Annotated in this window: 176 protein-coding genes and 2 pseudogenes; 97 read left to right on the top strand and 81 right to left on the bottom strand. The window is 70.1% G+C overall.

What is annotated here, in order from left to right; genetic code table 11:
• Nucleotides 1–107: 107 nt before the first annotated feature.
• Both ACIA5G_RS15280 and ACIA5G_RS15275 read left to right on the top strand, forming a co-directional pair.
• Nucleotides 108–872: pseudogene (locus tag ACIA5G_RS15280) on the top strand (SDR family NAD(P)-dependent oxidoreductase); the annotation flags it as partial.
• Nucleotides 873–1,004: 132 nt separating this feature from the next.
• Nucleotides 1,005–1,494: pseudogene (locus tag ACIA5G_RS15275) on the top strand ((2Fe-2S)-binding protein).
• A 482-nt stretch (nucleotides 1,495–1,976) separates the two neighbouring features.
• On the opposite strand, the gene ACIA5G_RS15270 reads toward ACIA5G_RS15275, so the two are convergent.
• Nucleotides 1,977–3,041, bottom strand: a complete 1,065-nt coding sequence (locus ACIA5G_RS15270; protein ID WP_395923490.1) for a tyrosine-type recombinase/integrase — start codon at nucleotides 3,039–3,041, stop codon at nucleotides 1,977–1,979.
• Nucleotides 3,038–3,367, bottom strand: a complete 330-nt coding sequence (locus ACIA5G_RS15265; protein ID WP_395923489.1) for a hypothetical protein — start codon at nucleotides 3,365–3,367, stop codon at nucleotides 3,038–3,040. Before ACIA5G_RS15265 ends, ACIA5G_RS15270 begins: the two co-directional genes overlap by 4 nt.
• Before the next feature lie 372 nt (nucleotides 3,368–3,739).
• Here ACIA5G_RS15265 and ACIA5G_RS15260 point away from each other — a divergent pair, with 372 nt between their 5' ends.
• From ACIA5G_RS15260 to ACIA5G_RS15250, 3 genes are read left to right on the top strand one after another with little or no spacing between them, the layout of a single operon-like run.
• On the top strand, nucleotides 3,740–4,492 hold the full coding sequence (locus tag ACIA5G_RS15260) for an SDR family oxidoreductase (RefSeq protein WP_395923488.1): 753 nt from the start codon (nucleotides 3,740–3,742) through the stop codon (nucleotides 4,490–4,492).
• A complete protein-coding gene (locus ACIA5G_RS15255) occupies nucleotides 4,489–5,259 on the top strand; it encodes an SDR family oxidoreductase (RefSeq protein WP_395923487.1) in 771 nt (256 codons plus the stop codon). Before ACIA5G_RS15260 ends, ACIA5G_RS15255 begins: the two co-directional genes overlap by 4 nt.
• Nucleotides 5,256–6,803, top strand: a complete 1,548-nt coding sequence (locus ACIA5G_RS15250; RefSeq protein WP_395923486.1) for an acyl-CoA carboxylase subunit beta — start codon at nucleotides 5,256–5,258, stop codon at nucleotides 6,801–6,803. Before ACIA5G_RS15255 ends, ACIA5G_RS15250 begins: the two co-directional genes overlap by 4 nt.
• Here ACIA5G_RS15250 and ACIA5G_RS15245 read toward each other — a convergent pair.
• Together ACIA5G_RS15245 and ACIA5G_RS15240 are read right to left on the bottom strand one after the other, a co-directional pair.
• On the bottom strand, nucleotides 6,800–7,315 hold the full coding sequence (locus ACIA5G_RS15245) for a dihydrofolate reductase family protein (protein ID WP_395923485.1): 516 nt from the start codon (nucleotides 7,313–7,315) through the stop codon (nucleotides 6,800–6,802). The genes ACIA5G_RS15250 and ACIA5G_RS15245 overlap by 4 nt on opposite strands.
• An 82-nt stretch (nucleotides 7,316–7,397) precedes the next feature.
• Nucleotides 7,398–8,201 carry an enoyl-CoA hydratase-related protein gene (locus ACIA5G_RS15240; protein WP_395923484.1) on the bottom strand — a complete coding sequence of 268 codons (804 nt, stop codon included), beginning with the start codon at nucleotides 8,199–8,201 and terminating at the stop codon, nucleotides 7,398–7,400.
• Between the two features lie 159 nt (nucleotides 8,202–8,360).
• Between ACIA5G_RS15240 and ACIA5G_RS15235 the strand changes: the two genes are divergently transcribed.
• Nucleotides 8,361–11,435, top strand: coding sequence for a glycoside hydrolase family 2 TIM barrel-domain containing protein (locus tag ACIA5G_RS15235; RefSeq protein WP_395923483.1), 3,075 nt, complete (start codon nucleotides 8,361–8,363; stop codon nucleotides 11,433–11,435).
• Between the two features lie 38 nt (nucleotides 11,436–11,473).
• Here ACIA5G_RS15235 and ACIA5G_RS15230 read toward each other — a convergent pair whose 3' ends face one another.
• The gene (locus ACIA5G_RS15230) at nucleotides 11,474–12,283 is read right to left on the bottom strand and encodes a hypothetical protein (protein WP_395923482.1); all 810 of its coding nucleotides are present in this window, start codon (nucleotides 12,281–12,283) and stop codon (nucleotides 11,474–11,476) included.
• A 300-nt stretch (nucleotides 12,284–12,583) separates the two neighbouring features.
• Between ACIA5G_RS15230 and ACIA5G_RS15225 the strand changes: the two genes are divergently transcribed.
• Genes ACIA5G_RS15225 through ACIA5G_RS15210 form a run of 4 tightly spaced genes read left to right on the top strand, consistent with a single transcriptional unit; the run spans nucleotide 12,584 to nucleotide 18,315 of the window.
• Nucleotides 12,584–14,230 (top strand): AMP-binding protein, encoded by a 1,647-nt coding sequence (locus ACIA5G_RS15225; protein ID WP_395923481.1) that lies wholly within the window; start codon nucleotides 12,584–12,586, stop codon nucleotides 14,228–14,230.
• Nucleotides 14,230–15,198 carry a phosphotriesterase gene (locus ACIA5G_RS15220; RefSeq protein WP_395923480.1) on the top strand — a complete coding sequence of 323 codons (969 nt, stop codon included), beginning with the start codon at nucleotides 14,230–14,232 and terminating at the stop codon, nucleotides 15,196–15,198. The genes ACIA5G_RS15225 and ACIA5G_RS15220 overlap by 1 nt, the downstream gene beginning before the upstream one ends.
• 43 nt (nucleotides 15,199–15,241) lie before the next feature.
• Entirely contained in the window at nucleotides 15,242–15,865 is a 624-nt protein-coding gene (locus ACIA5G_RS15215; RefSeq protein ID WP_395923479.1) for a TetR/AcrR family transcriptional regulator, read from the top strand.
• A gap of 8 nt (nucleotides 15,866–15,873) precedes the next feature.
• Complete coding sequence (locus ACIA5G_RS15210; RefSeq protein ID WP_395923478.1) at nucleotides 15,874–18,315, top strand: hypothetical protein; 2,442 nt, start codon at nucleotides 15,874–15,876, stop codon at nucleotides 18,313–18,315.
• A 5-nt stretch (nucleotides 18,316–18,320) separates the two neighbouring features.
• Here the strand turns inward: ACIA5G_RS15210 and ACIA5G_RS15205 are convergent, their stop codons facing one another.
• The 7 genes from ACIA5G_RS15205 to fabG form a co-directional block, all read right to left on the bottom strand.
• A complete protein-coding gene (locus ACIA5G_RS15205) occupies nucleotides 18,321–19,208 on the bottom strand; it encodes an alpha/beta fold hydrolase (RefSeq protein ID WP_395923477.1) in 888 nt (295 codons plus the stop codon).
• Nucleotides 19,209–19,706: 498 nt separating this feature from the next.
• The gene (locus ACIA5G_RS15200) at nucleotides 19,707–20,801 is read right to left on the bottom strand and encodes an acyl-CoA dehydrogenase family protein (RefSeq protein WP_395923476.1); all 1,095 of its coding nucleotides are present in this window, start codon (nucleotides 20,799–20,801) and stop codon (nucleotides 19,707–19,709) included.
• Nucleotides 20,798–21,982: an acyl-CoA dehydrogenase family protein gene (locus ACIA5G_RS15195; RefSeq protein ID WP_395923475.1), complete on the bottom strand. Its 1,185-nt coding sequence runs from the start codon at nucleotides 21,980–21,982 to the stop codon at nucleotides 20,798–20,800. Before ACIA5G_RS15195 ends, ACIA5G_RS15200 begins: the two co-directional genes overlap by 4 nt.
• Nucleotides 21,979–23,202, bottom strand: coding sequence for an acyl-CoA dehydrogenase family protein (locus tag ACIA5G_RS15190; RefSeq protein WP_395923474.1), 1,224 nt, complete (start codon nucleotides 23,200–23,202; stop codon nucleotides 21,979–21,981). The genes ACIA5G_RS15195 and ACIA5G_RS15190 overlap by 4 nt, the downstream gene beginning before the upstream one ends.
• Nucleotides 23,202–24,224 carry a phosphotransferase family protein gene (locus tag ACIA5G_RS15185; protein ID WP_395923473.1) on the bottom strand — a complete coding sequence of 341 codons (1,023 nt, stop codon included), beginning with the start codon at nucleotides 24,222–24,224 and terminating at the stop codon, nucleotides 23,202–23,204. The genes ACIA5G_RS15190 and ACIA5G_RS15185 overlap by 1 nt, the downstream gene beginning before the upstream one ends.
• Before the next feature lie 89 nt (nucleotides 24,225–24,313).
• A complete protein-coding gene (locus ACIA5G_RS15180; protein ID WP_395923472.1) occupies nucleotides 24,314–24,766 on the bottom strand; it encodes a MaoC family dehydratase in 453 nt (150 codons plus the stop codon).
• Between the two features lies 1 nt (nucleotide 24,767).
• Nucleotides 24,768–25,529, bottom strand: a complete 762-nt coding sequence (gene fabG, locus ACIA5G_RS15175) for a 3-oxoacyl-ACP reductase FabG (protein ID WP_395923471.1) — start codon at nucleotides 25,527–25,529, stop codon at nucleotides 24,768–24,770.
• 212 nt (nucleotides 25,530–25,741) lie between these two features.
• Between fabG and ACIA5G_RS15170 the strand changes: the two genes are divergently transcribed.
• Both ACIA5G_RS15170 and ACIA5G_RS15165 read left to right on the top strand, forming a co-directional pair.
• Nucleotides 25,742–26,290, top strand: coding sequence for a hypothetical protein (locus ACIA5G_RS15170; protein ID WP_395923470.1), 549 nt, complete (start codon nucleotides 25,742–25,744; stop codon nucleotides 26,288–26,290).
• Between the two features lie 193 nt (nucleotides 26,291–26,483).
• Nucleotides 26,484–26,852: a hypothetical protein gene (locus ACIA5G_RS15165; RefSeq protein WP_395923528.1), complete on the top strand. Its 369-nt coding sequence runs from the start codon at nucleotides 26,484–26,486 to the stop codon at nucleotides 26,850–26,852.
• Between the two features lie 3 nt (nucleotides 26,853–26,855).
• Here the strand turns inward: ACIA5G_RS15165 and ACIA5G_RS15160 are convergent, their stop codons facing one another.
• The gene (locus ACIA5G_RS15160) at nucleotides 26,856–27,437 is read right to left on the bottom strand and encodes a TetR/AcrR family transcriptional regulator (protein WP_395923469.1); all 582 of its coding nucleotides are present in this window, start codon (nucleotides 27,435–27,437) and stop codon (nucleotides 26,856–26,858) included.
• Between the two features lie 90 nt (nucleotides 27,438–27,527).
• Between ACIA5G_RS15160 and ACIA5G_RS15155 the strand changes: the two genes are divergently transcribed.
• Together ACIA5G_RS15155 and ACIA5G_RS15150 are read left to right on the top strand one after the other, a co-directional pair.
• Nucleotides 27,528–28,379 carry an SDR family oxidoreductase gene (locus tag ACIA5G_RS15155; RefSeq protein ID WP_395923468.1) on the top strand — a complete coding sequence of 284 codons (852 nt, stop codon included), beginning with the start codon at nucleotides 27,528–27,530 and terminating at the stop codon, nucleotides 28,377–28,379.
• A gap of 11 nt (nucleotides 28,380–28,390) precedes the next feature.
• Nucleotides 28,391–29,128: an SDR family NAD(P)-dependent oxidoreductase gene (locus ACIA5G_RS15150; protein ID WP_395923467.1), complete on the top strand. Its 738-nt coding sequence runs from the start codon at nucleotides 28,391–28,393 to the stop codon at nucleotides 29,126–29,128.
• Nucleotides 29,129–29,138: 10 nt separating this feature from the next.
• Here the strand turns inward: ACIA5G_RS15150 and ACIA5G_RS15145 are convergent, their stop codons facing one another.
• From ACIA5G_RS15145 to acnA, 4 genes are read right to left on the bottom strand one after another with little or no spacing between them, the layout of a single operon-like run.
• On the bottom strand, nucleotides 29,139–29,822 hold the full coding sequence (locus ACIA5G_RS15145; RefSeq protein WP_395923466.1) for a GntR family transcriptional regulator: 684 nt from the start codon (nucleotides 29,820–29,822) through the stop codon (nucleotides 29,139–29,141).
• 9 nt (nucleotides 29,823–29,831) lie between these two features.
• Nucleotides 29,832–32,042: an aminotransferase class III-fold pyridoxal phosphate-dependent enzyme gene (locus ACIA5G_RS15140; RefSeq protein ID WP_395923465.1), complete on the bottom strand. Its 2,211-nt coding sequence runs from the start codon at nucleotides 32,040–32,042 to the stop codon at nucleotides 29,832–29,834.
• A complete protein-coding gene (locus ACIA5G_RS15135) occupies nucleotides 32,039–32,539 on the bottom strand; it encodes an MBL fold metallo-hydrolase (protein WP_395923464.1) in 501 nt (166 codons plus the stop codon). The genes ACIA5G_RS15140 and ACIA5G_RS15135 overlap by 4 nt, the downstream gene beginning before the upstream one ends.
• Nucleotides 32,532–35,120, bottom strand: coding sequence for an aconitate hydratase AcnA (acnA, locus tag ACIA5G_RS15130; RefSeq protein ID WP_395923463.1), 2,589 nt, complete (start codon nucleotides 35,118–35,120; stop codon nucleotides 32,532–32,534). Before acnA ends, ACIA5G_RS15135 begins: the two co-directional genes overlap by 8 nt.
• A gap of 41 nt (nucleotides 35,121–35,161) precedes the next feature.
• Between acnA and ACIA5G_RS15125 the strand changes: the two genes are divergently transcribed.
• The 4 genes from ACIA5G_RS15125 to ACIA5G_RS15110 all read left to right on the top strand — a co-directional run bounded on the left by ACIA5G_RS15125 (nucleotide 35,162) and on the right by ACIA5G_RS15110 (nucleotide 38,836).
• Complete coding sequence (locus ACIA5G_RS15125) at nucleotides 35,162–36,127, top strand: threonine/serine dehydratase (RefSeq protein WP_395923462.1); 966 nt, start codon at nucleotides 35,162–35,164, stop codon at nucleotides 36,125–36,127.
• Between the two features lie 8 nt (nucleotides 36,128–36,135).
• Nucleotides 36,136–36,987, top strand: a complete 852-nt coding sequence (locus ACIA5G_RS15120; protein WP_395923461.1) for a MurR/RpiR family transcriptional regulator — start codon at nucleotides 36,136–36,138, stop codon at nucleotides 36,985–36,987.
• Complete coding sequence (locus ACIA5G_RS15115) at nucleotides 36,984–37,910, top strand: ornithine cyclodeaminase family protein (protein ID WP_395923460.1); 927 nt, start codon at nucleotides 36,984–36,986, stop codon at nucleotides 37,908–37,910. Before ACIA5G_RS15120 ends, ACIA5G_RS15115 begins: the two co-directional genes overlap by 4 nt.
• A gap of 101 nt (nucleotides 37,911–38,011) precedes the next feature.
• Nucleotides 38,012–38,836: a MarR family transcriptional regulator gene (locus tag ACIA5G_RS15110; protein WP_395923459.1), complete on the top strand. Its 825-nt coding sequence runs from the start codon at nucleotides 38,012–38,014 to the stop codon at nucleotides 38,834–38,836.
• Between the two features lie 66 nt (nucleotides 38,837–38,902).
• On the opposite strand, the gene ACIA5G_RS15105 is transcribed toward ACIA5G_RS15110, so the two are convergent.
• Genes ACIA5G_RS15105 through ACIA5G_RS15090 form a run of 4 tightly spaced genes read right to left on the bottom strand, consistent with a single transcriptional unit; the run spans nucleotide 38,903 to nucleotide 42,115 of the window.
• Complete coding sequence (locus ACIA5G_RS15105; RefSeq protein WP_395923458.1) at nucleotides 38,903–39,757, bottom strand: amino acid ABC transporter permease; 855 nt, start codon at nucleotides 39,755–39,757, stop codon at nucleotides 38,903–38,905.
• On the bottom strand, nucleotides 39,754–40,398 hold the full coding sequence (locus ACIA5G_RS15100) for an amino acid ABC transporter permease (protein WP_395923457.1): 645 nt from the start codon (nucleotides 40,396–40,398) through the stop codon (nucleotides 39,754–39,756). The genes ACIA5G_RS15105 and ACIA5G_RS15100 overlap by 4 nt, the downstream gene beginning before the upstream one ends.
• A gap of 12 nt (nucleotides 40,399–40,410) precedes the next feature.
• Nucleotides 40,411–41,352 carry a transporter substrate-binding domain-containing protein gene (locus ACIA5G_RS15095; protein ID WP_395923456.1) on the bottom strand — a complete coding sequence of 314 codons (942 nt, stop codon included), beginning with the start codon at nucleotides 41,350–41,352 and terminating at the stop codon, nucleotides 40,411–40,413.
• A gap of 25 nt (nucleotides 41,353–41,377) precedes the next feature.
• Nucleotides 41,378–42,115, bottom strand: coding sequence for an amino acid ABC transporter ATP-binding protein (locus ACIA5G_RS15090; protein ID WP_395923455.1), 738 nt, complete (start codon nucleotides 42,113–42,115; stop codon nucleotides 41,378–41,380).
• Nucleotides 42,116–42,243: 128 nt separating this feature from the next.
• On the opposite strand from ACIA5G_RS15090, the gene ACIA5G_RS15085 reads away from it, so the two are divergent.
• The 8 genes from ACIA5G_RS15085 (at nucleotide 42,244) to proC (ending at nucleotide 50,357) form a co-directional block, all read left to right on the top strand.
• Nucleotides 42,244–43,074, top strand: coding sequence for an alpha/beta hydrolase (locus ACIA5G_RS15085; RefSeq protein ID WP_395923454.1), 831 nt, complete (start codon nucleotides 42,244–42,246; stop codon nucleotides 43,072–43,074).
• Between the two features lie 25 nt (nucleotides 43,075–43,099).
• Nucleotides 43,100–44,032 (top strand): MurR/RpiR family transcriptional regulator, encoded by a 933-nt coding sequence (locus tag ACIA5G_RS15080; RefSeq protein WP_395923453.1) that lies wholly within the window; start codon nucleotides 43,100–43,102, stop codon nucleotides 44,030–44,032.
• Between the two features lie 154 nt (nucleotides 44,033–44,186).
• Nucleotides 44,187–45,386 (top strand): copper resistance D family protein, encoded by a 1,200-nt coding sequence (locus tag ACIA5G_RS15075; RefSeq protein ID WP_395923452.1) that lies wholly within the window; start codon nucleotides 44,187–44,189, stop codon nucleotides 45,384–45,386.
• A 31-nt stretch (nucleotides 45,387–45,417) separates the two neighbouring features.
• Nucleotides 45,418–46,260: an alpha/beta hydrolase gene (locus ACIA5G_RS15070; protein WP_395923451.1), complete on the top strand. Its 843-nt coding sequence runs from the start codon at nucleotides 45,418–45,420 to the stop codon at nucleotides 46,258–46,260.
• Nucleotides 46,257–47,687, top strand: a complete 1,431-nt coding sequence (locus tag ACIA5G_RS15065; RefSeq protein ID WP_395923450.1) for a serine hydrolase domain-containing protein — start codon at nucleotides 46,257–46,259, stop codon at nucleotides 47,685–47,687. Before ACIA5G_RS15070 ends, ACIA5G_RS15065 begins: the two co-directional genes overlap by 4 nt.
• Nucleotides 47,684–48,610, top strand: a complete 927-nt coding sequence (locus tag ACIA5G_RS15060) for a threonine/serine dehydratase (protein WP_395923449.1) — start codon at nucleotides 47,684–47,686, stop codon at nucleotides 48,608–48,610. The genes ACIA5G_RS15065 and ACIA5G_RS15060 overlap by 4 nt, the downstream gene beginning before the upstream one ends.
• The gene (locus ACIA5G_RS15055; RefSeq protein ID WP_395923448.1) at nucleotides 48,607–49,581 is read left to right on the top strand and encodes a proline racemase family protein; all 975 of its coding nucleotides are present in this window, start codon (nucleotides 48,607–48,609) and stop codon (nucleotides 49,579–49,581) included. Before ACIA5G_RS15060 ends, ACIA5G_RS15055 begins: the two co-directional genes overlap by 4 nt.
• Entirely contained in the window at nucleotides 49,578–50,357 is a 780-nt protein-coding gene (gene proC / locus ACIA5G_RS15050) for a pyrroline-5-carboxylate reductase (protein ID WP_395923447.1), read from the top strand. The genes ACIA5G_RS15055 and proC overlap by 4 nt, the downstream gene beginning before the upstream one ends.
• 331 nt (nucleotides 50,358–50,688) lie before the next feature.
• Here the strand turns inward: proC and ACIA5G_RS15045 are convergent, their stop codons facing one another.
• Both ACIA5G_RS15045 and ACIA5G_RS15040 read right to left on the bottom strand, forming a co-directional pair.
• On the bottom strand, nucleotides 50,689–51,576 hold the full coding sequence (locus ACIA5G_RS15045; protein ID WP_395923446.1) for a MurR/RpiR family transcriptional regulator: 888 nt from the start codon (nucleotides 51,574–51,576) through the stop codon (nucleotides 50,689–50,691).
• 35 nt (nucleotides 51,577–51,611) lie between these two features.
• Complete coding sequence (locus ACIA5G_RS15040) at nucleotides 51,612–52,835, bottom strand: alpha/beta fold hydrolase (RefSeq protein ID WP_395923445.1); 1,224 nt, start codon at nucleotides 52,833–52,835, stop codon at nucleotides 51,612–51,614.
• 73 nt (nucleotides 52,836–52,908) lie between these two features.
• Between ACIA5G_RS15040 and ACIA5G_RS15035 the strand changes: the two genes are divergently transcribed.
• A complete protein-coding gene (locus ACIA5G_RS15035) occupies nucleotides 52,909–53,577 on the top strand; it encodes a TetR/AcrR family transcriptional regulator (RefSeq protein WP_395923444.1) in 669 nt (222 codons plus the stop codon).
• A 51-nt stretch (nucleotides 53,578–53,628) separates the two neighbouring features.
• On the opposite strand, the gene ACIA5G_RS15030 is transcribed toward ACIA5G_RS15035, so the two are convergent.
• The 6 genes from ACIA5G_RS15030 to ACIA5G_RS15005 all read right to left on the bottom strand — a co-directional run bounded on the left by ACIA5G_RS15030 (nucleotide 53,629) and on the right by ACIA5G_RS15005 (nucleotide 59,706).
• Nucleotides 53,629–55,080 carry a sensor histidine kinase gene (locus ACIA5G_RS15030; RefSeq protein ID WP_395923443.1) on the bottom strand — a complete coding sequence of 484 codons (1,452 nt, stop codon included), beginning with the start codon at nucleotides 55,078–55,080 and terminating at the stop codon, nucleotides 53,629–53,631.
• A complete protein-coding gene (locus ACIA5G_RS15025) occupies nucleotides 55,077–55,787 on the bottom strand; it encodes a response regulator transcription factor (RefSeq protein WP_395923442.1) in 711 nt (236 codons plus the stop codon). The genes ACIA5G_RS15030 and ACIA5G_RS15025 overlap by 4 nt, the downstream gene beginning before the upstream one ends.
• Nucleotides 55,775–56,920, bottom strand: coding sequence for a streptophobe family protein (locus ACIA5G_RS15020; RefSeq protein ID WP_395923441.1), 1,146 nt, complete (start codon nucleotides 56,918–56,920; stop codon nucleotides 55,775–55,777). The genes ACIA5G_RS15025 and ACIA5G_RS15020 overlap by 13 nt, the downstream gene beginning before the upstream one ends.
• Nucleotides 56,920–57,714: an ABC transporter permease gene (locus tag ACIA5G_RS15015; RefSeq protein WP_395923440.1), complete on the bottom strand. Its 795-nt coding sequence runs from the start codon at nucleotides 57,712–57,714 to the stop codon at nucleotides 56,920–56,922. The genes ACIA5G_RS15020 and ACIA5G_RS15015 overlap by 1 nt, the downstream gene beginning before the upstream one ends.
• Complete coding sequence (locus tag ACIA5G_RS15010) at nucleotides 57,711–58,622, bottom strand: ABC transporter ATP-binding protein (RefSeq protein ID WP_395923439.1); 912 nt, start codon at nucleotides 58,620–58,622, stop codon at nucleotides 57,711–57,713. The genes ACIA5G_RS15015 and ACIA5G_RS15010 overlap by 4 nt, the downstream gene beginning before the upstream one ends.
• Before the next feature lie 70 nt (nucleotides 58,623–58,692).
• On the bottom strand, nucleotides 58,693–59,706 hold the full coding sequence (locus tag ACIA5G_RS15005; protein WP_395923438.1) for a helix-turn-helix transcriptional regulator: 1,014 nt from the start codon (nucleotides 59,704–59,706) through the stop codon (nucleotides 58,693–58,695).
• Between the two features lie 63 nt (nucleotides 59,707–59,769).
• Here ACIA5G_RS15005 and ACIA5G_RS15000 point away from each other — a divergent pair, with 63 nt between their 5' ends.
• On the top strand, nucleotides 59,770–60,111 hold the full coding sequence (locus ACIA5G_RS15000; protein ID WP_395923437.1) for a YybH family protein: 342 nt from the start codon (nucleotides 59,770–59,772) through the stop codon (nucleotides 60,109–60,111).
• Nucleotides 60,112–60,156: 45 nt separating this feature from the next.
• Here the strand turns inward: ACIA5G_RS15000 and ACIA5G_RS14995 are convergent, their stop codons facing one another.
• The 4 genes from ACIA5G_RS14995 to ACIA5G_RS14980 all read right to left on the bottom strand — a co-directional run bounded on the left by ACIA5G_RS14995 (nucleotide 60,157) and on the right by ACIA5G_RS14980 (nucleotide 62,527).
• Nucleotides 60,157–60,951: a Scr1 family TA system antitoxin-like transcriptional regulator gene (locus ACIA5G_RS14995; protein WP_395923436.1), complete on the bottom strand. Its 795-nt coding sequence runs from the start codon at nucleotides 60,949–60,951 to the stop codon at nucleotides 60,157–60,159.
• A complete protein-coding gene (locus tag ACIA5G_RS14990; protein WP_395923435.1) occupies nucleotides 60,909–61,583 on the bottom strand; it encodes a restriction endonuclease in 675 nt (224 codons plus the stop codon). The genes ACIA5G_RS14995 and ACIA5G_RS14990 overlap by 43 nt, the downstream gene beginning before the upstream one ends.
• Nucleotides 61,558–61,860, bottom strand: coding sequence for a hypothetical protein (locus ACIA5G_RS14985; RefSeq protein ID WP_395923434.1), 303 nt, complete (start codon nucleotides 61,858–61,860; stop codon nucleotides 61,558–61,560). Before ACIA5G_RS14985 ends, ACIA5G_RS14990 begins: the two co-directional genes overlap by 26 nt.
• Nucleotides 61,861–62,008: 148 nt before the next feature.
• Nucleotides 62,009–62,527 (bottom strand): transcriptional regulator, encoded by a 519-nt coding sequence (locus tag ACIA5G_RS14980; protein ID WP_395923433.1) that lies wholly within the window; start codon nucleotides 62,525–62,527, stop codon nucleotides 62,009–62,011.
• Between the two features lie 288 nt (nucleotides 62,528–62,815).
• Between ACIA5G_RS14980 and ACIA5G_RS14975 the strand changes: the two genes are divergently transcribed.
• The gene (locus ACIA5G_RS14975; protein WP_395923432.1) at nucleotides 62,816–64,378 is read left to right on the top strand and encodes a helix-turn-helix transcriptional regulator; all 1,563 of its coding nucleotides are present in this window, start codon (nucleotides 62,816–62,818) and stop codon (nucleotides 64,376–64,378) included.
• Here the strand turns inward: ACIA5G_RS14975 and ACIA5G_RS14970 are convergent.
• From ACIA5G_RS14970 to ACIA5G_RS14960, 3 genes are all read right to left on the bottom strand, one after another.
• Complete coding sequence (locus tag ACIA5G_RS14970; protein ID WP_395923431.1) at nucleotides 64,367–64,732, bottom strand: signal peptidase I; 366 nt, start codon at nucleotides 64,730–64,732, stop codon at nucleotides 64,367–64,369. The genes ACIA5G_RS14975 and ACIA5G_RS14970 overlap by 12 nt on opposite strands.
• Entirely contained in the window at nucleotides 64,714–66,105 is a 1,392-nt protein-coding gene (locus tag ACIA5G_RS14965; RefSeq protein WP_395923527.1) for a transcriptional regulator, read from the bottom strand. The genes ACIA5G_RS14970 and ACIA5G_RS14965 overlap by 19 nt, the downstream gene beginning before the upstream one ends.
• 302 nt (nucleotides 66,106–66,407) lie before the next feature.
• Nucleotides 66,408–66,788: an XRE family transcriptional regulator gene (locus tag ACIA5G_RS14960; protein WP_395923430.1), complete on the bottom strand. Its 381-nt coding sequence runs from the start codon at nucleotides 66,786–66,788 to the stop codon at nucleotides 66,408–66,410.
• Nucleotides 66,789–66,943: 155 nt separating this feature from the next.
• Between ACIA5G_RS14960 and ACIA5G_RS14955 the strand changes: the two genes are divergently transcribed.
• From ACIA5G_RS14955 to ACIA5G_RS14910, 10 genes are all read left to right on the top strand, one after another.
• Nucleotides 66,944–67,138 carry a helix-turn-helix domain-containing protein gene (locus ACIA5G_RS14955; protein WP_395923429.1) on the top strand — a complete coding sequence of 65 codons (195 nt, stop codon included), beginning with the start codon at nucleotides 66,944–66,946 and terminating at the stop codon, nucleotides 67,136–67,138.
• Nucleotides 67,120–67,437 carry a WhiB family transcriptional regulator gene (locus tag ACIA5G_RS14950; protein ID WP_395923428.1) on the top strand — a complete coding sequence of 106 codons (318 nt, stop codon included), beginning with the start codon at nucleotides 67,120–67,122 and terminating at the stop codon, nucleotides 67,435–67,437. The genes ACIA5G_RS14955 and ACIA5G_RS14950 overlap by 19 nt, the downstream gene beginning before the upstream one ends.
• Nucleotides 67,434–67,763 carry a hypothetical protein gene (locus ACIA5G_RS14945; RefSeq protein WP_395923427.1) on the top strand — a complete coding sequence of 110 codons (330 nt, stop codon included), beginning with the start codon at nucleotides 67,434–67,436 and terminating at the stop codon, nucleotides 67,761–67,763. Before ACIA5G_RS14950 ends, ACIA5G_RS14945 begins: the two co-directional genes overlap by 4 nt.
• Nucleotides 67,760–68,452, top strand: a complete 693-nt coding sequence (locus tag ACIA5G_RS14940) for a hypothetical protein (protein WP_395923426.1) — start codon at nucleotides 67,760–67,762, stop codon at nucleotides 68,450–68,452. The genes ACIA5G_RS14945 and ACIA5G_RS14940 overlap by 4 nt, the downstream gene beginning before the upstream one ends.
• Nucleotides 68,445–70,538 carry an FtsK/SpoIIIE domain-containing protein gene (locus ACIA5G_RS14935; RefSeq protein ID WP_395923425.1) on the top strand — a complete coding sequence of 698 codons (2,094 nt, stop codon included), beginning with the start codon at nucleotides 68,445–68,447 and terminating at the stop codon, nucleotides 70,536–70,538. Before ACIA5G_RS14940 ends, ACIA5G_RS14935 begins: the two co-directional genes overlap by 8 nt.
• Nucleotides 70,539–70,729: 191 nt before the next feature.
• A complete protein-coding gene (locus tag ACIA5G_RS14930) occupies nucleotides 70,730–71,497 on the top strand; it encodes a DUF2637 domain-containing protein (RefSeq protein WP_395923424.1) in 768 nt (255 codons plus the stop codon).
• Between the two features lie 508 nt (nucleotides 71,498–72,005).
• Complete coding sequence (locus tag ACIA5G_RS14925; protein ID WP_395923423.1) at nucleotides 72,006–72,299, top strand: hypothetical protein; 294 nt, start codon at nucleotides 72,006–72,008, stop codon at nucleotides 72,297–72,299.
• Nucleotides 72,300–72,359: 60 nt separating this feature from the next.
• Entirely contained in the window at nucleotides 72,360–72,680 is a 321-nt protein-coding gene (locus ACIA5G_RS14920; protein ID WP_395923422.1) for a response regulator transcription factor, read from the top strand.
• A 589-nt stretch (nucleotides 72,681–73,269) separates the two neighbouring features.
• Nucleotides 73,270–75,327, top strand: coding sequence for a hypothetical protein (locus tag ACIA5G_RS14915; RefSeq protein ID WP_395923421.1), 2,058 nt, complete (start codon nucleotides 73,270–73,272; stop codon nucleotides 75,325–75,327).
• 206 nt (nucleotides 75,328–75,533) lie between these two features.
• Nucleotides 75,534–75,965, top strand: coding sequence for a DUF2637 domain-containing protein (locus ACIA5G_RS14910; protein ID WP_395923420.1), 432 nt, complete (start codon nucleotides 75,534–75,536; stop codon nucleotides 75,963–75,965).
• A gap of 161 nt (nucleotides 75,966–76,126) precedes the next feature.
• Here ACIA5G_RS14910 and ACIA5G_RS14905 read toward each other — a convergent pair whose 3' ends face one another.
• Nucleotides 76,127–79,702, bottom strand: coding sequence for a tetratricopeptide repeat protein (locus ACIA5G_RS14905; RefSeq protein ID WP_395923419.1), 3,576 nt, complete (start codon nucleotides 79,700–79,702; stop codon nucleotides 76,127–76,129).
• A gap of 53 nt (nucleotides 79,703–79,755) precedes the next feature.
• On the opposite strand from ACIA5G_RS14905, the gene ACIA5G_RS14900 reads away from it, so the two are divergent.
• Complete coding sequence (locus tag ACIA5G_RS14900) at nucleotides 79,756–80,163, top strand: hypothetical protein (protein WP_395923418.1); 408 nt, start codon at nucleotides 79,756–79,758, stop codon at nucleotides 80,161–80,163.
• A 260-nt stretch (nucleotides 80,164–80,423) separates the two neighbouring features.
• On the opposite strand, the gene ACIA5G_RS14895 is transcribed toward ACIA5G_RS14900, so the two are convergent.
• Nucleotides 80,424–80,588 (bottom strand): hypothetical protein, encoded by a 165-nt coding sequence (locus tag ACIA5G_RS14895; protein ID WP_395923417.1) that lies wholly within the window; start codon nucleotides 80,586–80,588, stop codon nucleotides 80,424–80,426.
• Nucleotides 80,589–80,853: 265 nt separating this feature from the next.
• Between ACIA5G_RS14895 and ACIA5G_RS14890 the strand changes: the two genes are divergently transcribed.
• The gene (locus ACIA5G_RS14890) at nucleotides 80,854–81,090 is read left to right on the top strand and encodes a hypothetical protein (RefSeq protein ID WP_395923416.1); all 237 of its coding nucleotides are present in this window, start codon (nucleotides 80,854–80,856) and stop codon (nucleotides 81,088–81,090) included.
• 33 nt (nucleotides 81,091–81,123) lie between these two features.
• Nucleotides 81,124–81,738 carry a leucine-rich repeat domain-containing protein gene (locus tag ACIA5G_RS14885; protein WP_395923415.1) on the top strand — a complete coding sequence of 205 codons (615 nt, stop codon included), beginning with the start codon at nucleotides 81,124–81,126 and terminating at the stop codon, nucleotides 81,736–81,738.
• Between the two features lie 370 nt (nucleotides 81,739–82,108).
• Here the strand turns inward: ACIA5G_RS14885 and ACIA5G_RS14880 are convergent, their stop codons facing one another.
• Nucleotides 82,109–82,240 (bottom strand): hypothetical protein, encoded by a 132-nt coding sequence (locus tag ACIA5G_RS14880; RefSeq protein WP_395923414.1) that lies wholly within the window; start codon nucleotides 82,238–82,240, stop codon nucleotides 82,109–82,111.
• A 274-nt stretch (nucleotides 82,241–82,514) separates the two neighbouring features.
• Nucleotides 82,515–83,840 (bottom strand): WD40 repeat domain-containing protein, encoded by a 1,326-nt coding sequence (locus tag ACIA5G_RS14875; protein ID WP_395923413.1) that lies wholly within the window; start codon nucleotides 83,838–83,840, stop codon nucleotides 82,515–82,517.
• A gap of 420 nt (nucleotides 83,841–84,260) precedes the next feature.
• Here ACIA5G_RS14875 and ACIA5G_RS14870 point away from each other — a divergent pair, with 420 nt between their 5' ends.
• The 4 genes from ACIA5G_RS14870 (at nucleotide 84,261) to ACIA5G_RS14855 (ending at nucleotide 87,461) form a co-directional block, all read left to right on the top strand.
• A complete protein-coding gene (locus tag ACIA5G_RS14870) occupies nucleotides 84,261–85,862 on the top strand; it encodes a helix-turn-helix domain-containing protein (protein ID WP_395923412.1) in 1,602 nt (533 codons plus the stop codon).
• A 136-nt stretch (nucleotides 85,863–85,998) separates the two neighbouring features.
• Nucleotides 85,999–86,253 (top strand): hypothetical protein, encoded by a 255-nt coding sequence (locus ACIA5G_RS14865; RefSeq protein WP_395923411.1) that lies wholly within the window; start codon nucleotides 85,999–86,001, stop codon nucleotides 86,251–86,253.
• 195 nt (nucleotides 86,254–86,448) lie between these two features.
• The gene (locus ACIA5G_RS14860; protein WP_395923410.1) at nucleotides 86,449–86,799 is read left to right on the top strand and encodes a hypothetical protein; all 351 of its coding nucleotides are present in this window, start codon (nucleotides 86,449–86,451) and stop codon (nucleotides 86,797–86,799) included.
• Nucleotides 86,800–86,996: 197 nt separating this feature from the next.
• A complete protein-coding gene (locus tag ACIA5G_RS14855; protein WP_395923409.1) occupies nucleotides 86,997–87,461 on the top strand; it encodes a hypothetical protein in 465 nt (154 codons plus the stop codon).
• A 68-nt stretch (nucleotides 87,462–87,529) separates the two neighbouring features.
• Here the strand turns inward: ACIA5G_RS14855 and ACIA5G_RS14850 are convergent, their stop codons facing one another.
• Genes ACIA5G_RS14850 through ACIA5G_RS14840 form a run of 3 tightly spaced genes read right to left on the bottom strand, consistent with a single transcriptional unit; the run spans nucleotide 87,530 to nucleotide 97,044 of the window.
• Nucleotides 87,530–91,663 carry a helix-turn-helix domain-containing protein gene (locus tag ACIA5G_RS14850; protein ID WP_395923408.1) on the bottom strand — a complete coding sequence of 1,378 codons (4,134 nt, stop codon included), beginning with the start codon at nucleotides 91,661–91,663 and terminating at the stop codon, nucleotides 87,530–87,532.
• A gap of 43 nt (nucleotides 91,664–91,706) precedes the next feature.
• Nucleotides 91,707–94,016 carry a hypothetical protein gene (locus ACIA5G_RS14845; RefSeq protein WP_395923407.1) on the bottom strand — a complete coding sequence of 770 codons (2,310 nt, stop codon included), beginning with the start codon at nucleotides 94,014–94,016 and terminating at the stop codon, nucleotides 91,707–91,709.
• Nucleotide 94,017: 1 nt separating this feature from the next.
• On the bottom strand, nucleotides 94,018–97,044 hold the full coding sequence (locus tag ACIA5G_RS14840) for a BTAD domain-containing putative transcriptional regulator (protein ID WP_395923406.1): 3,027 nt from the start codon (nucleotides 97,042–97,044) through the stop codon (nucleotides 94,018–94,020).
• A gap of 426 nt (nucleotides 97,045–97,470) precedes the next feature.
• Here ACIA5G_RS14840 and ACIA5G_RS14835 point away from each other — a divergent pair, with 426 nt between their 5' ends.
• From ACIA5G_RS14835 to ACIA5G_RS14815, 5 genes are all read left to right on the top strand, one after another.
• Nucleotides 97,471–98,334 carry a hypothetical protein gene (locus tag ACIA5G_RS14835; protein ID WP_395923405.1) on the top strand — a complete coding sequence of 288 codons (864 nt, stop codon included), beginning with the start codon at nucleotides 97,471–97,473 and terminating at the stop codon, nucleotides 98,332–98,334.
• Between the two features lie 107 nt (nucleotides 98,335–98,441).
• Nucleotides 98,442–99,335 carry a conjugal transfer protein gene (locus ACIA5G_RS14830; RefSeq protein WP_395923404.1) on the top strand — a complete coding sequence of 298 codons (894 nt, stop codon included), beginning with the start codon at nucleotides 98,442–98,444 and terminating at the stop codon, nucleotides 99,333–99,335.
• 18 nt (nucleotides 99,336–99,353) lie between these two features.
• Nucleotides 99,354–99,593 (top strand): hypothetical protein, encoded by a 240-nt coding sequence (locus ACIA5G_RS14825; protein ID WP_086676642.1) that lies wholly within the window; start codon nucleotides 99,354–99,356, stop codon nucleotides 99,591–99,593.
• An 80-nt stretch (nucleotides 99,594–99,673) separates the two neighbouring features.
• Nucleotides 99,674–100,051, top strand: coding sequence for a hypothetical protein (locus ACIA5G_RS14820; protein WP_395923403.1), 378 nt, complete (start codon nucleotides 99,674–99,676; stop codon nucleotides 100,049–100,051).
• A gap of 11 nt (nucleotides 100,052–100,062) precedes the next feature.
• Nucleotides 100,063–102,630 carry an ATP-binding protein gene (locus ACIA5G_RS14815; RefSeq protein WP_395923402.1) on the top strand — a complete coding sequence of 856 codons (2,568 nt, stop codon included), beginning with the start codon at nucleotides 100,063–100,065 and terminating at the stop codon, nucleotides 102,628–102,630.
• Between the two features lie 29 nt (nucleotides 102,631–102,659).
• Here the strand turns inward: ACIA5G_RS14815 and ACIA5G_RS14810 are convergent, their stop codons facing one another.
• From ACIA5G_RS14810 to ACIA5G_RS14795, 4 genes are all read right to left on the bottom strand, one after another.
• Nucleotides 102,660–103,184, bottom strand: coding sequence for a hypothetical protein (locus tag ACIA5G_RS14810; RefSeq protein ID WP_395923401.1), 525 nt, complete (start codon nucleotides 103,182–103,184; stop codon nucleotides 102,660–102,662).
• 65 nt (nucleotides 103,185–103,249) lie between these two features.
• The gene (locus tag ACIA5G_RS14805; RefSeq protein ID WP_395923400.1) at nucleotides 103,250–104,401 is read right to left on the bottom strand and encodes a NucA/NucB deoxyribonuclease domain-containing protein; all 1,152 of its coding nucleotides are present in this window, start codon (nucleotides 104,399–104,401) and stop codon (nucleotides 103,250–103,252) included.
• Nucleotides 104,398–105,237 (bottom strand): hypothetical protein, encoded by an 840-nt coding sequence (locus tag ACIA5G_RS14800; protein WP_395923399.1) that lies wholly within the window; start codon nucleotides 105,235–105,237, stop codon nucleotides 104,398–104,400. The genes ACIA5G_RS14805 and ACIA5G_RS14800 overlap by 4 nt, the downstream gene beginning before the upstream one ends.
• A 269-nt stretch (nucleotides 105,238–105,506) precedes the next feature.
• Complete coding sequence (locus ACIA5G_RS14795; RefSeq protein ID WP_395923398.1) at nucleotides 105,507–105,839, bottom strand: hypothetical protein; 333 nt, start codon at nucleotides 105,837–105,839, stop codon at nucleotides 105,507–105,509.
• A 221-nt stretch (nucleotides 105,840–106,060) separates the two neighbouring features.
• Between ACIA5G_RS14795 and ACIA5G_RS14790 the strand changes: the two genes are divergently transcribed.
• The 6 genes from ACIA5G_RS14790 (at nucleotide 106,061) to ACIA5G_RS14765 (ending at nucleotide 115,868) form a co-directional block, all read left to right on the top strand.
• Complete coding sequence (locus ACIA5G_RS14790) at nucleotides 106,061–108,070, top strand: hypothetical protein (protein ID WP_395923397.1); 2,010 nt, start codon at nucleotides 106,061–106,063, stop codon at nucleotides 108,068–108,070.
• Nucleotides 108,067–108,915: a lytic transglycosylase domain-containing protein gene (locus ACIA5G_RS14785; RefSeq protein ID WP_395923396.1), complete on the top strand. Its 849-nt coding sequence runs from the start codon at nucleotides 108,067–108,069 to the stop codon at nucleotides 108,913–108,915. Before ACIA5G_RS14790 ends, ACIA5G_RS14785 begins: the two co-directional genes overlap by 4 nt.
• Nucleotides 108,916–109,444: 529 nt before the next feature.
• Nucleotides 109,445–112,687, top strand: a complete 3,243-nt coding sequence (locus ACIA5G_RS14780) for an NACHT domain-containing protein (RefSeq protein WP_395923395.1) — start codon at nucleotides 109,445–109,447, stop codon at nucleotides 112,685–112,687.
• Nucleotides 112,688–113,298: 611 nt separating this feature from the next.
• Nucleotides 113,299–114,144, top strand: coding sequence for a hypothetical protein (locus ACIA5G_RS14775; protein ID WP_395923394.1), 846 nt, complete (start codon nucleotides 113,299–113,301; stop codon nucleotides 114,142–114,144).
• A 192-nt stretch (nucleotides 114,145–114,336) separates the two neighbouring features.
• A complete protein-coding gene (locus ACIA5G_RS14770) occupies nucleotides 114,337–114,837 on the top strand; it encodes a SigE family RNA polymerase sigma factor (RefSeq protein WP_395923393.1) in 501 nt (166 codons plus the stop codon).
• The gene (locus ACIA5G_RS14765) at nucleotides 114,837–115,868 is read left to right on the top strand and encodes a hypothetical protein (RefSeq protein ID WP_395923392.1); all 1,032 of its coding nucleotides are present in this window, start codon (nucleotides 114,837–114,839) and stop codon (nucleotides 115,866–115,868) included. Before ACIA5G_RS14770 ends, ACIA5G_RS14765 begins: the two co-directional genes overlap by 1 nt.
• 118 nt (nucleotides 115,869–115,986) lie before the next feature.
• Here the strand turns inward: ACIA5G_RS14765 and ACIA5G_RS14760 are convergent, their stop codons facing one another.
• From ACIA5G_RS14760 to ACIA5G_RS14745, 4 genes are all read right to left on the bottom strand, one after another.
• Nucleotides 115,987–117,198 (bottom strand): cytochrome P450, encoded by a 1,212-nt coding sequence (locus ACIA5G_RS14760; RefSeq protein WP_395923391.1) that lies wholly within the window; start codon nucleotides 117,196–117,198, stop codon nucleotides 115,987–115,989.
• A 27-nt stretch (nucleotides 117,199–117,225) separates the two neighbouring features.
• Nucleotides 117,226–118,155, bottom strand: a complete 930-nt coding sequence (locus tag ACIA5G_RS14755; protein WP_395923526.1) for a PDR/VanB family oxidoreductase — start codon at nucleotides 118,153–118,155, stop codon at nucleotides 117,226–117,228.
• A gap of 147 nt (nucleotides 118,156–118,302) precedes the next feature.
• Entirely contained in the window at nucleotides 118,303–119,067 is a 765-nt protein-coding gene (locus tag ACIA5G_RS14750) for an IclR family transcriptional regulator (protein WP_395923390.1), read from the bottom strand.
• A 292-nt stretch (nucleotides 119,068–119,359) separates the two neighbouring features.
• The gene (locus ACIA5G_RS14745) at nucleotides 119,360–120,610 is read right to left on the bottom strand and encodes an MFS transporter (RefSeq protein ID WP_395923389.1); all 1,251 of its coding nucleotides are present in this window, start codon (nucleotides 120,608–120,610) and stop codon (nucleotides 119,360–119,362) included.
• Nucleotides 120,611–120,756: 146 nt separating this feature from the next.
• Here ACIA5G_RS14745 and ACIA5G_RS14740 point away from each other — a divergent pair, with 146 nt between their 5' ends.
• A complete protein-coding gene (locus ACIA5G_RS14740) occupies nucleotides 120,757–121,680 on the top strand; it encodes a phosphotransferase family protein (protein ID WP_395923388.1) in 924 nt (307 codons plus the stop codon).
• Here ACIA5G_RS14740 and ACIA5G_RS14735 read toward each other — a convergent pair.
• The gene (locus ACIA5G_RS14735; protein ID WP_395923525.1) at nucleotides 121,643–122,557 is read right to left on the bottom strand and encodes a helix-turn-helix domain-containing protein; all 915 of its coding nucleotides are present in this window, start codon (nucleotides 122,555–122,557) and stop codon (nucleotides 121,643–121,645) included. The two genes, ACIA5G_RS14740 and ACIA5G_RS14735, sit on opposite strands and share 38 nt — an antisense overlap.
• Before the next feature lie 103 nt (nucleotides 122,558–122,660).
• On the opposite strand from ACIA5G_RS14735, the gene ACIA5G_RS14730 reads away from it, so the two are divergent.
• Nucleotides 122,661–123,566, top strand: a complete 906-nt coding sequence (locus ACIA5G_RS14730) for an MBL fold metallo-hydrolase (RefSeq protein WP_395923387.1) — start codon at nucleotides 122,661–122,663, stop codon at nucleotides 123,564–123,566.
• A gap of 23 nt (nucleotides 123,567–123,589) precedes the next feature.
• Entirely contained in the window at nucleotides 123,590–124,954 is a 1,365-nt protein-coding gene (locus ACIA5G_RS14725; RefSeq protein WP_395923386.1) for a carboxylesterase/lipase family protein, read from the top strand.
• A gap of 7 nt (nucleotides 124,955–124,961) precedes the next feature.
• Here the strand turns inward: ACIA5G_RS14725 and ACIA5G_RS14720 are convergent, their stop codons facing one another.
• Nucleotides 124,962–125,570, bottom strand: coding sequence for a TetR/AcrR family transcriptional regulator (locus ACIA5G_RS14720; RefSeq protein ID WP_395923385.1), 609 nt, complete (start codon nucleotides 125,568–125,570; stop codon nucleotides 124,962–124,964).
• Nucleotides 125,571–125,664: 94 nt separating this feature from the next.
• Here ACIA5G_RS14720 and ACIA5G_RS14715 point away from each other — a divergent pair, with 94 nt between their 5' ends.
• Entirely contained in the window at nucleotides 125,665–126,414 is a 750-nt protein-coding gene (locus ACIA5G_RS14715; protein ID WP_395923384.1) for an SDR family NAD(P)-dependent oxidoreductase, read from the top strand.
• A 139-nt stretch (nucleotides 126,415–126,553) separates the two neighbouring features.
• Nucleotides 126,554–130,255 carry a S8 family serine peptidase gene (locus ACIA5G_RS14710; protein ID WP_395923383.1) on the top strand — a complete coding sequence of 1,234 codons (3,702 nt, stop codon included), beginning with the start codon at nucleotides 126,554–126,556 and terminating at the stop codon, nucleotides 130,253–130,255.
• Here the strand turns inward: ACIA5G_RS14710 and ACIA5G_RS14705 are convergent.
• Together ACIA5G_RS14705 and ACIA5G_RS14700 are read right to left on the bottom strand one after the other, a co-directional pair.
• The gene (locus tag ACIA5G_RS14705) at nucleotides 130,248–131,276 is read right to left on the bottom strand and encodes a helix-turn-helix domain-containing protein (protein WP_395923382.1); all 1,029 of its coding nucleotides are present in this window, start codon (nucleotides 131,274–131,276) and stop codon (nucleotides 130,248–130,250) included. The two genes, ACIA5G_RS14710 and ACIA5G_RS14705, sit on opposite strands and share 8 nt — an antisense overlap.
• 99 nt (nucleotides 131,277–131,375) lie before the next feature.
• Nucleotides 131,376–132,266 carry an LLM class flavin-dependent oxidoreductase gene (locus tag ACIA5G_RS14700; RefSeq protein WP_395923381.1) on the bottom strand — a complete coding sequence of 297 codons (891 nt, stop codon included), beginning with the start codon at nucleotides 132,264–132,266 and terminating at the stop codon, nucleotides 131,376–131,378.
• Nucleotides 132,267–132,324: 58 nt separating this feature from the next.
• On the opposite strand from ACIA5G_RS14700, the gene ACIA5G_RS14695 reads away from it, so the two are divergent.
• The gene (locus tag ACIA5G_RS14695) at nucleotides 132,325–133,188 is read left to right on the top strand and encodes a LysR family transcriptional regulator (protein ID WP_395923380.1); all 864 of its coding nucleotides are present in this window, start codon (nucleotides 132,325–132,327) and stop codon (nucleotides 133,186–133,188) included.
• An 18-nt stretch (nucleotides 133,189–133,206) separates the two neighbouring features.
• Here the strand turns inward: ACIA5G_RS14695 and ACIA5G_RS14690 are convergent, their stop codons facing one another.
• Nucleotides 133,207–134,172: an NAD(P)-dependent alcohol dehydrogenase gene (locus tag ACIA5G_RS14690; RefSeq protein WP_395923379.1), complete on the bottom strand. Its 966-nt coding sequence runs from the start codon at nucleotides 134,170–134,172 to the stop codon at nucleotides 133,207–133,209.
• 85 nt (nucleotides 134,173–134,257) lie between these two features.
• On the opposite strand from ACIA5G_RS14690, the gene ACIA5G_RS14685 reads away from it, so the two are divergent.
• On the top strand, nucleotides 134,258–134,911 hold the full coding sequence (locus ACIA5G_RS14685; RefSeq protein ID WP_395923378.1) for a TetR/AcrR family transcriptional regulator: 654 nt from the start codon (nucleotides 134,258–134,260) through the stop codon (nucleotides 134,909–134,911).
• Nucleotides 134,912–134,918: 7 nt separating this feature from the next.
• Here ACIA5G_RS14685 and ACIA5G_RS14680 read toward each other — a convergent pair whose 3' ends face one another.
• From ACIA5G_RS14680 to ACIA5G_RS14660, 5 genes are read right to left on the bottom strand one after another with little or no spacing between them, the layout of a single operon-like run.
• Entirely contained in the window at nucleotides 134,919–135,812 is an 894-nt protein-coding gene (locus ACIA5G_RS14680) for an amidohydrolase family protein (RefSeq protein ID WP_395923377.1), read from the bottom strand.
• The gene (locus tag ACIA5G_RS14675; protein WP_395923376.1) at nucleotides 135,809–137,710 is read right to left on the bottom strand and encodes a hypothetical protein; all 1,902 of its coding nucleotides are present in this window, start codon (nucleotides 137,708–137,710) and stop codon (nucleotides 135,809–135,811) included. The genes ACIA5G_RS14680 and ACIA5G_RS14675 overlap by 4 nt, the downstream gene beginning before the upstream one ends.
• A gap of 18 nt (nucleotides 137,711–137,728) precedes the next feature.
• The gene (locus ACIA5G_RS14670; RefSeq protein ID WP_395923375.1) at nucleotides 137,729–138,604 is read right to left on the bottom strand and encodes a carbohydrate ABC transporter permease; all 876 of its coding nucleotides are present in this window, start codon (nucleotides 138,602–138,604) and stop codon (nucleotides 137,729–137,731) included.
• Nucleotides 138,594–139,490, bottom strand: coding sequence for a carbohydrate ABC transporter permease (locus ACIA5G_RS14665; RefSeq protein ID WP_395923374.1), 897 nt, complete (start codon nucleotides 139,488–139,490; stop codon nucleotides 138,594–138,596). The genes ACIA5G_RS14670 and ACIA5G_RS14665 overlap by 11 nt, the downstream gene beginning before the upstream one ends.
• Nucleotides 139,487–140,842 (bottom strand): ABC transporter substrate-binding protein, encoded by a 1,356-nt coding sequence (locus tag ACIA5G_RS14660; RefSeq protein WP_395923373.1) that lies wholly within the window; start codon nucleotides 140,840–140,842, stop codon nucleotides 139,487–139,489. Before ACIA5G_RS14660 ends, ACIA5G_RS14665 begins: the two co-directional genes overlap by 4 nt.
• A gap of 226 nt (nucleotides 140,843–141,068) precedes the next feature.
• Here ACIA5G_RS14660 and ACIA5G_RS14655 point away from each other — a divergent pair, with 226 nt between their 5' ends.
• From ACIA5G_RS14655 to ACIA5G_RS14645, 3 genes are all read left to right on the top strand, one after another.
• Complete coding sequence (locus ACIA5G_RS14655; protein ID WP_395923372.1) at nucleotides 141,069–141,839, top strand: FadR/GntR family transcriptional regulator; 771 nt, start codon at nucleotides 141,069–141,071, stop codon at nucleotides 141,837–141,839.
• 80 nt (nucleotides 141,840–141,919) lie between these two features.
• Nucleotides 141,920–142,414, top strand: a complete 495-nt coding sequence (locus ACIA5G_RS14650; RefSeq protein ID WP_395923371.1) for a SigE family RNA polymerase sigma factor — start codon at nucleotides 141,920–141,922, stop codon at nucleotides 142,412–142,414.
• Entirely contained in the window at nucleotides 142,414–143,289 is an 876-nt protein-coding gene (locus ACIA5G_RS14645) for a hypothetical protein (protein ID WP_395923370.1), read from the top strand. The genes ACIA5G_RS14650 and ACIA5G_RS14645 overlap by 1 nt, the downstream gene beginning before the upstream one ends.
• Nucleotides 143,290–143,386: 97 nt before the next feature.
• On the opposite strand, the gene ACIA5G_RS14640 is transcribed toward ACIA5G_RS14645, so the two are convergent.
• The 3 genes from ACIA5G_RS14640 to ACIA5G_RS14630 all read right to left on the bottom strand — a co-directional run bounded on the left by ACIA5G_RS14640 (nucleotide 143,387) and on the right by ACIA5G_RS14630 (nucleotide 148,386).
• Nucleotides 143,387–144,829 (bottom strand): glycoside hydrolase family 6 protein, encoded by a 1,443-nt coding sequence (locus tag ACIA5G_RS14640; RefSeq protein ID WP_395923369.1) that lies wholly within the window; start codon nucleotides 144,827–144,829, stop codon nucleotides 143,387–143,389.
• Between the two features lie 88 nt (nucleotides 144,830–144,917).
• A complete protein-coding gene (locus ACIA5G_RS14635; protein WP_395923368.1) occupies nucleotides 144,918–146,000 on the bottom strand; it encodes a ricin-type beta-trefoil lectin domain protein in 1,083 nt (360 codons plus the stop codon).
• A gap of 16 nt (nucleotides 146,001–146,016) precedes the next feature.
• Nucleotides 146,017–148,386 (bottom strand): ricin-type beta-trefoil lectin domain protein, encoded by a 2,370-nt coding sequence (locus tag ACIA5G_RS14630; RefSeq protein ID WP_395923367.1) that lies wholly within the window; start codon nucleotides 148,384–148,386, stop codon nucleotides 146,017–146,019.
• A 260-nt stretch (nucleotides 148,387–148,646) separates the two neighbouring features.
• On the opposite strand from ACIA5G_RS14630, the gene ACIA5G_RS14625 reads away from it, so the two are divergent.
• The 7 genes from ACIA5G_RS14625 to ACIA5G_RS14595 all read left to right on the top strand — a co-directional run bounded on the left by ACIA5G_RS14625 (nucleotide 148,647) and on the right by ACIA5G_RS14595 (nucleotide 158,963).
• On the top strand, nucleotides 148,647–149,390 hold the full coding sequence (locus ACIA5G_RS14625; protein ID WP_395923365.1) for a FadR/GntR family transcriptional regulator: 744 nt from the start codon (nucleotides 148,647–148,649) through the stop codon (nucleotides 149,388–149,390).
• A gap of 228 nt (nucleotides 149,391–149,618) precedes the next feature.
• Complete coding sequence (locus tag ACIA5G_RS14620; protein WP_395923364.1) at nucleotides 149,619–150,800, top strand: ThuA domain-containing protein; 1,182 nt, start codon at nucleotides 149,619–149,621, stop codon at nucleotides 150,798–150,800.
• Nucleotides 150,801–150,832: 32 nt separating this feature from the next.
• Complete coding sequence (locus tag ACIA5G_RS14615; RefSeq protein ID WP_395923363.1) at nucleotides 150,833–153,706, top strand: PQQ-dependent sugar dehydrogenase; 2,874 nt, start codon at nucleotides 150,833–150,835, stop codon at nucleotides 153,704–153,706.
• Nucleotides 153,703–155,013: a PHB depolymerase family esterase gene (locus ACIA5G_RS14610; RefSeq protein ID WP_395923362.1), complete on the top strand. Its 1,311-nt coding sequence runs from the start codon at nucleotides 153,703–153,705 to the stop codon at nucleotides 155,011–155,013. The genes ACIA5G_RS14615 and ACIA5G_RS14610 overlap by 4 nt, the downstream gene beginning before the upstream one ends.
• Before the next feature lie 17 nt (nucleotides 155,014–155,030).
• Nucleotides 155,031–156,386, top strand: coding sequence for an RICIN domain-containing protein (locus ACIA5G_RS14605; RefSeq protein WP_395923361.1), 1,356 nt, complete (start codon nucleotides 155,031–155,033; stop codon nucleotides 156,384–156,386).
• A gap of 61 nt (nucleotides 156,387–156,447) precedes the next feature.
• Nucleotides 156,448–157,473, top strand: a complete 1,026-nt coding sequence (locus tag ACIA5G_RS14600; protein WP_395923360.1) for a LacI family DNA-binding transcriptional regulator — start codon at nucleotides 156,448–156,450, stop codon at nucleotides 157,471–157,473.
• A 56-nt stretch (nucleotides 157,474–157,529) separates the two neighbouring features.
• Nucleotides 157,530–158,963, top strand: coding sequence for an arabinofuranosidase catalytic domain-containing protein (locus tag ACIA5G_RS14595; RefSeq protein ID WP_395923359.1), 1,434 nt, complete (start codon nucleotides 157,530–157,532; stop codon nucleotides 158,961–158,963).
• An 83-nt stretch (nucleotides 158,964–159,046) separates the two neighbouring features.
• On the opposite strand, the gene ACIA5G_RS14590 is transcribed toward ACIA5G_RS14595, so the two are convergent.
• Entirely contained in the window at nucleotides 159,047–160,675 is a 1,629-nt protein-coding gene (locus ACIA5G_RS14590; RefSeq protein WP_395923358.1) for a glycoside hydrolase family 27 protein, read from the bottom strand.
• Between the two features lie 254 nt (nucleotides 160,676–160,929).
• Here ACIA5G_RS14590 and ACIA5G_RS14585 point away from each other — a divergent pair, with 254 nt between their 5' ends.
• The 4 genes from ACIA5G_RS14585 to ACIA5G_RS14570 are packed head-to-tail and all read left to right on the top strand — an operon-like array spanning nucleotide 160,930 to nucleotide 168,251.
• A complete protein-coding gene (locus ACIA5G_RS14585; protein ID WP_395923357.1) occupies nucleotides 160,930–162,897 on the top strand; it encodes an alpha-L-fucosidase in 1,968 nt (655 codons plus the stop codon).
• Nucleotides 162,898–162,923: 26 nt separating this feature from the next.
• On the top strand, nucleotides 162,924–165,305 hold the full coding sequence (locus ACIA5G_RS14580; RefSeq protein ID WP_395923356.1) for a ricin-type beta-trefoil lectin domain protein: 2,382 nt from the start codon (nucleotides 162,924–162,926) through the stop codon (nucleotides 165,303–165,305).
• A 32-nt stretch (nucleotides 165,306–165,337) separates the two neighbouring features.
• Nucleotides 165,338–166,804: an arabinofuranosidase catalytic domain-containing protein gene (locus ACIA5G_RS14575; protein WP_395923355.1), complete on the top strand. Its 1,467-nt coding sequence runs from the start codon at nucleotides 165,338–165,340 to the stop codon at nucleotides 166,802–166,804.
• Nucleotides 166,805–166,832: 28 nt separating this feature from the next.
• Nucleotides 166,833–168,251, top strand: a complete 1,419-nt coding sequence (locus ACIA5G_RS14570) for an endo-1,4-beta-xylanase (RefSeq protein ID WP_395923354.1) — start codon at nucleotides 166,833–166,835, stop codon at nucleotides 168,249–168,251.
• 85 nt (nucleotides 168,252–168,336) lie between these two features.
• Here the strand turns inward: ACIA5G_RS14570 and ACIA5G_RS14565 are convergent, their stop codons facing one another.
• The 4 genes from ACIA5G_RS14565 to ACIA5G_RS14550 all read right to left on the bottom strand — a co-directional run bounded on the left by ACIA5G_RS14565 (nucleotide 168,337) and on the right by ACIA5G_RS14550 (nucleotide 172,832).
• A complete protein-coding gene (locus ACIA5G_RS14565) occupies nucleotides 168,337–169,782 on the bottom strand; it encodes a non-reducing end alpha-L-arabinofuranosidase family hydrolase (protein WP_395923353.1) in 1,446 nt (481 codons plus the stop codon).
• A gap of 218 nt (nucleotides 169,783–170,000) precedes the next feature.
• Complete coding sequence (locus ACIA5G_RS14560; protein ID WP_395923352.1) at nucleotides 170,001–170,756, bottom strand: ATP-binding cassette domain-containing protein; 756 nt, start codon at nucleotides 170,754–170,756, stop codon at nucleotides 170,001–170,003.
• The gene (locus ACIA5G_RS14555) at nucleotides 170,753–171,721 is read right to left on the bottom strand and encodes an ABC transporter permease (protein WP_395923351.1); all 969 of its coding nucleotides are present in this window, start codon (nucleotides 171,719–171,721) and stop codon (nucleotides 170,753–170,755) included. The genes ACIA5G_RS14560 and ACIA5G_RS14555 overlap by 4 nt, the downstream gene beginning before the upstream one ends.
• Nucleotides 171,722–171,734: 13 nt before the next feature.
• A complete protein-coding gene (locus ACIA5G_RS14550) occupies nucleotides 171,735–172,832 on the bottom strand; it encodes a sugar ABC transporter substrate-binding protein (RefSeq protein WP_395923350.1) in 1,098 nt (365 codons plus the stop codon).
• A gap of 166 nt (nucleotides 172,833–172,998) precedes the next feature.
• Here ACIA5G_RS14550 and ACIA5G_RS14545 point away from each other — a divergent pair, with 166 nt between their 5' ends.
• From ACIA5G_RS14545 to ACIA5G_RS14530, 4 genes are read left to right on the top strand one after another with little or no spacing between them, the layout of a single operon-like run.
• Nucleotides 172,999–174,321, top strand: coding sequence for an enolase C-terminal domain-like protein (locus tag ACIA5G_RS14545; protein WP_395923349.1), 1,323 nt, complete (start codon nucleotides 172,999–173,001; stop codon nucleotides 174,319–174,321).
• A 46-nt stretch (nucleotides 174,322–174,367) separates the two neighbouring features.
• Nucleotides 174,368–175,414 carry a sugar ABC transporter substrate-binding protein gene (locus ACIA5G_RS14540; RefSeq protein ID WP_395923348.1) on the top strand — a complete coding sequence of 349 codons (1,047 nt, stop codon included), beginning with the start codon at nucleotides 174,368–174,370 and terminating at the stop codon, nucleotides 175,412–175,414.
• 28 nt (nucleotides 175,415–175,442) lie between these two features.
• Nucleotides 175,443–176,945, top strand: coding sequence for a sugar ABC transporter ATP-binding protein (locus ACIA5G_RS14535; protein ID WP_395923347.1), 1,503 nt, complete (start codon nucleotides 175,443–175,445; stop codon nucleotides 176,943–176,945).
• A complete protein-coding gene (locus ACIA5G_RS14530) occupies nucleotides 176,935–177,960 on the top strand; it encodes an ABC transporter permease (RefSeq protein ID WP_395923346.1) in 1,026 nt (341 codons plus the stop codon). The genes ACIA5G_RS14535 and ACIA5G_RS14530 overlap by 11 nt, the downstream gene beginning before the upstream one ends.
• A gap of 4 nt (nucleotides 177,961–177,964) precedes the next feature.
• Here the strand turns inward: ACIA5G_RS14530 and ACIA5G_RS14525 are convergent, their stop codons facing one another.
• From ACIA5G_RS14525 to ACIA5G_RS14515, 3 genes are all read right to left on the bottom strand, one after another.
• Nucleotides 177,965–178,669 (bottom strand): FadR/GntR family transcriptional regulator, encoded by a 705-nt coding sequence (locus ACIA5G_RS14525; protein WP_395923345.1) that lies wholly within the window; start codon nucleotides 178,667–178,669, stop codon nucleotides 177,965–177,967.
• Nucleotides 178,670–178,913: 244 nt separating this feature from the next.
• Nucleotides 178,914–180,287: an endo-1,4-beta-xylanase gene (locus ACIA5G_RS14520; RefSeq protein WP_395923344.1), complete on the bottom strand. Its 1,374-nt coding sequence runs from the start codon at nucleotides 180,285–180,287 to the stop codon at nucleotides 178,914–178,916.
• 218 nt (nucleotides 180,288–180,505) lie between these two features.
• A complete protein-coding gene (locus ACIA5G_RS14515) occupies nucleotides 180,506–181,495 on the bottom strand; it encodes a PaaX family transcriptional regulator C-terminal domain-containing protein (RefSeq protein WP_395923343.1) in 990 nt (329 codons plus the stop codon).
• A 211-nt stretch (nucleotides 181,496–181,706) separates the two neighbouring features.
• Between ACIA5G_RS14515 and ACIA5G_RS14510 the strand changes: the two genes are divergently transcribed.
• The 10 genes from ACIA5G_RS14510 (at nucleotide 181,707) to ACIA5G_RS14465 (ending at nucleotide 192,201) form a co-directional block, all read left to right on the top strand.
• A complete protein-coding gene (locus ACIA5G_RS14510) occupies nucleotides 181,707–182,624 on the top strand; it encodes a transporter substrate-binding domain-containing protein (RefSeq protein WP_395923342.1) in 918 nt (305 codons plus the stop codon).
• A complete protein-coding gene (locus ACIA5G_RS14505; protein ID WP_395923341.1) occupies nucleotides 182,621–183,511 on the top strand; it encodes an amino acid ABC transporter permease in 891 nt (296 codons plus the stop codon). Before ACIA5G_RS14510 ends, ACIA5G_RS14505 begins: the two co-directional genes overlap by 4 nt.
• Nucleotides 183,508–184,293 (top strand): amino acid ABC transporter ATP-binding protein, encoded by a 786-nt coding sequence (locus tag ACIA5G_RS14500; protein WP_395923340.1) that lies wholly within the window; start codon nucleotides 183,508–183,510, stop codon nucleotides 184,291–184,293. The genes ACIA5G_RS14505 and ACIA5G_RS14500 overlap by 4 nt, the downstream gene beginning before the upstream one ends.
• Entirely contained in the window at nucleotides 184,290–185,429 is a 1,140-nt protein-coding gene (locus ACIA5G_RS14495) for a CapA family protein (protein ID WP_395923339.1), read from the top strand. Before ACIA5G_RS14500 ends, ACIA5G_RS14495 begins: the two co-directional genes overlap by 4 nt.
• Nucleotides 185,426–186,664 (top strand): CaiB/BaiF CoA transferase family protein, encoded by a 1,239-nt coding sequence (locus tag ACIA5G_RS14490; RefSeq protein WP_395923338.1) that lies wholly within the window; start codon nucleotides 185,426–185,428, stop codon nucleotides 186,662–186,664. Before ACIA5G_RS14495 ends, ACIA5G_RS14490 begins: the two co-directional genes overlap by 4 nt.
• Complete coding sequence (locus ACIA5G_RS14485) at nucleotides 186,661–187,677, top strand: 2-hydroxyacyl-CoA dehydratase (protein ID WP_395923337.1); 1,017 nt, start codon at nucleotides 186,661–186,663, stop codon at nucleotides 187,675–187,677. The genes ACIA5G_RS14490 and ACIA5G_RS14485 overlap by 4 nt, the downstream gene beginning before the upstream one ends.
• A complete protein-coding gene (locus ACIA5G_RS14480; protein WP_395923336.1) occupies nucleotides 187,674–188,909 on the top strand; it encodes a 2-hydroxyacyl-CoA dehydratase in 1,236 nt (411 codons plus the stop codon). The genes ACIA5G_RS14485 and ACIA5G_RS14480 overlap by 4 nt, the downstream gene beginning before the upstream one ends.
• A 62-nt stretch (nucleotides 188,910–188,971) precedes the next feature.
• Entirely contained in the window at nucleotides 188,972–189,850 is an 879-nt protein-coding gene (locus ACIA5G_RS14475) for a transporter substrate-binding domain-containing protein (protein WP_395923335.1), read from the top strand.
• Nucleotides 189,851–189,879: 29 nt separating this feature from the next.
• Nucleotides 189,880–190,806: a hypothetical protein gene (locus ACIA5G_RS14470; protein ID WP_395923334.1), complete on the top strand. Its 927-nt coding sequence runs from the start codon at nucleotides 189,880–189,882 to the stop codon at nucleotides 190,804–190,806.
• Nucleotides 190,807–190,818: 12 nt separating this feature from the next.
• Nucleotides 190,819–192,201, top strand: coding sequence for a DUF6351 family protein (locus ACIA5G_RS14465; RefSeq protein ID WP_395923333.1), 1,383 nt, complete (start codon nucleotides 190,819–190,821; stop codon nucleotides 192,199–192,201).
• Between the two features lie 42 nt (nucleotides 192,202–192,243).
• Here ACIA5G_RS14465 and ACIA5G_RS14460 read toward each other — a convergent pair whose 3' ends face one another.
• Nucleotides 192,244–192,387 carry a hypothetical protein gene (locus ACIA5G_RS14460; protein ID WP_395923332.1) on the bottom strand — a complete coding sequence of 48 codons (144 nt, stop codon included), beginning with the start codon at nucleotides 192,385–192,387 and terminating at the stop codon, nucleotides 192,244–192,246.
• A 114-nt stretch (nucleotides 192,388–192,501) separates the two neighbouring features.
• Between ACIA5G_RS14460 and ACIA5G_RS14455 the strand changes: the two genes are divergently transcribed.
• Nucleotides 192,502–195,402, top strand: a complete 2,901-nt coding sequence (locus ACIA5G_RS14455) for a BTAD domain-containing putative transcriptional regulator (RefSeq protein WP_395923331.1) — start codon at nucleotides 192,502–192,504, stop codon at nucleotides 195,400–195,402.
• Between the two features lie 6 nt (nucleotides 195,403–195,408).
• Here ACIA5G_RS14455 and ACIA5G_RS14450 read toward each other — a convergent pair whose 3' ends face one another.
• Entirely contained in the window at nucleotides 195,409–196,071 is a 663-nt protein-coding gene (locus tag ACIA5G_RS14450) for a GntR family transcriptional regulator (protein ID WP_395923524.1), read from the bottom strand.
• A gap of 148 nt (nucleotides 196,072–196,219) precedes the next feature.
• On the opposite strand from ACIA5G_RS14450, the gene ACIA5G_RS14445 reads away from it, so the two are divergent.
• Both ACIA5G_RS14445 and ACIA5G_RS14440 read left to right on the top strand, forming a co-directional pair.
• On the top strand, nucleotides 196,220–197,215 hold the full coding sequence (locus ACIA5G_RS14445; RefSeq protein ID WP_395923330.1) for a YbhB/YbcL family Raf kinase inhibitor-like protein: 996 nt from the start codon (nucleotides 196,220–196,222) through the stop codon (nucleotides 197,213–197,215).
• 64 nt (nucleotides 197,216–197,279) lie between these two features.
• Nucleotides 197,280–198,020 (top strand): ribonuclease activity regulator RraA, encoded by a 741-nt coding sequence (locus tag ACIA5G_RS14440; RefSeq protein WP_395923329.1) that lies wholly within the window; start codon nucleotides 197,280–197,282, stop codon nucleotides 198,018–198,020.
• On the opposite strand, the gene ACIA5G_RS14435 is transcribed toward ACIA5G_RS14440, so the two are convergent.
• The 5 genes from ACIA5G_RS14435 to ACIA5G_RS14415 all read right to left on the bottom strand — a co-directional run bounded on the left by ACIA5G_RS14435 (nucleotide 198,017) and on the right by ACIA5G_RS14415 (nucleotide 204,766).
• Nucleotides 198,017–199,276, bottom strand: coding sequence for a mandelate racemase/muconate lactonizing enzyme family protein (locus ACIA5G_RS14435; RefSeq protein WP_395923328.1), 1,260 nt, complete (start codon nucleotides 199,274–199,276; stop codon nucleotides 198,017–198,019). The genes ACIA5G_RS14440 and ACIA5G_RS14435 overlap by 4 nt on opposite strands.
• Nucleotides 199,273–201,288: an ABC transporter permease subunit gene (locus ACIA5G_RS14430; protein ID WP_395923327.1), complete on the bottom strand. Its 2,016-nt coding sequence runs from the start codon at nucleotides 201,286–201,288 to the stop codon at nucleotides 199,273–199,275. The genes ACIA5G_RS14435 and ACIA5G_RS14430 overlap by 4 nt, the downstream gene beginning before the upstream one ends.
• Nucleotides 201,285–202,721, bottom strand: coding sequence for an extracellular solute-binding protein (locus ACIA5G_RS14425; RefSeq protein ID WP_395923326.1), 1,437 nt, complete (start codon nucleotides 202,719–202,721; stop codon nucleotides 201,285–201,287). Before ACIA5G_RS14425 ends, ACIA5G_RS14430 begins: the two co-directional genes overlap by 4 nt.
• 101 nt (nucleotides 202,722–202,822) lie before the next feature.
• Nucleotides 202,823–203,971, bottom strand: coding sequence for a Gfo/Idh/MocA family protein (locus ACIA5G_RS14420; protein ID WP_395923325.1), 1,149 nt, complete (start codon nucleotides 203,969–203,971; stop codon nucleotides 202,823–202,825).
• Between the two features lie 48 nt (nucleotides 203,972–204,019).
• On the bottom strand, nucleotides 204,020–204,766 hold the full coding sequence (locus tag ACIA5G_RS14415; protein WP_395923324.1) for a FadR/GntR family transcriptional regulator: 747 nt from the start codon (nucleotides 204,764–204,766) through the stop codon (nucleotides 204,020–204,022).
• 73 nt (nucleotides 204,767–204,839) lie between these two features.
• On the opposite strand from ACIA5G_RS14415, the gene ACIA5G_RS14410 reads away from it, so the two are divergent.
• A complete protein-coding gene (locus ACIA5G_RS14410) occupies nucleotides 204,840–205,997 on the top strand; it encodes a mandelate racemase/muconate lactonizing enzyme family protein (RefSeq protein ID WP_395923323.1) in 1,158 nt (385 codons plus the stop codon).
• Nucleotides 205,998–206,132: 135 nt separating this feature from the next.
• Here the strand turns inward: ACIA5G_RS14410 and ACIA5G_RS14405 are convergent, their stop codons facing one another.
• Together ACIA5G_RS14405 and ACIA5G_RS14400 are read right to left on the bottom strand one after the other, a co-directional pair.
• On the bottom strand, nucleotides 206,133–208,490 hold the full coding sequence (locus ACIA5G_RS14405) for a hypothetical protein (protein WP_395923322.1): 2,358 nt from the start codon (nucleotides 208,488–208,490) through the stop codon (nucleotides 206,133–206,135).
• Between the two features lie 117 nt (nucleotides 208,491–208,607).
• A complete protein-coding gene (locus tag ACIA5G_RS14400) occupies nucleotides 208,608–210,974 on the bottom strand; it encodes an FUSC family protein (protein WP_395923321.1) in 2,367 nt (788 codons plus the stop codon).
• 158 nt (nucleotides 210,975–211,132) lie between these two features.
• On the opposite strand from ACIA5G_RS14400, the gene ACIA5G_RS14395 reads away from it, so the two are divergent.
• On the top strand, nucleotides 211,133–211,582 hold the full coding sequence (locus tag ACIA5G_RS14395) for a MarR family winged helix-turn-helix transcriptional regulator (RefSeq protein WP_395923320.1): 450 nt from the start codon (nucleotides 211,133–211,135) through the stop codon (nucleotides 211,580–211,582).
• Nucleotides 211,583–211,790 lie beyond the last annotated feature (208 nt).

Genomic DNA, 211,790 nt, shown 5'->3' with positions numbered 1-211,790 from the left:
TCGTGTGGACTAGAACCGCCGACGAAATCCTGGACAGCCTCGCCGGCTACTGCACCCAGATACTTACGACGCGAACCTCTAACTCGGATCACTAGGCCGAGGCCGCACTCGGCCGGGGCGACAAGGTGGCCGCGACCGCCCGGAACGTCGGGGCCCTCACCGACCTGGTCGACCGCTACGGCGATAATGTGCTGCCGATCACCCTCGACGTCACCGACAAGTCCGCGGTGGAGCAGGCCGTGAAGACGGCCCACGCCCATTTCGGGCAGCTGGACGTCGTGGTCAACAACGCCGGATACGGCTTGTTCGCTATGACCGAGGAGGTCACCGAGCAGCAGGCTCGCGAGCAGTTCGAGACCAACGTCTTCGGTGCGCTGTGGGTGACCCAGGCGGTGCTGCCGTACCTGCGGGAGCAGGGCTCGGGACACCTCATCCAGGTCTCCTCGATCGGCGGCTTGCGCGCGTTCCCCGGCCTTGGCATCTACAACGCGTCGAAGTGGGCACTGGAAGGGCTGAGCCAGGCACTCGCCGCCGAGGTTCACGGCTTCGGCGTCAAGGTCACGATCGTCGAGCCTGCCGGCTACGCCACGGACTGGGGCGGCAGCTCGGCGGTGCACTCCGAGCACGTGCTTGCCTACCAGGGTGTGCGCGAGGCCATCGCCGCGTCCTGGAGCGGGTCGACGTACGGCGACCCACAGGCAACCGCCCCGGCCATTCTCCAGGTCGTCGACGCGGAGGAGCCGCCCCTGCGGATCTTCCTCGGCACTGGCCTGCTCGACGCCATGCGTGACGAACACACGCAGCGCGTCGCGACGTGGGAGGAGTGGAACCCGGTCTCCGAAGCGGCCATGGGCAGCCAACCCGCCTCCTGACACCCGTTCGCGTGACGACACCGATCCGAGCAGCGAATCGTGGACGAACCCACACCGGCCGAACCTGCTGACGCACCGTCCGGGCCGAACCAGCGCACGGTCATCACCGCCATGACCGTTGCCGGGGCCGCCATGGCGGTGGACAGCTCGGACGCCTTGGCGCCCCTGGCGCGGGCCGCGGCGGAGACTGCCGAGACGCCGCCGGGCGGTGTCGTCACGTTGACGGTCAACGGCAGGCGGTCCACCGTGACCGTCGATACCGCACTTCGTTGCTGGACCTGCTGCGCGAACACCTGGGCCTGACCGGCACCAAGAAGCGCTGCAGCGCCGGCGCCTGCGGGCGTGCACGGTCCAGGTCGACGGGCGCCGGGTCAACTCGTGCCTGACGCTGGCGGTCCGGCTGGACGGGGCGGAGGTCACCACGATCGAGGGCCTCGCCCCCGGTGACACGGCTCTGCACCCGCTGCAGCAGGCGTTCATCGACGAGGACGCTTTCCAGTGCGGTTTCTGCACGTCCGGGCAGATCATGTCCGGCGTCGGCTGCATTGGTGAGGGGCACACCGGCTCCGCGGCGGAGATCCGGGAGTGGATGAGCGGCAACCGCTGCCGCTGCGGGTGCTAGGTGAACATCGTGCGCGCGGTCGACCAGGCCGCGCGAGGGAAGCGACGGCTCATGTATCCCTTTTCCTTCACCAAGGCGCCGTGCAAGTCATACTCGCGGATTCGTCCGCCGACATGCGGACGGCGTGAGCGATAGCAATGACGCTGCGCTACTATGAGCGCATGATCTCCCCAAACACGGGAGATATCCCACGTATGGGGGTTCAAGTCCCCCTTTGAACACACAGACGTGGGAAATTTCCCGTCTCTCGTTTTCGCCGCGTAGTTCCGGCAACTGGCGCGGTTGCTCGAGGTGTAGATCTGAGGCGAACTTCAATGTGCGGCTACAGCTCAACTCGGTCCTCGGACGCGATGAGCTGGTTGCAACTGCAGCGGGCTGCCTGCGGCTCGCCACGAGTTACTCGCTGTCGATCATGCGAGCGATGCCTCGTGGCGAGCCGACGTTCCACTAGGTTTGATATCCGGCAGAGTGCTTGCGGCTGATCACGGACTCTTCTCTGGTGAAGGTTCAGATTCGAGTGCTAGCGGGTGTGGTTCTCCGGTAAGGGCTGCGAGTGCGGTGGCGACTTCCTGGACGGTGCCCTCTACGTAGGTAAGGGTTGTCCCGCTTCGGCGGCTGGTCGCATGGCCCGCGAAGGCGGCTGCGACGGCGTACCCGAAGTTTCGTTCAACCCAGGTCAATGTGGTGTAGCGCAGCCAGTGTGCGGTCACTCCGAGCGTGCTGATCCACGACTTGTAGCGGCCGAGGCGCTGCCAGAGACGGTCGTAGTAGCCACTCGTCAGGGGATCGCCGTTGCGGTAACGCAGGAGGCGGCCCTCAGGATCGTGTGGAAAGTTCCGTTGTCGATCGTGGTGTATCAGGGCGTTCATGAGGGTGGGGGAGACGGGTTGGTCCCGGACGGTGTTTCCCTTCTCGCGTAGGCGCACGGTCATCTGGTCTCGGTTGAGGTCGCGGCTGCGCAGCATGAGCGCGCCGTTTCGGCGGCATGCGGTCTCGGTGTGGAGGCGGATCACCAATGTGTCCAGTTCTGGGTCTTTTCCGGTGGTGGCGGCGCCTTCGTTGATGTCGGTCAGCTGCGAGTTCGACAGGGCGTGGCGAGGACTCCTGCGTCGAGTCGGTTTGCTGAGGGCGGCTGCCGGGTTTTCGGTGGCGAGCAGGTGCTTGTCGGCGATTGCTTGGCGGTAGAGGTACTTGACGGCGTCGACGAAGTTGGCCATGGCGCCGTAGCCGCCTCGGGAGTTCTTCCTGGTGGTTGCCTGTTGCTGGACGGTGACGGCGAGCTGCATGAGCTCGGTGGTTGTCGGTTCGGTGATCTTTCGGGAGCCCCAGTCGGAGACCAGGACCCGCCAGTAGTTGATCCAGTTGCTGGCGGAGTTCGCGTTGGCGGTCGCTGCGATGCGTGGGACGAACTCGGCGAATGTCGGAACTGCGCGGGTGGTGACGTCGGCTTTCGTCAGGTCGTTCAGGGACAGGCCCATGCTGTTCAGCAGCAGCATCGCCGCGGCTACCAGGTCCGTTGGCTTCTCTTGCTGGTCAGCAGTGGTCATGACGTGGCCTCCGGGACGAGGTTGTGGTGATGGTTGCTCAGGAGCTGGTCGAGGGCGGCCATGGTGTGGACGAGCAGGAGGTCGTGGCGGGTGCTGGCGGCGAGGAGGACCTGGTCGCCGGCGTTGAGGGCGCATCGGGCGCGAAGGCTGGCGGGGATCCGAATCCGTCGTCGGCCTGACAGCTCGAACGCTCCGGACGTATCACGCCGGATGATGACTGCCTCGCTTCCGTGAGCGGTGGCGGTCAGGCGATCGGTAGCCGACCACTGGAGCCTGGCCACCATCGACTGCTCAGTGACACGGCCGGAGCTGTCCAGCCGGCTCATGGCGTAGGACCAGGTCGCTCCAGGGAGCGGTGGCGACACATCGCCGACGACCAATCGTCCCCGGATAGTTCGGCCGGAGTCATGCCTCGGTGACAGAGTGTGACCACGGGGGATCAAGGGCTGGACGGGGTCAGACACCGGCGCACCTCGTCCTGGGAGTGACGGGCACCGACGCCTCGAGCCGCCGTGCCATGCGTCCGCCCACGTCGAGGAGGGCACGAAAGCGATCTACACACCGTGACGAATGAACACGCAGGGTTTCAGCGTGGTGTGATGTAGGTCGGTCTTGTGAGTGGGGATGTATCCCGCATAATGGCCACTTAGCGACTGCTTAGCATGTGCCGCGCACCACAGCGAAGGAGACACACTGTCGTGAACTCGTTCAAGGATCGCGTCGCGATCGTCACCGGGGCCAGCCGGGGGATCGGGCTCGGGATCGCGAAGACGCTCGTCGAACGCGGGGCCAAGGTGTGCATCACCGCGCGCAAGCCCGAGGCCCTCGAGGAAGCGGTCAACGAGCTCGGCGGTCCGGACGTCGCCATGTTCGTGCCCGGCAAGGCCGATGACACCGACCACCAGGACGAGGCCGTCGCGAAGACGATCGAGACCTTCGGGCGGCTCGACTACCTGGTCAACAACACCGGCATCAACCCCGTCTACGGTCCCACGCTGGACATCGACCCCGCCGCCGCGGCCAAGATCCTCGGGGTGAACGTGCTCGCGCCGCTGGGCTGGACCAAGCGCGCCCGTGACGCGTGGATGGGGGAGCACGGTGGCGCCGTGGTCAACGTCGCCTCCGTTGCCGGCCTCGGCGCTTCGCCCGGCATCGGGATGTACGGCGTCAGCAAGGCCGCGCTGATCCGGCTGACCGTCGAGCTCGGTGCGGAGCTCGGGCCGAAGATCCGGGTCAACGCCGTCGCCCCGGCCGTGGTCAAGACGAAGTTCGCGACCGCGCTCTACGAGGGCCGCGAGGAGGAGGTCGCCTCCGCCTACCCGATGAAGCGGCTCGGCATGCCGTCCGACATCGCGGGCGCGGTCGCCTTCCTGCTGTCGGACGACGCGGGCTGGATCACCGGCCAGACCATGGTGCTCGACGGCGGCGTGACCCTGGGTGGTGGCCTGTGACCGGCGTTGTCGTCACCGGGGGTGGCGGCGGCATCGGCGCCGCGCTGGCCCGCCGCTTCGCCGCCGACGGTGCTCGGGTGGTCGTCGCCGACCTCGACGGGGACAAGGCCGCGGAAATCGCGAAAGAGGTCGACGGGACGGCGTTCGCGGGGGACGTCGCCAGTCCTGAAGGGGTCGCGAAGCTGATCGAGAGCGCGCGGGAGACCCTCGGCGAGATCGACGTCTTCTGCGCCAACGCGGGCATCGCGCCCTTCGGTGGCGCGGAAAGCCCCGAAGAGGTCTGGGCGCGCACCTGGGAAGTCAACGTGATGGCCCACGTCCGCGCGGCCAACCTGCTGCTGCCCGCGTGGCTCGAGCGCGGCAAGGGCCACTTCGTCGCGACCGTGTCCGCCGCCGGGCTGCTCACCAGCCTCGGCTCGGCGCCGTACTCGGTGACCAAGCACGGCGCACTGGCCTTCGCCGAATACCTGTCCGCGACCTACCGGCACCGTGGCATCACCGTGCAGGCGATCTGCCCGCAGGGTGTGCGCACCGCGATGCTGGAGAGCACCGGCACCGCGGGACAGCTGCTGATGGGCGCGTCGGCGATCGAGCCGGAGCAGGTCGCGGACGCGCTGTTCACGGCGATCGAGGAGGAGCGCTTCCTGGTCCTGCCGCACCCAGAGGTCGCCGGCTACTACGCCGCGCGGGCCACCGAAACCGATCGCTGGCTCGGCGGGATGAACAAGCTGCAGCGCAAGGTCGAAGCGGCGCTCGAGGCGGAATGAGCTGGCAGCCGGAGGTCGACGAGATCGCCCGGCGGCGTGCGCTGGCCGAGCGCATGGGCGGGCCGGAGAAGGTGGCCCGCCAGCACGCCGCCGGGCGCTCGACGGTCCGCGAGCGGATCGCGGCGCTCGCCGACCCCGGCAGCTTCGACGAGATCGGCGCGCTCGCCGGCACCGCGTCCTATGTGGACGGCGAGCTCGAAGCGTTCACCCCGGCCAACTTCGTCATCGGCACCGCGCGGCTCGACGGCCGCCGGGTGGCGATCGGTGGTGACGACTTCACCGTGCACGGCGGCGCGGCCGACGCCGCGATCATGGAGAAGCAGGTTTACGCCGAGCGGCTCGCGAACGAGCTCGGACTGCCCGTGGTGCGGCTGATCGAGGGCACCGGGGGCGGCGGCAGTGTCAAGATGCTGGAGCAGCACGGCTTCACCTACGTCCCGGTCAACCCGGGCTGGGACCTGGTGGTGGACAACCTCTCGACGGTGCCGGTGGTGGCGCTCTGCCTCGGCCCGGTCGCCGGGCTCGGCGCCGCGCGGGCGGTGATGTCGCACCTGAACGTCCTGGTCGAAGAGGTCGGACAGCTGTTCGTCGCCGGGCCGCCGGTGGTGAAGCACGCGACGGGGGAGGACCTCACCAAGGAAGAGCTCGGTGGCGCTGACGTCCACCGGCGCAGTGGCGCCGTGGATCGCATCGTGGCGTCCGAAGCCGAGGCTTTTGCGGTCTTGAAACAGTTCCTGTCCTATCTGCCGTCCTCTGTGGATTCCTTGCCGCCGGTGACGTCCACCGAGGACCCGCCGGACCGGCGCGACGAAGCACTGCTGTCGCTGGTGCCGCGCAACCGCCGGCAGCCCTACCGGCTGCGGCCGCTGCTCGACGGCGTCTTCGACGAGGGATCGGTGTTCGACTACGCCGTGTCGGGCGGCCCGGCCTACGCGGGACTCGCCCGGCTGAACGGGCATCCGGTCGGCGTGCTCGCCACCGACCCGTACCGCGGCGCGACGCTCACCCCCGAGGGTGCCGACGTCATGACCCGGCTGGTCGACCTCTGCGAGACGTTCCACCTGCCGCTGGTGTCCCTGACCGACCAGGCCGGCATGGTGATCGGCGCGGCGGCCGAACGTGCGGGCGCGATCCGGCACGGCGCCCGCGCTGTCACCGCGGTCTACCAGGCGCGGGTGCCGATGGCCGAGGTGATCGTCCGGCGCGTGTTCGGTGTCGGCGGCGCGGGCCAGGTCAACCGGCACCGGCTGGTCCGCCGCTGGGCGTGGCCTTCGGGCGACTGGGGTTCCCTGCCGGTCGAAGGCGGGATCGAGGCCGCCTACCGCGCCGAGCTCGACGCGGCCGACGACCGGGCCGCCCGGATCGAGGAGATCCGGACGCGCCTGGACGCCGTGCGCTCGCCGTTCCGCACGGCGGAGCGGTTTTCGGTCGAGGACGTCATCGATCCACGTGAGACCCGCGCCCGGCTGTGCGACTGGATCGGTGACGCCTACGCCGTGCTGCCGAAGCTGGTGGGCCGCCCGTCGTTCGGGATGCGCCCCTAGCGGAGGACGCGATACCAGTTCGGCGCCATCAGTTCCAAGGGGACGGTGGTCCCGCCCGGGTGAGCGAAGATCCGGACGCCGTCCCCGAGCAGGACGGGGACAGGCATCGCGAGGATTTCGTCGAGGAGCCCGGCTTCGAGGCACTGGCGGGCGACGTCGGCACCGAGGACGTTGACGTATTTGTCCCCTGCGGCCGCTTTTGCCGCTTCGACCGCGTCGGGCAGGTTGCCGACGAAGGTCACGCCGGGCACGGGATCCGCGGCGCGGTGGGTGAGCACGAACTGCGGCCCTTCCCAGCCCCCGCCGAACGCCTTGCCTTCCCCTTCACCGCCGCGGTGGGGGTCGTCACCGCCGAACGTCCGCCGGCCGACGAGCAGCGAGCCGATGCGCGGGATCAGGTTGTCGACCACCGGATCGGGGCCGAGGTACGGGGTCAGCCAGGACATGTCGCCGCCGGGGCCGGCGAGGAAGCCGTCGAGCGACATGCTGAAGCCGTAGAGCAATTTTGCCACGGTGTCTCCTTGAGGCGGTTTCGCGGACCTCGGTACTGACGCCGGCGGCCGGAAAAGTCATCGGCTTCACCCGGAGCGCGGCTCAGGGCGCCGGGTGGGGCGGGAACTTCGGCTCCCGGCGCTCGTTCCAGCTGGCCAGCCCTTCGGCCAGCTCGGGACGGCCGAACGACTCGATCATCAACGCCGTCGCCTCCCGCGCCGCCTCCGTGAGGGACAGCGACGCCTCCCGGCCGAACTGGGCCTTCATCACCGCCATCGAGAGGGGTGCGCTGTACGTCGCCAGCTCGGTTGCGTACGCGTGGGCGCGCAGGGGCAGCTCCTCCGCCGGGACCAGCTCCTGGACCAGGCCGTAGTCCAGCGCCTGCTCCGCGGTGAACGTCCGCCCCGACAGCAGCAGGTCACGGGCCCGGCCCTCGCCCACCAGCGCCGGCAGCAGCTTCGCGATGCCGTACTCGGCGATCAGGCCGCGACGTGCGAACGCCGTGGTGAACTTCGCGCCCGCCGCGGCGAAGCGGATGTCTGCCGAGCAGGCGATGACGAAGCCCAGGCCCGCGCAGCCGCCGTTGATCGCGGCCACCACCGGGACGCCCACCGACGTCGCCGCCAGCACGTCGCGGAAGTTCTCGTGGCCGCCGCCGGCGGCCGGGGGCGCTGTCGCGATGTTGTCCAGCAAGCCCAGGTCCGCGCCGGGGCAGAACGCCTTGCCCGCCCCGGTGACGACGACCGCCCGCACCGAGGGGTCGGCGTCGGCCTGGCGCAGCAGCGAGCCGTAGCGGGCCTGCATCGGCACGTCCATCGCGTTGCTGCGCTCGGGCTTGTCGAAGGTCAGCACGGCCACCGGGCCGTCCGCCGCATACCGCACGCCGTCCACAGTGGACTCGCTCATGGCCGCCTCCTCGGGGTCGGTCATCATACTAAGCGGTCGCTTGGGGATAAGTCACGCACCGGGCCGGGAGGTCGAATTCATCGAACCCTCTCGTCGGCACGAAACCCTTGTGCAATAGTGCTTTCCGCGCCCGAAAGCACCCGCCGGAAGGGACTGCCGATGTCGAACGAACACCCGAGCGGTCCCAGCCGGAGGCTCGTGCTGGGCGGGGCCGGGGCCGTCGCCCTCACCTCGGCGTTCGCGCCGGTCGCCCGCGCGGCCGACACGCTCACGCGGCCGGAGCTCGCGGTCGGTGGCCGGGTCACCGACCTCGGCGCCGGCTGGCGGTTCGTCCTCGCGAACCCCGACGGCGTCACGGACCCGGACGGCCGCTTCGCCGACGCCGCGAGGCCCGCCTTCGACGACTCGAAGTGGCAGGTCGTCGACGTCCCCCACGACTGGAGCATCGAACTCCCGCCGACCGAAAACGGCACCGCCAGTGGGTCCGGCTTCTTCCGCGGCGGCCTCGGCTGGTACCGCAAGACCTTCACCCTGCCGCCCTCGCTCGCCGGCCGGCGCATCTCGGTCGAGTTCGACGGCGTCTACTCGGACGCGCACGTCCACCTGAACGGCGAGCTGCTCGGCCACCACCCGTACGCCTACACCGGCTTCGCCTTCGACCTCACCGGCCGGCTGCACACCGACGGCCGCACCCCGAACGTGCTCGCCGTGCGGGCGGTGAACCCGCTGCCCAGCAGCCGCTGGTACTCCGGCAGTGGCATCTACCGCCGCGTCCGGCTGGTCGTCACCGAGCCGGTGCACGTCGCCCGGCACGGCACCTTCGTCACCACTCCCGACGTCGCCGCGGGCCGCGGCACCGTGCGCGTCACCACGGACGTCGTCAACGACTCCGGCACGCCGGTCACGGCCGAGGTCCGCACGACGGTCACCGACCCCGCCGGCCGGGTGGCGGCGAAGAGCGCGACAACCGTGACCGTGGCCGCCGGGCAGACGGCCACGGCGGTCACCACCCCAAGCGTCAGCGGTCCGCAGCTGTGGTCGGTCGGGAAACCGAGGCTCTACCGGCTGCGCACGGACGTCGCCGTGGGCGGGCGCGTGCTCGACACGACCACCACCGGCTTCGGCTTCCGCTACACCGAGTTCCACCCCGACCACGGGTTCTCGCTCAACGGCGAGCCGATGAAGCTGCGCGGGGTAAACCTGCACTCCAGCCAGGGCGCGCTCGGCGCGGTGATCGACCCGGCCGCGCTGGAGCACCAGATGCGGCTGATGCTCGCCATGGGCGTCAACGCGCTGCGGACCGCGCACAACCCGCCCGCCCCGGAGCTCGTGGCGGTCTGCGAACGGCTCGGGATCCTGATGATGGTCGAGGCGTTCGACTGCTGGCGGACCGGGAAGCTCGAGTACGACTACCACCGGGACTTCGACGAGTGGAGCGCGCGCGACATCGCCGAAATGGTGCACGCGGCCAAGAACTCGCCGGCGGTCGTGCTGTGGTCGATCGGCAACGAGGTGCCGGACGCGTCGATGGCGGGCGGCCCGGAAATCGCTGCGGGGCTGATCGCGGTGGTCCGCGGGATCGACCCGACCCGGCCGGTGATCATGGGCTCGGACCGCTACCGCAGCGTGCCCGCGCCGGGCTCACCCCAGGACCTCATCCTCCGGCAGCTCGACGGCCTCGGTGTCAACTACAACACCGCCCAGTCGATCGACGGGCTGCACGCGGGGTACCCGGACAAGTTCTTCTTCGAGTCGGAGTCGTCGTCGGAGACCTCGACGCGCGGCGTCTACCAGGACCCCGACCTGCTGAACACGGGGGAGAACCACACGCCGGGCAAGCGGGCGACGTCGTCCTACGACAACAACCTGGCCTCGTGGACCTTCAGCGGGGAGTACTCGCTGAAGAAGGACCGCGACCGGAAGTTCTGCCTGGGCCAGTTCCTGTGGGCCGGGCAGGACTACCTCGGCGAGCCGACGCCGTACGACGTCTTCCCGGTCAAGACGTCCTTCTTCGGCGCGGTCGACAGCGCGGGCCTGCCCAAGGACGCCTTCCACCTGTTCCGCAGCCAGTGGACCACCACGCCGATGGTGCACCTGACGCCGATGGACTGGACGACCCACCGGCCCGGCGAGCCGGTCGCGGTCTGGGTCTACTCGACTGTGGACACTGTCGAGCTGGTGCTCAACGGGAAGTCGCTGGGTGTCAAGAAGTTCGACCGGAAGACCACTGTGGACGGCCGGGCTTACCTGGAGACGTCCGAGCCGGTCGGCGACGACAAGAACGACCCCTCCGGCAGTTACACCAGCCCGAACGGCGGCACCGGCAAGCTGCACCTGACCTGGACCGTGCCCTTCGAGCCCGGCACGCTGACCGCGATCGCCCGGTCAGCCGGCCGCGAGGTGGCCCGCGACCGGCTCGTCACGGCCGGCCCGCCACGCGCGGTCACGCTCACCAGCGAGGCTCGCGGTGACGGTGGGGCGATGTCGTTCGTGACCGCGACCGTCGTGGACGCGCACGGCGTCGTCGTGCCGGGTGGCGAGCCGGTGCTGCGGTTCGCCGTCGGCGGGCCGGGGCGGGTCGCCGGGGTGGACAACGGCCGGCAGGAGCTCGCCCAGTCCTACCAGCAGCCGACGATCCCGGCCTTCCGCGGCCAGGCCGTCGCGGTGATCGCGGCGACCGGCGGCCGGGGCCCGATCACGGTGACGGCGAGCGCGCCGGGCCTGGCTCCCGGCCGGATCACCTTGCCGGGCACGAATCTCGGGCAGCGCAACGGCCCGGGCGCGCGAGCCGTGGAGGTGCCGGTCCGCCCGGTCGTCCTGGCGGCGGACGCGAGCTACTCGGGCGCGCCGGACACGCTGCCGTCGGCGATGCTCGACGGCGACCCGGCCACCGGCTGGTCGAACTACTACGTCAAACCCGCCACCGCGACGCTGAAGGCCGTGAGCCGGCCGAGGCCGGCGGACTGGGTCTCCCTGGCCTGGCCGACACCACGGCGGCTCAGTGTCGTCACGGCCGACTTCGTGGTGGACGGGACGTTTGCGCTCCCGGTCTCCGTCGAGGTCACCCAGCGGACGGCCCGGGGCTTCGAACCGGTGCGCGGCCTGCGGATCACGTGGGGGACCGGGTCGAACACACCGACGACGTTCTCGTTCGACGCGGTGGTCACCGGCGAGCTGCGGATCACGATGACCGCGCGGGCATTCCTGCGGATCAGCACCCTGTCGGCCCGCTGACCCGGCGAGAGGATTCCTCTCGCCGGGCCGCGGGACGGTCAGAGACTGCAGGGGGCGAGAGCGTCGAGGCCCTGCGGTTTGTCGGCGTTGCGGCCGATGGCCGTGGCGATCCGGTTGATCGTCGCGACGCGCTTGTCTTCGAGCGGGCCGAGGATGGCGTTCTGGACGAAGTTGGGCCCGCCCTGACCGGCGGTGGTGACCAGGCGGTTGTTGGCTTCGCCGATCTGCGTGTTCAGCAGGTCGAGGTTGCGCTGGACCTCGGCTTGGGCCTGGGCGGGGATCGCCGGGAGCCGGCTTTCGACGTCGGGGCAGGTGATCTGCCCGGCGTTGCCGGCGGGTTCCTTCGCCGGAGCGGCCGGATCGGCGGGAGCGGCCGGCGTGGTCGAGGCGGGGGCGGTCGCTTCGCCGGTACCGGCCTGTCCGCCCAGGGAGCACGCGGCGAGGCTGTCGAGGCCCTGCGGTTTCTCGCCCTGGCGGCCGATCGCGATGGCGATGCGGTCGATCGTGGACACGCGCTTGTCCGCCAACGGCCCGAGGATGGCGTTCTGCACGAAGTTGGGCCCGCCCTGACCGGCGGTGGTGATCAGGCGGTTGTTGGCTTCGCTGATCTGCGTGTTCAGCAGGTCGAGGTTGCGCTGGACCTCGGCCTGGGCCTGGGCGGGGATCGCGGGGAGCCGGCCGGCGACGTCCGGGCAGGTGATCTGGCCACCCGATGCGGCGTTGGCGCTGCTCGGGTCGCCGACGGTCGTGGCGATCACCAGTGCTCCGGCCGCGAGCACGAGGCCGAGGGCGGCGGTCGTGATCTTCGTGCGCCGGGAAAGGCGGTGCCGTCCTGTGGCAGCAGGCATGAATCACTCCAAGTTAGCGTGAACATAGAGGGGTCACACCGGAAGCGCGCGGTTTTCCGAATGGAGCGGCCGAGGGTGGCCGCGAACGTCATCATGTGGGCTTCACCAGGCATTTGTCCAGAGTGCTGCGGTGAACGGAACAGATCTGAACCCTTTCGAACCGCCGTCCGTATTCACCGGTGAAAGGTGATTTCCGTCCGTGGTTCCGCGATTCCCGGCCGAGCCGGGTCTTGACGCGGACCGCGGTGGCCTCCTAGCGTCGGCATACCGACCGGTCGGTGTCCAAAGGAGGTCACTGGAGTGAGCTGGTACGACGCGAAGCCCTGGCTCGCGAGCTACGACGAACGCGTGCAGGCCGCAGGACCGGCGAAGCCGACCACGTTGCCGGAGACGTTCCGCCGCGCCGCGGACGACGCCCCGGACCGGGACGCCATCGCCTACTTCGACGCTCGGCTCACCTACCGCCAGGTCGACGAGCTCTCCGACGGAGTGGCCCGCTACCTGACCCGGAACGGCTTCGAGCGCGGTGACCGGCTCGCCCTGGTGCTGCAGAACATCCCGCAGTTCGTCATCGCGCTGCTGGGCGCCTGGAAGGCCGGCGGGATCGTGGTCCCGGTCAACCCGATGTACCGCGAGCGCGAGCTCACGCACGTGCTCACCGACGCCGGTGTCAAGGCGATCGTCTGCTCGCAGCGCGGCTGGAACACCTACATCGCCAAGACGGCGAGCGCACTGGACATCGCGCTCACCACCAGCGAACTCGAGTTCCAGACCCGCAACGACGAGCGGGTGCTCGGCAAGGTCACCCGCGAAGAGACCCCGGGCGCCGTCGAACTCCTCGAAGCCGCCGCCACGCCCGGCCCGAAGCCGCCGGAGCCCGCCTTCGCGCTCGACGACACCGCCCTGATCAGCTACACCTCCGGCACCAGCGGCACCCCGAAGGGCGCCACCAACACCCACGGCAACGTCGGCACCAACGCCGCGGGACTCGGCTCCTTCAGCGGCCTCCCCGCGGGTTCGACGCTCTTCGGGCTCGCGCCGCTGTTCCACATCACCGGCATGGTCTGCGAAGTCGGGTCCGCGATCGACATCGGGGGCACGCTCGCCCTCGCCTACCGCTTCGACGCCGGGGTCGTGCTCGACGCGTTCCTCGAACACCGGCCGTCCTACACGGTCGGGCCGTCGACGGCCTACATGGCGCTGATGGCCCACCCGTCCTTCAGCCGGGACCACTTCGCGTCGTTCGCGCTGCTCTACTCCGGCGGGGCCGCGCTGCCGCCCGCCGTCGTCGAGGCCTTCCGCGCGAAGACCGGGCACTACATCCACAACGGGTACGGCCTCACCGAGACCACGGCCGGCTGCGTCGTCGTGCCCGGCACGCTCGAGGCGCCGATCGACCCGGAGTCCGGCACCATCTCGATCGGCCTGCCGGTGCCGGACACGATCGTCCGCATCCTCGGTGAGAACGGCGAGGAACTGCCTTTCGGCAAGGCGGGGGAGATCGCCGTCGAGGGCCCGATGGTCGTCTCGGGGTACTGGAACCGCCCGGACGCGACGGCCGAGGCGCTGCCCGGCGGGCGGCTGCTCACCGGCGACATCGGCTTCATGGACGAGCGCGGCTGGGTCTACGTCGTCGACCGCAAGAAGGACATGATCAACGCGTCCGGCTTCAAGGTCTGGCCGCGTGAGGTCGAAGACGTCCTGTACACGCACCCGGCGGTCCGTGAGGCCGCCGTCGTCGGGATCGCCGACGAATACCGCGGTGAGACGGTCAAGGCGTACGTCAGCCCGGCGCCCGGCGTCACCGCCGACCCGGCGGAACTCGTGGCCTGGTGCAAGGAACGGCTCGCCGCCTACAAGTACCCGCGCACCATCGAAGTCCTCGACGAGCTGCCGAAGACCACGAGCGGCAAGATCCTGCGCCGCGAACTCCGGGCGAGGGGCTGATGGTCGAGACCGTCCGCGGCGCGATCGCGCCGGAAGCGCTGGGCCGGGTGCTGATGCACGAACACCTCTTCGTGCTGAGCCCCGAGTTCGTCGAGAACTACCCCGAGCACGAAGGCTTCAAGGAGGAAGAGCACGTCCCCGAGGCGATCCGGCGGCTCAAGGAGCTGAAGGACGCGGGGATCGACACGATCGTCGACCCGACGGTGATCGGGCTCGGCCGCTACATCCCGCGCGTGCAACGGATCGCCGCCGAGGTCGAGGTCAACATCGTCGTCGCGACCGGGCTCTACACCTACAACGACGTGCCGCACTACCTGCACTTCCGCGGGCCCGGCACGATGCTGCAGGGCGAGGACCCGCTCGTCGGGATGTTCGTCGGGGACATCCGCGAGGGCATCGCCGGCACCGGCGTGAAGGCCGGGCTGCTCAAGTGCGCCACCGACGAACCCGGGGTGACACCGGGTGTCGAACGCGTGCTGCGGGCCGTCGCGAAGGCGCACCTCGAAACCGGGGTGCCGATCATGACGCACACCCACGCCGGCACCCGGCGCGGGCTGGAGCAGCAGGCGATCTTCGAATCCGAAGGTGTCGACCTGAGCCGGGTGCTGGTCGGGCACTCCGGCGACTCGGCCGACCTCGGTTACCTGACCGAGCTGGCCGACCGCGGCTCGATCCTCGGCATGGACCGGTTCGGCCTCGACCTGCTGCTGCCGTTCGAGGAGCGGGTGAACACCGTCGCGGCCCTGTGCGAACGCGGTTACGCGGGCAGCATGGTGCTCTCGCACGACGCGTCCTGCTACATCGACTGGCTGCCCGCCGAGCAGCTGCCGGTCCTCACCCCGAACTGGCACTACCTGCACATCACCCGGGACGTCCTGCCCGCGCTGCGCGAGCGCGGGGTGTCCGAAACGGACATCTCGACGATGCTCGTGGACAATCCCCGGCGGTTCCTGGCCTGGGCGGGCTGAGCCGTTATCCTGTGCGTTCGAATCGACGTAAGGGGGTCTTGCCGTGACGCGTGCAAGCACCCGTAAACCGGGCGAGGCGTCCGGCGACGACCAGGCCGCCGTGCCGCGGCGCCTGCTCGAGCACGCGACGAAGCTGTTCGCGAAGAAGGGCTTCGACCGCACGTCCGTCCAGGAGATCGTCGAGGCCGCGGGCGTCACCAAGGGCGCGATGTACCACTACTTCGGCTCGAAGGACGACCTGCTCTACGAGATCTACGCCCGCGTCCTGCGCGAGCAGACCCGCCAGCTGGAGAGCGTCGCCTCTTCGGACGCGCCGCTGCGGGAACGGCTCGCCGCCGCCGCGTCCGACGTCGTGGTGTCCAGCATCGACAACCTCGACGACAACACGATCTTCCTGCAGTCCATGCACCAGCTGTCGCCGGACAAGCGGAAGGCCGTGCGCGCCGAGCGCCGCAAGTACCACGAGCGCTTCCGCGGCCTGGTCGAAGAAGGCCAGGCGTCCGGGGAGTTCCGCACGGACAAGCCCGCCGACGTGATCGTCGACTTCTACTTCGGCTCGGTGCACCACCTGGGTTCCTGGTACCACCGCAGCGGTTCGCTGTCGGCCCGCCAGGTCGGCGACCACTACGCGGACCTGCTGCTGGACGCGCTGCGCCCACCTGGTTGATTGGTGCGGTGACCGACTTCCCGCCGCTGCCCGTCCTCGACGAGCTGACCGAGGCGGAGCGTGGGCTGGTCGAAGCCGCCCGGCGCGGCCTTCTCTTCGCGCCCGGCGCCCCGGTGCGGGCTCTCGTGCTTCGTGAGCTGCTGCTCGGTCTCCGCGGCCCGCTGGACCCCCGCGGCGTCCGGGTCGAGGACGCCCGGATCGCCGGGACGCTGAACCTGGACCACGTCGAGGCCGGCGTCGGCCTGGCGCTGCTCGGCTGCGTGGTCGTGAACCCGGTCGGCGCGCGGCACGCCCGGCTCCCGTGGCTCGACCTGTCCGGCAGCCGGATCGCCGGGTTCGACGGGGACGGCGTCCGGATCGACCACGACCTCGACCTCACCGGGGTGCGCGCGACCGGCTCCGGGGAGTTCGGCGTCATCTGCCTGCGCAACGCTCGCGTCGACGGCCTGACCAGGCTGTCGGACGCGGTGCTGACCAGTGAAGACGGACCCGCGGTGTACCTCGACGGCCTCGAGACGCGCACACTCCGGGGCGTCGGCCTGCGGGCCACGGGTGCCGGCGGGCTGGGCGCGGTCCGCCTGCTCGGCGCCCACGTGTCCGGCCAGGCCGACTTCGACGACGCGGTGCTCACGAACGCATCGGGACCCGCGATGCACGCCGACGGGGTGGTCGTCGACGGTGACCTGAGGCTGGCCGGGGCCACGGTGACCGGGGCGGGGGAGGAGGGCGCGCTCCGCCTCCTCGGCGCCCGCGTCGGCGACGAGGTCGACTTCACCGGCGCGGAGCTCACCAACAACACCGGGCCCGCCGTCGAGGCCGACCGGCTCCGGTGCGGGGAGCTGCGGCTCACCGGCGTCCGCGCCACCGCGTCGAGCGACGGCGCCACGATCAGCGTGCTCGGCGCGCGGGTCGATGGCCAGGTCAACCTCGGTGACGGGGTGCTCACCAACAACCGCGGCTGTGCGCTGCGGGCCGACGGCATCCAGGTCGGCGCCGAATTCCACGCCGACGACGTGCACGCGACCGGAGCCGGGGAGTACGGCGTGCTGTGCCTGCTCAGCGCGCACGTGGGAAGTCACCTCTACCTCGAAGGTGCCGAGCTCACGAACAAGACCGGCGCGGCGCTGAGCGGCGACCGGCTGCGGATCGACGGTGTGCTCGGCCTCGGCGGGGCGACCGCGACCGGGGCCGGGGAACAGGGCACCATCCGGCTGCTCAGCGCCCGGATCGACGGTCACCTGGAGCTCCAGGAGACCCGGATCGCCAGTGACAGCGGGCCGGCCCTGCACGCCGACGGCCTGCGTGTCGGCCGGAACCTGTTCTTCACGGACGGGCACGTCACCGGCGCCGGGGAGGACGGGGCGATCCGGCTGCGCGGCGCCGAGGTCGTCTCCCAGCTCTTGGCCGGCGGCCTGGCGGTGCGCAACGGCACGGGGCCCGCGGTGAGCGCCGAGGACCTCCGGGTCGGCACCTACCTCGACTTCAGCGGCCTGACCGCCGGCTGCTCGTCGGAGCACGCCGCCGTGAGCCTGTCCGGGGCACGGATCGACGGCAAGCTCACGCTCGACGGCGCCGAGCTCACCAACACGGCAGGTCCGGCGCTGACCGCCAGCCGGTGCGAGGTCCGGGAGAGCTTGGCACTGAGCGAAGTGCGGGCGACCGGCGCGGGAGACTCCGCCGTGGTCGGCCTGCTGGGGGCCCGGGTCGGCGGCCGGCTGTCCTTCACCGGCGCCGAAATCGGCCACCCCGACGGCGGGACGCTGGTGAGCCTCGAAGACGTCGTGGTCGAGGGGCCGGTCTTCCTTCCCGCCGAGGTGGCCGGCTCCGCGGGCCTGGTCCACCTCGACGGGTTCCGCTTCGGCGCCCTCGCCGACGTCACCTGGCGAGAGTGGCTGAGCCTGGTCCGCGACCGCACCGCCGACTACCGGCCCGGGCCCTACCAGCAGCTCGCCGCCGCGGAACGGGCCGCCGGGCACGACGGCAACGCGCGGCACGTGCTCATCGCCCAGCAGCGGGACCTCTACCGCCGCTCGCGCACCTCGATCGGCGGGTGGCCGGCGCGGCGGTTCCATTGGCTGTGGGGTGCGCTGGCCGGGTACGGCTACCGCGCGCGGCGCACCGCCGCCGCGCTGCTGCTCGCCGTGGTCGCCGCCGGCGGGCTCGGGCTCTGGGCCGGGCACGTGGGCGACGGGAGCCATCGCGCCGCCGAGCGCGTCACGGACCTCACCGCGAAGGTGGGCACGCCGTGCACGACCGTCGAGCTCATCGGTGTCGGCCTGGACCGGGGGTTGCCGCTGTCGCCGGGGGTGCGCGGGCGGTGCGACCTCAACACCGGGACCACGTCGGGGCAGGTGTTCACGGTGGCGATCTGGGCGGTGCAGGCCGCGATCTGGGCGCTGGCGACGCTGGCGCTCGTCGGTTACACCGGGCTGGTCCGCAAGACCAGCTGAGCGTTTCAGTGGCGGTGGATGTGGTCCAGCAGGAGGGCGATGACCTCGTCCGGGGTCTCCATCGCCATCCACTGGGTCGCGCCCTCGATGATCTGGAACCGGTACTCGGCGTCGATGTGGTGGACGGTCAGCTCGGCGGCGCTCTGCCCGAGGTAGGGGTCCTCGCTGCCCCACAGGTACAGGGTCGGCACGGTGATGCGGCCCGCCGGGACGTGGTAAACGTCGTTGGTGGCGCCGCGGTACCAATTCAACGTCGCGGTCAGCGCGCCGGGCTCCGAAAGGCGCGCGACGGTTCGTTCGAGGATTTCGACCGGAATTCGACGGTCGTAAACCGCGCGTAGTTGTGCGGCGTCGTCGCGTAACAGGAATTTCTCGGCTTTTCCGGCCGTGTGGCGGAAGAATCGGACGTAGCCGAGGTCGTGGGCCTGTCCGTCGTCGATCGCGATCGCCTGCTGCAGGGCTGCCGGGTGGGGCGTGCCGAGCGCGGTCAGCGAGCGCAGCCGGTGCGGGTGCGTGGTGGCCAGCGTCCAGGCCACCATGCTGCCCCAGTCGCGCGAGACCAGGTGGAACCGCTCGGCGCCCTGGCTGTCGGCGAAGGCGAGCGCGTCGCCGACCAGGAGGTCGATGCCGTAGTCCTCGACCTGCCCGGGCCGCGCTTCGCGGGCGTAGCCGCGCTGGTCGACGGCCACGGCGCGGTAGCCGGCCTCGCCGAGGGCGTGCAGCTGCTCGGTCCAGGCGTCGGCGAACTCGGGCCAGCCGTGCAGCAACAGCACGAACTCACCCGATTCGGGCCCGGCGGCGAGCGCGCTGTGCCGGTGTCCCCCGACGCTGATGGTCAATTCCTCCAGCGTGCCGGCCGGACCGGCGACCGTCGGCGCGGCGGCGAATTCCATGGCGCCCAGGCTAGAGCGGAACGGGCGGGGAAAACCATGGGAAGAAGGGCAGTTTTGCCACCCTTTTGCGCGAAGAGTGGCCTGGCTCACAGAATGGTCGCTCAAGTGAGCGAAAATTCGGAAAAAACTGAAGAGTTTTCATGAAATCGCGCCGGTTCGGCCGTGCCGCGAGTGGGACGGCGCGAGCGGTGAGCCGAGCGGCCGCGGGCAGGCATAGGCCCGGCAGGCAGTACGGACGTAGCCGCAGGTGGGCGCGTCTGCGGAGAGACTCCGGTAACCCGAGCGCCCCAAGGCGGCCTTCGGTGCGCCGGACGCACCCAAGGCGGCCTTCGGTGCGTGTCATGCACCCAATGTGGCGTTCGGTGCGTCTGACGCACCCAATGCCACATTGGGGCGCTGGCGGCCGGCCAACAGCGACCGGCCAGACGAGAAGCCGAAGGCCGTGATGGCCGCCTGAGAGAGAGAATCCCGCAAGGCGGCCACCACGAAAAGCCCAGGTCAAGCAGGCAGGTTCACCAGGTCGGCCAGCCGGGCCCGGTGCCGCCCCGGAGTGCCGAGTGCCAGCTCGTCCGCCTTCGCGCGCTTCAGGTACAGGTGGGCCGGGTGCTCCCACGTCATCCCGATGCCGCCGTGCAGCTGGATGGCCTCCTCGGTGGCCTTCACCGCGATCGGCGCGTTGCGGGCCTGGGCGACCGCCACCGCGATCGGCACGTCCGTTCCCGTCGCCAGCGCGTCTGCCGCGTTGCGGGCGGTCGCACGAGCCAGCACCAGGTCCGTGTACAGGTTCGCCAGCCGGTGCTTGAGCGACTGGAACCCGCCGACCGGGCGGCCGAACTGGTAACGCCCCTTCAGGTAGCGCACCGTCTCGGTGAGTGCCCATTCCGCGACGCCGGTCTGCTCCGACGCCAGGATCCCCGCCCCGAACAGCAGCGCCTCTTCCAGCGCCGAAGCGGCCTCCGGACCCGACGCGACCAGGACCGCCGGGGCGTTCGACAGCACCACGTCGGCCACGCGCCGCGTGAGGTCGAACGAGACCAGCTCGGACACCGTCGCCGCCGCGGCCTCGACCACGTACAGCCCGGGTCCGTCCGGGCCCGCGGCCGGGACGACCAGCAGGTCCGCCACCGACGCGTCGGCGACCGTGCCGACCCGTCCGCTCAGCGTGCCGTCCGCGGCCGCCGTCACCGAGGACGGGAAGCCCGCGCCCGGCGCCGTCGACAGGGGCACCGCCAGCGCCCCGATCGACGAACCCGCGGCCAGGCGACCCACGAACTCGCGGTCGCCGGTGTGCAGCAACGCGGTCGTCGCCAGCACGACGCTCCCGAGGAACGGCACCGGCGCGACACTCCGGCCCAGCTCCTCGGCCACGACGGCGACCTCGCGTGCCGAAGCGCCGTGCCCGCCGCGCTCCTCCGGCACCGCCAGCCCGGCGACACCGAGGTCGGCGGCCAGCGTGCGCCACAGCTTCAGGTCGTACCCCTCGGCCGTCTCGACCCGCGCCAGCAGGGAAGCCGCGTCGGCCTTGTCCTTGAGCAGGTCCCGGACGGACGCGCGAAGGTCCTCTTCGACCTCGGAATACAGCAGATCGGTCATCGGGGGAGGTCCTTCCAGGCGACGTCCTTGTCGACGCGCGGCTCCGACGGCAGCCCCAGCACGCGCTCGGCGATGATGTTGCGCAGGACCTCCGAGGTGCCGCCCTCGATGGAGTTCCCCTTCGCGCGCAGGTAGCGGTAACCCGCCTCGCGGCCGGTGAAGTCGACGATCGCCGGGCGCCGGAACGACCAGTCGTCGTAGGCAAGGCCTTCTTCGCCGAGCAGTTCGACTTCGAGGCCGGTGAGCGCCTGGTTCAGCTCGGAGAACGCGACCTTCATGGCCGAGCCCTCCGGCCCGGGCGCGCCCGCGGTGAGCTGCTGGCGCAGCCGGGTGCCGGCCAGCCGCAGCGTCTCCGCCTCGACCCAGCGCTGCACCAGCCGGTCCCGCAGCTCCGGCGTGCGCAGCTCGGGCCGTTCGCGCCAGGTCTTGGCGACGATCCCGATCAGCCCGCCTTCGCGCGGCTGGACGTGCCCGCCGATCGCGACGCGCTCGTTCATCAGCGTCGTCTGCGCGACCTTCCAGCCTTCGCCGACCGCGCCGAGGCGCTGCGTGTCCGGAATGCGGACCTCGGTCAGGAAGACCTCGTTGAACTCGGCCTCGCCGGTGATCTGGCGCAGCGGCCGGACCTCGACACCGGGCGCGGTCATGTCGCACATGAAGTACGTCATGCCCTGGTGCTTCGGGACGTCCGGGTCGGTGCGGGTGACCAGGATCGCCCACTGCGACTCGTGCGCGCCCGACGTCCACACCTTCTGGCCGGTGACGATCCAGTCGTCACCGTCGCGCACCGCGCGGGTGCCCAGCGCGGCCAGGTCCGAGCCGGCGCCCGGCTCGCTGAAGAGCTGGCACCACACCTCGTCGCCGGTCCACAGTGGACGCAGGAAGCGCTGGTGCTGCTCCGGCGTGCCGAAGGCGAGGATGGTCGGCGCGGCCATGCCGAGGCCGATGCCGATCCGGCGCGGGTTGTTGTCCGGGGCGCCCGCGTCCGCGAACACACCGTCCACAACGGACTGCAACGCGCGCGGCGCGGCCTGGCCGCCGAGCCCGGCGGGGAAGTGGATCCAGGCGAGACCGGCGTCGAACCGGGCCCGGAGGAAGTCCATCCGGTCGGTCGTCTTGGGGTCGTGCGCGGCCAGGAACTCGGTGGCCTGGCGGGTCAGGTCTTCGGCGGTGACGGTCACTTGGCGCCCTCCGACAGGTACTTCTTCAGTTCACGGCGGGCCAGCGACCGCTTGTGGACCTCGTCCGGACCGTCGGCCAGGCGCAGCGTGCGGTTGCCCGCCCACATCGCGGCCAGCGGGAAGTCCTGGCTGACGCCACCCGCGCCGTGCACCTGCACGGCCTTGTCGAGGATCCACTCCACGGTGATCGGCGTGGAGATCTTGATCGCCTGGATCTCGGTGTGCGCACCCTGGTTGCCGACGGTGTCCATCAGCCACGCGGTCTTGAGCACGAGCAGCCGCTGCTGCTCGATCTTCACGCGCGACTCGGCGATCCAGTCCTGGACGACGCCCTGCTGCGCGATCGGCTTGCCGAACGCCTCACGCGAGATCGCACGGCGGCACATGAGCTCCAGCGCCCGCTCGGCCATCCCGATGGCGCGCATGCAGTGGTGGATGCGGCCCGGCCCGAGCCGCGCCTGGGCGATCGCGAAACCGTCACCCTCGCCGGCGATGAGGTTCTCCACCGGTACGCGGACGTTCTCGAAGAGCACCTCGGCGTGGCCGCCGTGGTCGCTGTCGTCGTAGCCGAAGACGTGCATGCCGCGCTTGACCGTCACGCCCGGCGCGTCGCGGGGGACCAGGATCATGCTCTGCTGCTTGTGCGGCGGACCGTCCGGGTCGGTCTTGCCCATCACGATGAAGATCTTGCACGCGGGGTTCATCGCGCCGGAGATGTACCACTTGCGGCCGTCGACGACGTACTCGTCGCCGTCGCGGCGGATGCTGGTCTCGATGTTGCGGGCGTCGGAGGAGGCGACGTCCGGCTCGGTCATCGCGAACGCGGAGCGGATTTCGCCGTTCAGCAACGGGTCCAGCCACTGCTTCTGCTGGTCGTCGTTGCCGAACATGGCCAGCACTTCCATGTTCCCGGTGTCCGGCGCGGCGCAGTTGACCGCGGTCGGCGCCAGCCGGATGCTGCGGCCGGTGATCTCCGCGAGCGGCGCGTACTGCAGGTTGGTCAGGCCCGCGCCGTGCTCGCCGGGGAGGAAGAAGTTCCACAGGCCGCGCTTGCGGGCTTCGGCTTTCAGCTCGTCCATGACCGGCGGGATCGCCCACGGGTCGTCGCGTTCGGCCAGCTGCTGCTCGAACACCGGCTCGGCGGGGTAGATGTGCGAGTCCATGAACTCGAGGAGCTTCCCGCGCAGCTCCTCGGTCTTCTCGTCGAACGCGAAGTCCATTACTTCTCCTCTTTGAGAATCTCGTTGCCGTGCGAGATGAGCAGCGGGACGCCGGCTCCGACGCCTTCGAAGCCCGCCCCGACCGTCTGGCCCTTTTGGTAGCGGTAGTAGATGCCTTCCAGGATCACGGCCAGCTTGAAGAACGCGAAGCTGACGTACCAGTTCAGCTGCGAGACGTCGCGCCCCGAGCGTTCGGCGTAGCGGGCGACGACCTGGTCGGTGGTCGGGTACCCGGGCGCCGAGCTGGCGTTCGACACGAACTGCAGCGACACCTTGTCGCGCTCGGCGTAGGCCACCAGCAGCGCGAGGTCGGTCAGCGGGTCGCCCAGCGTCGACATCTCCCAGTCGAGCACCGCGGAGATCTTGTCTTCGCCGTCGACCAGCACGTTGTCCAGGCGGTAGTCGCCGTGGACGATCGACGGCTTCCCGGACACCGGCACCGCCGCGGCGAGCCGGTCGTGCAGCTCCTCGATGCCCGGGAGGTCACGGCTGCGGGAGGCGTCGAGCTGCTTCTTCCAGCGCCGCAGCTGCCGCTCCAGGAACCCCTCGGGCCGGCCGAAGTCGCCGAGCCCGACCGCGGCCGGGTCGACGGCGTGCAGGTCGACGAGCGTGTCGACCAGCGCGTCGGCGATGGCCCGGGTGCGTGCCTCGCCGAGTTCGGCGAGTTCGTCCGCGGTCCGGTAGGGCGTGCCCTCGACGAAGCTCATGACGTAGAACTGCGCGCCGACGACGTCCGCGTCTTCACAGAGCAGGAGCGCCTCGGGCACCGGCACGGCGGTGTCGCGCAGGCCCGAGATCACCCGGAACTCGCGGGTCATGTCGTGCGCCGTCGGCAGCACGTGCCCGAGCGGCGGGCGGCGCACCACCCAGCGCGACCGGCCGTCGCCCACCACGTAGGTGAGGTTCGACCGGCCGCCCTCGACGACGTCCGCGGTCAGGTCCCCGGCGACCAGGCCGGGCCGGTGCGCGTCCAGGTGGGTGCGCAGGCGGCCCAGGTCGAGACCCGGCGGGTCGGTGCTCATCCAGCCTCCTCAAGCTCGGTTCGGAAGATGATACCGACCAGTCGGTATGTCGTACAGTGGCCCGGCCGAGGGTCGCTCGGCCGGGCTCGTCACGCGAGGAAGCGCGTCACCCATTCGGCGACGCACGCGGGCTTCGCCGCCCCCTCGATCTCCACGGTCCACCGCGACACCGCCTGCTTGCCGCCTTCGATGTCGGTGATCTCGACCAGCTCGGCCCCGGCGCGCACCTTCGAGCCGACCTTCACCGGCTGCGGGAAGCGGACCTTGTTGAGGCCGTAGTTGATCCCCATCTTGATGCCGTTGACCCGGTAGATCTTCGGCCCGAACGCCGACAGCAGCGACAGCGTCAGGAAACCGTGGGCGATCGTGCCGCCGAACGGGCCCGCGGTCGCCCGCGGCTCGTCGACGTGGATCCACTGGTGGTCGTCGGTGGCGTCGGCGAACTGGTTCACCCGTTCCTGGGTGATCGTGTGCCACTCGCTGTACCCGAGGTGTTCGCCGACCGCGGCGGCGAAGTCGTCCAGAGAAGCGAACTCTCGCATGTCAGTCCTTCGGTCCGCCGGCGACGTAGATGACCTGGCCCGAGACGAATCCGGCGCCTTCGCTGGCCAGGAACGACACCAGGTGGGCGATGTCGTCCGGTGTGCCGACGCGCTGCACCGGGATCTGCGACGCGGCGGCCGCCTTGAAGTCGTCGAACGACATGCCGATCCGCTCGGCCGTCGCCGCGGTCATGTCGGTGGCGATGAAGCCCGGGGCGATCGCGTTCGCCGTGACGTTGAACTTGCCCAGCTCGATCGCGAGGGTCTTGGTGAACCCCTGCATGCCGGCCTTGGCCGCGGAGTAGTTGACCTGGCCGCGGTTGCCGAGCGCCGAGGTGCTGGACAGGTTGACGATCCGGCCCCACTTCTGCTCGGTCATGTGCTTCTGCACCGCGCGGGTCATCAGGAACGAGCCCTTGAGGTGCACGCCGAGCACGGAGTCCCAGTCCTGCTCGGTCATCTTGAAGATCAGGTTGTCGCGGGTGATGCCGGCGTTGTTGACCAGCACGACCGGCGGGCCGAGCTCGTCGGCGACCCGGCCGACGGCGGCCTCGACCTGCTCGGCGTCACTGACGTCCAGGGTGACACCGACGGCCTTGCCGCCCTTCGCGACGATCGCGTCGGCACCCTGCTTGACACCGGCCTCGTCCAGGTCGAGCAGGCCGACGGCGAAGCCGTCCTCGGCCAGCCGTGCCGCGACGGCGGCGCCGATGCCACGGCCGGCACCGGTGACCACGGCGACACGGGAAGGGGAATCGGTCACGGGGACCTCCTCGTCGTTGAGAAACGGGCTCGTGCCCGCGAGCCTACTAAGCGGTTGGTCACGAGACCATACGCGGGAGGAGCCCCCGAAGTGGTGACACCATGCGCAGGATCATAGCCATGGCCGGGGCGGGAAGCCGGTTGCTCCGCTTGGGGGATGCGTTCCGTCCACTGTGCTCTTGACTTGCCGCCGCGGGCTGCGGTAGGCGGACCTTGCGGCGCATCCGTGGCGCAATCCTCAGAACGTTCGTCCGCGGGACTGGACGCTGCGAACGCGCCCTCGCCTCCGCTGCCGGCCATCGGCGCGCGACGTTCGATCGCGTCGTCGTGTTCGGTGGGGCGCCGTTCGCCGGGCGGCGAGTCGGCGAGGTTCAGCTGGTCAACGCATTGCTGAATCGTTCTTGTAATCGTGACCGAACTCGCCACTCCTTTGGCTTGGCAGGCATCAAATGTCATGCGACCGTCAGTGCATCCAAAAAAGCGATTTGCCGTCTGCTGAAGTTGTTTTTGTTGACCTGGAGGGTTCCCATGCGTTTTCGTGATGATCGTGCGCGGAATTATTCGGATCGCCCGTCGGAAGCCGACAGGTCCGTGTCGCTGCCGGATCGGGTCGCGTCGCTACTGGCAGATCGCGACGCCGGAGACCGCCTGTACCGCCTTGCGCGGTTGCTCGTCCTCGGTGTGGTTCTGGTCGGCGCCATGGCCAGTGCGGTCCTGATCGTGCATCCGGAAGTGGTGACAGCGCTGATCAGGTCGAAGTAGCACGGTGCCCCGACATCGATGCTCTCCTCCGGCAGCCTGCAGTTGAGCCGAAGGTGCGGTCTCGATGTGCGTGATCGCGGGCAGCGCCGCGACGCGGGTCGTCGGGTACCGGTACAGCGCGCTGGTCCGGGCACTCGACGCCGGCGAATAGGTTGCTCGGCCCGATCGTGGCCGCGGCGAACGCGATTTCCGGCTGCTCGGCGAGCTCTTCCCCGGCCCGCTCCAGCCGGGCGATGCCCGGCTGCACGAACCGCTGCGGTCGGGCCGTGGTGTCCTGCTCGACCCGGACGACGCGTTCGTCAAGGTGGCCGATCCGTGGACGGACCGGGCGGGCGGGGGAACCGCGGCCGAGCCGATGCTCATCCGCCCGGACGGCTACGTGTGCTGGGCGGGGGATCCGGACGAACTGGAACCGGCGCCGCCCCGCTGGTTCGGCTGCCCCGGATCAGAAGCACGACGTCATCCGCGCGAGGTTGAGCGAGCGCGCCGGATCCGGTGTGACGCTGACACCACTCGTCGACCTCTGTCCAGTGTGGACCGGCCCGGCCGGCACCTGGTTTGACCGTCAGGAGCCGGATCGGGGCGGCTGGAGGAGCCCGGCCACCGCGCTGACCACCGCGGCCCGGCGGTCGGCGCGGTCGGCGAAACCGAACTCCGGCTGCAGGGCCTTCAGGGACCAGGCAGCGCTGTCCCAGCTGATCACCACTCCGATCACCATGGCCATGAGCTCCGCCGGGGGGATGTCGGCGCGCAGCTCGCCCGCCTGCTGAGCAGCCGCGATCGCGACGACCCTCGCGCGGTATCCCTCGACCTCGGGGTCGAAGGACTGCTCTCGCTCGAGCCCGGCCCAGAGGTAGAGCCGCCGGATGTGCGGCCACTTCTCCAGCCGGTCGAACAGGTCGCCGGCGTAGCCGATCAAGTGGTCTTCGGTGAAGGGGATCGAGGCCGCGAGCTCCAGGAAGGTCTCGCCGACCACCTTGTCGAACAGCTCTTCCTTGCTGCCGAAGTGCATGTAGATCGACCGCTTGTTGGCCGCGGCCGACTCGGCGATGCGGTCGATCCTGGCGCCGGCCAGGCCGTGGGCGGCGAACTCGGCGACGGCCGCTTCCCTGAGTCGTCGCTTGGTCTCCGTGGCGTCGGGTGGCATGGGCTCATCGTACATAACCATCCAGGTGTTTACAGTCCCGCGTGCTTCGGGTATGAATGTAACTAGTTACTTACCTACGAAGGAGCAGGCATGAGTCGCACCTGGTTCATCACCGGCACGTCCTCCGGCTTCGGCCGGGAGCTCACCGAACAGCTGCTCGCCCGAGGGGACTGCGTCGCCGCCACGGCGCGACGGCCGGAGACCCTGGACGACCTGGCCGCACGGTACGGCGACCAGGTGTGGCGGGCCCATCTGGACGTCACGGACACAACGGCGTTGCGCGAGGTCGTCGACCGCGCGTTCGCCGAGCTCGGCCGGATCGACGTGGTGGTGTCCAACGCCGGCTACGGGCTCTTCGGGGCGCCCGAAGAGCTCACCGACGAGCAGATCGACCGGCAGATCGCGACCAACCTGACGGCCTCGGTCCAGCTTGCCCGTGCCGCCACGCCGCATCTGCGCCGTCAAGGCGGCGGGCGCTACATCCAGGTCTCCAGCGTCGGCGGGCAGATCGCCTTCCCGGCCATGAGCCTCTACCACGCCACCAAGTGGGGGATCGAAGGGTTCTGGGAGTCCTCCGCCCCCGAGCTAGCGCCGTTCGGCATCCGCGTGACCCTCGTCGAACCCGGCATGGCCCGCACCAACTTCGGCGCCGGCGCCGCCGTCCTGGGCACGCCGTTGCCCGAATACGCCGACGGCCCGTCCGGGCAGCTGCGCCGCGTGTTCTCCGGCGAACTGCCGCCGCTGCCCGCACCCGGTGACCCCGCCAAGATCGCGGCGGCCATCATCGCCTCCGCCGACCAGGCCGAGCCGCCGTTCCGGCTGACCCTGGGCTCCGACGCCTACGCGCTGGCGACCGCCGCACTGCGCGGCCGCCTCGAAGCCCTGGAGGCCGGCCGAAGCCTCGCTTATTCGACCGACGCCGACGACGTCCTCACCCACTGAAGGAGTCCGTCATGTTCGACTTCACCGGCAAGACCGTCCTCATCACCGGCGCCTCCGGCGCGCTGGGCACCACGCTGTCCGTCCAGTTCGCCCGGGCGGGCGCGAACGTCGTCGCCGCGTCCCGCAGCCGATACGACGAAGTCGCCGAGAAGGCGGGCGGCAAGAGCCTCGGCGTCCGCCTCGACGTGACCAGCGAGACCGAGTGGGCCAAGGCGGTCGCGCGGACCGAAGCACACTTCGGGCCGCTGGACATCCTGGTCAACAATGCCGCTTACCTGCGCATCGGCAACGTCGAGAGCGTTCCGCTCGAGGAGTTCCGGCGCGTGGTCGACACCAACCTCACCGGAGCGCTGCTCGGCATCCGCGCTGCCGCGCCGTCGATGCGGAAGGCCGGCGGCGGCGCGATCGTCAACGTCAACTCCATCGCCGGTCTCACCGCCGCGCCTGAGCTCGTGGCCTACAGCAGCAGCAAATGGGCGTTGCGCGGCCTCATGCGCGCGGCGGCCAAGGGCCTGGCCCGCGACCACATCCGCGTCAACTCGGTCCACCCGGGCATCATCGAAACGCCGCTGGCCTACGCGCCCGACGGCAGCGCGATCGTCCCCGTCGGCAACCTCGCCGTCCCGCGCAACGCCGCCCCCGAAGAGATCGCCGACTTCATCATGTTCGCGGCGTCCGACCAGGCCCGCTTCGCCACCGGCGCCGAACTCGTCGCCGACGGCGGATACGGACTCGGCCCGCTCGACTGACGTCGCCGGGTCAGCCCCGGCGTTCGGGCAGGGCCTCCAGTGCCGCGATCGCTCGCCGTCCGAGGCTGCCCTGCACGTGCTTCTTCATCGCCCGCTCCGCCGCCCGGGCGTTCCCGGCGATGACCGTCTCCGCGATCTCGGCGTGCTCACGCCGGACGCGCTCGCGGTCCTCGTCGGAGTCCGGTGTGGACCGCAGCCCGACCAGGCGGTAGCGGTCGGCCTTGTCCCAGAGCCCTTCGAGCAGTGACGACAGCAGCGGGTTGTGCGACGCCGCGTACACACTGCGGTGGAACGCCCGGTGCACCAGCAGTGCCTCGAACCCCGTCGACGCGCTGAGGGGTTCGAGGCCCTTCAGTGCCGATTCGATGGTCGCGATGTCGGCGTCCGTCCGGCGGCCGGCGGCGAGCCCGGCGGCCAGGGGGTCGAGGTTTTCGCGGATCTCGAACAGGCTGCGCGCCTCCGCGGCATCGAGCTCGGTGACCCGCGCGTCGCGGTGGGAAGCCAGCGTCACCAGGCCTTCCGCGTCCAGCCGCCGGAGTGCCTCGCGCAGGGGAGTCGTGCTGACCCCCAGCTCGACGGCGAGGTGCTCCTGGGAGATGGTCTGCCCGGCGGCCAGCTCGCCCGCGAGGATGCGGCGGCGCAGTTCGTCGTAGGCGTACGCGTTCTTGGTGAGTGCCGGGCGGGGGCTGGTCATCCGGCCAGCCTATAGCCCATAAGCGCGTGTCGCGTCCGCGAGGCGCGCGACGAACTCGTCCGCGTGGGCCGGTTCCCAGACCAGGGGCGGGCGCACCTTCAGCACGTCACCACCGGGGCCGGTGAGGCCGGCCAGCACACCGCGGCCGGCCAGGTCGTCCAGCAGCTTGCGCGCCACCTCGCGGGACGTCGCGCCGGCGGCCGGCAGCACGTCGACCCCCGCCAGCAACCCCGTGCCCCGCACCGCACCCAGCACCGGTGAACCGTCCGCCAGCTCCCCCAGCCCACGGCGGAGGTGCTCGCCGACCTCGACCGCCTGAGCCGGGAGGCCCGTCAGCTCGAGGACGTCCAGCACCGCGTGCCCCGCGGCGGCGGCCGCCGGGGTTGCGGCGAACGTCGAGAAGTACTCGTACTTGCTCGCCAGGACGTCGGCGATTTCGCGGCGGGTGACCAGGGCGCCGATCGGGTAACCGGCGCCCATCGGCTTGCCCAGCGTCACCAGGTCGGGGGTGATCCCGGCCAGGGCGAACCGCCACAGTTGCGGCCCGCTGCGTCCGTAGCCCGACTGCACTTCGTCCGCCAGGTACAGCGCGCCGGCCGCGTGGGCGCCGTCGACCAGCCCGGCCAGGAACTCGTCCGGCACGTCGAGGATGCCTTCCGAGGTGAACTGGGAGTCGGCGAGCACGAGCGCCGGACGCAGGCCGGCGGCCTCGATCCGCGGTGTGGCAGCAGGTTCGCGCGGCGCGGCGAAGGTCCCGACGTGAGCGGGCCGGTATCCCGGCGGCCACTCGTTCGAGCTGAGGTCCGCCATCCACTTCGACGACCCGTGGTAGGCGTGCTCGGCGATGATCGCCGCGTCGCCGCCGGTGTACTCGGTCGCCAGCCGCCAGGCGAGCTCGTTCGCCTCGGTGCCGGACGTGGTGAACAGGCACGTGTCCAGCTCCGGTGGCATCGTGGCCAGGATGCGCTCGGCGAGCCCGACGATGCCGCCGTGCAGGTAGCGCGAGTGCGTGTTCAGCTCGGCCAGCTGCCGTCCGACGGCGCGCGTGACGGCGGGGTGCGCGTGCCCGATGACCGCCACGTTGTTGTACGCGTCCAGGTATCGCCGTCCGTCCCGGGCGTACAGCCAGGCGCCTTCGCCGCGGACCAGTTCGAGCGGACGGCGGTAGAACAGCGGGGACAGCGCGCCGCCCATCGCCGCCGCGCGGCGGGACAGCAGCTCGCTCGCCGGGATGCTCCCGGCAAGGTCGCGGGTCCCGGCGAGACGGGCCAGCCGGTCGCCCAGCTCCTGCGGTGTGAAGCCGCCGAGCAGCGCCAGCACGCGCTCGCTCGTGGTGTCGTACTGCGTGATGTACCGCTCGTTGTCGCTGTGCGCGTCGCGCCGTGTCGCCGACACCGCCAGTGTGGTGAGCAGCCGGGCGATCACCAGCTCACCGAGCACCGCGACCTCGGCCGCGCTCAGCTCGCGGTGCCGCTGGTAGCCGCGCAGCACCGCTTCGGTCGCGCGCCAGACGTCCTCGGCCCGGCGCAGCACCGAGGTCAGCGTGGCGGCCAGGTCGTTGACGGCGGCGGTGTGGTGCATGTCGCCGAAGTCGATCACGCCGGTGACCGCGCCCGCGTCGGCCAGCACGTTGGTGAGCGTGACGTCGGCGTGCTGCATCCCGGCCGGGAGCGTGGTGGTCGCGGCCAGCGCCGGGGTGACGCGCTCGACCAACTCGCCGAAGTGCTCGAGACCGGAACTGGCTACCACCTCCGGCATCCGGCGGACGTCCCACAGCAGCTCCCGGCCCGCCGCAGGGTGGAAGAACCCTTGCAGCGCAACGGAAACCCGGGCGGCCACCGCGCCCACTTCGGCGGCCATCCCGCCGTCGACCGGCCTTCCCTCCAGCGGCGCGCCCGGCAGCAGCGTGATCAGCCGGGCCAGGCAGGTGCGGCCGCTGTCGTCCGTCAGCCGCGCGACCGCCCCGGCCGACTCCGGCACCGGCAGGCCGGGGTCCGCGGCGTGCACGTGCTCGAGGGCGCGGACCTCCATGTCGACCACGTCGGCGCGCTCGGCGGGGTTGGAGATCTTGAGCACGAACCGGTTGTCGACGAGGACGTTGAGGTCGCGCTCGCTGTCGAGCGGCTTCAGCACGGTGTCCGCGAGGTCCCAGTGCTCGCGCAGCGCCGCGCGCAGGCTCTCGGGAGAGAAGGCCGGGGCCGGTTCGGTGAAGGTGCTCATGCGGGGAGGTCCTTTCCGGGGGTGCCGGCTTCCAGGGTGAACGGCCGGTCGTGGCCGGGGTAGACGAGGTCGGCGCGCGCCCGGACGAGCGCCATCGACCCCGCCGCGGCCGCCTCGTCGACGGCGCTGCTGCAGCGTCCCCGCCGCAGGGCCCCGGCGGACGGGACGGCGTCGCCGGTCAGCAGCGCGGTGACGGTGACTCCGGGGGCGAGCTCGAGCCCGTCGGCGGCGGGGTGCACGGAAACGCCGCCGAGCACGGCAGCCGTCCAGGGCGGGGCGAAGGGATTTCCCTGCGGCGCGAGGTCTTCCGCCGGGTGGATCAGGACGTCGGTGCACAGGTCCGCGTTCTGGACGTGGCCCCAGTGCGCGTGGGACAGCACCAGGACGTCGATGTCGCGGGGCGCCAGGCCCCGTTCGCCGAGGGCGCGCAGCAGGGCCCGCCGCCGCCCGGCGTGGCCGCGGTCGAAGAGGATCCGCCGCGCCCCGACGTCAGGCATCGAACCGGCCGAGGATGTAGGGGAGGACACCGCCGTGCGCGTAGTAGACGGCTTCCTGCGGGGTGTCCAGCCGGGCGCGGACCTCGAACTCGAACGCGGGCGCCTCGCGCGGCCGGACCCGCACGGTCACCGGCCGCGCCGGATCGTCGACCGCCTCGGGGATGCCGAGCAGGTCGAACTCCTCGGTGCCGTCCAGGCCGAGGGACCCGGCGCCCTGCCCGTCGGCGAACTGCAGCGGCAGCACGCCCAGCTGCACCAGGTTCGACCGGTGGATGCGCTCGAACGACTCGGCCAGCACGACCCGCACCTTCAGCAGCGCGGTGGCCTTCGCCGCCCAGTCGCGCGACGATCCGGTGCCGTACTCGCGGCCCGCGATCACCAGCAGGGGAGTGCCGGCGAACGACCGCGCGGCCTCGTACACCGGGACGACGGCGCCGTCGGCGTTGCGGGTCGCGCCGCCGGGCGCGAGCCGGTTCTGCAAGCGGGGGTTGGCAAAACCGCCGCGCACCATCACCTCGAAGTTGCCGCGGCGGGACGCGTAGGTGTTCAGGTCCGGCTCGCCGAGCCCGGTCAGGTAGCGCCCGGCGCAGCTCGACGGCGGGATGCGCCCGGCCGGGCTGATGTGGTCGGTGGTCACCGAGTCGCCGAGCAGCAGGAGAGCGCGGGCGTCACGGAGGTCTTCCGGCGCGGTCGCGGCGTCACCGAAGAACGGCGGCCGGCGCAGGTAGGTGGATTCGGGCGGCCACTCGAAGCGGTCACCCCCGGCAGCGGGGACGGCGGCCCAGTGCTCGTCGCCGGCGAAGACGTCCGAATAGGCGTCGCGGAACAGCTCCGGCGTGAGGTGGGCGGTGACCACGGCGTTGATCTCCGCGTCGTCCGGCCAGAGGTCGGCGAGGAAGACGGGTTCGCCGTCCGGGCCGGTGCCGAGCGGCTCGGTGGTCAGGTCGTGCGTGATCGACCCGGCGAGCGCGTAGGCGACGACCAGCGGCGGTGAGGCGAGGTAGTTCAGCGAGACGTCGTTGTTGATCCGGCCGTCGAAGTTCCGGTTGCCCGACAGCACGGACGCGACGACGGTGCCGCCGGCGACCGCCGCGGTGACCTCGGGCAGCAGCGGCCCGGAGTTGCCGATGCACGTCATGCAGCCGTAGCCGACGAGCTGGAACCCGAGCTCGTCCAGCGGCTCGGACAGCCCGGCCCGGCGGAGGTATTCCGTGACGGTCTTCGAGCCCGGCGCGAGGCTCGTCTTCACCCACGGCTTGCTCACCAGCCCGCGCGCGCGGGCGTTGCGGGCGAGCAGGCCGGCGGCGACCATTACGTGCGGGTTGGACGTGTTGGTGCACGACGTGATCGCCGCGATGGCCACGGCGCCGTCTTCGATCTTGCCCTTTTGGTCCTTTGTGGACTTCAGGGGCTCGATCGCGGCGGCGGCGTTCGCCGGGACGGCGGCGAGCGCAATACGGTCCTGCGGTCGTCGTGGCCCGGCCAGGGAAGCGGTGACGGCGGAGAGGTCGATCCGCACCCGTTCGTCGTAGCGGATGGCGGTGCCGGGGTCGTGCCAGAGGCCCTGCTCCTTCGCGTACCCCTCGACTGTCGTGACGTGGTCGGGCCGCCGTCCGGTCAGGCGCAGGTAACCGAGTGTCGTGTCGTCGATCGGGAACATCGCCGCGGTGGCGCCGAACTCCGGGCACATGTTCGAGATCGTGGCGCGGTGGGCGAGCGGGATCCGCGCGACCGCGGGGCCGGTGAACTCCACGAACTTCCCGACCACTCCGTGCGCACGCAGGGTTTCCGCGATCGTGAGCACCAGGTCGGTCGCGGTGACGCCGGGGCCGGGCTCGCCGGTCAGCTCGACCCCGACGACCGGCGGCACGAGCATGCTCAGCGGCTGCCCGAGCAGCGCGACCTCGGCCTCGACCCCGCCGACACCCCAGGCCAGCACACCCAGCGCGTTGACCATCGTGGTGTGGGAGTCGGTGCCGGCGCAGGTGTCCGGAAACGCCCAGCCGTCCCGGCGCTCGACCACGCTCGCGAGGTGCTCGAGGTTGATCTGGTGCATGATCCCGGTGCCGGGCGGCACCACGTGCACACCGTCGAGCCGTTCGCCCCACTTGAGGAAGCGGAAGCGTTCCGCATTGCGGCTGTACTCGATCTCCACGTTGCGGCGCAGCGCGTCCGGGCGGCCGGACACCTCGGTGGCGATGGAGTGGTCGACGGTCAGGTGGCTGGGGATGTGCGGGCGCACCGCGGCCGGGTCGCCACCCGCCTCGGCGACGGCGTCGCGCAGCGCGGCCAGGTCCGTCAGCACCGGGACGCCGTTGGTGTCGTGCAGGAAGATCCGTGACGGCGAGAAGGCGACCACACCCCGGTCTCCGCCGTCTCCGCGCACGAGCGAGTCGATCTGCCCGGCCGTCACCGTGTGGCCGTCTTCGTGGCGCAGCAGGTTTTCCAGCAGGATCTTGTGGCTCAGCGGCAGCCGCTCGGAGCCGGGCACGGCGTCCAGGCGGTGCACCCGGTACTCGGTGCCGGCCAGCTCGAGCCGGGCCAGGCTGGCGTAGCTGTCCGCCGTGCTTGTCGTGGTCACAACGATCCCTTCCGGATAGCTTATAGGCTATAATATCAGGTATGGCTTCCCTTCTGGAACGGATCATGGACGCGCACCGCGGCATCCGCCCCGAGGTGCCGGTGAGCACCCTGGAACGCAGCAGGCTGCTGTCGGACGAACTGGGCTGCGACGTGTGGTTGAAGACCGAGCACCTGATGCCGACCGGCTCGTTCAAGGTGCGCGGTTCGGCCAACAAGATCCGCGTGCTCGGCGAAGCGGCGAAGCAGACCGGCGTGATCACGGCGTCGACGGGCAACCACGGCCAGGGCGTCGCGCGAGCCGGGAAGCTGGCCGGCGTCGCCGTGACCGTGTACGTGGGTGAAACGACGACCCGGGCGAAGATGGCGGCGATCGAAGCGCTCGGCGCCGAGCTGGTCGTGGTCGGCGGCGGGCCGCTGGACGCCGAGCTGGAGGCTCGCCGGCAGGCTGAGCAGCAGGGAAAGCCCTATGTGGCGCCGTATAACGACCTAGACACCGTCGCGGGTCAGGGCACGGTGGGTGTCGAGCTGGCCGAACAGGCCCCGGACCTGGACGCGGTGTTCGTGTGTGTCGGCGGCGGCGGTCTCATCGGTGGCGCGGGGACGGCGTTGAAGGCCCTGAACCCGCGCACAAAGGTGATCGGCGTCTGGCCGGCGGCGTCCACCTGCCTGCTGGACTCGTTGAAGGCGGGCGAGATCATCGAGACGCCGGAGCAGCCGACGCTGTCGGACGGTTCCGCCGGCGCGGTCGAGCCGGGGTCGGTCACCCTCCCGATCTGCCAGGACGTGATCGACGAGACCCTGACCGTCACGGAGGACGAGATCGCGCGGGCGATGCGGCGGATCGCCGAGGGTGAGCGCTGGATGGTCGAGGGTGCCGCGGGGGTCGCGGTTGCCGGGCTCGTGCAGGCGGCGGAGCGGTTCCAGGGGAAGAAGGTCGCGGCCGTGCTGTGCGGGCGCAATGTCACTTTGGAGACATTTCTCGGGGCGATGGCCCAGGCGGGATGACGGCGACCATGGGACCTCCGCAACCCGAGCTTTCGCCGGCCGGGCGTGTCAACCACCAGTGGAACCGGCTGAGCGAGCCCGAACGGGCCGTCGCGCAGTACCTCGTCACCTCGCCGCCGCAGCTGGTCGTGTTCGCGACGGCGGACGAGCTCGGCCGGCGGACCGGCACGAGCGAGGCGGTCGTGGCCGGCACCGCCCGCCGGCTCGGGTACCCGGGGCTGCCGGCGTTGAAGGCGTCGCTCGGGCGCGCCGCGGCCGCCCCGCAGCTCGGCGTCCGGCTGCAGCTCGCCCAGGACCTGCCCGGCGCGGCCACGCACCTGGTGCGGGACGCGCTGGGCCGGATCACCGCGTTCGCCCGCGGGCTGGACGTCGCCGAGGTCGGCAAGGCCGTGGCGCTGCTCGGTTCGGCATCGAGGATCTTCTGCTACGGCTGGGGTGTCAACGAACTGAGCGCGCGCTACCTGGCGCTCAAGCTCACCCGCGCCGGCCGGGCCGCCCAGGCTTCGGGCGCCACCGGGTACGCCTTCGCCGACGACCTGGCGGACCTCTCGCCGCGGCACGCCGTTGTCGCCTTCGCGCCGGGCCGTGTCCTGCCGGAGCTCGAACTGCTCGTCGCGCACACGAAGAAGACGGGCGCCGGGCTGATCCTGGTCACCGAGCACATCGGCGAAGAGCTCGCCGGGTACGCGGACGTCGTGCTGCGGGAGCGCGGGTCGCCGGGCAGCCTCACCGCCGAGCCGCTGTGCGCGATGCTGCTCGCCGACCTGCTGGTGCTCGGCGGGCTCGCCGACGGCCCGGCCGTCGACACCTACGCGCTGCTGACCAAGCTGCGCGGCGAACTCCGGGAGGACCGGCCATGACGTTGTCCATTGTGGACCTAGCGGAGATCCGTGCGGTCGCGACCGAGGAGCTGGTGTTCACCGCGGTCCGCGACGCGCTGGTCGCGCACGCCGAAGGCCGCACCCAGCTGCCGCCGCCGATCGCCCTGGTGTTCCCGGAGGCCGGCGGCGACTGCCACGTCAAGGCCGGGCAGCTGGCGGGCGCGCCGTACTTCGGGGTGAAGGTGGCGACGGGCTTCTACCGCAACGCCGAGCGCGGGCTGCCCAGCAACAGCGGCCTCATCCTGGTGCTGGACGCGACGACGGGTGTCCCGGCCGCGGTGCTGGCCGACGAGGGCTGGTTGACGGCGTGGCGCACAGCGGCGGCGGGCGCGCTGGTCACCCACGCGCTGACCCCGCCCGATGTCGACGAGGTCGGTGTCCTGGGCACGGGACTGCAGGCCCGGCTGCAGGTGGAGTGGTTGCACGCGCTCCGGCCCCTGGCCCGGGTCCGGATCTGGGGCCGCCGCGCGGAAGCGGCGCGGCGGGTCTGCGACGAGCTGCCGTTGGACGCTCGTCCGGCGACGCTCGAGGAGGCCGCGGGCTCGGCGTGCGTCATCACGGCGACGCCGTCGACAACCCCGCTCGCTCCGGCGTCGGCGTTCGCCGGGGCGCTGCACGTGACGGGGATCGGCACCGACCTGCCGGGCAAGGGGGAGCTGCCGCCGTCGCTGTTCCCCGGGGCCGTGGTGGTGACCGACGACCACGCGCAGTGCCTGGACCACGGTGACTTCGGCAACGCGGTGCGCGCCGGGGTGGTCGGATCCGAGGTGGATGTGCCCGCGGGCGTGGTCCTGCGTGACGGCGTCGAGCGGCCGGCGGGGAGGACGATCGCCGACCTGACCGGGCTCGGGGTCGCGGACGCCGCGGTAGCCTCGGCGGTCTTCACGGCGCTTTCCCGCTGAACTCGTTCGGCCGGAGGTGTCGGATCCGGGCCGCGCCGTTCGTGGCGGGGGTGAGAGGCCGCCCATGAGGGCGCGGTCACGACCACAGGAGATGCCGACCGATGCCGCACCCACAGGTCAAGGTCCACCGTTTGTTCGAGCTCGTCGAGCCGATCGCCACCGTCACCTTCTCCGAGGTGGCGAACGAGGCGTTCCTGGCCGTCGGCATGCGCAACTACTGGGACGGCTACTTCGCCGGCCGGGCCGCGCCGCTGGGGGCGGCGCCGGCCGAGGTGGTGCACGCCGTCTTCTACAACTTCGCCGACGGCGAGGTGGCCCGCCACATCCCGTGGGTCTGGGGGAAGACCACCCCGGCGGAGGCGATCGCGGTGCGCGAGCGGGGCAGCGCCGCCGCGCTGCGGCAGCTGATCGGGGAGCTCGCCGACTCCCCGGATCTGGTGCGGGTCGCCGAGCTCGCCACCCGGGCAGCGGTCAGCGCGCCGACGGAGGGCCGGGTGCTGTACGCCGGGCTCCGGGCGCTCGACGTGCCCGAGGAGCCGGTGGCCCGGCTCTGGCACGCGGCGACGCTGCTGCGGGAGCACCGCGGGGACGGCCACAACGCCGCCCTCGTCGCCCACGGCATCGGCGGCACCGAGGCCCACGTCCTCCTCGCGCTCTCCCTCGGGATGCCGGCGGAGAAGTTCGGCCGGGTCCACCACCTGCCCGAGGCGCAGCTGGCCGCGGTGGTTGACGGGCTGCGCGGCCGCGGCCTCGTCGACGCCGCCGGTCGCTTCACCGACGCCGGCCGGGAGACCAAGGAGCGGATCGAGGCACTCACCGACGAGCTGGCCGCCCCGGCGTACGAGGTGCTCAGCGAGGCTGAGCTCGACGAGCTGATCGTGGGGCTCGAGCCGTTCGCCGCCGCGGCACAGGCCGCCGACGACTGACGGACAATGGAAAACCTCGCCGGGACGGTGGTGGCCAGCCGCCCCGGCGAGGTTGGTCTTGCGATCTCAGGAAACGCTCTCGAGCGCAGGTGCCGGCGAATCCACCTGGGCCACCCGAGCCCGGCGACGCTTCCGCGGCGGCCGGTCCAGCAGGTCCGCGATCCGCGACAACCCGAAGTTGATCACGATGTAGAACGCGGCCGTCAGTGCGTAGGCCTGGATGAAGTTGGCGTTGTACTCACCCAGCACCTGCCCGTTGCGCAACAGCTCCGGGTAGCTGACGACGTACCCGAGGCTCGACTCCTTGAGCGTCCGGATCACCTGCGTGACCAGCGCCGGCCGCAGCGCCCGGAACACCTGGGGGAGCACCACCAGGCGCAGCGCCTGGCCGCGGCGCAGGCCGATCGCCGCCGCCGCGTCGAACTGGCCGCGGTCCAGGGAGTTCACGCCCGCCCGGACGATCTCCGCGAACACCGAGCCCGCGTGCAGCACGATCGGGACGGCCAGCACCCAGAACGGGGGCAGGTTCCAGCCGAACGCCGGCAGGCCGATCAGGAAGAAGTACACCAGCAGGATCAGCGGGATCGCCCGGAACAGCTCGATCGCGGCCGCCGCCGGCACCGACAGCCAGCGGCGCGGGGACAGCCGGCCGAGGCCGAACACTGTGCCGAACACCAGTGACATCGCCGCGCACGACAGGCCGATCCGCAGCGTCATGCCCAAGCCGTCGAGCAGGTACCGGATGTTGGGCCACGACGCCAGCGGTGACCACAGCCGGCCCGAGAGCTGGCCGACGTGGTCGAGCTGGACGAAGATGCCGGCCAGCGCTCCCACCAGGACGATCGAAGCGACGATCGTCGCCGTGCGGAGCCGCGCCTTGCCGCGCGGGCCGAGCTCGTCGAACAACACGGTGGTCTTCATCGGCGGATCCGGACCTTCCGTTCGATGACCCCGGTCAGCTGGCCCGCGGTGAGCGTGATCAGCAGGTAGCCGATCGCCGCGGCGATGAAGCTCGGGATGGGCTGGGCGTGGTCGAGGTTGAACTGCCGCGCGGAGCCGGTGAGCTCCTGCACGCCGACCGCCGCGCCGAGGGCCGAGGCGAGGCTGACGTTGATGAAGATCGAGCCCAGCGGCTGGGCCATGGACCGGAACGCCTGCGGGAGCACGACCTGCCGCAGGACACCGGCGAAGGTCAGCCCGATGGCGCGGGCCGCCTCGACCTGCCCGGTGGGAACGGCCGCCATGCCCGAGCGGACCGTTTCGCAGACGTACGCGCCGAAGTACAGCCCCAGGCCGAGGACGACCGAGCCGAACAGCGGCACGGTCGCCCCGACGTAGGGCAGCCCGAACACCACCATGACCAGGACGAGCAGCAACGGCGAGTTGCGCAGGCACTGGACGTAGAACCCGGCCGCCGCGCGCAGCGGGGCGACCGGACCGACCCGGCAGACGCCGAGCACGGTGCCGACGACCACGGCGAGCGGGAAGGCGAGCACCGCCAGCTCGAGGGTCACCAGCAGACCGGTGAGCAGCTCACCGATGTGATCGAACAGGACGGACATGGTGGTGGCCTCTCAGGATCCGGGCACGGAACCGATCTGCGGCGGCTGCGGCGCGGGCGACTTGACGAGCTTGCCGACCGTGGCCTGCCAGAGCTTCGTCCACGTCCCGTCGGCCTCGATCGCCTTCAGGAACCCGTTGACGACGTCCTTGAACGCCGGGTCGTCCTTGGGCAGGCCGATGCCGAACGGGTTCGACCCGAACGTCGAGTCCAGCAGCTTGACGTCGCTCTTGGTGGCGACCACCCCGTACAGCGACGCGTTGTTGAGCGTCATCGCTTCGGCGCGGCCCTGTTCGACGGCGGCGACGCACTGCGCGGCGGTGTCGAACAGGACCGGCTGCGCGGTCGGGACCGCCTTCAGGAGCGCGTCCTTCGCCGCACCGGACTCGGTGGCCACCTTCTTGCCGGCGAGGTCGCTCGCCTGCTTGATGGTGGTGTCACCCGACTTCACGACGATGCCGCTGGCCGCCATGTAGTACGGGCCGGCGAAGTTGACGAGCTTCGCGCGGTCCTCCGTGATCGTGTAGGTCTGGATCGCGGTGTCGATGGTGTGGTTGCCCAGCAACGCTTCCCGGGTGTCGGAGCCGCCGCTCTGCAGCTTGGCGTTCGGCTTGCCGAGCAGGTACTTCGCGAGCAGCTGGGCGATCCCGGCGTCGAAACCGGACAGCTTGCCGGACGCGGGGTCGAGCTGGGAGAAGCCGATCGTGTTGCGGCTGCCCGCGAACGACAGCTCGCCCTTCTGGCGGATCTTGTCCAGCATCGGCGTGCTGGGCAGGTTCTGCCCGACCGGGCCGGCGTCCACCACGGACGTCTGGTCGATCTGGCCGGCGATCTCCGCGCCGGCCGGCTTGGCGGCGGCGCCGGGGGTCTGGTTCGGCGCGCTGCCGCACGCGGTCAGCGTCGCCAGCAGGGCGGTGGTGACCACTGTGGTGCGGGTGGCCGTGCGGATTCTCATGGGTGCTCCCGGGGTGTACGGCGGGTCAGTGCTGGAGGACCTTGGACAGGAAGTCCCGCGCCCGGTCGGTGCCGGTGCGGTCGAAGAACTCTTCGGGCGTGCCCTGCTCGGCGATCCGGCCGTCGCTCATGAACACGACGCGGTTGGCGGCCTTGCGGGCGAAGCCCATTTCGTGGGTGACGACGACCATGGTGGTGCCGTCGGCGGCGAGCGAGGCCATCACGTCGAGGACCTCGTGCACCATCTCGGGGTCGAGCGCGCTGGTCGGTTCGTCGAACAGCACGAGCTTGGGGTTCATCGCGAGCGCGCGGGCGATCGCGACGCGCTGCTGCTGGCCGCCGGAGAGTTCCGAAGGCAGCTTGTCGGCTTGGTCGGCGACGCCGACCCGGTCGAGCAGGCGCCGGGCCTCGGTCTCGGCGTCGCGAGTGGACAGACCGCGGACCTTGACCGGGCCGAGGGTGACGTTGTCGAGGATCGTGCGGTGGCCGAAGAGGTTGAACGACTGGAACACCATGCCGACGTCGGCCCGCAGCTGCGCGAGCCGGCGTCCCTCGGCGGGCAGCGGCTCCCCGTCGAGGGTGATGGTGCCCGAGTTGATCTGCTCCAGCCGGTTGATGCACCGGCAGAGCGTCGACTTCCCCGACCCGGACGGCCCGACGACGACGACCACCTCACCGTGGTGGATGTCGAGGTCGACGTCGTGCAGGACTTCGATGTCGCCGAAGCTCTTGCACAGGCCACGGATGCTGACGAGCGGTTTCATCGGCTGCTCTCCGGATGTGGAAGCGTTCACTACATTTAACGAGACGTTGTAGCATGGGCTACCGTTAAGATAGACGGAGCTACCGAGATGTCAATACCTGTCGTAGCCGCTACAGCCGAGGAGCAGTCATGACGAGTCCGCGCCCGAGTTCCGACGCGCGAGTCCTGGATCCGGTCGAGTTCTATCACTCGGGCCCGACCGCCTTCTTCGCCTCGCAGCGGGACCAGCGCTTCTCCTACTGCCTCTACGTTCCCGCCGCGCACCGGACGGCGACGGCGCCGCTGCCGCTGACCGTCGTCGTGCACGGCACGCAGCGCATGGCCGAGCGTTACCGCGACGCCTACCGCGGCTTCGCCGAGGACAACAACACCGTCGTGCTGGCCCCGTTGTTCCCGGCCGGCATCGGCGAACCGGGTGACCTGCACGGCTTCAAGCGGCTCAGCTTCCGCGGCGTCCGGTTCGACCAGGTGCTGCTCGACATCGTCGACGAAGTGGCGCAGCGGTACCGGGTCGACGCAACGCGCTTTGCGCTGCACGGCTTCTCCGGCGGGGGTCAGTTCGTCCACCGCTTCGCCTACCTGCACGCGCAGCGGCTGTCCGCACTGTCGGTCGGGGCGCCCGGCCGGGTCACCCGGATCGACCCGGAAGTGCCGTGGTGGCCCGGCACGGCCGACCTGCGCGAGCGGTTCGGCGCCGACCTCGACCTCGACGCGCTGCGTGCGGTGCCCGTGCAGCTGATCGTCGGCGCCGAAGACACCGAGACCTGGGAGATCGCCGAGCCGGGCGTCGACGCCGGCGGCGACACGCGCGTCGAGCGGCTGACCTCGTTGCGCGACAACTGGGAGGAGCACGGCATCGGCGTGCGCTTCGACGTGGTGCCCGGCATTGCGCACCGCGGGCTCCTGCTGCAGGCGAGCGTCCAGGAGTTCTTCGCCGGGGTCCTCGCCGGCCGGTCGTGACCGGGCCGGCGACTACGATGCGGCGGTGCCGAGGGGAGAGCAGATGATCGAGCAGGACGGCGACGGCGAGGACCTTTCGCTCGGCGCGCGCATCAACCGCAACCTCGCGCGGATGTCCCGCGCGGAGCGGATCGTGGCCGAATACCTGCGCGACCACGGCCGGCACGCGATCTTCGCGACCGCGGAGCAGATCGGCAGCGCGACGAAGACCAGTGACGCGACGGTCGTCCGCACCGCGAAGTCGCTCGGGTTCAGCGGCCTGCTCGACCTGCGTCGCACCCTCGCTGCGGAAGTAGTGGTCGAGACCAGCCCGGTGCGCCACCTCCACGACGACCACGTCGACGGGGAAGACGACTCGGCGGTCACCCGCGTGTTCACCGAGGCGGCCGAACGGCTCGCGGCGACCTGGCGGCTGGTCGAGGCGGACGAGTTCGGCGCCGCCGTCGGCCTGCTCGACGAAGCGCGCGAAGTGCTCGCCTTCGGGCTCGGCGGCTCCGGGTTGGTGGCCCGTTACCTCGCCCTGCGGCTGACGCGCATGGGCCGGCGCGCCCGCGCGAGCTGGGCCACCGGGTTCCAGCTCGCCGACGACCTGCTGGGCCTGCGTGCCGACGACGTCGTGGTGCTCTACACGCCGAGCCGTCTGCTGGCCGAGATCGAGGTGGTGCTCGACCACGCGCACGGTGTGGGCGCGCGGGTCCTGCTGATCTCCAGCTCGCTGGGGGCGCAGTTCGCCGAACGGGTGGACGTCACGCTCGCCGCGCCCCAGTCGACGAGCAACTTCACCGGCGAGATGCTCAGCGCCGAGGTGCTGACCGACGCCTTGCTGCTGCAGCTGGCTTCCCGCGACGAGACCCGGTCCACCCGGGCCTCGGAGCTGCTGATCTCGCTGCGGTCCGAGCTCGTGCAGGGTGACGAGCGTTCGGCCGTCCCGAAACGCAAGCGCAAACGGCGGGCGTAACCGTCCGATTCTCCCTTCGCTGCCGGACTTCCGTCCGGCGGCGGCTTCGTCGTGCGCTCGTCCACAGTGGACTTGTAGCGAATACTTCGTACTTCCATTTTCAGAAGTCTTAGCTACACTCGGGTCGACCCCTGTTCCGGCCGAGGAGATCGCCGTGCTGTCGTTCCTGCTCGCGCAAGTCCCCGCCGACGTCGCCAACCCCACGCCCGCACCGTGGCGGGTCATCACGAAGATGGCCTACTTCGCGGGACTGATCGGGACCATCGGCGCCACGATGCTCCACCTGCTCGTCCTGCGCCCGGTCCTCAAGCGACAGTCGGTCGACGCGGCCGACCGCGCGATGCTGCACCGCCGGACGAGCCTGCTGCTCGCCGTCGCCGGCAGCTGGTTCCTGGTCGCGCTCTACTTCCAGATCGCCGGGAAGGCCGCCCGCGTCAAGGGGGTCGAAATCCCCTACAGCCGGGCACTCGCGCCGTCGTCGATCTGGAAGTACGTCACCGTGCCCGCCAAGAAGGGGGAGTGGGTCTCGACCGGCGCCCTGACGCTCACCCAGTACCTGCTCTGGGGCGCCTCGGCGATCGTGCTGATGCTGCTGTGGTCACCGCGGCTGCGCGCGCACCTGACCGGGATCGCGCTGGGCGGGCTCGTCCTGTCCTTCCTCGCCTACCAGGTCACCCTGCTGCCGACCGACTTCGGCAAGGAAACGCTCGACACGCTCGTCGACGGCCTGCTGGACCACCTGCACGTCTCCGCCGTCTCGACGTGGGTCGGCGGAATCGCTTCGCTCGTCGTGCTGGCGACGGCGCGGCGCCGGCTCACCCGTGGCGCCGGCGCGACGTGGGCCCAGCTGTGGACCCGGTTCAGCACCGTCGCGCTCTGCGCCGTCGGCTGCCTGCTGATCAGCGGCCTGTACCTGGCCTGGTCACTCGTCGGCAGCCCCGGAGAGCTGCTCACCACGAGCTTCGGCCGCTTCCTGCTGATCAAGGTCTCCCTGGTGGCGACCATGATCCTCGTCGGTGCGCTCAACGAGTTCGTGCTCATGCCTCGCATCGCGCTGGCCCGCGCCGCGGGGGAGGACGGGTCGGTGTTCCGGCTCGCCCTGCGGGTGTTCCCCGGCCTGGTCGCCGTCGAGACGCTGCTCGCCGTCGGCGTGCTGTTCGTGCTCTCGTTCCTGACCGGCTCGGCCCGCGTCGAAGCCGGCGACCCCGACCCGACGCTGAGCGGCGGCATCGTCGGCATCGGCGCGCTGCTGGCCGTCCTGCTCGCGGTTTCCTTCGTCACCACGGCGAAGGTGAGCGAACGGCTCTCCCGGCCCGCGCCGGACCCGGTCCCCGAACCGGTGCCCGAGTACTGATCATCCCGACGTCCCAGGAGGACTCCTTTCCATGACCGGCACGACCGACCTCGCTTCCGAGCGCGCCGCCTTCGTCGGAGGCACCCCCTTCTTCGCCTCGCAGCACGACCAGCGCCTGTTCTACGCCCTGTACGTGCCCAAGGACCACACGCCGGACGCCGAACCGCTGCCGCTCGTGGTCATCCAGCACGGCACCGGACGCTCGGCCGAGCTCTACCGCGACCGCTGGAAGGAGTTCGCGATCGGGCACCGGTGCGTGATCCTCACGCCGCTGTTCCCGGCCGGGCTGATGGAGCCGCGCGAGCTGCACAGCTTCAAGTTCCTGGAATACCGCGGGCTTCGCTTCGACGAGGAGCTGCTGCACATCGTCGACGAGGTCGCCGAGGGGTTCAACACCCGGCGTGATCGCTTTTACCTGCACGGGTTCTCCGGCGGCGGGCAGTTCGCGCACCGGTTCTTCTACGCCCACCCGGACCGGCTCGCCGGGGTGTCGATCGGCGCGCCGGGCCGGATCACCCAGCTCGACCCCGAGCTGCCGTGGTGGCTGGGCACCGGCGGGTTCGAGGAACGCTTCGGCATCCGCATCAACCTCGACGCGCTGCGCGGCGTGCCGGTGCAGATGGTGGTCGGCGCCGAAGACGTCGAGACCTGGGAGATCAACAACGCCGGCGGGCCCAACTGGATGGACGGCGTGGAGCAGACCGGCGGCACCCGTATCGAACGGCTCGAAACCCTGCGTGACAACTTCGTCTCACAAGGGATCTCGGTGCGCTACGACGTTGTGCCCGGTGTTGCGCACCGCGGCACCGGCGTGGTCCCGGTGGTGCAGGAGTTCCTCGGCGGGCTGCTGGCCACGGCCCGGAGCGCGCGGTGACCGGGGCCGTCGAGTCCCTTTTGGACGATCTCGCCGCGCGGGGCATGCGGGTGCACGCCCTGCTCGTGCACCGGGACGGCGCGCCGCTGCTCGACCTGTGGCAGTGGCCGCACGAACCGGCGCTCAAGCACAAGCTGCACTCGGCGACCAAGAGCTTCACCGCCACCGCGGTCGGGTTCGCCGAGGCGGACGGCCTGCTCGGCCTGGAAGACCCGGTGGTGGAGTTCTTCCGCGGGCGCCTGCGCGAGGCGCCGGGGGAGAACCTGAGCCGGCTGCGCGTGCGGGACCTGCTGACCATGCGGACCGGGCATGCGCGCGGGCTCTCCGGCGCGACGACCCGGCTGCGCCGGACCGGCTGGGTCGACGAGTTCCTGGAGGAGCCCGTCGTCGACCGGCCCGGCCGCGGTTTCCGGTACAGCAGCACCACGAGCCACGTCCTGTCCGCGATCGTGCAGGAGGTCGCCGGGATGCCGGTCGACGAATACCTGCGCCCGCGTCTGTTCGAGCCGCTCGGCATCACCGACTACACCTGGGAACGTGATCCCGAAGGCGTTTCCAGCGGGGGCAACGGGTTGTCACTGCGGCCGCGGGACCTGCTGTCCTTCGGTGTCCTGTGCCTGCAGGACGGTGTCTGGGAAGGCGAGCGCCTGCTGCCGGAGGGCTGGGTGCAGAAGGCTTCGGCCCTGCACGTGCGGCGCGCGGTGAGCGGTGAGTGGAACGGCCAAGAGCTGTTGCCGCCCGGCCCGGACGCCGTTGCGGACTCCGGGTACGGCTACCAGTTCTGGGTGAGCGAAGACGGCAGCTACTCCGCGTCCGGCCTGTTCGGGCAGGAATGCATGGTTTTCCCCGGCCAAGGCGTTGTCGTGGTGACGGGCGCGATGCCGGACCCGTCGTACCACGACCTGCCCGGCATGCTGCGTGCGGCGTTCCGGCGGGCGTTCGCTTCGGACGACGTCGCCGTGTCGGGCAGGCGGGTCGAGCGAGCCAGGGAGCCGGAGCCTCTGGAGTCGCGTGTGGATGGTCCGGTTCTTCGGCGGGTCTTCGACTTCGCGGAAAACGACCAGGGGGTGCGGTCGCTGTCCGTCGAGGCCGACACCGAGATCGTCCGGCTCGGCATCGAGGACGACCGCGGGACGCACACCGTCGAACACGGCCTCGGCAAGTGGGTGCCGCAGGACACCGGAGTCAGTGTGTGGCGGCTGCACCACTCCTACCAGGACGACGCGGCGCCGATCCTGGCCGGCGCGCGGTGGCCCTCGACGGACGCGCTGGACCTGACCTGGCACTTCCTGGAAGGGCCGTTCATCGACCGCCTGACCTTGACATTCGAGGGTGACGGGGTTGTCGTCGAACACCGGGTCAACTGCAACTCGGGCCCGACGGTGCTGCCGCCGGCACGCGGCACCGCGCGGGCGGAGGTGGAATGATCAACGACGCTCTCCTCGACCAGGCCTGGGAAGTGGTGTCCCGGCACCTGCCGCCGACGCCGCTCATCCCGTACCCGCAGGCGGACCTCGACGTCCCGGTGTTCCTGAAGTACGACGGCGCCCAGCCGATCGGGGCGTTCAAGATCCGGGGTGCGCTCGCGGCTCTCACGGCGTACGCGGGCGAGCCGGTCGTCACGGCGTCGGCGGGCAACCACGCCCTCGGGATCGCCTACGGCTCACGGCTGCTGTCGGTCGAGTCGACCGTCGTGGTACCCGAGACCGCGGCTTCGGTGAAGGTCGAGGCCCTGCGCCGGTACCCGATCGACCTCGTCCTGGCCGGTGAAGACTTCGACGCCGCCGAGCGGCACGCACTCGGGCTGCCGGGGAAGTACGTCTCCGCCTACAACGACCCGCACGTCATCGCCGGGCAGAGCACGCTCGTCACCGAGGTGGCCCACTCGCTGGGGGAGGACTTGACCGTCGTCGTCCCGGCCGGGGCCGGTGGGCTGCTGTCCGGAGTGGCGCTGGGCGCGCGCCGGGCGGCGCAGGACATCCGCGTGGTCGGGGTGGAAGCTGCCGCGTGCCGGGCGTTGTCGACGGCCGTGGCGGCGGGGCGCATCGTCCCCGTGGAGATGGGGGACACCATCGCGGACGGGCTGGCGGGCAACCTCGAGCCGGGTTCGCTGACCCCGGAGATCGTCCGGGAGTGCGGGGTGTCCATGGTGGCCGTCGCCGAGGAGGCGATCCGCCGGTCGGTGCGCGAGCTCGTCACGACCGCCGGTCTGGTCGGCGAAGGCGCGTCGGCGACGCCGTTGGCCGCCCTGCGCGCCGGGCTGGTGCCCGCGGACCGGCCGATCGTCCTTGTTGTGTCCGGCCGCAACATCGACCTGGGCCTGCTGACCACGATCCTGGGAGAGCGATGATCACCACGACCGACTACCACACCGCCGGCGAGCCGTTCCGGATCGTCACGGCCGGGGTGCCGGAGATCCCCGGCGCGACCGTGCTCGACCGGCGAGCCGCCGCGCAGGCGTCCGCCGAGATCGACGCCGTCCGGCAGCTGCTGGTGCAGGAGCCGCGCGGGCACGCCGACATGTACGGCTGCTTCCTCGTCCCGCCCGACGACGACGGCGCCGAGTTCGGTGTTTTGTTCTGGCACAAGGACGGTTACTCGACGGCGTGCGGGCACGGCACGATCGCGCTCGGCGCCTGGGCGGTGCGCACCGGCCGCGTCCCGGCGGCGCCGGACGGCGTCACCGAGGTGGTCATGGACGTCCCGTCCGGCCGCGTGACGGCGGCGGTGACCTGCGCCGGCGGCGTGGTGCGGGAGGTGGCGTTCCGGAACGTGGACGCGTACGTCGTGGGGCGGGACATCGAGGTGGCCGGCGTCCGCGCCGACGTCAGCTATGGCGGGGCGATCTACGCGTCGGTGCCGGCGTCTTCGGTGGGGTTGGCCGTGCTTCCCGAGCACCACACGGCGTTGATCGCCGCCGGACGGGAGATCAAGCGGGCGCTGAACACCACGCCGTGGGCGTCTCATGTGGACAGCCGGTTGAGCGGGATCTACGGCACGATCTTCTACGACGACCTCGGGGACACGGCCGAGGGGCCGCACCAGCGCAGTGTCACGATCTTCGCGGACGGCCAGGTCGACCGGTCACCGTGCGGTTCCGGGACGTCCGCACGGCTCGCGCTGCTGGCCGCCGACGGCCGGTTGCCCGCCGGCGCGGTGCTGACGCACGATTCGATCATCGGGACCCGGTTCACCGGCCGGGTCCTCTCGGGCGGGACTTCGCTCGCCACGGAAGTTTCGGGAAACGCTTACCTGACCGGCGAGAGCACGTTCAGCCTCGATCCGGACGACGAACTGGGAAGGGGGTTCGTGCTGCGATGAGCACAACCATCGTGGGCGGCGGGAACATGGGCGAGGCGCTGCTGGCCGGGCTCGCGTCTTCGGACATCACCGTCGTCGAACAGTCTCCTGCCCGCGCCGAGTACCTGCGCTCGCGTTACGACGTGGTGGTGACTTCTTTGGAACCGGCGATGGAGAAGGCCGAAACGGTCTTCGTCGTCGTGAAGCCGTACCACGTCGCGGCGCTGCTCGACTCGCTCGCGCCGCACGTGCGACCGGGGCAGCTGATCGTGTCGGCGGTGGGCGGAACACCGACGGCGAGCATCGAGGCCCGGCTGCCGGGCACCCCGGCGGTGGTGCGGAGCATGCCGAACCTCCCGGTTTCGGTCGGCGCGGGCACGATCGCGATCAGCGGCGGCCGTCATGCGGTCGTGGCGGACCTCGACCGCGTCCGGACGATGCTGGCGCCGCTGGGCCGCGTCATCGAGGTCGCGGAGTCCCAGCTGGACGCGGTGACAGCGTTGTCGGGCGGCGGCCCGGCGTACTTCGCACTGCTGGCCGAGGCGATGATCGACGCGGGTGTCCTCGCTGGTCTCCCACGGCCATTGGCGGAGGAACTGGTCCTTTCGACGGCGGCTGGGACCGGCCGGATGCTGGGCGAGCCGGCCGCGGACCCGGCCGGATTGCGCGCGGCGGTCTGCAGCCCGGGCGGGACGACGATCACGGCGATCCGCGAGCTGGAGAGTCGGGCGCTGCGAGCGTCGGTGATGGCGGCCGTGGTGGCGGCGCGGGACCGGTCGATCGAGATGGGCCGCTGAACTGCTGCGAGCCCGGCCCACGCGCACCCCGCCCTCCTCCGGCAGGGTTCCGGCAAGGTCGGTAGCCGACCCTCGATGGGCCTGCTCCGGTGCCAAGGGATGCACGGTCCTTGGCGGTGGCCTCGAGTCTTGGCCGCGCGACTGGGGTGCAGCGGCAGCGGCAGGGAGTCGGGCGGTCGAACCGCGACTGTGCCGGCACCCCCGCCCTCCTCCGGGGGGCGTGCCCACGTCCAGTCTATCGGCGGGTACCGACAGCACCGGCCGAAAAGCCCTCAGGCGCTGGACCTGTCCACATTAAGGCCGGCCTGTGGAAAGCCGCCACTGAGGCGGGTCAGGCCCGGCGTGAGCGAAGGTCCCGCGGAGCCAGCCGGTCGCGCAGTTCCGCCAGGAGTTCCGTGTTCGCCGACACCGCGCGCGGGTCCCGCTTCGCCACCGCGAGCAGCAGGCAATCCAACACGAGCGTCGCGCTCAGGCCCTCCTGGGTCAGCCCGGTCGGCGACATCACCGCGGGCAGCGTCACGTCGACCAGACTGTCCAAAGTGGCGCCCAACGAGTCGGTGAGCAGCAGGACGCCCGCGCCGGCGGTGCGGGCGTGGCGGATCGCCGTGGTCATGTCCGGCAGGAGGCGGTCCGGGGCGTTGAGCACGAAGACGTCGCCCGGCTCGAGGGGGAGCAGTTCGTCGGCGAGCCGGAACCCCGTCGCCGACGTGCTGCGGGCCCGGCGGCCGAGGCGCTGCAGCCGGGTGGCCAGGTAGCGCATCGGCAGTTCCGAGATGCCGAGGCCGTACCCGACCACCTCGCGCGCTCCGGCGATCAGGTCGACCGCCGCGCCGAAGGCGGGTTCGGCGATCTGCCGCCGGGTTTCGGTGAGCCGGTCGATCGATTCGGTGAGCATCTGGTCGAGCTGCGAGAGCGGGTCGTCGCCGGCTTCCTCGACCCGGTGCCGCAGCCGGACGGCCGGCGTGTCGGAGACGACGTGCCGGCCCACGGCGCGCTTGAGTTCGGGCAGCCCGGAGTAGCCGAGGGACTTGACGGTGCGGATGACGGTCGCGTCGCTGGTGCCGCTCAGCGCGCCGAGCTCCCCGGCGGTCGACAGCACGATCATCCCGGGGTGCTTCCACAGGTACTCGGCCACCCGCCGCTCGGCGGCCGACAGGTCACCGATCCGCTGCCCGATGCGCTCGGCCAGCGGATCTTGCCCTTCTTCGCGACCGCTCACGCCCGAAGCGTACCCAGGCGGGCGCGCCGGGCCCGTCACGTCCCGGACCGGGCGCGTCGGAGGGTCTCCGACATCGCCGACCACGCGGCCCGGGCGCCGGGGGACAGCAACGGGGCCAGGCGGGTGAACAGCCGCGCCAGCGAGTCGCCGTGCTCGGCCGCGATCGACGGGCTGTGCCGGACGACGTCCAGCTCGTTGGCCGCGGTCAGCTCGGCGAACGCCCGCACCTGCTCCGGTGTGAGGGCCTGGGCTTCGGACGTGTGCCGGTTGATGATCTCGGGACGGTCGGTGAGCAACGTGGGATAGCTGCGCGCGCGGTCGCAGCCGCCGTAAAGCGCGACGAGGTGTGCCGTCTCGGCTCCCGCGGCCGCCAGGATCGTCGCGGGTGTGAGGCCCGGGATGCCCTCGGGGAACCCGTCCGTGCCGTAAGCCGCGTGGAGCCGGCCGGCGTCGACCAGCCACGCGGCCGCACCCCAGGCTTCCAGCGTGTCCGCCGTGCGATCGAGGTGGGCGCGAAGGGTGCCGCCGGGATGCGGGACGTCGGTGGCCGCCAGCAGCCGGTCGATCCGGCGCCGGCGCACCAAGGGGGAGTTCAGGTGATCCAGCAGCAGTCTCGCGAGCTCCGCCGGCGCGTCCCGGGCCACGAGGTGACTCGCCCCGGGCACCGTCGTGACGGTGGCGTGCGGCACCTGGTCGGTGAACCGGCGGCGATCCTGCTCGGTGAGGGCGGACAGTTCGCCGCACACCAGCAGCGTCGGGAGGTCGGTCAGGCCGCGGGTGCCGGCCACGAGCTGCGGATCCCGGCTCAGCACGTCCAGCACCAGGGGAAGATCGCCGTAGCCGTCGCGGACCTGGTTGAGCTGGTGACGCACCCGCACGGGATCGAGCTGCGCGACCACGTCGACCAGAACGACCCCGGAGACGGCGTGGCTCAAGTCCTGGTCCGTCAGGGCGAGCAGCGTGGCCAGGCCGCCGAGGGACGCGCCGACCACGGTGGGCGGGGCCGGTTCCGCGGCGATCATCGCGGCGACGTCGGCGGCGTGCGTGGTCAGCTCGTCGGCCCCGGCTGCGCCGCTGTCACCGTGGCCGCGCTGGTCGTAGGCCGTGCAGCGGAAGCCGTGCGCGGCCAGGGTCTCGGCGACCGGCTGCCACACCTCCCGCCGCTCGCCACCGGCGTGCAGCAACAGCACACCCGGTCCGTCGCCGATCCGGGTGCCGGCCAGCACCGCGTCCGGGCGGTGCAGCGTGATCCGGGGCATCAGCCACCTCCGTTACCTTGAGATCCCAAGGTAACGGCGCTGCCTTGAGGTATCAAGGTAGGATTCCGGACCCATGGCGTCCCCTCGCATCCGCAGACCCCCCGAGCAGTCGCGGCGGCTGATCCTCCAGGCCGCCGAGGAACTGCTGATCGAAGGCGGCCCGGCCGCGGTCGGGGTCCGGGCGGTGGCCGACCGGGTGGGCATGACGGACGCGGGCGTCGCACACCACTTCGGCGGCCGGCAGGACCTCCTGGTGGCGCTCCTGCGCCACGGCGGCCGCAAGATCCGCGACGCCGTTCAGCAGGTGGTCACCACCTGGGTCGACGACCAGGCCGACGTCGGTGCGCTGATCCGGGCCATCGCCGGCGTCTACGACCAGGGTTACGCGGCGTTGGCGGTGTCCCTGCACGCGGCCGGCTGGCGAGACTCCGGAACCGGCATGCTCGAGCCGGTCGTCCAGGTCCTGCACGCCACCCGATCCCGGACACCCCGGCGGCTGGCCGACACCCGCCTGGCGGTGGCCGCGCTGCACCAGGCGCTGGCCCTCGACTCCGTGTACGGCGCCGCGTTCCGCCGCAGCGCCGGGATCAGCGAGACGACGGCGAACCGCTCCGGTCCTCAGCTGACCTGGTGGATCAACACGTTCCAGGCCGCGCTCGGCCTGGACGAGCCGCGGGAATTCCCGCCGGCACCGAGCTCCTGCACGGACACCGGGCCGCACTGCTCGCCGGCACGGAACTGATCCGGCTGACCGTAGTCATCAGACCCTCCTCCGCACAACCATGCCGGCGCTTCAATCCTGGTCCAGCAACAACAGCGTGAGCCGGAAACACGCCCCCTCACCCAACGCCGTCTCCAGCTCGACGTCACCACCGTGGGCCCGGGCCAGGGAGCGGGCAATCGCCAGCCCTAACCCGGCGTCCGCGCCGCCTGAGCGGGTCCGGGAGCGGTCGGCGCGGTAGAACCGGTCGAAGGCGCGGGCCGCCTGGTCGGCGGTCATGCCCGGGCCTTCGTCGGCCACTTCGAGTACCGCGTGGCCGTTCAGCGTGCCGACGCCGATGCGGACCGGGGTGCCCGGCGGGGTGTGGGCGGCGGCGTTGCCGACCAGGTTGGTGACGACCTGCCGCAGCCGCGCTTCGTCGGCGTCGACCGGGGCCGGGCCGGGCAGCCCCGCGCCGCCGGGGCCGGTGAGCTCGACCGGGCGGGACGGGTCGAGCGTCCGCAGGTCGTGACGGGCGTCGCCGGCCAAGGTGCGAAGGTCCATCGGCGCGCGGTCGAGCTGTCCCTCGGGCGCCTCGTCGAGTTGGGCGAGCAGCAGCAGGTCCTCGGTGAGCGCCGTGAGCCGGGTGGCGTCGCGGTCGATGCGGCGCATCACCTCGTCGACGTCGGCGCGCTCGGGCAGCGCGCCCATCCGGTAGAGCTCGGTGGACCCCTTGATGCCGAACAGCGGCGTGCGCAGCTCGTGGCTGACGTCGGAGACGAAGGTGCGCATCCGCGCTTCGGACGCGGACCGGTCGGCGAAGGCCCGCTCGAGCTGGCCGAGCATGGTGTTGAGCGACGCCGAGAGGTGCCCGATCTCCGTGCCGGGCGGCGCGAGCGCCGGGACGCGCCGGGTGAGGTCACCGTCGGCGATCGCGGCCGCCGTGTGCTCGATCCGGCGCAGCGGCCGCAAGCCCCGGCCGAGCGCGAACCAGCCGACGATGGTCAGCAGGACCAGCAACACGGCGCCGCCGATCAGGCTGCTCGACCGGAGCTGGGCGACCGTGGCGTCGGCTTCGGTGCGCGGCGCGGCCGCGAGCACCGTCCCGCCCCAGCCGACGGTCGGCCGGGCGACGGCGCGCCAGCGTCCCGAGCCGTCGGCGGCCGGCAGGTCCACCGCCGTGCCGTCGGTGGGGATCGTGCGCAGCGCGTCGTCGGACGGCAGTGTGGCGCCGGCCAGCCGGGACGAGTGGATGCCGCCCGCCACCGCGCCGCGCGCGTCCAGGTACACCAGGTACGGCGTGCCGAACAGGTCGAGGGCGGGATCGAGCAGTTCGGGGCGGGCGGTCGTGTTCTCGAGCCGGGGCGGTCCGGCGGCCGACACCCGGGAGATGAGCTCGGTCAGCGACCGCAGCTGGCCGTCGAGGCGGTCGAGCTGGTAGCGCTCCACGTGGTCGGAGACGACGGCGCCGATCAGGCCCAGCCCGGCCAGCAGCAGGCACGTGGTGAGCAGCAGCAGCCTGGCCCGCAGCGAGAGCCGCTTCACCGCCGGGGCTCCCGCAGCACGTAGCCCACGCCGTGCACGGTGTGGATCAGCTTGGGCTCTTCGGTGTCGACTTTCCGGCGCAGATAAGAGATGTAGGTGTCGACGATGCTGGCGTCACCGCCGAAGTCGTAGCGCCACACCCGGTCGAGGATCTGCGCCTTCGACACCACCCGCCCGGCGTTCTCCATCAGGTACTGCAGCAGCCGGAACTCCGTGGCGGAGACGCGGACGGCCCGGCCCGCCCGCGTCACCTGGTGCCCCTCGGCGTCGACCGCCAGGGTGCCCACGGTCAGCACGCCGGCCTGCTGGCCGCTGGTCCGGCGGAGGATCGCGCGGATCCGCGCGATCAGCTCCGCCAGGTCGAAGGGTTTGGTCACGTAGTCGTCGGCGCCGAGGGACAGGCCGGTGACCTTGTCGGCCTGGCGGTCGCGCGCGGTGAGGAAGAGGACGGGCACCGGGGCGCCGTGCCCGGGCCGCCGTTCGCGCAGCCGCCGGACGACCTCGAAGCCGTCCATGTCGGGCAGCATGACGTCGAGCAGCACCAGATCGGGTGGCTCCTCGGTGGCTGCGGCAACGGCTTCGCCGGCGGTCGCCGCCGACGTCACCTCGAACCCGGCGAACCGCAGCGCGGCGGACAGCAGCTCGCGGACGGTGGCTTCGTCGTCGACCACCAGCAGCCGCTCGGCGCCGCGCGTCATCGGTTCCATGTCCGCGAGGATACGGAGATCCGGCTCCGGAACGCGTCGACGAGCAGGCTCCCGGCGCCGCTCGCCAGCGCGCCACCCACGACGCCTGCCACCAGGGCAAGCAGGGGATTCGCCGCCAGCCGGGCGTCGAGGACCGGGATCGACATCCCCAGCGCGGTGACGCCGAGTTCGACGGAAACCTGCGACAGCAGCGCCATCACCGCCAGCGCGGCACCGGTAACCAAGGCGAACCAGGCGGCGAGAACCGCGGCTCGGCGCAGCGTGCCGCCGGGGCGCCTGGTCCGCGCGGCGACGACGATGCCGCACACCAGCAGTACCACCACCGGTGCCCAGGTGAGCGGGCCGCCCGGCGAGAGCGGCTGGACGCCGTCGAGGGCGCAGGAAAGCGGGCCCTCGGAGGTCACCGTCCACGGCACGCCGAGCCCGAGCAGCAGGACACCGGCCACCACCTGCGGCAGGACGAGCAGGACGGCCCCGGCCGCCGCGGCGCCGCCGAACACTCCTGCGACGAGCAAGCCTCCCGCGGTGATGATGCCCAAAACCGTTGTGGCGGCACGCAATCCCGTCGCGAGGGCCGGGAACCGCACGGCGAGCGCGCACACCCCGACGACTACGAGCACCCAGACCGTCGCGGCTGTCAGCGTCGGCACAAAAGGCAGGGAGAACCCGGCGTCGACCGCGCTGCCGAACCTCGAGCTCATTCCCGCCCCCAGCCCGCAGACGGATCCACCGCCCGAGCCACCGCCTGGCAGTCGAAGCGTCAGATTTCCCTTGGTCAGCAGGGAGATCGCGGCCAGCATCGCCGGGACGGTGACGGCTGTCGTCGCGGCGCGGACGGGCAGTCCGTCCCGGCCGGGCCGCAGCAGCGCCACCCCGAGCACCACCGCACCCACCAGGGAGACCCCCAGCGGCATCACGTCGATCACACCCCGCACGGCGACCGGCAGCCCGCCGGCCGGGACCGCCACGACGTCCGCCGAGCCGCCCACGGCCAGCGCGACGACCACCGCCGTCAGCACGACCGGGCCGCCGAACCGGCCGGCGTCGAGGAGCAGCAGCCCGGCCAGCGCCACGCCGGCCATCACGAGCAGCGCGGCGGCCGCCGCGGCGAGGCCCCGGCCGACGTCCCGCATCAGACGTCCCGGCGCCGGAAGACCACGAACGCGGCGGTGAGCACGGCGGTGACCCCGAGACACAGCCCGCCCAGGTTCAGCCACGGGTGCGGGAACTCGGGATCGGGCACCGTCTTGAGGACCTGGGCGGCGCCCAAGGTCGGCCAGTAGAAGAAGAGCCCCTGGAGCCACGCGGGGAAGAGCCCGGCGACCGCGGGGACCAGGAAGACGATCCCGACCAGGGTGGCGAGCGCGCCCGCCGTGGCCCGCGCGAGCGCGCCGAGCCCGACGGCGAGCAGCGCGATCGCCGCCAGATAGAGGCCGCCGCCCGCCACGGCGGAGAGCACACCGGGATCACCGAGGCCCGCGTTGGGCACGTCCTGCGCGCCGAGGATCGCCTGCCCGAGGAAGAAGGCGGCGAACATCAGCACCTGGCCCGCCACCACGGCGACGGCCGCGGCCACCACCACCTTGGCCGCCAGCAACCGATGCCGGCGGGGTGTGGCGATGAGCGACGTCTGCATCAGCCCGGTCGCTAACTCCGCAGTGACCACCAGGATCCCGAGCACCCCGACGATCAGTTGGGCGACGATGTACGACGTCAGGCTGCGGCCGGTCGGGTCCCAGGCCTGCTGTTCGGCGAGCGTCGCGCTCGCGTACTCCTTGCCGGCGCTGTTCGTGGCGAGCGCGGTGATGCCGAGCCCGACCACGGCCAAGCACGCCAGCGTGTACCAGGTGGAGCGCAGGCTGCGGAGCTTGATCCACTCCGCGCGGACGGAGTGGGCGAACGACACTTCCGCGGTGAGCGTGCTCATCCGGTCACCCCCTGGTACTCGACGCTGTCCTTGGTCAGTTCCATGAAGGCGTCCTCCAGCGAAGCGCGTTGCGGAGTGAGCTCGCTGAGCGTGACACCGTGGTACGCGGCGAGCTTGCCGATCTCCTCACCGGACAAGCCGGAGACGACGAGCGAGGACTCGAGGCCGTCCCGCACGGTGGCGCCGGCGGCGGTCAGCCGGAGCGGGAAACCCTGATCGGGCGTGCGGACGAGCACCGTGCCCGCACCGCCCGCGCGCATGAGCTCACCCACGCCGGTGTCGGCGATGAGCCGGCCCCGGCCGATGACGACCAGGTGGTCGGCGGTCTGCGCCATTTCGCTCATGAGGTGGCTGGACACCAGCACCGCCCGGCCCTCGCGGGCGAGCGTCCGCATGAAGTCGCGGATCCAGCGGATGCCTTCGGGGTCGAGCCCGTTCACCGGCTCGTCGAAGATCAGCACCCGAGGGTCGCCGAGCAAGGCGCCCGCGATGCCGAGACGCTGCCGCATGCCGAGCGAGAACCCGCCGGCCCGCTTGCCCGCGACCCCGTCGAGCCCGGTCCGCTCGAGCACCTCACCGACCCGGCGCCGGGGGAGCCCGTTGCTCGCCGCGAGCGCCAGCAGGTGGTCGTGGGCCTTCCGGCCCCCGTGCACGGCACCGGCGTCGAGCAGCGCGCCCACCTCGGTGAGCGGCACGGGGAGGTCGCGGTAGCGGCGGCCGCCGATGGTGACCGAGCCCCGGGTCGGCGCCGCGAGGCCCAGGATCATCTTCATGGTGGTGGACTTGCCGGCGCCGTTCGGGCCGAGGAACCCGGTCACCTGCCCGGGTTCGACGGTGAACGACAGGTCGTCCACCACGGTGTCGGGCCCGTACCGCTTGGTCAGGCCCCGTACGTCGATCGTGGTCATGGGGGTGAGCGTGACCGGGAGATCCGGCCGGTCCCTGGGAGCTTCTGGGAGAATCCTGTGAATCCGGCGGTCAAGGTTTCTTTGGGAGGGTGTCTCCACAGGGAATCGAAACCGCCGGCTCTTCGTAGCGGGTGGCGATCGCGGCCGCGCGGTCACGCAGGGAGGCACGCAACCACTGCGGGGCCAGGGCTTCCGCGTTTGTGGCGAGCTGCCACAACGCCCACTCGGCGTGTCTCGGGTCCTGGAAGGTCACCTCCAGGCGCAGCCAGCCGTCCGCGCCGGCTTCTTCGGTGTTGACGGCCAGCGCGGTGCCCACCAGCTCCTCGCGCCGCGCCGGGTGCACCCGGACCAGCACGGTGACCTGGTCACCGCCGGTCCGGAAGCGCGTGCTGCGTTCCTGCCAGGCCCGGTCGAGATCAACCCGGTCCGGTCGCTGCGCGGGTTCGCCGAGCTCTTCGGCGGCCAGCACCCGGGACAGCCGGTAGGTGCGGTCCTCGCCGGACCTCGTGGCCAGCAGGTAACCCTGGTCCCGCACGGTGACGAGCCCGATCGGGTCCACTGTGCGCCACTTCGATGGCTGGTCCACGGCCGCGTACCGGATGCGCAGCTTGTGCCCGGCGAACACCGCACGCCGGACCTCGGCCACGATGGTGTCGGGCACCTCCTCGGCGGCCAGCCGGCGCGAGAGGAGGTCGGTCTCGGGGTCGATGAGCAACCGCTCGGCCACGCCGGCCGCGGTCTCCCGATGGCTTTCGGGGAGCGCGTCGACGACCTTGAGCATGGCCGAAGCAAGCGCCGAGCCGAGCCCGAACGCCTGCGCCCCGCGTCGTGATCCGGCGACGAGCAGGGCAAGGGCCTCGTCGTGGTTCAGCCCGGTGAGTTCGGTCCGAAAGCCGGGCAGTAGCGCAAAACCACCGTGCCGCCCACGTTCGGCGTAGACCGGGACACCGGCCGCGGACAGCGCCTCGATGTCGCGCAGCACGGTGCGGGTGGACACCTCGAGGTCACGAGCCAGCGCGGCCGCGGACAACCGGCCGTGCCGGCGCAGCAACAGCACCAGCGAGACCAACCGGTCGGCGCGCATGCCCGGAACTTTAGAGGAATACACGACACAGGATGTCGTGTATTCCTTGGGAGGCTCACCGCCATGACAAGCACCGAACCGAACGACCTGGGCAGGCACTTCATCGAGCGCGCCAACGCGGGCGACGTCGACGGACTGGTGGCGTTGTACGAGCCGGACGCCGTACTCGCCTTCCCACCGGGCAACCTCGCCACGGGACACGCGGAGATCCGCAAGGTGTACAAGCAGTTCCTCGCGGCGGCACCAGTCCTCGCGCCGGGCCGACAGCACCCGGCCCTGGTGAGCGGCGATCTGGCCCTTACAGCGTCGACGCTGACTAGTGGTGAGGTGACGGTGGAGATCGCGCGGCGCCAGCCGGACGGGTCTTGGTTGTGGGCGGTGGATCAGCCGGTGCTGGTGCCGTAGCCGGTTTGCGGCGGTGGGCGCGGCTGTGTCCACCGCCGTTCCGGACTAGCGCCGGTCGAGTTCCAGTGCGTGCCGCGTCAGGGCTTTGGCTGTGTCCTGGTAGTGCTCGAGGGGGACAGCGTCGGTCAGGTAGGTGGTGCTGTGGTGATGTTTCAGCACGACGGCGAGCGGCGCCTTCCGGTTTTCGAAGAGGGTGAACGCGCCGATCGATCCGTGGCTGGTCACCGAAGCGGGCACGACCTTCACGGTGACGTGGCTCAGGTTCGAGAAGTGCCGGAGGCGGTCCAGCTGGTCGGTGCCGAGGTCCGACTTCAGCAGTTCGCGGATCACGGCTTCGCCGATCAGGAAGCCGTACCGACGGGAGCTGTCGTCGCGCAGGGTCTGCCTGCGAACCTGGCGGTGGAAGAGTTCCAGGTCGGCCCGCTCGGGCCGGAGGAGACCGTTCGCGATTTGCTTCTCGCTGTAGGCCTCGGTCTGGAGCAGTTCGGGCACGGCGTGCGGTGACCATTCGGCGATGCGGTCGGACAGCTCCTCATAGGTCCAGGTGATCCGGCCGAGGTGCAGATCCGCCTGGTCGACGAAGCTGGTGTCCCGGGCGTGGCGGGCGTACTCGAAGATCCGCTCGTAGTCGGGGCCCGTGACCTGGAGGCAGCCGAGGATCCGCGCGACAGCGTCCTCCGGGGCGACCCGCACACCGAGTTCCCAGCTGGACAGGACCGCGGGACGGATGCCCAGCTTGTTCGCCAGGGCGCGAAGCCCGACACCGCGGCAGCTGCGGGTGTCTCGGAGGCTGCTGCTCAGCGCGAGCGCGGCCGGGGCCGTAGTGCTGGGTTTGCGCACGTCAGTCCTTTCGGGAGCGTTCGTGAACTCCGGTGTCGGTGCCATGGAGCCGGGCCGGTGCCACCGGCCCAAGCAGCGAGTCCGGCGGCGTCGATCAACCGGATTCCGGCGTGTCGCGCGTACTCGTGTGCCGCCTTGGTGAACGTCGAGGTGGTCACGACCGCGGCGACGTGGGCGTGATGCACGGTGAAGCAGGTCCCGCCGAAGCGCTGAAGATCGGGACCGGTGACCTTGTTCGTGGTGGCGTACCGCTTGGCCTGCAACACGACCTTGGCGCCGGCGGGGGAGCGGGCGACCACATCGGCGCCCAGGTCGCCGGCCTTGCCGGTGACGTCGACGTCGGTGCAGCCATCACGAGCGCAGAGCACGGCCAGCGCCTGCTCGAACTCGGCGGGAGCCATTGTGCCGTAACGCGTGATTTCCCTGGACAGTGCGACTTGGCGCCGCCAGGCCAGCCGCCTCGCGCGCCATCTCGTCAGAAGTACGCACAGGATCCCGGCGACGATCAGGGCGGCAGCGGCCGCCGACGCACCCGGGTGGGCGGCGACGATGCGTCCGACGGTGACCACGGCCAGCACTGCGATCACCGGCTTCGGCGCGATGCTCCTAAGTGTCTTTCGTCGTCTGGTCACGGCGGACCCCCTCACTCTTCGCTCCCGGACGAGTGGCTGATCCAGGATGTGTTGGTGGGATGGCGAAGCCGAGGTTGTGCCGGTACTGCAGGTCGCATGGCCAACATGTTTGGACGAGCTGCTCGGGCACCGTCGTGTAGGTGACGCTGTCGGCCAGGCCGCAGAACATCACCACCACTTCGCCGGGGGCCGGCACGTGGGTGAGCCCGGCACGGTGGCGCCGGCCGTCGACGACGAGGTGCAGCTTGTCCAGATCGAGGTGGATCCGGACTGCCATCGCGGATTGCCTTTCTGATCCGGTAGCCGTTGCCGGGGGTTTCGCTGTCACGGACATGTCCCTGGTCGTGTCACGGAGTCCCTCGCCCTGTGACGGGCACGGAGGTCGTCTACCTGGGAAAACGTTGCGTGTGACGGCTGTGACGCTGTCACGGAGGTGTCTCCGAAGGCCCGGATGGGGCGTCCGTCGAACCTGTTCGGGAGTGGTGTGCAGATCTGTCACGCCGTCCGGCGACCAGTTCGGCAGCGGTGGTCGCGACCGCCTTGAGCGCGACGATGTGGTCCATCAGCCGGTTCAGGCCGAGCGTGGTGAGGCGAAGTTCGGTCCAGGGGCGCTCGTCGCCGCGCGAGTGCACGTAGCCGGACGCACGCAGGAACCGAACGTGGAGCTCGAGGTCAGGGGTCGGAAGTCCCAGTGCGCCCTGGATCTCGCGCTGCTCGTGCCAGCGCGTGTCCGCCAGGAGGCACGCGATGAACAACCGGACCGGCTGGAGGAGCAGCGGATCTAGGTCCCGTTGGGAGACGGACGGGACCGGCTTCATGGTCGCCTCGCAGGCCGGTGAAAAGTGATCCAGCGGCGCCACCGGGCGCCTTTGCGTCGACTGGTCCGCTCGACGGGCCGTCCGCTTGTGCTGCGGTTGTGCGCCATCACGAGCGCCCGGCAGCACGGGCAGACCTGACTGACCGGTGCCAGGCAGGAGTCGATCAGGAGTTCGTGCCCGCAGAGAGCCGGATAGCGACCTTGCCGAAGGTGGATTCCCCGGACGAAGTCCGCGTCCGTGACTGCGTGCCCCAGGCGATGGCATACGCATCGGTACCAGCCGACGTAGAGCTGCGCCGGCGGCGGCTGGTGCTTCGTGTCGGGCACGTCCCTGTTCCCTTCAACTGGGCCGAGTTGATGAAATCAGTCAACGGCGTGGTGGAGCTGCCGACCAGAGCGGGAAAGTCGCAGAGGTGTGCTCGAATGCGGCACTGAAGGGTTTAACCTGCGATTATGGTGCTACTCTGGCGTTGATCAGATCGATGGGAGGTGTCCCGTGTTCGAGGGGCGACGTCGAGCTGAGCTGATCTCAGCTCGCAAGGTGGCGGGATATACCCAGGAGGGCTTGGCTGCGGCGCTGAACGTCGATCGGTCGACGGTCGTGCGGTGGGAAGCGGGTGACCACGTGCCTCTCCCGTATCTCTGGCCGAAGCTCGCGAGCGTGCTCGGTCGTTCGCGTGGCGAGCTGCAGGCCCTGGTCGGCTCGAGCTCCGGCCCACCGTCCGGAGGTCCGGGGGCCGAGTTCGACGCGGTCTTCGACTGGCTCGATCGCCATGCCGGGTGGTCGCCGGGATCGACCCGCGGGCAGGTGAGTGCAGCGGGACCGGTCTCGCCGTCGGAGCGGTCGAAGGTCGCTCGGAAGGCGGTGGCTGATGCGCTGAACAGCTACTACGCCGAGCCGGCCGGCGGTTTTCGGCACTATTCCGCGCGCTACGGGCGGGGCGAGGTGAACACCAGCGTCCTCACCCGGCCCGAGTGGCTGGACCTGGCTTGTCCGTTGACGTTGACGGGTGATCGCATCGCTCTCGCCACTGGGGGTGAGCGGTCGCTCGGCGGGGTCGACGGGCGAGCAGCCGTGCGGCGGCTCGCGGAAGCCGCGGCGTCCGGTGTCCGGATCGCGGACGTCCCGCTGTACCGGTTGCTCGAGGTGGATCCGCAGGCCGACGCCGTGGTGGGAAAGGTGGGTGTCGCCTCGTTCGTCGAGTACGCCCTCGGTGCCGACCTGCTCGAAAGCGAACTGATGGAGCAGCTGGCCGCCGGCCGGGCTGTGCGCCGAGGCGCGATGCCGCTGCGAGACAGGCACCTTCCCGATCTGACCACCGTGCTCGACCTCCCAGGCCGGCTGTGTGCCGGCGGAGTGCTTGCGCTGACCGCGATCGCACGGCCGGCGGATCCCTTTCGTGGCGACGCCGACTACCTCTTGCTGGTGCAGGAGCGTTCCGCGCACGTCGTGAACACAGCGAGCCGGCTGTCGGTGATCCCGAAGGGCTTCCACGGGCCGCTGGCCGACCGGCGGGCCGATGCGCGGATCGGGGTGACGCTGCGGCGAGAGCTGGAGGAAGAGCTGTTCGGGAGGATGGACGTCGACCGGACCGCGGGAGACCGCCGGATCGCCGATCCCATGCATCCGACCAGGCTCTCCGCGCCGATGCGCTGGCTGACCGAGCAACCGGGCAGGCTGCGGATGGAGTGCACCGGGTTCGGGTTCAACCTGGTCAGCGGCAATTACGAGTTCGCGAGCCTGGTCGTCATCGAAGACGAGGAGTTCTGGCCGCGCTTCGGCGGCGACGTCGAGGCGAACTGGGAGGCTGCGGGCCTGCGCCAGTACTCGACGCTCGACAGCGACTTGATCACCGAGCTGATCGGTGACGAAAACTGGAGCAACGAGGGATTGTTCGCATTCCTGCTGGGGCTGCGCAGGCTTGCCAAAATCGGCGGCGAAAAAGTGAGAATTCCTGCCGTCGAATCAGGTCGCTGAAGGCCAGCGCACCGTCATGACGACCGAATCTTCCAGCGCTTCCCAGGTGTGGTCGATTCCCGGTCCCCACATCAAGTAGTCGCCTTGACGGTTCATGGTCTTGCCGCCTTCGGTGACCTCCACCCGGAACTCGCCGGAGATCAACATCACCAGGGTGGTTCGCTGGTCGTCCGAAGTCCACTCGGGACGCTTGTCGCCGGCGGGGTGGTTGGCCCACTTGACTTCCACGTCCTCGGTGGAGCGCACACCTTGCGACGGGTCGATGAAGTGGCCGACGAGCCAGCCGCGGTGGCCGGTCGTGTCCTCGTTGGCGTTCCCCGCCGTCCAGCCGTCATTCACTGGCTGATCTCCCATTCGATCGCGGGCAGTTTTACGCGCTCGCCGCCGATTTCCGCAAGGCGTCGGAGCCCCTGCGTCATGGCGAACAGTCCCTCGTTGCTCCACGCTACATCACCCAGCAACTCGGTGATGAGATCTCCGTCCGTCGTCGAATATTGACGAAGAGAAGAGGATTCCCAGTTGGCTTCGACCATGCCCCCGTAGCGCGTCCAGAATTCTTCGTCGTTGATGACGATCAGGCTCGCGAACTCGTAATTGCCGCTGACCAGGTTCAGGCCGAACCCGGTGCACTCCATCCGCAGCCGGCCCGGCTGCTCCATGAGCCAGCGCATCGGCTCGGTGAGCCTGGCCGGGTGCAGCAGGTCGGCCGCCGGCACGTCGCTCAGGGTGTTGTCGATGTCCGGGCGGCCGAACAGCTCCTCCTCCATCTCGCGGCGAAGCGTGAGGCCGACCTGCGCGTCGCGGCGGACGTCGGAGAGGGGCTGGTGGAAGCCCTTGGGGATCACGGCCAGCCGGCGAGCGGCGTTGAGCACGTGACCGGACCGCTCCTGGACCAACAGCAGATAGTCGGCCTCGCCGCGGTACGGGTCGGCCGGCCGGGCGATCGCCGTCAAAGCCAGGACGCCGCCGGCGCACAGGCGGTCGCCGACCTCGAGGACCGACCGGAGGTCGGGCAGGTAGCGGTCCCGGAGCGGCATGGCGGTCGAGCCGGCGGCCACGGCGTCGACCAGCTCACCCTCGAGCAGGTCGACCGTGAGCGCGTAGTGCACGAACTGGGACACGCCGAACGTGCCGCCGAGCTGGTGTTCACGAATGTCCGTGCTCAGCAGCCGGTAGATCGGGCTGTCGGTCAGCCGGGTGTTCATGGACAGTGTCTCGGCGAGCCGCTGAACGGCGCGGCCCGCGGCGTGGTCGTCGAGGTTCAGGTCGGGTTCCGGTTGTGCGCTCGGAACTCGGAGCCCGTCGAACGGCGGGCGGAGCTCGCACTCGAGATCCAGCCAGTCGTCGCAGGTCAGAACGCTGGTGTGCACGGTGAGCTCGCCACATCTCGCGGTGTACGGACCGTGGTCGCCGTGCTGATGGCGGTAGTAGGCGGCCAGCGCGGCCGCGATGTCGTGCCGGCTGACCCAGCTGCGCCGGGTGCCGCGATCGTGGAGATCTCGGACGTCGACGCTTGCCACGCGCTCGGCGACCGCGCGGCGGGCCGTGCCTGGCGCCCAGTGGGCGTGGCGGTCGAGCCAATCGAGTGCGGCGCCGATATGGGGGTCGGCCGCCAGGCGTTCATCAGCCGGGTTCGGCTTCGCCGGGGTGTGGCCGACGAGGTCGGCGAACCGGACGCGCTCAGCCGGCGTCGCTCGCTCCAGGGCCGTGTCGAGGAGCTGTTGCATCTCCGACTTCGGGCGCAGTTCCGGCTTCTGGTGCCAGGCTGCCACCGTGCGAGGGGCGATGCCCAAGCGTTCCGCGAAGCGTTCATTGCTCAGCCGGAATGCGGCCTGCAGTGCGCACGCCCGTTGCCCGGTCCATTCGTCAGCCGGCTTCACTGGTCAGCGGCCCCCTAATCGCTGTGCGCGGTGAATATGCAGTGGTTGTGCAGTGGACCTGCACTGGTCGTGCCTGGGATCGGACGCCGTTTCGGCCTTGAATCCTGGGTATGGAAAACACCTGGTTCACCAGCCCGAATCGCTTGTCGCTAACGCTTCGGCTGCACGTTTTCGACAACCGTGGCGAGGCTCGATTGGACGTCTGCCAGCCGGTCGGTGATCTCGGCCAGGCGCTGTTCGAGCGCGTCCAGCCGGGACCAGAGCTCGTGCCCGTCATCAGCCGGCTCGTCGGGGTGCGGGGGAGTGCGGTTCTGCAGCACGGCCTGCAGGTGGTGCGGATGCCAGCCCAGCGTCGTCGACAGCGCTTCGAGGGTCCGAGCACTCCGGCGGCGCTCCACCGTGTGGTGCTGGAGCTCGCGCACGATCGCCTGCGACACGTGCGATCGCTCGGCGAGTTCGCGCTGTCGCCAGCCGAGTTCGCGTACGCGCATGTCGATCGCCTTCGCGACCGCCACCCAGTCCTCCGTCACGTATTCCTCCGCGGTCCGCCTCAGCGCCGAGATTAGCGCTTCTTAAGCCCTTGTCAGCGCCGCGGTGGCGCATTGCCGCGGCGCGTCGGGCAAACACGTCTTCATGACAGCTGAAATCAACAACATAGTCTTGAAATCATCAGATTGGTTCTCTCATGACCATCAAAACGACCTCGTACACCATTCCCGAGTCCGCGTGGATTCTCGGCGTTTCCCGCGCCACGATCAGCCGCGCGATCCGGACCGGCGTCTTGCGTGCCACCCGATGCCGGTCCGGGCTGCGCATCTCCGCTGCGGAGCTGGTCAAGGCCCTCCAGGACGGAGGTGCGGCATGGACGACCACTGGCTGATCGGCATCGCGAAACGGCTCGACCGCTTGCGCCGGGTGCGCACCGATGTCCTGAACGACGTCGTGACCAGCAACGGGGCCTGCATGACCCCGGAGCAGGGACGTCTGCCGGAAGCCGATGACGACCGGGAGTTCGCCAAGCTGCTGTGTGGCGGCTGCCCGGTCCAGGACGAGTGCCTTGAACTGGAGCTTCGCACGGCCGGCGTCGAGACGATCGGCGTCTGGGGCGCGATGGCCGACGTCGACCGCCGGGCTCTCCACTCCCTCTGGCGGCAACGCGGTGAGCGGGGTGCGCAATGAACGGACTCACCTTGACGCCCGTACAGATCCTTGTTGGGGCCGGCGTGCTGCTCGGGCTGTGTTGGGTCTGGCGAGCCGGCGCTCGCCGGGCGAAAGCTGCGGCTGAAGCGGCTCGGAGCGGGGCGCGGCTCGTGTCGTTGGCCGGCCGGGTGCTGTTCAACGCCGGACTGATCGTCGCCGTCCAGTGGGTGGTGATCGCTCATCCGGGCAACAGGTGGCTGCTGTTCGCCGTGCTCGGGCTGCCGGCACTGTTCTCGTCCTACGCGCTGACCCGCGCCATGACCGTGACCACGCTGGACACCTCGAAGCGAGGTGGACACCGATGAACCGGGCGCAACGACTGGCGCAGGACGCGGCCGAGGCCGCCGAGGTGCGCGCCTATCAGACCGATCCCGATGTGGTGGCGCTGCGGATCGAGCGCGTGCGGCGGCAGGTCGACTGGATGTGCTGGTCCGGGATCGTGCTCGGGCTGGCGTTCACGATGACCAACGTCCAGGGCTTCGCGTCGGCCGGGACGCGGCCTGGATCGCTGCCGTGGCTGGCTGCGTGGGTCCTGGACCCGACCGTCTCGCTCGTGTTGCTGGCGATACTCCGGGCGGAGCAGGTCACCGCGCGGTACCAGGTGCGGACCGGTGGCTGGGTGCGCCGGGCGAAATGGTTCACGCTCGCGGCGACCTATGTCATGAACACCTGGACGTCGTTCACGGCTGGGGAGCCGGCGGCGATCGTCCTGCACTCCGTGCCGCCGCTTGTCGTGTTCGCCGCCGTCGAGGCGATCACCGATCTGCGCGACAAGCTGACCGATGCCGTGCTGGTGGCCGCTGAACGGCGGCCGGCTCAGCAGGAGCCGGCCGGGCGGCGAGTGCTGTTCGCCGACTACCTGGCCGTCGCCCGGGAGAGCTGGACCCCGGACGTCGAAGTCACGCCGGCGTGGGTGCGCCGGGCGACGGGGTGTTCGCGGGGGCTGTCGCCCCGGTTGGCGCGGGCGCTGCGGTCGGAGGTGGCCGATGACTGACTCGCTGCCGGTCAAGGCGGACCCCGTCCTGGATGGTGAACTGATCGACGACACGTTGCCGCAACCGCGTCGACGCGAGCCGAAGCGGAATCGCTTTGCGGTGTGGTGGCTGCGCTCGCCCCGGGTGCCGGCCTGGCTGAAGGACCGGCGGCAGGCCGGGCAGGCCGCGAAGGATCTTGTGGCCGCCGCGCTGAGTTCGCCGGTTCGTCTCGCCGGCGCAGTTTTGCGTGGCCTCCTGGCGGGTGCCCGGATGTGGCGGCGCTGGGTGACCGTACGGGAATACCGTGAGGCCGCCGAGCAAGCGGAGAAGCTGGCGGACAAGTTCACCGACATCCGAGCGCTGACCTTGTTCCGCTGGAAGGTCACCGGTGCTGTGCTGGTGGGTACGGTGGTCGCGACCGCCGTGGCCGAACTGCTGTACGGCGTCCTTGTGCCGTGGACGGTCGGAGGTGTGGTGGCGCTGGCCCTTGCGGTCTTGGGCCGGCAAAAGGAAGGAAGCCCGGGAAGAAAGGCCGTGCTCTCCGGATCCCGGATCGCGACCTGGACGATGGACCCGCACGGAATGGTGGAGGCATTCCGGGGAGCGAAGCTGATCGGCAAGGACGAAACGTTGCGCCTGGTCGAGCGCGCGACGCGGGTGAGCGGCGGCTGGGCGGTCACGATCGATCTTCCGGCCACGCGCAAGGCGGCCGACGTGATCAAGAACCGGGAGGCGCTGGCGTCGGCCCTTGCCGTCGACGAGATCCAGCTGGTGGTCGACCGGGTGCGCGGGAACGGCGGGCACGCCGGCCGGGTGTCGCTGTGGGTCGCGGATCAGGATCCGTACTCGACTCCGGCCGCGCGGACACCGCTGCTGGCCGTCCGGCGGTGGGACGCGTGGCGACCGGTGCCGTTCGGCCGTGACGCGCGCGACCGGCGGGTGGACCTGCCGCTGGTGGGAACGTCGCTCTTGGTCGCGGCGATACCCCGGCAGGGCAAGACGTTCGCGGCACGACTCGCCGCGGCGGGACTGATCCTGGACCCGCACACGCGGCTCTACGTCGCCGACTTCAAGGCGGGGAAGGACTGGGACGCGGCCGCGCAGGTGGCGCACAGGTTCGTGTCCGGCGACGAGCCGGAGCACGTCCTCGAACTGCTCGGCTGGCTCCTCGAGCTCGTCCGCGAGGTTCAAGGCCGGTACCGGCGAATGCGCGAACTGGACGACGTCACCTGCCCGGAATCCAAGGTGACGCCGGCGATATCGCGGGATCCGGGCTTGGCCATGCCGATCACGGCCATCTTCGTCGACGAGGTGCAGGTCCCGCTCGAGGACCGCACCCCGGTCAAGGTCGACGACAGGAAGCTGACCGCGGGAGAGCACGTCGGCGAGCTGCTCATCTGGCTGGCGAAGAAGGGGCCGGCCGCCGGGATCGTGCTCGTGCTGGCGACCCAGCGCCCGGACGCCCAGACCATCCCATCCGGCTTGCGGGCGGTGCTGGGCTCGCGATTTGCGTTGCGAGTGATGGATTGGCGCGACAGCAACATCGTGCTCGGCGACCAGATGAACACGCGCGGATACGACAGCAGCCGGCTCCTGGCATCGCACAAGGGAGTCGGGATCCTGCGCCCGGACGGCGACACCCTGGCCGGCGGTGAGCTGGTCGCGTTGACGGTGCGCACGGACTACATGCCGAACGAGGACTGGCAGACCATCTGCCGCAGAGGCCGAGAACTGCGTCAGGCAGCAAGGACATTGAGCGGGCACGCGGTCGGCGAGCCGGGAGCGGCGATCGCACGCAACTTGCCGAGCGCAGGGAACGGTGAACTGCCGAACCCGTTGCCGGCAATCGTCGACTACCTGGGCGAAGACCTGGGGCCGGGTGGTCGTGAGTTCGTCCCGACCGCTGAGCTGGTCGAGGCACTGGGCACTGACGCGAGAACGTTCGCCCAGGAGATGTCGGAGCTCGGCTGCCGCCCGACACGATATCGGCTGCAGAGCGAGGACGGTGGAGTTCAGCAGGTGCGGGGATACCTGACGGTAGACGTCAGAAAAGCGATCGAGAGCAGTGGCTGCGCGTCCGGTTCCCGACAATGGAAGTCAGGTTGAATCAGCTGATGCGGGCGGGCTGTCCGCGAGGGTCCTGAGGAGTGACCATCGAGGTGTCTGGGCAGTCAGTTCCCAGTGTGAGTTCGAGCCCCTGGCGCGGTTCCGTCCAGAACCCAACGGCTCGAAAAGGCATGTGAGCTGCAGTTTTCCGGTGTAGTCGATGTTGAGCGGCGTCGACGAGGTGGTCGCTCATGACTTTCTCGGCGACTAAGAGTGTCAGCTGGTCACTGTGGGTGCAATGCTTCTGTACCGGTGTGGTGGCGGTCCTGGCGGCGTATGCGTCGTATCGGCACGGTCGTGAGTTCGCGGTGCGTTTCGGTGCGGATGGGTCGACTGCGTCGATTTGGCCGTTGATCGCGGATGGCTTGCTGACTACGGCGACGGTGGAGTTGTGGAGGCCGAGTGACGGTGGCGGTCGGTGGGCTGCGTGGGTGGCGTTCGGGTTCGGGATCTCGTTGTCGTTGTGCGCGAATATCGGGTCGGCGCCGCGGTTGACGGTGTTCTCGGTGGTGATTGCGGCTTGCCCTCCGCTGGCTCTTTTGCTGGCTGTGGAGTTGCTGAATCGGGCGTTGAAGCGCCACCGCGCCGATGCCCTGACCTCGCTGCCGACGGAGATAGATGCCGACGGTGAGTCCCCTGAAGGAGAAGTGGTGCAACCGCGGTCCGCCGAACATGACCTTGAGCCGCTGTCGGTCCTCGAGGAGTCGGCCGAGCAGCGGATGTGGGCGTTCTACGTCGAGGAGCAAGCTGCGGGACGTACTCCAACCGGCGCGGATCTCGATCGTGTCGCTGGCACGAACAACTACGGACGTCGTGTTCTCCGGCGCTGGCGATCTGCCGGCCGATACCCTGGTGATGGTCGCGGCGTAGCCATCAACGATGCTGGCCCGCAGCAGTTGGCTGGGGTCGACGATGCCGAGTCTCAATCTGGCCCGGAGATGCTGCAACCCGCTGGCTAACCGTGCGAGCCTGAGGTGTCAAATGGTATCGAGTGATGCCGGGAAGGTCGATTCTCTCGGCTGTCGCGTGGCGGCGCTATCGACCAGAGTCGGACCTTTAGCGCGTCCGCGCGCTCTCAGGCGCGCAACTGCCGGGGCCGTGTCGCCTCGTCCAGTCCGTCTACGGCGACCGGTACACCGAGTCGATGCAGCGATCCCGAACAGTTGATGCTGTGGTGCGGCCGCAACGCGGCTCAAGAAGTGGCTTGTTCAAGACCTTGCTTTGTCTGTCCGATCAGGGCGACCACGCCGCGGTCCACGAGAGATTGAAGAGGCCGGGGGCGCCGCGCTAGTCGCCGCACGGCGGCCCGTCAGCATGTTGCAGGAGAACGATGACGTGCCCCACCCTCCGCCGCCGTGCTCGGCGAGGCGGTGCGCGCGGCCACCGGCGTCGCCCGCGTCGACGTCGCCGAAGAGCTGGATCCGTCGCCCGTGGCCAGTGCAGTTGGTCACGACCCTCGACCGCGTCGTGACCGAAGCGCTGACCAACGTCCGCAGGCACTTACCGGAGGCGACCGAGGTGTCGGTCTCCGCTCGCATCGTGGCCGACGACCTGGTACTCGGAGTGCGCAACGACGGCGTCCCCGCGAGCCCGCTGCCGTCGCCGGGCGAGTTCGGGATCATCGGCATGGCCGAACGCCTGGCGATGCTTGGCGGTAGCCTCACCGCAGGCCGGGAATCTGGGTCGCGTTGGCGCGTGGAGGCCCGGCTCCCGCTCGGCGCCGAGGGAACGCGGTTCGGATCCTTGCCACGGCGGATCTGAAGACAATCCGGGTGCTCGTCGCCGACGACCCGGTCATGGTTGCGCACCGGTTTCCGGCTGGTGCTCGACGCCGCTCCGGACATCGAGGTGATCGCCGAAGCCGCCGACGGAGGAGCCGTGGTCCGGCTCGCGCGGTGGCTGCGGCCCGTCGTGACGCTCATGGACATTCGGATGCCCGAAGTGGACGGTCTGCGGGCGACCGAGATGCTCGCCGGGGCGGCGGTGGCGGAACCGCTGCGGGTCGTGGTGGTGACGACCTACGACGCTGACGAAAACGTCTACACCGAATTTGATAGCCGGCGCGTGCAGGTTCCTGCTCAAGTACGCGGGCCCGCGGATGCTGGTGGACGCAGTGCGCGGGGGCCCGAGGCGAAGCGATGATCTCGCCGTCGGTGACCGCTCGCCTGCTGGTCCGGTTCACCGAGGAAGCCCGGCGCCGCGCGCAATCTGTGGGGGATCCCGCTGACCGTCCGCGAATCCGATGTGGTGCTGGCGGTCGCCTGCGGCCGGACCAACGGCGGAGTCGGGCCGACAGGCGAGCCGGGCACCCCCGCTCGGTACAGGACGTAAGCGGAGATGGCGGATGCGCCGACGAGCGCGAGGACCACCAGCGAGGGAAACACCCGCCAAACCCATGGTTGCGCTTGATCAACGGCGATCCACCCCGTCCCTCCAGCAATCCGGCCGAGTCCGCGAAACCATGGCTGTGACCTTACATTTCACGACTTGCACAAGCCCGCTCGGCGTGGGTCCCGACGCCTTGGAGAGAGGAAATCGTGCCCAGCCTGGCTTCGCCGTCAGCTCCCGAGACGGACAGGTCGCGGGTGACGACTGCCCGACTGGGTGAACGCCGCGACGAACGCTGGTGCAGTGCTGGGCCGGGAGTTCGCTGGAATCCGAGGCTCGCTTGGAAGGCAGCAGCTTCACGGCCATCGGCCGTGGGCAGTGCGGGCGGAATAGTCCGGCGCGCGTGGCGTCGCGCGGAAAGGTCGGCTCCATCCGCTACAGTGGTACTCGGCCGCCGCACGACGGCCTGACTCCGCGCCGACCTCGCCCACGCCGGGACGGCTCGAAGGACAAGGGGCCCAGCCTCCGTGCTGCTGATCGAGCACCGGTTCGTGATAGTCGACGTCCGCGGCGCGAGATGCGTGGGATCGAGCGCCCGCAAGGGATGACGACCATGACCACGGACAAGAAGTTCAAGGCATACGTGCGTGCCTACGCCGCGCGCAACGGCATCTCCTACACCGCCGCGCACCGGCGGCTGGCCACATCGGCGCTGGTGGCGTACACCGACGTCGGCTGGACCCCCGAAGACGCCATCGGGGTCGACTCCATCGTTCGGATCTCGGCGAGCGTGCCGAACTCGCGGATGCAGGCGTTGAGCAGCAGAATCGGCACCTACGACGGCGACTCAGCCGAGCAGGACTGGCTCGGCCAGCTTATCTACGGGGCACTGCTGTTCGACGAGCCGACGCTGCGCCCGCCTCGCGAGCAGCTGCGCTTCGCGGTCGAAGCCAGCGACCTCGACGCGGTCGACGCGCTGCTGGACCCGCTGGACCGGGCCGCGGCCGCGCTGCTGGCGAACGACGCCAGCTTTAAGCACTGGGACAACCACAGCAAGCTGATGCTGGACGCCTTCATCGACCGTGCCGCAGACGTCACGGTCGACAACGAACAGCTGAGCGTCGAGCAGCGCGCGCTGCTGCTGACCGCGCGGACGGAATGGGCCGGGCGGTGGCGGACAGCGTGGACGCCGACGGGTGACGGCCGACGAAGTGCCCCCGGGCTGGAGTTGTGGCGCCGGCCGAAACGCACGCTTGACGCCGCGCTGGTGACTCGCCACGGCGGGTTCGGGCAGGGCACCCCGGTCCACCTGGCCGATGGCCGCTCAGCGACGGTGCTCGACCTGCACTGGGGCCCGGCCGGCTCACCGATCGCCTACCTGGTCCAAGAAGAACACCAGGATCCCGGCCAGTCCCGGCTCAGGGAGGTCCTCCCTGCCAGATCCGTCCAGCTCCGGACCGCTGCACAGGCTGCTGCATGGCAACAATCGAGAACAGGAGACACAGTGACCACATCATTTGATCAGCAGTGCGAGGCGCTGCTGATGCACCTGGAAGAGACCGAAAAAGCTGACAACGCCGCCGACAACTTCCTCGCCGCGCTCGGCGTGCCGGTGGAACGTCGGTTCGCGGTGGTCGAGTTCCTGGTGGGCCAGGGGCTCGCGACGGATCTCAGCACCTTGGGAGGCGTCGACTGCTGGCTGACCGGTGCCGGGCACCGGAGGGCGCAGCAGCTGATCGCCCAGCGTCCGGCACGCAGGGTGGCGGAGCTGCGGACAAGGATGCTGCGTTGGCTGGAGTCGGAGTCCTACCCAGTCGACTGGTCTGGTTTTCTCGGGAGTGACCAGATCGACTATCCGCAGCAGCCGTTCACCCGCAGCGAGATCGAACACCAGGCTGAGTTCCTTTACGATGCCGGCCTGATCACGTCCGTCCGTGTCGACCAGGCCACGAACGGGTCGCTGCGTCCGGCGCTGACCTCGAAGGGCCGTGACTGCCTGGTCCACGGCGGGGATGTGGCCTCCTACCTCAGCAACGGCGGGCAGCCCGGCCACACCACCTACAACAGCACCAGCCAGGACACCCACATCGGCTCGATTGGTGGTGGTCAGCAGGCCTTTCACAGCAGCGGTTTCACCCAAGTTCAGCACAATCAGCCTGCCGCCGGGTATGAGGAGCTCGCCGAGATCGTGCGGCAGTTGCTCGCGCAGCTCCCGCAGCGGTCCGAGCTGACCGACGAGGCCCGCGAGGAGATCCACGAAGCCGCCGAAGAGACCCTCGAGGTCATTACCGGACCGGAACCCAAGCCCAGCAAGGTGCGGCGGATGGTCGACGGCATCGTCGGTGTCCTCGGCCGAGTCGCCGCCACCCTCGGGCAAGGAGCATTGCAGGGCGCCAACAAGTCCACCACCGAGTGGGTCAGCGAGCACACCCAGCTGCTGCTCAACGCCCTGCCCATGTGAACGATCCGGTGGGGAAGCGGCTGGCATCACCGATTCCCCGCCGGAGGGTCCTCATCCGCTTGTGCGTCGTGGTGCGTCACCGCGCGGTGACGAGAGAGCTACTTCAATGGCGCGGTTCCATCCAGAACCCAACGGCTCGAAAAGGCATGTGAGCTGCAGTTTTCCGGTGTAGTCGATGTTGAGCGGCGTCGACGAGGTGGTTCCTCGTGACGTTTTTGAAGCCGGAGAGTGAGAGGCTGTCATTCTGGGTTCAGTGCGCATGTACGACCCTGGTGGCCTTGGGCGCGGCGTATGCGTCGTATCGGCACGGTCGCGATTTCGCCCTGCGTTTTGGCGCTGATGCGGCGACAGCCACGATGTGGCCGTTGATCGTGGACGGCTTGCTGACTACGGCGACGGTCGAGTTGTGGAAGCCGAGCGATGCGCGGCGGCGGGCTGCGTGGACGGCGTTCGGATTTGGCATCTCGCTGTCCTTGTGCGCGAACATCGGCTCGGCTCCGCGGCTGACGGTGTTTTCGATCGTGGTGGCGGCTTGCCCACCGCTTGCTTTCGGCGAGGTTTCGGCGGCGTGTCGGGTGCCGTTGACCGTCCTCTTGCCAGCGTCGAACAGCTCCCGGGCTCCGTGGTTAATCTCTTAACCTTCGTTCCTGAGCAACAGGTCTTTCCAAGCGGCGTCGGTCGGTAGCCCGATCGCGGCACCGACCGCCAATCTTTTGCCACCGGTCGGGATCGCGGCGGCCGCGATCCCGATACCCTGGGCAGTCAGCAGCTACGGCGGCGCTTAACCGTGGGCTGGTCGTCATGACCGGAGGTGATGAAGCAAGGAAGTCACCCATGCTGCACCGGCCTCGTCCCGGGCACGTTGATACATGCTCAGAGAATCGTCAAGCATCTGCGCGGCGATGTCGGTCATGCCTCGATCGCGGAACATCCTGCCGAGCAAGCCCAGCGATCTCGCCGCGCCGGCCGGGTCGTCGAGCTGGTCGAAAATCGTGAGTGCGTCGGTGAGGTCGTTCTCCGCCGCCTCCAACCGGCCGATCGCCGCATGACCCTCGCCGCGCTCCAGAAGCGCTCGTGCGCGGACGATGCGGACTTCCGGCTCTGCGGCCAGTTCGATCGCCTCGGCCAGCAGGGCGAAGTAGTGCTGTTTGTCGGCGCGGTAGGTCATTGCGAGCTGCAGCACGGCATCCGCCTTCTGGACGGCGTCGTCCTCCAGTCGTGCCTGCGCGAGCCACGGGCGTGCCTTTAGTGGCCGACCGGCATCGATTTCAACCCGGCCGAGCTCGTTCAGTACGTGCGGTAACAACGATTCGCCGGCGATACCCGCGGCGCGTGTCAGGAGTTCGCGGGCGTCGTCCAGTCGTTTGCCGGCGCGGTGTGCGACGCCGAGATGATAAAGAGAGTAGGCCACGCCGGCGTCGTTTCCTGCCTTCTGGTATAGGCTTTCGGCCTTGGTGAGGAGCTGTTCTTTCCGGTCGAGTTCGATAGTCGCGAGTCGAGCGTAAAGACTGGCGAGGGAAGCCGGGTGGCTCGCACCGTCGTGCTCAGCAAGCGCACGGCGTGCAAGGCCCTTTGCGATGTCGGTTTTCCCATGGTCGATCGCCAAGCGGACGAGCTGGTCGGCGGCCAGGAGAAGACCGTTGCCGTCATCGATGGATCGGTAGACTTTTTGGGCGCTGGAGAACTTCTGGACCGCGGTGTTGGTGTCTCCTTGCTGCGAGGCGAGTAGTCCCTGCTCGTAAAACACGTTGGCGATGCCTCGCTGGTCATCCGCCGCTCTCGCGAGGTCGAGCGTCTGTTGCAGCAGCAGATGTGCTCGGGCGGGATCGTGCATCATCCGGTAGACCGTTGCCAGGATGAAGTAGCTGTTGACCTTGGGGAGTCCGTCCTCGGCGTAGGTCAAGGCCAAATTCAGCTTTTCCTCGGCTTCGTCCAGATTTCCGGCATCTCGGTCCAGTCTGCCGAGGCCTTGGAGCGACTCGCAGATGACAAAGCGGTTGTCGACCTGGCGTGCGAGGGCGAGCGCTCGCGTGTAGGTCTTACGCGCGGCGGCATCGTCGCCCCTGTCTCGTTCCACATTCGCCCTGGAGAGCAGGGTTCGGGCGATACCGTTCTGGTGATCTTCGGCTTCGAAGATCACCAGAGCCTCGCTGATCAGTTCGTCGGCACGACTGTAGTCGCTGGCTGCGTGCGCCACGGTGGACAGGTCTCGCAAGACATCGGCTCTGTCGACCGGCATGGCCTGCGTGCTGTACGCATCCAGGGCCTTGAACAGGTATTTTTCGGCCTTGGAGTATTCCCGATGCCCCAGGAACATGTCGCCGATGGTGTGTAGTGCGTCCGCGGCATCGTTATGGCGATCGGCAGCGGAGTACCCTTCGACGGCTCGGCACAAGTGGGTCTCGGCAGAGGCGAGATCGCCCTGTGCCCAAAAGACTTGCCCCATCCATTGCGCGAAGCGGGCGTCCTGGACGGGGGTGCCGGTCGCGCCCCTGACCTGCGCGGCCTGCGCGAGCAGATCGGAGGACGCGTGGGTGTCTCCTTGCTTCGCTCGTGCACATGCGAGAGAAATCAGGTTGCCGGCGAGGTGGTCCGGACGATCGGGCGTCGAACCTTGTTCGCGAACCAGCTCTTCAAGACGAGCGACGGCTGCCTCCCAGTCGCGGCGGCGCAGGGCGACTGCCGCGAGATGAGCACGGACATCGGCGAGGGTCGATGAGTCGCCCGACAATGTGCACAGGTCAACGCATTCCCTGAACAGTGCTTCGGCGTGTGGCAGGTCGTTCTTCCGGAGTAGTACATCGGCGAGCCGATGTACCGCTTCGCCCAAGGCTCGTGTGTCATCGTTTTCGTCGGCCAGCTGCCTCGCGATGCCCGCGCGGGCGGAGGCTTCGGCCAGCTTTCCCTGATCGAGAGCGATGGCCGAGGACTCGAGCTCGGCTCCGATGACGATTTCCGGTGCTCGGTGCCGGAGCACCTGTTGTTGCTCGGGAGCGGTGGCAAGCTCGACCATTCGCAGAGCGTCGTCGAGCTTGCCGTTCCTGCGGGCGTTGGCCACGCTTTGCCGCCATTCGTGAAGCCTCTCCTTATCACCGCTGGCGAACCGGTGGTAAGTCTCTTCGGTGTAGTCACCTTGTTGCCGGCGGTGCTCAGCCGCTCGGCGGTGCATCCGGGCGTGGCGCGCCGGCTCGGTGTCGAAGAGGTGGGTGAGCAGGGCTCGACGGACGATCGGATGTATTCGTCTCCCGGTCGACGCAACGTCGGAGACCGCGAAGAAGGAGAAGCGGCACAATATTTCGAACCAGTCGCGGGGCCAGTTGTCATCTTCGGCCAGTGCGACGATGGCTTCCTTGTTGACCGATCGCATGATGGATGCGGTGATGACCACCTCGCGCATGATCGGGCTGAGGCGCTCCAGGAACGCGTCCATCAGCCACCGCGCCGAGTCCGCAGTGGCCGGAAAATGAAGCCGGCCTGACGAGGAATCTCCCGTCGGTAGGCAACTGTCGAGAAGGAAACCAGTCCAAGTGGGGTTTCCGCCGCAGATCCGGTGTGCTCCCTCGTGAAACGTGTGGTCACGAACTCCGCGGGACACGGCGTACTCACAGGTGCTGTCCTGTGACCAGGGCCGTACCTCCAGGTGCATTGCGGGAATCGCGGCCGGAAGCTGGATGTCATGCCAGCCGGCGAGCACCACCTTGAGCCGAGGTAGCGCGCGAAGAAGTCCGGTGAGGACGTCGTGCGTGAGCCAGTGTCCGGCTCCCGAGCCCTCGGTCCCGTGGTCGCGCCCGGGACTGTGCTGGTCGAGGAAGTGAAGTCGTTCGGTGGTGTCCACGAACAACACGAAGTCGTGTATCCGGGTGCGAGCCAGATCGTCGATCAACGCACGGGTCAAGAGCCTTCGCTGAGCGGTTCTCGCACTTTCTGCTTCCAGGTGATGTGGTCCTGCGGTCAGCACCGTGATCGGGGAGTCGATGATCGTGCCGTCGATCGCATGTTGAGAGATGAATATCGGAGGTTGCGTGCCGAGCGCGGTTCGGTCCGCCGTGGCTGCGGCGGACCGATACCCTTTTGTTTTCCGGCCTTCGTCGCCCACGAACTGGATGGCGAACTCGTCGAGGACCCGACGCGCTATGTCGTGTGTGAAGTTTCGGGACGGAGGATCCGCGCTGACGATTTCCTCGAGATCGATCGACCCGGTGGGGGCTGCGCACCGGGTGCGAAGGTCCCGCACCAGGGTCGATTTGCCGGAGCCGGGAGCACCCCACAGCACGAGCACACGGTCATTGCCAGAAATGAACTGACTGAATTCGCGGACTTCGTGTGATCGTCCGACCAAGGCGGCGTTGTCGTGGTGATCGAGCGGCGGCGGCACGGCGCTATAATTGCACGAGAAGGGTGTTGTTGTCACAACGCGATGGGGGCGGGATGGCCAAGTTCAAAGGTAATGGCTCCCAGGCGCTTGCTGTCGCCGCGGTTGTGCTGGGCATCGTTTCCGGAATCCTCGGTAACCTGCTGACCCAGCAATGGGGCTGGGGGCTGGCGGCTGGACTGGCGACAGTCGCTGCAGCGTGGGCGGCGGTCGAGTGGCGCCGGGCTCGGACCGTGGGCCGGACGGCCGGTGGGCCACGTGTCGAGGTGACGGCGCGTCGCGGCGGCGTCATCCGGCGATCCGGAACTCGTGTTCGGCAGGGCTCGACGACCACGGTGCTGAAGGTGGCCTCCGGACTTGGCCGGATCGAGAACTCGCCGGTGGAGGTCACCGGGCCCGCTGACGTGCGACAGAAGGCCGGCAAGAATGCGCTGATCTCCGACAGTGAGACTCACATCGAGTAAGGCGCGTCCTGACAGGACTCGGCTGGCCGCCCACGCTGTGGTCCTGAACACGATTCACCCCTAGGAGTAGCCCCACGGCGAGCTGCCGAGTTCGCCAACTAGACCTTTCTGGGCCGAGCGGAAGCCGACGGTAGCCAAAGCACGACGTTCGATGTGGTTCTTCTCGACGGGCACACCCTCAAGCCCGGCGGCCGCGGATGAGCCCGTCACCGGCGTCGACGGTCTCGTGCTGCGAGTTCAGGTGCCGGACGCCACTTGACTCAGTAGCCGAGGGGTAGCTGTCCCACTGATCGCAATTGCGCAGGATGCGGCGGCCGCAGTTGTGTGCTGGCGATGCGATCGAGATCCGCGCCGGTCGGCGTGCGGCCTTGACGACACTCGGCTTCGTAGAAAGCCGACGTCTGCTGCTCGACCGTTTCTTCCACAGATGCCTCCCTCCCTGTGAATAAGAGCTTGTCTCATGTGGTGAGTTTGCGGAGTCTCCTGTAGCAGATGAGGCCGGCTCCGAGGATGAGGAAGGCGAGGAAGTGCTCGGCTTTGCGTTCGACGACTCCGATGGCCATTTCTTCACCGCGTATCCTGTCTCGCAGTCCAAGGTTCGTCGGCGCGACCGAAGCACAGCTCAACGGACTGTCCAGACCGAGCGCGGGTACCAAGGCTTGTACCCGATGCACTGCAACAAGGGGGGTGGTGACGGGCATCAGCGTCGTAGCCGACCAGTACCCGATCGTGGACGGGTTCGCCGTCCGGCTGGTCGATCAGGGCTACTACGGGATGCAGCCCCGGTTCTTCGACGGCGCCGGGCGGGACCTGGGCGGGTTCAGCTGGGGCAACTGGATGGATGTCCGGATGCGGTCCTGGACCGCCGGCGATGTCCCGGTCGGAACGACGGCGAAGCCGTTTTACGACGACGAGCAGGGCTGGTGACTCAAGATCTGGCCGGACGACGAGTTCGTCTTCGTGCTGGAAGGCGAAGACGATCGTGATCCCGTCGAGATCCGGTTCCGGGTGTGGCGGGACGAGTACTTCGCCGCCTGGCTGGACGCGGTCGGTGAAGCGCGGAAGACGTGCAGCACCTACCTGAGCCTCGACGAGGCTGAACGGGCGTCAGGGCCGGTGACCCGGCTGGTCCTCGGCAGTCACAGCGCTGATTCGATCTTGGACGATGTCGGCCGGGTGCTGCGTTTTCCCGAACTCGTCCAGCTCACCCTTCTCCGGTTCGGGCCGGCCGCTCTGCCTGACGACATCGGGAAGCTGTCACGGCTGCGCTATCTCGACGTGCGCGACAGCCGGCTGACCGCCCTTCCGGATTCGATCGGACGGCTGAGGCAGCTGGTGCGGTTGAACGTCATGGGCAATCGGCTCCGGGACCTGCCGGAGCCGCTCTTCGATTTGCCGTCGTTGCGTTCGCTCAACTTGATCGCCAACGAGTTCTCCGCCGCGCCCGCGGGGCTGCGCCGTCTCCCCGCGTTGCGCTATGTCCGGTTGGACGGCAACCCGCTGCCCGAGAGCGAGTTCGACCGGCTGCACGCGTGGTTCGATCACATCGACGGCTTCGACCGCTACTTCGGCTGACAGGGACGTGGACGAGCTCAGCGGCCAAAAGATGGCGCTGGCACCAATCGCCACGTAAGACACGCTCTAACTCCTCGGGGAGTGGGTTCTGCCGGGCTCGGCTCCTGGTCGGGCGCGGCGCGGTGGCGCTTGAGCGCCCGGTTGAGCAACTCGACTGCCAGAAGCAGTGCCAGAGGAGGACAAGCCGCGACCATGATCCAAACGCGTTCAGGGCAGCGGCCGACGCGATGTTGGCACAAAGCGAGAGGGAGACCCCGAAGACGAACGCGAGACATGCCTGCCACTTGCCCCGCCTGCCGGTTTCCAGAGTTCGATGGTCGCGATGGTGAGCAGGTCGTCGACGATCAGAGGCCAGATCCAGACGGTCGCTTTAGTCTGCGCCGAATCGCAAGGCGAAGTGGAGGCCGTACCGGTAGGAGGCGAAGGCCGCTCCGAGGGCGACGAGGCCGGTGAAGAAGTACCTAACGCCGAGCGTCAGGTCAGCGCGGGAGGGTGTCTTCATGGGCGCTCCCGTCGGCGTCGGCTGAACTCGACAAATGTCAGGGTTGCGGATATCTGCGGGTCAGAGGCAGGAGAGGGTGGGTAGTTGCTGTCCGTACCCGGTCCCGACCACGCCATGCCCAACGCCATCTAGCGGACGTAGGTCGCCATGTCCGGCGGTCTTGCCTGCAGTGCATCGGGCGGCTCAGCGAGGCGCAGGTCGCTCGCGATCGAGCCGTAGCACGCGGTGGCTTCAACCACCTCGGCTTCGGATGTGCCAATCCGCCGACTGTCTGCTAATCCACCGACCAGAGCCGGGCGGTTTTATCGAAGCCGGCACTGGCCAGTTTGGAACCGTCCGGGCTGTAGGCAAGCGACGCTATCGGCCCTTCGTGCCCGTACATCATTTTCTTCTCTGCGCCGGTGCCCAGGTCGAATATTCGGATGATGTAGGAACCTTCCCATTGATCGACGCAGGCGAGGTGGCGACGATCGGGGCTGAAGACCGGGTTGTCGGCAAAATTCTGCACGACGTTGGTCACTGCGCGCACGACCGATCCAGCAGAAGGGTGCCAGATGTTCGCGGCATGGTAGTTCTTGGTGTATGCGACGATGGCGCTATCCAGGCTGATCGCCACGCCGCCTCCCGAATTGCTGACCTCGGTGTCTTGGATAATGGCAGTTTGACTGCGGGAGGCGACGTTCCAGGTCCGGATCGTTTTGTCTTCGCTGATGCTGGCAAGAGCCTTGCCGTCTCGGCTGAACGCGGCGTCGATCACGACGCCCGTGTGCCCGAGCAAGTTGCCTACCGGTCGCCAGTTTTGCCTGTCCCACAAAGTGATGGCACGCTGGTCGCCGCCCGTCGCGACGATCCGACCGTCTGGGCTCATGACGCAGCGAGAGCGCTGGCCGGGGATCGGACACGTCCTGAGCAGGCTTCCGCTGTGCGCGTTCCAGAATGCGACTTGCTGACCGACGCCGGGCGCCCAGCCCGCGGCGGCCATGATCGTCGAGCCGTCCGGGGTGAAGTGGATATCACCCAGGCCGGCAGCTGGCCCGCTCAGTGCCAGTGTTTTCCGGCTGGTCGTTGCCTCGACGTCCCACAGCCGGACGGTTCCGTCCATGCTGCCGGTGGCCAGGGTCTTGCCATCCGGGCTGAACCGCGCTGAGAACAACGCATCGGTATGGCCGGTGAAGACCCCGATCGAGTCGTCTCGCTTGTCTTCGACGATCAACCACGACGCCACACCGCCGACTGCTACCGACGCGCCGGCGAACATCAACGTCCGTCTCCTGACCAGGGGACTCGCTCGGGAACGCTGGGCGAGCGGGGTGGCAACTCGAGGCTCGATCGACCTCGCGGTCGTGGTTCGTGCGGGTGGTCCCGACTTGGTGGCGGGTATCGTGTCGGTTCGAGGCTGGAGCGGCACTTTCTGGCTCTGCGGAGTCGGCTTCTTCGTCTTTCCTGGCAGCCGGTCGCCTGCCCACTTTTCGATGAGGAAATTGACGAGGTACAGCACAATTCCACTGATGCCCGCAGCAGTTGCTGCTTCGGGATCTTTGATGAAGTACCACACGGCGAGTCCGGCCAACGGCACCAGGAATTCGAGGACTCGCCTCATCACAGTCGTCGTCCGCCCTCACGATGTCGATGTTCGCCAGCTCCTTCGGAGGGCCCGATATGCCAACCCAGGTCCATCGAGACGGCGAGTACACACTCAAGGTCGCGCCATGCGCGGCTGCGTTACAGCGCCCGGGCCGGCCGACGGCTGCGCTCTCGGAGCGGCGAGCGCCTTAAAAGACCTGACGTCAGGAAGCTCGGAGGCCAGCGCTGGTGCTACGGAACACGGCGGTCACCGGCAAGGTGCCGAACCCCCCGATTTGACGCAGCTGCGACGGCCGCGCGTACGTCGCCGTAGTCGTTCATTTCGCCTGGTCAGAGCGTCTTTCTGCCACGTGGACGGCGTCGCGGCGGGGAGTCAGCGTGGAAAGCTGCCGTGATCGGCTTTGCGTCCGGGAGAGCGTCCGCGGATCCTTTTGTCATGACGACGACTTCTCGCCCGATTGCGGGTGACACGCTGCGGCAGTGGCGCCTGAAGGCGGGCGTGACCCTGGAAGCGGTCACCGCCGAGCTCAAGGCCAGAACCGATTTGGCCGAGGCCGATCGGCCGAGCCGCCCGACGACGGTCTCCAACTGGGAAACCGGTCTTCGAGCGACCGATCTCTCGGTGGTCGAGGCTTTCGCGGAGGTGCTGAACCTCAAGGCCAAGTACAAGCTGGCAATGGTGGGTTTGTGGCAGGGGGCGCAGGTCAGCGACGGGTTCCCGCCGCGAGCGCAGTGGTCGCACAACTATCCCCGCCGATTCAGGTTCCCGGAGGAGCAGGCGGCGTGGGTGTGGTTGCGGGCGAACGCGGATGTACGTGGTGAGCTGTGGGCGCGGCTGAGCTGGGGCCCGCTCTACCGCACGTTCCCGATGCCGCGGACGGCGGCGGGTCTGTTGGTGCAGGCCTCGCTGAGCGCGCCCAATCCTCCGCTGGTCGCGACCTTCGAGGACTCCGAAGGCCACGAGGTGGCCGAAGGTGGCTGGTGCGCATTCGGCTCGGGCACCGTCCACGTCGACGTGATGAGCGAGATGGGCATCGAGTACTACACCGCGCCGAAGCTGGCCGTCGAGCGGCCGGACCCGCCGTCGCTGTCCGCCCCGGAGGAGTTCGAAAAGCCCCACGGTTCATGGCTGCAGGTCCTGCGTGACACGGCCGATGACCTGGACATCGACTACGACGAGGCAGTCTTGCGGCATCTGGGTGCTCTCACGCCGGGGCGTCCCTCACACCAGATCGAGGAGTCGGAGACGGTGCTGGTGACCCCGCCTGTGCAGACCATCTGCGACGGTGACGGTCTGGTGGACACGCAGCTGCTGGTCGAGCCGGCGCAGCTGCACTTGGTGCGCCGCGCACGCGGCATGAAGAACCGCGAAACCGCTGCGGCACGGGCCAGCACCACGACGTTCGGAAAACTGAAGCCGATCACGGCGAAGATGATCGAACATCTCGAGCGGACGGGCCAACGCCCGTCACCGGACTACTCCCTGGCCCGGCTCGACACCACCTACCAGGCTGACGGCTGGCTGGCGGCGACCAGGACCTTCGATTCCCGCACGCAGATCACCCAGCCCGGCAAGTCCACTCGTCGGCGAGGCAAGGCTCCCGGTCCTCGGCGCTTGCACACCGTCGCGTTCCCGGCGTTCTGGGTCGGGCCCATCTGGCTGCAGCCTTGGCACCCCGACCCGGACGTCGAAGGCGAGGTCAGCCTCGAGTGGGACGGCTGGAAGCGGGAACAGCGGGTACGGTCGCGGAGTCTGCTGACGACACGCCAAGCTTTCAAGAACAGCGGAAAGCTGTCGGTAACCCTTCCCGTCGGTTGGCACCTTGTCGCCGGGCTCGGGCGGGTACCCGAAGCCGGTGACGTCAATGTCGGTTGGTACCCGGCGTCCACGGGCAAGTTGCTTTCCCTGACCGGGTTCTACATCAGCCTGCTCGGCCGCAACATCCGACGGGTCGATGACGACGACGCATCGGTCCGTGCTGATGAAGGCGCCACCCGGGCCCGCGGACGGCGGCGATCGGCGAGGAAGCAGTCCTAAGAGGTCCGGCAGCGCGCTCGGCGCGACCGAAGCTGAACGGCCCTCCTCGCCCTTGGGTCGAATACCTGCGTCACTGATCATCACGGAGGCACCCTTGTCACCCCACACGGGGCGACGTCCGACGTCGCCTACGCCCATGGGGCTCCTGTTCGTGTTTCTCAGCCTCGTGGTCCTGTTCACCGCGGTGATCATCATCTTGGTCGGTCAAGGATCGCCGGTCGGCTTGGCCATCACCGTGCCTGCCGCTGTGATCTCGGCGGCCAGCGGAGCCGTTCTGTTCCTGCGGAACCTCTTCCAGAGCCCGCCCGCGATCGCGCCGCCCCCGCGCGAGCTGCCGAACACCGGTGATGAGGCCGGACAGCAGCCCAAGCCCAGCGAGACCGGAAGCTGAACGACGCCGACAGGAAACGCGCATCCTGCGTCGAAAGGATGCGACAAGCTGCGGTTCAGCGATCTCGCAGGTGATCGTCGAAGACCGAGTTGGAGTCCTCGTTCTCCAGCGTCGGCAGGGACGACTCGTGCGTAACGCCACCCACCCCAACTCGCGACTTCCGGCTGCCAAGCAGTACCGGACAGAAGGGGCCCGATGGTACTGCAGCTTCAGGTGGCCGGGGGTGCGGGCTCCTTGTATCGATGGCTGCTCGGCGACGCCGACCCAGCGGAATCCGTTCGGGAGCCCTCGGCGACGGAGGGGGACGAGGACCTCGGCGCGTTCGAGGTGATCAACACGCTCGTGGCGAACGCCGCGGCCCTTTCGAGCTTGGTGGTGTCGATCCTGGCGTGGCGCTCGCACCGCCCTGATGACGCTGCCGAGGTCCGGATCGAGCACAACGGGGTGAGCATCATCGTGCGGGATCCCGCGCCGGAGACCCTCGCGGCGATCACCGCGGCACTGACGACGGAACTCCCCCAGGTGGATGACGACCAGGCGGACTGAGCCAGTGCCCGACCTGGCCGACCCGCAGGCGTCGCGGGTTCTGTTGGTGGGCCGCGGCCAGTACCAGCACCTGCGCGACGTTCCGGCGGCCGGCCGCGGTGTGCAAGCGCTGCGCGCCGCCTTCACCGATCCCTCGCTTTGGGGGCCTTCCGCATGCCCACCGCGCGACGACGACCGATCCTCCGTCGGCGAACGAGGTGCTTGATCGTGTCCGCGACACCGCCGCGGCCGCGACCGACCTGTTCGTGTTCTACTTCGCCGGGCACGGGTTCGTCGAACTGGAATCCGACGAGCTGTTCCTCGCGCTGCCCGGCACCGACCGCGCGCGACCTTGGACCGGGCTGTCGTACGACTGGATCCGCCGCGCCTCAGCACGGACAGTCCCAGCGGCCGAGCCCACCGGCGTCGCCGACCTGGACCACGTCTGCCGTAACTCCCGCCCCTGTCGTCTGGATGACCTCCCAGGGCGGCGGCAGTTGATCGGGCCGGAACATGCGAGCAGGCGGCTCAGCTGCGACTGGTCGACCAGTAAGTCGGTGAGAGAGACGAAGGGCCGCTCGTCTACGTACGCCCGTGAGAAGGCGAGATTGAGCAGCTCGACGGGTTTGATCAGACCGCAGACCATCGCCGATGCTGGCCGCGCAGCTGGCCATAACTGTTGATCAACCGGTGGTCTTCCGGGATCGTGAGCATCAGCTTGCCTCTCACGGAATCGGGATATCTGCTGGTGCTACCAGGTACGACTGTCACCGAGTTCCTCGTCTCGGCCGATCTCCCGGCTGATCTGGCGTTCCGCAGCCGAGGCGAGGGATTGGTAGAACTGGTGCTCGACGGAACCACGCGGCAGAGTGGATGCGATCTCGTTGGCCTTGTCACGTTGTTCGACATCTTCCGGGAACGGCTGGCCAGGTGTGCCGATGCGGGTGCCTCGGATCAAGGCCGAGTGCACCCCGCTGCAAATCGCTCCGAGGTAGTCGGTCCCGAGTCTGTCTGCCGCTTTCATGCAGGCGACGACGAACTCGGTGTTGTTCCAGATGAAATCTCGCGGTGCGTGGCCCAGGATCGCGGCCACAGCGAGCATCTGCTCTTCGGCGCCCGAGTTTGCGGCGTCGGACAACAACTTCGAGACCTGTTCGTCATACGGTCCAGCGACTGCGTTGAAGATTTCTGCGCCCGTCTGGCTTCGGGGCCATGACTGAGGCGCCTCTGCGATCCACGTGACGACACGTCGCAGCAGTCGCTCGAAGTCCCTGCTGTCCCGGAAGTGCAGTGAGTTGTCCCAGTGAGACGGAAACGCGTCGTAGTCCGTAGGTGACGAGTGGTGTTCATTTGTCTCGGCGCGGCGCAGAAGAAGGTCGAGGACTTGTTCAGGTCGTGCTGCTGACAGCTCAGCCAGGAGAGTGGTGATGTGGTAGTCGTCGATGGATGGGCACTGGCGCAGCTGGTCGAAGAGGTCGTCGATCTGTGCGTCCGTCAGGTTCATCCATCGCGCTGCATTGGGTGCCGTGAGCAGCGCGGCGACTTCGCCGGCCACAGAAGGGGAATCGGCGAATCGGACTTTGGTGACTAACCGGAGGGCCAGTCGCTGGTCGCCGTCGATCGAGCCCGCAGCTGACACGGCCAGCCGACGTACCTCCTGATCGTCGTGGCCGATCAGGACGAGGAGCAGGGCTGGTTCACCATCGAGCAAGGTGGATCGGTGCCCACGCCCCCATCCGAAAGCGTGCGCGACAGCTCGAGTGTCGACGATGCTCGGTGTATCGACCAGTGCCCGCGCGAGGTTCATCGCTTCGTCGGGAAGGGAGTCGGCAACCATGCCCAGCGCTGTGGGGACCAGATCACGCAGGATGTCGATCGATCCGGAAGCCGTCGGATCCGCCTTGGTGCTCTCCGAGATGAGACGGTGAAGCAGCGTCACACCTACTTCTGGGTGGCGTCTAACGAGCGACCACACGAACGGAATCGGACTGGCCGCCGTGGGTCCGAACGCGTAACGATCGAGAGCGAGCCTACGGTCAAGGTGATCGATCACTTCGTTTGGTGACCAACGACCAGTCACGTCGTCGGCCACCTCTTCGAAGTGGTTTTCCTTCTTCTCCTGCCACGTATCGTAGTCGTCGGAGTCATGATTGGACGGACGCCAGCCGTCGTGCAACACGTGCGCAAGGCGGTGCTCGATGTCATCAGGCAGGGCCGCAAGGACAGCCAGGGCCGCTGGACGCGTTTCCGTGGTGCTGTAGCGCGCGTGCCACCGCACGGCCTGACGCACAGCCACAACCACGACTGGGTCGAGCTCTGGGTGGCCTGCAAGTCCTGTGAGGTGGTGGAGAACGTCGACAAAAGCGGACGTCCACCTCGCGCGTTCCTCGGCGTCGACCTGACGGCCGTACATCCCCCTCGGGTAGCGGATCGCGGAACCCAGGGCCTCTACGGCTCGCACAGCACGGCGGACATTGCCCTCGCGTGCTTCCTTCAGCGCAAGATCGATGACACGGTCGCGATGGGGACGAGCCCACTCCGGGTTGAGCGGATAGCCTCGTAGCACGAGGGACAGCCCGTCCGAACGTCGTTGTTCGAACTCGGTGGCCAGAACGGGTTCCAGCACGGCAAAAGGCGAGTAGCGGTGCTCGGCGACTCGATCGTCGCGCAGCCAGCGCTCAACCGCGCTGATCATGCCGTCCTGGAACCCCGCAGGCTTACCGACGGCGTACTCGGCGAGTTCGGTCAGTAGGCGCATCGGGTGTTCCGGGCGTTGGTGCGGTGGCCGGTCGTCGTCGCGTGCCAGTTCCCACAACAGGTCGGCAGCTTCGGTCAGGTGGTCCAAGCTGTACGCTGCGCGATACAGGATTGCTGGGATTTCGAAGATGACGTCCTCGTACACGGAGACGTCTGCCGAATCGGTGCTCCTACCGGCTTCAGCCCGGACGTCCAACGCTGTGTGGACCATCGCAATTGCGTGCCCTGGCTGAAAAACGGCAACCTGGCGGACAGCCTGTAGGGTCTGAAGCCGCACAGACGTCGTGCCGGCCTCGTACTCACGGGTCAGCGCGGACCAGAGAACATCGACGGCTGAAGCCGCGTTCTCATTGGAGCGCCTGGTCTGCCAGTCCACCCGGCCGGCGTTCACGACGGCGTGGGCCAGCGGTGCTCCGGAGGTCGCGTCGCATACACGTTCCAGGTAGCCGGTCGACGTACCGGACGGCCCGTCGATGGCGGCGTCGGCGAGCAGCACGTCGCCGAGTAGGTCGGGAACGATTCGCACGGACTGAGCTCGGCGGAGTAGCACGCCACTGTCCTGCAGAGCTCGCAAGTGCGGTACCACGTTGTCGTACGGCCTGCCGATCACCGCGGCCGCGACGGCTTGAAATTCGGGTTGATCGAGCCGGAAGGGCTGTAGGACAGCCATCAGCTTGAGCACTTCGCGCCGAAGTTCCGCATCCCCGCCCGAAGCGGCGGCGGCGACATCCCCGAACGTTTGAAGGATCTCGTAGCGGATGTCCGAGCTGGCTTCCAACCGGTCAGGAGCCAGGTCTCCTTTCGCGATCAATGCCGCGCCGACGACGATCAAGAGCGGGCAGTCTGACGCCAGGGCCGCCAGCCGAGGCGCCACCCGCGATCCGAGATCGGGCCCGAGCACACCGCGTGCCAACGTTTCGGCGTCGGTAATGGTCAGATCGCCGAGTTCCCACGTCGGCACCTCCGACGGGTGCACACCAACTTGCCGGAGATCGCTGTGTAGCTGCGGAAGCCCGTACGGTCGCGACGACAGCAACACCTTCGCGCTCGGCCGGAACCGCCTGATCCCTGCGATCAGCGTGCCGACATCGGACCGATCGTGCGCATCGTCGATGACGACCATGAGCCCCTGGTCAGGTGGGAGCACCTCGAAGTCCGTCGGGGTGACGCTCACGCCCGTCGAGAGGAACCGGATCGTGGCCGACCTTGTCGTCGCGAACTCCTCGGTTGCCGCACGGAGCAGCCGGGTCTTGCCGATCCCGCCGCGACCGACGATGACGGCGATGTGAGGCTCGGAGTCCGTGGCGAATTTCGACAGGTCGGCCAGTTCGTTCGCGCGTCCGGCGAGGTCCCACTCGTGCGAGTAGATGCTGCCTTTCGCAAATGGGCAAAAGAACTCGTCGGCGGTCAGCCACGGACCGGGGGAGGAGACACCGAGGAACTGCTCCCGCCAGCCAGGGAAGTAAGTGTCCACGAGTCGGACGGCGGCATCGCGATCCTGAAGGGATCGCACTTCACGAGACAGGTCATCGATGTCCCAGAGGGCCCACTTCGGCTGGTGCTTGGCGATCTCCTGCCGTGCCTGTGGGCTCGCGATGCGGGTCAGGAAGATGATGCACCGATCGACGTCAGCCTTCAGCGCGGCGACCGCCTTCTTCACCTTCGCGGGACCGAACGACTGCTCGCGTTTGCATTGGATCCCGGTCGACGTGCCGTCGGCGTGGGTGACGACGACGTCGATTCCGTACTGCGTGTGGCCTTGCGCGCCGTATCGATGCACCTGCGAACTCGGGTACCGCGCGTGCGCGAGGTCGGTGCTGAACTGCTCGAAGACGTCGGGTGGGAGCTCCTGCAGCGGGAGGCTGGGGCTCAGCGGGCGAGCTGGCGGAGTCACTGTGGTGGCCGCCGCGCGGGGTGGGCGCGCTTCGCGGCGCTCTTCGGGGCCGTCGACGTCCAGCTGGAGCAACTTCGCGACCTGGGACGCCACGCCTGCGGGTGGGAACGACCTGCCGCGCTCCCAGTTGCTGACTGCCTGCTGGCCGACGCCGAGACGCTGAGCCAGGTCGCGCTGGGTCCAGTGACGGGCTGACCGCACCCTCCGGACCGACTCGCCAAAGCTCTCGTTCATCCTCTTATCGTACGCCTGCCATGCGTACGGATTCCTGGACGGGCTAGGGACGCGTTGCCGCGGGGCTCCACCGGGCCAGCGCGTCGCGCAGGAACCGGGTGACCTCGGGGTCGGCTCCCGGCTCCCGGCTCGCGTCCGCCAGTGCCTTGCCCAGGCAGCGGACGGCGTCGGACCGGCGGCCCGCCGCAGCGAGGCTCGCGGCGTGCTGGTAGCGGGTGAACAGCGTCTCGGTGTCAGCGGCGCCGGCCGTGGCGAGGTAGTCGGCGGCGAGCTCGGCGAACAGGTCCGCGGCGGTGTCGTAGTCGCCGGACAGCCCGAGGTAGGTGGCGTGCTGGTGCCTGCTGACCATCGTGTCCGGGTGTACCCGGCCGAGGATCCGGGCCCGGTCGGCGACGACCTTCTCGAACCGGACGGCCGCGGCGGCGTGCTGTCCGGCGCGGCCGAGGTAGCCGGCTTGCTGGTGGCGGGCCAGCAGGGTCTCGGGGTCGTCACCCAGGTCGAACATGGCCGTCCGGTCGTCGATCAGCGCGCCGAGCAGAGCGGTTGCCTTGACGTACTGACCGGCTGCGCCGAGCGCGTCGGCGTGCCGGTACCGGACCTTCAGCGTCGTGGCGTGGTCGGTACCCAGTGCGGTGACGCACTCGGGGAGGAGGCCGGCCAGCAGCCGGGCCGCTCCGCGCGGGTCTCCGGCGAGACTCAGGTGAGCGGCCCGCTCGTAGCGGGTGGTGAGGGTTTCGACGTGTGCACGGCCCAGTCGCTGCGTGCAGTCCTCCGCCAGGGCCGCCAACAGGGAGGCAGCGTCGGTGAGTCGGCCAGCGAGCCCGAGGTACACGGCGTGGTCGCGCCGGGTCGCGAGGGTGCGCGGGTCGGCGGGTCCGAATTCTGCTGAGCGCTGCTCGGCCATCCTGGCGAACAAGGCGGCCGCTTCGGCCGGACGTCCGGCGTCGGCGATGCAGCGGGCGAGCGCGTCCGGGGCTTCCGGGACACCGCCGGCGGCTGCTTTGGCCAGCCCTGCTTCAGCATGGTCGTAGTGCCCCTGCTGGTGCGCGGTGAGGCCGATGTCGTAGCTCAGCTCCGGCGAGGCTTTCGCCAGCAACGTCCGCCAGGTCGGTGCCGGGACCGGATCGGCGACCGTGTCGACGAGGTAGTCGAAGGCGCGGTAGCCGTCGCCGGTGGCGATCAGCAGGCTGCTGGTCGTCTCGGGGACCGGCTCGACCGCCCAGGCCAAGCCGTCCTCGAAGGACTCGGGTTGCAGCCCGGAGCCACCGGCCCGCGCCTCGAGGTAGTGCTCGTGGAGCCTGCGCAGAGTCCGCTCGGCGACCGCGCCGAGCAGGCCGGCCCGCTGGCAGTCGACGGCCGCGGCGACGATGGCGGCCCCGCGCGGGTGCCGGCCCGGAGTCCAGCCGTCGTGCCAGTCGGCCAGCAGTTGGGGGCCTGCGGCGAGCACCTCCCCGACGCCGAACTCGGCGGCCTGTTCGATCGCTTTGCGCAGCCGCGGGTCGGCGGCGAGCTCGCGCGCCCGGGCAAGCTCCGCTTCGGTCCAGTGCCGGGGGAGGTCGAGCCGGTGGGCAAGGCGCAGGACGTCCCGGCCCGAGCGCAGGAGCTCACGGCCCGCGCCGTCAGTCTTGGCCTCTTCGCGCGGGCTGTAGCGGGCGTAGGCGGTGGTCCGCATAGTGGCCACGACGACCACCTGCCGGGTCCCGTCACCGAGGATGCGGTTGACCTTGGTGGAGCTCAGCCCGTCGGGGCCGAGGAACCGGTCCAGCTCGTCCAGCCAGACCACACACTTGCGCTGCTCCAGCACGGTGGCGAGGACGTGCTCGAGGTCCGCTCGCCCGGTCGGTGGCACGAAGACGTGGTCGGGCAGCCGGCGGCGGATCGCCTCATACGCGGTCCGCGTCTTGCCCGCGGTCGATTCACCGACGAGGATGACGAAGCTGACGCTGCCGAGGATCTTCTCCAACCGGACGTCGACGTCGCGGCGAACGTACGGCGGGACTCTGTCGGACCGTCCGTCCGGCCGCTCCAGCACACCCGCCGGGTGGACATGGAAGGCCACCGCGTCCGGCAGGTCCCGGACCTTGCGCAGGCCGCCGCGTTCCGTGCTGACTTCGATACGGGATCCCAGCTCGCGGACGCGTTTCGCCCGGGCATCGACTTCGGCCTTGGCGCGGGTGGTCAGCATGCCGGCGACCGCGGTCACCACCGCGGCTCCCGAGCCCGCGTACCAGTTCTTCGCGACCAGACCTACCAGCGCACCGACCAGGGCGCAGCAGCAGAGCAGGACCCAGCCTCGGACCCGGCGCCACCACGGCCGGAATCCCGGGCGGCGCTCGCGCGTCGTGCCACCCACGTCAGCGCCCGATGTCGAAGTTGATCGTCCCGAACAGGTCGCGCCCCTGCACCGCGGTGCCGCTGACGTGCCCGGTGACGATGTTGCTGATCCCGGTCCGGCGGGTTTCTTCCGCGGCGGCCAACCAGGCCGCCAGCTCCGTGGCGACGTCGCTGTCGCGATCCGCGAGGTCGTGAACCTCGTCGAGCAGCCGGCGCAGTGCTCGCACGTCGGACGGATCCGCCCGGTGGCGAGAGACGAGCTCTGCCTGGCCCGGACGCCGGCCTGGCGATCGGGACGCGTGGTCCAGGAGGGATCGCCAGCCCTGCCGCCCGTCCGATGCCAGGTACTCCGCAAGGCGTACGACCTGCGGTTCCAACCGGTCCGGCGGTCGTTCGCGGTAGGAGTCGAACGCCCGGTCGTAGACCGTCACCGCGTCGTCCTCGCGACCCATCGCCTGGAGGATCCCGCCGAGCCGGTCGAGCGCGTCGCTCTCCGCGACCTCGTCCGAGAGCTCTCGGAAGATCGCGATCGCACCGCGGTAGAAGTCGGCGCTCTCGTCGAGCCGGTCCACTTCCGCGGACGCAGAGCCCAGGCCGGTTAGGGTTACGGCTTCGCCCTGGCGGTCGCCGATGTCTCTGAACAGGGACAACGCGTGGCTGTAGAGCCGGATGGCCTCAGGCCCCCGGCCCTGCTCACGCAGGGTCTCACCCAGCTGTGTCAGCGCACGGGCTTCCCCGTGCCGGTCGGCCGCGGACCGGAAGAGTTCGAGGCCCTTGCGGGTGTCGTGTTCCGCCGCTTCCCACTGCCCCATCTGGTGTTCCGCCCAAGCCAGGCTAGTCAGCACTGCGGCTTCCCGGTTCGGTTCGCCGAGACGGCGGTAGAGCGCGATCGCCTGTCGGTAGCGGTCCTGCGCAGACTGGTAAAGGCCGAGCTGGGCGTCGCAGTGGGCAAGGGTGGTGAGAACGCCAGCCTCGCTGCTGCGGTCACCTGCCCGGACGACCGCGTCGAGCGCGGTCTCACCGACCTCGGCCAGCCGTGTCCAGTCGCCTCGGGAAGCGTCGAACCGGTGGAGCGACACGGCGAGCCCCCCAGCCAGGTCGGGCCGGTCCAGCTCGACGGCGAGCCGCACCGCCCCGTGCAGGTTCTCGTCCTCGGCCTGGAACCATTCGCCGGTGGTCCGGCCGTTCCGCGTCCGCTCCAGGTAGAACTCGAGCAGCCGGTGCAGGGCCGGCCGGTCCACCGGCCGGATGGGTTCGCCGGGTGCCGGACGGAGGAATTGCCGCATGGATTCCGGGAGCCGGACCCGCGCCGAGTCCTCAGACCACTGCAGCACCGCCGCAGCTGCGAGTCGGCCGAGTCGGCCGCGCGTGCCTTCAGGCGCGTCATCGAGGACCGCGGCGGCCTCGGCCGACACATCGGCGGTCGGGGCGAGGGCCAGCCTCCGAAGCAGGTCGGCATCGCCGCTGCCGAGGCTCTTGACGGAGAGAGCGAGCACCCGGGGGACCGAAACCGCGGACCGGGCGTCGTCCAGCTCGCGCAGCAGGAGATCCGCACGGGCTCCGGGCCTGCTTAATCGTTCCGTGATGATCGTCAGCGCCAGGGGCAGGCCCTGGGTCACCTCGGCGAGCTGCGCCTGCTCGGCCGCACTGAGCTCGAGCCTTCGACCATCCGGGGCCTGAACGTTCGCCAGGAACCGCACGACGTCGTCCGGAGGCAGGGGACCTACTTCGATCCGCGCCGCGTTCGCGAGTCCGGGCAGCCGGAGGCGGCTGATGACCAGGACCGCGTCGCTGCCGGACGGCGGTAGGAGCGGGAAGACGCCTTGTTCGTCGGTGACATCGTCCAGCAGTATCAGTGCCCGGTCCCGGCCCGCGGGGCCGAACCGTGTGCGGTACAACCGGGCCATGACGTTCGAGTCCGCCGGGAGCTGGTCCGGGGCGACGCCGCGGGCCTCGAGGAATGACGCCATGACGTCGATCGGGGTGTTCACCCGGAGACTGGCATGCAGGAGGCCACCGGGAAACCAGCCGGCGTCGAGCGCTGCGCGGACGACGTGGGCGGCGAGGTGGGACTTGCCGACGCCCGGTGGGCCATGGAGGACCACGATCCCGGCCCCGTCGGCCGCCGGGTCGAGCAGCCTGGCCAGCTCCCGCCGCTCGCGGTTCCGGCCAATCAGGGCGTCGTCGGCAGCGGGCAGCTCCCATGCGCGCGGTGGCTGCTTTCCCGGGCGCCGGTCGCTCCCGATCCACGGCGGCGTCGCCGGTTCCTCGTCGGCCGGCACCGGGAGCGCCGGTCCGGTGCTGGTGATGTCATCGCGCAGGGCTCGCAGCTGCGGGCCGGGTTCGATCCCGAGGTCGTCCAGCAGCCGCCGCTCGACCCGGGCGTAGACCCGCCTCGCTTGGTCGTGGCGTCCGGTCGCGTGCAGTGCCTGCATGAGCAAACCGTGCGACTCTTCGTCGAGCGGGTGGTCGGCGACAAGGCGTTCGAGGGGCGGGACGGCCTCGCCGGCACGGCCGAGCTCCAAGAGGAGTTCCGCCCGGGTGCGTTCCGCCGCCAGCCGCTCACGTTCCAGTGTGCGCCTGAGCTCGTCGGCCCACGGTCCGGGGATCCCGGGGAGGGGCTCGTCCCAGAGCGCGAGCGCGTCACCGAGCAACCCGGCTCTCCGCCCGGCCGATTTCTCCTCGCGCGCGGCGGCAGTCAGCGCCCGGAACCGGTGCAGGTCGACCGTCATCGGGTCGACATCGAGCCGGTAGCCAGCGGGCACGCTGCTGAGGTCCCAGCCGGGCGCAATCCCGGCCGCCTTGAGCAGGCGCCGGACCTGGTGGATGAACACGGACACGTTCGACGGTGCGCTCAGCGGCGGGTCCTCGCTCCAGAAGGCGTCCAGCACCTGTTCTACGCCGACCCGGCGACCGGCCGAGACGAGCAGGATGGCGAGCACGGCGATGATCCGCGGCGGCGGTGACCCCGCCTTCGACCGCGGGATCATCGGCGTGCCGAGCAACCGGAAGTCGACCGGTCTGTCCAGGGAGTCGCCAGCGGTCATGCCGGAAGCCTAGGGCGGGGGACCGTCATTCGTCAGCCGTTCCCGGTCGGGCGGAAGCCGCGGTGCGTGTTGCGGTCGATGAACGCGAGCAGGGTCTTTCGGAGCGAGGAACCGGCGCGAGCCGACGGCGACGTGCTCGATGTCGCCGTGGTTCATCAGCTGGTACAACGTCGACGGGCTGATGCCGGGGGCCCGGGCGTACTCCTTGATGCTCAGTAGCAATGGTCCGTCGCGGCCGGGCCTGCTGGCCAGATGACCATGGTCTGCTCGGCCTCGACGACGTTGACCTCGGAAGCGAGGTGCAGTTACCCATCCGGGTGATCTTGGCTTGCCCCGCGGCGGAGCAAGGTCGCGGGCCAGGAAAGGCGTGAACCTCTGTTCAGACGCTGGCTCGGATCCTGTCATCCGAGCGAAGGAGCTGGCGCTATGAGCAGCCGGTCCACTGAGAACAGCCCGTTGACCATGTTGCAGAAAGAGTTCAGCCACCCCCGGGCCGTTGCGCGGTTCGACCAGGTCCTCCACGGCTGGTCCACCGAGGACACCGCACTTTCGGACGTCGCATCCCATGAAGATCTCGTTGCCATCTTGGCCACACGCGACTACGAGCGACACGACGAGGTACTTCACGCGCTTCTCGTCCGGGCCGCCGTGACGGACCCCGGCGGTGTCGTCGCGACCGAGATCGTGGTCAACGCGATGCTGCCGGCCGTGCCGGGCATCGTCGGCCGGGTCGTCCGAGCGGTTCGTGCCGCCGGTGGTGCCGTCGGGCTTCGGCGGGGCGTGACCGGTGGCGGTGTCTCGAGCTCGGAAGAGAGCCGCGATATCCAGGCGGCTGTGATCGGGCACCTGTGGGAGCAGACCCGCTGCTACCCACTGCGGCGCCGGCATCATATCGCGGCGAATCTGATGCGGGAAACGCAGCGAGCGTCGCAGCGGGACTTCGGCGTTGACCACAGCCAAGCCGCCGCGGACCTCGTCAGCATCGACGATGACGAGGTGCACCGGCCTGTCGCTGCAGTTCCGGATGAGCTGGGCGCCTCGGAGGAGCTACTGGAACTGCTGTCGTGGGCAGTCGAGCAGGAGCGGCTCGACGAGCACTCTGCCACCATCCTGACCACCCGCTACTTCGGCGACCCGGTCGGCCGCGACGGCGTCGCCACGGACCGCCAGATCGGCGCGCTGATCGGGCTGAGCCAGCCGACGATCACCCGCCACCGTCGACGTGCCTTCGAGCAGCTTGCTGAGGCCGTGGTGGAGTGCCCTGGCCGCGACCTTCCCTGGGCTGGCTGAATCACACCGCGCCGATAGCTGCGTGCCTTCGAGCAGCAAGCGGTTGTGGCAAGGGAGGTCGTGTTGTGTTTGGTCGTCGCAGCCGCAGCGGATCCAGCCGGAACGCGTTGGCCGAGCTGTTGCCGGATGCGGATGCCGAGTCCGCGATCCGGAGCGCGAGTCGCCGGGCCGGTCGGGTGGCGGCGTGGCTGACCGTGGTGGCCAGCCCGCTGCTGACGATCACCGGACTGCTCGTTCTCGCGCCGGCGGGTGCGCCGTCGATGCGGGACGGCGGCGCACCCGCGCCCTCAGCCTCGCCGGAAGGGTGGGCGGAGATGTATGTGCGCTCCTGGCTCTCGGCGACCCGGGACGATTCCGCCGAGCTCGAGGCTTTCTACCCGCCCGGGATGAAGTCGCAGCGAGCCGTCGGGACGCAGGTGCCGGTCGACACCGCGGTGATCTCGGCAGTCTCGCAGGGCCCGGGGGTGTGGTCGGTCGTCGTGGTCGCCGATGTGCTGGTGCTGCAGCCGGACGGCAAGCGCACGGCGTCCCTGCTGTGCGCCCAGGTCGCGATGACCGGTAGCGGTGACGCCTATGTCGCTACGTCGTTGCCCTCGCCGGTGGCTTGCCCCGGCACGCTCGGAGCCACCCCGCTCGCTTATGACGAGGTCGCCGATCCGGCTGGTCCGATTGGGCAGTCGGTCGCGGGGTTTCTGGGCGCCTATCTGGCGGGGCAAGGCCAGCTCGACCGGTTCGTCAGCCCCGGGGCAAGCCTCGGGCTGCCGAAGCCGGCGCCGTTTGCCGCAGTGCAGGTGGCCGAGGTGCGCACGCACGAGAAGTTCGAGCCGGGACAGGCCGCGCGCCCGGTCGACGGAACGGTTATCCACAGCCTCACCCACGCCTGGGGATGGGACGCCACCGGCCAGAGCACGCCGGTCGACTACGCGCTGACCCTCGTCGCGCGGGCCGGCCGGTGGGAGATCAACCGCATTGATCCGGCGCCGCTGATCGCGGGCCGCTGAGGCCGAGGAGAACGTCTGATGATCGTGCTCGCCGCGGACGTGAAGTCCTGGATCGATACCAACCTGGCCTGGGGCGACCAGTCCGTCCGCCGGCTGATCCTGCTCGCGGCGATCGTCGGCGGGATCGGGCTGCTGATCGGCACTCGCGGGAACTTCACCCGGGCGATCAAGTACGGCGTGATCGCGGCGATCTTCCTCGGCATCCTGCTCAACCTCGACGGTGTCGCCGGCATGTTCGGCGCCTGGTTCACCCATTGAGCGCCCCGAAAAGCCGCGGCGACGTCCTAATCGGCCGCTCCTACAGCAGGTCGCGGCGGTTCCCGCGGATGTTCGGGCGGATGCCCGGCCGCGACGGCGGCTACCTGCCCGGCGGCCCCTACACCGTCACCCAAGGCGCGCTGTTCCTCGTTCTGCTGGTTGTGGTGTGGAAGCTGCCGCTGCTGGACTGGCTCGGGCCGGCCCCGTGGGGGCTGCCGCTGTCGGCGATGTTCCTCCGGCGCGCCCGAATCGAGTCGCGGACGCCGCTGGGCTGGCTGGTCGGGCTCGGTGCGCACCTGCTCGCTCCGAGGGCCGGCACGCTCGGCCGTCGTCCGTACCGGTCGGCACGACCTAAACGGGTCCGCACCAGCCTGTACGTGCACCTGCCGGACAAGGTTGCCAAGGAGACGCCGGTGTCGCCGCTGCAGCTGGTGCTGGCCCAGGCCCGGGAGCGGTGATGGAGAGCCCGGTGACCGACGTGTCCGGCAACCTGCTGTTCTGCGTCGACGGCTCGACCTGGGCGGTGTGGCGGGTGCTGCCGCACGAGAGCGCCCGCTCCACCGGCCGGCAGCTGCGCGAGCTCTACGACCGAACCGTCACGCTGATGAAGTCGCTTCGCGGCGAGGTCATGATCGCCTCGCTGTGCGAGCAGGTCCACGCCCACGCGATCGTCCAACGCTGCCTCCAGGGCATCGACTTGGACGCGAACCCGCACTGGGCGGAGGCGGTCCACAACGCCTGGGACCAGCTCGACACCCTCGACGTCCTCGGCCGCAGCTACTGGCTCGCCAAGCCCCTTTCCGGGCACGGCTGGAAGGAGACCGCCCACGCGATGCTCCGCGCGACGAGTGCGGCGCTCGGCAATCAGCTCGGCCTTCCCGCTCGACCGGCGTCAGCAGCCGCGGTCGCGGCCGGTCGCGAGCGCGCTCGGGTAGCGACGCAGGAGCTCGGCGGCGCCATCCCGATACGGCCGGCGACCGAGGCCGAGCTGCTGTGGTGGCTCTGCCGCGCGCCGGTCCGCGGCGTCGACGAACCGCAACTCGACCGCACGACCACGGTGCACAACACCGGCGCGACCATGCGACAGGGCAGCGGACGCGCCCGGCTCACGACCCTGCGCTCGTGCGTGTTCGACGAGGGCGGCCGCACCGATCCGACCGCGGACCACCACGGCTGGGGGCCGCTCGGTCTGCTGAACCGCCGGTTCGTCAAGTGCGTGACCCCGCACGACGACGGCGCCCTCGCCAGTTACCAGGCCTACCTCGTCCTGGCGGAGATGCCGCGCGCGTTCACCTTCCCCGGTCACGAGATCCTGGCCCGGCTGGCCGACATCGGCTTCGGCGTCGACTACGCGCTGCGGATCACCGCCCGCTCGAACGAAGACGCTCGAGCGGCCAACCGCCGCCGCACCCGGGACCTGATGAGCCAGGACGAGGAGCACGCCGGCGATACCGCAGGCGTGCCGGCGGATGTCGTCTCGGCGCAGGAGGAGATCCAGCACAAGAACGCCCGCCTCGGCGCCAGCTCCACTGAGATCGACCTCGAAGTCGGCGTCGTCGCCTGCGTCTGGGGCGCCACCGCCCGCGACGCAGACGCCCGGGCCAAGGCGCTCCGGCAGGCGTTCCTGGGCGGGGAGTACCGGTGGGAACGTCCGCTCGGCGGCCAGCGGCAGCTGTATCAGGCGCTGCTACCGGGCAGCCGGACGCCGATGGTGGTGCGCGAATGCAGCCAGAACCTCCTCGCCACCGACGCCGCGATGCTCCTGCCGGTCTCTGCCACCGACTTCGGTGATCCCGCCGGCGCGTTGTTCGGACTGACCGTTGACGGCGGCGCCATCGCCCCGTTCTTGCTCGATCCGACCTATGGGCCGACGCACGACTCGTCCGGCGGGATCGCGGTGATCGGCGAGCTGGGCGCCGGCAAGTCGGTCGTGTTGAAGAACGTTGCCGCGGTCGTGCGGTTGATGCTCGACGGGCGGGTCATCGTCATCGACCGGACCCGCAGCCGCGAATGGGTACCCGTTGCCGCCGCGCTGCCCGGGAACGCGCAGATCGTCGACATCATCGACCCCAGCCTCGACGATCGCCCCGCCGCCGCGGAGCTCCGGCATTCCTCTGACCCGCTGCGCGTTTTCCGCACCGTCGGCAAGTCCAGCACCGGCATCGCCGAGACCTTCTTCGCGTCCTGGCTGGACCTGGAGTCCAACTCCGCCGAGCGGGACGCGCTCGGCCGCGGCCTCGACGTTGTCAGTGGCCACCCTGACGCCTCCAGTAACCGACTTGTCGACATCCTCCGCAAGCACGGTGGACGCGATGCCGCTGCTCGCGCGCTGGCCGACCGGCTCGAGCGGCTGCGGCGCGACCCGATTACCCGCCCGATCTTCGACTCCGACCTCGCCCCGATCGACTTGTTCGGTGCGGACATGGTGGTGTTCTGCACCAACGAGATCCCGCTGCCGTCCGCGCTGGAGATGAGCAACGAGCGGATGGCCGCCCGGATCCCGCCACGCAAGCTGTTCGGCCGCGCCTTCCACCTGCTCATCGCCGCGATAGCCAAGGAAATCTGCTTCACTCCAGGCCGGTGGGGCGAGTTCATCTGCGACGAGGCGTACAACGTCACCGGCACCCCGGAGGGCCAGCAGATCGCGCTCGAGTTCGTGCGGGACGGCCGCAAGCACGGCGCCGATGCCGCTTTCGGCTCACACGCGCCGCAAGATCTCGGCGACGACGTCCTGCGCGGGTTGATCGCCGTACGGTTCCTCGGCCGGCACCGCGACAACGGACTTGCCCGCAACGGACTGGCGTGGCTCGGCGTCGACCCCGCCGACGCCCGTTACCACGAGATTGTCACGAAGGACCTGTCCCCGTTGAACCCGGCCGGTGGCGACGATGAGCGCCGGGCTCGCGCTGGGGAGTTCCTGGTACGCGATCACGCCGGCCGCGTCGGGAAGGTCAAGGTTCTCACCCAGCCGTACCGCACGCTGCCGGACGCTGTCCTGACCACTCCGATCGTCGCCCGAGGCCACCAACAGTCCTGATGTCGTCCAGCGGAGTTCAGCGCGTCGTATCAGTCGTCGTCGCTGACCGGACCCGTTCGCCACATCGACAGCAGGTACTGCTCAGGTCCGGCGGAGGCGTTGGCTGCCGTGTGGAGGTCGGTGCCCGATCGCGCCCGTTCGTCGAGGATTTCCTGGCGGCGCTCGGCCGCCGCTTGGCGGCCCTCGTATTCGACGATCAGCGAGTAGGTTCCCGGCTCGACTTCGATGCCGATGGCGTCGCCGGTCGGCGAGCCGAGCGCGAGTTCCCCGCTCGGGCATTCGAGTTCGAGTACGGGACTGCGATCAGCGCGTGATACCTCGGGCGAGTCGGTCCGAACGTGGACGGTAACGGTGACGGACAGGAGGTCTTGCGCGCAGTCGATGAACAGCTCGTAGCCGCTCGACGCGGCGACTGCCCGGCGGGCGTCGTCGATCGTGCCGTCGGAGTCCGGCGCCGCATCGCAGTCCTGATCGCGCAGCGTGATCAATCGGTACGAGGGCACCGTGACCAACTGGTACGTCGCCAGGCGAGCGGTTTCGTCGTCATGAGGCATGTGAATGATTGTGTCGTGCGCGCACGGGGACGGCACCCGGAGGTGCCGTCCCTCACGAGCTGTCGCTAGGGCACCACGGTCACGGTGAACGGGTCGTGGTCCAGCACGCGGTTCGCTCCGTAGAACTTGCCCAGTTCCGTGCCGCCCTTGCCGTTGTCCGATGCGGGGATGGGGCGGGCTGAACCGTGCCAGCTTCCCGGGTGGCCGTCGGTGGACACGCTCGAGCCCTCGTAAGTCGACTTGAAGGGGTATTCGTCGCATTCCATGTCGCCGGCCGTGTAGCTCGGTCCCCAGATGTCAGTGCATATCGACACCGATGCCGAGTGGTTGGCGTCGGCCCGGTCTTTGTCCATCAGCCTGTGCAACGGGTCGTCGGTCGTCTCGCCGGGTGCGTTCTTCCCGATCATGGCTGGGAAGGTGCGCTCCGGGTGGTGAAGTGTGTCGTCGACGTGACGCGCTTCTTCGTCGTACCCGGCTCCGCTGAGGTGCAACTCTAGCCTTGGCGCGTTGTCGGTGAAGACGGCCCCTTTGAACTTCCCGTTGCCGAGAGCGGCGTTCGCGCTGTCGAATCGAACGCGGTTGATTGCTTGCGTGTCTTTGTAGAAGGGGCGGGTGTTCCCGTTGCGGTACTCGCCGGTGAATCCGACGGTTTCCATGAAGTCGACGATTTTGTACGGTCCCGTGCCGACGTCGTCCGGGGATGTGATCGTGATCGTGTCCATCGTGGACTTGGTGTACCACCCGCGGATGGTGTCCGTGCGGGACAGGTTCGCGCTGCAGGTGACCTCGGAGGATCGGCAGTCGAAGCGGATAGTCAGGAACGTGAGGTCGTCGGAGAGGGATGTGCTCTGGTGCACGTTCTCCACGCTGGTGACGTAGTCGACGCGTCGGCTCCCGTCGTAGGCGAACGCGAGAATCCAGAGCTCGAAGTCGAAGTAGCCGTAGTAGTTTCCGTTGGTGTCGTACAGGTTCACTTTCTCGGTCGAGTGATAGCACTGCTCGAACCGGCTGCGGGCCCACCCCTGGACACGGCCTGCTTCAGCTTGGTGCCGACCGCATTCCGTGCGCAAGTCGTCGGCCATGGCCGCGCTGACGCCAGCAGGAACGGTCGCGGCTTCAGCGGGAGCTGCGGCCAGCGTGGTGCCGAGCGTGATGGCGGCTGCCGCGGCTGCGAGCGCTCGGCGTGCTCGCGTCCAGGTCATCAGGCGCTGCGTCATCTCTTCCCCCGGTACTTGGCGTCGACGAAGGCCTGGGCTCGGAGTTCGAGCTCGTGGGCTTCAGAGGCTTCGGCGGAGCGAACTGCTGCGTCGGTTCGCGCGACCGCGGCGCCGGGCCGGACGATCGGCTTGGTGACGTCCCACGAGGTGACGTAGGGATAGCTGGATCCCGACGTCGTCTGTACCTTGGTGTCGAAGCGGAAGCAGTAGTTCGGGTCAGCGCCTGGAGCGCAGTTACCGGCGGGTGCCCTGGTTGAGGTGTTGGCCTGGGCGAAGCGCTGGAACTGGTAGTTGCCGTTGAGGTACATCACCCGGTTGCTGGTCGTGCTCAGGCCCACCAGGCCGGACATGTCGACAAGCGTCCAGCCGGTCACGAGGTGGTGCGACGACGGCCCTGGCTGCGTACCGGTCGTTCCGACCAGTGCGAAGTCGTAGTAGATGTCCCACGTTGTGCAGTTGTCGCAGTGCGGCATGGCCATGAAGGTGTGCAGCCGACTGTCGGACTGCGTCTTCGGGCTCCCGATCTTCTGGTACGAGTAGCCGGCGGTGTAGTCAACCCAGTAGGGCTGGAAGTCGGTCTGCGTGCCGATGTAGTGCATGTTCAACCCGAAGCCGAAGGACTTGGTCATCGCTTCATCGGTGAACATCTGAGTTTCGTTGTAGAAATCGGCCGAACCGAAAGGAGGTGGCCCACCGTAGGAGGGAGTCGGGTACGCGAATGTCGCGAACATCCCGTACATGTATTCGTCCTGGTCGCCGCACATCTGCGCGACCGCGTCCCGTGGTTCGCGTTGGCAGATGCTCGGCCCTGCCGCATTAGCGGGTGCGGCGTTCATGATGAATTGGGTGATGGCGAGCAGGCAGAGCGCAGCCAGAGTTTTTGTTCTTCGTCGCATGAGTGTATGAATCCCCTCGAGTCTGAGCGCGCACGTTTCCGGCATGCGCGCACAGCGGTTCACGATAGGGTGACACTTGATCGGGTGACTAGCGCTGATCGCAAGATCAGTCGGCTAGCGGAAGGCTGCCGGCCAGAGGGCAACGCTGAGTAGGCGTCAGCGGTTAGTTGATCACCGTGATGGCCTAATGCTGCGAGTGAAACCCCAGATCAGGAACCAGTACGGCCGCGCCGACGCCAGTCCAAGACTGCGAACCCGGCGCAGATCACAGTTGCCCCGCCGGCGACGGTACCGATGACCGTTTGCCGGGTCCGCGCGTCACGGCACGCTTCGATCTGCTGATGTGCGTCCTCGGACACGAGCACCTGACTGGAAGGTGCGCCGCCTCCGAGGAGGCGGTTTACATCGTCCGACCAGGAGATCGCGTCTCCGCACATGAGCGTCGCACCTGCGGTCGAGGTGCTCACGTCCACCGTCAGCGCCCACCAGGTGGCAACTGCAAGGACCGCGGCCGTAATGCCCAGCCAGAGAGCCACTCGCATGCCAAGATCATATCTTCTCCTGGCGCGACCCTCTAGTGCGCTCGTCCGACGGTAAGAGGATTTCGTCGTCAGCCCACCTTGACGCCTGCCCCTGGGCGTCCTCCGCTGAATCAGAGGTAACTGCTCTCACTGGCGCGTTTCGAACGTTCCTGTGCAGGTCGCATAGAAACGCGTCCGCCGTGACGTGTCTGGGAAGGGACATGACATCGCGGGGAGCACTCATGAGGCTGGCGGTGATTCTGGTGATCGCTGCTGCGATCACTTGGATTGGGACGAGCGCCGCCGAGGCGCAGACATCTTCGAATCCCTGCGAACCGTATCCGACGTGCCTGTGGATCCCCGGCAACCAGCCGGCTCCGCCGCAGCCGGATCCGGACGCGCCGCCGCTACCGCTGCAGGACGACCCCGGGCACCACGTCCACCTCGGCGGGATCTTCAGCATCGACGACGGCTACGGCCGGGACCTGCACAACTACGACCTCTTCGCCAACCTGCCCAGCCTGCTGGACAACCCGATGCCGGCGATCTGGCTGTGGCTGGGCAACATCGGCTTCGAACTCGGCAAGTACGCGGTCGGGTTCTCGGTCTGGTTCACCGAATGGGCTGCCTCTACTCAGGTCTTCGACTGGATCAAAGCACCGGCACGCGACCTCGAAGGCATCTGGCAGACCTCCGTCATCGGCGAGCTGAAGCTGCGCGAGATCGCGATGCTCATCGCCACCTGCTACCTCGGGCTGCTGTTCGCTCGCGGACTGACCACGCGGGCGTGGCGGGAGACCGCGTCCACCATCGCGGTCAACGTCCTCGCCGTTGCGATCCTCACCCACCCCGTCGACTTCCTGATCGGTGACGACGGGGTGCTGTCGCTGTCCCGGGACCTGGGCGCGGACGTCTCGAGCGTCGTCATGGGCCAGGAGCCCGGCGGTACCGGCAATCCGGCCGCGCCGATCGGCCAGGCGTTCATCGACAACTTGCTGGTCACGCCTTGGGAGACGCTCAACTACGGCACGCCGATCAGCCGGGTGAAGGGCATCTCTGGTGCCTGTCAGTACTCGGTCAAGAGGGTTCTCGATGACGGCCCCTGGTCCGAGAAGGACGACAGCACGAAGGCTCGGGAGCTCGACGGCTGCCCGGGGGACTACGGGAAGTACAACGAGGTCGCCGACGGCGACCGCACCCTTGGAGCCTGGCTATACGCGATCGCGATGCTTCTCTTCGCGATCCTGGTGGTCTGCCTGAACGCCGTCCAGGTCCTCGCTCCGTACCTGCTGCTGTTCGAAGGGCTGCTGCTTACACTCGCGCTGGTTGCCGCGCTGGTGCCCTCGATGCAGCACCAGCTCGCCTACCGGGTCAGCTCGATCGCTGCCACGATCGCCAAGCTCTTGGCCGGCATGGCCTTCCTCGCCGTCATGACCGTGCTGCTGCGCACCCTCATGCTGGCCGACCTCGGCCCGCAGCTGGTCCGGTTCGCCGTCATCGACCTCGTCGTCTTCTCCGGCTTCCTGTTCCGCAAACGCCTCGCTGCGAACCTCCAGCGTGTCCGAGGCCAGGTCAGCTCTCGGCTACAACGCCTGGGCCGGCCCTGGCGCGCTCCCAGGGCGTTGCCGACCCCGGTCGTGCCGGCCGGCCCGGATCGGCTGGCCCGAACGGTCAAGGCCGGGACCTCGGCATTCGCGGAGACCTTCGCCCCGGTCGGCCGCCTGAAGGAGCGCCTGGTCACCGCCGGTCGCGCCGGTGGGCAGGCCGGCGGGAAGGTGCTCAAGTACACGATCGGTGCACCGGTCTCGTGGCCGCACGCCGCTCAACGCGCGCAGACAGCGCTCACCGCGAAGGCCGGCGTCGCGAAAGCCGCGCTGGGCCGCCGGGCCGACGCCGCGAAGACCTACACCGCCGCCTACGCCGGCAACCTCGGTGCAGCGACGGGCGCAGTTCCGGCGTGGCACGCCGCCACCACCGTGCTCACCGCGCTCAGCGACCGCCCGGACCGGCCGAAGCAGCGGCCGTCGACGTACCTCGACGCCGAGCACCTCGGGGCGACGCCACCAGCAACAGGGCGCAAACCGGAGTTCACCGGCGCCGACCTCGCGACCGCAGCCGGCGGCCGTGGGTTTCTCCCGAAGCCATCGGCGCCGCCGACCGAGACGTCGCTGCCGCCGGCGATGCTCCCGCCACCGATCCCGTGGGCGCAGCGGCTGCGTGACCGACTCGGCAACTCTGCCGGCCGACTATGAACCCGCTGCTCGCCCTGCGCGCCGCCGAGATCGCGCGTGAACAGCTCCGCGAGCACCCCGGCCCCTGGGGTTGCCTGGTCTCGCTGGTGCTGTTCGGACCGCCTGCCATCTGCGTGCTGATCGTCGTCGTCCTGCTCACCACGCTTACCGGAGCCGGCGACACGAGTTCGGCATCCGCCCCGAACAACCTCGCCGACATCCCGGCCGACTACCTCGGCCTCTACCGCGAGGCCGCGGAGACCTGCCCCGGCCTCGACTGGGCCATCCTCGCCGCCATCGGCAAGATTGAAACCGACCACGGCCGCTCCAAACTGCCCGGCGTCCACAGCGGGATGAACAGCGCCAAAGCGGCTGGTCCGATGCAGTTCCTGCAGCCGACGTTCGACAGCGTCGTAGCCCACCACCCGATCCCGCCCGGCGGCGCGCACCCGCCGTCGCGATACAACCCGCACGACGCGATCTACGCCGCCGCGGCCTACCTCTGTGACTCCGGCGCCCGCGACGGCCGAGACCTACACGCCGCGATCTTCGCCTACAACCACGCCGAGTGGTACGTGAAGAAGGTCCTAACTCAAGCTGATAGCTACAGACAAGCCGGGCGAGGGCAAGGCGATTGTATTTCGGTGCCGGCTCCGAACCGCGCCGCGCGGAACGCGATCGAGTTCGCCTGCGACCAGCGCGGTCTCCCTTACATGTGGGGCGGAAACGGCCGCCTCGGCCTCCTGGGCCACGGCCGTGATGGCCGGACGATCATCGCGGGCGGCCACTTCTCCGACCACGTCTTCGGCAACCTCGACGCCGACGGCACGTGGACGTCCCCGAGCCACGTGACTGAAACCCAGTAAGACGGGCGAGCGCTCGGAGCAGACTCCCCACAAACCAGCGGGCGAGGTCCGTTGGTGATCGGCCTTCAGCGGCTGTCCGTCCTCGCCGTGTCCGGCCACTGCGGTGAATCCTGCGGCGAGTGACCATCCAACTCACGTCCATGAACGTCGATCATGCGATCGCCCGGATCTGTGCCACGACCGGATCGGATCTCACTGCCGCGGAGTGGACTGCTCACGTCTCTGAAACGGCGTTCTTCCCCCCCCCCGTGCGGCTGAGAGCGATTGTCCTCGCGTCGTCGGCGAATCGGTCGTTCCTTGATCGACCCGATCACCATTCGGGCTGCGCACCGGGACGGCGAAGCCAAGGAGTCAAGCCCTTTGCTGCGGTTTTCACGGGGCGACGCACGCCGGACCGCTCGGATTCAGGCGGTCACCTGGAGATCAGTTCCAGCCCTATTTCGTGGCAATCCTCCCCACGGGTCATTTCCTCACCACGGCGGCGCGCAGCGGGTATCCTGGAATGGAGGGCACGGGAGGGGGACGCGGCATGCCGGCGGGCAAGGCGTTGGGGAAGCTCGGCTGGTTGGCGGCGATCCTGGGGCCGCCGGGAGCCGCGGCCGGGCTCTGGGCAGGCTGGGTCCACGAGCATTCCGTGCTCGCCGTGATCCTGCTGGCCTTTTACGAAGGTGTGCTGGCGGCCTTCTCGTTCGTCCAGAAAATCGGCTCGGAACTCCTCAAACGCCGGCAGGCGAAGCTCGTCGACTGGATCGACCAGAGTCTCGGGCGCAAACTGGCGCGTTTCGATCGCCGGTACCGGGAATTCGTCCTCGAATCCCTGCGGTTCGTCGATCAAAAGGGCCTGGCGACCATCGGTCCCTACACTCCTCAGCTCGACGAGGTCTTCGTGGAGCTCTGGCTGGTGCCGCGAAGCCCGCACCAGGTGATGTCCGACCCGCTGGCCGACGTGCCCGCCGAGCTGAACCAGCTCTCGTCGCTGACAAAACTGCTCGACCGGCCTTCCCCGAGCATGCTGGCGGTGGTCGGCGCGGCGGGGAGCGGCAAGACAACCCTGCTGCGCCACACGGCCCGCAGGATCTGCCACACCGGGGAGAAGCGGCGGCACACGGTGCCGATCTTCCTGTTCCTGCGCGATCACGCGGCCGAAATCCTGGCCGCTCCGGAAGTGACGCTGGCAGATCTCCAGCGCGGGACGCTCGGGCGCTATCGGAAGGACGAGCCTCCGGGCTGGTTCGAACAGAAACTCCGCGACGGTTCGTGCGTGATCCTGCTCGACGGGCTCGACGAGGTGCCGATCCCCGACGACCGCCGCTCGGTGTCGGACTGGGTCGAGCGGCAGATCGGCCAGTACCCCAGGAACGACTACGTGATCACCTCACGCCCGCACGGCTACCGGGCGGCCGCGATCACCGGCGCCACGGTGTTCCAGGTGCGGCGGTTCACCGACGAGCAGGTCACGCGCTTCGTGCGCGGGTGGTACCGGTCGATCGAGCAGCAGCAGAGCACCGGCGTGGACGCCGGCGAGCTGGAGTCACGCGCCGTCTCCGCCGCCGACGACCTGCTCGACCGGCTCAGGAACTCGGCCGTGCTACGCGAACTCACCGTGAACCCGCTGCTGCTGACCATGATCACCAACGTGCACCACTACCGCAGCGCGCTGCCCGGAAGCCGGGCCGAGCTCTACAGCGAGATCTGCGAAGTGATGTTGTGGCGGCGGCACATCGCCAAGCGGCTGCCGATCGGGCTCGGCGGGGACCAGATGGAACTGCTGCTGCGCCAGCTCGCGTTCACCATGATGGAGCGCCGGGTACGGGACCTCCCACGTTCCGGGGTGCTCACCGCGCTCCACCCGATGCTGCGCCGGGTCTCCAAGGACCTCACGGCGGCGACGTTCTTGAGCGGCGTCGGCGACAGTGGGCTGCTGGTCGAACGGGAGAACGGCCTGTACTCCTTCGCCCACCACACTTTCCAGGAATACCTCGCTGCCGCGCACCTCCAGGACAAGGGGCCGGCCGGCCTGCTCCCGGGGCGGGTCGACGACGAGTGGTGGCGGGAATGCACGCTGCTCTACTCGGCCCGCGCGGACACCGACCCGATCATCGAGGCCTGCCTCGCGTCCGGCAGCGTCATCGCGCTGGCGCTGGCGTTCGACTGCGCGCAGCACGCCCGTGAGATCGATCCCGCCCTGCGGGACCGGCTGGACCGGCTGCTGCACTCGAGTTACGACGCCGGCACCGATCCTCGCCGCCGCAGGCTGATGGCGCGGGTGATGGTGAACCGGCACCTGCGCAATCTCACCTCCGCCGTCGGCACCGCGCGTGTCTGTGTCCAGCCGATCACCGTGGGCATCTACTGGCTCTTCCTCGCCGACACCGGCACCGAACCTCCCGACGATCCGCGGCCGTTCGTCCCGGGAGCCGGCGGTCCGGTGGTCGGGGTGCGACCGGCCGACGTGCTCGGATTCATCCAGTGGGTCAACAAAATCGCCGGTGGCGAGCCGGTCTACCGGCTGCCCAGCCGCGCCGAGATCGAGGATCCGGCGGTCCGGCGCGCGCTCGGTCAGCCCGCCGAGCCGCCCGGCAGCCTCAGCGTGTGGGTGCGGCCGGACGTGCCGGGGGCGCCGGAGCTGTGGACGGCGGAGGACGACCCGCACCCCCACACGGTCACCTCCCGGATCCTCGTCCAGCACGTCACCCAGGATCTCCAGGGCTCGGCGACGACACTGGCCAGGCTGCTGGTGATCCGGTCTCTCGTGCTGCTGCGGTCCGTCTCGTTCGATCTTGATCACGGCGCGGCGAGCGCCCGTGCCTACAAGCTGACCGGCGAACTGGTCCGGGGGCTGGCCGGCGCGTTGGAGCTGGCTCAGGCCGGCGAACCAGCCCTGGTCCGGGTGCTCACCTCGGCGACGGCGCACGCTTCCGACCTGGTGCGCGCGGTCGGCCGGGAGGTCGAGCACGCGCGAGCTCTCGACCTGGCACGTCTGCGTGATCTCGGCCGGCTTCGCACGCTGAACGACACGCTGGCGCTGGATCTCTCCCTGGGGCGCTCGTTCGACCGGGCCCGCAATCGCGGACCGGACAAGGAAAGCGACCTGGTGCACGACCTCGATCTGGCCCTGTCCCGGGATTTCGAGTACGCCCGCCGCTTGGCCGACGTCCTGGGCCGGGCTCTCGACCGGGCTCTCGAACTGGAACCGGAACGGGAACTGGACACCGTGCTCGGCCTCGACCTGGCTCGCGACGCCGAGCGGGCCCCGGCGCCGTTCGCCGAGTTCGACGGGCATTTCACGCGGCTCACCGGACCGGCCCTGGCCGGTGCCCTCACCGAGTCGTTGCACGAGTCCCAGGACCGGGAAACCGGGGACTGGCACCGGTTCTCGGCTGCTTTCGCGGGTGCGTTCGTGGCCGCCGCGGGTATCAACACCACCGACCACGTCGTGCCGCCCGGCTCGCTCGTGGCGGAGATCCAGCGCGCCTGCACAGACGTCCGGGCCGGGACCGGGGCCGGTCCGGCCGCGGTCCGGCTCGGCGAAGCGACGGCCCGGCTGGAAGAACTCGCGGTGCCCGTCTTCGGCCGCAAACGCGAACTCACCCCGGGCGACGCGACGGCGATCCGCACTGCGGCACTGTGCCTGGCGGTCGAAGCGGAAGCGTTGGCGGACAGCGATTCCGCTGGCGCGTTCCGCCGGGTCGCGGCGGGGGTCAGCCTGCTGGAACTCCGCCGCAGCAGCCAGACGCCCGCCACCGAGACGATCGTGCTCGCCAGCGCCTGAAGGCGCGCAGTATGTGCGGCAGCGCTTGGCACGCGATCCACATGTCGCTTGCGCCGCCCGCACCCGCTCGCCGGCGCGCTCTGATGGCCGCTTCCTGCCGTCGCACGCTTACGGATGTCCTACCGAGCCCCCTCCAGACGGGCGGCGCGAGGATGGTCTTCCGAATCGAGAAGAGGCACATGCGACGACGATCAGGCGCATTCATCGCGACGATGGTCGTCGCGGGGACCGTGGCGTGCCGTCCGCCGCCTCCGGCGAGCTCGCCGGCCAGCCAGGTGATCTCGGTCGGCGGCGCTCCGGAAGGCATCGTCGCGGACCTCGGCAGGTACCTCCTGATCGGCCACGTTCGGATTGTCCCTCGTCGGCTTGGCTCTGTCAGCCGATCGCAAAGGGCGTCGGCGGAGGGTATCCGTGGCGGCCACGGAATCGCCAGATCAGTGGCCGGCACGGATGTCCAGCGGCCCGATCTGACTCAAGGTTTGGTGCCAGGCGTATCCGGGTCAACCGAGCCGATGCCCGCGATCACCGGTGATGCAGTGCCGGCGAACGCTGGGATCTGAGGAGTGTTCATGCAAAGTCGCTTAGTGAGGAAGTGGGCGCCGGTCGTGGCCATGTGCCTCGCCGTCGTCGCCGTTCAAGTACTGGGAGCCGAGCCGGCAGCGGCGGCCAGTATCTCGGCGCAGGTCTTTCCTGCCAGTTATTTGCCCGACCACCTGCCGGCGAAGTCCCTCAGTGCGCCCTGTCCAGCCGGTCAGCGGGTACTCGGGGGCGGCGCGCTGACGGCCGGCGGTGTCCACGCGATCATCACCGAGCTGCAGCCGATCCACACCGCGGGCGGGGACAGCTTGAAGGTCAGCGTGGCGGCTGACCAGTTCGGCATTTCGGTGGCCTGGGGTTTCCAGGTGTTCCCGTTCTGCGCTGCGGTCCCGGCCGCGCTGAACGTGCAGATCGAGACACATACGAACTTACCGACGTCGACCGAAAACGACCAGGCTGTGTCGCGTTGCAGGTTGGGGACCGTGATCGGTGTCGGTGGCAAGATCGATCATGGCAACGGGCAGGTGAACCTGAGTTTCTTCACCAACTCGAGCGGAGATTTCCCGACGGGAAGCGCCGCCTCGGCCCAGGAGGACGACGACGGGTTCGCCGGCACCTACACCGTCACCAGCTACACGGTGTGCGCGCAGCCGATCGAGTTCGGTGACTTCCAGCAGTTCAAGATCTGGTTCGTCACGAACGGGTCGAGCGTGACCTCGACCCCGAACGACCCGACCTGTCCGTCCGGGATGCACCTCACCGGTCTCGCCGGCGGCACGGCAACGCCGGGCACACACCTGCAGATCATCGAGCCGAACCGGACGGTTGCACCCAACGCCGCCCACTTCGTTTCCCAGTCTTCGGTGGGGCCGATAGGCAATTCTTGGATCGAGGAGGCGACGATCTTCTGCGCCAAGTAGGCACCAAGCTGGACAGGCACAGTGGGAGCACGCCCGATCCGGGCGTGCTCCCACTGCGGTTTCGACGCGGGGCGGGCTTCGGCCTGATCGCGGTGGTCGTCTCGACCGTCGGCGCCCTTCGTCGTGCGCGGATTCGCAAGAAAGTTCCGCGTGGAGGTACACGGATCGCGTGCGGCGGCAGTCTTCATAGTGATGGCTGACTACGAGGACTTCGTCCGGGCGCACCTGCCGCGGTTGCTGCGCTACGCGACGATGCTGGCCGGGGATCGGGAACAGGCCGCTGACCTGGTGCAGGACGTGCTGGTCAAGGTGTACCGACGGTGGTCGCGGATCAGCGACGCCGAGCACCCCGACCGTTATGTCCTGCGGATGGTGACCAACGACTACCTGTCCTGGCGGCGCAGCCGGTCGGCGCGGCTGATCGCCGTGGGCGACCCGCCGGACGAGGCGCGGCCGGATGACTTCGCGTCGGACCACGCGGCACGCGAGGACATGTGGCAGCGCCTGGCGCGGTTGCCCCGGCGCCAGCGCGCGGTCGTGGTGCTCCGGTACTACGAGCAGCTCGCCGACGCCGACATCGCCGACCTGCTCGGCTGCGCCCAGGCCACCGTGCGGGCTCACGCCCGCAAAGCCCTGACGACCCTGCGACACGGCCTGACCATCGACCGGATGGCCCAGGTGAAGGAGAGCTGATGGACATCGAGAACCTGATCAAGGACACCTTCACCGCCCACGAGCACGACGCCCCCGACAGCGACCAGGTGCTGGCGGCCACGCGTCAGCGACTCGACCGTAAGCGTGCCGTGGTGAGCCGTCCGCTCGCGGCCGGCGCCGGGGTGGTCCTGCTCGTCCTGGCCGCGGTCGCCGTCGTCGCGCTGAACCGGCCCGCGCACGACAACCAGGTGACCACGGGCGCCGGTCCGGCCGCCGTCGCGGCGCCGGCCGAGGCGGCCATCGCGGAGCTGACCATGCCCTACTCGCTCGGCTGGCTGCCGCCGGGCAAGGCCGACTACCTCGCGCGCCGGATCAACATCGGTGGCAGCGCGGCGAACCCCGAGAAGCCGGTGTACGGCGGCGAGTACATGCTGACCGTCACGTCCGGGCGTCAGGTCCTGCTCGTGGACGTGCAGGAAATGCGGATGGTGCCGGTCGAGCAGGCCGCCTTCAAGTCCGGTCCGGGCCAGCCCGTCACCCTCGGCGGGCGGGCCGGCGTGGAGAGCTCGCGTTCCGACGGCCCCGGCGGCTATGAGCTGTACCTGACCCACCCCGATGGCGGCTCGCTGTACGTCAACGTGGCCGCGCAGCCGGGCAGCACGGCGCCGGCGCAGCAACTGGCCGACGTGGGCCGCCGCGTCGCTGAGAACGTCGCCTTCCCGGGCAAGACCACCGTCACCCCGGCGTTCGGCCTCGGCAAGCTGCCCGGCGGCCTGCGGATGTGCGCGTTCGACGTCGAGAAGGGCGGCCCGAGCGGTTCGCGCACGAGCTACTCGGTGGGCACGTGCAGCACCCGGCCGCTGGTCCAGGTGCGCAGCGACGAGGCCGGCCAGGTGCGCGGCACCGCGGGAGAACCGGTCCAGGGACACGCGACCCGCTACCTGGACGAGGACGGTTACCGCACGCTCTGGATCCTCAAGGCCGTCCACGACGCGCCGATCGCCATCGCGGGCTCCAGCGCGCAGGCGGAGCTGTACGCCATCGCCGACCACCTCGTGCTGCCCCGCTGAGGTTCCGTGGGTCCTCTTCGGACGTGACCGAGGAGGACCCACGGTCGGCGGCCCGCTCCCGGTACCGCCTCTGGCCGGTGTTCGGAGGCGGACACGATGCAGGGCTTGTGTTCAGTCACTAACCTTTCTTCACGCGCAATGGCAGGGACTCCCAGGAACGCAGGGTGTTGTTGGGGTGCCGGCGCGGTGTGCCGGCGAGTTCGATCCGCTCGACGCGGCAGGCCAGTGCAGTCAGCAAAGCTTCGGCCTCCAGGCGAGCGACGTGCTGGCCGACGCACTGGTGGATGCCCATACCGAAGCCGACGTGGCCGGACGGGTCGCGGGTGAGGTCGAAGCGGTCGGGGTCGGGCCAGCGACGTGGATCGCGGTTGGCCGCGCCGAGGAACATGAGGATCTTCGTGTCCGCCGGGATGACCGTGCCGGCAATGGTGACGTCGGTGGTGGCGGTGCGGAAGAAGGTCTGCACCGGTGACTGCCAGCGGACCGCCTCGTCGAACGCAGTCCGCGTCAACTCCGGCCGCTGCCGCAGTCGTTGCCACTCCTCAGGATGGGTGGCGACGGCGTACAGGCAGGCCGCCAGGCCGTGCACGGTGGTGTCGACGCCGGCGGTGAGCAGGGAACGAACCACCAACGGGGCCTGTTCGCAGGTCAGATCGCCACGGTCGGCGGCGGCCCAGATCTGCGCGCCGAAACCGTCCTCGCTCAGTGCCTCCCGTGCACAGTGGAGGTTCACCCATGCCGACAGCTCGGCCACCCGGTGGGCGTCCGCCGTGACGAGGTCGTTGCGCGGACCGAAGGAGTTGAAGGCCATGTTGCCGTACGGCAGGAGGTTCTCCCGGCCATCGGGGCCCAGACCCACCGCGTCCGGAAACGCCCGTAGCGGGAACGCCTCCGCCAGAGCGGTGAAGGCGTCGAACTCGGTTGCCTCGGCGAGAACCTGGTCGACGAGTTCCTCGGCGGTCGCGGCCCACGTCGTGCGCAGGCGACGCAGGGCGGGTGGGGCCAGAATCTCGCGCAGCACCCGGCGCGGGGCGTCGTGCAAGGGCGGGTCGGCCTCCAGCAGTGCGCTCGGCGGACGCCACGACTTCTCGTGACGGAAGTTGGCCAGGCCCACGCCCGCGCCCGACTCGAAGCGCTGCCAGTCCACCAAAGCGGCGTGCACCTGCTCGTGGCGGGCCAGCGCGTGGACGTCGTAGCGCGAGAGGTACACAACCGGACCGGCCTCGCGCAAGGCCTGGTGCAGCGGCCCGGGGTCCAGGAGGACTTCGGGGTCGAAGGGGTCAGCGTCACTGACGGGCGGCACAAGCGCGTGCTCCAGCGCCTCGGTCATCACGGCTCCTCGGGAAATGCAGAGGTCTCACAGATCCAGTACGAGGCGGTCGCCACAGGAGCGCGACACACACGGGAACATGCAGTCGTTCGCCGCCCGTTCATGCTCGGCCAGCACCGAATCCCGGTGGTCCGGCCGGCCCTCGAGCACCGGCGTCAGACACGTTCCGCAGGTGCCCTGCTCGCAGGAGGACAGCACGTCTGCGCCCGCCGCCCGAACCGCCGTCAGCACCGAGACCTCCGGAGTGACGGTGACCGTGCGTCCCGTACGCCGCAGCTCGACGTCGAAGGCCGCCTCTCGCGCCGGCGCGGTGTGCGCGGCGGTGGTGAACCGCTCCACCCGCAGGGTGTACCGCGGCCACGTGGCGCAGGCCGCTTCGACCGCCGCGAGCAGCGGAGCGGGGCCGCAGCAGTACACCTTGGTATCAGCGTCCGGGATGCCCAGCCAGGCCGCGAGATCCAGCAGCCCGAGTTCGTCCTGCGGCACGACGTGCACCCGCCCGCCGTAGGCCTGCGTCAGCTCCTCACGAAAGGCCATCGACGCCCGGGACCGGCCTCCGTACAACAACTGCCAGTCCGCACCGAGCAGATCGGCCTGGCGCACCATGGGCAGGAGCGGGGTGATCCCGATGCCACCGGCGATGAAGAGGTACTTCTCCGACGGCACCAGGGGGAAGTGGTTGCGCGGGCCGCCGACACCTACCCGGTTGCCCGGCTTCAACCGGTCGTGCACATGAGCGGACCCGCCCCGGCCCGTGGGCTCCCTCAGCACGGCGATCCGGTAGGTGTGCGCGTCCCACCGGTCGCCGCACAGGGAGTACTGCCGGGTCGTCCCGTTCGGCAGTACCAGGTCGATGTGGGAGCCCGGCGTCCAGTCCGGCAGCCGGGCACCACTCGGATGGGCGAGGGTGAGCAACACGATCCCCTCGGCGATCTCCTTCTTGACGGAGACCGTCAGAGTCGCCGCGTTGCCCCGCGCCGACCTTCCGGTACCGACGCCGGACGAGGCATCCGCAACCACGTTGGTGCCGACCACGCTGTCGCCTCCCGTCACTTGGGTTGCCGGCAGAATGCGGGGCGACGACGGACGGTCGCGACGACTTTCTCAACCAATGAGAGAAGAACTTCCGCTGCCACCCGGGTCCCGGCGCTGTCCCACGGCGTCCGGAGCCCCCAGAGCCCGGGAGACACCGCGCGCCGCGGTCCGGACCACCGGCACGACAGACGTCGCCCCGGCCTCATTGGGGACGATCACCGCCAACGCGGCCACCACCTCACCGCGCGCGTCGCGCACCGGCGCCGCGATCCCCAGCGCATCCGGATGCACATACCCCGGGCAGTACGCGTACCCCTGCCGACGGACGTCGGCCAGCACGCCCCGCAGCCGCGCGGCAGTGGCGGGAGTGTCCGGGGTGTAACTGTGCAGGGTCGCGTCAATCACCCGCCGGCGCAGATCGACCGAGCCGTGAGCAAGGAGGACCAGCCCACTGGAGGAGACGTGCAGTGGAAGACGGCCCGCGATATGGGTGTAGTTGATGACAGCTCCCGGCGCCGTCAGCCGCTCCAGGAACAGCACCTCGTCGCCGTCCAGCACACCGAGCTGCACGTGGTGGCCGACGATGTCGTGGACGCCCTCCATGAACGGCATGGCCGCGTTACGCAGCGTCAGCGTGGGCGAGGCCCGCGTCGCCAACTCCCACAACCGCGTGCCGACACGGACCCTGCGGTCGTCGTCCCGGGTGAGGAACCCGTACGAGACCAGCTCGGCCACCAGCCGTGACGCGGTCGCCACGTGCAGCCCCGTACGCCGGGAGATCTCCGAGACCGTCAGGATCGGCTCGTCGGACGTGAACGCCTCGAAGATGCGCACAGCCCTTGCCAGAACCGATTCACCGTTCTGTGTCCTCACCCGGCATCACCGGATTCCAACCCGGCACCTCAACCTGCCGACCTCGTTGTCCATGACGCCGACGGTACGGCGAAATGCCAGCTGATCCCAGGTGGGCCGGCTGTCGCCGGAACCGGATCACCGCACTGTGGACAGTGGCCTGGACAGCCTCGCCGGGGCGGGGGAGGAGACGACCCTGCGCATCGCGCTTGCCACCACTACCGACCGCTGACCCTGCTCACCGCCTCGGACGTGCTCGGCGCCGGTGCGCTCATCACGCACTCGGTCCCGACCGGCCGGAAGGCCGGATGCGGGACACGAGCAGCAGCACCAAAGGAGCCAGCACGGAGTAGGTCAGTGCCGTCCAGAGGATCAGATCTCCCGGGCTGACGAACCGGCCCAGCAGCCCGGCGAGCAGGAACCCGGTGCCGGAGGCGATCTTCGCCATCACGGTGGAGAAGCCGTAGATCCGGCCCAAGGTGTCGGGGGGCAGCTCGGCCGTGATGCGCGCGTCCGCCACGACGCTCTCCGGCCCGTAGCTGATGCCCCACAGCAGCCAGCTGAGCGGCAGCATCCACCACAGTCCGCCGAGCAGGGCGAGCGCGCTACAGAGGCCGTAGACCACGTTGGCGCGGATCAGGAGTGAGGTGGTCCGCATCCGCCATCGGACTAGACCCGCCACGGTCACCCCGGCCATGGCGCCGATCGAATAGGCGGACAGGGCCCAGCCATACGCGCCCTTCGGCGCGTCGGCGAGTGATGCCAGGTAGGGCACGGCCAGCGTGATGGTCAAGGCGACCGCGACGCTGGCGAACATGTCCGAGACGATGCGTGGCACGACCACGTCGCTCGCGCGCGCCAGCGCGAAGAACTCACGGAATCCGGGCGGTGTCGCTTTTGGTGGGTGTGCCTTGGCCGGCAGGCCCGCCGGCACGGCTCTCCTCGCCGTCAGCAGGAGCGCCAGCCCCACGACGAACGTGCCTGCGTCGACCAGCAGGCCGACTCGCACGCCGCCCACACCGATCAGGGTCGCTCCGACGGCCGGGCCCAGGATCGACGACAGCAGGCGGGTCGCGCGTCTCGCGGCGGCGATCGACTGAGGGTTGTGGCGCATCCGCTCGCGGACGAGCGCTTCGCCGGAGGGGTTGCTGAAGGAGCCGAGCGACCCGGCCAGGACTCCGACGAGGACGAACAGCGGTCCGTTCGCCCCGGCCATGGCCGCCAGGCACAGGACCAGTGCCAGCCGGAGTACGAAGGTCACGGTGACCACGTTGAGCCGGTTCCACCGGTCGGCGATGGGGCCGCCGAGTGCGGCGAAGGCGCTGCCGAGGAAGAGCTGTCCGGCGAAGGACCCGGCGAGCAGTCCGAGGCTGCCGCTCTTCTGGTAGATGACCAGCGGCACGACGACCGTTGTCACGCCGTCGCCGAGCTCCGAGACGGCGAAACCGAGCAGCGGCCCGCGTGACTGCGGGGAAGTCAGCGGCTCCGCCAAGGAACGCAGTCGACCCGGTGCGGCAGTGTTCATCGGTCCATCGTGATCGAAGAAGCCCCGGCGGCGCGAGTACTTTGCGCAAGGGTGAGCGGCCTCGTACCGTCCACATCGGACAAGTCGCCGGCTCGCGCGCTAGTCTGGCCACGTCGTTTCGGACGCGACGTGGGGGTGTGATTGCGATGTCGGAGCCGTCTGAAGAGGCCCTGCGCTGGGCGGCCGGCGCAGTGAGAGGTGACGTCCGGGTGGCCGCCGTCACCGGGTTGCGCGAAGGGGCCAACCCGTGGCTGGTGCGGTTCGAGCCGGCCGGTCGGCTCGAGGCGGCCGTGCTGCGGCTCGGCGACCCGGCCGATCCCGATCATCGGCAGCGGTTCGGCACCGAGGTGGCGGCGCTGCGGGTGGCCGGTGACCACCGGTTGCCCGCGGCACGGCTGATCGCCACGGACCTCGACGGTGCCGAGGCAGGCGCGTTGGCGGTGCTGACCACGGTCCTGCCCGGGGACAGCCGGATCCCGCGGGTCGCCGCCGCCGGGCGGCTGCGTGGTCTGGGGGCCGCGGCGGCCGCGCTGCAGTCGGTTCCCTTGGCGCCTCGGGACGCGCTGCCGTTGCGGACCCGCTCGATCGCGGATGTGGACTTCGCGGCCCGCCGTCGTGAGAAGGGCACCACCGTGTTGCTGACGGCCGCCGAGGAACGTCTCGACCGGCTTCCGGTGCCTGGTGGTCCGACCGTTTTTGTGCACGGCGACCTGTGGCACGGAAACACCTTGTGGTCCGGTGATCGCTGCACGGGCCTGGTCGACTGGGACTGCGCCGGCGCCGGATCGCCGGGAATCGACCTCGGCGGAGCGCGCCTCGACGCCGCCCTGATGTTCGGGCTTCCCGCCGCCGAGCAGGTGCTGGCGGGGTGGCAGCGGGCGACCGGGCGACCGGCGGATCACCTCGCCTACTGGGACGTCGTGGCGGCCACCTGCACCCTGGCCGACATGGCGTTCTGTGTCCCGGTTATGCACGACCAGGGCCGGCCGGATCTCGACGCCGACGTTCTCGGGGAGCGCCGGGATGCGTTCCTCAGCAGTGCGCTGGCCCGGCTCGATGCCGACGAGTGAGGACGTTGTCCGCATGAGGCGCCCGGCCGCCGCTCATCTGGCGGAGCAGTGCCAGTGCCGCCTCGGCGGGGGAGCCGGCGGGGGTTGTGCACACGATCAGCACCTGCTCCGGTGAGCGGGCGATCGACAGTGTCTGCTGGGTCACGGTCACCGTGCCGACGACGGGGTGGTGCAGGTCGTAGGACGCGGCGTCGCAGGGTGCCACGCGGTGGTCGCGCCAGAGGGCGACGAACTCCGGGCTCTTCATCGTCAGTTCGCCGATCAGCTCTGCGAGCAGCGGGTCCTGCGGGTGCCGGCCGACGGTGATCCGCAGGTTGCCGACCACCGCGCGGGCCTTGCGCTTCCAGTCCGGGTACAGCTCCCGGCAGTGTGGGTCCAGGAAAACCAGCCGGCTCATGTTCGGCCGCCCGGCCGGGTCGTCCGGGCTGGGGAAGTCCAGGTGGCCGGCCAGCAGGGCGTGCCCGAGGGTGTTCCACGCCAGCACGTCCGTGCGCCGGCCGAGCACCAGCGCCGGGACGCCGTCGACGGCGCGCAGGAGGTCCCGCGTCTCGTCGGCGAGTTTCTCGGGCCGGGGGCGGCGGGTGAGGGTGGTGCGGCGGGCGGCACCGGCGAGCCGGTTGAGGTGCTCGTGCTCGTGCTCGTCGAGCAGCAGGGCGCGGGCGATCGCCTCGAGCACCTCGGCCGAGGCGCCGCGGGACAGCCCCTGCTCCAGCCTCGTGTAGTACGAAACGCTGACGCCCGCCAGCTGAGCCAGTTCTTCGCGCCGGAGCCCGGCCACCCGCCGGCGGGGCCCGAGGTCGCGCAGGCCGACGTCGTCCGGTCGCAGCAGCGCCCGTCTGGCCTGCAGGAAGTCGCCGAGCGGGCCTGGTCCGTCCATGCCCTCCAGTGTCCGCGTCACGCGCCGATCCCTGCCACCCCCTGGGAGGGGTAGGAAAACGCGGGAGTGGTTCGGGCGCACCCGGGTGTCCAGGCTCGGTGCCATGGAGCAGATCATTCTGGGCGACGTCACCGTCACCCGCATCAAGGAGTTCTACGGCTCGGTCGAGCTGACCCCGGACGAGTTCTTCCCGGACAGCCCGGCCGGCTCGTGGGACGAGCACCGCGGCTGGCTGGCGCCCGACTTCTGGAACCCCGAGACCGGCGAGTGCCACTCGGCGATCCAGTCCTGGCTGCTGCGCAGCGAGGGGCGCACGATCCTCGTCGACACCGGTGTGGGCAACCACAAGGACCGGCCGTACTCGCCGGTGTGGAGCCGGCTGGACACGAATTACCTGGACAACCTCGCCGCCGCCGGGGTCCGGCCCGAGGACGTCGACCTCGTGGTCAACACACACCTGCACGTCGACCACGTCGGCTGGAACACCCGGCTGGACGGCCGGACCTGGGTGCCGACGTTCCCGAACGCCACGTACCTGATGGCGCGGCGCGACTTCGAATTCTGGGACCCGGCCAACAAGAACGAGTCCGTTCTCGGCCGGGGGAACCAGAACGTCTTCGAGGACAGCGTGGCGCCGGTCCACCAGGCCGGCCTGACCCACCTGTGGGACGGGACGTACCGGATCGACAAGAACCTGCGGCTCGAGCTCGCTCCCGGGCACACGCCCGGCTCGTCCGTGCTCACCCTGGATTCCGGCGGCGAGCAGGCCCTGTTCGTCGGGGACCTGGTGCACACCGCGCTGCAGATCGCGGAGCCGGACACGAACTCCTGTTTCTGCGAGGACCCGGCCGAGTCCCGCGCCACCCGGCACAAGCTGCTCGGGCACGCCGCCGAGCACAACGCGCTCGTGTTCCCCGCCCACTTCGGCGGCCAGGGCGCCGCGGAGGTCGAGCGCGCCGGGTCGAAGTTCGCGATCAAGGAGTGGGCGGCCTTTTCCCGCATTTCCTGACATCCCCGGAAAGGAACGTTCCCGTGAACCGTGGTGCAGACCCGGTCGTCGAAACCGCCGCGGGCGCCGTGCGCGGTGTCCGCGACGATTTCGGCGAGTTCTACCGTGCCATCCCGTACGCGGCGGCACCGATCGGCGCCGGCCGCTTCGCCGGGCCCGCGCCGCACCCGGGCTGGTCCGGCGTCCGCGACGGCACCCGACCTTCGCCGACAGCTCCCCAGCCGGTCCGCGACTTCGGCCGGCTCGACCTGACCCCGTACTTCGGGCCGGGCTGGGTGCCGGGTGACGAGTACCTGACCGTCGACGTCCGCACGCCTGCCGCCGACCGTGGCCGGCGTCCGGTCATGGTCTTCGTGCACGGCGGCGGATTCGTCACCGGCTCGACCCGCGCCGCGCTCTACGACGGCAGCGCGTTCGCCCGCGACGGCATCGTCCTCGTGACGGTGAACTACCGCCTCGGCATCCCCGGTTTCCTCGACCTGGCGGGCGCTCCGGCCAACCGCGGACTGCTCGACGTGCTCGCCGCGCTCGGCTGGGTGCGCACCACGGTCGCGGCGTTCGGCGGTGACCCGGACAACGTCACGATCTTCGGCCAGTCCGCGGGTGCCACGCTCGTCGGGACGCTCCTCGCGACGCCCGAGGCGAAAGGCCTGTTCCGGCGGGCGATCATGCAGAGCGGCAGCGGCACCGGCGCCTTCACCCCGGAACAGGCGCACCGGGTCACCGCCACGGCGGCCGCCGCGCTGGGTGTCGAACCGAGCGCCGAAGCGTTCGCCGCGATCCCGGACGAGCGATTCCTCGAGATCCTGCCCGCGCTGGCCGGACTGGACCTGCGAACCGAAACCGCCACGGACCCGCTGGCCGGCCTCAGCCCGTTCAGCTTGGTCCTCGCGGTCCAGCCCGCCGACGGTCTCGCGGCCGGCCCGGCCCGCGACGTCGACCTGCTGATCGGCACCAACACCGAAGAGGGGCACCTCTATCTCATGCCGCAGGGCAAGCCGGAATCCGCCACGGAGGCGGACGTGCCGGCCATCGCCGCGCGCTCGGCGGTGCTCGGGGATGCCCTGTTCGGGGCCGGCACGGCCCGCATGGCGCAGGCCCACGCACGGATCTCGGGTGGCCGCACCCACGTCTACTCGTTCGCGTATCGCTCGACGGCCCTCAACGGTCGGCTCGGCGCCGCCCACACCGTGGAGCTGCCCTTCGTCTTCGACGTCGCCGACAAGCCTTGGCTGCACGGCGACTCCGGCCTGCTCGGCGCGGACCCCGCACCCGGCGATCTCGCGGCCCGGGTGCACGCCGCCTGGGTCGCGTTCGCCGGCACCGGGGATCCGGGCTGGGCCGCCTACGACCCGCACCGGCCCGTGGCGGAGATCCTCGGAAGCTGAGCGGTGGTCAGGCGGGTGGCCAGTTGCGCAGGGCGACCTCGGCCACCTGCTCGAGTTCGCCGCGGTCGGCGCCGCCGGCGGCTTGGACGGCGATGCCGTTCGCCACCGTCATGAGGTACCGGGCGAGCAGGCCCGGATCGGCGTCCGGCGGCAGGTCGCCTTCGTCGACGGCTCGCCGGAACCGGTCGTGCAGGTGCAGGCGGCCCTTGTCGCGCCAGGCGGTGAGGGTGTCGCGAGCGGTCCGCCCGGCCTCGCCCGCGGCCAGCGAGCCCTGGACGCCCAGGCACCCGGAGGGGCAGCCGGGGCGGGTGCTCGCCCCGACCGAGCCGGCGAGGAACGCCACTGCCACCTCGCGCGCGGTCGGCTGCTGCAGGGCCCGGGCGACGTACGCGGCGGGGCCTTCCTCGTAGCGCGCCAGGGCCTTGCGGAACAGGTCCTCCTTGTTGCCGAAGGCGGCGTACATGCTCGTCTTCGTGATGCCCATGGCGCTGGTCAGGTCGGCCAGGCTGGCGCCTTCGTAACCCTGTTCCCAGAAGACGACCATGGCCCGCTCGAGGGCCGCGTCGGCGTCGAACCCCCGCGGCCGGCCGATCGGTGTCTTCCCGGCGACGTCCATGCCACCCATCCTACCCCTTCGGTACCGATCGGTTCGGAAGTGCTACGGTCGAGATCTGTACCGATCGGTGCTGAAATCTGTGGAGGTTCGGGTCATGGGAAAGCTGGAAGGCAAGACCGCCGTTGTGACCGGCGGCGGCACGCGGGGGATCGGCCGGGCCACCGCCGCGCGGCTGGTCGCCGAAGGGGCGCACGTGTTCATCACCGGCCGGCGCAAAACCGAGCTGGACGAGGCCGTCGAGATCATCGGCCGCGGGGTCACCGCGGTGCCGGGCGACATCACGGACCCGGCCGACCTGGACCGCCTGTACGACGCGGTGCGCGACCGCGGTCAGGGCCTCGACGTGCTCTTCGCCAACGCGGCCACCGCCGCGTTCGCGACGCTCGAGCAGGTCACCACGGAGGAGTACGACCGGATCTTCGACGTCAACGTCAAGGGCACGCTGCTCACCGTGCAGAAGGCGCTGCCCCTGCTCAACGACGGCGCGTCGGTGATCCTGAACGCCTCCACCGCCGCCGACAACGGCACCCCGGCCTTCGGCGTGTACGCCGCGTCCAAGGCCGCCGTCCGGTCGTTCGCGCGGACCTGGGCCCACGAGCTCACAGGCCGGGGCATCCGCGTCAACGCCGTCTCGCCGGGACCGATCGACACCAACGGGATCACCGAGCTGGTCGGCGCGGAGAACGAGGACGAGTTCAAGGCGAAGCTGGCCGGCGACATCGCGATCGGCCGGATGGGCCACCCGGACGAGGCGGCCGCCGCGGTGGTCTTCCTCGCCTCGCCGGACAGCAGCTTCGTGCTCGGTAGCAACCTGTACGTCGACGGCGGTGAGAACCAGATCTGAACCCCGGTCCGTGGTGGCGTGACGGCCGGGCTGTCACGCCACCACGGACACGGCCCGCCGCTGACGAAGATGCGACGTGTCGTGATTCGGACGCCGCCGCCCTAGTGACGAACGGCGGCGACGGCGCGAGCCTGGTGCGATGCACTGGAGATCATCTGTTCTGGTCGTGGCCTGCGTCGGCAGCCTGGCCGCAGGCACCGCCGGAGCCGCGAACGCGGCCCCCGGCCCGGAGGCGGCGCCGTCACCCGCGGGCGTCGAACGTCATTCGGTCACCCTGCTCACCGGGGACATCGTCCAGGTCGAACGGCAGCCCGGCGGCAAGCAGGCCGCCACCGTCCAGCCCGCGCCGGGCCGGGAGAAGATCCGGTTCCACCAGCAGGAGATCGACGGCCACCTCAGCGTCTTCCCCGAGGACGTCGCCCCCCGGCTGGGCTCGAAGCAGGTGGACCGGAACCTGTTCGACGTCACCGAGCTGATCGCCGAGGGGTACGCCGACGAGCAGTCGACGACCCTCCCGCTGATCCTCACCTACCGCAAGGGCGCCGACCTCCGCACCGCCGAAGCAGCCCCGAAGGCCGCCGAGCTGGGTGCGACGCTGACCAGCGTCAACGGCCGTTCCGCGCGGGCCAGCAAGGCCAACGCCGGCGCGTTCTGGACGTCGTCGGCGGGTAAAACGATCGAGCGGATCTCCCTGGACCGCAAGGTCCGTGCCTCCCTCGACCGCAGCGTCCCGCAGATCGGCGCGCCCGAGGCGTGGGCCGCGGGTTACGACGGCACCGGCACCACGGTCGCCGTGCTCGACACCGGGTACGACGCCACCCATCCCGACCTGGCCGGGCGTGTCAAGGAGGCGGTCAACTTCACGACCAGCCCCGACACCACCGACCACTTCGGCCACGGCACGCACGTCGCCTCGACGATCGCGGGCTCCGGCGCCGCCTCGGGCGGCAAGCTCAAGGGCGCCGCGCCGGGCGCAAAACTGCTCGTCGGCAAGGTGCTCGACGACGACGGCTTCGGCTACGAGTCCTGGGTCCTCGCCGGGATGGAGTGGGCGGCGCACTCCGGCGCCAAGGCGGTCAACATGAGCCTCGGCGGCGGTCCGACCGACGGCACCGACGCCCTCAGCCTCGGTCTCGACGCGCTCAGCGCGCAGACCGGCACGCTCTTCGTGGTGGCCGGCGGCAACGACGGCGAACTGGGCGCGTACACGATCGGCTCGCCGGGCACCGCCGAAGCCGCGCTGACCGTCGGTGCGGTCGGCCGTGACGAGAGCCTGGCGCCGTTCTCCAGCCGCGGCCCGCGCTTGGGCGACAACGCCGTCAAGCCCGACATCACCGCGCCCGGCGTCGGCATCGTCGCCGCCCGCGCCGCGGGGACCGCCATGGGCGACGTCGTCGACGACCACTACACCGCCGCCTCCGGCACGTCGATGGCCACTCCGCACGTCGCGGGGGCGGTGGCGATCCTCGCCCAGCAGCACCCCGACTGGACAGGCAGGCAACTGAAGGACGCGCTGGCCAGCACTTCCCTGACCGCCAACGGACTCTCGGTGTTCGAGCAGGGCGGCGGCCGGGTCGACGTGGCGCGCGCGGTGAAGCAGAAGGTGTTCGCCACCGGCACGCTCAACCTCGGCGCGGTCGAGGACGGCCGGGCGCCGGTGTCCAAAGTGGTCACTTACGCCAACGTGGGCGCCACGCCGGTCTCCCTGAAGCTCGCCCTCGACGCCAAGTCCCTGGCCGGCGTCCCCGCCGCCGACGGGATCCGAATCGACAAATCCACTGTGGACGTTCCCGCTGGTGGTCAGGCGACCGTCACGATCACCGGTGACCCGGCGAAACTGGCGGCGGGCACCTACAGCGGGCGGCTCACCGCAACCGCGGACGGTGTGGCCGTGCACACCGCACTCGGGGCGGACAAGACCGCGCCGAAGCACAAGGTCACCCTCACCGCACTCGACCTGCAGGGCAAACCCACCGTCGCGCCGTGGCTGCTGATGTACGGCGAGGACTACCGCTTCGACGTGAACACCTGGCTGGGCGGCGACAGCCTGACGGTCGAGCTCGGCGCGGGCGTGTACTACCTGACCGCGCAGGTCAACGGCGCCGACAACAGCCTGTCCGTCTACCAGGTCGTCCAGCCGGAGATCCGGATCACCGGCGACACGAACATCGTGCTGGACGCCCGCAAGGCGGTGAAGGTGGAGATCGAGACCCCGAAACCGTCGGAACAGGCCGGGATCTGGAGCTACTACACCTACCGGGAACTCGGTCCGCGCAAGATCGCGAACTACGCCATGCAGTTCGACTACACCCGCGAGCTCCGGGTCACCCCGACGCCGAAGGTGACGACCGGCGCCTTCGAGTTCGGCTCCCGCTGGTCGAGGATCGCGCCGCCGTTGACGGCGAACGTCCTCGGCGGCCGTGACCCGCTCACGACCCGCTACCTCGCCGGATCACCGAAACTGGACGGCTGGCGGCTGCTGCAGGCCGTCTCGGCGGGGCAGGGCAAACCGGCGGACTTCAAGAAGGCGAACGTGCGCGGGAAGGCCGCGATCGTCGACCCGGACCCGGCGGACTACAACCGCGACGACGTCTCCCGCGCCGCCGCGGAGGCCGGGGCGGCGATGGTCTTCATCACCGTGCCGGACGGCTGGGGCACCGCCTCGGTGCCGTCGATCAGCGCGGCGCCGTTCCTGCCGATCCCGACCGTCCAGCTCGACCGGGACGAGGGCGTGGCGCTCCTCGCCAGGATCAAGCGCTTCCCGGCTTTCCTGAGCCTGCAGGGGATCGCGGTCAGCCCGTACCTCTACGACGTGGTGCAGACCGAGCGCGGCCGGATCCCGGAGAAGATCGTGCACCGGGTCACCGCCGCGAACACCGCGACCGTCACCACCCACTACCGCCAGACCGGCAGCGGCGGTGAGGCCAAGGAACAGCGGTTCGCGTGGAAGCCGTGGCAGGACTTCGCCGTCAACGAGTACCAGCGGTACGTGGCGACGCCGTCGACCCGGGAGGAGTACGTGAGTTCGGGGGACGTCCTGTGGCAGCACCGGGTCAAGCACGGCCTGGTCTGGGACGAGATGTCGCCGCTCGACGGCGGCATGACCTCGGCGCCGCGCACCTACACGGGCAAGGAAAACCTCACCGAGGACTGGTTCGCGCCGGTCGTGCGGCCCGCCATCCCGCGGGGCGTGCCGGGGATGGACTCGACCCGCGAGGGTGACAACCTCCGGATCCAGATCCCGGAGTTCGTCGACAGCCAGGCCGGGCACTACGGGTTCAACGAAGGCGACGACCAGGCCGCCCCGGCGACCACGTCGGCGAAGCTGTTCCGTGACGGCAAACTCGTGTCGGAACAGCCGTACGCGTGGGGGACCTTCCCGGCCGGCGCGGACCCGGCGACCTACCGGCTCGACCTGTCGGTGCGGCGCGATTCGCCGGAGTGGCTGTTCGGCACCGGCACGCAGACGTCGTGGACGTTCCGCTCGGCACGGTCGGCGTCACCGGCGCTGCTTCCGTTGCTGCAGCTGGATTACGCGGTGGACGCCGACGCCGGCAACCGGCTCCCGGCCGGCCGCAAGGCCAAGATCGGGCTGACCGCGCGGTTCCAGGACGGGATGGCCGTGCCGGACGTGCGGTCGATGAAGGCCTGGGCGTCCTACGACGACGGCAAGACGTGGCGCGCCGTCGACGTCAAGCGCACCGGGAAGTCCTATGAGGCCACGATCGACCACCCGTCGCTCGGTGCCACGAACTCCTACGTCGGGTTGCGGGTGCAGGCCACCGACAACGCGGGCAACTCCGTCGACCAGACGGTGCTCCGGGCGTACGGGCTCAAATAGCGTCACGCACGGGCTCCGGGTGCCTTCCGCCGTCACGCGGCAGGAGGCGCCCGGGGCTCGGCTCGTCCAGCCAGCCGAGTTTGCTCGCTTGCCAGGCCAGCTGCATCCGGGTGCGGACGTTGACCCGGCGCATCAGGTCCTGCAGACGCCGCTGGACGGTCCGGTAGCTGACGTCGAGCTGCGTCGCGATCGACTTGTCACTGACCCCGCCGATGAGCAGGGACAGCAGCCGCCGCTCGTCCGGGTCGAGGTGGCTCGTGGGCGCGGTGTCGCCGATCCGCAGCGGCGACGCGCGTTCCCAGTAGACCTCGAACAACGCGACCAGCGCGGACAGCAGGCTGCTCTCCCGGACGAGCGCGGCGGTGGGCTCGCCCGTGCTGTCGTGGCTGACCAGCGGGCACAGGGCCACCCGGCGGTCGGAGATGGCCAGGCGCACCGGCAGTTTCGAGATCGAGCGGGCGATCTCGCCACCCTCGATGCCCTCCAGGACGTTGACGATCCGGCCGGGTTCTTCGAGCAGGCCGGTCTCGTAGATCACGCGGTACTGCACCCCGCGGGCCTGGGCCAGCGCCTCCTCGACGTTCTCCGACGCCGCCATCGCGACGTTGCCCTCCAGGCAGAACCACAGCGACTCTTCGCGGGCCCCGCGCTGGATGGCGAGGGCCTGCCGCCGGATCGCGTCCACCCCGGTGATGACCTCGACGAGCTGCGCGGAGTCACGCCGCCGCGCACTGCCGCGGTACTCCTCGGCGAGCTGGGTCACCGCGGCCCGGGCGGCCTCCAGCTTCTCCTGACCCTGCACCAGCAGCGGCCCGAGCGAGACGTCCGGCGGCGCGGACATGTAGTGCTCGTCGGCCTTGCTGACGAGCCCCTTCGCCAGCAGGACCTCCAGGATCGAGTCCACTTCTCCGCGGCCCACGCCCGCCTGGCCCGCGATCTCGCCGGGGGCGGTCCGGTACCCGCCGACGATCACCCGGTAGACCCGCTCTTCGTCGGGAGTCATGCCCAGTGCTTCCAGCACAAAACCTCCTGGCCACGTGCCGAAGGGTTTCCCATCGGCGCTGATGGCTTGTCGACAACCTACAACGCGGGGGCAAACGGGTGAACGGGTCGGACCGGTTCAGGCGAGCACGAGGTCCAGCGTGCGGCTCCGCTCGTTGAGGGGGACGACGATCAGATCGGTCACTCCGGCGTCCTGATAGCGCTTCACCGCGTCGGTCACCGTGGTGTCGTCTCCGATGACGAGTGTGTCGGCCGGGCCGGAGAGTCCCGCGCGGTCGAGTGAGGCGCGGTACGCGGGCATCCGGCCGACCGCGGTGAGCTGCCCGGCGAATTCGGCGCGGGCCCGGTCGGGGTCCGGGCTCAGCAAGGTGACGGCTTGGGCGACGATGCGCGCGCCGGGGGCCGTGCGCGGGGCGATGTGCCGGGCGACCATGTCCGGCGTGACCCAGGCCGCGGCCACTCCGTCGGCGAGATCGTGGGCCAGCTCGAGCATGCGGGGCCCGAGGGCCGACAGCAGGAGGCCGGGCGCCGGGGCGGTGATCTCGAGCCGGGTGTCGACCGTGAAGAACTCGCCGTCGAACCGCACGGGGCGGCCGTGCAGCAAGGGGCGCAGCACGGTCAGGTACTCGCGGGTGTGCCGCAGCGGGGAGGTGTAGGGGAGGCCGAGCTGGTCCTGGACGTACCAGGCGTGGCTGGGGCCGACGCCCAGGGTGAGACCGCCGGCGGCGGCTTGGAGGGTGAGTGCCTCGGTGGCCGTGGTCACGGGGTGGCGGGGGTAGGTGGCGACGATGGCCGTGCCGACCTCGGCCGGGCGTCGGCCGAGGGAAGCCAGCAGGGTGAGCGGGTCCCAGCCGCCGGGGTTCTGGTTGGTCCAGAAGCCGGCGAGGCCGCGGTCGGCGGCGTCGGCCGCGGCGGACACCACCTCGGCCGGGGACGGGGGACTGATCAAGCCGGTGCCGATGCGCATGCCTTCATCCCAGTCGCCGGCGCCCGGCCGAACCAGCCCCACCTAGACTGCTCAGCGATCACTTTTTGTCATCGTGGCCGCCTGCCGCCCTGGAGGAGACGTGGAACTGCGCGCGCTGCGGTACTTCGTGACGGTCGCCGAGGAGCTGCACTTCGGCCGGGCCGCCGAGCGGCTCAACATCGTGCAGCCGGCCGTCAGCCATCAGATCGCGCGGCTCGAACGAGACCTCGGCACCCGGCTGTTCGACCGCTCGCCACGGCACGTCCGGCTCACGCCGGCCGGTGTGCGTGTGCTGGAAGCCGCCCAGGAGACCCTCGCGGCCGCGGCCCGCGTGCGTGTGGTCGCCGGAGAACCGGCCGCCCACCTGCGGATCGGTGTGGCTCCCGGCCTGACCGCGCGGCTGGAACGCGCCGCGGAGCTCCTGCTCGACGGGGCCCGGCCCGCCCAGGCGTCGCTGGTCGACCTGCCGGTGCCCGCGCGGCTCGCCGCCGTCCGGGGTGGTGAGCTGGACCTGGCGCTGGTCCGTGGCCCGGTCGAGGCGGACGGCGTCCGCGTGGTGCGCGCGTGGTCCGAGTCGCTGCTGGCCGTGGTGTCCGACGAGCACCCGGCGGCCGATCTCCCGCTGGTGCGGCTGGCCGATCTGGACCGTGCGGCCCTGCGCTTGCCGGCGCGTGAGGAGGACCCGGCGTTGCACGACGCGGTGACCTCGGCGTTGCACCGGGCCGGCCGGGGATCGATGGGGCGGTCGGGCGGCTCGGTCCTGACCGTCCTCATCGAGATCGGCGGCGGGCACGGGGCCTGGACGCTGCTGACCGCGGAGCAGCTGACCGGGTTCGCCGCGCGCCGGGTCCGTGCGCTGCCGCTGGACCCGCCGCTGAGCATCGACGGGCACATCGTCGCTTCGCTGCGTACTCCGGAGGTCTGCGTGTCCTCGTTCGTCCGGGCGTTCACCGATCTTCCGTGACCGCGGCCGGGGTGCGCGCTAGTCGACCCGGACGACGTACTTGCCCCGCACACCACCGGCTTCCAGGGCCCGGTGCGCTTCCGCCGTCTCCTCCAGGGTGAACACCTTGTCGACCGCCGGGCCGAGTTTCCCTTCGGTCACGTGCCGGGCGAGGTCGTCCAGCTGTGCCCGCAGGGGATTGCCGCTGAACGCGCGCACGCGGCCGCGTCCGTGCACCGCGCTCACCGCGAGGTAGCCCAGCGATCGGACGGCCCGGGCCGGGTCGAAGGCGATGGTCACCATGCGGCCACCCGGTGCGAGCAACCGCCGGAAGCTCGGGAGGTCGGTGCCCACGGTGTCCAGGACCACGTCGAACCGGCCCAGTTCCGGGAGCCGGAGGGTCCGGTGGTCCAGCGCGCGGTCGGCGCCGAGCCCGCGGACGAAGCCGAGATTGGCGGCCCGCGCCAAGGCCGTGACCTCGGCTCCGTAAGCGTGTCCGAGTTGGACGGCGGTGTTTCCGACGCCGCCGGCCGCGCCTCGGACGAGCAGCCGTTCGCCGGGGCGGAGCACGGCCTTGTCCCGCAACGCGGTCACCGCCGTGGTCGCGACCGGCAGCGTCGCGGCGTCGACCAGGTCCAGACCAGCCGGCACCAGGCCGAGCCGGCCGGCCGGCACCGCGACGTACTCGGCGGCGCTGCCGAAGCCGGAGGTGCGCCCCAGCACGCCCCAGACGCGGTCGCCGACCGTGAACCCGGTTGTCCCGGCACCGAGTGCGGACACTTCGCCGGTGAGGTCCAGGCCGACGCGCTGGGGGAACTTCCGGCCGGTGAGCAGGCGGACCTTTCCGGAGCGGGCGGCCAGTTCGCCGCCGTTGACGCTGAACGCGCGCACCCGCACCAGCACCTCGCCGGGTGCCGGCACCGGCCGCGGCACCCGGCCGACGTAGAGCACGCCGGGCTCGCCGTAGCGGTCGAAAAGCACTGCCTTCATTGTGCGGTCGTTCACCGTTCTCACCTTCGTCGGGGGCACTGACGGCGACGCTAGGCTGGCAAGTGGACGAGGTCATCCGTTTCGGTCGAGGTGAGAGACAATGCCCGGAGCACCTTCTCGGATACGGCCCCGGGACGAACTGCGTGCGGACGCGCGGCGCAACCAGGAACGCATCCTGGTCGCCGCCCGCGAGGTTTTCGCCGAGCGCGGGATCAACGCGCCCATGGCGACCGTGGCCCGGCGCGCCGGCGTCGGGGTCGCCACCCTGTACCGGCGATTCCCGACCCGCGACGCACTGGTGCGGGCCGCGTTCACGCAGCAGATGGAGACCTGCACCCGAGCCTTCACCGAGGCACTCGCCGATCCCGACCCGTGGCGGGGATTCCGGCGGCTGATCGAGACGATCTGCGAGCTGCAGCGGGCGGAACGGGGATTCCCGGCCGCGTTCACCGCCGCCTTCCCGGCCGAGGCGGCGGCCCACACGCGGGCCCGGACGCGGGCCGACCGAGGTCTCGCGACGCTGGTCCGCCGGGCGCAGGCGGCGGGGGCGCTGCGGGCCGACTTCCACCCTTCCGACCTCGCGGTGGTCTTCCAGGCCCACGGTGGCCTCGTCACCGCTCTGCCGGATGATCGTGCGGCGTCCCGCCGCCTGGTCGCGTACCTGCTCCAGGCCTTTCGCGCCGACGCGGCGAACGGGAGGCTGCCTGCGCCTTCCGCGTTGTCACTGGGTGGTTTCCCGGCTCCGGCCGGCTGACGACCGGTCAAGTGTGGTCCGGCTGCTCCAGCGATCGCCGGAGTGCCGAACCTCGGTGTGCTCCCGGTCCGGGCGTCCGGTAGGTCCGGGCGGCGTTGTGGTGGAAAACCGCTTCGGCGGCCGCGGCGGGGTGGGGGGCGAGCGCGTCGTGGACCAGGTCCAGCCACGCCTCGTGGTCCGTCGCCAAGGTCATGACCGGCCAATCGCTGCCGTACAGGCACCGGTCGGGGCCGAACGTGTCCAGGGCTTCGCGCACCGCGTCAACCACGACCGAGCGGACGGTGCCCGGGGTGGTCTCGGTAGCCAGGCCGGACAGCTTGGCGCGGACGTTTCCGTGCCGGGCCAGCCGGCGCAGGTCCTGGCGCCACCGCTCGTACCCGGGGCCGCCCGGCGCCGGCTTGCCGAGGTGGTCCAGGACGATCGTGGTCCGCGGGCAGGCGGCCGCCAGTTCGGTGAGCTCGGGCAGCTGGTGGGCGCGAACGCACGCGTCGAACGGCAGCCCCGCCTCGCCCAGCAGCCGCACGCCCGCCCGGAACCCGCTGTCGCGAAGGAAACCGGGCGCTTCGTCCTGCACGTTGCGCCGGACCCCGGCCACGAACGGGTCACCGCCGTACCCGGCGACGAACCGGCTCGTCGCCGCCGGGTCTTCGACGTCGACGTGCGCGACGATGCCGCGGATCCAGGGCTGCTGACGCGCTTCCTGCCGTAGCCAAGCGATCTCGCCGGCGGCATCCGCGGGCACCCGTCCCGCCTCGACGACGATGACGTCGCTGCGGGGGCGGCCCGGGAAGTCGCCGGGGGTGAACGGCCGGTCGAGGGCCGCGGTGCCGTCGAGCCAGGGGTAGCGCAGCCGTCGCGGGTCCCAGAAGTGCACGTGCGCGTCGAGGGTCGGCCGCTTCACCCGGTACCCGCCGAGGGTTCGTCGAACGGGGTGGCGTAGGACGGCGGGCGGGCGCGCAGGGCGAGCCGCAAGGTCAGCCGGATGCGGGTAGAACGAGGCAGCTCCACCTGGAGCCACGGCCCGCCGACGCCGATCGACGTGGACGTCACCGTCGGCTCGCCGTGGCCGTAGTCGTAGAGGTCGCCGATCCACGACGGGTCGTCGCAGACGCTGTAGCGCGCGGTGCGGATGTGGTGCTCGGCGAACGCCCCCGCCTGCACGATCACCGACCGCCGTTCTTCCGGGTCGAGGTTGACCAGGTCGAGCACGGTCTCCTCCGGGTCGATGCGCGAAACCAGCGCCGACACCGACGGCGGCAGGCCCGGGCGCCGCGCCTGTGCGTCGTAGTAGCGCACGCGGGCCTGCTGCAAGCCGCCGTTGTAGACGACCTGCGGGGCACCCCAGGTGAGCTGGACCAGCGCCTCGGTGACCACCGGGTTGGACTGCTGCCACAGGTGGATGTCGGCTTCCGGGACGTCCCGGTCGCGGTAGCGCTCCATCCGGGTCAGCCGGTGGCGCACCTGGGCCTGTGCCGCGGCCAGGATCCGCTCCGGGTAGCCGGGGTCGTCGCCGGCGAGGTAGGCGAACCAGGGCTCTTCGTGGCCGGCCTCTTCCTTGCTGCGGAAGGGCCGCACGGTCTGCCAGTCGTAGCCGCTCGCGGCCCGCAGCCGTTCGATGCGGTCCCGGTCGTCGGCCGACGCGGAGTGGTGCCACAGCGCGACCGGGACGCCCATCAGCATCGGGTTGTAGTCGAACCAGCCGCGGTCGTCGTGGCGGAAGGGAACGTGCAACGTCGGCGTGTGCACGTCCTCGCGCAGCTGGACCGACCACTTGGAGCCGAGGCTGGAGTCCGCTTCGGTGAAGGCCATCACCTTGCCCTGGGCGATCATCTCGTCCAGGGCCGGGCGCACCAGGTCGGTGAACGTGTCGTCGCCCGTGGCGAGCGCGGCCGAGAGCGCGCCGACGACGGCGGCATGCCCGACGCTGTACCAGCCGTGCGGCCACGACCAGCCGTAGTGCCCGCCGTACCAGCGCCCCTCCAGCAGCCCGCCCACGGTGCCGTCGGGCGCGACGTTGTCGGGCAGGATGCCGCCGTTGGCGGCCGCGCGCTCACGCCAGGCGCCCACGTACTCGGCGAGCCAGTCGCGGTAGCGCTCGTCACCCGAGAGCAGCAGGGCGTTGAGGACCAGCCCGGACGCCGCCAGGTTGACCGCGGTGTCGCCGACCCCCATCCGCCGGCGCATCTGCTCGCCCAGTGCGGAGTCCTCCGGCGGCAGCCACTCCAGCGGGAAGCCGTACGTCATGGCCTCCCGGGGCAGCCACGGGTAGGAGGCGCCGTCGAAGAGCCCTTCGCGCGCGGGGTCGCTGCCGTTGTGGGGACGCCGGATGATGCGGTGGACGGGATCGTAGTTGCCGTGTGCCGGATCGACGTAGAGCTCCGCGAACCGCAGCGCCCGCTCCCGCCACCGCGCGGGTGCGGCCATGGACAGGAAGTACAGCAGCAGCAGGCTTTCGCCTTGGTGGAACCAGTCGTAGCCGCGTTCGTACTCGTCGTGCAGCATGCCCAGCTCGGTCAGCTGCCGGGTGACGCCTTCCCAGTGGTGCTCGGACTCGGCGAGCAGGTCGTCCGCGCCGCCGAGCAGGTAGAGCTGCGGCCAGTTGAAGAACGTCTCGTAGAAGTCGTCCACGCCGTCGCGGGTGGTGAGCTCGCCCTCGTACCGCAGCCGTCCGTCCGGGCCGGTGAAATCACCGGCGAACCGGCGCCAGGCCCGGTCGAGCAGGGTGAACAGCTCGCGCTGCGCGATCGCCCAGCCCGGCGGTTCGAGCAGGGGCACCGTGGCCGTGATGACGGGATGCATCAAAGTTCTCCATGGTGGTTACTCCTTGGTCGCGCCGGCGAGCATCCCGGCGACCAGGAAACGTTGGGAGAAGAGGAAGACGACGAGCACCGGGGTGATCGCGAGCAGGGTGGCCAGCGCGAGTTCCGGGCGCTGGACCGCCGCGGTGCCGACGGTCGGGTTGAACTGCGGGACGGCGTTGAGCAGGGTGCCCAGGCCGACCTGGACGGGGAACTGGTCGCTTTCCGGGAGCAGGACGTACGGCAGGAAGTAGTTGGTCCAGTTGGCGACGAAGCTGAAGAACCCGACGAGGGCGACGACCGGCGCTGCCAGGGGCAGGGCGATGTGGCGGAACACGCCGAACGGCGAGCAGCCGTCGAGCTCGGCCGCGTCGATCAGGTCGCGGGGGAGCGCGGTGGAGAAGTAGATGTAGGTCAGGTACACGCCGAACGGGTAGAACGAGTACGGCAGGATGATCGACCACATCGAGCCGATCAGGTGGACGGCGTTGACTTCGAGGAACAGCGGGACCACCAGCGTCGCGTTCGGCATCAGCATGACCACCAGTGTCGCGACGAGCAGCGTGTGCCGGCCGCGGAACTCGGTCATCGCGAGGGCGTAGCCGGCCGGGATCGCCACGCACAGCGTGATCGCGAGCGCGATGAACGAGTAGAGCGCGGAGTTGCCCAGCCAGAGGAAGATCGCGTTGTCCCCGAACGTGGTCAGCGCGCTCCAGTTGTCCCCGAGCGCGCCCCACGAGCCGAACGACAGCGGGTTTCCGTGCACGAGCTGGTCGTCGGTCTTGGTCGCGGCCAGCAGCAGCCACAGCACCGGCAGCACGAAGAAGATCACGAACAGCGCGAGCACCAGCACCGACAACGGGTTCGGCAGCTTCCGGCGGGGCCTAGTCGGCATCGAAGAACCCCGATCGGGCCACGAACACACCGGCGACGACCACCCCGATCACCAGCAGCTCCACCGAGATGGCCGCGGCCGTGTTCACGTTGTTGTTCTGGAAGGCGAAGTCGTAGGAGAGCTGGTTGAGCGAGTAGTCGCGGCCGGCGACCCCGACACTCGCCTGCGAGAGCAGCTGCGGTTCGACGAACAGCTGGGTGCCGCCGGCGAAGGCGAGGATCACCATGTAGACGATCCACTTGCGCAGCAAGGGGATCTGGATGCGCCACGCGGTCTGCCACACGCCCGCGCCGTCGATCCGCGCCGCCTCCAGCAGGTCGGGGTTGATGTTGTTCAGCGCGCCGTACATCACGACGATCCAGCCGCCCGCCCCGGTCCAGAAGGCGATCATGGTGAACAGGACCGGTAGGTGCCCGGGCGCGACGACCTCGCCGAAGGTGTCGAAACCGAACGCCCGCAACAAGAAGCTCAGCGGGCTCACCGACGGGTCCAGCATGAACAGCCAGACCATGACGCTGGCCGCACCGGCCAGCGCCCCGGGGATGTAGTAGAGGAAACGCAGGGTGGTGCCGGCCGCCCGGGAGGTCAGGCGGTGCAGCAGCAGCGCCAGCCCGACGACGAACACCACCAGCGACACCAGCCAGCACAGCAGGTAGAGCGCCACGTGCCCGACGGCGGAGAGGTACCGGAAGTCGGCGGCGGCGTCGACGAAGTTCGCCAGGCCGGCGAAGCGGTCGCCCGCGTCGGTGAACGCGAAGTAGATCGCGTACACCGTGGGCACCACCCCGAACGCGACCAGCAGGACGACGTAGGCGGCGACGAAGAGGTGGCCGGCCCGGCCCGGCCAGCGCGTCCGTCGCCGGGACGGCGCGCCGGCCGTGCTCACTGGCTGACCTCGTACCCGTTGGACTTCGCGTAGTCGGTGATCGCCTTCTGCCAGTCGGGCAGCAGGGAGACGATCGTCTTGCCGGCGGTCTGGCCGGGGGTGACGGTCGCGGCCCAGATCGCTTCCTGGCTGAACTGCCCGTAACCCCAGCCCGGCCACACCTGCGCGGCGGCCGTCTGCATCGGCCCGGTGATGTCGCCGGCGTAGTACCCGCTGGCCGTCTGCTTCGTCAGCCAGGCCTTCGCCGCGGTCGTGTTCGCCGGGTAGCCCGGCGCGATCTGGCCCTGGTAGTCGGGCGCGGTGGTCACCCAGGTGAGGAAGTCGGTGGCGTCCTTGAGGTTGGCGCTGTGGGCGGACAGCAGCCAGGTGCCCCCGCCGACGTTGCCGACCGACGGGGCGGTTTCGCCGGCCCACTGCGGCATCGGCGCGACGCCGATCTGGCCCTTGGGCGTCTTCAAGGACTCTTGGAAGATCGATCCGCCGAACCAGGACGGCCCCGGCAGCATGAGGATCTTGTCGCCGGAGTTCTTGTCGAAGTCCGAGCTGAACACGCTGCTGGTGGACATCGTGCGGTTCTTGACCAGGGTGTCGAGCAGCGCCGCCATCCGGGTGCAGGCCGGGCTGGTGGTGTTGACCTTCACCGCCTTCGGGCCGGTGATCTCGTTGGCGCCGCACTTGCCGGCCCACAGGTAGATCTCCGGGGTGAAGTTGTCCCCGGCCGTGCCGACCAGGTAGCCGGGGTGCTCGGTGGCGACGCGCTGGCCCAGTGCCTGGTACTCCTCCCAGGTCTTGGGCACCTGGTAGTTCCACTGCTGCATCAGCGAAGCGTTGTACCAGAGCACGGTCTGGGCGAGGTCGTTGCGCAGGCAGTAGAGCGTGCCGTCCACGGTGCACGGGTCGTTGGCGCCGGGGGCCCAGCCGCTCAGCGTCGCGGCGGGGATCTGCCCCTTGTTCAGCGGCGCGGTGAAGCCGGCCTGCACCGCCCAGGACGTCTCGTTGTTCTGGGTGCTGAACACGACGTCCGGCCAGCCGCTGCGGGTGCGGTTGAACAGGCTCACCTTGGTCTGCAGGTAGTTGGAGCCGTTGGCGTCGCCGTCGTAGGTGACGATGTTCAGCTTCGCCGCCGGGTGCTGCTTCTGGTACAGCTGCGCGGCGGGCAGCCGCGTCGAGTCGACCCACACGGTGAGCGGGCCGCCGGTCTGCTGGACGGGCTGGAACTCGGTCGGGGCGCCGGTGCCGCTGCCGCCGTTCCCGCACGCCGTGACCGCGGCGAGGACGGCCGCGACGCCGAGCACCAGTCCGGCGGACCGTCGGCGGCGTTGAGCTGATCTTCCGGTTCCGGGGGCTGTCATGAGCTACTCCACTCCATCGTGGTGCCCGCAGGTCTACCTGATCAGGCAACGGACTTCGGCTATGTGTCCGACACATCTCGCGTTGCTGAGGCGTGCCGTCTATGAGAGTCCGTCGGATGTCCGTAGTCAAGAGGATGAAGAGGGAAAAATGTGTACTACTCATTCTCAGAGCGCCGAGCCGAATGTATGCTTCATGCTCACGGCGAGGTGGAGGAGGCGAGACGGCGTGCCCGCATCGATCGAACCCGGTCCCGCCGGTGGCGACCCGCCGGAGACCCGGTCGCCGACGTCGTACCGGCCCGGCTACGAGCTCGTCGCCGAGCAGATCCTCCGGCTCATCGCCGAGCTGCGGCTGCGGCCGGGCGACCGCATGCCCACCGAGAACGAGCTGGCGGGCCGGCTGGGCAGCTCACGCACGATGGTGCGCGAGGCTCTGAAGATCCTCTCGGCGATCGGGAGGGTGCGCGCGCAGAAGGGGCGGGGTCTGTACGTCGCTGACGACGAGGGGATGCTCGGCTCGGCGCACTGGGGAAGCTTGTTCCTGCCGACCGATCTCGAGCACATCTACATGCTGTTCGAGTTCCGCCGGGTCCAGGAGATGACCGCCGGCCGGCTGGCGGCGACCCGGGCCACGCCGGGTGAGCTGCGGTCGATCGAGGCGGCGGCGGAAACCTGCCGCCAGGGCCACCTGACCGGCGAGGCGGCGTTGTTCGACCGCGGGGACGACGAGTTCCACCTCGGCATCGCGGCCGCGTCGCACAACCAGTTCCTCCTGGCCGCGGTGCGCGAAGTGCGGCGGCTGCAGCACCAGTCCAGCACGATCGGCCTGAACGGCACCGTCGGCGGCCACGCGGCCGAGGCGGTCGAGGAGCACGCCGCGATCTACCAGGCGATCCGCGACGGCGACCCGGAAGCGGCCGCGCAGGCCGCGGCGGTCCACCTGGACAACACGCTGGAGGACTACCGCCGCGAGATCCAGCGGCGCGTCTTCGGCTGAGCTCCCGCCGGGCGGCGACCTCCCGGAAAATGTTGCCCGCAACTGCAACGGATCGCCGGGGCGGCGGCATCTTGAGAGGTGTGCAGTTCGAAGAGTTCTCCCGTGAGCAGCTGCCCGGCCTGGTGAAGTTCGCCGCGGTCCTGACCGGTGACCGGGAGCTGGCCCAGGACGTGGTGCAGGACGCGCTCGTGCGCGCCCATCAGGGCTGGCGGCAGGTCGCGGCGGCGGATCGGCCCGATCTGTACCTGCGGAAGATGGTCGTCAACGGCTACCTCGGCTGGCGCCGCCGCTGGTACCAGCGATCCGTGCGCCCCACCGCCGACGTCACCGGGTTCGGCGAGCCGACTGCGCCCGATCCCGCGTGGCGGATCGCCGACGCCGACCAGCTCGCCGGGCCGCTCGCGGAGCTGAGCCGCGCCCAGCGGGCGTCGATCGTGCTGCGGTTCTACGAGGACCGCGACGACAACGAGATCGCCGCGGTGCTCGGCTGCGCGCCCGGCACGGTGCGCAGCCACATCTCGCGCGGCCTCAGCGCGCTGCGCGTCCAGCTCAACGAAGGCAAGGAGACCGTGTGATGACCGACCTCGACGAGTTGCGCCGTGCGCTGCGCGCGCAGGAGTCCCTGGCCCCGGATCCGGTCGACGTGCTCGCCGCCGCCACCCGCCGGATCCGGCGGCGCCGCACGGCCGGCGTCGCCGCGGTGACGCTCACGGTCGCCGCCCTCGGCGCGGGGGCCGTCGTGGTGCTGGGGCGCGGTCCCGCGACGGTGCCGCCGGCCACGCTGGCGAGTTCCCCGGCCGAGACCCAGCCGCCGGCCACCGAAAAGGTCCCCCCGGCCGCGCCGGCGATCAGTCTCGAGGACCGGTCCTGGGAGCTGCTGATGTGGTCCTCCCGGCCGCACTACGCCGCCCTGCACTACGGCCAGGCCCGGCAATACGCGTTCGAGATCGACGTCCGTGACGGTGCCGCACCGGCCGGCGCCCTGGCCACGAAGCCTTCGGCAGCCGGTCAGCTCCCGAACCCGAAGTCGGTCATGTGGCGGGACGGACCGGATCGGTGGATCTGGGCGAGGACCACGAAGCCGGTGACGGCCGGGGAAATGCTCGCCCTGCTGGCGAAGATCGGCACCACGCCGCCGGTGGTCGCGTCGCCGCTCAAGTTCGTGCAGCTCCCCGGCGGGCAGCAGGTCGGCTCGTTCACCAGCGAGCCCGAGACCAACACCGTGGTGCTCTGCCCCGGCGACGTGCTGGGGAAGGCTCCGCTCGACAGCCGGTGTTTCTCGCTGACCGTGTCGCTGACGAGCCACTTCGCGGACAGCAGTTTCCCGGAGGACCCGCTGCCCGTGCACCAGTACCGGAAGCTCGGCGCCTACACCGTCGAAGTCAACAGCTCACTCGCCAACAGGCAGGCCGCGTCGACGTTGCTGAATTCCGTCCAGCTCAACCGATGAGACGCGGACGCGCCGAAGTGGCGGTCGAGCTGTTCGGCCGGACCGCCGCCGGACGAGCACGGCTCGGTCTGAGCCGTGCTCGTCCGGTGCCGGGGGCTCAGGAGCAGGACACTCCGTTCAGGGCGGGGGACAGGAAGGGTGGGGTGCCGCCGCTGTAGTCCGCGTTGTAGCCGACGGTCGCGGTGCCCCCGGTGCCGAGCTTGCCGTTCCACGAGGCGTTCACGACTCGCACGGTGTCGCCGGTGTCGGTCCAGGTCCCGTTCCAGCCCTGGCCGACGGTCACTCCCGGCGCGGAGAACGTGAGTGTCCAGCCGTCGACGGCCGTCCCCAGGTTTTTGATGACCACCTCGCCGGTGTAACCGTTCTGCCACGAGCTGACCACCCGGTGCGTCACCGTGCACGAGCCGGTGCCCGGTGCGGTCGTGGTGGTCGTCGGGGTGGTCGGGGTCGTGGTCGTGGTGCCGCTCGTGGTCGTGGTGCTGGCCGGCGGCGCACCGGCGGCCGCCAGGTCGTACGCCCGCTGCGGAACGAACTGGCCGGCCGAGGCGATGCAGCCGTCCGCTTCACCTGGCGGCTTGACCCAGAGGTACGCGGCGATCTGCGCGTCACCCGTGGCGTCGGTGCTGGGTGTGCCGATGGCCCGGCCCGCCGGGTCGCACCACTCGCTGCCCAGCGGCCCGTTGCCGTTGCGGCTGGTGTCAATGACCGCGCGCAGCCGCGAGTCGCCCACCGCGTTCAGCACCGACTTGGCGAAGCCCGCCTCGTCGCCGGTCGACCGGTAGTTGGAGACGTTGGTGCTGATGCCGTCGCCGCTGTTCGAGATGTCCGCGGCCCGCAGCCGCGACGCGGCTTCGGACGGTGCCAGCCAGGCGGAGTGGCCGATGTCGAAGTACACCTTCGTCTGCGACGAACCGGACTTGAGCTTCTTGCCCGCGTAAGCGATCGACGCCTTGGTCTGGTTCTGCTGGTCGGCCGACTGGCAGTTCGTCATCAGCGCGAGTACGTCGGGTTCCAGGACGATCGCCGCGGGGCGGCCCGCGATCCCGGCGGCCACCTGGTCGATCCACGCCCGGTAGGCGTCGTGGGACGGCGCGCCGCCGCCACTGGCGCCGCCGCAGTCGCGGTTCGGGATGTCGTAGACGACCATGATCGGGACCTTGCCCGCCGCCGCGGCAGCGCCGACGTAGCTGTCGACCTCGGCGCGCACCGTCGAGGTGTTGGTGGTGGTGAACCACCTTCCCTGCGGCGTGGCCGCGATGCGGTCCCGGATCATCGGCGTTCGTGAGTCGCCGGGGTTGGCGGCGACCCACTGGGCCGCGTTTGTGCCCGGGTCGACGTAGAACGGCGAGGAGGCGGCCTGCGCGCTGCCTCCGACCACCAGCGCGGTGGCGCCGGCCAGCAGCGTCGCGCCGAGGGCCGCGCCGGCGAACCTGGTGCTCCTCTTCCCGGGCCCGTCGGGTATCCGTTCCGGCCGGACGTCCGGCGCGGTCGGAAGGGCGGTGCGTCCGCGGGGAACGCGTACCTGTTTCGTCGCTCTCATGAGTCCTCACAGCGTCGACGGCGATGGCGACTGGGAGCGCTCCCATAGGGCGTACTGTAACCGGCGGAAGGCCGCTGGGAAAGAGGCTTCAGCGCAGCGCCCACCGCTGGTTCGCCTGCCCGCTGCAGGCCCACAGGATCAGCTGGGTGCCGTTGGCGGTGCCCTGCCCGGACGCGTCGAGGCAAAGACCCGACTGGACGCCGGTGATCGTGCCGTCGGCGTTGACCGTCCACTGCTGGTTGGCCTGGCCGTGGCAGTCCCAGACGATCACCGGGGTGCCGTTGGCCGTGCCGTGGCCGGAGGCGTCGAGGCACTTGCTCCCGCCGACGGTCAGCGTCTGGCCCGCCCGGGTCCACGCCTGGCCGGCCTGCCCGCCGCAGTCCTGCAGCCGCACCTGGGTGCCGTTGGCCGCGCTCGCGGCGTCGACGCACCGGCCCGACTGCGTGCCGACGATCTGCCGCGCCGTGGACGTTCCCGGCGTGCCGATGCTTCCGGGCACGGACTGCAGTGCGCCGAACCAGGTGGCGGCCATCTTGTCGTACCCGCCGGCCGTGGGGTGGATGCCGTCGATCAGGTCGCCGGTGGTCACCGCGGAGTGCATGTCCACCAGGTGCACGTGCTTCCCGGCGTTCTGGTTGCTCTGCACGATCCCGGGGATCGCGGAGTTGAACGTGCGGACGGCGGACTCCTGCCCGGCGTTGGCGAGCGGGATGATCGTCGCGACGAAGACTTCCGCGTCCGGTGCCGTCGCGGTGATGTGGTCGATCAGCCCGGACAGCCGGGCGGGGGCGCGGCCGACGTCGTAGTTCTGCAGGACGTCGTTGGTGCCGATGTGCAGCAGGACCGTGTGCGAGCCGGTGTTCCGCAGCCAGGTGACGATGTTCGCGTCGATCTGGTCGATCCGCCAGCCCGGGTGGCCCTCGTGGTCGTGGTCGCCGAGGGCGGCCGGGCCGTTGTACTGCGAGCCGGTGAAGTCGACCTGGTAGCCGCCCGCGCTCAGGCGCTGCCACAGCCCGATCCGGTACCCGCCGGGGACTTGCGTGCCCTCGGTGATGGAGTCGCCCAGCGGCATGACCCGCACGCCGCCGTTCGAGTCGGCGGCTGCCGGGGTGCCCGGGATGAACGCGCTCAGGAACAGGGCCGTCGCGGCCGCGACGAGTCGGAATCTCATGGCTCTCCTCGATCGATCAGCCGAAAGTCCACTTCTGGTTGGCTTGCCCGGTGCACGTCCACAGCCGGACGGCGGTGCCGTTGGCCGTGCCGCTGCCGGTCACGTCCAGGCACAGTCCGGATTGGACACCGGTGACGGCGCCGGCCGAGGTGACCTGCCAGCGCTGGTTGGCCCCGCCGTTGCAGGTCCAGATGACGACCTTGGTACCCGGCGTGGTGCCCTGCCCGGAGGCGTCCAGGCACCGGGTGCTGTCCCCGCTGTAGACCGTCAGTTCCCCCGCGGTGGTGCGGGTCCAGGACTGGTTGGCGCCGCCGGTGCAGTCCCAGATCTGCACCTGGGCGCCGGGGGTGGTGCTGACGCCGTTGACGTCCAGGCACTTGACCGCGCCGGCCGCGCGCACCGGGCTCGCGGCCGGGCCGGTGCCGCCCGGGCCCGCGGCGGCGATGACCTGCTGCGCGCCCGACGGCCAGTTGGTGCCGCTCACCTGGACGTTCCCGCTCAGGACGTTGTTGTGCGGCGACCCGGTGGCCACGTTCGTCGCGCCGCCGTTGTACCAGTTGCCGCTGAAGGTGCTGTCGTTGGTGTTGTTGGTGCCGCTCGCGTTGGTGAAGGCCCAGACCCCGGAGTCCTGGATCACGTTGGCCGACAAGGAAACGTAGCGGGAACCTTCGTCCAGGTACAGGCCGACCGTGCGGTTGTTGTCGTACACGTGGTTGTGGTTGATGGAGCTGCCCGGGTTGGCCGACAGGTTGTAGATGCTGCCGCCGTCGTGCATGAGCTTCTTCGTGCCGTGCACCCGGTTGTAGCTGACGACGGTGTCCCGCAACGTCGTCGGGGTGGAGTACACGGGCTGGTAGTTGTACAGGCCACGGTTGCGGTAGTCCTGGCTGCCACCCGGGTCGTTCGCGCCCCAGCCCCAGCCGACGTCGATGCCGTCGTAGGTCAGGTTCGCCACGTCGTTGTGCGTGATCACCGCGTGCGTGACGTAGGTCGACAGGATGCCGGCCATCTCCCGGTAGTCCAGGGCGACCCGGCTCACCGTGTTGTTCGACAGCGTGATGTCGCGGTTGGTCATCGCCGCGTTCGACGGGTGGTGGGCGTCCGGCCGCACCCCGCCGACCACGATGCCCGCGCCCGAGTCCTCGGTGAAGGTGTTGCGGTCCACGGTGATCGACGACGCCCCGAGGCCGAGCCCGGACGCGTGCGCGTTGGCGTCGTTGCCGATGCCCAGCGCCACCTGCCCGAGGTGGGTGAAGGTGTTGCCGCTGAACGTGATCCCGGTGGCGGCCGAGACCTGGACGGCGGCCGGGGCCTGCGCCCAGCCGTTGCGGGCGCCCTCGAACAGCGGGCAGCCCGACTGGCACGAGCTCAGGAAGTCACCCGGCATGGTCGCCGCGGCCGGGAGGAACGTGCCGCTCTGCTGGTTGGCGTAGCCGACCGACGTCCCCGGCGTGAGCCAGGTGGTGTGCTCGAAGTGCAGGCCGCTGAAGGTGAGGCCGCGCACCGGGTTGTCGTAGCTGCCGCTGATCCGCAGCAGCGACGTCAGCCGCGGCAGCTCGACGTCGTGGCTGCCGGGCACCCACCCGCTCGGCGCCTTGTAGTAGAGCTTCCCGGCCTGCGGGTCCAGGTACCACTGGCCGGTGTTCTTGAGGAACAAGTACGAGTTCTCGAGGAACAGCTGGCCGCCGCCGAAGGGCTTGGCGAGGGTGTCGTAGCCCCAGTTGTTGTTGTTCCACGCGGGCTGCTGCATGACGATCGACGTGCCGCTGACGTGGTCGACGGGGGAGTACCGGTCGGTGAAGGAGTTCTGGCTCTCCACCTCGATCCGGTTCTGCTGCGGCAACGTCGCGAGGTAGTTCAGCGCGGAGTTGACGATGGTCATGCCGGACGTCGTGATCTGCACGTCGCTGCGCGAGATCGGGATCGACGCGCGTGGCGCCAGCGCCCCGTCCACGAACAGCTGCCGGGAGTCGGCGCCCTGCGGCACGGACGCCGCCCAGATGTTCTGGCTCGCGTCCTGCACCGCCCAGCCGGTGACCTGCGAGCCGCCGGAGAGGATCGGCGTCTGGCCGGACGCGGCCTGCCAGGTGACGGTGTGGCCGTTCTGCCCGGAGTCGGCACTGGTGAACGTCAGCGGGGCGGAGAGCCGGTAGGTCCCGCCGGCGAGCTGCACAACAACGTCGTCGGCGGCCGACCGGTCGCGGGCCAGCTGCTGCGCCCTGGCCGGGGTGGCGACCGGCTGCCCGGGCGTGCCGGGGTTGGCGTCGTCGCCGGTGGGCGCCACGGTGATGGTGACGGTCGCGGCGTGGGCGGGCGGCGCCGCCACCGCGCTCACCACGAGGGCGGTGACGAGCGCGGCGGCCACGGATCCGGTGCGCGGCGGCATGGCGGGTACCTCTCCGGGAACGGGGACGTCGGGCGCCCGGGAGTCCACAGTGGACCCGACGAACGGGGAAGGATGTGTACGACTCATACGAGGCCACGGTCGGGCCGTCGTCAAGAGACGAACGGATGCCTCGTCGCCGTTCGATCATTTCACCTGGGGGAACGCATGTAAGTTTCATTCCGCGCCGCGGCGCGGTTGACCGGACCGCCGGGCCGCGAGGTACAGTCACTGGCCGGTGCCCACTGAGTCATACTCATCGGGTGACCCGTGACGAGGAAGCCGCACCGCCCGCGCCGTACCGGCCCGGCTACGAAGTGGTGGCCGAGCAGATCCTGCACCTGATCGCCGAGCTGGACCTGCGGCCCGGCGACCGGATGCCGACGGAGGTCGAGCTGGCGGCGCGGATGGGAACCAGCCGGACCGTGGTGCGGGAGGCCGTCAAGATCCTCTCGGCGATCGGCCGGGTACGCGCGCACAAGGGACGTGGGCTGTATGTCTCCGACGACGAGGGCATGCTCGGCGCTTCCCGCTGGGGCGGCTTCTTCCTGCCCGCCGACCTCGACCACGTCTACATGCTCTTCGAGTTCCGCCGGGTCCAGGAAACCGCGGCCGGCCGGCTGGCGGCGGCGAACGCCACCCCGGCCGAGCTGCGCGCGATCGAGACCGCCGCCGAGACCTGCCGGCAGGGCCACCTGACCGGGCAGAGCGCATTGTTCGACCGCGGTGACGACGACTTCCACCTGTGCATCGCGACCGCGTCCCACAACCAGTTCCTCGTCGCGGCCGTGCGCGAAGCCCGCCGCCTGCAGCGTCAGACGAACATCATCGGGATGTCCGGCGCGGTCGGCGGGCACGCGGCGGACGCGATCGAAGAGCACGCGGCGATCTACCGGGCGATCCGGGACGGCGACCCGGAGGAAGCGGCCCGGGCGGCCGCCGTCCACCTCGACAACACCCTGGAGGACTACCGGCGCGAGATCCAGCGGCGGCTCTTCACCCGGTGAGCGCAGGAGTGTGTGCCCGAAGCCCGGCTTCGGGCACACACCCCTGCGCTCATTCCTTTGTGGACCTCGGTGATCGAGGGACGACCGCGTTGCGTTGCGGGTGAGTAAGTTTCACCGCGCATTGACCTTTGCCGCCGCGCACTCTTATCTTGACTTCAGGTTTGGTAACCGAGCGATTTCGGAGCGCGCATCCCGCGCACTCCTTTCCACTCCTGAAGAGGAGTACCCGTGACGACGCTGTCCCGTACTCTCCGCGCGGTTGTCCTGGTCGCCGCCGTGGTCCTGGGGTTCGCGACTCCCGTGTCCACCGCTGTCGCCGCGCCCGCGGCGGCCTTCAAGGTCCTGGTGTTCTCCAAGACCACCGGCTTCCGGCACGACTCCATCCCCGCCGGGATCGCCGCGATCCGGCAATTGGGCCAGCAGAACGACTTCACGGTCGACGCCACCGAGGACGACGCGAAGTTCACCGACGCCGGCCTGGCCCCGTACGCCGCCGTGATCTTCCTGTCCACGACCGGCGACCCGGTCGGCACGCAGGCCGGGAAGGACGCCTTCCGGCGGTACATCGAGCACGGTGGCGGGTTCGCCGGCATCCACGCCGCGTCCGACAGCGGGTACGACTGGGCCTGGTACGGCCAGCTCGTCGGCGCGTACTTCAAGCAACATCCCGCGCAGCAGAACGCCGTTGTCAAGGTCGAAGACCAGAACCACCCGTCGACGCAGGGGCTTCCGGCCCAGTACACCCACTACGACGAGTGGTACGACTTCCGGGCCAACCCGCGCTCGTCGGTCCACGTTCTGACCACTGTGGACGAATCCAGTTACTCGGGTGCCACGATGGGCGCGGACCACCCGACCACGTGGTGCCACGACTTCGACGGCGGCCGTGCCTGGTACACCGGCATGGGGCACACCAACGAGAGCTTCAGCGAGCCGAACTTCCTGCACCTGCTGCTGGGCGGGATCCGGACCGCGGCCGGGGCGGTCGCAGCGGACTGCTCGGTCACAACCACGCCGCCACCGTCGGGCAAGCAGATCGTGGGTGCGCAGTCGGGCCGGTGCGTGGAGGTGCCGAACGCTTCGACGGCGAACGGCACGCAGGTGCAGCTGCGCGACTGCGTGGCAGGCCAGGCGAACCAGACGTGGACCTACACCAACGGCAAGCAGCTGACGGTCTACGGGAACAAGTGCCTGGACGCGTCCGGCCGGGGAACGGCCAACGGCACGCCGGTGATCATCTGGGACTGCACCGGGCAGCCCAATCAGCAGTGGAATGTTAACGCGAACACGATCACCGGTGTCCAGTCGAACCTCTGCGTGGACGCCTCCGGCCGCGGCACGGCCAACGGCACGAAGATCATCCTGTGGTCCTGCGGCGGGCAGGCCAACCAGCAATGGACCCTGCGGTGAACCGCCCACCGTCCGCCTCGAGGAGACCCGTCATGTCCGGATTTTCCGCGCTGCGCCGCGGCGCGCTGGCAGTGGCCGGAATCCTGGCCGTCGCCCTGGTTCCGGTGCTCACGACCCCCGTAGACGCTGCCGCCCCGGCCGCCGCTGCGGCGCTGCCGCCGGACTCGAAGTTCCAGAAGGTCACGCTGCACACCGAGACGTCCAACCCGATGGCGCTGGACGTGGCCCCGGACGGCCGGGTGTTCTACATCGACCGGCTCGGGGACGTGAAGGTCGTCAAGCCCAACGGCACCGCGGTCCTCGCGACGCACCTGAACGTGTTCACGGCCAACGAGTCCGGTGGGCTCAACATCGCGGTCGACCCGGGATTCGCGGCCAACCAATGGGTGTACGTCTACTACTCCCCGAACAACGCCGGCAACGTCGACCGGCTGAGCCGGTTCACCGTCAGCGGCGACACGATCGACCAGTCGACCGAGAAGGTCGTGCTGGACGTGCCGGTGCAGCGCGCCGAATGCTGCCACCACGGCGCGGGCCTGGTCATCGACAAGAAGAACGGGAACCTGTGGTTGTCGCTGGGGGACAACACCAACCCGTTCGCTTCCGATGGTTACAGCCCGCTCGACCAGCGCTCCGGGCGCGCGTACTGGGACGCCGAGCGCACCGCGGGCAACACCAACAGCCTGTCCGGCAAGGTCCTGCGGATCCACCCGGAGACCAACGGCACCTACACGATCCCCTCGGGCAACCTGTTCGCGCCCGGCACGGCGAACACACGCCCGGAGATCTACACGATGGGTGAGCGCAACCCGTTCCGGATGGGCCTCGACCCGAAGACCGGCTACCCCCTGGTCGCCAACTACGGCCCGGATGCGCCGAACGCCAGCTCGAGCCGCGGCCCGCAGAACACCGTGGAATGGGACGTCGTCAGCAAGCCCGGCAACGCCGGCTGGCCCTTCTGCGTCGGCCCCAACCTGGCCTACAACCAGTACAACTTCGCCACCGGCGCGTCCGGCGCGCAGTTCGACTGCGCCGGCGGCCCCACCAACAGCTCGCCCAACAACACCGGCCTGACCAAGCTGCCCCCGGCCATCCCGGCCCAGGTGTACTACCACTACCAGGCCGACTCGGCGCACTTCCCGCAGCTGTCCGGCGGGGCGCCGATGGCCGGGCCGGTCTACCGGTACGACGCCAATCTCGCCTCCACCCGCAAGTGGCCGGTGGACTTCGACGGCCGCGCGGTCTTCGCCGAGTGGAACACCAGCTCGATGTACACCTTCCAGCTCGACAGCGGCGGCACGAACGTCACCTCGATCGACCCGCTGCTGCCGTCGGTGAAGTTCAACCGGCCGATGGACTTCAAGTTCGGCCCGGACGGCGCGCTCTACGTCGTCGAGTGGGGCACCGGCTACGGCGGCGGCAACAGCGACGCGTCGATCGTCCGGGTCGACTACCTCGGCGGCGGCTCGGCCGCGCCGGTCGCGAAGGCCACCGCGGACCGCACCAGCGGTCCCGCGCCGCTCACCGTGACCTTCTCGAGCGCCGGCTCGACCGACCCGGGCGGATCCACGCTGCGGTACAGCTGGAACTTCGGGGACGGCACGACGTCCACCGCGGCGAACCCCAGCCACACCTACGCCGCCGGCAACTACAGCGCCGTGCTCACCGTGACGAACGCGGCCGGCGCCACCGCGACCGCGAGCGTCGCCGTCACCTCGGGCAACACCGCGCCGGCACTCACCATCACCACCCCGCCGACCGGCGGGCTGTTCGACTGGGGCGACAAGGTGAACTTCGCCGTCACGGTCACCGATCCGGAGGACGGCACGATCGACTGCTCGCAGGTGACCGTCCAGGCCTACCTCGGGCACGACGAACACGGGCACCCGCTCGAGCAGTACCACGGGTGCACCGCCCAGGTGCAGACCACGCTTTCGTCGGGGCACAGCGAGAACGACAACCTCTTCTACGTCGTGGAAGCGTCCTACACCGACAAGGGCGGGGCCGGGGGAGCCGGCCCGGTCACCGGCCGCGCCCAGGTGATCCTGCAGCCCAAGATGAAGCAGGCCGAGTTCTTCAGCGCCACCGGCCGCACCGCCGACGGGAAGGGCACCGACACCGCGGGCGTCACCGTGGAAACCGCCACCGACCCGATGGGCGGCGGCAGCAGCGCGGCGTTCGTCCAGGACGGCGACTGGTGGTCCTTCGACCCCCTCGCCCTCGACAACATCACCGGCCTGCACGTCCGGGCGTCGTCGGGTGGCTCCGGCGGCACCCTGGAAGTGCGCCGCAACGCGCCGGACGGCGCCCTGGTCACCTCCGTGCCGATCACCGGTACCGGCGGCTGGCAGACCTGGCAGGACTTCGCGGTCAGCCTGTCGAGCCCGCCCACCGGCACCGGGAAGCTCTACTTCGTGGCCCGCAACCCCTCCGGCCAGAGCGGCGCCGCTTACCTGTTCAACGTCAACTGGGTCCACTTCACCGGCTCCGGCGTCGGCCAGCCCGGCAGTTCGGCGTCCGGCAGGCAGATCGTCGGGACGCCGTCCGGCCGGTGCGTGGAGGTGCCGAACTCGTCGACGGCCAACGGGACCCAGGTGCAGCTGCGGGACTGCGGCAGCCAGGCCACCAACCAGCAATGGACCTACACCAGCGGAAAGCAGCTGATGGTGTACGGCAACAAGTGCCTGGACGCGTCCGGCCAGGGCACGGCCAACGGCACGCAGGTGATCATCTGGGACTGCCACAACCAGGTGAACCAGCAGTGGAACGTCAACAGCAACGGCACCATCACCGGCGTCCAGTCGGGCCTGTGCGTCGATGCGAACGCCCAGGGCACGGCGAACGGCACAAAAGTCATCCTCTGGTCCTGCGGCGGCCAGGCCAACCAGCAATGGAGCCTGCGGTGAAACGTCTGCTCGTGTTCCTTCTGCTGCTGCCCCTCGCCGTCACCGGAATGGTCCTGACCGCCGGTCCGGCCGCGGCCGCCGCGTTGACCCGCGTCACCGGGTTCGGCGCCAACCCGACCAACCTCGGCATGTACCTGTACGTGCCGGACAACGTGGCGCCGAAGCCGGCCCTGCTCGTATTGGTGCACTACTGCAGTGGTTCGGCGAGCGCGATCTTCAACGGCAACGGGCACGACTACGCGACGGCGGCCGACCGCTACGGCTACCTCGTCGTTGTGCCCGAGGCCACCCGGGACGGCCACTGCTTCGACGTGTCCACCAAGGCGGGCCTGACGCGTGACGGCGGCAGTGACACCACCGGCATCATGGCGATGGTGGCCTGGACCCGCCAGCACTACAACGTGGACCCGGGCCGGATCGTGGTGAGCGGCTTCTCTTCGGGCGCGATGATGACGAACGTCCTGGCCGCGCAGTACCCGGACGTCTTCGCCGCCGGATCGGCGTTCTCGGGCGTGCCCGCGGGCTGCTTCGCGACCACCGACGGCTCGCTCTGGAACAGCCAGTGTGCGGGCGGGAACGTCGTCAAGTCCGCGCAGCAGTGGGCCGATCAGGCTCATGCCATGTACCCCGGTTACGCCGGCACCTATCCCCGGATGCAGCTGTGGCACGGGAACCAGGACACCACCCTGGCGTATCCGAACTACGGTGAGGAGATCAAACAGTGGACGGCCCTGCGCGGGCTGAGCCAGACGCCGTCTTTCACAGACCACCCGCAGTCGTCCTGGACCCGCAACCGCTACGGGGACGCCGTCGAGGGCATCACCATCGCGGGTACCGGCCACACCCTGCCGCAGGCCGGGATGATCGCGTACGCCATCTCGTTCCTCGGCCTCGACGGCGGTGGCGGGCCGGCCACCGGCGGCCCGGTGCGCTCGGTGGCCGCGGGCCGGTGCCTGGACGTGCCGGGCCAGTCGACCACCCAGGGCACCCGGACCCAGGTCTGGGACTGCCACGGCGGCACGAACCAGACGTGGACGACCACCGCGGCCGGGGAGCTGACCGTCTACTCCGGTGGCACGCTGCGCTGCCTGGACGCCGAGGGCGGCAGCACCGCACCGGGCACGGCCGCGATCATCTGGGCGTGCCACGGCGGAGCCAACCAGAAGTGGCGGACCAACGCCGACGGCACCGTCACCTCGACGCAGTCGGGACTCTGCCTGGAGCTCGCGGGGGCGACCGCGAACGGCACCGCCGTCCGGCTCGGGACCTGCACCCACACGACCACCCAGTTATGGACCCGGAACTGACCGGAGGGAACCGCATCATGGCGAAGTTCAGACGGTTGTTCGTATCCGTCGCGATCGGCGCGCTGCTGGCAGCGGGCGGGACCGCCGAAGCCGCGGTGCCCGGGGAGGCGTCGACGTCGGCGGCCACTGCGGGCTGTGGCCAGGCCGCCGGGCTGGCGAGCGGCAGCCACACGATCTCCAGCGGCGGCCAGAACCGCAGTTACATCCTGCGGGTCCCGGCCAACTACGACAACACCCACCCGTACCGGCTGTTCGTCGGGCTGCACTGGCGCGGCGGTACGGCCAACGACGTCGACTCGGGCGGGACCGACGGCTACAACTGGTCCTACTACGGGCTGCGGCGGCTGGCCGACAGCGCGGGCAACAACACGATCTTCGTGGCGCCCCAAGGCAATGGCAACGGCTGGGCCAACCCCGGCGGCCAGGACGTCACGTTCATCGACGACCTGCTGAGGCAGCTCGAGACGGCGCTGTGCGTCGACACCTCGCAGGTCTTCGCGGGCGGGTTCAGCTACGGCGGGGCCATGAGCTACGCGCTCGCCTGCGCCCGGCCGACGGTCTTCCGCGCGGTCGCCGTCTACTCCGGGGCGAACCTCAGCGGGTGCAGCGGCGGCACCCAGCCCGTCGCGTACATCGGCATGCACGGCATCGGCGACAACGTTTTGCCCATCGCGTCCGGCCGTTCGCTGCGCGACCAGTTCGTCCGCAACAACGGCTGCACCGCGCAGAACCCACCGGAGCCGTCAAGCGGCAGCCGGACGCACGTCGTCACCGCCTACTCCGGCTGCCGGGCCGGGTACCCGGTGGTCTGGGCCGCGTTCGACGGCGGTCACGACCCCGGCCCGCGTGACGGGTGCACCTGCAGCGGCTGGCAGACCTGGACGTCCGGCGAGGTGTGGAAGTTCCTCACGCAGTTCGACTCGTCGACCCCGCCGGCCGGGTCGCCCGTGCAGGTCGGGGTGAACTACACCCTGGTGGCCGAGCACAGCGGCAAGCTCCTCGACGTCAGTGGTGTCTCGACCGCGGCGGGCGCGCTGCTGCAGCAGTGGACGGCCACCGGCGGGCAGAACCAGCAGTTCGACTTCCTCGACTCCGGCGACGGCTACTACCGCGTCCGGGCCCGGCACAGCGGCTTGGTGCTCCAAGTGGCCGGTACGGGCACCGGCGCGGACATCAGCCAGCAGGCCGACACCGGCGCCGCCGCCCAGCAGTGGCGGGTGACCGACCTGGGCAGCGGCGTTGTCGCCCTGGTCAATCGGCTGAGCGGCCTGACGATGGACGTCTGGGGAGCCTCGACCGCCGACGGCGCGCGGATCTCCCAGTGGACGGCCACCGGCGGGGCCAACCAGCGGTTCCGGATCCAACGCGCCTGAGGTGCCCGGCGATATCCTCGAGCGAGCCCGCAAAGACAACGACGTCTTGGGAGAGCGAACCGTGTCCTTCGCCGAGTCATCCGAACTCCGTCCGACCCTGGCCGACGTCGCCCGGGCGGCCGGGGTGTCGACCGCCACCGCGTCCCGAGTGCTCAACGGCTTCCCCCGGGTCCGGCCGAAAACCCGAAACCAGGTCGAGTCCGCGATGTCGGCTCTCGGTTACGCCCGGCAGAGAGCCGCGCGGGCGACGGCGGGGCGCACCGGGTCGGTGGCGCTGGTCGTGTGCGAGGAGGTGCTGCGGCTGTTCGCCGACCCCTACTTCGCCCGGATCTCCGCGGGCGCGGGGAGGGAGCTGACCGAGGCGGGCCTGCAGCTCGTCCTGCTCACCGTGCCCGCGACGGAGAACTACCAGGCCCCGGTGGTGCGGTACCTCGACGGCGGGCACGTCGACGGCGCCCTCGTGGTCGGGATGCACGGCCGCCGCCCGCTCGACCTGGGCTGGCTCGGCATCCCGGTGGTCTTCGGCGGCCGCCCGGTCTGCGCGCGGGAACCCGGCCGCTCCTCCTACGTCGACGTGGACAACCGCGGCGGCGCCCAGCGGGCGACCCAGCGTTTTCTCGACGCGGGCCGGCGCACGGTCGCGACCATCGCCGGACCGCAGGACATGACCGCCGGGGTGGACCGGCTGCTCGGCTACCGGCAGGCGGTGGCGGGCGCCGGCCACGGCGACCGGGGGCTGGTGGTGTTCGGGGACTTCGGCCAGGCCTCCGGCGAGCACGCCACCGCCCGGCTGCTGGACCGGCGGCCGAACGTCGACGCCATCTTCGCCGCCTCCGACATGATGGCGGTCGGCGCGATGCGGGCCCTGCGCCGCGCGGGCCGCCGGGTGCCTGGTGACGTGGCGGTCATCGGGTTCGACGACCTGCCGATCGGCCGGCGCACGGATCCGCCGCTCACCACCGTCCGCCAGCCGATCGAAGAGATGGGAGCCCGGATGACGGGCGAGCTGCTCGCGATGCTCGGCGGGTCGGCCGGGCCCCGCTGCGCAGTGCTGGACACCGAGCTCGTCGCACGCATATCGGGATGATTGATCCTCGTAGTGTTAGCGCTAACAACGGCGCTGCGGCGCCCGAAGGAGGATTCGTGACCACTCGAGTCAAGCCGGTGCGGGCCGTCCTGGTCCTGGCGGTGCTGCTGGCGGCCGCGGTGGCCGGTGCGGTACCGGCGGCCGCGGCGTCGACGTCGTTCACGAGCGCGGCGTCGGGGCGGTGCCTGACCGTGACGGGCGGTGCCGACACCCCGGGCACGGCGCTGGAGATCCGGGACTGCTCCGGCCAGGCGAGCCAGGCCTTCGAGTTCAGTTCGGCCGGGAAACTGCGGGCGCTGAACGGGACCCGGTGCGTGGACGCCTACGGCAACCAGACGGCGCCCGGGACGGCGGTGATCATCTGGTCCTGCACCGGCGGGGCGAACCAACAGTGGCGGCAGAACTCCGACGGGACGATCACCGGGGTCCAGTCCGGGCTGTGCCTGGACGTGAACGGGGCCGGGACGGCCAACGGCACCACGGTCATCCTGTGGACCTGCCACGGCCAGAGCAACCAGCGGTGGACCACCGGGACGCAGCCGTCCGGCACGGGCCCGTGCGACATCTACGCGTCGGGCGGCACGCCGTGCATCGCCGCGCACAGCACGGTGCGCGCGTTGTACGGCTCCTACAACGGGAACCTGTACCAGGTCCGGCGCGCGTCCGACAACACCACCCGGAACATCGCCACGGATGCGGGGGTCGCGGATTCCTTCTGCGCCGGCACTTCCTGCGTCATCACGGTGGTCTACGACCAGTCCGGGCGGGGGAACGACCTCTGGTACCAGGGGTCGAGCGTGGTTCCGGGCTCCAGCCAGAGCAGCCCGGCGAAGGCGACGACGGAGTCGCTCACGGTCGGCGGCCGGAAGGCGTATTCGCTGTACGTCAACCCGGGCAACAGCTACTGGCGCGACGGTCACCTGACCGGCGTGCCCACCGGCAGCGCACCCGAGGGCATGTACATGGTGACCAGCGGAACGCACGTCAACAGCGGCTGCTGTTTCGACTACGGCAACAGTGAGACGACCCGCAAGGCCGACGCGGCCGGTGCCATGGACGCGCTCAACTTCGGCAAGCAGTGCTGGTTCGGCGGGTGCTCCGGCACCGGTCCGTGGGTGCAGGCCGACCTCGAATGGGGGCTTTACCCCGGCGGCAGTCAGACGTGGAACCCGAACCAGCGGGCGTTCACCAGCAAGTTCGTCACGGCGGTCCTGAAGAACAACGGGACGTCCCGATTCGCCATCAAGGGCAGCGACGCCCAGTCCGGCGGCCTGACCACGCTGTGGGACGGCGGGCTCCCGAGCGGGTACAGCCCGATGAAGAAGCAGGGCGCGATCGTCCTGGGCAGCGGCGGCGACTGCTGCAAGCCCGGCGGCGGCGCGAACCTGAGCGCCGGGACGTTCTACGAAGGAGCGATGGTCGCGGGTTATCCGTCCGACGCGACCGAGAACGCGGTGCAGGCCAACGTCGTGGCCGCCGGTTACCGCTGAGCTTCATCCCGGGGAGAGCCGGACGCCCGAGCCGTCAGGGAACGGCTCGGGCGTCCGGCTTTCCGCCTTCGGGGCGGTAGCGCTCAGGTGCGGCTCCACCGCTGGTTCGGCTGTCCGTTGCAGGACCACAGGATCGTGTGGGTCCCGTTGGCGGTGGCCGCGCCTTCGGCGTCCAGGCACAGTCCGGAGTGGACGTTGCGAACCGAGCCGTCCGCACCCGACGTCCATTTCTGGTTGTCCTGCCCGGTGCACGGTGTGCTCGTCACCCGCGCCCCGCTGGTGGCGCCGTTGAGGCACTTGTCGCCGAACACGCGGATCTCGCCGTTGTCCCAGGTGGTCCACAGCTGGTTCGCCGCGGTCTGGCAGTCCCAGAGCAGCGTGCCGGCGCCGGCGGCCGTCGAGGCGTTGTCGACGTCGAGACAGCGGCCGGAGCCCGCGCCGCGCAGCCGTGACGTCGTCGCGGCCAGCGGAGAACCACCCGATACCCGGTACGCCGCAACACCGTGCGCGGGCACGCTCGCGCCGATCGCCCCGCCGGTCGTGGACGTCGCGCCGGTCCACACGTCGGTCAGGGTGAACGCCGTGCCGGAGAGCCCGATCTGCGCGGCGGTCGTGCTGACGGTGGCCGTCCCGCTCCCGCGGTTGAGCAACCCGACCGCGACCGACCCGTCGGCCAGCGGCTTGGCGAAGACCTCGGCGTTGCCGTCGTCACGCACCCGGCGGCCCCCGGCGCCGAGCCGGTCCTGGTCGACCGCCAGTAGCCGGGGGTTCCTCAGCACCGCGCTGATGTCGGCCGACATCGTGCGGATGTCGTTGCCCGCCATCAGCGGCGCGGCCGTGAGCGCCCACAGGGCGAAGTGCGCGCGGGACTCGGTCAGCGACAGCCCGGGCCGGCCGACCACGAGCATGTCCGGGTCGTTCCAGTGCCCCGGGCCGGCCTGGGCGGCCAGCGGGGCGGTGACGTCGAGGACGTTGCCGACACCCATCGGGTAGCTGTTGGTGTTGCCGTTCTGCCAGATGTCCAGCAGGTCTTCGGTGGTGCGCCAGAGGTCCGCGACCTGGCCCCAGTCGTACTTGTCACCGGTGATGGCGTGGTAGCTGTTGGGGTTGATGCTGTAGACGATCGGGCGGCCGGTGGCCCGCACCGCGTCCCGCATGATCGTGAACCGGGCGACCTGCTCGTCGCGCGTGCCGGCGGGGGAGCACCAGTCGTACTTCAGGTAGTCCACGCCCCAGGACGCGAAGGTGGCGGCGTCCTGGACCTCGTGCCCCGCACTGCCGGTGGACCCGGGGTAGGTGCCGGTCCGCTGGGCGCAGGTGCGGTCGGTCGGCACCTGGTAGATGCCGAACTTCAGGCCGCGGCCGTGGATGTAGTCGCCCAGCGCCTTCATGCCGCTGGGGAACTTCGACGAGCTGGCGCGCAGAGCGCCTGAGGAGTCGCGTTGCGGGTCGAACCAGCAGTCGTCGACCACAACGTACTGGTAGCCCGCGTCCTTCATCCCGGACGAGACCATCGCGTCGGCGGCCTGGCGGATCGCGGTCTCGGTGACGCCGCAGCCGAAGCTGTTCCAGCTGTTCCATCCCAGTGGCGGGGTGAGCGCCGGACTGCCGGGCGCGGCCGCGGCGGACGGTGTCACGCCCAGCGCGCACAGCAGCGCGACGCCCAGGGTGAGGGTGCGCCGGCGTCGGACGGTTGTCGAAGCGGCTTTCACGGGTGCTCCTTCGGTTCGGTCACCGTTGCTCGCGCTCCGAGGCCAGGCGAGAAGCAGTGTGGCACGGCGATGTTCACGCTCACAAGCATTCGCCGCGGTGCCTGAAAGTTTCACCTGCCCCGTGCGGTCCACGCTGGGGTTTCGCCGCGTTTCCCGATTGGTTTCGCCACCGGGGTTGACCCTCGGCTTCGGGTGAGCCTAGACAGATCTTGTTAGCGCTAACTCAATACCGGAGCCGAGGAGGCTTTCCCGCCATGCCCGAGTTCAGCCGTCGCACGATGCTGGGTCTGATCACGGTGAGCGGCGCGGCGACGGCCGGCCTCCTGCGCGGCGGAGCCGCGTGGGCCACCGCCGGTCCCAGCAGTTACACACCGAGCTGGTCGTCGGTCGACCAGCACCCGCCCGCGGCGGAATGGTTCCAGGACGCCAAGTTCGGCATCTACTTCCACTGGGGCGTCTTCAGCGTCCCCGCGTTCGGCAACGAGTGGTACCCGCGGAACATGTACGTCGGGGGATCGGTGGAGAACAACCACCACAAGGCCGTGTACGGCGACCCGTCGGCGTGGCCCTACCACAACTTCGTCAACGGAGCCCGGGACAAAGCGGGCAACTGGGTGCAGTTCGCGCCGAAGCTCAAGTCCGCGGGCGGGAGCTTCGACCCGGCGGAGTGGGCGCAGCTCTTCGCCGACGCGGGTGCCAAGTTTGCCGGGCCGGTCGCCGAGCATCATGACGGGTTCTCGATGTGGAACAGCGCCGTCAACGAGTGGAACTCGGTTGCCAAGGGGCCTCGGCTGGACCTGGTGCGGCTGCACGCCGACGCGATCCGCGCCCGGGGCCTGAAGTTCATGGTGTCGCTGCACCACGCCTATCACTTCACCGGCTACTACGACCACGTGCCATCGCAGTCCGACGCCAGTCTGCGCAAGCTCTACGGCCAGCTGGGCTCGGCGGCGGAGAACCAGCTCTGGTACGACAAGCTCGCCGAAGTCATCGACGGATACCAGCCGGACCTGCTCTGGCAGTACTTCAACCTCCCCCGCGTCGACGAGGCCCGGCGACTCGACTTCCTTTCGTACTACTACAACAAGGCCGTCGCGTGGAACAAGGACGTCGTCGCGACCTACAAAGACGGCTTCAACAACCGAGGCGAGGTCTTCGACTTCGAACGCGGCGGACCGGGGGACATCCAGAACCCGTACTGGCTGACCGACGACAGCATCTCCAGCTCGAGCTGGTGCTACACGACGGGAATCGGCTACTACTCGATGAAGGCGATGCTGCACTCGCTGATCGACCGCGTCAGCAAGAACGGCACCATGCTGCTGAACATCGCGCCGATGGCCGACGGCACCATCCCCTCGGGACAGCGGACGATCCTGCTCGGCATCGGCGACTACCTCGCCCGCTTCGGGGAATCCATCTACGCGACCCGCGCCTGGTCGGCCTACGGCGAAGGCCCGACGCAGATGGGCGGCGGCTCCTTCACGACGCCGCGCGAGGGCACCAACCGCGACATCCGGTTCACCCGCAGCAAGGACAACACCGTCCTGTACGCCACGGTCCTGGGCTGGCCGGGCAGCACGCTGGACATCGGGACGCTCGGCTCGGGCCGGATCAACCTCGGTTCGCTGCGGTCCGTCCAGCTGCTCGGCGCCACCGCCGGGTTGTACACCGACCTGCCCGACCGCACCCAGGACGGCTCCGGGCTGCACATCCGGCTGCCGTCGACGCCGTTCAGCGCCCCGGCGTACGTGGTGAAGCTGACGTTCTCCGGCCAGATCCCGGCCCTGGGCTCCGGCCCGCTCCCGACGAGCTGGGTGCGGATCGCGAACGTCACGACCGGTCTGGTGCTCGACAGCGGCGGGAACGTCACGGCCGGGTCGGTGCTCAAGCAGTGGTCCTACGACGGTTCGGCCAACCTGCAGTGGCAACTCGTGGACCTGGGCAGCGGCTACCACCGGATCGTCAACCGCACCAACGGCATGGTCGCCGACAGCGGCGGCCGGACCGGCAACGGCGTCAACGCCGTGCAGGCGGCCTGGACCGGGAGCGACAACCAGCAGTGGCGGCTCGCCGGGCTCGGGAACGGCCGCTACCAGATCGTCAACCGGGGCACCGGCACGGCGCTCGACGGTGCGGGCACCACCACGGCCGGCTCCCCGGTGGTCCTGTGGGCGCCGAACAGCAGCACCAACAACCAGTGGACCGTCACGGCCGTCTGACCCCTTCGTCGGAAGCGAGAACTGCCATGCCAACCCTGTTCCGGAGGGCGCGAGCCTCGATGGTCGCCGTCGTCCTCCTCGCCGGCGGTGTGGTGGCCGGTGCCGCGCCGGCCGAGGCCGCCACCTCGATCACGATCAACGGCGGATCGGCCGGCCGCACGTTCGACGGCGTCGGCGCGGTCAGCGGCGGCGGGGGCAACAGCCGGCTGCTGATCGACTACCCCGAGCCCCAGCGCGGCCAGATCCTCGACTACCTGTTCAAGCCGGGGTACGGCGCCGCGCTGCAGATCCTCAAGGTGGAGATGGGCGGGGACACCAACTCCACCAGCGGCGCGGAGCCCAGCCACGCCCACTTCCGCGGCGACCTCGACTGCAACCGCGGGTACGAGTGGTGGATCCTGGAGCAGGCCAAGGCGCGCAACCCCGGCATCAAGCTCGTGGGCCTGCCCTGGGGCGCGCCGGGCTGGATCGGCAACGGCACGTTCTTCTCCGACGACCTGACCGGCTACTACCTTTCGTGGCTCGGGTGCGCCAAGCAGCACGGGCTGACGATCGACTACCTCACGAGCGTCCAGAACGAGAAGCAGTGGAGCGCCGACTGGACCGTCACCCTCCGCAACGCGCTCAACGCCAACGGGTACAACGCCGTCAAAGTCATCTCCGGTGACTCGTGGCCGGGAGACTGGGGACCCGCGAGTGCCGTCTCGACCAACACGGCCTACCGCAACGCGACCGACGTGCTCAGCGCCCACTACACGTGCGGCTACCTCAGCGCGCAGACGTCGTGCAGTGTTCCGGCCAGCGTCACCAACACGGGCAAGACGCTGTGGTCCAGCGAGAACGGTTCCCAGGACTACAACGACGGCGCCAAGCCGTTGGCCCGTGGCATCAACCGCGTTTACCTCGACGGCAAGATGACCGCGTACCTCAACTGGGACCTCATCGCCGCCACCACGCCGAACATCCCCTGGCCGACCGTGGGCCTGGTGCTGGCCAACCAGCCGTGGTCGGGCTACTACTCGGTCGGCAAGGACGCCTGGGCCCTGGCGCACACCACGCAGTTCACCGCGCCCGGCTGGAGGTACCTCGACGCCTCCAGCGGCTACCTCGGCGGCAACCGCGCCAACGGCAGCTACGTCTCGCTGAAGTCCCCGACCACCTCCGACTACAGCACGATCATCGAGACGATGGACGCCACCTCGGCCCAGACGCTGAACCTGAACGTCACCGGCGGCCTGTCCACCGGCCAGGTGCACGTGTGGGCGACCAACCTGAACTCGAACAACCCCGCGGACCACTTCGTGCACACCACCGACATCACCCCGTCCGGCGGTGCGTTCTCCCTGACCGCTCAGCCCGGCTATCAGTACACGATCACGACCACCACCGGGCAGGGCAAGGGCACCGCGACCAGCCCGGCACAGGGGTCGCTGAACCTGCCCTACAGCGACAACTTCGACGGGTACGCGAAGGGCAAGGAAGCCAAGTACCTGATGGACATGGAGGGCGCCTTCGAGACGTCGTCGTGTGGCGCCGGCCGCTCCGGCACGTGCGTGCGCCAGGCCGCGCCGCAGAAGACGATCCCCTGGAAGAAGTTCGTCGATCCCTACGCCCTGCTGGGCAATGTGGCCTGGAGCAACTACACGGTCAACGCGGACGTGCTGCTGGAGAAGGCCGGGTACGTCGAGCTGCTCGGCCGCGTCGGCTCGCAGGACACGGGCAACCAGGGTGCGGTGAACGCCTACTACCTGCGCGTCAGCGATACCGGCGCGTGGTCGATCCGGCGCAACAACACCAGCCAGCAGGTCACCACGCTGCGCAGCGGCACGACGACCGCGCTCGGCACCAACAGCTGGCACAAGCTGTCACTGGGCTTCTCCGGCAGCACCATCACCGCTTCCGTGGACGGCGCCGTGCTCGGGACGGTCACCGACAGCACCCTCCCGGCCGGCCAGGCCGGGATCGGCACGAGCACGGGGGAGACCGCCCAGTTCGACAACCTCGCCGTGACGGGCTCGGGCGGCGGGTCGACCTCCGTGCTGCGCAACACGGCTTCGAGCCGCTGCCTCGATGTCCCGAGCGCGTCGCAGACCAACGGCACCCAGGTGACGTTGTGGGACTGCAACGGCGGCGGCAACCAGCAGTGGACGCTCACCTCCGGCAAGCAGCTCCAGGTGTACGGCGCCAAGTGCCTCGACGCCGAGGGCGCGAGCACGGCGGCCGGCACCCGGGTGATCATCTGGGACTGCACGGGCGGCACCAACCAGCAATGGAACGCCAACACCGACGGCACGATCACCGGCGTCCCATCAGGACTGTGCCTCGGCCCGAGCGGCACCGGGAACAGCGCACCGGTGACCCTGCAGGCTTGCACAGGCAGCAGCGCCCAGAAGTGGACCCGAAGCTGACCGCATCCCCGACCGGACAAAGGAGTTCGCTCATGACCCCACGATGGAAAAGGTCGCTTCGGACCGCGGGAGCCGCGATAGTGCTTGCCGCGGGCGCGCTGGCCGGCCCGGCCGCGCCGGCGCAGGCCGCCACGCAAGGACCGTGCGACCTCTACGCCGCCGGCAGCACGCCCTGCGTCGCCGCGCATTCCACCACCCGCGCACTGTACGGCTCGTACAACGGAGCCCTGTACCAAGTCCGGCGGTCCTCCGACAACACGACGCGGGACGTCGGCGTCCTGAGCGCCGGCGGTGTCGCGAACGCCGCGACCCAGGATTCCTTCTGCAGCGGCACGACGTGCCTGATCACCGTCATCTACGACCAGTCCGGCCGCGGCAACCACCTCACGCAGGCCCCGCCCGGCGGGTTCTCCGGCCCGGCGGCCGGTGGGTACGACAACCTGGCCAACGCGACCGCCGCCCCGATCACCATCGGCGGCCAGCGTGCCTACGGCGTCTTCGTGGCTCCCGGAACCGGCTACCGCAACAACAACGCCACCGGCACCGCGACCGGCGACCAGCCGGAGGGCATGTACGCGATCTTCGACGGCACGCACTACAACGGCGGCTGCTGCTTCGACTACGGCAACGCCGAGCGCAACAGCCGGGACAACGGCAACGGCACGATGGAGGCCATCTACTTCGGCAACATCAAGGTCTGGGGCTACGGCGCCGGGAACGGCCCGTGGATCATGGCGGACCTCGAGAACGGCCTGTTCTCCGGAATCAACCAGCGCTACAACGCCAACGACCCCAGCATCAGCCACCGCTACCTGACCGCCATCATCAAGGGTGCGCCCAACCACTGGGCGATCCGCGGCGGCAACGCGCAGTCCGGCGGCCTGTCCACCTTCTACGACGGTGCCCGCCCCAACGTGTCCGGGTACAACCCGATGCGCAAGGAAGGCGCGATCATCCTCGGCACCGGGGGTGACAACAGCATCGGCTCCGCGGGCACCTTCTACGAGGGCGTGATGACGTCGGGCTACCCGTCGGACGCCACCGAGAACGCGGTGCAGGCGAACATCACCGCCGCCGGCTACGGCACCGGCGGCAGCGGCACCAGCACGGGGCCGCTGCACGCGGTGGGCGCCGGCAAGTGCCTCGACATCCCGGGCTCCACCACGACGGCCGGCACCCAGCTGCAGATCTACAGCTGCAGCGGCCAGGCGAACCAGACGTGGACCCGCACGTCGTCGAACCAGCTGACGGCCACCGTCGGCGGGCAGACGCTCTGCCTGGACGCCTCGGGCAACGGGACCAGTGCCGGGACGAAGGTGGTGACCTGGTCCTGCAACGGCGGGGCCAACCAGCAGTGGACCGTCAACTCGAACGGCACGGTCACCGGTGGGCAGTCCGGCCTGTGCCTGGACGTGACGAGCGCGTCCACGGCCAATGGCGCCCTGGTCGAGCTGTGGACCTGCAACGGCGGCAGCAACCAGCAGTGGACGCTGGGCTAGGACCTTCGACGACGGAACGAGGTTTGTCATGACTTCCAGTCCATCCCGCTGGCGGACCGCGCTCGCCACCACGGCGACCGCCGGTCTCGCGGCGAGCGCCCTGGTGCTGTTCCCCGGCACCGCCGGAGCGGCGAGCACACTCGGGGCCGCGGCGGCGCAGAGCGGAAGGTACTTCGGCGCCGCGATCTCCACGAGCCACCTCGGCGAGTCGGCCTACGTGAACACCTGGACGGCGGAGCACAACGGCGTCACCCCGGAAAACGAGATGAAGTGGGCCACGGTCGAGCCGAACCGCAACCAGTTCAACTTCGGGCCGGGGGAGCAGATCGTCAGCCAGGGCCGCGGCAAAGGAATGAAGATCCGCGGGCACACACTGGTGTGGCACGGGCAGCTGGCCGGGTGGGTGAGCGGGCTGGACGCGAGCAACCTGCGCTCGGCGATGCTGAACCACATCAGCCAGGTGGCCGGCCACTGGAAGGGCCAGCTCTACGCGTGGGACGTCGTCAACGAGGCGTTCGAGGAGAACGGCACCCGCCGGCAGTCGGTGTTCCAGCAGAAGCTCGGTGACGGTTACATCGAGGACGCGTTCCGCGCGGCTCGCACCGCCGACCCGAACGCCAAGCTCTGCTACAACGACTACAACACCGACGGCGTCAACGCGAAGAGCACCGGGATCTACAACATGGTCCGGGACTTCAAGAGCCGCGGTGTGCCGATCGACTGCGTGGGCTTCCAGAGCCACCTCGGCTCGAACTCCAACCTCGGCAGCTACCAGACGAACCTCCAGCGCTTCGCCGACCTCGGCGTCGACGTGCAGATCACCGAGCTGGACGTCGGCGGCTCGGGGTCAGGTCAGGCCAACGTGTTCCGCCAGGTCGCGCAGGCCTGCATGGCGGTCTCGCGCTGCACCGGCATCACGGCCTGGGGTGTCACGGACAAGTACTCGTGGCGTTCGGGCGACACCCCGCTGCTGTTCGACGGCAACTACGGCAAGAAGCAGGCCTACACCGCCGTCCTCGACGTGCTCAACAGCGGTGGTGGCGGCGGTAACGGCGCGGTGCGTGCCGTGGCCGCGAACCGGTGCCTGGACGTGCCCAGCTCGTCGACCACCGCCGGCACCGCGCTGGCGATCTGGGACTGCCACGGCGGGGCGAACCAGCAGTGGACCCGCACGAGCGCCGGGGCGCTGACCGTCTACTCCGGTGGTTCGCAGCGGTGCCTGGACACCGCGGGTGGCGGGACGGCCGCCGGCACCGCGGCGGTGATCGCGAACTGCACCGGCGGGAACGGCCAGAAGTGGGCGTCGAACGGCAACGGCACCATCACGAACGGCCAGTCCGGCCTGTGCCTGGACGTCATCGGCGCCGCGACGGCCAACGGGACCGCCGTGATCATCTGGACCTGCAACGGCGGGGCCAACCAGCAGTGGACCGGACCGGCGACCTAGGAAGGGGCACCACCTGCTGACCGCATCGAGGCCCCGAAGCACTCTCCAGGAGTGCCTCGGGGCCTCTTCGAGCGGGTGGAACCGGCTAGCGCTGCAGCGTCAGGACGCCCGGCCGCCACGGCAGCTGGTCGTACGGGCCGCTCGCGCCGGGGTTCTTGCCCTGGTAGAGGAACTGCAGGTTGCACGGATCGATGGTCTTGGTCTGGTCGGGGTTGGTGCGGACCAGGTCACCGTGGCTGATGTCGTTGGTCCAGGAGGCGCCGCTGTTGGCCTTGCCGGCGAAGGGGTTGCTTTCACTGGCGGCCTGCGGGGTCCACGACCCGCTCAGGCTGGTGGAGGTGAACGAACGGAAGTAGCGCCCGTTCGCGCCCATCGCCTCGACGATCATCAGGTACTGGTTCTGGCCCTGGACCTTGTAGACCTCGACGGCTTCGAAGAGGTTGGCCTGCGTGTCGCTCATGATCGTCGTGTAGTTCGAGCCGAAGCTGCCCGGGAAGTTCCCGATCGGCATGCTCGCCCGGTAGATCTTGCCGTTGTCACCGGCGAAGAACAGGTACATGTTCGAGCCGTCGGCGATCAGCGTCTGGTCGATCGGGCCGGTGCCGGAGCCGGAGATGCTGCCGGTGAACAGCGGCTGCGGCGAGGACCAGCCGTTGGGGTTGGTGGGGTCGCTCGACGTGCGGTAGATGAAGGGCCAGGCGCCCCACTGGTAGGCCAGCACCCAGATGTTCTTCGGCGCGAAGTAGAACAGCGTGGGCGCCACGGTGCCCTGGTTCATCCCGTTCTGGCCGGCCGAGGCCATGTCGGACCAGTTCGTGAAGGGAGTGAAGGCCATCGAGCCGTACGACGATCCCGAGACGTTCGACGCATAGACGAGGTGCTTGCCGTTGTAGACGACGTTGGTGAAGTCCTTGAGCGAGACCCACCCGTTCTTCGGCGTCGCCAGCACCCCGCTCGAGCTCCAGCGGTAGGTCGAGGGAAGGGAGCAGCCGGTGCCGCCGCCGGTTGTGGTCGTGGTCGTGGTCGGCGTGGTCGACAGGCCCGTCCACTTCTGGTTGCTGCCGCCGTTGCACGTCCAGAGCGCCACCGCGGTGCCGTTGGCCGTCGCGGCGCCGGTGACGTCCAGGCAGAGCCCGGACTGCACCCCGGCGATCGAGCCGTCGGAGTTCAGCCGCCACTGCTGGTTGGCCCCGCCGTGACAGGTCCAGATCTGCACCCGGGTGCCGGTGGTGGTCGCGCTGCCGGGCACGTCGAGGCACTTGCCGCCGTACACCGTCAGCTGGCCGCCGGAGGTCGACGTCCACTGCTGGTTCGCCCCGCCCGAGCAGTCGTAGATCTGCAGGAGGGCGCCGTCGGCCTGGCTGGTGTTCGCGACGTCCAGGCACCGGCCCGAACCGGCGCCGCGCAGCGCGCCGGTGACGTCGGCCGCGGCCGCGCCGGCCCCCAGCGTCACCGCCAGTGCCACGGTTGACGCGGCGGTGAGCAAACCGATCAGGGCTCGGACCCTGCGGCTGGTACTTCCTCTGTTCATGACGACCTTCTCCCGGCGAGCGAGACGAGTGTTATCGCTAACATGCGTTGCGCCACCCTGGTCGTCCGGGAGAAGAAATGTCAATCCGGCGGCCGGGTTCTCGACGGCTCGGACGCCGGGCCGGGCGGCCGGGCCACCTCACGGCCACCGCGGTAGGTCCACAAAGGACATCGAGGCGATGAAAGTTACATTTCCGAGGGTCGCCGCACCGCGAAGCACTAGGCTCCGTCGTCGAGGCGGTACTCCGCGTTCACCAGCTCGAGGAGCTCGGCCACCGACGTGTCCGCGGACCGCCGGTCGAAGGTGATTTCGCCGTGCTGCAACAGGTTGACCCGATCGCAGACGTCCATCACCTGCCCGTAGTTGTGGGCGATGAGGATGATCGCGATGTCCCCGCGCTGCTTCAGCTCCCGCAGCAGGCGCAGGATCACCGCGCTCTCCTTGGCGCCCATCGCGGCGAGCGGCTCGTCGAGCAGCAGCAGCTTCGCGTTCGAGTACACCGACCGGGCCACCGCGATCGCCTGCCGCTGGCCACCGGAGAGCATGCCCACCTCGGCGGTCACCGACGGGATGTTGATGCCGATCGAATCCAGCGTCTCCCGCGCGCGGCGCTTCATCTCGCGGCGGCGCAGGAACGGCAGCGGCCGGTGCGTCAGCTCGCGGTTCAGGTGCAGGTTCAGGTAGACGGGCAGGTCGTTGACCATCGCCAGGTCCTGGAACACCGTCTCGATGCCCAGCGACCTCGCGTGCACCACGGACTTCAGCGTGATCGGCTCGCCCTCGAAGAGGATCTTCCCGTGGTCCGGCTGGTGGTAGCCGGTGAGGATCTTGATCAGCGTCGACTTGCCGGCGCCGTTGTCCCCGATGAGCCCGAGGATCTCACCCCGCCGCACGCGCAGGGTGACGTCGGCGAGCGCCTCGACCGGGCCGAACCTCTTGCTGACCTCCTCGATCCGGATGACCTCGCCGGTCATGTCAGCTCCCGGGATCCGACGCGGTTGCGGGCGACGATCAGCGTCACGTTCAGCACCATCGCGCCCAGGATGGCGGCGCCGAGCACCAGGTTGAACGCGTTCGCGCTGACGCCGGTGAGGTTGAACCCGTCGAACACGATGCCGAGCAGCAGGGCGCCGAGGAACGCGCCGACCACCGTGCCGGAACCGCCGAGCAGCGCCGTGCCGCCGATCACGGCCGCCGCCACCGCGAAGAACATCGTGGTGAACCCGCCGTTCGTCGGGTCGTACGAGCCGACCCGGGTGCCCTGCAGGATGCCGGCGAGCCCGGCCAGGGTGCTGGTGACCGCGAAGTTGACCACCTTCACCCGGTTGACCGCGATGCCGGACTCCGCGGCGCCGACCGGGTTGCCGCCGGTGGCCTGGGTGTGGATGCCGAACCGGGTCGCCGAGAGCACCACCTGCATGAGGACGACCACACCGACGGCCCACAGGAACTCGCTCCAGCGCGACCCGCCGAACACCTCGACCACCCAGCCGTCCTTCGGCGCACCGACCGGGCGGGCGTTCGAGATGATGAGCACCAGTCCCTGCAACAGGAACGCCATGCCGAGGGTGGTGATGAACGAGGGGATCGTCAGCACCGTCCGGATCAGTCCGTTCACCACGCCGATCAGCGAGCTCACCACGATCGCGCCGAGCAGCGCGAGCCACAGCGGCCAGCCGTTGACGGAGAACAGCGTCAGCAGGAACGGGGAAAGGGTGAACACGAAGCCCGCGGACAGGTCGATTTCGCCGCAGATCAGCAGCATCACCTGCCCCGCGGCGATGATCGACCACGGCGCGACGTACTGCGCGATCGTCTGGTAGTTGTCCAGGGAGTTGAACGCGTCACTGGTCACCGTGAAGTAGATCCCCGCGGCGATCGTGACCAGCAGGATGCTCAGTTCCTTGACCCGCATCACGCCGAGCAGCAGTGACCTCACCGGTATCGCCCCGCTACCGGCTCAGCACCGACGCCGGCGGCACCGGGATCGAGCCCGGCATGGCGATCACGTCCTTGTTGTCGCCGCCTTCGAACCGGCTGCGGGCCGTCGCGTACGGGCCGACGTTCTCCTTGGTGACGAACGTGAGCCCGGTGTCGGTGACCGGCGGGGCGACCAGCGTGCCCGACAGCCGGAACAGGTACAGGTAGAGCACCGACAGGAAGCCCTGCAGGTAGGGGGACTGGTCGATGGTGAAGTCGAGCGCGCCGTCCTTCACCCCGGTGACCGTGTCGTCGAGCAGGTCGAACCCGCCGCCGCCGATCTTGCCGGCCAGCTTGCGGTCGGCGATCAGCTTCGCGCACGCGGCGGTGCTGCCGGCGTCGACCGCGTAGATCCCTTTCGCCGCGGTGTTCCCGGTGTAGGCGGCGGTCATCGCGTTGAGCTCGCCGGCCTGCTCGGCCCCGGTGTTCACCGACTGGACGCGCACGCCGGGTGCGGCCTGCTTGAGCGCGTCGGTGATGCCGTCGAGCCGCGGCTGGACGTTGTTGCCGCCCGGCTGGGAGATGCCCACGATGATGTCGCCGGAGGTGACCTTCTGCGCGATGCGCTGTCCCATCCGGAACCCGGACAGGTACAGGTCCTGGCCGACGTAGGTGAGCGGGTAGTTGCCGGCGGCGTTGGCGTTGTAGGCGAGCACCGGGATGCCCTGGCCCAGCGCCCGCTTGGTGAGGTCGGTGAACGCGTTGTCGTCGGTCAGCGCGACGGCGATCCCGTCGACCTTGCTGTTGATCGCGGTCTCCATGGCGCTCGCCATCTGGGCGACGTTGCCGTTCTCCGAGCCGGTCCATTGCGGCTCGGGTACGCCGAGCAACGCGGCGGCGTCGGCCAGTCCGGTCCGGGTCGGGACGAAGAACGAGTTCGTGGTGACGTGGTTGACGAACACGAACCGCCACTGCGGGGTGCTCGGGAACGGCCCGGACTTGCCCCCGTTCTGCGCCTCCTGGACGCCGGTGCACGCCGCGAGCAGTGCGCTCGCGGCCACCGTCCCGCCGCCCATGCCCAGGTATTTCAGTGCGGTTCTTCGGGAGGTGGTGCCTGTTTCAGCAGTCATCGTGTCCCCGCGTTCGTCTCAGTGGACCGGAGCGGAACTGTCATCGACGGTAGCAGACGTATGATGTCTCGACCAGCTTCTCTGCGTGATCGCCGGACTTCTGGACAATCGGCCGGGCGGGGCGTACCTATACGTATGTTGTCTGTCCCTTGAGTTCGTGTGAGAGGTGACGACGTTGCCCGAGGTGATCAGCGCGATCGAAGCCGTGGACGTGCGTTTCCCGACGTCGCTGAACCTGGACGGGTCCGACGCGATGAACCCGGAACCCGACTACTCCGCCGCGTACGTCACCCTTCGGACGAGCGCGGGGGAGGAGGGGTACGGCCTCGCGTTCACCGTCGGACGCGGCAACGACGTGCAGGTGGCCGCCGTCCGGGCGCTGGTGCCCCTGGTCGCGGGGATGCCGGTGGACGACGCACTCGCCGATCTCGGGGGTTTCTCGCGCCGCCTGACCGGCGATAGCCAACTCCGGTGGCTGGGTCCCGACAAGGGCGCGATCCACATGGCCGCGGCGGCGATCGTCAACGCCGTGTGGGATCTGCGGGCGCGCCGCGAAGGCAAGCCGGTCTGGCGGTTGCTCGCCGAACTGCCGCCGGCGGAGCTGGCCGACCTGATCGATTTCCGGTACCTCCGGGAAGCGCTTACCCGGGACGAAGCGCTGGACATCCTCCAGCGCGCCGAACCGGGCCGCGCGGCCCGCCAGGCCGAACTGCTCACGTCGGGCTACCCGGCCTACACCACCACGCCCGGCTGGCTCGGTTATTCGCCGGACAAGCTGGCGGCACTCGCGGCGGAGGCGGTCGAAGGCGGGTTCACCCAGATCAAGCTCAAGGTCGGGGCCGACCTCGACGAGGACGTCCGGCGGCTGCGGCTGGCGCGGGAGGTCGTCGGACCGGACGTGCGGATCGCGATCGACGCCAACCAGGCGTGGGGCGTCGAGCAGGCCATCGCGTGGCTGCGGCCGCTGGCGGAGTTCGACCCGTACTGGATCGAGGAGCCGACCTCGCCCGACGACGTGCTCGGCCACGCCGCGATCCGCCGGGCGGTGGCGCCGATCAAGGTGGCCACCGGGGAGCACACGCACAACGCGGTGATGTTCAAGCAGCTGCTGCAGGCGGAGGCGATCGACATCCTCCAGCTCGACGCGAGCCGGGTCGCCGGCGTCACCGAGAACATCGCGATCCTGTTGCTGGCCGCGAAGTTCGGCGTGCCGGTGTGCCCGCACGCGGGCGGGGTCGGGCTCTGCGAGATGGTGCAGCACCTGGCGATGTTCGACTTCGTCGCGGTGAGCGGCACCCGGGCCGACCGGGTCATCGAATACGTGGACCACCTGCACGAGCACTTCGTCGACCCGGTGCGGGTCGAGCGGGGGAGGTACCTGGCGCCGGACCGGCCGGGCCTCGGAGCCCGCATGCACACCGAATCCGTCGCGCGCTACCGGTATCCCGACGGTCCGGCCTGGCGCGCCGAAGCGGTGGTGGTCGCGTGACCGCCGGCCCGCACATCTTTCTGCAGCCTGTCAACGAGGAGAGGTCATGAAGATCCGCTACCTGTGCTCGGCCGCCGTCGTCGCTGCCGGCCTGCTCGCCGGCTGCAGTGGCGGTGGCACCGCCGCTTCCGGCGGAACCGTCGTCGGCGTCGACTACCCCCGCTCCGACACCGACTTCTGGAACGCCTACATCAAGTACGTGCCCCAGCTGGCCGGCCAGCTCGGCCTCGAGCTCAAGACCACTAACTCGCAGAACGACGTCGCCACCCTGACCGCCAACGTGCAGACGATGATCAGCCAAGGCGTCAAGGGTGTTGTCATGGCGCCGCAGGACACCGCGGCGATCATCCCGACGCTGCAGCAGCTGGCCGGGAAGAAGATCCCGGTCGTGTCCGTCGACACCCGTCCCGACCAGGGCAACGTCTACATGGTCGTGCGGGCGGACAACCGTGCCTACGGCGAAAAGGCGTGCCGGTTCCTCGGCACGAAGCTCGGCGGTCAGGGGAAGGTCGTGATGTTGCAGGGCGACCTGGCGTCGATCAACGGACGAGACCGCACCGAAGCCTTCAACGACTGCATGAAGCAGAACTTCCCCGGCATCACGGTCTTCGGTGAGGCCACCAACTGGGACGCCAACACCGCGGCCCAGAAGCTGCAGACCCGGCTGACCGCGAACCCGGACATCAAGGGCGTCTACATGCAGTCCAGCTTCGCCCTCTCGGGAACACTGCAGCTGCTGAAGCAACGGGGCCTGCTCGTGCCGGCCGCCGACCCGAAGCACGTGTTCATCGTGTCCAACGACGGGATCCCCGAAGAGCTCGAGAAGATCCGGGCGGGCGAGATGGACGCGACCGTCTCCCAGCCCGCGGACCTGTTCGCCAAGTACGCGCTGCAGTACGTCAAGGACGCCATCGCGGGCAAAACCCCGGCGCCGGGCAAGACCGACCACGACAGCACCATCGTCGCGGTCCGCGAGGGCTTGATGGAGGACCAGCTGGCCGCGCCCCTGGTCACCGCGGACGGCGCCACCTTCGGCCCGGTCGCCAGCGTCAAGGTCGACGACAAGTCCCTGTGGGGCAACAGCAAGAGCTGACCGCACCGGCTTCGGAGAGGAGGTGGACATGAGTACCGTGCCGGTCGTCGAAGCGCGGCAGGTGGTCAAGCGCTACGGCGCCACCGTCGCGCTGGACCACGCCGACCTCACCGTCCTGCCGGGACAGACGCACGCGCTCGTCGGCCGCAACGGCGCCGGGAAGTCGACGCTCGTGTCCGTCCTCACCGGCCTGACCGGACCGGATTCCGGCTCGCTCCTGCTGAACGGCGAACCCGCGCCGGGACTGTCCGATCGGGACGCCTGGCGATCGCTGGTCGCCTGCGTGTACCAGCGCTCGACGATCATCCCCGACCTTTCGGTGGCGGAGAACCTGTTCCTGAACCGGCAGGAGACCGTGCGCGGATTCGTCCGCTGGTCCGCGGTGCGCCGGGCCGCGACCCAGCTGCTCGAACGCTGGTCGGTGGACGTCGACGTCCGCCGGCCCGCGGGTGAGCTCGGGGTCGAGCAGCGGCAGTTCGTCGAGATCGCGCGAGCGCTGTCCTTCGGCGCGCGGTTCGTCATCCTCGACGAGCCGACCGCGCAGCTGGACGGCGGCGCCATCACCCGGCTGTTCGGCCATATCGCGGACCTGCAACGGCAGGGCGTGACGTTCCTGTTCATCAGCCACCACCTGCAGGAGGTCTACGAGATCTGCGACACGGTCACGGTCTTCCGCGACGCCCGGCACGTCCTGACCGCGCCGGTCGCCGAGCTTCCGAAGGCCGGCCTCGTCGCGGCGATGACCGGTGAGAACGCGATCGTGGCCGACGAACGCCCGTCGTCGGCGCGGTCCGGCTCGCCCCCGGTGCTCCAGGTCCGTGGGCTCAGTCTTGCCTCGAAGTACGAAGGTGTCTCCTTCGACGTTGCGCCGGGGGAGATCGTCGGCCTGGCCGGGGCCGGCGGCAGCGGCAAGACCGAGGTCGCCGAAACGCTGACCGGGCTGCGGGCGGCCGGCTCGGGCACCATCCTCGTCGGGGAACACCGTCCTCGCCCCGGCGACGTCCCGGCGGCACTCGCCGCCGGGATCGGCTTCGTCCCGGAAGACCGCCACCGGCAAGGGCTCGTGCCCGACATGTCGGTCGCGGACAACACCACCCTGTCCGTCATGGACCGGCTCGGCCCGGGCATCTTCGTCCGGTCCGGCCTTCGTGACCGGCTGGCCGGGACGATGATCGACCGGCTGGAGGTGAAGACGCCCGGCCCGGAGCTCGCGGTGTCGGCGCTCTCCGGCGGCAATCAGCAGAAGGTCGTGATGGCCCGGGCACTCGCCGGCGATCCCCGGGTGCTCGTGCTGATCACCCCGACCGCGGGGGTGGACGTGCGGTCGAAGGAGTTCCTCCTCGGCAAGGTGGCCGAAGCCGCCGCCGGGGGGACCGCGGTGCTGATCGCCTCGGACGAGCTGGACGACCTGCGCCTCTGCGACCGCGTGCTGGTCATGGTGCACGGACGGCTCAGCACCGAAATCCCCGCCGGCTGGCCGGACCGCGAGGTCGTGGCCGCCATGGAAGGAGTCGACCTCGATGCCGGATAGCCCTGCCGCCGTGCGCGCCGAGGAACGGACCGAGCCCGCGGCCGCCCGGCCGCCGCGGCGGATCGCCCTCGCCCGCGTGCGCGACTTCGCCCTGGTGCCCGGGATCGTCGCGATCGCCGTGGTCGGCCAGCTGGTGAACCCCGTGTTCCTCCAGTACGACAACCTGATCAACATCCTGCAGACGATGTCGGAGATCGCCCTGCTGGTGCTCGCCCAGACGCTGGTCCTGGTCGTCGGCAAGATGGACCTGTCGCTGGAGTCCACGTTCGGCCTCGCCCCCGGCGTGGCGGCCTGGCTGACGATCGGCGGCGGCCATTCGCTCGGGCTCCTTCCGACGTGGGCCGCGGTGCCGGTGGTGCTTCTGGTCGGGGTGCTGGTCGGCGCGCTCAACGCGCTGCTGATCGTCCGGTTCGGGCTGAGCGGGTTCGTGGTCACCCTCGGCATGCTGATCGTGCTGCGCGGCCTGCTGACCGGGATCTCCGGCGGCCAGACGTTCTTCGGGATGCCCGATTCGATGCTCTACCTCGGCACCACGCTGTGGGCCGGGATCCCGGCGTCCATCTGGATCTGTGTGCTGCTGTTCGCCGGCGGTGTCGTCCTGCTCGGCCACACCCGGTTCGGCCGCAGCCTCTACGCGATCGGCGGCAACGAGGACGCGGCGAAGGCGGCGGGCATCCGGACCGACCGCATCGTGTGGATCGTCCTCATCGGAGCGAGCGTCCTGGCCGCGCTCGGCGGGCTGCTGCTCTCGGGCCGGCTTGCATCCGTGGCGGCGGGGCAGGGGAACGGCTACATCTTCACGGTGTTCGCCGCGGCGGTGATCGGCGGAGTCAGCCTGAACGGCGGCCGCGGCACGGTTTTCGGGGCGTTCACCGGGATCCTGCTGCTGTACATGATCCAGAACGTGCTCACGCTGGCCGGGGTGCCCGCGCAGTGGATCGGGGCGCTCAACGGCACGATCATCCTGGTCGCGCTGGTGATGTCCCGGATCACCAGCGGCAAGCGGCAGGGCTGAGGCGCTACCCGTCTTCGAGGTTCGGGAAGTCGGCCAGGTGGGCCCGCAGCCAGCGTTCGGACGTGTCCACGTGCATCAGCGCGGCCGCGGTGGCCACGGCGGGGTCGCGGCCGGCCAGCGCGTCGTAGATCGTTTTGTGCTGGGACAAGGTCTCGTGCGTGACGCCCCGGTCGACGGTGCCGCGCCAGATCCTCGCCCGCAGCGTCCGCGAGGAGATGCCGTCCAGCAGCGCCGTCAGGGTTTCGTTGCCCGTCGCGGTGACCACCGCGCGGTGGAAAGCGGCGTCGAGCACCGTCAGGCGCTCGACGTCCTCGACCGCATCCTCCATCGCGTCGAGCAGCTCGGCGACCGTGCGGAGCTGGGCGTCGGTGATCCTGGTGGCGGCCACGCCGGTCGCGGCGGGCTCCAGGAGGCGGCGCACCTCGGTCAGCTCGAGCACACTGCCCTGCATGAGCGACACCGCGTTGCCCAGGCCCTCCAGCAGCAGGCTGGGCGCGAGGCTGGTGACGTAGGTGCCGTCGCCCCGGCGGACTTCGAGGACCCGGGCCAGCTCCAGCGCCTTCACGGCTTCCCGCGTCGGACTGCGGGAGATGCCCAGTTCGGTGGCCAGTTCGTGCTCGGGCGGCAGCCGGGAGCCCGCGGGGAACCGCCCGGATCGGACGAACTCCCGGATGCGGTCGATCGCTTCGTCGGTCAGGGACCTCGCCATGGTGCTCCTCGGGCAGTGACTGCCCGAGATCCTATCAGTCGTATGATGAATGTTGCGAAAGCGAGGACGTCTTCGCCTGATTCGATGGGTTCAAGCGGGCTGGGTTGCTCTCGGTTACTGAGACATGTGATGTTCCGTCGGTTCGGCATCCTCGTGGGTCTCAAGTGGGTCGAGCGTCGAAACACCACCAGCCCGTCCGCGAAGTCCCGGTTCGCGGACGGGCTGGTGACGACTCATGGGCGGGTCAGGAACTGCTGCAGCTGACGCTGGGCCAGTTCCGGTTCCCGTTGTGCTGGATGGTGACCCCCCAGTTGTTGCCGTTCCCGTTGGGGGTCGCGACGAGGACCTGGCTGCTGGGCCAGGTGGCGTTGATGTTCCAGGTGGCGCTGATCCTCGCGGGACTCGGCACGGTCATGGTGACCGTCCACGAGCTGGAGCCGCTGACCGAGACGTTGAGGTTGTACCGGTCGCTCCAGGACTGGCCCGCCGAAAGTGAGGCGGTGCAACTGCCGCCGCCCGGTGTGGTGGTCGGGGTGGTCGGTGTGGTGGGACCGGTCGGGGTTGTGGTCGGTGTGGTGGTCGTGCCTCCGGAGTTGAGGACGTTCAGCACCGAGTTGTAGGCGGACTTCTTGTTGCCGCTGCCGTCGAAGAGAAGGGGACTTTCGTTGGAGCGCCAGGAATCGCTGTCCCGGACGCCCCACACGGTGATGCCGACGCAGCGCGCGACGTTCATGCACGCCTGGGTCAGGGCCGCGTACTGCGAGGTGGACGCGTTCGTGACGTCGACTTCGGTGAGCGCCACGTCGACGCCGAGTGCGGCGAAGCTGGAGATCGTGGTCTGGAGGTTGCTCGGGACCGAACTGCCGCCGGTGAAGTGCGCCTGCAGGCCGACGCAGTCGATCGGCACTCCGCGGGACTTGAAGTCCCGCACCATGTTGTACACACCCTGGGTCTTGCCGTAGCTCCAGTTGTCGATGTTGTAGTCGTTGTAACAGAGCTTGGTCGACGGGTCGGCCGCACGTGCGGTCTTGAACGCGACCTCGATCCAGTCGTTGCCCGTGCTCTGCAGGTTCGACGAACGCCGGCTGCCGTCTTCGTTGAACGCCTCGTTGACGACGTCCCAGTAGGCGAGTTTGCCCTGGTAGTGGGCCATGACCTTCTGGATGTGGTTGATCATGGCGTTGCGCAGTGAACTGCCGCCCATGTTCTGCATCCAGCCCGGCTGCTGGGCGTGCCAGGCGAGGGTGTGGCCGCGGACCTTGGCGCCGTGGCCGACCGCCCAGTTGTAGATCTGGTCGCCGGCGGAGAAATTGAACTGGTTCTGGTTCGGCTCGGTCGCGTCGGGCTTCATCTCGTTTTCGGCCGTCACCATGTTGAACTCGCGTGACGCGATCGTGGTGTAGGTGGAATCACCGAGCCTGCTGCCGGCGATCGCGGTGCCGAAGTACCGGCCGGACTGCGCGGCCGCGGCGCCCAGTGTGCTGGCCGCGGCATCGGCGCCCGGCGCGGTCACCAGAACAGTGGCTGTCGCGGCAACGGTGGCCGCTGCCGCCAGCACGCGACTGGCCGGCGACTGCCACCACTGCTTGCCGCGTGGGCCCGACGAACTTCTTGCCATCCGTGGTCTCCTTCCAGGCGCACGCCCAGGAAAAGCCCACCCGAGGACCGGTCCCCGCCGGAACGGGCACCAGGTCGCCGGTGACCTGGACGATCTGATGACGCTCACTTACTGCGAGCAGCAGAGCACGGCGCTTCCTCACCAGGCAAAGAGTTTCGATCGACTTTCGGACCCGGGCCCGAAACACGTGCCGGCACGTGCGATGCGGAAAGTGCCGCTCACCGGTGGCGCGCGTCGTCCAGGCGGCGGGCTTCGGCGGCCTGCTCGAACGGCGTGTCGCCGGAGGGATGGCGGTCGCCCAGGTCGGCGAACAACGCGGCCACCTGCACGGAGTCGTGGTGGGTGGCGAACTCGGCCAGCGCGGGGTCGGTGGCGGCCAGCACCTGCCGGAACCGGAGCTCGGCGAGCGGGCCGAGGCGGTCGTAGATCTGCAGGAACACCTTCTGGGCCCGGTCGCGGGCCCAGTCGGCCGGCAGCAGCTCGGCGGGCAGGTCGGGGTCGGTCTCCGGGAAGTGGCGCCAGTCCACGCGCAGTTCGGTGCGCGTGCGCAGGGCCTGCGCCGGGCTGATCAGGCCGGCGTCCAGGCCGGTGAGCACCTGCTCGTAGCGCTCGACGAACTGTTCGTACTCCCGGGCGAGGGGCTCGAGGTCGAACGCCGCGACCGCCGCGCTCGAACCGGGGACCTCGGTGGCGCGGAAGACCGTCGCGCTCCGGAGGTCGAGCTCGCGCAGTGCAGTGAGCGCGGGCCCGGTCAGGTCGTGCGGGCTGACCCACACCCCGTCGTAGAGGGCGGCGAAGCGCAGGACCCGCAGCCGCGAACGCAAGGCCGTGCGCAGCCCGCGGTCTTGTTCCGGCACCGAGAAGGTGACCACGGTCCACTGCCCGTCCCAGTCGGGCGCGGTGGTGCCGAAGGTCAGCATCCGCTGGGTGCGCTCGATGATCACCTCGGACGTCCGGGCGGGGATGCCGTAGGCGGTCGTCCGCCCGCTTCGCGACACGGTGAGCAGGCCGCGGGCGGCGAGACGGCGGATCGCCGCCCGCGCGCTCGCCGCGCTGATGTCGAACTCGCCGAGCAGTTCCACCAGCGCGGCCGACGGGATGTGCTCGTCGCGCCAGTACCAGAAGTCGCCGAGCAGGGACGTCAGCAGCAGCTGGGGTTCGGCTCCCTGCTGGGAGCGGGGCAGCGGCCCCGAGGACGTGGCTGTCATCGCGCGCTCGCCTCTTCCGCGGCTCGGTCCGGCGGCCGGCCGGGGTCGCCCGCCGCAGGTGTCCATGGTGGCAGTGCGGTCCGGGTGGACGCACCGAGGGGTTGAATCACGCGACACATCATGCGACGATCGGCGCGCAGATAGCAACCAATCGATCCTTCAGGTTCCCGCGCCGCCTGTTCAGGGTGGCCTTCCGCAGGAAGAAAACGACATGGGTTCCTCACTTCGTCAATGGCGTCGAAGCTCGCTCGCCGTGGCCGCCGCCGGGCTCGTCCTGGCCGGCTGCACGGTCGACGAGGGCGCGGCCACGGCGCCCACGGCCGCCGCCCTGACCGCCGACCAGGCGCTGCACGACCAGCTGCCGCAGGCGGTCAAGGACTCCGGCGTCCTCCGGTTCGCCGGGGACTCCCACCCGCCGTACCGCACCGTCGGCCCGGACGGCAAAACGGTGACCGGCATCGACCACGACTTCCAGGAGGCGCTCGGCCAGCTCCTGGGCGTGCGCACGGAAATCACCATCGTCAGCGGCCTCCCGGCCGCGCTGCAGGGCATGCTCAGCGGCCGTTACGAGGCCTTCAACGGGCCCGTCAAAGCCACCGCCGAACGGGAGAAGCAGTTCGACACCGTCACCTGGATGACCACCCGCACCTCCTACGTGATCCCCGAAGGCTCCGCCGCCGGTGTCAAGCAGGCCGCCGACCTGTGCGGCAAGCGGGTCGCGGTGGTCACCGCCAGCGTGGTGGAGGACCAGCTCGCCAAGCTGTCCACCTTCTGCCAGGGCAGTCAGCGGCCGGCCGTGCAGGTGGTGGGGCTCGACGACACGAACGCCACCCTGCTGGCCGCGAAGTCCGGCCGCGCCGACGCCGCCGGGATGACCCAGGCCGCCGCGATCGACGTGACCACCCAGCAAAAGGGACAGTACGAATACGTGACGCAGACCGAGGAGCAGGGCGCCACGAAGGACAACCTCGCGCTCTACACCCCGAAGGCCGGGAAGCTCGGCCCGGTGCTGCAGAAGGCCTTCGAGGAGCTGTTCCGCAACGGCACCTACACCCGGATCATGCAGAAGTGGGGCCTGGGCGACGTCACGGTCCCGCAGCCGCTGTTCGACGTGGCGTCGGCGAAATGACCGCGATGTCCACTGTGGAGGAGACGGCGACGTCCCCCGACGACGTCGCTTCGGCCCGCGGCCGCTTCCGCCCGCTGCGCTGGTTGTTCGTGCTCGTGCTGGTGGTGCTGCTCGCCCAGCTGGTCGTCTTCCTGGTCGGCAACAACCGGTTCCAGTGGGACGTCGTCGCGAAGTACCTCTTCGAGAAGAGCGTAATGGCGGGCCTGGGCACCACGGTGCTGCTCGCGGTCGCGGCGATGGTGCTCGGCTCGCTGGCCGGCGGGGTGGTCGCGGCCATGCAGCTGAGCGGGTTCGGGCCCGCCCGCTGGGTGGCGACGCTGTGGGTGGGCCTGTTCCGCGGCATCCCGCCGCTGGTGCAGCTGATCTTCTGGTTCAACCTCGCCTACCTGCTGCCGAAGCTGTCCCTCGGCATCCCCTTCGGCCCGGTCTTCGGGACGTGGGACGCCAACACCGTCATCACGCCGCTGACCGCCGCGGTCATCGGCTTGTCCCTGGTCGAATCGGCCTACCTGGCCGAGATCTTCCGGGCCGGGGTGTCGTCGGTCGACCCCGGCCAGCGCGACGCCGCCCGGGCGATGGGCTACACCCCGGGGCAGACGCTGCTGAGGATCGTGCTGCCGCAGGCGATGCGTGTCATCATCCCGCCCGCGGGCAGCCAGTTCATCAACGTGCTCAAGGGCACCGCGCTGGTGTCGGTCATCGCGATGTCGGACCTGCTGCACGCGGTGCAGGTGATCTACAACCGCACCTACGAGATCGTGCCGATGCTGCTGGTCGCCTGCTTCTGGTACCTGGTCGTCGTCACCCTCTTGACCGCCGGGCAGCGCCGGCTGGAGCGCCGGTTCTCCCGCGGTCACCTCCCCGTCGCACCGAGGAGGAACCGATGACCGAGCCGGTGCTGCGGATCAGCGAGGTCCGCAAGGAGTTCGGGCCGGTGACCGCGCTCGCGGGCGTCAGCCTCGACGTGCGCGAGGGGGAGACGGTCGTGGTGATCGGACCGTCGGGCTCGGGCAAGTCGACGCTCGTCCGGTGCGCGCACCAGCTGGAGTCGATCGACGGCGGCGCGATGTACCTCGACGGCGAGCTGCTCGGCCACCGGCGCTCCCCGGGCGGCCTGCGTGCCCTGAACGAACGGCGGATCGCCGCCCAGCGCCGCCGGATGAGCATGGTCTTCCAGCAGTTCAACCTGTTCCCGCAGTTCACCGTGCTGCGCAACGTGACCGACGCGGCGATCCGCGTCCACGGGCGCGACCGGTCCACTGTGGAGCAAGAGGCGCGTGAACTGCTGGAGCGGATCGGCCTGGCCGGCCGCGAGGGCCACTACCCGCGACAGCTTTCGGGCGGGCAGCAGCAGCGGGTCGCCATCGCGCGGGCCGTGCTGGTCCGGCCGCGGGTCATGCTGTTCGACGAGCCGACCAGCGCGCTCGACCCGGAGCTGGTCGACGAGGTCCTGGCCGTGCTGCGGACCCTCGCCGCGGCGGGGACCACGATGGTCGTGGTCACCCACGAGATGGCCTTCGCGCGCGAGGTGGCCGACCGGTGCGTGTTCATGGAAGCGGGCCGGATCGTCGAGGAGGGCCCGCCGGGCGAGTTGTTCGCGCACCCGCGGACCGACCGGCTGCGGGCCTTCCTGTCTCGTCATCTGTCCGAAAAGGAGGGTGTTTCGTGATCACTGTCGGCGCCGTCGGCGACCTCATCCTGGACGAGCCGGATCCGGAGTTCTTCCTCGCCCCGGCCGCGCCGGTGCTGCGCGGCATGGACCTGGCGATCGGGCACGTCGAGGTGCCGCATTCGACCACAGCGGTCCAGCGCAGCACCGACGTCCCCGCGCCCCCGGCGGACCCGGAGGCGCTGAAAGCGGTGGCCGGCGCCGGGTTCGCGGTGGTCACGCTGGCGGGCAACCACGTCTACGACGCCGGCGACGGGGGACTGGCCGACACCATCGCCTATTCGCGTGCGGCGGGGATGGTGACGGCCGGCGCCGGGCCGGACCTCGTGCAGGCGAGGCGCCCGGCGATCGTCGACCGGGGTGGCCTGCGGATCGGCGTGCTGTCCTACAACTGCGTCGGCCCGCGCGACTCCTGGGCGACGTCCCGCAAGCCCGGCTGCGCCTACGTCCACGTGCTCACCCACTACGAACTCGACCACGCGAGCCCGGGCGGCCCGCCGAAGATCTACACCTTCGCCGACCCCGACAGCCTGGAGGCGATGGCCGAAGACATCCGCAGCCTGCGAGCCGAGGTCGACGTGGTGCTCGTCTCGCTGCACAAGGGCGTCGGGCACACCCCGGTGGTCGTCGCGATGTACGAAAGCCCGGTCGCCCGCGCGGCGGTCGACGCCGGTGCCGACGCGGTGTTTTCCCACCATCCGCACATCATGCGCGGCATTGAAGTCTACAAAGGACACCCGATCTACCACGGGCTCGGCAACTTCGCCACGGTCACCCACGCGCTGACCCCGGGAGCCGGTGTCGGCGCGGACGAACTGCGTGCCTGGGCCGAACGCCGGACGAAGCTCTACGGCTTCGCGCCCGACCCGGACATGCCGTTCTTCCCGTTCCACCCCGAAAGCCGCAACACCGCCATCGCCTTCTGCCGCTTCGACGAGACCGGGCTGCGTGAGGCCGGCTTCGTCCCGTGCTGGATCGACGACCAGGGCCGGCCGGTGCCGGTCGGCGGCACGCCGGAAGGCGAGGCCGTGGCGAAGTACGTCGAGGACATCACCCGCGGGGCCCGCCTCAACGGCCGGTTCACCACCCGCGGCACCGAAGTGCTCGTCGATCTCTCCGAAGGGGTTCCCTCATGACCGACCAGCCACTGGCCGGCCGCACCGTCGTCGACCTGACCACCGCGCTCGCCGGGCCGTACGCGACGCTCCTGCTCGCCGGGCTCGGGGCCACCGTGATCAAGGTCGAGAACCCGGCCACGGGCGGGGATTCGTCCCGCAACAACGCGCCCTACGTCGGCCGCGACGGCCTCAACCTCGCCCGAAAGCACGAGGACGACCTCTCGGTGTCGATGCTGCTGCGCGGCCGCAACAAGCTCAGCGTCACCCTCGACCTCAAGAACCCGCGCTCCCACGCGGTGTTCACCGACCTCGTCCGCGACGCCGACGTGCTGGTGGAGAACTACAGCCCGGGCGTCACCGACCGGCTCGGCATCTCCTACGCGCAGATCCGCGAGATCAACCCCCGGCTCGTCTACACCTCGATCAGCGGGTTCGGCGCCCAGGGCGGCCCGGGTTCGGGCAAGGCGATGGACTCGATCATCCAGGCGCTGAGCGGCGTGATGATGACCGCCGGCGAGCCCGACGAGGGCCCGGTCCGGTTCGGCCTGCCGATCGGCGACCTGCTGGCCCCGCTGTTCGCGGTGGTCGGCACGGTGTCCGCGTTGCTGCAGGCCGAGCACACCGGTGAGGGCCAGCATGTCGACGTGTCGATGCTCGGCGCGCTGACCTCGTTGGTCGCGTGCGAGCCGTTCGACGCCTTCGACGCGGTCGGCCTGCCCCAGCGCACCGGGTCGATGGTGCCGCGGCTGGCGCCGTTCGGGATCCTGCCGGCTCTGGACGGCTATCTCGCCCTTTGCGCGCCCACGGACGCGTTCGCCCACGGCGTGCTCCGGGCGATCGGGCGGCCGGACCTGGCCGAGGACGAGCGTTACCGCACGCGTGACCAGCGAGTCCGCGCCGCGGACGAGCTCCACGACCTCATCCGCGAGTGGTGCCGGGTGCGCCCACTGGAGGAGATCCTCGCCGCGTTCACCGCCGAGGGGGTGCCCGCGGCCGAGGTCCGCGAGCCGCGTGAAGCGGTCCGCGACCCGCTGGTGCTGGCCCGCGAGGAGGTCGTGCCGCTGACGCACCCGCGTCACGGCGCGGTGGCCGACCTGGCCGGCACCGGGGTGCCGATCCGGTTCTCCGGCGCCCGCGTCTCCCTCGAGCGGCCGGCGCCGGGGCTCGGGGAGCACAACAACCACGTCTACCGCGAGCTGCTCGGCTACACCGAAGAGCAGCTGGCGGAGCTGGTGGCGGAGGCGGTCATTTGAGCGCGCCGACGGTGGGGTACGTCGGCGCCGACGTACCGGTCGAGCTGATCACCGCGGCGGGGTTGCTGCCCGTGCGGCTGGCCGGGAAGCCCGGCGAGGACAGCACGCTGGGCGACCGCTACCTCGGCCGCGGCGTGGACCCGGTCGCCCGGTCGATCCTGACGCGGATCCTCACTGGCGCCTACGGGCCGCTCGAAGCCATCGTGGTCTCCCGCGATTGCGAAGCTTCACTGCGGCTGTTCTACGCCCTGCGGGAGCTGCACCGGGTCGAGCCGGAGCTGCGGCTGCCGCCGGTGCGCCTGGTGGACGTCCTGCACCTGCCGCACCACACGACCACCCGGTACGTTCATGCGAAGATCGCGCAGCTGCGCGAGTGGCTGGGCCGGTGGCGGCCCATCGGTGACGACGACCTCGCCGCGGCGATCACCGCCCACGACACGCTGCGGCGATCGCTGACCCGGGTCGCTGCCCTGCGCCGGGCGAACCGGCTGAGCGGCACCCGGTTTCTCGAGCTGGTCGCGGCGACCACCAGGCTGCCGGTCACCGCGGCCACCGCGCTCGCCGACAGTGTGGTCGCCGACCCGTCCGAGGCCGACGGCATTCGGCTGTTCCTCACCGGAAGCTCCCACGACGACCCGGCGGTGTACCAGGCGTTGGAGCGCAACGGTTTCCTCGTCGTGGGGGAGGACCACGACTGGGGCGAGCTGCTCTTCGCCCGCACCTGCGCGGCGCCGACGGAACTCGCGCTGGCCGAGCGTTACCAGCACAACGGCCCCTCCGCGCCGCGCGCGTCGATCCGAGCTCGCGCCGCGCACACCGCCGCGGCCGCCCGCGCTTGTGATGCGGAAGTCCTGTTCGCCTACGCGCGTGTCCACGACGACGCGCCGCCGTGGGACTTCCCGGAGCAGCGGGCCGCGACAGGCCTCCGTTCGGTCTTGGCCGAGCGTCAGCCCTACGGCGAGCTGACCGAGGACGCGCTTGCGGCGTTGCTCCCGGCGGGAGCCCCGGCATGACCGCCCGGCTGGCCTCGGCGACCACCGCGACCGCCCACCAGCGCGAGTGGTTCGCCGCGATGCGGGCGGAGGTCGCCGCCGGTGCTCCGCTGGCGCTGGTCAACGCGGATGCGCCGCAGGAGATCTTCCGCACGATGGGCATCCCGTACGTCGTCAACCAGTGGTGGGCCTCGATCGTCGCGGCGAAACGCCAGACCCAGCGCTACCTCGGCCTGCTGCGGGACCGCGGCTATCCCGACTACATCGAGCAGTACAGCGCCACCTCGCTGGCGTCCGCGTTCGAGGATGACCCGGGCCAGGCACCGTGGGGCGGGCTGCCGACACCGTCGATCGTGCTCGGCGAGACCACCGGCGACGCGTCCCGCAAGATCTTCGACGTCTGGGACGCGCAGCCCGGCGTCACCTACTACCCGCTGGAAAGCGCGGCGGAGAACGCCGTGCCCGAGCGGTGGTGGGAGCTGATGCCGCACCGCTGGGAAGAAGCGATCGGCAGCGACCGCCTCGACCTGCTGACCGGCGAGCTGACCGGGCTCATCCGGTACCTCGAGCAGACCACCGGCCGGGTGTTCTCCGAGACCCGGTTCCGCGAGGTCCTGGACCTGGTCAACGAACAGCAGGAGTGGAACCGCCGCACTCGCGACCTGATCGCCGCCGCCCGGCCGTGCCCGATCGCCGTCACCGACGGCATCCCGAGCGTCATGGTGCCCCAGTGGCACCGCGGCACCGAGTGGGCGCGCGACGCGGCGCGGGCGTTCCACGACGAGGTGCGCGACCGGATCGAGACCGGCGTCGCGGTGTGCCCGGACGAGCGGCTGCGGCTGATGTGGGTCGGCCGCGGGTTGTGGTTCGACCTCGAGTTCTACCAGCGGTTCCAGCGTTCGCACGGCGCGGTCTTCGTCTGGTCCATGTACCTCGCCATCGCGGCCGACGGCTACCTGCGCTACGGCGACGACCCGCTGCGCGCCCTCGCCGCCCGCTTCGCCGCGTTCAGCGACCAGCTCTACACCCCGCCGTGGTCGGCCGAGTGGTACGTCAAGGAAGCCCGGCACCACGGTGTCGACGGCGTGGTGCACCTCGTCTCCGACGACGCGCGCGGCAGCTACTTCACCACCCGCGCCCTGCGCGCGGCGGGCATCCCGGTGCTGGAACTGCCCGCCGACAACGTCGACGCCCGCACGGGCGCCGACCTGACCGCGCGGATGACCGCGTGGCTCGACGACTTGAAGAGCTGACAGCCGACCTTAGCCAAGGATGACCTCCCATGCGATCCCTCCTTCGTCAACGACGCCGAAGCATGATCCTCGCAACCACTGCCCTCGGGCTGGCCGCCACCGGATGCACGGTGGGAAGCGGCCCCACGACCCTCGCGACGGCGACGGACCTCCCGGTGGCCCAGTCCCTGCACGACGCGCTGCCGCAAGCGATCAAGGACGCCGGGGTGATCCGGTTCGCCGGTGACTCCCATCCGCCCTATCGCACGGTCGCGCCGGACGGGACGGTCACCGGGATCGACGCCGACTTCCAGGCCGCGATCGGGCAGGTGCTCGGGGTCAAGACACAGACCATCGTCGTCGCCGGGCTGCCGGCCGCGCTGCAAGGCATGCTGGGCAACCGGTACGACGCGTTCAACGGCCCGGTCAAGGCCACCGCCGAGCGCGAGCGGCAGTTCGACACGATCACCTGGATGACCACCCGTACGGCCTACGTGCTGCCGAGCGAGTCGACGGGGATCGCGCGGGTCGAAGACCTCTGCGGCAAGCGCATCGCGGTGGTGACCGCCAGCGTCGTGGAAGAGCAGCTGAACAAGCTGTCCCGCTTCTGCACGCAGAGCAAGCGCCAGGCCACGCAGACCGTCGGCCTCGACGACACCAACGCCACGCTGCTGGCCACCCGCTCGGGCCGCGCGGACGCCGCGGGCATGACGGAGGCCGCGGCGATCGACGTGAAGCAGAAGCAAGGTGCGTACAAGTACGTCACCCAGACCGAAGCGCAGGGAGCGACGAAGGACGACCTGGCGTTGTACGTCCCCAAGTCCTCGAAGCTGGGCCCGGTGCTGCAGCAGGTGTTCGAAGAGCTTTTCCAGGACGGCACGTACGTCGGGATCATGTCCCGCTGGGGGCTCAACCAGGTCTCGGTCCCGAAGCCGGTCTTCAACGCGGCCACGCCACGGTAACGCCCCTTACTGTCCGGAAAGGACTCCCGATGAAGAACGCCATCTTCGGACCCGCTCTCGTGGCCGCGGTGACGGTGCTCGTCGCGGTCACGGCGGCGGTCGTCCCCGGTTCCCCCGCGGCCGAAGTCGCTTCCGCGCCGGCGCCGCCCGCGTCCGCGGTGTTCCACCCGGTGGTCCGCGAGGGTGCGGCCCGGACGGGGGACTACGCCGCCGAGTACACCGTCTACCGGCCCGCCGACCTGGACCGGGTGCGCGGCCGCCTGCCGGTCGTGGTGTTCGGCAACGGCGCGTGCCGGCACACGAGCAACAACGAGCTGCTGACCCTCGAGACGCTGCTCGCCGCGCACGGGTTCGTCGTGGTCGCCGTCGGCGGGTTCGACCAGCCCGCCCTGACCGAGAACGGCAGTCCGGAACCGAAGGTGATCACCGACGCGATCACCTGGGCCGAACGCGAGAACGGCCGCCGGGGGAGTGCCTTGCGGGACCGGCTCGACACGCGGCGGATCGGCGTCACCGGCCACTCGTGCGGTGGCATCGAAGCGCTCGTCGCAGGTGCGGATCCGCGCGTGAAGTCGGTGCTGTCGCTGGACAGCGGGTTCTTCGCCGACGGCACCCTCGGTTACGGCCGGGAGAACCTGCGGAAGCTGCACACCCCGGTGCTGTTCGCCGACGGCGGCCCGGACGACGTCGCCTACCCCAACAGCGGGGCGAACTACGACCTCGTCACCGTCCCCGCGGTCCGGGCGACCAACCCGGCCGCCGGCCACACCGGGTTCGTCTACGGCCAGCGGGCCGGCAACCCCGACCCGAGCGTCCGCGAGGAGGCCGTCCGGGTCCTCGTCGCCTGGTTCGACTTCACCCTCAACGGCAACCGCGCCGCGCGGGACTACTTCCTCGGCCCGGACTGCGGACTGTGCGCCACCCCGGGCTGGACGGTCACCAGCAAGAACTTCTGACAGGAGCAGTGCATGAGATCCCTACGTCTTCGCGGGTTGGCCGTGGCCGTGGTGCTCGCTGCCGGGCTTCCCGCGACAGCCCACGCGGCCGAAGCCGAGACCCCGTGTCCGGGCGTCTCGGCGCGGTGTGTCGACGGGCAGCTGACCGACGGCACGCCGTACACCTTCGCCAAACCGGACCGGTGGAACGGCGCCGTGCTGGTGGACCTCGACTTCGCCGCGGGCGGACTCTCGAGCCCGCTCACCGCGAGCCTGCTGCACCGCGGCTACGCGGTGGGCGGCACCACGCGCACGGTCACCGGCTGGAACATCGCGCAGGCCGTCAACAACCAGGCGGCCGCGCTCGGCCGCTTCGAAACCGCGTTCGGCCGCGCCAGGTTCACGATCGCCGAAGGCCGCTCGATGGGCGGGATGGTCGCCGCCGGCGTCGCGCAGGTGCACCCCGGCCGGTTCGACGCGGCGATCCCGATGTGCGGCGGCCTCGGCGGCGCGGTGGGCCAGTGGAACCAGAAGCTCGACACCGTCTTCACGCTCAAGACGCTGTTGTTCCGCAACTCCGCCCTCCCGGTGACCGGCATCCCCGCCGACGTCCCCGGGCTCCAGCAGCAGTGGATTTCGGCGATGACGTCGGCTCAGGCGACCGCGGCGGGCCAGGCGCGGATCGCGCTCGCGGCGGCGATCGGCCAGCTGCCGGGCTGGGGCCTGGCCGCCGACGGAACGACGACCCCGGTCCCGGACGGCCGCGACGCCGACGGCGTCGAGCAGGGAATGTTCCTGGCGCTCGCGGGCGGGCCGCTGCCGTACCTGGGGCAGGCGGTCAGCAGCCGGCGGGCGATCGAGCAGCTGGCGGGCGGGAACCCGTCGTGGAACACGGGGGTCGACTACGCACGCCAGCTCACGATGGCCGAACCGAGTCAGCAGAACGCCGTGCGACGGCTGTACGAGCGGGCGGGGCTCGACCTGCGCGCCGATCTCGGCCGGCTCGCCGCCGAACCTCGTGTGGCCGCGGATCCCGCGGCCGTCCGCTACCTGGAGCGGGGCATCGTGTTCACCGGTGACCTGCGGATCCCGGTGCTCACGGTCAACGGCACCGGCGACCAGATTTCGACCGTGGCCCAGCAGCAGTCGTACGGCACGCTGGTCCGCCGGGCGGGCAACGAGTCCCTGCTGCGGCAGACCTACGTCCGAACCGCCGGTCACTGCACTTACACCACCGGCGAGCAGCAGGCGGCGATCGACCGGACGCTGACCCGGCTGCGCACCGGGCACTGGCCCGACACGGCACCGGCGACGATGAACCACCTGGCGGCCGCCGTGGACGGCGTGCCGGGACGGTACCTGCCCTACACGCCGCCGCGGTTCAACCGGATGTACCCCGCGGGCGGCAGGGGGTAGGTGCTCCCCGTCCCGGCGCGCGCCGGTTCCCGTTCCTGGTGATCAGTCCTTCCGGGACGCTTCCGCCGTTCGGTGCGCCGTGGCTTCCCGGGTTCGGTCCGTCGCCCGCTCCAGCTCGGTGGCCAAACTCTGCGCACGTTCGGCGGCGAGCCGGCGAGCGGCTTCGATTTCCAGCAGCCCGGTCATCGGGGTCCCCTCTCGTCGAGGCCCGATGGTCACGCCCGGATCTGTGTGGGAGTCTGGTGAGAAACCTTGAAGTCGCAGGTCCGTGCCATCCGGCGAGTGCGCGGAGGGGGCGCCATGACGGTGGAGTTCTGTCTGCTGCGCGGTCTCGAGCTGCGCTTGGCCGGGCAGGCGGTGGACGCCGGGTTCGCCCGGCAGCGGGCGGTGCTGGTGGCGCTGCTCGCCGACGTCAACCGGCCGGTGCCCGTCGACGAGCTGGCCGGCCGCGTTTGGGGCGAGCGGCTGCCACGTCGCCCTCGGGAAGCGCTGTACGGCTACGTTTCGCGGCTGCGCCGTGTCTTGGCGCCGGCCGAGGGTGTGGCCATCAGCCGGCAGCCCAACGGGTACGTGCTGAGCGCGGATCCGATGACCGTCGATCTTCACCGGTTCGAAAACAACCTTGCCCTGGCGCGGGGCTGTGCTGAGCCCGGCCGCGCGCTGGACCTGTTCACCGCCGCCCTCGACGCGTGGTGCGGCGAGCCGGTGGCGGTGGTGGACACACCCTGGATGTGCGCGCTGCGGGATCGGTTGCGGCAGCTGCACCGGGCCGCGGAGCTGGATCGGCACGACCTCGCGTTGCGCCTCGGGCACCACGCCGGTCTGGTCCCGGCCCTGACCACGCAGGCGGAACGGGACCCGCTGGACGAACGAGCGGCCGGACAGCTGATGCTCGCGCTCTACCGCAGCGGCCGCCAGTCCGAGGCCCTGGCGCACTACCAGGGTGTCCGGCTGCGGCTGGCCGAAGAGCTGGGCACCGACCCCGGCGCTGCGCTGCGGCAGCTGCACCTGCAGATCCTGTCCGCGGCCCCCGAACTCGACGGTCCCGGACCCGGCCGTCCCGAGGTCGCACCGCCGGCACCGCCGCGGGTCACGCCCCGCCAGCTGCCCGCCGCCCCGGCCGCTTTTGCCGGCCGCACGCGCGAACTCGCCGCGCTCAGCGGCGTGCTCGACCGGTCCGGCGCACCGGGATCAACGGCGATCTGGGTGCTGTCCGGTGGTGGCGGGGTCGGGAAGACCGGGCTGGCGCTCCGGTGGGCGGACGAGCGTCTCGACGACTTCCCCGACGGCCAGCTGTTCGTGAACCTGCGCGGGTTCGACCCGGCCGCGGACGTCGTGCCGGCCGGGTCGGCGCTGCACGGATTCCTGACCGCGCTCGGTGTGCCGTCCGCCGCCATCCCGGCGGATACCGACGCCAGGTCCGCGCTGTACCGGAGCCTGGTCGCCGGCCGGCGCATCCTCGTCGTGCTCGACAACGCTCGCGACACCGCGCAGGTCACGCCGTTGCTGCCCGGCGGTTCGGCCGGCACGGTGCTGATCACCAGCCGGCACCGGATGAGCGCCCTGCTGGCCACGCACGGCGCGCGACCGCTGCCGCTGGACGTCCTCGCCGCCCCGGAAGCACGCGAGATCCTCGTCCGGCACCTCGGAGCGGCCCGGGTGGACGCCGACCCGCGCGCCGCGGACGAGCTCGTCGAGCACTGCGCGGGCCTGCCCCTGGCCCTGCGCATCGTCGCCGCCCAGGCCGCGACCCGCCCGGACTTCCCGCTCGCCGGCTTCTCCGCCGAACTGCGCGTTCCCGCCGGCCGGCTGGACGCGCTCGACACCGGCGAGCTGCCGTGGAACCTCCGCACGGTGTTCTCCGCTTCCACCCGCGTGCTCGACCCGCAGGCCGCGACCACGCTCCGGCTGCTCGGTCTCGCGCCGGGCCCGGACATCGCGCTGCCGGCGGTCTCGGCGCTCACCGGGCTGTCACGCGCCGGCACCCGGACCGCCCTCACCGGGCTCGAGCTGGCCAGCCTGGTCGAGCAGCACCGGCCGGGGCGCTACCGCATGCACGACCTCACCCGCCTCTACGCCACCGAACTCGCGCACACCCACACCACGGAACCCGACCGGCGGGACGCCCTGACCCGCCTGTTCGGCCACTACTGTCACGCGGCTTCCGTTGCTGCCGAAAGGTTCTCGCCGGACGAGCGGCACCGCAGGCCACCGATCCCGTCCCCGGCGGGGCCCACGGTGCCGTTGCCCGACTTCCACGCCGCCCTCGCCTGGCTCGACGCCGAACGCGAGAACCTGGTCTCGGCGGCACGGCACGCGGCCGCCCACGGCCGGCTGCGCGTGGTCACCCACCTGTCCACGACGCTGTACCGGTACCTCGACAACCGCAGCCACTACCAGGACGCCTTGACGCTGCACACCGCGGCCCGCGACCTGACGGCCGCCGACTCCGTCGACCACGCCCACGCGCTCTGCAGCCGCGGGTTCGCCCTCATCCGCCTCGGCCGGCACGACGAGGCGTTCCGCGACCTGCACCGCGCTCTCGAGCACTCCCACGACGACCCGCTCGTGGAGTACGCGGCCAACACCAACCTCGGATTCATCCACGACGACCGCGGCGACCAGGACAAGGCGCTGGAGCACTTCACCCGCGCCCTCGACGTCAGCCGCCTCATGGACGGCCGGTCCACCTACGGCATCGCCCTCAACAACCTCGGTGACTGCTACCGCAAGCTCGGCCGCCACGACGACGCGATCGAGCACCTCGACCGCAGCATCACCATCGCCCAGGAGCTGAACTCCGCGGGGCTCGGCGGTGTGGCGTTGACCAGCCTCGCCGATCTGCACCGGGCCCAGGGCAACCACGACGACGCCCACGACTGCTACCAGCGCGCGCTGGAGCTGACCCACGTCCTGGGGGACCGCGGCCTCGAAGTCGAGATCCTGAACCGGATGGCGGCGGCGGACCCCGACCCGCACCGCGCCCTCGAGCGGTTCCGGCAAGTGCTCGGGCTCGCCCGCGAAATCGGCTTCGCCCTCGAACAAGCGCACGCGCACTACGGGATCGCCCGGCTCCACCACGTTCTCGGCGACCACGCCGCGAGCCGGGAGCACGCGAGCCAGGCGTTGGGCATCTACACCGAGCTGAAAAGCCACCACGCGCGCGCCGCGGAAGAGCTGCTTGGCTCGACACCGGACTGAGGAGCGTCAGGCCTTCGTCGTGGCTTCACGCCGGGTGTCTTCGGCCAGTCCGTCGGCGGTCAAGGTGAGGTGCTCGACCAGCGCTGCAGCCGCGGCGTCGGCGTCGCGCGCCAGGGCGGTCTCCTCCAGCCGGCGGTGTTCTGCGAGGTGGTCCCGGCCGGGCCTGCGGCGGGCCGACCAGCGGCGAGCGAGTTCGCTCGCGGTCCACATCCGGTCGAAGGTGTCCAGGAGCATCGTGTTGCCGCAGCCCTCCAGCAGGGTGCGGTGGAAGATCCGGTGCGCTTCGGACCAGGCGTCGCTGTAGTGCTCGCCTTCCTCGGGCAGGAACGGCGGGGTGCGGGCGAGGCGGTGGTGAGCGGCCCGCACCCGGGCCTCCCAGTCCAGATCACCCCGCTCGACGGACATGCGCAGGAGCACCGGTTCGACGGCCCGCCGAGCCTCCGCGATCTCCTGCCAGCGGCGGTCGGAGAACGCCGGGACGGCAAAACCGCGGTTCGGCAGCCGGTCGGCGAGGCCGTCGCCGACCAGGCGGACCAGAGCCTCGCGCACCACCGCCAAGCTCACCCCCTGCGCCACGGCGAGATCCTGGGGCTTCAGGGCATCGCCGGGTGCGTGGGCGCCGTGCATGATCGCGGTCCGCAGATTTGCGTAGACCTGCTCCGAGAGCATCGGCTTGCCCGGCGAACTCGCTGCGCCCGTCCTTCGCATCATGGCAAGAGGATAGACGAACCGGCAGATAATCGATTATCCGTGCTATGGTCGATCAGGTGACCGAGGAGCGTCGGCGCTTCCCCGACGCAGCAGGAAGGAACACACGATGAGCAGCAACGACCCGTTCGCCCGGCTCCCCGAGACAGCCACCTTCACCGTGGCCGGCGCCACGATCACCGAGGGCGCGGCCTTGCCGCCCGAGCAACTGTCGTCCGCCCTCCCCGGCGGGAAGGACCTCTCGCCGCAGCTGTCCTGGAGCGGAGCCCCCGAAGGCACCAAGAGCTACGCCGTCACCGTCTACGATCCCGACGCCCCCACCGGGTCCGGGTTCTGGCACTGGGCGGTCGCCGACATTCCCGCCGCCTGCACCGAGCTGCCCGAGGGCGCTGGCGACAACACCGGTTCGGGCCTGCCGGAAGGTGCCTGGCAGCTCCCCAACGATGCCCGACTCGCACAGTTCGTCGGTGCCGCACCACCGGCCGGGCACGGCCCCCACCGCTACTTCATCGTGGTGCACGCCCTCGACGTGGAGTCCATCGGCGTCCCGGCCGACGCCACCCCGGCCGTCCTCGGCTTCACGATGGCGTCGCACATCCTCGGTCGCGCCGTCCTGATGGCCACGGCGGAAACGCCGGGCCCGGAACGGATCGAAGTCTCCCGGTTCGTCCCGGCCCCCGCCGGCGCCGTCTTCGCGGTCCTGTCCGACCCGAAGGGCCACGTGGCCATCGACGCGTCGGGCATGCTCATGGACGCCGAAGGTGCACCGGTCACGCAGGCCGGCGACCGGTTCGTGGTCCACATGGACCGGGAAGCACTCGGCGACGTTCCACTGGGGACCTACGACGTCGAGGTCGTCATCACCAAGTTCGTCCCGGGGGAGGAGATCGCCTGGACCGTCGAGGGCCGGGTCGCGCCACACGCCCGGCACGTCTTCGGCTACCGGCTGGCGCCTGACCGAGACGGCACCCTCGTCACCTCCTACTACGACTGGTCGGAAGTCGATGAGGAGTGGCGCAAGCGTGTCGCCTTCCCGGTGATCTCGGTGTCCGCCCTCAAAGCCACCCTCGGAATCCTGGACCGCACCGTCCGCCGGACCCGCTGAACCGGGCTACGCTGGGATCGAGATCAAGACTCACGGTCAGCGCGGATCCGAGGGAGCCACCGACGTGGTCGAGACGCACGACATCGCCCGCCCGCCCGCCGAGCTCAGCGCGGCGCTCGCGGCCATCGGCAGCGCGACGGCCAGCGGTGAGCTCAGCCGCATGGGCATTCGCAGCGCATTCATCCGGGGGCCGGTTTCGGTGACCCCCGGCGTGCGCGTGGCCGGTCCGGCGCTGACACTGCAGTTCCTGCCGAAGCGGGAGGACCTCTTTCCGGTCGACGAGTACGAGGAACCGGAGAAGCAGCTGCACCGGCACGTCATGTACCACGCCCAGCCCGGCGACATGATCGTCGTCGACGCGCGCGGCGACATGAGCAGCGGGGTGTTCGGCGAGATGATGCTGACCTACTTCAAGGGCCGCGGCGGCCTCGGTGTGGTCGTCGACGGCTGCCTGCGCGACATCGGCGAGGCCAAGCAGCTCGGCCTCGGGCTGTGGATCCGGGGCGCCACCCCGAACTTCCACGTCCAGACCGACATCGTCCCGGCCGCCGTCAACGTGCCGGTGGCGTGCGGTGGCACGCTCGTCGAGCCGGGCGACATCGTCGTCGCCGACGACGACGGGGCGGTCGTGGTGCCGGTCAAGCTCGCCCCGGCCCTGGTGGCCCACGCTCAGGAACACGCGGAGTGGGAGGAGTTCTCCCGGATCCGGCTGTCCGAAGGCGGCGACATGCGGCTGTACTACCCGCTTTCGGACGAGGCCCGGCCCGAGTACGAGCGGTGGCGGGCCGAACAGGGCCGCGCCTAGCTCCACAGGCGGTCGTGGCTCGACTCCGCGTCCCAGTGCTTCGTCTCGGCGAAGAACACCGGATCGCGCGGGTCGAGGTGGCGGCGCAGCAGCTCCTCGTTGACGTCCCCGAAGCCCAACCCCGGTGTGTCCGGCACGGTGATGCGGCCGTCCTGGATCAGCGGGGCGGTGACGAGGTCGCTCCAGAACTCGACGTCGGCCGCGTGGTGTTCGAGGGCGAGGAAGTTCTCCGTGGCGGCGGCCAGGTGCACACACGCCATCGTCGCGATCGGCGACGCCGCCAGGTGCAGCGCCATCGCGATCCCGCGTTCCTGCGCGTAGTCGCCGATCCGCTTGGTCTCCGCGATCCCGCCCGCCGTCGCCGGGTCGGGGTGCACCACGCGGATGGCGCCGGCGTCCAGCAACGGCCGGAAGCCGTCGAGCAGGTAGATGTCCTCACCCGTGCACGTCGGGACGGCGACGGCCGCGGTGAGCTCGCGCCACTGGCCGGTCAGCTGCCACGGGATCAGGTCCTCGATCCACGCCAGGGTGAACGGCTCCAGCGCGCGGCCGATCCGGATGCCCGAGTCGAGGGCGATGTGGCCGAAGTGGTCGGCGGCGAGCGCGACGTCGTAGCCGACGACGGAGCGCACGATGTCCACATAGGACACTAGATGGTCCACGCCCTTGGCGGTGACCTGGATGCCGGTGAACGGGTGCATCGTCGTCACGTCCTCGCGGGCGCCCGGCGGCGCGATCAGCGCCCCCGGCACGTCCCACAGCAGGTCGACACCCACGTCCATCTTCAGCATCGTGAACCCGCGCTGCTTGCGCTCCAGCAGCCGGGCGCCCATCGTGTGCGGGTCCGGCAGCGACGGCGTGTCCGCGTAGCAGCGGATCTCGTCCCGGAACCGGCCCCCGATCAGCGCGTACGCGGGCACTCCGTACGCCTTGCCGGCGAGGTCCATCAGCGCCATCTCGACGCCGGACACCCCGCCGCCCTGACGGCCGTGGAACCCGAACTGCTTGATCTTGCGGAAGATCTTGTCGAGGTTGCAGGGGTTTTCGCCGACCAGCCGGCTCTTGAGCGTGAGCGCGTAGGTGGCGCTGGCCCCGTCGCGCACCTCCCCGTAACCGACGAGTCCCTGGTTGGTGTCGATCCGGATGATCGACGAGCGGAACGGCACGCCCGCCAGGTTCGCCACGCGCAGGTCGGTGATGCGCAGCTTGCCCGGCCGGGACGCCGTCGCGACGTGCTCCTCGGTGATCTCGCTCATCCCTTCACCGCGCCCGCGGTGAGGCCCTCGGTCAGGAACCGCTGCCCGAACCCGTACATGAGCACGACCGGGATGCTGACCAGCAGCGAGGCCGCGGCCAGCTGCCCCTGCGGCACGACGTCGCCGAAGATCATCGACTGCATGCCGACGGGCAGCGTCTTGTATTCGTCCTTGGTGATGAACACGAAGGCGAACAGGAACTCGTTCCACGCGTTGGTGAGCGTGAACAGCGCGACCGCGAGCAGGCCCGGCTTGGCCAGTGGCAGCACGATCCGGCGGAACGCCCCGAACCGCGTGCAGCCGTCGACCAGCGCCGCCTCCTCGAGGTCGGCCGGGATCGACTTGAAGTAACCGACGAGCAGCCACGTCGCGAACGGCAGGGTGAACGTCGGGTAGGCGAGCACGAGCGACCACAGCGAGTCGTTGAGCCCGATCCCGCTCATCAGCTGGTACAGCGGGATGAACAGCAGCGCGCCCGGCATCACGTAGGTGAGCAGGATCGTCACCGTGAAGCTCTCCGAACCCCGGAACTTCAGCCGTGCCAAGGCGTAGCCGGCCAGCGCCGCGCAGACCAGGGCGATTGCGGTGGACGCCACCGACACCAGGATCGTGTTGACGTACCAGGTGCCGAACGTCCCGGTGAACAGGTTGGTGAACTGCTCGGTGGTCCACGGGGTCGGCCAGAGGTCGTCGGTGCGCGCGACGATCTGGTCGTCGGACTTGAAGGCCGTGACCGTCATCCAGTAGAGCGGGGCGAGCACGAAGCCCAGCAGGCCCACGAGCGCGACCCCCGAGCCGGTGCCCCCGACCAGGCGGGCGGCCAGCCGGTTGCCCCGGATGGCGAGCACCGAGACGACCCGGCCGACGACGGCCGCGAGCACCACGAACACGCCCAGCACGAGCGCGGCCTTCCACACTATGTGCGGCGACGCCCAGACCAGGATCAGCGCCGAGCCCACGACGATCACCCACGGCAGTGCCCGGCGCTGGGCCGGACTCAGCCGCCGACGCCCCAGGTCCGCGGCGCCCGGCTGGTCGCTGCGCCGCATCATCCGCACGAGGATCACCACGAGGATCGCGATGATCGGCAGCATCACCAGCGTGACCGCGGCGCCCGCACCCGGCTGCAGCTGCTGGATGGCCTTCGAGTAGGCCACCATCACGTACGGAGCGGTGGCGTCGCCCGGGCCGCCCTGGGTCATCAGCCAGATCAGGTCGAAGTTGTTGAACGTCCAGATCGACGACAGCAGCACCGTCACGATCATGACGGGCCGCAGTCCCGGCAGCGTGATGTGCACGAAGCGCTGCCACGGCGACGCGCCGTCCATCATCGCCGCCTCGTGAAGGTTGCTGTCGATGGCCTTGAGCCCGGCGAGGAACGTCACCGTGAAGAACGGGATGCCCTTCCAGACGTTGACCAGGATGACCGCGGGCATCGCGAGCGCGGGATCGGACAGCCACTCCGCGGGCCACTTGTCGACGAGCCCGATCGCGGCGAGGGCGGGCCCGATCCCGGAGTCGGTGAGCAGGACGTTGACACTGCCGAAGATCGGGTCGAGCAGCGAGCGCCAGGTGAAGGCCGTGACGACCGTCGGGATCACCCACGGCAGCAGGATCACCCCGGCGAGGATCGCCCGGCCGCGGCGCATGTGGTGCAGCATCAGCGCCGCGATGAGGCCGAAGACCACCTTGAAGATCTCGGCGTAGGCGGTGAAGACGAACGAGTTGAGCACGCCTTTGTGGAACAGGGCGTCGCCGACGAGGGCGGTGTAGTTGTCCAGCCCGACGAAGACCGTCTCCGCGCCGTGGCGTTCCGTAGCGCTGGTGAAGACCGAGCTGATGATCGGGACCAGGATCAGGCCGGCGACCAGCAGCAGCGTCGGCCCGATGAACACCGCGGCGAGGCGCCAGTCGCGCCCGAGCCGCCGCTGGGTCGGGGTGAGCGAGGACGACCCGCCCGGCGCCGGACGGGCCGGCGCCGGCGGTGTCGTCTTCGGACGCAGGACGGTCATTGCCGGTAGCCCTGTTGCTCGAAGATCTGCACGATCCGGGTGTGCGTCGCGGCCACGGCCTCGGCCGGCTTGGTCCCCTGGATGACCGACTGCATCATGTCGGTCAGCAGGTAGGCGGCGATGGCGGACTGCTCGCCGGGGCTCGGGGTTTGGGGGTACGCGTAGCCGGTCTTGGTCTTGATCGGGAGCGTCGCGCGGGTCTGCTCCCGCAGCGCGGCGAAAGCCGGGTCACCGGTCGTGTAGTACGGGTCGGAGTCCCACACCTTGTCCCACGCGGGATTGACCAGGCACGGTGCTTCCTTGGCCACCCCGAGCAATGCGGTCCCGCTGACCATGAACTTCGCCACCAGCTTGGCGAGGTCGGGGTTCTTGGCCCCCTTGAACACGACGAACGAGTTGGACTGGCCGTAGGCGAGCGGCCGGTCGAGCGCCGGTCCGGTGGCGCCGTTGAACGGATGGGTGTTGCCGTAGACCGGGTTCTTCTTGGTCTTCGAGTCGGCGTAGACGCTGAACTGGTTGAGCGTGAGCCCCAGGATCTGGGCCAGCCAGTTCTCGTTGTTGCTCGAGTCGGTCCAGCTGCCGATGCCGGGCGGCAGCATCGGCGCGTACTTCGGGTTCGTGTAGATGTCGCCGATGAACGTGACGGCTTCGACGGTCTCCGGCGAGTTGAACACCACCTTCGTGCCGGTGTTGTCCGCGATCGCCCCGCCGTAGGTGCTGATGACGTTCTGGATGAAGCCGTTGGCGTCGCCGGAGCGGTTCACCGTGAGCCCCCAGCCGAAGCGCCGCTTGGCCGGGTCGGAGACCGCCAACGCGTTGTCGCGCAGCTCTTCCCACGTGTAGTACGGCTTCAGCGGGAGGCCCTTCTCCGTGTACCAGTCCTTGCGCAGGTACATCCCGGTCCCGATGAAGTGGTAGGGGATCGCGAACCAGCGCCCGTCGAACACGCAGTAGTTGGTCGCCTCCGTCGCGGGCTCCCCGTAAAGCGCTTTCATCTCGTTGACCACGTCGGTGACGTCGGTGAGGGCGCCGAGGTTGTGGAGCTGGCCGACGAACCGCAGGTCGCTCATGAAGGCCAGATCACGGTTGGTGCCCGCCTTCACCTCGGCGTCCATCTTCGCGACCATGTCACCGGCGTCGCCGGAGACCAGGTCGTTGCGGACGGTGGTGCCGGTGGCCTGCGCGAACACCTGCAGCGACTTGTCCAGCGCCTTGTTGGCGGCCTCCGAGTACAGCTTCTGCGACAGCATCCCCACCGACCCGCCGCGGAGCTTGGCCGCCTGGTCGAGCAGCGCCTGGGGCACTTGGACGTCGACCTGCGGTGCGGGTGCGGGGCTGCTCCCGCACCCGGCGAGACCGAGCACGCCCAGTGCGCCGACCCCCGCGCTCATCCCGAGGAACGTGCGCCTCGACAGGTCATTCTTCTCTTCCATGACAACTCCTCGTACCGACGGGGCGACGGTGCAACCGGCGGGACAGCGAGGCGAGTGCCCCGCTGTGAGTCTTCAAAGCCGAGTCTTCAAAGCTGGGTCGTTCATGCGGCGAAGGACGCCGAACTGCTGGTGCGTTGTCCTGGCAGCCCGTCGAACAGCCCGGTCGAGCCACGGGGCCGCCACAGCGGCACCGGGCCCGCACCGGGCACGGGGTCGAGTGCCAGTGCGGCCGCCCGTTCCGCGGAGTCGAGCGCCCGCTGGACGACCATCGTGTTGGCCACGCTCTGGGCCACACTGCCGACCGGCCGCACGCCGAACTGCACGGCATCGGCGAAGTCGACGAGTTCCGCGCGGTAGCCGTTGTCGCTGCCGCGGAAGACGGTGGTGTGGGTGGTGGCGTCGGGACCGCTGCGCGTCACGCGGCGCTCCGACTCGGACCCGGCGAGCACGAGCACACCCTCGGTGCCGTACAGCCGCATGTCGTTGGGTTCGGGCGGCACCGGGATTTCGGGGAAGGACGCGGTGTAGTTGCCGATGGCGCCTCCGGTGAAGACGAGGTTGAGCGCGAGGTCCGACGGTGCGTCGATCGTGCTGTTGGCCGTCTGCACGGCGCCGTGCACCCGCGCGATGTCACCGCAGAGCAGCCGGATCTGGGCGATGTGGTGCACGCCGAAGTCGAGGTGCACCCCGCCGCGGTACTGCGGCCGGTGCCGCCACGGTGTGCCGGTGAACCCGCCCTCGCGGGGGATCACCCGGCCGGCGTGCCGCCACGCCATCAGGTGCGGGCGGCCGATCGCGCCGCTGTCGAGCAAGGCGCGGGCGTAGCGCAGGTCGTCGCGGTAGAAGTAGTTCTCGCCCACCACGAAGGTGCGGTCCGGATGCAGGGCCGCCAGGGCGAGGAAGGCCGCGGCCTGCTCCGCGTCGCCGCCGGCCGGCTTCTCGCAGAGCACGTCCTTGCCCGCCGTGAGCGCGTCGCGCGCCACCTCGTACAGGTGCGGGATCGGCACCGAGATCAGCACGGCGTCCACGTCGTCGCGGGCCAGCAACGCGGCCCGGTCGGCGGTGGCCCGGGCCGGATCGGTCCCGCTGTAGCGGGCGAACCTGGTGCCCTGCTCGGCGGAGGAGTCGGTGAACGCGGTGACCACGTACCGGTCGGCGAGCGTGCGCAACGCCGGCCAGTGCAGCTTCTCGACCGCGAGCCCGGTGCCGATCAGCCCCAGCCGGATCGGCGGGATCGCGGATGCTGCCATGCCTCGTCCGTCCTCGTCATCGGTTCCGGAACTCGGTCGTGCAGGGTTCTAACGCCGCCGGGCGGCCCGCTTGCTTCGCTGCTCCTTCTCCGCGAGGAGCGTGGAGTAGTTGTTGCTCAAGTGCTTGCGCATCGCCGCGCGGGCCGCTGCCGGATCGCGCGCCACGAGCGCCTCGTAGATCTCCGTGTGCTGCGTGGTGGCGCGGCGCAGCCCGGCCGGCGCCTCGTTGGTGAGGCGCCGGCTGGCCGTGCCCAGCCAGCGCGCGGAGTACATGATCCGGTCGAGGATGCGGTTGTCGGCCGCCCGGCAGATCTCCATGTGGAATTCGTGGTCGACCTCGAGGTAGGCCTCGGGATCCGCCTCGAGCGCCGACATCCGCTCGATCTCCTTCCCGAGCCGGGCCAGCGTCTCGTCGGTGATGCCGGTCGCGGCCATCGCGGCGAGTTCGGGCTCGAGCAGCACGCGCATCTGGTGCAGTTCCTGCAGCAGCTCGTCCACGATCTCCGTGGGCAGCCACTCGATCAGCAACGGGTTCAGGTAGTCCCACTCCGCGCGGGGGCGCACCACGACGCGGCGACCCTGCGCGACGTCGACGATGTCGAGCGAGGCGAGGATCTTGAGCGTCTCCCGCGCCACCACCCGGGAGACCCCGAACTCCTGGGAGATCTCCAGCTCCGACGGCGCCCGGCCGTCCTCGATTTCGCCCTTGACGATGCGCCGGGTCAGGTGGGCCGCCACCTGCACCGGAAGAGTCCGGACCTTGACAGCGTCCGGAGACTCTTGTCTCCTTGGCATGTCATCAGCTTATAGGACAAGTTCGACATCGCGACAGTCCCTTTCAGACGCATTACCCGGCGGCGGGAGAGCAATGCGGATCGTGAACGTCACGACGGCGGTGGTGGCCTACCACGGTCAGGCCACGCTGGTGCGGATCGACACCGACGAGGGCCTCAGCGGGTTCGGCGAGGCCAATCCCGACGCCGGCGCGGACGCCGTCGTCGGCATGATCAAGTCCCTGACCCCCCTCCTGATCGGCGAGGACCCGCGCAACGTCGAGCGCTGCTGGGAGAAACTACGCCGCAGCAAGGTCTTCGCGGGCGCCCAGAGCGGCGTGTTCGTGATCGCCCTGTCCGGGATCGAGCTCGCCCTGTGGGACCTCGCGGGCAAGGCCGCGGGCCAGCCGGTGTACCGGCTGCTCGGCGGCAAGTTCCGCGACCGGATCCGCCTCTACGCCGACTGCGGCGACGGCGACGACCCGGCGGGCTCGATCGCCGGGTGCGTCGACCGGGCCCAGCGGATGGTCGCCGAAGGCTTCACCGCCATCAAGTTCGACATCGACAACCTGCACCACCCGGCCAAGTTCGACGATTTCAACCACACGATCACCAATGCCGAGCTGCGCTCGATGGTCGAGCGCGTGGCAGCCGTCCGCGAAGCGATCGGACCGGACGTCGACCTGGCCATCGACCTCCACGCCCGCTACGACGTGCCGAGCGCGTGCCGGATTTCGTGGGAGCTCGAGCCGTTCCACCTGATGTGGCTGGAGGAACCGCTGCCGGCGGAGAACATCGACGCGCTGGTGCGGGTGCGCGAACAAACCCGCACCCCGATCTGCGCGGGCGAGAACCTGTACCTGCGGTGGGGATTCCGCGAGCTGCTCGAACGCGGCGCGGTGGACGTCATCGAGCCGGACGTCCCGAAGTGCGGTGGTCTGGCGGAGGCCAAGAAGATCGCCAACCTCGCGGAGCTGCACTACATCCCGTTCGCACCGCACCTGGTGTCGACGCCGCTGGGCACGATGGCCACGTCGCACCAGTGCGGCGCGATCCCCAACTTCCTGGTCCAGGAATGGCACGCCCTCGAGGAGCGCGCGGTGTGGGACAGCTACGTCCACGCCCCCGACGGCAGCGGCTCGATCGTCAAGGACGGCTACATCACGCTGCCCGACACTCCCGGCATCGGCGTGGAGCTCGACCTGGACGCCGTCCGGGCCCACGCCGTCGCGGGCTTCGGAGTGTTCGAGTAGCCGAGCCGATCAGCTGGTTGCCTTGTCCGGCAAGAGGAAGCTGCTGCGGCGTCAAGATCGGGCGCACGAGTCATCCGCCCCCGGGCTGCGTGGTTTCAGTCCGACCCGCTTCCTGACCGCGACCACTCAGCGCCGTCAGCTGCCGGTTCGCTCGCGCCAGTGCGCGAGGGATTCGCGGACGTGCCTGAGCATCCAATCGTCCCCGGCGGCGTCGACGGTCAGTTGCTCCAGTTCGCGCACCGCTGCCGCGGCGTCCCCGGACTCCCCGACCCAGTGCGCCCGGCGGCGGCGCAGGCCGAGTGTCCACCCGTCGTCCGTGCCGCGGCATCGGATCGCCGTGGCCACGAGGTCGTCGAACTTGCGCACCGCTTCGGCCGGGTCGCCCGCCTCGCCGATCCACATTGCCAGGCTGCGGCCGATTCCCAGGACGTTGGTGCTGGGCGGATCCTCCAGCCGGGCGGCGTCGGCCGCGGTATCGGTCAAGAGCCGTACCGCTTCCGCCGGATCGCCGCAGTGGCCGATGCAGTCCGCGAGTTCTGTCCGGTAGCTGAGGGTGTACAGGCTCAGGCGACCGTGGATGGTGTTGCTCTCTTCCAGGAGCTCACGCCACAAGGGCAGGGCACCGGCGTGGTCTTCAGCCTGCGTCAGCAGGTAGGCGAGCTGGGAACGGACTGACCGCAGGTCGTCGGGGTGCTGCTGCCGGGTTTCCAGGTCCCGGACGAGTTCGCGCATCGTGCGGATGGCCAGGTCCCAGTCGCCGGCGTGGCCGATCTCCCGGGAGGTCGCTTGCCGGGCCGAAACGGTCATTCGGTGAGTGCTGCCGAGACTGCGCGCGCAGTCCTCGGCGACGCGGGACATGAGACCGGCCGCAGCGCGGTGGTTTCCGCGCATCCCGGTCCAGTAGGCGACGCCGAACTTGACGTTCAGCGTCGTCTCATGGTTGTTGCCGAGGACCTCCGCCGCTCGGAGGTAAAGACGCTCCAACTGCAGCAGAGCCGCGCCGCTGTCCCCGTTGTGCGCGGTTTCCCACGCGACGAGGTCGGCGAGCTTGAGCGCTTCGAGACCGTCCGGATCACGTTCCGCGTGTCGACGGAGTTCCCGGCAGGCGAAGCGCAGCCCGGCGGCGCTGCCGTCCCGCTCCCGGATGAGATGACAACGGCGGACGACCCCGGGGATGTGCCCGGCGTCCTGGGCGTCCTGGAATGCTTTCTCGGCCACGATGAGCGAGTGCCAGCTCCAGGCCAGTTCGCCGATTTCCATGGCTTCTTCGGCGGTCGCGCCGTTGAGGAGGGTGATCAGCACTTCCGGGGCGACGGGGTCCTTGGCGACGGCGTCGATGAGGTAGTCGAAGGCGAGGTAGGTCTCGTTGTCGTGGGGGAGCAGGAGACTGCTGGTGGCGTGCAACGGCGTGGTCGCCCAGAGAATCGCCTCCTCCGGCGATTCGGGCCGGAGCAGCCGGCCGCCCCGGCGGTCGAGGTAGTGCCGGTGCAGGTCGTTCAGCACCGCGCGTGGCAGCGGCCGGTGGATGCCGACCCGGCGGGCGTCGGTTGCGGCCGTCACCAGCGCGGCGGCACGTGGGTGGGTCCCCGGCGCCCAGGCGTCCTGCAGGTCGGCGAGCAGTTGCGGGCCGGCGGCGAGGTACTCGGCGACCCCGAAGCGATCGCTGTGTTTCAACGCCTCGCGGATGCTGGTGTCTTCGCAATGGCGCGCCGCCCGCTCCAGTTCGTCGGGCGACCAGGTCCGGGGCAGGGTGAGCCGGGTGGCCAGCCGCAGCACCTCCCAGCCGCGGCGGACCGCGTCCCGGCTGGGACCGTCGATTCCCCCGGTCCGGCCGGAGTACTTGGCGTACTCCTCGGCGCGCATCGTCGCGACGATCAGCCGATCACCACCGGGCTCGGCGAGCACGTTTCCGACCGCCGCGCCGCTCAGGCCGTCGGCGCCGAGGAACCGCTCGAGGTCGTCCAGCCACAACACCGCCCGGGAATGCTCCCGGGCCGCCTGCGTGGCCGCGGCGAGCGCCTCCTTGCCGGCGGGCTGGATCAGCTGGTGGTCCGGGCACCGGGCTCGGACGGCTTCGTAGGCGGCGCGGCTCTTGCCCGCGGTCGACTCGCCGACGATCAGCACGAACCGGCCGCGTCCGAGCTGTTCGCAGAGCCTTGCCGTGATGTCCCGGGTGATGAACTCCGGAAGCCGGGCGCCCGAAGCGGGATGCACGCCGAGAGTGACCGCGTCGTGGAGATCGCGCACCCGCGGAAGGCGGCCGTGGCGACCCAGCACCATCAGCCCGGCGAGACCTCGGCGGTACCGGTCCCGTTCCGTCAAGGTTTTTGCGCCGCGCGAGGTCCAGATCCCGGCGACGATCGTGACGAGTGCGGCCGCGCCGGTGGCGAAAGCGGCTGGTAACCATAGGCGGGTCAGGGCCACCGTGGTCGCGGCGAGTGCCGCGGCCCCCAGGATCACGGCCCAGCCGGGGCCACCGCGTCGAATGCGCACTCGTTCCCCTCGGGGGCTCCTCGGCGACGAAGGCTTCAACGATACCGCTGGGAAGCCGATCTGTGACGCAGAGTGTTCGGCTTTCGCGGGTGACCAGCTCGGGTTGCCGCTTCGGGCTCAGCGGAGCCGGACGTCGCGGCGGTGGCAGTGGCGGCGGGCTGGTGGCGTCTGGGTGCGGGTCGCCGCCAGCCAGATGTCCTGCACCACGCCCCGTCCGCCGCACACGGGCACCGTTGCCGCGGCCGGGGCGTGGTGGGCTGCTGCCGTGATCAGGACGTAGGAGCCGGCTCGCGGGGCCTGCAGCGTGAAGGCGCCGTCGGTCGCCGACGTGGCCCGGGCGGTTTGGCGGCCGACGGCGTCGACCAGGGTCAGGGTTGCTCCGGGGACCGGGGCGCCGGCCGGGCCGTGGACGTGGCCGCTGATCTCCGTGACGCACGGTGCGGCCGGTTCGGGGAGCCGGGCCGGTTCGTCGCCGGTGGCGAACTCGTGCAGCAGCTTGCGCAGGTGGATCAGTTCGATCAGGAGCGGCTCGTCGGCGGGGGAGCAGTGCTGGGTGAGGGCGGCCTCCGCGAGACCCAGCGGGATCGTCGGGTCCGAGCCCGGTTCGGCGACGGCGGTCGCGACGTCGGCCAGTGCGCGGGCGGGCCCGGCCAGGGAACGGTCGTTCGCGCGGCCGCGGCGGAGGACGGCGACCAGGCGGTGGGTGTGCTGCGCCAAAGAGGCGGCCAGCGTCAGCCGATGGCGGGTGGTGCGGGAACCGCCGCCCCAGGGCACCGCGGCCACCAGCGGTGCGGCCACGAGCCGGAGCTGGCGGAGGTTGTTGTCCAGGACGCGGACCTGCGCGTCCAGGTCCCCGGCGCGGCCGTCGATCCGGTCCGCCGTGGCGGCCAGCAGCTCGCCCAGGGTCCCAGCGAGGGCGCGCTCGGTGGTGCGGACGGTGTCGCGGGTGCTCAGCGGCGTCAGCACCAGGCCGACCCCGACGCCGACGGCCGCGCCGATCGCCGTTTCCTCCAGGCGCAGGACCAGCAGGCCGGCCGAGAACTCGTTGAGCACGCTGTAGAGCTGGCTCACCATGATCGTGACGAAGAAGATCATGTAGGCGTACGACAGCCGCTGCAGGTAGAAGCCGCAGAACATGCTGCCGACGATCACCGCTAGCACCGCCGCCGGGTGCCCCGCCGTCAGGTGGGCGAGTGCGATGCCGGCGCCGAGCCCGACCAGCGTGCCCACCACGCGGTTGACCGACTTGAGGAACACCTCCGACCGGGTCGCCGTGCCGGTGAACGCGACGAACGCGGCGATCACCGCCCAGTAGTAGCGCTGCTCGGACAGCAGCCGGCCGAGCACGATCGCGAGCCCGCCCGCCACGGCCACCTGCACGGCTTGCCGGGTGGTGAAGTCCAGGCGGCGCAACGGGTTCCACGCGCGGCCCCGCGGCTCGACGTCGCCGGCCGCGGCGGCGGAGCCGGGCAGCGCGCCCATCGCGATCGTCACCGCGGGCTCGAACTCGCCGGTGTCGGCGAGGCCGTCGCGGTCCGCGCGGCGCACGACGTCGAGGTAGTCGGTGACGGCCACGGCCACCAGCCGGATGGGCGACGTGCCCGCCCGCGCCAGGAGCGTCTCGGCCGCCTGCCGGGCGGCGGCGTAGTTCTTGTGGGCGAACAGGTCGAGCACGCGCGCCGCACGGGTCGCGAGGTCCCGCTCGGGGACCGGCTGCGCGCAGGCGGTGACGAGCAGGTCGATCGCGAGCTGCGCGTCCATCGTGGTGCGCCGGATCGCCGCCGCCGAGACGGCGCCCGGGAGCACCGGCACCTCGGCCGACCACGCCTCGATCATCAGGGCGGACTCGGCGAGCCGGGCCTGCGCCGCGTGGATCCGCCGGGTGAGCTGCTCGCCGGGGCCGGCTTCCAGGAGCTCCGCGCAGAGCCGGACGACCGCGCGGGCCCGGGCGCCGAACGCGCGGCGCGTGCGGGCGAGCGTGCGGCCGGGGTTGCCGCGCAGCACCGTCAGCGACAGCAGCAGCACCCACGCGCTCGCGATGACGACGGCCAGGAGCATGGCGGGCAGCCCACCGAGCGTCGCGTGCAGGAACGCCGCGAAGAAGTAGCCCATCCAGACCATGAAGCCGTAGAAGAAGAACGGGATGCCGAAGCGCCGGACGAACACGGCGGCGAACATCACGACGACGAACACGGCGAGCATGAGGTCGGTGTGCGGCGCGACCGCGATGCCCAGCGTCATCCCGAGCCCCATCGCCACCGGGAACAGCGCGGCGGTGCGCACCTTCGGCCACACCGCGGTGCCGCTCAGGGCCATCGACCCCATCATCGCGGTGATCGCGCCGAGCAGGACGGCGACCAGGGTGGCCTGCGGCGCGGCCCCGGTCAGCGTCGCGAAGACGTACTCGACGGCCAGCCCGGTCGTCATCGCGACGGCGGCCGAGACCGCGCTCCACAACCGGGACAGCCCCGGGTCCGAGCTCATCGCCTTGTCCCTGATCCGGTGCACCGCCGTCGACGCGCGTCCCATCCGAGTGACTTCCCCTACCTCCGGTTGCCGATATCGGTATCATGCCGATAATTACCGGTATGATACCGATATGCCGGACGACCGGGCAATCGGCCGGACGGTAGGTTCAGGAGATGGACGCGCTCGACCTCATCGAGGCCCACACCGCGGTCATGGTGCGCAACTTCGAGCTGCTCAGCCGCCGCACCGACATCTACGACGAGCTCGACCGCGCGGGGTACCTGCTGCTGCGAACGCTGGAGGCGACCGGCCCGGCGGACATCACCACGCTGGCGGCAACCCTCGGCCTGGACCCGTCCACGGCGGGCCGGCAGGTGTCGGCGATGACGGCGGCCGGCCTGGTCGAGCGGGCCCCGGCGCCGGGGGACAAGCGCCGGAGCATCGTCGTGGCGACGGAGGAGGGCCGCACCCGGGCCCGCCGGGTCCACGACCGCCGCCGCGACAACCTGGCCGTGATGTTCGACGGTGTGCCGGAGGACGAGCTGCGGGTGATCGGGGAGTCGTTCGCCCGCTACAACCAGGCGGTCGCCCGCCATTACGACGTGAGCCTCGTGCCGGACTGAGGGCGCTCGGCGTTCACTTGCGAGAAACACCGCCCTGACCTCCGAATCGTTCGGTTCGCGAGACGACGTCGTGTGCGGTGATCACGCGATCGGGTCAAGTCAAGGCAAAGGGCGCGGGGCAAATAAGTGACTCACTCGTTCGAGTGACGAAGATGCCTGTACTCCTTACCTGAAGTGGGAGAACGGTCATCGGGGATCCCTCGATCCC

Source organism: Amycolatopsis sp. NPDC051758 (assembly GCF_044453095.1).
In the GTDB taxonomy this organism is placed as follows: domain Bacteria; phylum Actinomycetota; class Actinomycetes; order Mycobacteriales; family Pseudonocardiaceae; genus Amycolatopsis.
Note: the sequence above shows the minus strand (reverse complement) of the source record. Positions and strands in the feature narration are given on the sequence as shown.

Bases quoted from the DNA above. Each gene is read 5' to 3' on its own strand.
- ACIA5G_RS15270 (WP_395923490.1), bottom strand. From the start codon at position 3,041: ATGACCACTGCTGACCAGCAAGAGAAGCCAACGGACCTGGTAGCCGCG.
- ACIA5G_RS15265 (WP_395923489.1), bottom strand. From the start codon at position 3,367: ATGAGCCGGCTGGACAGCTCCGGCCGTGTCACTGAGCAGTCGATGGTG.
- ACIA5G_RS15250 (WP_395923486.1), top strand. From the start codon at position 5,256: ATGAGCTGGCAGCCGGAGGTCGACGAGATCGCCCGGCGGCGTGCGCTG.
- ACIA5G_RS15240 (WP_395923484.1), bottom strand. From the start codon at position 8,201: ATGAGCGAGTCCACTGTGGACGGCGTGCGGTATGCGGCGGACGGCCCG.
- ACIA5G_RS15235 (WP_395923483.1), top strand. From the start codon at position 8,361: ATGTCGAACGAACACCCGAGCGGTCCCAGCCGGAGGCTCGTGCTGGGC.
- ACIA5G_RS15230 (WP_395923482.1), bottom strand. From the start codon at position 12,283: ATGCCTGCTGCCACAGGACGGCACCGCCTTTCCCGGCGCACGAAGATC.
- ACIA5G_RS15220 (WP_395923480.1), top strand. From the start codon at position 14,230: ATGGTCGAGACCGTCCGCGGCGCGATCGCGCCGGAAGCGCTGGGCCGG.
- ACIA5G_RS15205 (WP_395923477.1), bottom strand. From the start codon at position 19,208: ATGGAATTCGCCGCCGCGCCGACGGTCGCCGGTCCGGCCGGCACGCTG.
- ACIA5G_RS15200 (WP_395923476.1), bottom strand. From the start codon at position 20,801: ATGACCGATCTGCTGTATTCCGAGGTCGAAGAGGACCTTCGCGCGTCC.
- ACIA5G_RS15190 (WP_395923474.1), bottom strand. From the start codon at position 23,202: ATGGACTTCGCGTTCGACGAGAAGACCGAGGAGCTGCGCGGGAAGCTC.
- ACIA5G_RS15185 (WP_395923473.1), bottom strand. From the start codon at position 24,224: ATGAGCACCGACCCGCCGGGTCTCGACCTGGGCCGCCTGCGCACCCAC.
- ACIA5G_RS15180 (WP_395923472.1), bottom strand. From the start codon at position 24,766: ATGCGAGAGTTCGCTTCTCTGGACGACTTCGCCGCCGCGGTCGGCGAA.
- ACIA5G_RS15160 (WP_395923469.1), bottom strand. From the start codon at position 27,437: ATGCCACCCGACGCCACGGAGACCAAGCGACGACTCAGGGAAGCGGCC.
- ACIA5G_RS15155 (WP_395923468.1), top strand. From the start codon at position 27,528: ATGAGTCGCACCTGGTTCATCACCGGCACGTCCTCCGGCTTCGGCCGG.
- ACIA5G_RS15150 (WP_395923467.1), top strand. From the start codon at position 28,391: ATGTTCGACTTCACCGGCAAGACCGTCCTCATCACCGGCGCCTCCGGC.
- ACIA5G_RS15145 (WP_395923466.1), bottom strand. From the start codon at position 29,822: ATGACCAGCCCCCGCCCGGCACTCACCAAGAACGCGTACGCCTACGAC.
- ACIA5G_RS15140 (WP_395923465.1), bottom strand. From the start codon at position 32,042: ATGAGCACCTTCACCGAACCGGCCCCGGCCTTCTCTCCCGAGAGCCTG.
- ACIA5G_RS15135 (WP_395923464.1), bottom strand. From the start codon at position 32,539: ATGCCTGACGTCGGGGCGCGGCGGATCCTCTTCGACCGCGGCCACGCC.
- ACIA5G_RS15125 (WP_395923462.1), top strand. From the start codon at position 35,162: ATGGCTTCCCTTCTGGAACGGATCATGGACGCGCACCGCGGCATCCGC.
- ACIA5G_RS15120 (WP_395923461.1), top strand. From the start codon at position 36,136: ATGGGACCTCCGCAACCCGAGCTTTCGCCGGCCGGGCGTGTCAACCAC.
- ACIA5G_RS15115 (WP_395923460.1), top strand. From the start codon at position 36,984: ATGACGTTGTCCATTGTGGACCTAGCGGAGATCCGTGCGGTCGCGACC.
- ACIA5G_RS15110 (WP_395923459.1), top strand. From the start codon at position 38,012: ATGCCGCACCCACAGGTCAAGGTCCACCGTTTGTTCGAGCTCGTCGAG.
- ACIA5G_RS15105 (WP_395923458.1), bottom strand. From the start codon at position 39,757: ATGAAGACCACCGTGTTGTTCGACGAGCTCGGCCCGCGCGGCAAGGCG.
- ACIA5G_RS15100 (WP_395923457.1), bottom strand. From the start codon at position 40,398: ATGTCCGTCCTGTTCGATCACATCGGTGAGCTGCTCACCGGTCTGCTG.
- ACIA5G_RS15095 (WP_395923456.1), bottom strand. From the start codon at position 41,352: ATGAGAATCCGCACGGCCACCCGCACCACAGTGGTCACCACCGCCCTG.
- ACIA5G_RS15090 (WP_395923455.1), bottom strand. From the start codon at position 42,115: ATGAAACCGCTCGTCAGCATCCGTGGCCTGTGCAAGAGCTTCGGCGAC.
- ACIA5G_RS15085 (WP_395923454.1), top strand. From the start codon at position 42,244: ATGACGAGTCCGCGCCCGAGTTCCGACGCGCGAGTCCTGGATCCGGTC.
- ACIA5G_RS15070 (WP_395923451.1), top strand. From the start codon at position 45,418: ATGACCGGCACGACCGACCTCGCTTCCGAGCGCGCCGCCTTCGTCGGA.
- ACIA5G_RS15060 (WP_395923449.1), top strand. From the start codon at position 47,684: ATGATCAACGACGCTCTCCTCGACCAGGCCTGGGAAGTGGTGTCCCGG.
- ACIA5G_RS15055 (WP_395923448.1), top strand. From the start codon at position 48,607: ATGATCACCACGACCGACTACCACACCGCCGGCGAGCCGTTCCGGATC.
- proC (WP_395923447.1), top strand. From the start codon at position 49,578: ATGAGCACAACCATCGTGGGCGGCGGGAACATGGGCGAGGCGCTGCTG.
- ACIA5G_RS15040 (WP_395923445.1), bottom strand. From the start codon at position 52,835: ATGCCCCGGATCACGCTGCACCGCCCGGACGCGGTGCTGGCCGGCACC.
- ACIA5G_RS15035 (WP_395923444.1), top strand. From the start codon at position 52,909: ATGGCGTCCCCTCGCATCCGCAGACCCCCCGAGCAGTCGCGGCGGCTG.
- ACIA5G_RS15025 (WP_395923442.1), bottom strand. From the start codon at position 55,787: ATGGAACCGATGACGCGCGGCGCCGAGCGGCTGCTGGTGGTCGACGAC.
- ACIA5G_RS15020 (WP_395923441.1), bottom strand. From the start codon at position 56,920: ATGCGGGACGTCGGCCGGGGCCTCGCCGCGGCGGCCGCCGCGCTGCTC.
- ACIA5G_RS15015 (WP_395923440.1), bottom strand. From the start codon at position 57,714: ATGAGCACGCTCACCGCGGAAGTGTCGTTCGCCCACTCCGTCCGCGCG.
- ACIA5G_RS15010 (WP_395923439.1), bottom strand. From the start codon at position 58,622: ATGACCACGATCGACGTACGGGGCCTGACCAAGCGGTACGGGCCCGAC.
- ACIA5G_RS15005 (WP_395923438.1), bottom strand. From the start codon at position 59,706: ATGCGCGCCGACCGGTTGGTCTCGCTGGTGCTGTTGCTGCGCCGGCAC.
- ACIA5G_RS15000 (WP_395923437.1), top strand. From the start codon at position 59,770: ATGACAAGCACCGAACCGAACGACCTGGGCAGGCACTTCATCGAGCGC.
- ACIA5G_RS14985 (WP_395923434.1), bottom strand. From the start codon at position 61,860: ATGGCAGTCCGGATCCACCTCGATCTGGACAAGCTGCACCTCGTCGTC.
- ACIA5G_RS14970 (WP_395923431.1), bottom strand. From the start codon at position 64,732: ATGGGAGATCAGCCAGTGAATGACGGCTGGACGGCGGGGAACGCCAAC.
- ACIA5G_RS14965 (WP_395923527.1), bottom strand. From the start codon at position 66,105: ATGCAACAGCTCCTCGACACGGCCCTGGAGCGAGCGACGCCGGCTGAG.
- ACIA5G_RS14955 (WP_395923429.1), top strand. From the start codon at position 66,944: ATGACCATCAAAACGACCTCGTACACCATTCCCGAGTCCGCGTGGATT.
- ACIA5G_RS14950 (WP_395923428.1), top strand. From the start codon at position 67,120: ATGGACGACCACTGGCTGATCGGCATCGCGAAACGGCTCGACCGCTTG.
- ACIA5G_RS14945 (WP_395923427.1), top strand. From the start codon at position 67,434: ATGAACGGACTCACCTTGACGCCCGTACAGATCCTTGTTGGGGCCGGC.
- ACIA5G_RS14940 (WP_395923426.1), top strand. From the start codon at position 67,760: ATGAACCGGGCGCAACGACTGGCGCAGGACGCGGCCGAGGCCGCCGAG.
- ACIA5G_RS14935 (WP_395923425.1), top strand. From the start codon at position 68,445: ATGACTGACTCGCTGCCGGTCAAGGCGGACCCCGTCCTGGATGGTGAA.
- ACIA5G_RS14930 (WP_395923424.1), top strand. From the start codon at position 70,730: ATGACTTTCTCGGCGACTAAGAGTGTCAGCTGGTCACTGTGGGTGCAA.
- ACIA5G_RS14900 (WP_395923418.1), top strand. From the start codon at position 79,756: ATGGCCAAGTTCAAAGGTAATGGCTCCCAGGCGCTTGCTGTCGCCGCG.
- ACIA5G_RS14880 (WP_395923414.1), bottom strand. From the start codon at position 82,240: ATGAAGACACCCTCCCGCGCTGACCTGACGCTCGGCGTTAGGTACTTC.
- ACIA5G_RS14875 (WP_395923413.1), bottom strand. From the start codon at position 83,840: ATGAGGCGAGTCCTCGAATTCCTGGTGCCGTTGGCCGGACTCGCCGTG.
- ACIA5G_RS14870 (WP_395923412.1), top strand. From the start codon at position 84,261: ATGACGACGACTTCTCGCCCGATTGCGGGTGACACGCTGCGGCAGTGG.
- ACIA5G_RS14865 (WP_395923411.1), top strand. From the start codon at position 85,999: ATGGGGCTCCTGTTCGTGTTTCTCAGCCTCGTGGTCCTGTTCACCGCG.
- ACIA5G_RS14860 (WP_395923410.1), top strand. From the start codon at position 86,449: ATGGTACTGCAGCTTCAGGTGGCCGGGGGTGCGGGCTCCTTGTATCGA.
- ACIA5G_RS14850 (WP_395923408.1), bottom strand. From the start codon at position 91,663: ATGAACGAGAGCTTTGGCGAGTCGGTCCGGAGGGTGCGGTCAGCCCGT.
- ACIA5G_RS14840 (WP_395923406.1), bottom strand. From the start codon at position 97,044: ATGACCGCTGGCGACTCCCTGGACAGACCGGTCGACTTCCGGTTGCTC.
- ACIA5G_RS14835 (WP_395923405.1), top strand. From the start codon at position 97,471: ATGAGCAGCCGGTCCACTGAGAACAGCCCGTTGACCATGTTGCAGAAA.
- ACIA5G_RS14825 (WP_086676642.1), top strand. From the start codon at position 99,354: ATGATCGTGCTCGCCGCGGACGTGAAGTCCTGGATCGATACCAACCTG.
- ACIA5G_RS14820 (WP_395923403.1), top strand. From the start codon at position 99,674: ATGCCCGGCCGCGACGGCGGCTACCTGCCCGGCGGCCCCTACACCGTC.
- ACIA5G_RS14810 (WP_395923401.1), bottom strand. From the start codon at position 103,184: ATGCCTCATGACGACGAAACCGCTCGCCTGGCGACGTACCAGTTGGTC.
- ACIA5G_RS14805 (WP_395923400.1), bottom strand. From the start codon at position 104,401: ATGACGCAGCGCCTGATGACCTGGACGCGAGCACGCCGAGCGCTCGCA.
- ACIA5G_RS14800 (WP_395923399.1), bottom strand. From the start codon at position 105,237: ATGAACGCCGCACCCGCTAATGCGGCAGGGCCGAGCATCTGCCAACGC.
- ACIA5G_RS14795 (WP_395923398.1), bottom strand. From the start codon at position 105,839: ATGCGAGTGGCTCTCTGGCTGGGCATTACGGCCGCGGTCCTTGCAGTT.
- ACIA5G_RS14790 (WP_395923397.1), top strand. From the start codon at position 106,061: ATGAGGCTGGCGGTGATTCTGGTGATCGCTGCTGCGATCACTTGGATT.
- ACIA5G_RS14785 (WP_395923396.1), top strand. From the start codon at position 108,067: ATGAACCCGCTGCTCGCCCTGCGCGCCGCCGAGATCGCGCGTGAACAG.
- ACIA5G_RS14780 (WP_395923395.1), top strand. From the start codon at position 109,445: ATGCCGGCGGGCAAGGCGTTGGGGAAGCTCGGCTGGTTGGCGGCGATC.
- ACIA5G_RS14775 (WP_395923394.1), top strand. From the start codon at position 113,299: ATGTGCCTCGCCGTCGTCGCCGTTCAAGTACTGGGAGCCGAGCCGGCA.
- ACIA5G_RS14770 (WP_395923393.1), top strand. From the start codon at position 114,337: ATGGCTGACTACGAGGACTTCGTCCGGGCGCACCTGCCGCGGTTGCTG.
- ACIA5G_RS14765 (WP_395923392.1), top strand. From the start codon at position 114,837: ATGGACATCGAGAACCTGATCAAGGACACCTTCACCGCCCACGAGCAC.
- ACIA5G_RS14760 (WP_395923391.1), bottom strand. From the start codon at position 117,198: ATGACCGAGGCGCTGGAGCACGCGCTTGTGCCGCCCGTCAGTGACGCT.
- ACIA5G_RS14745 (WP_395923389.1), bottom strand. From the start codon at position 120,610: ATGAACACTGCCGCACCGGGTCGACTGCGTTCCTTGGCGGAGCCGCTG.
- ACIA5G_RS14740 (WP_395923388.1), top strand. From the start codon at position 120,757: ATGTCGGAGCCGTCTGAAGAGGCCCTGCGCTGGGCGGCCGGCGCAGTG.
- ACIA5G_RS14735 (WP_395923525.1), bottom strand. From the start codon at position 122,557: ATGGACGGACCAGGCCCGCTCGGCGACTTCCTGCAGGCCAGACGGGCG.
- ACIA5G_RS14730 (WP_395923387.1), top strand. From the start codon at position 122,661: ATGGAGCAGATCATTCTGGGCGACGTCACCGTCACCCGCATCAAGGAG.
- ACIA5G_RS14720 (WP_395923385.1), bottom strand. From the start codon at position 125,570: ATGGACGTCGCCGGGAAGACACCGATCGGCCGGCCGCGGGGGTTCGAC.
- ACIA5G_RS14715 (WP_395923384.1), top strand. From the start codon at position 125,665: ATGGGAAAGCTGGAAGGCAAGACCGCCGTTGTGACCGGCGGCGGCACG.
- ACIA5G_RS14710 (WP_395923383.1), top strand. From the start codon at position 126,554: ATGCACTGGAGATCATCTGTTCTGGTCGTGGCCTGCGTCGGCAGCCTG.
- ACIA5G_RS14685 (WP_395923378.1), top strand. From the start codon at position 134,258: ATGCCCGGAGCACCTTCTCGGATACGGCCCCGGGACGAACTGCGTGCG.
- ACIA5G_RS14675 (WP_395923376.1), bottom strand. From the start codon at position 137,710: ATGCATCCCGTCATCACGGCCACGGTGCCCCTGCTCGAACCGCCGGGC.
- ACIA5G_RS14670 (WP_395923375.1), bottom strand. From the start codon at position 138,604: ATGCCGACTAGGCCCCGCCGGAAGCTGCCGAACCCGTTGTCGGTGCTG.
- ACIA5G_RS14660 (WP_395923373.1), bottom strand. From the start codon at position 140,842: ATGACAGCCCCCGGAACCGGAAGATCAGCTCAACGCCGCCGACGGTCC.
- ACIA5G_RS14645 (WP_395923370.1), top strand. From the start codon at position 142,414: ATGACCGACCTCGACGAGTTGCGCCGTGCGCTGCGCGCGCAGGAGTCC.
- ACIA5G_RS14640 (WP_395923369.1), bottom strand. From the start codon at position 144,829: ATGAGAGCGACGAAACAGGTACGCGTTCCCCGCGGACGCACCGCCCTT.
- ACIA5G_RS14635 (WP_395923368.1), bottom strand. From the start codon at position 146,000: ATGAGATTCCGACTCGTCGCGGCCGCGACGGCCCTGTTCCTGAGCGCG.
- ACIA5G_RS14630 (WP_395923367.1), bottom strand. From the start codon at position 148,386: ATGCCGCCGCGCACCGGATCCGTGGCCGCCGCGCTCGTCACCGCCCTC.
- ACIA5G_RS14615 (WP_395923363.1), top strand. From the start codon at position 150,833: ATGTCCGGATTTTCCGCGCTGCGCCGCGGCGCGCTGGCAGTGGCCGGA.
- ACIA5G_RS14605 (WP_395923361.1), top strand. From the start codon at position 155,031: ATGGCGAAGTTCAGACGGTTGTTCGTATCCGTCGCGATCGGCGCGCTG.
- ACIA5G_RS14585 (WP_395923357.1), top strand. From the start codon at position 160,930: ATGCCCGAGTTCAGCCGTCGCACGATGCTGGGTCTGATCACGGTGAGC.
- ACIA5G_RS14580 (WP_395923356.1), top strand. From the start codon at position 162,924: ATGCCAACCCTGTTCCGGAGGGCGCGAGCCTCGATGGTCGCCGTCGTC.
- ACIA5G_RS14575 (WP_395923355.1), top strand. From the start codon at position 165,338: ATGACCCCACGATGGAAAAGGTCGCTTCGGACCGCGGGAGCCGCGATA.
- ACIA5G_RS14570 (WP_395923354.1), top strand. From the start codon at position 166,833: ATGACTTCCAGTCCATCCCGCTGGCGGACCGCGCTCGCCACCACGGCG.
- ACIA5G_RS14565 (WP_395923353.1), bottom strand. From the start codon at position 169,782: ATGAACAGAGGAAGTACCAGCCGCAGGGTCCGAGCCCTGATCGGTTTG.
- ACIA5G_RS14560 (WP_395923352.1), bottom strand. From the start codon at position 170,756: ATGACCGGCGAGGTCATCCGGATCGAGGAGGTCAGCAAGAGGTTCGGC.
- ACIA5G_RS14550 (WP_395923350.1), bottom strand. From the start codon at position 172,832: ATGACTGCTGAAACAGGCACCACCTCCCGAAGAACCGCACTGAAATAC.
- ACIA5G_RS14540 (WP_395923348.1), top strand. From the start codon at position 174,368: ATGAAGATCCGCTACCTGTGCTCGGCCGCCGTCGTCGCTGCCGGCCTG.
- ACIA5G_RS14535 (WP_395923347.1), top strand. From the start codon at position 175,443: ATGAGTACCGTGCCGGTCGTCGAAGCGCGGCAGGTGGTCAAGCGCTAC.
- ACIA5G_RS14530 (WP_395923346.1), top strand. From the start codon at position 176,935: ATGCCGGATAGCCCTGCCGCCGTGCGCGCCGAGGAACGGACCGAGCCC.
- ACIA5G_RS14525 (WP_395923345.1), bottom strand. From the start codon at position 178,669: ATGGCGAGGTCCCTGACCGACGAAGCGATCGACCGCATCCGGGAGTTC.
- ACIA5G_RS14520 (WP_395923344.1), bottom strand. From the start codon at position 180,287: ATGGCAAGAAGTTCGTCGGGCCCACGCGGCAAGCAGTGGTGGCAGTCG.
- ACIA5G_RS14515 (WP_395923343.1), bottom strand. From the start codon at position 181,495: ATGACAGCCACGTCCTCGGGGCCGCTGCCCCGCTCCCAGCAGGGAGCC.
- ACIA5G_RS14510 (WP_395923342.1), top strand. From the start codon at position 181,707: ATGGGTTCCTCACTTCGTCAATGGCGTCGAAGCTCGCTCGCCGTGGCC.
- ACIA5G_RS14505 (WP_395923341.1), top strand. From the start codon at position 182,621: ATGACCGCGATGTCCACTGTGGAGGAGACGGCGACGTCCCCCGACGAC.
- ACIA5G_RS14500 (WP_395923340.1), top strand. From the start codon at position 183,508: ATGACCGAGCCGGTGCTGCGGATCAGCGAGGTCCGCAAGGAGTTCGGG.
- ACIA5G_RS14490 (WP_395923338.1), top strand. From the start codon at position 185,426: ATGACCGACCAGCCACTGGCCGGCCGCACCGTCGTCGACCTGACCACC.
- ACIA5G_RS14480 (WP_395923336.1), top strand. From the start codon at position 187,674: ATGACCGCCCGGCTGGCCTCGGCGACCACCGCGACCGCCCACCAGCGC.
- ACIA5G_RS14475 (WP_395923335.1), top strand. From the start codon at position 188,972: ATGATCCTCGCAACCACTGCCCTCGGGCTGGCCGCCACCGGATGCACG.
- ACIA5G_RS14470 (WP_395923334.1), top strand. From the start codon at position 189,880: ATGAAGAACGCCATCTTCGGACCCGCTCTCGTGGCCGCGGTGACGGTG.
- ACIA5G_RS14465 (WP_395923333.1), top strand. From the start codon at position 190,819: ATGAGATCCCTACGTCTTCGCGGGTTGGCCGTGGCCGTGGTGCTCGCT.
- ACIA5G_RS14460 (WP_395923332.1), bottom strand. From the start codon at position 192,387: ATGACCGGGCTGCTGGAAATCGAAGCCGCTCGCCGGCTCGCCGCCGAA.
- ACIA5G_RS14455 (WP_395923331.1), top strand. From the start codon at position 192,502: ATGACGGTGGAGTTCTGTCTGCTGCGCGGTCTCGAGCTGCGCTTGGCC.
- ACIA5G_RS14450 (WP_395923524.1), bottom strand. From the start codon at position 196,071: ATGCTCTCGGAGCAGGTCTACGCAAATCTGCGGACCGCGATCATGCAC.
- ACIA5G_RS14445 (WP_395923330.1), top strand. From the start codon at position 196,220: ATGAGCAGCAACGACCCGTTCGCCCGGCTCCCCGAGACAGCCACCTTC.
- ACIA5G_RS14435 (WP_395923328.1), bottom strand. From the start codon at position 199,276: ATGAGCGAGATCACCGAGGAGCACGTCGCGACGGCGTCCCGGCCGGGC.
- ACIA5G_RS14430 (WP_395923327.1), bottom strand. From the start codon at position 201,288: ATGACCGTCCTGCGTCCGAAGACGACACCGCCGGCGCCGGCCCGTCCG.
- ACIA5G_RS14425 (WP_395923326.1), bottom strand. From the start codon at position 202,721: ATGGAAGAGAAGAATGACCTGTCGAGGCGCACGTTCCTCGGGATGAGC.
- ACIA5G_RS14420 (WP_395923325.1), bottom strand. From the start codon at position 203,971: ATGGCAGCATCCGCGATCCCGCCGATCCGGCTGGGGCTGATCGGCACC.
- ACIA5G_RS14415 (WP_395923324.1), bottom strand. From the start codon at position 204,766: ATGCCAAGGAGACAAGAGTCTCCGGACGCTGTCAAGGTCCGGACTCTT.
- ACIA5G_RS14410 (WP_395923323.1), top strand. From the start codon at position 204,840: ATGCGGATCGTGAACGTCACGACGGCGGTGGTGGCCTACCACGGTCAG.
- ACIA5G_RS14400 (WP_395923321.1), bottom strand. From the start codon at position 210,974: ATGAGCTCGGACCCGGGGCTGTCCCGGTTGTGGAGCGCGGTCTCGGCC.
- ACIA5G_RS14395 (WP_395923320.1), top strand. From the start codon at position 211,133: ATGGACGCGCTCGACCTCATCGAGGCCCACACCGCGGTCATGGTGCGC.